The organism is Ferruginibacter lapsinanis (assembly GCF_020783315.1).
Taxonomy (GTDB): domain Bacteria; phylum Bacteroidota; class Bacteroidia; order Chitinophagales; family Chitinophagaceae; genus Ferruginibacter; species Ferruginibacter lapsinanis.
Genome location: NZ_CP086063.1, coordinates 749,728 through 980,413, shown reverse-complemented (window position 1 = coordinate 980,413; position 230,686 = coordinate 749,728). Strand labels below are relative to the sequence as shown.

Annotated in this window: 191 protein-coding genes and 8 tRNA genes (2 of these 199 running past the window's edge); 117 read left to right on the top strand and 82 right to left on the bottom strand. The window is 36.6% G+C overall.

The annotated features are described in order from the left end of the window. Positions 1-5,012, top strand: the 3' portion of a protein-coding gene (locus LK994_RS04220; protein WP_229761639.1) for a LamG-like jellyroll fold domain-containing protein. Its footprint begins 2,320 nt before the window's first position; the window shows 5,012 of its 7,332 coding nt (coding positions 2,321-7,332); the start codon falls outside the window, past its left edge; it ends in the stop codon at positions 5,010-5,012. Positions 5,013-5,379: 367 nt separating this feature from the next. Then, the gene (locus LK994_RS04215; RefSeq protein WP_229761638.1) at positions 5,380-5,850 is read left to right on the top strand and encodes an Lrp/AsnC ligand binding domain-containing protein; all 471 of its coding nucleotides are present in this window, start codon (positions 5,380-5,382) and stop codon (positions 5,848-5,850) included. 105 nt (positions 5,851-5,955) lie between these two features. Here the strand turns inward: LK994_RS04215 and LK994_RS04210 are convergent, their stop codons facing one another. Genes LK994_RS04210 through LK994_RS04200 form a run of 3 tightly spaced genes read right to left on the bottom strand, consistent with a single transcriptional unit; the run spans position 5,956 to position 8,689 of the window. Beyond that, positions 5,956-7,071: an ABC transporter permease gene (locus LK994_RS04210; RefSeq protein ID WP_229761637.1), complete on the bottom strand. Its 1,116-nt coding sequence runs from the start codon at positions 7,069-7,071 to the stop codon at positions 5,956-5,958. Between the two features lie 25 nt (positions 7,072-7,096). Next, positions 7,097-8,263, bottom strand: a complete 1,167-nt coding sequence (locus tag LK994_RS04205) for a glycosyltransferase family 2 protein (RefSeq protein WP_229761636.1) — start codon at positions 8,261-8,263, stop codon at positions 7,097-7,099. A 30-nt stretch (positions 8,264-8,293) separates the two neighbouring features. After that, positions 8,294-8,689: a VOC family protein gene (locus LK994_RS04200; RefSeq protein WP_229761635.1), complete on the bottom strand. Its 396-nt coding sequence runs from the start codon at positions 8,687-8,689 to the stop codon at positions 8,294-8,296. Between the two features lie 177 nt (positions 8,690-8,866). On the opposite strand from LK994_RS04200, the gene LK994_RS04195 reads away from it, so the two are divergent. Both LK994_RS04195 and LK994_RS04190 read left to right on the top strand, forming a co-directional pair. Further along, positions 8,867-9,307 carry a MarR family winged helix-turn-helix transcriptional regulator gene (locus LK994_RS04195; protein WP_229761634.1) on the top strand — a complete coding sequence of 147 codons (441 nt, stop codon included), beginning with the start codon at positions 8,867-8,869 and terminating at the stop codon, positions 9,305-9,307. Between the two features lie 66 nt (positions 9,308-9,373). After that, positions 9,374-11,206, top strand: a complete 1,833-nt coding sequence (locus LK994_RS04190; protein ID WP_229761633.1) for an acyl-CoA dehydrogenase family protein — start codon at positions 9,374-9,376, stop codon at positions 11,204-11,206. Positions 11,207-11,285: 79 nt separating this feature from the next. Here the strand turns inward: LK994_RS04190 and LK994_RS04185 are convergent, their stop codons facing one another. Further along, positions 11,286-11,927, bottom strand: a complete 642-nt coding sequence (locus LK994_RS04185; RefSeq protein WP_229761632.1) for a hypothetical protein — start codon at positions 11,925-11,927, stop codon at positions 11,286-11,288. Between the two features lie 112 nt (positions 11,928-12,039). Between LK994_RS04185 and LK994_RS04180 the strand changes: the two genes are divergently transcribed. Then, positions 12,040-13,770: an N-acetylmuramoyl-L-alanine amidase gene (locus tag LK994_RS04180; RefSeq protein ID WP_229761631.1), complete on the top strand. Its 1,731-nt coding sequence runs from the start codon at positions 12,040-12,042 to the stop codon at positions 13,768-13,770. Between the two features lie 204 nt (positions 13,771-13,974). Further along, positions 13,975-15,027: a 2-oxoacid:ferredoxin oxidoreductase subunit beta gene (locus LK994_RS04175; protein WP_229761630.1), complete on the top strand. Its 1,053-nt coding sequence runs from the start codon at positions 13,975-13,977 to the stop codon at positions 15,025-15,027. A gap of 279 nt (positions 15,028-15,306) precedes the next feature. Here LK994_RS04175 and LK994_RS04170 read toward each other — a convergent pair whose 3' ends face one another. Further along, on the bottom strand, positions 15,307-16,296 hold the full coding sequence (locus LK994_RS04170; RefSeq protein WP_229761629.1) for an aspartate-semialdehyde dehydrogenase: 990 nt from the start codon (positions 16,294-16,296) through the stop codon (positions 15,307-15,309). Positions 16,297-16,663: 367 nt separating this feature from the next. On the opposite strand from LK994_RS04170, the gene LK994_RS04165 reads away from it, so the two are divergent. From LK994_RS04165 to LK994_RS04145, 5 genes are all read left to right on the top strand, one after another. Then, the gene (locus tag LK994_RS04165) at positions 16,664-20,092 is read left to right on the top strand and encodes a lamin tail domain-containing protein (protein WP_229761628.1); all 3,429 of its coding nucleotides are present in this window, start codon (positions 16,664-16,666) and stop codon (positions 20,090-20,092) included. 69 nt (positions 20,093-20,161) lie between these two features. Next, entirely contained in the window at positions 20,162-20,803 is a 642-nt protein-coding gene (locus tag LK994_RS04160; protein WP_229761627.1) for an MgtC/SapB family protein, read from the top strand. Positions 20,804-20,923: 120 nt separating this feature from the next. Continuing rightward, positions 20,924-22,078, top strand: a complete 1,155-nt coding sequence (locus LK994_RS04155) for a hypothetical protein (RefSeq protein WP_229761626.1) — start codon at positions 20,924-20,926, stop codon at positions 22,076-22,078. A 39-nt stretch (positions 22,079-22,117) separates the two neighbouring features. Beyond that, complete coding sequence (locus LK994_RS04150; protein WP_229761625.1) at positions 22,118-23,035, top strand: hypothetical protein; 918 nt, start codon at positions 22,118-22,120, stop codon at positions 23,033-23,035. 62 nt (positions 23,036-23,097) lie between these two features. Continuing rightward, a complete protein-coding gene (locus tag LK994_RS04145; protein WP_229761624.1) occupies positions 23,098-23,532 on the top strand; it encodes a hypothetical protein in 435 nt (144 codons plus the stop codon). Positions 23,533-23,650: 118 nt separating this feature from the next. On the opposite strand, the gene LK994_RS04140 is transcribed toward LK994_RS04145, so the two are convergent. The 11 genes from LK994_RS04140 to rpoN all read right to left on the bottom strand — a co-directional run bounded on the left by LK994_RS04140 (position 23,651) and on the right by rpoN (position 33,510). Beyond that, the gene (locus LK994_RS04140; protein ID WP_229761623.1) at positions 23,651-24,352 is read right to left on the bottom strand and encodes a hypothetical protein; all 702 of its coding nucleotides are present in this window, start codon (positions 24,350-24,352) and stop codon (positions 23,651-23,653) included. Beyond that, positions 24,342-25,136 (bottom strand): urease accessory protein UreD, encoded by a 795-nt coding sequence (locus LK994_RS04135; protein ID WP_229761622.1) that lies wholly within the window; start codon positions 25,134-25,136, stop codon positions 24,342-24,344. The genes LK994_RS04140 and LK994_RS04135 overlap by 11 nt, the downstream gene beginning before the upstream one ends. A 29-nt stretch (positions 25,137-25,165) precedes the next feature. Continuing rightward, entirely contained in the window at positions 25,166-25,801 is a 636-nt protein-coding gene (gene ureG / locus LK994_RS04130; protein ID WP_229761621.1) for an urease accessory protein UreG, read from the bottom strand. A 152-nt stretch (positions 25,802-25,953) separates the two neighbouring features. Continuing rightward, positions 25,954-26,640 (bottom strand): urease accessory protein UreF, encoded by a 687-nt coding sequence (locus LK994_RS04125; RefSeq protein ID WP_229761620.1) that lies wholly within the window; start codon positions 26,638-26,640, stop codon positions 25,954-25,956. Beyond that, entirely contained in the window at positions 26,633-27,136 is a 504-nt protein-coding gene (gene ureE, locus LK994_RS04120; RefSeq protein WP_229761619.1) for an urease accessory protein UreE, read from the bottom strand. Before ureE ends, LK994_RS04125 begins: the two co-directional genes overlap by 8 nt. A gap of 52 nt (positions 27,137-27,188) precedes the next feature. Beyond that, on the bottom strand, positions 27,189-28,910 hold the full coding sequence (gene ureC / locus LK994_RS04115) for an urease subunit alpha (protein WP_229761618.1): 1,722 nt from the start codon (positions 28,908-28,910) through the stop codon (positions 27,189-27,191). A 55-nt stretch (positions 28,911-28,965) separates the two neighbouring features. Further along, entirely contained in the window at positions 28,966-30,420 is a 1,455-nt protein-coding gene (locus LK994_RS04110; RefSeq protein ID WP_229761617.1) for a M28 family metallopeptidase, read from the bottom strand. A gap of 15 nt (positions 30,421-30,435) precedes the next feature. Continuing rightward, on the bottom strand, positions 30,436-30,807 hold the full coding sequence (ureB, locus tag LK994_RS04105; protein WP_229761616.1) for an urease subunit beta: 372 nt from the start codon (positions 30,805-30,807) through the stop codon (positions 30,436-30,438). A gap of 135 nt (positions 30,808-30,942) precedes the next feature. Beyond that, positions 30,943-31,245: an urease subunit gamma gene (gene ureA / locus LK994_RS04100; RefSeq protein WP_229761615.1), complete on the bottom strand. Its 303-nt coding sequence runs from the start codon at positions 31,243-31,245 to the stop codon at positions 30,943-30,945. A 100-nt stretch (positions 31,246-31,345) separates the two neighbouring features. Continuing rightward, positions 31,346-32,026 (bottom strand): DNA translocase FtsK 4TM domain-containing protein, encoded by a 681-nt coding sequence (locus LK994_RS04095; protein WP_229761614.1) that lies wholly within the window; start codon positions 32,024-32,026, stop codon positions 31,346-31,348. Beyond that, positions 32,023-33,510 carry an RNA polymerase factor sigma-54 gene (gene rpoN, locus LK994_RS04090; protein ID WP_229761613.1) on the bottom strand — a complete coding sequence of 496 codons (1,488 nt, stop codon included), beginning with the start codon at positions 33,508-33,510 and terminating at the stop codon, positions 32,023-32,025. Before rpoN ends, LK994_RS04095 begins: the two co-directional genes overlap by 4 nt. Positions 33,511-33,633: 123 nt before the next feature. Between rpoN and LK994_RS04085 the strand changes: the two genes are divergently transcribed. Then, positions 33,634-33,927 (top strand): hypothetical protein, encoded by a 294-nt coding sequence (locus LK994_RS04085; protein WP_229761612.1) that lies wholly within the window; start codon positions 33,634-33,636, stop codon positions 33,925-33,927. 132 nt (positions 33,928-34,059) lie between these two features. After that, positions 34,060-35,241, top strand: coding sequence for a class I SAM-dependent rRNA methyltransferase (locus LK994_RS04080; RefSeq protein ID WP_229761611.1), 1,182 nt, complete (start codon positions 34,060-34,062; stop codon positions 35,239-35,241). Positions 35,242-35,379: 138 nt separating this feature from the next. Here the strand turns inward: LK994_RS04080 and LK994_RS04075 are convergent, their stop codons facing one another. The 7 genes from LK994_RS04075 to LK994_RS04045 all read right to left on the bottom strand — a co-directional run bounded on the left by LK994_RS04075 (position 35,380) and on the right by LK994_RS04045 (position 41,301). Further along, positions 35,380-35,682 carry a DUF1330 domain-containing protein gene (locus LK994_RS04075; protein WP_229761610.1) on the bottom strand — a complete coding sequence of 101 codons (303 nt, stop codon included), beginning with the start codon at positions 35,680-35,682 and terminating at the stop codon, positions 35,380-35,382. Between the two features lie 7 nt (positions 35,683-35,689). Continuing rightward, entirely contained in the window at positions 35,690-36,898 is a 1,209-nt protein-coding gene (locus LK994_RS04070; RefSeq protein WP_229761609.1) for a DegT/DnrJ/EryC1/StrS family aminotransferase, read from the bottom strand. 116 nt (positions 36,899-37,014) lie between these two features. After that, a complete protein-coding gene (locus tag LK994_RS04065; protein WP_229761608.1) occupies positions 37,015-37,779 on the bottom strand; it encodes a hypothetical protein in 765 nt (254 codons plus the stop codon). Between the two features lie 52 nt (positions 37,780-37,831). Next, positions 37,832-38,287, bottom strand: coding sequence for a MarR family winged helix-turn-helix transcriptional regulator (locus LK994_RS04060; RefSeq protein ID WP_229761607.1), 456 nt, complete (start codon positions 38,285-38,287; stop codon positions 37,832-37,834). A 24-nt stretch (positions 38,288-38,311) separates the two neighbouring features. Then, complete coding sequence (locus LK994_RS04055; protein ID WP_229761606.1) at positions 38,312-39,337, bottom strand: AI-2E family transporter; 1,026 nt, start codon at positions 39,335-39,337, stop codon at positions 38,312-38,314. Positions 39,338-39,346: 9 nt separating this feature from the next. Beyond that, complete coding sequence (locus LK994_RS04050) at positions 39,347-40,378, bottom strand: radical SAM/SPASM domain-containing protein (RefSeq protein ID WP_229761605.1); 1,032 nt, start codon at positions 40,376-40,378, stop codon at positions 39,347-39,349. 50 nt (positions 40,379-40,428) lie between these two features. Further along, complete coding sequence (locus LK994_RS04045; RefSeq protein WP_229761604.1) at positions 40,429-41,301, bottom strand: lytic transglycosylase domain-containing protein; 873 nt, start codon at positions 41,299-41,301, stop codon at positions 40,429-40,431. 190 nt (positions 41,302-41,491) lie between these two features. On the opposite strand from LK994_RS04045, the gene LK994_RS04040 reads away from it, so the two are divergent. From LK994_RS04040 to LK994_RS04030, 3 genes are all read left to right on the top strand, one after another. After that, positions 41,492-42,268: a glycoside hydrolase family 25 protein gene (locus LK994_RS04040; RefSeq protein ID WP_229761603.1), complete on the top strand. Its 777-nt coding sequence runs from the start codon at positions 41,492-41,494 to the stop codon at positions 42,266-42,268. A gap of 9 nt (positions 42,269-42,277) precedes the next feature. Beyond that, positions 42,278-42,517: a hypothetical protein gene (locus LK994_RS04035; protein WP_229761602.1), complete on the top strand. Its 240-nt coding sequence runs from the start codon at positions 42,278-42,280 to the stop codon at positions 42,515-42,517. A gap of 93 nt (positions 42,518-42,610) precedes the next feature. Beyond that, on the top strand, positions 42,611-43,000 hold the full coding sequence (locus tag LK994_RS04030; RefSeq protein ID WP_229761601.1) for a hypothetical protein: 390 nt from the start codon (positions 42,611-42,613) through the stop codon (positions 42,998-43,000). On the opposite strand, the gene LK994_RS04025 is transcribed toward LK994_RS04030, so the two are convergent. Next, positions 42,997-43,425: a YybH family protein gene (locus LK994_RS04025; RefSeq protein WP_229761600.1), complete on the bottom strand. Its 429-nt coding sequence runs from the start codon at positions 43,423-43,425 to the stop codon at positions 42,997-42,999. The two genes, LK994_RS04030 and LK994_RS04025, sit on opposite strands and share 4 nt — an antisense overlap. 57 nt (positions 43,426-43,482) lie before the next feature. Further along, complete coding sequence (locus tag LK994_RS04020) at positions 43,483-43,872, bottom strand: MerC domain-containing protein (protein ID WP_229761599.1); 390 nt, start codon at positions 43,870-43,872, stop codon at positions 43,483-43,485. Between the two features lie 97 nt (positions 43,873-43,969). Here LK994_RS04020 and LK994_RS04015 point away from each other — a divergent pair, with 97 nt between their 5' ends. The 3 genes from LK994_RS04015 (at position 43,970) to LK994_RS04005 (ending at position 45,708) form a co-directional block, all read left to right on the top strand. Further along, positions 43,970-44,623: an SCO family protein gene (locus LK994_RS04015; RefSeq protein ID WP_229761598.1), complete on the top strand. Its 654-nt coding sequence runs from the start codon at positions 43,970-43,972 to the stop codon at positions 44,621-44,623. A 78-nt stretch (positions 44,624-44,701) separates the two neighbouring features. After that, a complete protein-coding gene (locus tag LK994_RS04010; protein ID WP_229761597.1) occupies positions 44,702-45,109 on the top strand; it encodes a Fur family transcriptional regulator in 408 nt (135 codons plus the stop codon). A gap of 5 nt (positions 45,110-45,114) precedes the next feature. Further along, positions 45,115-45,708, top strand: a complete 594-nt coding sequence (locus LK994_RS04005; protein WP_229761596.1) for a hypothetical protein — start codon at positions 45,115-45,117, stop codon at positions 45,706-45,708. Here the strand turns inward: LK994_RS04005 and LK994_RS04000 are convergent, their stop codons facing one another. The 3 genes from LK994_RS04000 to LK994_RS03990 form a co-directional block, all read right to left on the bottom strand. Then, complete coding sequence (locus LK994_RS04000) at positions 45,709-47,934, bottom strand: B12-binding domain-containing radical SAM protein (protein WP_229761595.1); 2,226 nt, start codon at positions 47,932-47,934, stop codon at positions 45,709-45,711. Positions 47,935-47,969: 35 nt separating this feature from the next. Then, entirely contained in the window at positions 47,970-49,688 is a 1,719-nt protein-coding gene (locus tag LK994_RS03995; protein ID WP_229761594.1) for a M3 family oligoendopeptidase, read from the bottom strand. A gap of 104 nt (positions 49,689-49,792) precedes the next feature. Further along, complete coding sequence (locus LK994_RS03990) at positions 49,793-50,308, bottom strand: DUF5606 family protein (protein ID WP_229761593.1); 516 nt, start codon at positions 50,306-50,308, stop codon at positions 49,793-49,795. Between the two features lie 97 nt (positions 50,309-50,405). On the opposite strand from LK994_RS03990, the gene LK994_RS03985 reads away from it, so the two are divergent. Then, positions 50,406-51,281 carry a cupin-like domain-containing protein gene (locus tag LK994_RS03985; protein WP_229761592.1) on the top strand — a complete coding sequence of 292 codons (876 nt, stop codon included), beginning with the start codon at positions 50,406-50,408 and terminating at the stop codon, positions 51,279-51,281. Positions 51,282-51,284: 3 nt separating this feature from the next. Here LK994_RS03985 and LK994_RS03980 read toward each other — a convergent pair whose 3' ends face one another. The 3 genes from LK994_RS03980 to ligA form a co-directional block, all read right to left on the bottom strand. Beyond that, on the bottom strand, positions 51,285-51,947 hold the full coding sequence (locus tag LK994_RS03980; protein ID WP_229761591.1) for a DUF2461 domain-containing protein: 663 nt from the start codon (positions 51,945-51,947) through the stop codon (positions 51,285-51,287). Positions 51,948-52,023: 76 nt separating this feature from the next. Beyond that, positions 52,024-52,587: an NUMOD4 domain-containing protein gene (locus tag LK994_RS03975; RefSeq protein WP_229761590.1), complete on the bottom strand. Its 564-nt coding sequence runs from the start codon at positions 52,585-52,587 to the stop codon at positions 52,024-52,026. Positions 52,588-52,678: 91 nt separating this feature from the next. After that, a complete protein-coding gene (gene ligA, locus LK994_RS03970; protein ID WP_229761589.1) occupies positions 52,679-54,769 on the bottom strand; it encodes an NAD-dependent DNA ligase LigA in 2,091 nt (696 codons plus the stop codon). 143 nt (positions 54,770-54,912) lie between these two features. Here ligA and LK994_RS03965 point away from each other — a divergent pair, with 143 nt between their 5' ends. The 10 genes from LK994_RS03965 (at position 54,913) to tsf (ending at position 72,180) form a co-directional block, all read left to right on the top strand. Beyond that, complete coding sequence (locus LK994_RS03965) at positions 54,913-61,182, top strand: alpha-amylase family glycosyl hydrolase (protein ID WP_229761588.1); 6,270 nt, start codon at positions 54,913-54,915, stop codon at positions 61,180-61,182. 18 nt (positions 61,183-61,200) lie between these two features. Continuing rightward, entirely contained in the window at positions 61,201-61,947 is a 747-nt protein-coding gene (locus LK994_RS03960; protein ID WP_229761587.1) for an NUDIX hydrolase, read from the top strand. Between the two features lie 372 nt (positions 61,948-62,319). Continuing rightward, entirely contained in the window at positions 62,320-65,286 is a 2,967-nt protein-coding gene (locus LK994_RS03955; protein WP_229761586.1) for a SusC/RagA family TonB-linked outer membrane protein, read from the top strand. A 25-nt stretch (positions 65,287-65,311) separates the two neighbouring features. Continuing rightward, positions 65,312-67,015, top strand: coding sequence for a RagB/SusD family nutrient uptake outer membrane protein (locus tag LK994_RS03950; RefSeq protein WP_229761585.1), 1,704 nt, complete (start codon positions 65,312-65,314; stop codon positions 67,013-67,015). Between the two features lie 27 nt (positions 67,016-67,042). After that, positions 67,043-67,897: a SusE domain-containing protein gene (locus LK994_RS03945; protein ID WP_229761584.1), complete on the top strand. Its 855-nt coding sequence runs from the start codon at positions 67,043-67,045 to the stop codon at positions 67,895-67,897. 49 nt (positions 67,898-67,946) lie between these two features. Next, complete coding sequence (locus LK994_RS03940; protein WP_229761583.1) at positions 67,947-69,104, top strand: SusE domain-containing protein; 1,158 nt, start codon at positions 67,947-67,949, stop codon at positions 69,102-69,104. A 288-nt stretch (positions 69,105-69,392) separates the two neighbouring features. Beyond that, a complete protein-coding gene (rplM, locus tag LK994_RS03935) occupies positions 69,393-69,836 on the top strand; it encodes a 50S ribosomal protein L13 (RefSeq protein WP_229761582.1) in 444 nt (147 codons plus the stop codon). A gap of 44 nt (positions 69,837-69,880) precedes the next feature. Continuing rightward, positions 69,881-70,270 (top strand): 30S ribosomal protein S9, encoded by a 390-nt coding sequence (gene rpsI, locus LK994_RS03930; RefSeq protein ID WP_229761581.1) that lies wholly within the window; start codon positions 69,881-69,883, stop codon positions 70,268-70,270. A gap of 115 nt (positions 70,271-70,385) precedes the next feature. Further along, positions 70,386-71,270: a 30S ribosomal protein S2 gene (gene rpsB, locus LK994_RS03925; protein WP_229761580.1), complete on the top strand. Its 885-nt coding sequence runs from the start codon at positions 70,386-70,388 to the stop codon at positions 71,268-71,270. An 85-nt stretch (positions 71,271-71,355) separates the two neighbouring features. Then, positions 71,356-72,180, top strand: coding sequence for a translation elongation factor Ts (gene tsf, locus LK994_RS03920; RefSeq protein WP_229761579.1), 825 nt, complete (start codon positions 71,356-71,358; stop codon positions 72,178-72,180). A gap of 233 nt (positions 72,181-72,413) precedes the next feature. On the opposite strand, the gene LK994_RS03915 is transcribed toward tsf, so the two are convergent. The 3 genes from LK994_RS03915 to LK994_RS03905 are packed head-to-tail and all read right to left on the bottom strand — an operon-like array spanning position 72,414 to position 74,061. After that, positions 72,414-72,845 (bottom strand): hypothetical protein, encoded by a 432-nt coding sequence (locus tag LK994_RS03915; protein WP_229761578.1) that lies wholly within the window; start codon positions 72,843-72,845, stop codon positions 72,414-72,416. A 9-nt stretch (positions 72,846-72,854) separates the two neighbouring features. Then, positions 72,855-73,454, bottom strand: a complete 600-nt coding sequence (locus tag LK994_RS03910) for a hypothetical protein (protein ID WP_229761577.1) — start codon at positions 73,452-73,454, stop codon at positions 72,855-72,857. Between the two features lie 52 nt (positions 73,455-73,506). Further along, positions 73,507-74,061 carry a hypothetical protein gene (locus LK994_RS03905; RefSeq protein ID WP_229761576.1) on the bottom strand — a complete coding sequence of 185 codons (555 nt, stop codon included), beginning with the start codon at positions 74,059-74,061 and terminating at the stop codon, positions 73,507-73,509. A gap of 281 nt (positions 74,062-74,342) precedes the next feature. Here LK994_RS03905 and pyrH point away from each other — a divergent pair, with 281 nt between their 5' ends. The 5 genes from pyrH to LK994_RS03880 all read left to right on the top strand — a co-directional run bounded on the left by pyrH (position 74,343) and on the right by LK994_RS03880 (position 83,815). Continuing rightward, positions 74,343-75,056: a UMP kinase gene (gene pyrH / locus LK994_RS03900; RefSeq protein WP_229761575.1), complete on the top strand. Its 714-nt coding sequence runs from the start codon at positions 74,343-74,345 to the stop codon at positions 75,054-75,056. A gap of 46 nt (positions 75,057-75,102) precedes the next feature. Then, positions 75,103-77,073: a hypothetical protein gene (locus LK994_RS03895; RefSeq protein ID WP_229761574.1), complete on the top strand. Its 1,971-nt coding sequence runs from the start codon at positions 75,103-75,105 to the stop codon at positions 77,071-77,073. 527 nt (positions 77,074-77,600) lie between these two features. After that, positions 77,601-79,244, top strand: coding sequence for an NAD(P)-binding protein (locus LK994_RS03890; RefSeq protein ID WP_229761573.1), 1,644 nt, complete (start codon positions 77,601-77,603; stop codon positions 79,242-79,244). Continuing rightward, entirely contained in the window at positions 79,237-82,812 is a 3,576-nt protein-coding gene (nifJ, locus tag LK994_RS03885) for a pyruvate:ferredoxin (flavodoxin) oxidoreductase (protein WP_229761572.1), read from the top strand. The genes LK994_RS03890 and nifJ overlap by 8 nt, the downstream gene beginning before the upstream one ends. Positions 82,813-82,825: 13 nt before the next feature. Next, on the top strand, positions 82,826-83,815 hold the full coding sequence (locus LK994_RS03880; RefSeq protein WP_229761571.1) for a dihydroorotate dehydrogenase-like protein: 990 nt from the start codon (positions 82,826-82,828) through the stop codon (positions 83,813-83,815). A 52-nt stretch (positions 83,816-83,867) separates the two neighbouring features. Here LK994_RS03880 and LK994_RS03875 read toward each other — a convergent pair whose 3' ends face one another. Further along, a complete protein-coding gene (locus LK994_RS03875; RefSeq protein WP_229761570.1) occupies positions 83,868-84,302 on the bottom strand; it encodes a hypothetical protein in 435 nt (144 codons plus the stop codon). Between the two features lie 229 nt (positions 84,303-84,531). Further along, positions 84,532-84,606 (bottom strand) — tRNA-Arg (locus LK994_RS03870). A 194-nt stretch (positions 84,607-84,800) separates the two neighbouring features. Between LK994_RS03870 and LK994_RS03865 the strand changes: the two genes are divergently transcribed. Beyond that, positions 84,801-85,472 carry a tetratricopeptide repeat protein gene (locus LK994_RS03865; RefSeq protein ID WP_229761569.1) on the top strand — a complete coding sequence of 224 codons (672 nt, stop codon included), beginning with the start codon at positions 84,801-84,803 and terminating at the stop codon, positions 85,470-85,472. Between the two features lie 57 nt (positions 85,473-85,529). Here the strand turns inward: LK994_RS03865 and LK994_RS03860 are convergent, their stop codons facing one another. Continuing rightward, on the bottom strand, positions 85,530-86,003 hold the full coding sequence (locus LK994_RS03860; protein ID WP_229761568.1) for an SRPBCC family protein: 474 nt from the start codon (positions 86,001-86,003) through the stop codon (positions 85,530-85,532). A gap of 76 nt (positions 86,004-86,079) precedes the next feature. Here LK994_RS03860 and LK994_RS03855 point away from each other — a divergent pair, with 76 nt between their 5' ends. The 14 genes from LK994_RS03855 to LK994_RS03790 all read left to right on the top strand — a co-directional run bounded on the left by LK994_RS03855 (position 86,080) and on the right by LK994_RS03790 (position 99,740). Further along, on the top strand, positions 86,080-89,232 hold the full coding sequence (locus tag LK994_RS03855; RefSeq protein WP_229761567.1) for an ATP-dependent helicase: 3,153 nt from the start codon (positions 86,080-86,082) through the stop codon (positions 89,230-89,232). A 19-nt stretch (positions 89,233-89,251) separates the two neighbouring features. Beyond that, the gene (locus LK994_RS03850; protein ID WP_229761566.1) at positions 89,252-90,640 is read left to right on the top strand and encodes an Ig-like domain-containing protein; all 1,389 of its coding nucleotides are present in this window, start codon (positions 89,252-89,254) and stop codon (positions 90,638-90,640) included. Between the two features lie 122 nt (positions 90,641-90,762). Continuing rightward, positions 90,763-91,386 (top strand): recombination mediator RecR, encoded by a 624-nt coding sequence (recR, locus tag LK994_RS03845; RefSeq protein ID WP_262907871.1) that lies wholly within the window; start codon positions 90,763-90,765, stop codon positions 91,384-91,386. A gap of 13 nt (positions 91,387-91,399) precedes the next feature. Then, positions 91,400-91,831, top strand: coding sequence for an OB-fold putative lipoprotein (locus tag LK994_RS03840; RefSeq protein ID WP_229761564.1), 432 nt, complete (start codon positions 91,400-91,402; stop codon positions 91,829-91,831). A gap of 288 nt (positions 91,832-92,119) precedes the next feature. After that, positions 92,120-93,133, top strand: a complete 1,014-nt coding sequence (locus LK994_RS03835; RefSeq protein ID WP_229761563.1) for a homocysteine S-methyltransferase family protein — start codon at positions 92,120-92,122, stop codon at positions 93,131-93,133. Between the two features lie 51 nt (positions 93,134-93,184). Continuing rightward, entirely contained in the window at positions 93,185-93,457 is a 273-nt protein-coding gene (locus LK994_RS03830) for an ORF6N domain-containing protein (RefSeq protein ID WP_229761562.1), read from the top strand. A 12-nt stretch (positions 93,458-93,469) separates the two neighbouring features. Then, a complete protein-coding gene (locus LK994_RS03825) occupies positions 93,470-93,727 on the top strand; it encodes a hypothetical protein (RefSeq protein WP_229761561.1) in 258 nt (85 codons plus the stop codon). Next, positions 93,724-96,444, top strand: a complete 2,721-nt coding sequence (gene metH / locus LK994_RS03820; protein ID WP_229761560.1) for a methionine synthase — start codon at positions 93,724-93,726, stop codon at positions 96,442-96,444. Before LK994_RS03825 ends, metH begins: the two co-directional genes overlap by 4 nt. A gap of 85 nt (positions 96,445-96,529) precedes the next feature. Continuing rightward, positions 96,530-96,964, top strand: coding sequence for an FKBP-type peptidyl-prolyl cis-trans isomerase (locus LK994_RS03815; protein ID WP_229761559.1), 435 nt, complete (start codon positions 96,530-96,532; stop codon positions 96,962-96,964). An 18-nt stretch (positions 96,965-96,982) separates the two neighbouring features. Continuing rightward, positions 96,983-97,804, top strand: coding sequence for a hypothetical protein (locus tag LK994_RS03810; RefSeq protein ID WP_229761558.1), 822 nt, complete (start codon positions 96,983-96,985; stop codon positions 97,802-97,804). A gap of 104 nt (positions 97,805-97,908) precedes the next feature. Further along, positions 97,909-98,676: an exodeoxyribonuclease III gene (locus LK994_RS03805; protein WP_229761557.1), complete on the top strand. Its 768-nt coding sequence runs from the start codon at positions 97,909-97,911 to the stop codon at positions 98,674-98,676. Beyond that, complete coding sequence (locus LK994_RS03800) at positions 98,673-98,978, top strand: DUF4286 family protein (protein WP_229761556.1); 306 nt, start codon at positions 98,673-98,675, stop codon at positions 98,976-98,978. The genes LK994_RS03805 and LK994_RS03800 overlap by 4 nt, the downstream gene beginning before the upstream one ends. A 291-nt stretch (positions 98,979-99,269) precedes the next feature. Then, a complete protein-coding gene (locus LK994_RS03795; protein ID WP_229761555.1) occupies positions 99,270-99,539 on the top strand; it encodes an HU family DNA-binding protein in 270 nt (89 codons plus the stop codon). A 90-nt stretch (positions 99,540-99,629) separates the two neighbouring features. After that, positions 99,630-99,740, top strand: coding sequence for a 30S ribosomal protein THX (locus LK994_RS03790; RefSeq protein ID WP_229761554.1), 111 nt, complete (start codon positions 99,630-99,632; stop codon positions 99,738-99,740). A gap of 88 nt (positions 99,741-99,828) precedes the next feature. On the opposite strand, the gene pdxH is transcribed toward LK994_RS03790, so the two are convergent. The 3 genes from pdxH to LK994_RS03775 form a co-directional block, all read right to left on the bottom strand. Next, entirely contained in the window at positions 99,829-100,470 is a 642-nt protein-coding gene (pdxH, locus tag LK994_RS03785) for a pyridoxamine 5'-phosphate oxidase (protein WP_229761553.1), read from the bottom strand. Between the two features lie 93 nt (positions 100,471-100,563). After that, complete coding sequence (locus LK994_RS03780) at positions 100,564-101,157, bottom strand: Yip1 family protein (RefSeq protein WP_229761552.1); 594 nt, start codon at positions 101,155-101,157, stop codon at positions 100,564-100,566. 81 nt (positions 101,158-101,238) lie between these two features. Further along, positions 101,239-101,733, bottom strand: coding sequence for a hypothetical protein (locus tag LK994_RS03775; RefSeq protein WP_229761551.1), 495 nt, complete (start codon positions 101,731-101,733; stop codon positions 101,239-101,241). A gap of 210 nt (positions 101,734-101,943) precedes the next feature. Here LK994_RS03775 and LK994_RS03770 point away from each other — a divergent pair, with 210 nt between their 5' ends. From LK994_RS03770 to LK994_RS03760, 3 genes are read left to right on the top strand one after another with little or no spacing between them, the layout of a single operon-like run. Next, positions 101,944-102,486 (top strand): RNA polymerase sigma factor, encoded by a 543-nt coding sequence (locus LK994_RS03770; RefSeq protein ID WP_229761550.1) that lies wholly within the window; start codon positions 101,944-101,946, stop codon positions 102,484-102,486. Beyond that, positions 102,483-103,832 (top strand): PorT family protein, encoded by a 1,350-nt coding sequence (locus tag LK994_RS03765; protein ID WP_229761549.1) that lies wholly within the window; start codon positions 102,483-102,485, stop codon positions 103,830-103,832. The genes LK994_RS03770 and LK994_RS03765 overlap by 4 nt, the downstream gene beginning before the upstream one ends. A gap of 55 nt (positions 103,833-103,887) precedes the next feature. Beyond that, positions 103,888-104,883 (top strand): hypothetical protein, encoded by a 996-nt coding sequence (locus tag LK994_RS03760; RefSeq protein ID WP_229761548.1) that lies wholly within the window; start codon positions 103,888-103,890, stop codon positions 104,881-104,883. A gap of 66 nt (positions 104,884-104,949) precedes the next feature. Here the strand turns inward: LK994_RS03760 and LK994_RS03755 are convergent, their stop codons facing one another. The 6 genes from LK994_RS03755 to LK994_RS03730 are packed head-to-tail and all read right to left on the bottom strand — an operon-like array spanning position 104,950 to position 110,638. Beyond that, the gene (locus tag LK994_RS03755) at positions 104,950-105,666 is read right to left on the bottom strand and encodes a glycosyltransferase (RefSeq protein ID WP_229761547.1); all 717 of its coding nucleotides are present in this window, start codon (positions 105,664-105,666) and stop codon (positions 104,950-104,952) included. Then, the gene (locus tag LK994_RS03750) at positions 105,667-106,620 is read right to left on the bottom strand and encodes a D-2-hydroxyacid dehydrogenase (RefSeq protein ID WP_229761546.1); all 954 of its coding nucleotides are present in this window, start codon (positions 106,618-106,620) and stop codon (positions 105,667-105,669) included. Positions 106,621-106,628: 8 nt separating this feature from the next. Beyond that, positions 106,629-107,408, bottom strand: coding sequence for an aldolase/citrate lyase family protein (locus tag LK994_RS03745; RefSeq protein ID WP_229761545.1), 780 nt, complete (start codon positions 107,406-107,408; stop codon positions 106,629-106,631). Between the two features lie 9 nt (positions 107,409-107,417). After that, positions 107,418-108,182 (bottom strand): class I SAM-dependent methyltransferase, encoded by a 765-nt coding sequence (locus LK994_RS03740; protein WP_229761544.1) that lies wholly within the window; start codon positions 108,180-108,182, stop codon positions 107,418-107,420. A 1-nt stretch (position 108,183) separates the two neighbouring features. Beyond that, entirely contained in the window at positions 108,184-108,924 is a 741-nt protein-coding gene (locus tag LK994_RS03735; protein WP_229761543.1) for a class I SAM-dependent methyltransferase, read from the bottom strand. A 28-nt stretch (positions 108,925-108,952) separates the two neighbouring features. Further along, positions 108,953-110,638, bottom strand: coding sequence for a DUF6044 family protein (locus tag LK994_RS03730; RefSeq protein WP_229761542.1), 1,686 nt, complete (start codon positions 110,636-110,638; stop codon positions 108,953-108,955). A gap of 276 nt (positions 110,639-110,914) precedes the next feature. On the opposite strand from LK994_RS03730, the gene LK994_RS03725 reads away from it, so the two are divergent. From LK994_RS03725 to galK, 3 genes are read left to right on the top strand one after another with little or no spacing between them, the layout of a single operon-like run. Next, positions 110,915-113,542 (top strand): MGH1-like glycoside hydrolase domain-containing protein, encoded by a 2,628-nt coding sequence (locus LK994_RS03725; RefSeq protein ID WP_229761541.1) that lies wholly within the window; start codon positions 110,915-110,917, stop codon positions 113,540-113,542. Between the two features lie 18 nt (positions 113,543-113,560). After that, on the top strand, positions 113,561-114,520 hold the full coding sequence (locus LK994_RS03720; protein ID WP_229761540.1) for an aldose 1-epimerase: 960 nt from the start codon (positions 113,561-113,563) through the stop codon (positions 114,518-114,520). A gap of 4 nt (positions 114,521-114,524) precedes the next feature. Next, complete coding sequence (galK, locus tag LK994_RS03715) at positions 114,525-115,688, top strand: galactokinase (RefSeq protein WP_229761539.1); 1,164 nt, start codon at positions 114,525-114,527, stop codon at positions 115,686-115,688. Here the strand turns inward: galK and LK994_RS03710 are convergent. Beyond that, positions 115,685-117,595 carry an ABC-F family ATP-binding cassette domain-containing protein gene (locus LK994_RS03710; protein WP_229761538.1) on the bottom strand — a complete coding sequence of 637 codons (1,911 nt, stop codon included), beginning with the start codon at positions 117,593-117,595 and terminating at the stop codon, positions 115,685-115,687. The two genes, galK and LK994_RS03710, sit on opposite strands and share 4 nt — an antisense overlap. Before the next feature lie 227 nt (positions 117,596-117,822). Between LK994_RS03710 and LK994_RS03705 the strand changes: the two genes are divergently transcribed. From LK994_RS03705 to LK994_RS03690, 4 genes are read left to right on the top strand one after another with little or no spacing between them, the layout of a single operon-like run. Then, the gene (locus LK994_RS03705; protein WP_229761537.1) at positions 117,823-120,186 is read left to right on the top strand and encodes an SLBB domain-containing protein; all 2,364 of its coding nucleotides are present in this window, start codon (positions 117,823-117,825) and stop codon (positions 120,184-120,186) included. Positions 120,187-120,192: 6 nt separating this feature from the next. Continuing rightward, positions 120,193-121,290, top strand: a complete 1,098-nt coding sequence (locus LK994_RS03700; protein ID WP_229761536.1) for a Wzz/FepE/Etk N-terminal domain-containing protein — start codon at positions 120,193-120,195, stop codon at positions 121,288-121,290. Next, the gene (locus LK994_RS03695; protein ID WP_229761535.1) at positions 121,290-122,546 is read left to right on the top strand and encodes a lipopolysaccharide biosynthesis protein; all 1,257 of its coding nucleotides are present in this window, start codon (positions 121,290-121,292) and stop codon (positions 122,544-122,546) included. The genes LK994_RS03700 and LK994_RS03695 overlap by 1 nt, the downstream gene beginning before the upstream one ends. Before the next feature lie 37 nt (positions 122,547-122,583). Then, positions 122,584-123,879 (top strand): O-antigen polymerase, encoded by a 1,296-nt coding sequence (locus LK994_RS03690; protein WP_229761534.1) that lies wholly within the window; start codon positions 122,584-122,586, stop codon positions 123,877-123,879. On the opposite strand, the gene LK994_RS03685 is transcribed toward LK994_RS03690, so the two are convergent. Then, on the bottom strand, positions 123,876-125,399 hold the full coding sequence (locus LK994_RS03685; RefSeq protein ID WP_229761533.1) for a glycoside hydrolase family 55 protein: 1,524 nt from the start codon (positions 125,397-125,399) through the stop codon (positions 123,876-123,878). The genes LK994_RS03690 and LK994_RS03685 overlap by 4 nt on opposite strands. Before the next feature lie 122 nt (positions 125,400-125,521). Beyond that, a complete protein-coding gene (locus LK994_RS03680) occupies positions 125,522-126,553 on the bottom strand; it encodes a class I SAM-dependent methyltransferase (protein WP_229761532.1) in 1,032 nt (343 codons plus the stop codon). Positions 126,554-126,827: 274 nt separating this feature from the next. Between LK994_RS03680 and LK994_RS03675 the strand changes: the two genes are divergently transcribed. Together LK994_RS03675 and LK994_RS03670 are read left to right on the top strand one after the other, a co-directional pair. Next, positions 126,828-127,742 carry a glycosyltransferase family 2 protein gene (locus LK994_RS03675; protein ID WP_229761531.1) on the top strand — a complete coding sequence of 305 codons (915 nt, stop codon included), beginning with the start codon at positions 126,828-126,830 and terminating at the stop codon, positions 127,740-127,742. A gap of 55 nt (positions 127,743-127,797) precedes the next feature. Further along, positions 127,798-128,511, top strand: a complete 714-nt coding sequence (locus LK994_RS03670) for a class I SAM-dependent methyltransferase (protein WP_229761530.1) — start codon at positions 127,798-127,800, stop codon at positions 128,509-128,511. Between the two features lie 15 nt (positions 128,512-128,526). Here the strand turns inward: LK994_RS03670 and LK994_RS03665 are convergent, their stop codons facing one another. Beyond that, a complete protein-coding gene (locus LK994_RS03665) occupies positions 128,527-129,570 on the bottom strand; it encodes a glycosyltransferase family protein (RefSeq protein ID WP_229761529.1) in 1,044 nt (347 codons plus the stop codon). Between the two features lie 677 nt (positions 129,571-130,247). On the opposite strand from LK994_RS03665, the gene rfbB reads away from it, so the two are divergent. The 16 genes from rfbB to LK994_RS03585 all read left to right on the top strand — a co-directional run bounded on the left by rfbB (position 130,248) and on the right by LK994_RS03585 (position 146,134). After that, complete coding sequence (rfbB, locus tag LK994_RS03660; RefSeq protein WP_229761528.1) at positions 130,248-131,303, top strand: dTDP-glucose 4,6-dehydratase; 1,056 nt, start codon at positions 130,248-130,250, stop codon at positions 131,301-131,303. A 2-nt stretch (positions 131,304-131,305) separates the two neighbouring features. Next, positions 131,306-132,169 (top strand): glucose-1-phosphate thymidylyltransferase RfbA, encoded by an 864-nt coding sequence (gene rfbA / locus LK994_RS03655; RefSeq protein WP_229761527.1) that lies wholly within the window; start codon positions 131,306-131,308, stop codon positions 132,167-132,169. A 47-nt stretch (positions 132,170-132,216) separates the two neighbouring features. Next, on the top strand, positions 132,217-133,611 hold the full coding sequence (locus tag LK994_RS03650) for a lipopolysaccharide biosynthesis protein (RefSeq protein WP_229761526.1): 1,395 nt from the start codon (positions 132,217-132,219) through the stop codon (positions 133,609-133,611). 13 nt (positions 133,612-133,624) lie between these two features. Further along, positions 133,625-134,434 (top strand): class I SAM-dependent methyltransferase, encoded by an 810-nt coding sequence (locus tag LK994_RS03645; protein WP_229761525.1) that lies wholly within the window; start codon positions 133,625-133,627, stop codon positions 134,432-134,434. 4 nt (positions 134,435-134,438) lie between these two features. After that, positions 134,439-135,392 carry a GDP-mannose 4,6-dehydratase gene (locus LK994_RS03640; RefSeq protein WP_229761524.1) on the top strand — a complete coding sequence of 318 codons (954 nt, stop codon included), beginning with the start codon at positions 134,439-134,441 and terminating at the stop codon, positions 135,390-135,392. 3 nt (positions 135,393-135,395) lie between these two features. Continuing rightward, positions 135,396-136,508 (top strand): glycosyltransferase family 4 protein, encoded by a 1,113-nt coding sequence (locus tag LK994_RS03635; protein ID WP_229761523.1) that lies wholly within the window; start codon positions 135,396-135,398, stop codon positions 136,506-136,508. A 69-nt stretch (positions 136,509-136,577) separates the two neighbouring features. Next, entirely contained in the window at positions 136,578-137,504 is a 927-nt protein-coding gene (locus tag LK994_RS03630; RefSeq protein ID WP_229761522.1) for a glycosyltransferase family 2 protein, read from the top strand. Between the two features lie 36 nt (positions 137,505-137,540). Beyond that, complete coding sequence (locus LK994_RS03625; protein ID WP_229761521.1) at positions 137,541-138,302, top strand: glycosyltransferase family 2 protein; 762 nt, start codon at positions 137,541-137,543, stop codon at positions 138,300-138,302. A gap of 21 nt (positions 138,303-138,323) precedes the next feature. After that, positions 138,324-139,244 (top strand): polysaccharide deacetylase family protein, encoded by a 921-nt coding sequence (locus LK994_RS03620; protein WP_229761520.1) that lies wholly within the window; start codon positions 138,324-138,326, stop codon positions 139,242-139,244. Further along, a complete protein-coding gene (locus LK994_RS03615; RefSeq protein ID WP_229761519.1) occupies positions 139,241-140,044 on the top strand; it encodes a formyltransferase family protein in 804 nt (267 codons plus the stop codon). The genes LK994_RS03620 and LK994_RS03615 overlap by 4 nt, the downstream gene beginning before the upstream one ends. Positions 140,045-140,081: 37 nt before the next feature. Next, positions 140,082-141,155: a glycosyltransferase gene (locus tag LK994_RS03610; RefSeq protein WP_229761518.1), complete on the top strand. Its 1,074-nt coding sequence runs from the start codon at positions 140,082-140,084 to the stop codon at positions 141,153-141,155. Positions 141,156-141,160: 5 nt separating this feature from the next. Beyond that, positions 141,161-142,396, top strand: a complete 1,236-nt coding sequence (locus LK994_RS03605; RefSeq protein ID WP_229761517.1) for a glycosyltransferase — start codon at positions 141,161-141,163, stop codon at positions 142,394-142,396. Positions 142,397-142,518: 122 nt separating this feature from the next. After that, positions 142,519-143,751, top strand: coding sequence for a gluconeogenesis factor YvcK family protein (locus tag LK994_RS03600; protein ID WP_229761516.1), 1,233 nt, complete (start codon positions 142,519-142,521; stop codon positions 143,749-143,751). 94 nt (positions 143,752-143,845) lie between these two features. Further along, positions 143,846-144,487 (top strand): HAD family hydrolase, encoded by a 642-nt coding sequence (locus LK994_RS03595; RefSeq protein ID WP_229761515.1) that lies wholly within the window; start codon positions 143,846-143,848, stop codon positions 144,485-144,487. A gap of 4 nt (positions 144,488-144,491) precedes the next feature. Then, positions 144,492-145,388 (top strand): glycosyltransferase, encoded by an 897-nt coding sequence (locus LK994_RS03590; protein ID WP_229761514.1) that lies wholly within the window; start codon positions 144,492-144,494, stop codon positions 145,386-145,388. Continuing rightward, positions 145,385-146,134 (top strand): NTP transferase domain-containing protein, encoded by a 750-nt coding sequence (locus LK994_RS03585; protein WP_229761513.1) that lies wholly within the window; start codon positions 145,385-145,387, stop codon positions 146,132-146,134. Before LK994_RS03590 ends, LK994_RS03585 begins: the two co-directional genes overlap by 4 nt. A gap of 5 nt (positions 146,135-146,139) precedes the next feature. On the opposite strand, the gene LK994_RS03580 is transcribed toward LK994_RS03585, so the two are convergent. Then, positions 146,140-147,489, bottom strand: coding sequence for a hypothetical protein (locus LK994_RS03580; protein ID WP_229761512.1), 1,350 nt, complete (start codon positions 147,487-147,489; stop codon positions 146,140-146,142). Positions 147,490-147,526: 37 nt separating this feature from the next. Here LK994_RS03580 and asnB point away from each other — a divergent pair, with 37 nt between their 5' ends. The 13 genes from asnB (at position 147,527) to LK994_RS03515 (ending at position 160,378) form a co-directional block, all read left to right on the top strand. Beyond that, entirely contained in the window at positions 147,527-149,419 is a 1,893-nt protein-coding gene (gene asnB / locus LK994_RS03575; protein ID WP_229761511.1) for an asparagine synthase (glutamine-hydrolyzing), read from the top strand. A 108-nt stretch (positions 149,420-149,527) separates the two neighbouring features. Then, the gene (locus LK994_RS03570) at positions 149,528-150,487 is read left to right on the top strand and encodes a GDP-mannose 4,6-dehydratase (protein WP_229761510.1); all 960 of its coding nucleotides are present in this window, start codon (positions 149,528-149,530) and stop codon (positions 150,485-150,487) included. Continuing rightward, positions 150,484-151,611, top strand: a complete 1,128-nt coding sequence (locus LK994_RS03565; protein WP_229761509.1) for a glycosyltransferase family 4 protein — start codon at positions 150,484-150,486, stop codon at positions 151,609-151,611. The genes LK994_RS03570 and LK994_RS03565 overlap by 4 nt, the downstream gene beginning before the upstream one ends. Positions 151,612-151,717: 106 nt before the next feature. After that, on the top strand, positions 151,718-152,596 hold the full coding sequence (locus LK994_RS03560; protein WP_229761508.1) for a MerR family transcriptional regulator: 879 nt from the start codon (positions 151,718-151,720) through the stop codon (positions 152,594-152,596). Positions 152,597-152,677: 81 nt separating this feature from the next. Beyond that, on the top strand, positions 152,678-153,181 hold the full coding sequence (locus LK994_RS03555) for an RNA polymerase sigma factor (protein WP_229761507.1): 504 nt from the start codon (positions 152,678-152,680) through the stop codon (positions 153,179-153,181). Between the two features lie 50 nt (positions 153,182-153,231). Beyond that, a complete protein-coding gene (locus LK994_RS03550) occupies positions 153,232-154,716 on the top strand; it encodes a phytoene desaturase family protein (RefSeq protein WP_229761506.1) in 1,485 nt (494 codons plus the stop codon). 4 nt (positions 154,717-154,720) lie between these two features. Further along, entirely contained in the window at positions 154,721-155,557 is an 837-nt protein-coding gene (locus tag LK994_RS03545; protein WP_229761505.1) for a phytoene/squalene synthase family protein, read from the top strand. Between the two features lie 11 nt (positions 155,558-155,568). After that, positions 155,569-156,093 (top strand): isopentenyl-diphosphate Delta-isomerase, encoded by a 525-nt coding sequence (gene idi / locus LK994_RS03540; protein ID WP_229761504.1) that lies wholly within the window; start codon positions 155,569-155,571, stop codon positions 156,091-156,093. A 12-nt stretch (positions 156,094-156,105) separates the two neighbouring features. After that, complete coding sequence (gene crtD, locus LK994_RS03535) at positions 156,106-157,596, top strand: 1-hydroxycarotenoid 3,4-desaturase CrtD (RefSeq protein ID WP_229761503.1); 1,491 nt, start codon at positions 156,106-156,108, stop codon at positions 157,594-157,596. After that, complete coding sequence (locus LK994_RS03530) at positions 157,586-158,275, top strand: carotenoid biosynthesis protein (protein ID WP_229761502.1); 690 nt, start codon at positions 157,586-157,588, stop codon at positions 158,273-158,275. Before crtD ends, LK994_RS03530 begins: the two co-directional genes overlap by 11 nt. A gap of 9 nt (positions 158,276-158,284) precedes the next feature. Then, complete coding sequence (locus LK994_RS03525) at positions 158,285-158,767, top strand: sterol desaturase family protein (RefSeq protein ID WP_229761501.1); 483 nt, start codon at positions 158,285-158,287, stop codon at positions 158,765-158,767. Further along, complete coding sequence (locus tag LK994_RS03520) at positions 158,767-159,474, top strand: lycopene cyclase domain-containing protein (RefSeq protein WP_229761500.1); 708 nt, start codon at positions 158,767-158,769, stop codon at positions 159,472-159,474. The genes LK994_RS03525 and LK994_RS03520 overlap by 1 nt, the downstream gene beginning before the upstream one ends. Continuing rightward, positions 159,452-160,378 carry a DUF72 domain-containing protein gene (locus LK994_RS03515; protein WP_229761499.1) on the top strand — a complete coding sequence of 309 codons (927 nt, stop codon included), beginning with the start codon at positions 159,452-159,454 and terminating at the stop codon, positions 160,376-160,378. Before LK994_RS03520 ends, LK994_RS03515 begins: the two co-directional genes overlap by 23 nt. Before the next feature lie 81 nt (positions 160,379-160,459). Here LK994_RS03515 and LK994_RS03510 read toward each other — a convergent pair whose 3' ends face one another. Together LK994_RS03510 and LK994_RS03505 are read right to left on the bottom strand one after the other, a co-directional pair. Continuing rightward, positions 160,460-161,740: a Y-family DNA polymerase gene (locus LK994_RS03510; protein WP_229761498.1), complete on the bottom strand. Its 1,281-nt coding sequence runs from the start codon at positions 161,738-161,740 to the stop codon at positions 160,460-160,462. Beyond that, complete coding sequence (locus LK994_RS03505; protein WP_229761497.1) at positions 161,737-162,168, bottom strand: LexA family protein; 432 nt, start codon at positions 162,166-162,168, stop codon at positions 161,737-161,739. The genes LK994_RS03510 and LK994_RS03505 overlap by 4 nt, the downstream gene beginning before the upstream one ends. A gap of 87 nt (positions 162,169-162,255) precedes the next feature. Here LK994_RS03505 and LK994_RS03500 point away from each other — a divergent pair, with 87 nt between their 5' ends. From LK994_RS03500 to LK994_RS03415, 18 genes are all read left to right on the top strand, one after another. Beyond that, positions 162,256-162,879, top strand: a complete 624-nt coding sequence (locus LK994_RS03500) for a 2'-5' RNA ligase family protein (RefSeq protein WP_229761496.1) — start codon at positions 162,256-162,258, stop codon at positions 162,877-162,879. Positions 162,880-163,260: 381 nt separating this feature from the next. Then, positions 163,261-164,373, top strand: coding sequence for a PA0069 family radical SAM protein (locus tag LK994_RS03495; RefSeq protein WP_229761495.1), 1,113 nt, complete (start codon positions 163,261-163,263; stop codon positions 164,371-164,373). Positions 164,374-164,393: 20 nt separating this feature from the next. Further along, positions 164,394-164,750, top strand: coding sequence for a hypothetical protein (locus LK994_RS03490; RefSeq protein WP_229761494.1), 357 nt, complete (start codon positions 164,394-164,396; stop codon positions 164,748-164,750). 65 nt (positions 164,751-164,815) lie between these two features. Further along, positions 164,816-168,037, top strand: coding sequence for a TonB-dependent receptor plug domain-containing protein (locus tag LK994_RS03485; RefSeq protein ID WP_229761493.1), 3,222 nt, complete (start codon positions 164,816-164,818; stop codon positions 168,035-168,037). A 718-nt stretch (positions 168,038-168,755) separates the two neighbouring features. Then, positions 168,756-168,828, top strand: a tRNA-Pro gene (locus LK994_RS03480). Between the two features lie 110 nt (positions 168,829-168,938). Further along, a tRNA-Met gene (locus LK994_RS03475) sits at positions 168,939-169,010 on the top strand. A 4-nt stretch (positions 169,011-169,014) separates the two neighbouring features. Beyond that, positions 169,015-169,087, top strand: a tRNA-Ile gene (locus LK994_RS03470). A 5-nt stretch (positions 169,088-169,092) separates the two neighbouring features. Continuing rightward, positions 169,093-169,166: transfer RNA gene (locus LK994_RS03465), tRNA-Lys, on the top strand. 5 nt (positions 169,167-169,171) lie between these two features. Beyond that, a tRNA-Asn gene (locus LK994_RS03460) sits at positions 169,172-169,243 on the top strand. Positions 169,244-169,255: 12 nt separating this feature from the next. After that, a tRNA-Phe gene (locus tag LK994_RS03455) sits at positions 169,256-169,329 on the top strand. 97 nt (positions 169,330-169,426) lie between these two features. Next, positions 169,427-170,503, top strand: coding sequence for an AAA family ATPase (locus LK994_RS03450; RefSeq protein WP_229761492.1), 1,077 nt, complete (start codon positions 169,427-169,429; stop codon positions 170,501-170,503). A 194-nt stretch (positions 170,504-170,697) separates the two neighbouring features. Further along, positions 170,698-170,760 (top strand) — tRNA-OTHER (locus LK994_RS03445). Positions 170,761-171,097: 337 nt separating this feature from the next. Continuing rightward, positions 171,098-172,201, top strand: coding sequence for a slipin family protein (locus LK994_RS03440; RefSeq protein WP_229761491.1), 1,104 nt, complete (start codon positions 171,098-171,100; stop codon positions 172,199-172,201). A 117-nt stretch (positions 172,202-172,318) separates the two neighbouring features. Next, positions 172,319-172,462, top strand: a complete 144-nt coding sequence (locus LK994_RS03435) for a hypothetical protein (protein WP_229761490.1) — start codon at positions 172,319-172,321, stop codon at positions 172,460-172,462. A 367-nt stretch (positions 172,463-172,829) separates the two neighbouring features. Then, entirely contained in the window at positions 172,830-174,278 is a 1,449-nt protein-coding gene (locus tag LK994_RS03430; protein ID WP_229761489.1) for an RtcB family protein, read from the top strand. 557 nt (positions 174,279-174,835) lie between these two features. Beyond that, the gene (locus LK994_RS03425) at positions 174,836-176,284 is read left to right on the top strand and encodes a RapZ C-terminal domain-containing protein (protein ID WP_229761488.1); all 1,449 of its coding nucleotides are present in this window, start codon (positions 174,836-174,838) and stop codon (positions 176,282-176,284) included. Positions 176,285-176,331: 47 nt separating this feature from the next. Then, on the top strand, positions 176,332-176,682 hold the full coding sequence (locus tag LK994_RS03420) for a four helix bundle protein (protein ID WP_229761487.1): 351 nt from the start codon (positions 176,332-176,334) through the stop codon (positions 176,680-176,682). Positions 176,683-176,700: 18 nt separating this feature from the next. Next, positions 176,701-177,426 carry a nucleotidyltransferase family protein gene (locus tag LK994_RS03415; RefSeq protein ID WP_229761486.1) on the top strand — a complete coding sequence of 242 codons (726 nt, stop codon included), beginning with the start codon at positions 176,701-176,703 and terminating at the stop codon, positions 177,424-177,426. Here the strand turns inward: LK994_RS03415 and LK994_RS03410 are convergent. The 6 genes from LK994_RS03410 to pheS form a co-directional block, all read right to left on the bottom strand. Next, positions 177,423-179,321 (bottom strand): T9SS type A sorting domain-containing protein, encoded by a 1,899-nt coding sequence (locus LK994_RS03410; RefSeq protein WP_229761485.1) that lies wholly within the window; start codon positions 179,319-179,321, stop codon positions 177,423-177,425. The genes LK994_RS03415 and LK994_RS03410 overlap by 4 nt on opposite strands. 127 nt (positions 179,322-179,448) lie before the next feature. Then, a complete protein-coding gene (locus LK994_RS03405) occupies positions 179,449-180,786 on the bottom strand; it encodes an efflux RND transporter periplasmic adaptor subunit (protein ID WP_229761484.1) in 1,338 nt (445 codons plus the stop codon). A 54-nt stretch (positions 180,787-180,840) separates the two neighbouring features. Next, complete coding sequence (locus LK994_RS03400) at positions 180,841-182,271, bottom strand: TolC family protein (protein ID WP_229761483.1); 1,431 nt, start codon at positions 182,269-182,271, stop codon at positions 180,841-180,843. A gap of 155 nt (positions 182,272-182,426) precedes the next feature. Further along, complete coding sequence (locus LK994_RS03395; RefSeq protein WP_229761482.1) at positions 182,427-182,708, bottom strand: hypothetical protein; 282 nt, start codon at positions 182,706-182,708, stop codon at positions 182,427-182,429. A 62-nt stretch (positions 182,709-182,770) separates the two neighbouring features. Then, positions 182,771-191,935 (bottom strand): beta strand repeat-containing protein, encoded by a 9,165-nt coding sequence (locus LK994_RS03390; RefSeq protein WP_229761481.1) that lies wholly within the window; start codon positions 191,933-191,935, stop codon positions 182,771-182,773. Between the two features lie 414 nt (positions 191,936-192,349). Continuing rightward, positions 192,350-193,381, bottom strand: coding sequence for a phenylalanine--tRNA ligase subunit alpha (gene pheS, locus LK994_RS03385; RefSeq protein WP_229761480.1), 1,032 nt, complete (start codon positions 193,379-193,381; stop codon positions 192,350-192,352). A 63-nt stretch (positions 193,382-193,444) separates the two neighbouring features. Between pheS and LK994_RS03380 the strand changes: the two genes are divergently transcribed. From LK994_RS03380 to LK994_RS03370, 3 genes are all read left to right on the top strand, one after another. Next, on the top strand, positions 193,445-194,593 hold the full coding sequence (locus LK994_RS03380; RefSeq protein ID WP_229761479.1) for a formimidoylglutamase: 1,149 nt from the start codon (positions 193,445-193,447) through the stop codon (positions 194,591-194,593). A gap of 26 nt (positions 194,594-194,619) precedes the next feature. Further along, the gene (locus tag LK994_RS03375) at positions 194,620-196,011 is read left to right on the top strand and encodes a D-alanyl-D-alanine carboxypeptidase (protein ID WP_229761478.1); all 1,392 of its coding nucleotides are present in this window, start codon (positions 194,620-194,622) and stop codon (positions 196,009-196,011) included. A gap of 94 nt (positions 196,012-196,105) precedes the next feature. After that, positions 196,106-199,099, top strand: coding sequence for a PKD domain-containing protein (locus tag LK994_RS03370; RefSeq protein WP_229761477.1), 2,994 nt, complete (start codon positions 196,106-196,108; stop codon positions 199,097-199,099). Between the two features lie 62 nt (positions 199,100-199,161). Here the strand turns inward: LK994_RS03370 and mutL are convergent, their stop codons facing one another. Next, positions 199,162-200,997: a DNA mismatch repair endonuclease MutL gene (mutL, locus tag LK994_RS03365; protein ID WP_229761476.1), complete on the bottom strand. Its 1,836-nt coding sequence runs from the start codon at positions 200,995-200,997 to the stop codon at positions 199,162-199,164. An 89-nt stretch (positions 200,998-201,086) separates the two neighbouring features. Here mutL and LK994_RS03360 point away from each other — a divergent pair, with 89 nt between their 5' ends. Further along, entirely contained in the window at positions 201,087-203,978 is a 2,892-nt protein-coding gene (locus LK994_RS03360) for a glycoside hydrolase family 3 N-terminal domain-containing protein (protein WP_229761475.1), read from the top strand. Positions 203,979-204,008: 30 nt separating this feature from the next. Here the strand turns inward: LK994_RS03360 and LK994_RS03355 are convergent, their stop codons facing one another. Together LK994_RS03355 and LK994_RS03350 are read right to left on the bottom strand one after the other, a co-directional pair. Next, positions 204,009-204,251, bottom strand: a complete 243-nt coding sequence (locus tag LK994_RS03355; RefSeq protein ID WP_229761474.1) for a DUF6814 family protein — start codon at positions 204,249-204,251, stop codon at positions 204,009-204,011. Between the two features lie 9 nt (positions 204,252-204,260). Beyond that, positions 204,261-205,796 carry an MFS transporter gene (locus tag LK994_RS03350; RefSeq protein WP_229761473.1) on the bottom strand — a complete coding sequence of 512 codons (1,536 nt, stop codon included), beginning with the start codon at positions 205,794-205,796 and terminating at the stop codon, positions 204,261-204,263. Positions 205,797-205,870: 74 nt separating this feature from the next. On the opposite strand from LK994_RS03350, the gene acs reads away from it, so the two are divergent. Together acs and LK994_RS03340 are read left to right on the top strand one after the other, a co-directional pair. Beyond that, positions 205,871-207,808, top strand: a complete 1,938-nt coding sequence (gene acs, locus LK994_RS03345; protein WP_229761472.1) for an acetate--CoA ligase — start codon at positions 205,871-205,873, stop codon at positions 207,806-207,808. A gap of 72 nt (positions 207,809-207,880) precedes the next feature. Continuing rightward, positions 207,881-209,095 carry an S-adenosylmethionine:tRNA ribosyltransferase-isomerase gene (locus LK994_RS03340; protein WP_229761471.1) on the top strand — a complete coding sequence of 405 codons (1,215 nt, stop codon included), beginning with the start codon at positions 207,881-207,883 and terminating at the stop codon, positions 209,093-209,095. A gap of 32 nt (positions 209,096-209,127) precedes the next feature. Here the strand turns inward: LK994_RS03340 and LK994_RS03335 are convergent, their stop codons facing one another. From LK994_RS03335 to LK994_RS03245, 19 genes are all read right to left on the bottom strand, one after another. After that, positions 209,128-209,730 (bottom strand): L,D-transpeptidase family protein, encoded by a 603-nt coding sequence (locus tag LK994_RS03335; protein ID WP_229761470.1) that lies wholly within the window; start codon positions 209,728-209,730, stop codon positions 209,128-209,130. 106 nt (positions 209,731-209,836) lie between these two features. Then, complete coding sequence (gene porG / locus LK994_RS03330; protein WP_229761469.1) at positions 209,837-210,685, bottom strand: type IX secretion system protein PorG; 849 nt, start codon at positions 210,683-210,685, stop codon at positions 209,837-209,839. 128 nt (positions 210,686-210,813) lie between these two features. Continuing rightward, positions 210,814-211,692, bottom strand: a complete 879-nt coding sequence (locus LK994_RS03325) for an NAD kinase (RefSeq protein WP_229761468.1) — start codon at positions 211,690-211,692, stop codon at positions 210,814-210,816. 59 nt (positions 211,693-211,751) lie between these two features. Continuing rightward, complete coding sequence (locus tag LK994_RS03320; protein ID WP_229761467.1) at positions 211,752-213,188, bottom strand: POTRA domain-containing protein; 1,437 nt, start codon at positions 213,186-213,188, stop codon at positions 211,752-211,754. 77 nt (positions 213,189-213,265) lie between these two features. After that, the gene (locus tag LK994_RS03315; protein WP_229761466.1) at positions 213,266-213,928 is read right to left on the bottom strand and encodes a CBS domain-containing protein; all 663 of its coding nucleotides are present in this window, start codon (positions 213,926-213,928) and stop codon (positions 213,266-213,268) included. Positions 213,929-214,025: 97 nt separating this feature from the next. After that, positions 214,026-214,781, bottom strand: coding sequence for an alpha/beta fold hydrolase (locus LK994_RS03310; protein ID WP_229761465.1), 756 nt, complete (start codon positions 214,779-214,781; stop codon positions 214,026-214,028). 96 nt (positions 214,782-214,877) lie between these two features. Then, positions 214,878-215,408 (bottom strand): CvpA family protein, encoded by a 531-nt coding sequence (locus LK994_RS03305; RefSeq protein WP_229761464.1) that lies wholly within the window; start codon positions 215,406-215,408, stop codon positions 214,878-214,880. Positions 215,409-215,421: 13 nt separating this feature from the next. Further along, on the bottom strand, positions 215,422-215,874 hold the full coding sequence (locus tag LK994_RS03300) for a GatB/YqeY domain-containing protein (RefSeq protein WP_229761463.1): 453 nt from the start codon (positions 215,872-215,874) through the stop codon (positions 215,422-215,424). Between the two features lie 120 nt (positions 215,875-215,994). Further along, positions 215,995-216,339 carry a gliding motility protein GldC gene (gldC, locus tag LK994_RS03295; RefSeq protein ID WP_229761462.1) on the bottom strand — a complete coding sequence of 115 codons (345 nt, stop codon included), beginning with the start codon at positions 216,337-216,339 and terminating at the stop codon, positions 215,995-215,997. A gap of 68 nt (positions 216,340-216,407) precedes the next feature. Beyond that, positions 216,408-217,466, bottom strand: a complete 1,059-nt coding sequence (locus LK994_RS03290) for a glycosyltransferase (RefSeq protein WP_229761461.1) — start codon at positions 217,464-217,466, stop codon at positions 216,408-216,410. 18 nt (positions 217,467-217,484) lie between these two features. After that, on the bottom strand, positions 217,485-218,762 hold the full coding sequence (locus LK994_RS03285) for a hemolysin family protein (RefSeq protein WP_229761460.1): 1,278 nt from the start codon (positions 218,760-218,762) through the stop codon (positions 217,485-217,487). Between the two features lie 19 nt (positions 218,763-218,781). Continuing rightward, positions 218,782-219,354 (bottom strand): guanylate kinase, encoded by a 573-nt coding sequence (gene gmk / locus LK994_RS03280; RefSeq protein ID WP_229761459.1) that lies wholly within the window; start codon positions 219,352-219,354, stop codon positions 218,782-218,784. A 59-nt stretch (positions 219,355-219,413) separates the two neighbouring features. Continuing rightward, the gene (locus tag LK994_RS03275; protein ID WP_229761458.1) at positions 219,414-224,399 is read right to left on the bottom strand and encodes a PKD domain-containing protein; all 4,986 of its coding nucleotides are present in this window, start codon (positions 224,397-224,399) and stop codon (positions 219,414-219,416) included. A 111-nt stretch (positions 224,400-224,510) separates the two neighbouring features. Then, on the bottom strand, positions 224,511-225,110 hold the full coding sequence (locus LK994_RS03270) for a GNAT family N-acetyltransferase (RefSeq protein WP_229761457.1): 600 nt from the start codon (positions 225,108-225,110) through the stop codon (positions 224,511-224,513). Positions 225,111-225,195: 85 nt separating this feature from the next. Further along, positions 225,196-226,500 (bottom strand): UDP-N-acetylglucosamine 1-carboxyvinyltransferase, encoded by a 1,305-nt coding sequence (gene murA / locus LK994_RS03265; protein ID WP_229761456.1) that lies wholly within the window; start codon positions 226,498-226,500, stop codon positions 225,196-225,198. Between the two features lie 115 nt (positions 226,501-226,615). Beyond that, positions 226,616-227,371 (bottom strand): DUF4290 domain-containing protein, encoded by a 756-nt coding sequence (locus tag LK994_RS03260; protein WP_229761455.1) that lies wholly within the window; start codon positions 227,369-227,371, stop codon positions 226,616-226,618. Between the two features lie 42 nt (positions 227,372-227,413). Beyond that, complete coding sequence (locus tag LK994_RS03255; RefSeq protein WP_229761454.1) at positions 227,414-227,812, bottom strand: VanZ family protein; 399 nt, start codon at positions 227,810-227,812, stop codon at positions 227,414-227,416. Between the two features lie 7 nt (positions 227,813-227,819). Beyond that, on the bottom strand, positions 227,820-228,197 hold the full coding sequence (gene gcvH, locus LK994_RS03250; RefSeq protein ID WP_229761453.1) for a glycine cleavage system protein GcvH: 378 nt from the start codon (positions 228,195-228,197) through the stop codon (positions 227,820-227,822). Between the two features lie 85 nt (positions 228,198-228,282). Beyond that, positions 228,283-229,026: a peptidylprolyl isomerase gene (locus LK994_RS03245; RefSeq protein WP_317206741.1), complete on the bottom strand. Its 744-nt coding sequence runs from the start codon at positions 229,024-229,026 to the stop codon at positions 228,283-228,285. 111 nt (positions 229,027-229,137) lie between these two features. On the opposite strand from LK994_RS03245, the gene LK994_RS03240 reads away from it, so the two are divergent. Then, complete coding sequence (locus LK994_RS03240) at positions 229,138-229,803, top strand: spondin domain-containing protein (protein ID WP_229761452.1); 666 nt, start codon at positions 229,138-229,140, stop codon at positions 229,801-229,803. On the opposite strand, the gene LK994_RS03235 is transcribed toward LK994_RS03240, so the two are convergent. Continuing rightward, positions 229,800-230,150 carry a hypothetical protein gene (locus LK994_RS03235; protein ID WP_229761451.1) on the bottom strand — a complete coding sequence of 117 codons (351 nt, stop codon included), beginning with the start codon at positions 230,148-230,150 and terminating at the stop codon, positions 229,800-229,802. The two genes, LK994_RS03240 and LK994_RS03235, sit on opposite strands and share 4 nt — an antisense overlap. 58 nt (positions 230,151-230,208) lie before the next feature. Here LK994_RS03235 and serS point away from each other — a divergent pair, with 58 nt between their 5' ends. Beyond that, positions 230,209-230,686, top strand: partial view of a serine--tRNA ligase gene (serS, locus tag LK994_RS03230; protein WP_229761450.1) — the 5' end (the start) only. 794 nt of this gene lie beyond the right edge of the window; only the first 478 of its 1,272 coding nucleotides appear in the window; the start codon lies at positions 230,209-230,211; its stop codon lies beyond the right edge, outside the window.

Sequence of the window (230,686 nt, the reverse complement as noted above, 5' to 3'; positions counted from 1 at the left end):
ACGCCGTATATATTGATTTAAACAGAGATGGAGATTTTGATGATGCAGGCGAAAGGGTATATACTTCTGCAGCTCCGCAAAGAGATGCTCATTCCGAAATTGCTAATTTAAAGATTCCCGTTACGGCAAAAGCCGGTGTAACCAAAATGCGTATCTATGCCGTAGAGGCTGCTACCTTAGGTAGATACTACTATTTTTACAATGATGTCGGTCAGCTATATAGTGTGTATAGAACATCAGAGCAAGCGTTATCATTTTATCCCAATTTTAATGCTATAATATCTAATGCTTTTAACTCGGAGAAAACATTTCACGACAATCATTTGGACTATGGTGAATTTGAAGATTATAATATTGATATCGTCAATATGGCCACTCAATCGTACACGGTTACCGGCAGCAATTCACTTGGTAGCGATACAACTAATTTATTTATTGCGATTAATATACCCAGTGCCTCCACCACCAATACAACCATCTGTTCAACTGAGCTTCCTTATCACTGGAACGGACTAACGTTTACGAAGACCGATACGTTAACAGCACATTTGTACAATCAGTATGGTGCAGATAGTGCCGCTACTTTAAATCTTTTTGTTAAGCAGGCTACCACATCGGTAGTAGACACTGCTTACTGTGGCCCTTTTACCTACCGTGGAGTGGTGTACAACAACACAGGCAATTACCCTGTTCATGCAATCAATGCTGCAGGTTGTGACAGCTTGATCACTTTTAAATTTCGTCAAAAAGCTACTGCTTCTACAACCATTGTTGAAGTGATACCGAGTGCGCTTCCATATCACTGGAACAATTTGAATTTTTCACCCGGTGGTACCTATTCAGTTACATTAACTAATGCAGAAGGCTGTGATAGTATCGCTACCTTGGTACTGAAAGTGCAATTCCATGTTAATTATCCGCCTACGAATACTTTAGCAATTAATCAGGCTATACAACCTATCATTCCGCAGTTTGAAGGTAACTATACACCGGGGCCGGACAATCCTAATAACGGCTGTTCTATAACGCCAAACTTACCATCGGGATTGTTATTAGATTTCAATACAGGGGTTATAACGGGAACGCCTACACAGTTAAGTCCTTATACAACGTATACGGTTACCAGGCAGCAGCAGGGTGCAATACCTTCAACGTTTATGCTATCTGTAGGTCAACCAACCTCATCCACTACTACTATAGATAATTGCGGACCTTTTACCTGGAATGGAGTGGAGTATACCACACCCGGAAATAAATCGGCTACTTTAAAAAATCAATATGGTTTTGACAGTACCGCAAACCTGATACTGTCCATCAGAAATCTATCTGTTACAACTTTACCTTTACTGTTAAACCAGTCTGAGATACCTTACGCATGGAATGGAATTACGATAACAAGTGAGGGCGCTAAAACTGTTCACTTTGTAAATGCTGTTGGCTGCGACAGTGCTGTAACAGCGAATGTAATTATCAGCCCTAAAGTATCATATCCATCGCCGAATATTTTGACGCCCAATGTACCAATAGTACCAATTGCTCCGCAACAAACAGGCGGGGCAGTTATCCATTATACCATTCAACCTGCATTGGTCAATGGGTTGTTGTTTGACGCAACAACAGGTATCATCAGTGGTACGCCTGCAGATACGCTGCTGCAACCTGTTACTTATACCATTCGTGCTTTTAACAATGCAGGAGCAGATAGTATCAACATTATCATTGCTGTTTGTAATACAATGGCTACATCATTTACACAAATTGCATGTGATCAATATGTATGGAATGATAGCACGTACACCACCAGCACAACGCATACCCGTACCCTAAAAAACAGAGGAGGTTGTGATAGTGTTGTAACTATGCATCTTACCGTTAAATACAGTACTACAGGCCCTACCACTACCGATACCGCTTGCGGATCTTATGTTTGGTATGGAGTTACGTATGATTCAACAGGTATATACAGTAAAGTGTACACAAATGCGGTTGGTTGCGACAGTACTATTTATCTGAACCTGACCATTAAGAAACTGTCTTATCAAAACCAATATGTAAACCTCAATCAATCAGACCTGCCTTATAAATGGAGAGGATTAACCTTTAACCAGCCCGGTACTCAATCAATCATTCTGACAAATAGTGTCGGATGCGATAGTGTGCTTTCAATGACCGTGAGCATATCCGATCTGTTGCCCGATATCAGTTATGCAACAAAAGATACTATCCTGTATTGGGAGCAAACCATTACACCGCCTATTGCTATGACCAATACAGGCACTGCTGTGCCTGCAATGAAATTGGGAGAGAGAGAGGCGGTGATCAGCTTTACAAATGGTCCCGGTGATCATATCAAAACCATTAAAGGCATTGATGGCGCTTACTATGCCAGGGTATTCGGCAATAATCAAATTTTTAAATTAACCGGCTCAGGGGTATGGACAATTTTTGCCGATGCCGGCGCTGCAGTAACTGCGATGGCGATGGATAAGTTGGGAAATCTGTACGTGGGGACAAACTCAATACCTGGTTATGTGAAAAAAATAACGCCTGATGGGGCTGTAAACAATTTACCCGGTTTGTCTTATTTCTTTAGTATAGATGGTTTGGCAGTTGATCCGGATAACAATTTAATTATTCATAGTCAGCGTACTCAAAATCTGTTTACACTTACGAGGTTCAACCTTTCTACCAATCAGTCTGTGGAACAGCAATTGGATAACACTCCATATTTCGATTTTGGGCCCGAAGACATGAAGGCCGATTCAAAAGGAAACATATATATGTATCGCAATGTGGGCAATGATCTTGTAAAGATCAAACCGAATGGGCACCTATCAGGTATTGGTAAAAGTGGGATATCTTTTGGTACAAATTTTATCCCCGGAAATGGGGTAGATGCAACGATACCTACTATAACCAGTATAGCAATAGATACTACTAACGATAATGTGTATGTGATGGCCAATGGTAATCTACTTAGAGTAGATACAGCCGAAAACGTAACTGCACTTACCGGCGCCCTCGGCGGCGGCCGTACTTTTGACCAATACAAAGACCAGATCTTCAGAGTCGATAATGGAAAAGTATCGATCGTTAACAGTTCTGCCGGAATACTCTACACCGTTAATGTGTATGGTGTTGGTTCTATTCCGTTCATGGATAATTATGGGGTATTCAGTGTCGGTCAGGGAACAGTAAACTTCAAGGATTTTGATAAACGAATACGTTTGGATAGCAGCGGTGCCGTTGTTGGTACACCCAGAGCGAATTACTCTTCCATAGGTACTATTTATGCAAACAATACCTCCACTGCTTATTCAATTATAGCAGCTAATCAATACGGTGTAAGCACTGCCCCTATGACAATAACCACTAAAGCCATTACGTATAAAATGGAGAGTTATATAACCACAACCTTACCTTTTATATGGAAAGGCAGAACCTTTACTGCACCAACAGATACCGCTACATATCTTGCTGTTAATAAAACACTGAATGATGATACCTTGTACATTTTGCATTTAGTGTATGAAGGAACTCCTGAACCCGGCATCACCAGAAGCGATTGTGCGAACGGGCAATTAACGTTGTCTGCAAATAGTGCCGGTAATAATGCCATCAGGTTCGATGGTACTAATTTCGGTCGTATTAAAAATGTAAAAAAAGGAGCCGGTGGCCTCGGGTATTATAATGTGTTATCCATTCCTAATAGTAGCAGATTTAATTTTGTTACCTCCTTTGAAGTATGGATAAAACCAACTTCGGTAACGGGAACACAATACATATTTACGAGGGATACTGTCAAGACCCACGGTTTCTTTGGATTGTCTATTCAAAATGGCAAGTTGGTGTATGAGTTCACGAAAGGGTACACATTACCACTTACAGATTATAAGCTTAGTTCTGCTATTGATATAGTTCCGAATGTGTGGACACATGTGGCTGCGGCTTATTACGATTCTGCCATGCATGTTTACATTAACGGCCAATTGCAGGGAACGCTACCAACCAACGAAAACACTATCAATGTTTTTTACAGCGATTCTTTGGGTGTAGGCATCTTCCCTGATTTTTGTTTGGGCGGATTAGGTAGTCAGTTTGGATTTAAGGGAGAGATGGATGAGTTCCGTGCCTGGGGTGCAAAAAGAGATGCGGCAGCAATACTGAAAACGAAGGACTCAATTGTTGATCCCTGGAGTACAGGATTGGGCTTATATTACCGTTTTGACGAAGACTTAAGTGATAGTGCCAGAGATATTTCTAAATCAAACAGGCCTGCCAATTTCATACAACCCGGCATTAGCGTGTATCCTTCAACTGCACCTATCAATTATGCAGCTTATCAATGGATACCAGGTGGAGCTACGTCAAAGTCTATTGTGATCAATTGTGCAGACAATACATTGTATACTTTAACCGTAACAGACTATAATGGAAGGCAAGGATCCGTTTCGTCTAATAAGGCTGTACCGGTGAGGTTATACGAATTGGCCGCAGTTAAAAAAACAATGGGTATTGCTGTATCATGGAAAGCAGGCTATGAAAACAATATGTTGACATATGTTGTTGAAAGAAGTACCGACGGAATAAACTTTACTAAAATAGGCGTAGTAGTTGCTAAAAATATATCAGGATCGGTCTATTCATTTTTAGATACACATCCTGCTAACGGTACAAATTTTTACAGGCTGAAATTAATTGATGCTGCATCTGCTACCTATAGTACCATTGTAAGGGTAGATCTTACTGGAAATATAATTGCAGTAAATATTTATCCAAACCCTGTTACACAAAAGCAAATTACTTTACAATTAAGCAATGTTGAAAAAGGTAATTATACATTGATTTTCTATAACAGTCTAGGACAGATGGTTTACACAAAAGCAATCAGTCATACAGGAGGATCGTTGAATCAGAATATCAGTTTACCTGTTACACTCAGAGCCGGAGTGTATAGCGTACAGTTTCAAAATAAAAAATTGGTATACAATCAACAGATAATTATTGAATAATTTTTTTTGAATAGATTTCAGATCTTCATAGAAATAAAAAAAGCCTTCGTTGAAAACGAAGGCTTTTGCTGTAGGGGGAGGGATCGAACCTCCACGAAGCAGTTAGTTGTAGCACAAAGTTCAGTGGTCGACCCTGGTCGGGATTGCTCCCGGCTCTATGCTATATTTATCCTGTGATCTTCACCCCCGAGACAAGAGGGCATGTCTGCCAAAAATTTCATCACCCCACAATCTTAAAGAACTTGATAGTGCAAATCTACAATAAACGCCATTATTTTAAAAATATTTTATCATTTATTTTGAAATTATAGAAATTATTCAAATATTTGTTAATTACGATGAATAATATCAAATATAAAATAATAATATGGCGGCAAAATTGAATCTTGACAAATTAGACCTGCAGATCATTCAGGCAATGATGGAAACTGCTGAGATCTCTTATGCAGATCTGGGTAAACAGCTATTTGTTAGTGGGGGTACCATACATGTCCGTATCAAAAAGCTACAGGAATTTGGAATAGTTAAAGGTACAAAACTGAATGTAGATATAAAACAACTGGGGTATGATATCACCGCCTTTGTAGGTATCTATCTGGAAAAAAGTAGTTTGTATGATAATGTTGCAGAGGAGCTAAAGCGTATACCCGAAATTGTTAGATTGAATTACACCACCGGAAATTACAGTATGTTCATAGAAATCGTTTGTAAAGATATTTCTCAATTAAGGTATGTATTGCATGATGAGTTGCAAAAGATAAAAGGTATTGAAAGAACCGAAACGTTGATCTCTTTAGAAGAAGGGTTTAACAGAAATGTACAGGTGGCTACCCCCTAACCCCCTTCGCCCCCTAAAGGGGCTTTCTTTCGTTAAATTAATAATTTTGTTTAACATTTTTAAAGACAAAACTTTCAAAATATTTTACTCTTCGCAGTTCCCCCTTTAGGGGGCGGAGGGGGTGGTCTTTACATCCACAGCATCTCTCAAACCATTACCCAATAAATTGATAGCTAAAACCAGCACTATAATTGCTAATCCCGGAATGATTGCCAGCATCGGATTATGTGTGATGATAAAATTATAATTCTCTTTAATCATCAATCCCCAGCTTGGCTGTGGTGGTTGTACGCCTATTCCTAAAAAACTCAATCCGGCCTCTACAATAATTGCTGTGGCAAAATTACTGGCTCCGATAACCAATATCGGTCCGAGAATATTTGGAAGTAAATGTTTTACAATTATTCTGAGATCAGTAAAACCCAATGCTCTTGCAGCTTGCACATACTCCAATTCTTTAATGGCCATTACCTGCCCACGAACCAGCCTGGCAACATTTACCCACATGGTCAATCCTACTGCAATAAATATTTGCCAGAATCCTTTTCCCAAAGCCATAGTTATAGCAAATACCAATAACAATGTTGGGATGCTCCATACAACATTAATGAGCCACATAATTACTTCGTCTATCCAATTGCGGTAGTATCCGGCAATAGTTCCTAAAATAATACCGATCGTCAGAGAAATAATTACAGCAATCATTCCCACAGCCAGACTCACTCTTGTTCCGATAATCAATCTGCTTAAAATGTCTCTGCCAAATTTATCTGTACCCAGCCAATATTTTTTTGTGATGAGGTTTTGTTGAATAGCAGATGGGTTATTGTTGGTTAGTTGGAAGATAGAATATGACTGACTTATTGAGAGACCTTCATCAATAAATTTGTTGACCACCAATAAGTCATTTTTAATAGTATAATTGGTGATAGGAACCAGCTGGTATTCATTTGGCTTACCGCTTATTAGTGTTGTAAACCAACTTTGGGTGTTGTTTTTTTTATCAGGTATCTTTAAAAATAATTGTGTGTAGCCCGGCTTCTTCGCTTGTATCTCTACTGTTTGCAAGTCTGCGTTGGGTGAGGCATCGGGTGCAATCAAATAACCAAATAGTGATATAAATATTGCAAGCGATAGAATGACCAAACCAAATATCGCTCCCTTATTCTTTTTAAGGCGATGCCATGTTTGCTGCGAAAAAGAAAAACTTTGCGGATGCATGCATGTAATTTACAGATTCATTGGTTTATTTCACTTGTCTTTCTTTCCATTGATAAGAACCAAATTTTCCCAACCATCCGGCGATAACAGTGTATACTATATGAAACGGTTGAGCAACAGGGAACCACCAAAGTAAATTGGTTCGATTGAAAAAAGTTGCAACAGGAAAAAGAAAAAACAATTCCACCAAAGTTTTTAAAGCTAATAATAAAAGCCAGACCCGAATAATTGATAATTGATAATTAATAATTGATAATGTTGACGAGTTAAAGAGAGCAATAACAGGTAATATTAAAAGCATTACATTCAAGAAATATACCAGCATCAGTACAGGTAAAATGCTTTTGTCGTTGTACTTATCTGCTTTGCTTGCCCAGCGTATTCGCTGATTAAAAAATTCTTTAACAGATGATACAGGCTTGGTTTGTACTATAACATCATGTGATTTTAAAAACTTTACTTTGTCCGGGTGGCGTTCAGCAATTTTATGCATCAATAACATATCGTCGCCGCTGGCAATCGTATCAATATTTTTAAAACCATCTACTTCGCCAAAAGCCTGCCTGGTATAAGCAAGGTTGGCACCATTGCACATGCTGTGGAATTTTTTATTCACCGATGCACCGGTAATGCCTTGCAAAGTCATAAAATCAAGTGACTGAAACATTTCGATGAATGTATTACTGCTGGTGATCAAGACAGGCATTGCAATAAATGCAGCTTGTTCTTTTTCATAAAACACCGCAATGGTTTGCAACCAGTTTGGAGGTACAATACAATCGGCGTCTGTTGTAACGATCAGGTCCCCGGAGCTTTGTTGTATAGCAATTTCTATTGCTTTCTTTTTGTAAGAGTTTATTTTTTCTGTTACAAAATTGTTTAGTGATATCAGTCTTACATCCGAAAATGATCGTACTATATCAGCTGTTTTATCGGTAGAAAAATCATCTACAACAATGATGTCAAATAAATTTTTTGGATAAGATTGTTTTGCAATGGAGTTTAGACATGCATTGATATTTTCTTCCTCATTTCTTGCAGGAATAATAACCGTGATCTTAGTGGTAGGTATGATGTCTGAAGTCAGTGATCTATGCTCATGTATCCCCAGCCAGCTTTGCCTGTAATAAATGATCAAAGCAGCATAGCCGATGAGTAAAAATAAAGTGATGTATACTAAAACAGTCAACATAATAAGATTAAAGATAATTACATCCGACCGTTATGCTTTTTTACGTTCGATAAAATCCCAGAGGTTGCCGTACAGGTCTTTAAAGACTGCCACTGTTCCCCACTCTTCTGTAACAGGTTGTCTTACAAATTCAACCCCTTTTTCCTGCATCTGGTTATAGTCTCTCCAAAAATCATCGGTATGCAAAAACAGAAAAACCCTGCCACCCGTTTGATTACCCACCCGGCTTTTTTGTTCGTCATTGGCGGCTTTTGCCAATAATACATTACAACCATTGCTCCCTGGAGGGGAGACAACTACCCATCTTTTGGTTTCGCTGAGAACAGTATCCTCCAATAATGTAAAACCTAGTTTTTGTGTGTAAAACAGAATAGATTCGTCATAATCTGCTACCACCAGAGCAATTTGCGCTATATGTTGAGTCATAGTTGCCCAAAGGTATGTCGTATCCCGATATGAATCGGAACGACGCAACTATCCCCAACGACTTGGGGATGAAAAATTGTTGCCGGCAACAAAATAAAGTATGAGGCGATCGACCATAAAATAAATTTTGCAGGTACAAACTTATTTGTAACTTTATAAGGTTGTCTAAACAACTATATGCCAAACAACCAATTTAAGAAAGGAGAATTATACAGTTTTATTACGGGTAAAGCCAGTACTGCTATCGCAAGACGATTGCAAAAGAATTTTAAACTGGCAAATGTGGACATCACCATTGAACAATGGAGTGTATTGTATCATTTATGGAAAGAGGACGGAATGAGTCAGCAACATTTATGTGAGGCTACCTTCAGAGATAAGCCGAGTATTACAAGATTAGTAGATAACCTGGAAAAATTAAAATTGGTAAAACGAGTGGCATCAAAAGATGATAGAAGGATCAACCTGATTTACCTTACCAAGGAAGCGCAAGACCTGCAGGAGCAAACAATGGAAATTGCCAACCAAACCCTGAACGAAGCATTGGAAAATGTTACCAATGGACAAATAGAAATTGCCAAAGAAGTATTACAGATGGTGTACGACAATTTGAAATAACCCCCCTCCGCCCCCTAAAAGGGGAACAAGGAGGCGCATCTCTTTATAATTTTAAAACGATTGCATATGAAACTGACATTCACCAATCAATTTCTCTTTACCCCCCTTCAGGGGATGGGGGTAACCAATACATCGCTGAAAGGCGGCGAATGGTTAATTAAAGAAAGCAATGCATTTGAAACTTTTACCCCAGAAGATTTTAATGAGGAGCAGGTAATGGTAAAAGAAATGTGTCTGCAATTTTTACAAACAGAGGTCACTCCAATAGTTGACAGGATCGATAAATTAGAGCCGGGGCTCATGCCCTCTTTAATTGAAAAAGCTGGAGAACAAGGCTTGCTGGGAGCTTCTATTCCCGAGGAGTTTGGCGGATTAGGTAAAGATTTTATTACTGCAACTTTAGTGAATGAAGGCCTTGGAGGAGGATTTTCTTTCAGCGTGGCGGTAGCAGCACACACAGGGATTGGAACCTTGCCTATTTTATATTTTGGTACGGAGGAGCAAAAGAAAAAGTACATTCCAAAATTAGCCAGTGGCGAATGGAAAGGATCATACGGACTAACGGAACCGAATAGTGGCAGTGATGCATTGAGTGCAAAAACCTCTGCTGTTTTATCTGCCGATGGCAAACATTATATTTTAAACGGACAAAAATGCTGGATCACTAATGGCGGTTTTGCAGATATATACACCGTGTTTGCAAAAATTGATGGCGATAAATTCAGTTGCTTCATTGTTGAACGTGGCATGGAAGGATTTACACAAGGGCCCGAAGAACATAAAATGGGAATTAAAGGTTCTTCAACCGTACAATTATATTTTCAGGATTGTAAAGTGCCGGTAGAAAATCTGTTAGGCGAAGTTGGCAAAGGACATATCATTGCATTCAATATTTTGAATATCGGCAGATTAAAATTATGTGCAGCAACCGCCGGGGCCAGCAAAATGGCATTGACCGATACGATCGAATATGCTAAAACGAGAGAACAGTTTAAAACGGCGATCGCAAATTTTGGTGCTATAAAATATAAACTGGCAGAAAGTGCAGTAAGGATTTTTGCCTGCGAAAGCGCTTTATACAGAACCGGCAAATGGATAGATGATAAAGAGATCGCTTTGCAGGAAAGTGGCAAACCATTTAACGAAGCATTGCTTGGCGCTGCAGAAGAATATGCTATTGAGTGTGCCATATTAAAAGTGCATGGCAGTGAGTTATTGAATTATGTAGTAGATGAAGGCGTGCAGGTGCATGGTGGTAATGGTTTCAGTGATGAGTATATGATCACGAGAGCGTATCGAGATAGCCGTATCAACAGGATATTTGAAGGAACCAATGAGATCAATCGGTTGTTGATTGTAGATATGATGCTGAAGAGAGCGATGAAAGGGAAATTAGACCTGATGGGTCCTGCTATGGCAGTGTCTAAAGAGTTGCTGAGTATTCCTGAGTTTGGTAATGAAGACGAAACGCCGTTTGCTAACGAAAAGAAAACAATATTGAATTTGAAGAAATCAATACTGATGGTAGCTGGTGCTGCTGTGCAGAAACTGATGATGAAATTAAGCGATGAGCAGGAAATATTGATGAATGTGGCAGATATGGCTATTGAAACTTTTGTGGCAGAAAGTACTTTATTAAGAGTGATCAAATTGTCTGATAAAAATGGCGAAGCTGCTGTACAAAATCAAATTGACCTGATGCGTATATATTTAAATGATGCAGTGGATAAAGTGAACAAAGCGGGCAAAGAAGCCATCAATGCATTTGCAGAAGGCGATGAACAAAGGATGATGTTATTAGGATTAAAACGATTCACTAAAACAGCACCATTTAATAGCAAAGATGCCCGTAGAAGAATTGCAGATAAATTAATTGCAGAAAATAAATACTGCTGGTAAGATTTTTTCTTGTTGATTTGTTGATAGAAAAGCCTCCGTTTTTTTGCGGAGGCTTTTACTATTCATAAATTGATGAAGATTATTTTGCGTTATACGGGAACTTCTTTGAGGCATTTCTCATTAATGAATTTACCAGATTGTCTGTGTTACTGCCAACAGAACCACTGGCAGTATAGTCATACTTCCAAACCAGGTCCCCTTTTATTCCTTCATTGATAGAGATAGATGTTTGCACATTATTGGTATTTCCCCAGGCTCCTACCAAAAGTCCTAAAGCAACAGCAGCGCCTTCACTCATTGGTTTTTTCATGGTTGCTCTAGATGAAATAACCGCATCAACACCTAAAAGTCTTGCCAATTCATCTTTGGTCTTTGTATTAATGGTGGCATAGGTCAGGTTCGCCTGGGCTAACAACGCATTTGTTCTGCTAATATCCTGAAATGTTACAGTGTATTTGAATTTGCCGCTTCTTTTCAAGAACCATGCATACATTTTATCCTGAATATCTTTTCCGGTTTGTTCCTGCATTTGATTCAGTTGTTCAGGGCTAGTTTTTTTCATTTCGTTTGGACGCAGTTGCATACTTACTTCAGTGGGTAATATGGCAACTGTTTTATGTTTAGCGGTTACTTCGCTAAAATCAGCAACTTTGTAAATGGTGGGTCCGCAGCTGATTAAAGTAACGGCAAGTGCGAAAAAGAAGATTAATTTTGATTTCATGACTGGTGTTAATTTAGGTTTGATCAATTGTATTGCAAATATGAAATAAATCATTCATATTTTTTATAACCTTGGTCATATTCTTTACACTGTTATCACTAATACTATAATTATGCGCCTGATTATTTCTATTTTAATTATTTTGTTTTGTGGAAAACTGTTTGGTCAGGCTCCTGTAGTAAATTTAATTCAACCGTTTAAGACAAATAATCCTGTTAACGCTTCCAGGCAGTTTCTTATTGGTAATACCTGTAAAAACTGTGGCCTTACCATAAATGGGAAACCGGCGAAAGTCTATCCCACCGGAGCTTTTGCGTATGAATTAAACCTGAAGCCGGGGGATACAAGTTTTACAATTACAGCTTCGATTGCAGATCGGTCAGCATCTAAAAAGATCAACTATACCTATACGTTACCCAAACCGGCGCAGCCGGTAAAAGAATTAGGTATCGAGAGCATTGAAACATTTCCGGAGGATGATCTTGTTTTAGTTGCAGGAGATAAAATAAGATTTAAAGTAAAGGGATTGCCAAACTGCATTGTCAAGGCATTCAATAATACTGTCTTGTATGAGTTACCCAAAAGTCAAACCAAAGGGATGCCGGGTATTTATCAGGGAGAATATATTGTAAAAGAATCGGATAATTTTTCTGAATTGAAAATTCCTGTGACCATTGAAGACTCTTCAGGCACAAAAATCACTCGAGAGACTAAAAATACTTTTTCTGTTCTTTCGCCATTGGCTTCAAATGTTGCAATCACCAAAGGACGGCTGGCTCATTTAGAATATGGTTTGGGAGATGACAGGCTAGGTGGAGCAAAAGTGGGTTATCTCGATAGCAATATCTTATTAAAGATCACTGGTAAGGTGGGCACACATTACAGGGTGCAGTTATCAAAATCACGTACAGCCTATATTCCGGATGAGCATGTTGCGCTAATGCCTAAAGGAACTTTTGTTCCGGAATCATTAACGGATAAGTGGAATGTTTATGGAGATAGTGTATATGATTATGTAAGAGTTGGTTTGTTTGCAAAGCTTCCGTATCAGTCTTTTCAATTGATCGATCCATCAAAAATTGTAGTGGATGTTTTTGGTGCAACCAATAATACCAACTGGATAACACAACTGCAAACAGCCAGAGAGATCAAAAATATTTATTACGAACAGATAGAAGATGACATTTTCCGTATCACTATTGAATTAAGGCATGCTCAACATTGGGGGCACCAGATCTACTACAGTGGAAATAACCTGATGATCAAAATAAAACAGCAGCCTGAAAATCTATCACTTAAAAATTTAACCATAGCTGTAGATGCCGGACACGGAGGAACTAATAACGGCGCAGTGGGAGCAACGGGCTCTTATGAAAAAGAAATAACATTGGATGTTAGTTTGAAACTTAAGAAGGCGTTAGAAAAAGAAGGTGCAAAAGTTATTATGACAAGAACTAAAGAACAATTCTTTGATAATAAAGAAAGAATACTTTTTTACAGGGATAGTTTACCGGATCTGTTATTAAGTATTCATTTGAACTCTTCAGAAGATCCTATTCGTACCGGAGGCACCAGTACTTATTACAGATACATTGGGTTCAGAAATTTAAGTCTGGATATTTATAAAAGAATGTTGGAGCTGGGATTAAAAGAATATGGCAATACAGGCTCTTTTAATTTTATGTTGAATAGTCCGATCGAATATCCCAATGCATTAATAGAAACCTTGTTTTTGAGTAATCTGGATGAGGAAACGAAAATACTGGATGATGCATTTCAACAAAAAATGGTTGATAAGATCGTGTTAGGGGTTAAAGACTTTTTAAATGATGCCGCAAAATGATAGAACACTGATCTAACTGATTGAACTTATGATCACTTATTTTTATCAGCTTAAATCAGTCAAATAAGTTCAATCAGTGTTCCATCACCCAAAATCGGCAACGTTTGCATAAGTTTTAACACTAAATCAACCTATCAATCTTACTCAAAAACACCAAAATATTGCATACTTGGCGTAACTTTGCGTTCTCTAATAATAAGCCATATGAGTGCAACAGAAACATTAGTACCGGAATCGCCGGTAAAAGCAGCCTTAACAGCAAAAGATTTTGCAACAGACCAAGAGGTTCGTTGGTGTCCGGGTTGCGGAGACTATTCAATTTTAGCGCAAGTACAAAAGGTGATGCCTACTTTAGGAATTCCTAAAGAAAAATTCGCTATCATTTCAGGTATTGGGTGCAGCAGTCGTTTTCCTTATTATATGAATACTTATGGTATGCATAGCATCCATGGTAGAGCAACAGCAGTAGCAAGTGGTTTAAAAGCTGCTCGCCCTGACTTAAGCGTTTGGATCGTTAGTGGCGATGGCGATAGCATGAGTATCGGTGGTAACCATACCATTCATTTATTGCGTAGAAATTTTGATGTAAACCTGTTGATCTTCAATAACCAGATCTATGGTCTTACAAAAGGACAATACTCTCCAACTTCAGAAGAGAATAAAGTAACAAAAAGTACTCCGTTCGGAAGTATCGATCATCCATTCAACCCAGCTGCTTTGGCAATGGGAGCTGATGGAACTTTTGTTGCAAGAAGTATGGACAGAGATCCTAAGCATTTACAAGCAATGTTGCTAAGAGCACATGCCCATAAAGGAACTTCTTTCTTAGAGATCTATCAGAACTGTAACATCTTCAATGATGGTGCGTTTGAAATATTTACAGAAAAAGGAACAAAACAAGAAGAAGTTTTATTCTTAGAGCAAGGTAAACCGTTGATCTTTGGTGCTGCTCAAAACAAAGGAATTAAATTAGATGGCTTCCGTCCTATAGTTGTAGAGATCGGTAAAGATGCAAGTATTGATGATCTTTGGATTCACGACGAAAGAGATTTTTACAAAGCACAGATACTTACCCGTATGTTCGACAATCCGGCAAATGTTGGCCACTTGCCACGTCCGTTTGGTGTGTTCTACGAAACAGACAGACCTTGCTACGAAGATGTGATGGCTCTTCAAATTGAAGATGTGATCGCCAAAAGAGGTAGTGGAGATTTGGATAAATTGTTGAGAGGAAATGAAACCTGGGAGATTAATTAATCGCCCCCTCCGCCCCCTAAAGGGGGAACTAAGAACTCGTTAATTTAAATCTTCGAATATAAGCTCCGTTAAATGCGGAGCTTTTTTATTTGGTTGCCGGCATTTGTTTTTCATGGCATCATCGTTGCGTCGCACTCTTGTACTGAATACCAATATTGAACTTTTATTACGTTTATAAAAAATGGGATACAAATTTTGTATCCCATTTTATTTCTCGAAATAATTAACTCTATACTCCTCCATCATCAGTTCCCCATAAAGGGGGCAGAGGGGGTGTTTTTATAGTAATCCTTTGCCAGAAAGATACTCCGCAATCTGCACCGCATTGGTAGCAGCACCTTTACGTAAGTTATCACTCACTACCCAACAGTTAAGGGTATTCGCTTGTGATTCATCACGACGGATACGACCTACAAAAGTTTCGTCTTTTTCATGAGCTGTTAAAGGCATTGGATAAATAGCATTTGCAATATCATCCTGTAATACCAATCCTGGAGCTTTGCTCAACAATGCTTTTACTTCTTCCACATCAAAATCATTTTCAAATTCAATGTTCAGACTTTCGCTGTGTCCGCCAATTACAGGGATACGAACAGTAGTAGCAGTTACTTTAATGCTGTCATCACCAATGATCTTGTTGGTTTCTTTGATCATTTTCATTTCCTCTTTAGTGTAGCCATTTTCAACAAACACATCAATTTGAGGAATAACGTTCAGGTCGATAGGGTATTTGTAAGCCATTTCACCTTCAACACCTTTTCTTTCGTTGAACAATTGGTCAACCGCTTTAACACCAGTACCGGTAACACTTTGGTAAGTAGATACCACTACTCTTTTGATTTTATATTTATCATGTAATGGTTTCAACACCAATACCATTTGAATAGTAGAGCAGTTTGGATTGGCGATGATCTTATCATCGGCTGTCAACACATCAGCATTTACTTCAGGCACTACTAATTTTTTAGTAGGGTCCATACGCCATGCGCTTGAGTTGTCAATTACTGTAATACCAGCTGCAGCAAATTCAGGAGCAATGGCAAGCGACGTACCACCGCCAGCAGAAAATATCGCAACATTTGGTTTGGCTGCAATAGCATCCTTATAACCAACTACTTTGTATTTCTTGCCTTTGAATTCAACTTCTTTACCAATAGACTTTTCTGAAGCTACCGGTATTAATTCCGTAACCGGAAAATTTCTTTCGGCTAATACTTGCAACATTTTGCTGCCAACCAGGCCAGTGGCCCCTACTACAGCTACTTTCATTTTTTTGTTTTTTTTATTGTTATTAAATATGTGTTCTCTTCATTTTTTTTTACTCTTAACACCCCTTTAGGGGATGGGGTAAAAAAAACCTTCCGTTTTACTGGAAGGCTGTGAATATTGTAAGAACAAACAAAACACTATTAACCCTCCTGCTGAGCAGAACGTTTCTTCGTAGTTGTTGTGTGTTTATGATTCAATTTCATGGCGCAAAAGTAGCAACAAATATATTATCAGCCAAAAAAACAAGGATAATTATTGGTTGTTAAAAGATAACAGAATAAGAGAAAGTCATTATCTTTAAAGACTAAGTTTTCTAATTATGTATATAAAGACGTTTTCCCTTGCTGCAATATTGTTATTAACCAATATGTTAGGATTTTCTCAGGTAGCCGAAAGTTTTACAGATGGTGATTATACAGCTAATCCGGTTTGGACACCAAGTGCGTCAACCGATTTTATTGTAAACGGTTCGGGTCAATTGCAAAGTAACAATACTGTTGCCAACAGTACCTTTTATATTAGTACACCCAGCACATTGGCAACCAGTACTCAATGGGAGTTCTTTGTAAACCTTAAATTTTCCACGTCAGGCGCAAATTATGTTGATGCTTTTTTAATTGCGTCGGCTGCAGATCTTTCAGCATCCACTACCAATGGTTTCTTTGTACGAATAGGGAACACGAGCGACGATATCAGTTTATACAGAAAAGACGGAGCCACATCTACGATACTTATTGATGGGGTTAATTCTTCAGTTGGTTCATCATCTAACAACCTGATAAAAATAAAGGTTATACGAGATGCTGCAAATCAATTTGTTTTGTACAGAGATATGACAGGCACAGGTACATCATATGTAAGTGAAGGAAGTATTACTGATAATGCTTATACCACTTCAACGGCATTTGGGTTTTTAATAAAACAAAGTACGGTGGCCAGTTTTGCTCAAAAACATTTTTTTGATGATATAACTGTGCAAGCATATGTCCCAGATATTATACCACCAACGGTTCAGTCGGCAACAGTAATATCTGTTAATGCTATAGATGTATTATTTAATGAACCCTTAGATGCTACCACAGCTGGTACAACAGCTAACTACTCAGTTAACAATAGTATCGGAGCTCCATCTACTGCAGTACTAGATGGCAGTAATACCTCCCTGGTTCATTTAACCTTTGCTGCTAATTTTGCGGACGCAGTTGCAAATCAACTTACTGTAAATGGAGTAAAAGATATTGCAGGTAATGCGATCAGTGGAGGAACGGCCAACTTTACCTATTTTGCTCCTTATGTAGCTAAACAATACGATGTGGTGATTGATGAGATCATGGCAGATGAGACACCGGCTGTTGGGTTGCCTGCGAGAGAATGGGTTGAATTAAAAAACACAACTACTTCAGCGATTAATTTAAAGGATTGGAAAATTAAAGATGCCACTGGTCAAAGCGGATTGTTTCCAAACTATGTGCTGGCTCCGGGAGCTTATGTAATTCTTTGTGCAAGCACTTCCGTTGCTGATCTGTCAGTTTATGGCAGCACATTGGCTGTAACTTCTTTCCCATCTTTAAATAATACCGGAGAGCCATTAACATTGGTAAATGAAACAGGAGCAGTTATACATTCAGTAAATTATAATTTGGGCTGGTACCATGATGTTACCAAACAGGATGGAGGTTGGACAATAGAAATGATCAATACCAAAAGTCCATGTTCAGGTATCTCTAATTGGAAAGCAAGCACAGACGTGAAAGGTGGAACGCCAGGTGTTATCAATTCTGTTGATGGCGGAACGGCTGATGTAACGGGGCCAGTATTGCAGAGTGTGATTGTTGTAGATAATTTAAATATTAAATTGGTATTTAATGAAAGCTTAGATAGTTTAAAGGGAGCAACAATAGCTAATTATTCTATTAACAATGGGCTTGGTACTCCGGCTGAGGCTGTAACAGTTTCTCCGGGCTTTGATACTGTCAACATAAAATTAGCGTCTGCTGCAGTTTCTGCAACAACCTATACTATTACAGTCAGTAACGTAACAGACTGTTTAGGTAATGTAATTAGTGGTGGAACAGGTACGTTTACTTATTTTGCGATCGTTCCTGCAAATCCATATGATGTTGTGATCGATGAGATAATGGCGGACGAGACACCCGCAGTGGGATTGCCGGAAAGAGAATGGATAGAATTGAAAAATACATCAAATTCCAACTCGTTTAATTTACAGGGATGGAGATTAAAAGATGCAACAGGACAAAGTGGGGCTTTCCCTTCTTATATTCTTCCTCCCAATAGTTATGTGATCCTTTGTTCAAGTACGTCTGCTCCGGATCTTTCTGCATTTGGTCCAACGCTTTCTCCTACAAGTTTTCCATCTTTAAATAATACAGGAGAACCACTGACATTGGTAAATGCTTCCGGATCCGTGATACATGCGGTAAGTTATAATTTGGATTGGTATCATGATGCATCTAAACAAGACGGAGGCTGGACACTGGAAATGATCAATACCAAAAGTCCTTGTTCCGGTATATCCAATTGGAAGGCCAGCACGGATGTAAAAGGGGGAACACCGGGAGCGATAAATTCTGTTAATGGAGGAACGACTGATCTGACCGGTCCTAAACTAGTAAGTGCTTTTGTTACAGACCCTACCCATATTGTTTTACATTTTGATGAAACATTGGATAGCCTGAAAGCCGCAACGATTACAAACTATTCACTAACAGGAGGGATATCTATTATAGATGGCGTAACTGTAGGGCCTTTGTTTGATGCTGTTAACCTTACATTATCAACCCCATTAACAACCGGTGTTGAATATACGATAACCGCAGCTACTGCTATCACCGATTGCTTGGGGAACCAAATAAGTACAGATAATACAGCTAAACTTTTTGTAGCATCTCCGGCTGTTCGTTTTGACCTTGTAGTAAATGAAATATTATTTAATCCACTTCCTTCTATTAATGCAGAACCTCCGGGAGTTGATTATGTAGAGATATATAACCGCAGTAATAAAGTGATCGATCTTAGCAAAATATACATTACCAATCGTAGTAGCACAACAGGGAAAATAGGAACGTTGGTTCCCTTAAGTGTATCCGGTCGTTTATTACAACCCGGTGCCTTTGTGGTAGCAACCGAAGATCCTGCTATTGTACAAAGAGACTTTGTTGTAAAAGACCCGGCCGCTTTTGTAACTGTCAATATGCCTTCTTATAGTGATGACAAAGGATTTGTAATTATTTGCGATGCTGATACAAATATCATTGATGAAATAAGATATACAGAGAAATGGCATTTTAAATTGATCAGTAACAGAGAAAATGTTGCATTGGAAAGAATCAATTACGATGATACATCATTAGTGCAAAGTGAGCAGGAAAGAAACTGGCACTCAGCCGCAACATCAGTGGGCTTTGGTAATGGTACACCAACGTACAAAAATTCTCAATATAGAATAGATCTTCAACCACAGGGGGATGTAACCGTTGATCCGGCAATTTTCTCTCCGGATAATGATGGCATTGATGATATCGCTACACTAAAATATAATTTCCCTGAGCCGGGTTATGTAGCAAATATTACCATTTTTGATGCATCGGGCAGACCGGTACGCTACCTTCAAAAAAATGCATTATGTGGATCAACCGGCATTTTCAGGTGGGATGGATTGGGAGAGAAAAATCAACAGTTAGCAATTGGTATCTATGTAATTTATACGGAAATATTTAACCTGAAAGGAAACAAAAAAACATTTAAAACTCCAATTGTTTTGGCAAGAAGGAATTAAGTTTTTAAAAAACCTCTAAACATTCCAGGAGCAAACATTAAAAATGTAACCTCCAAAACGATTTTTAAAATGGATATTACAATTTATTTTGAAGAGGCAGCCCAGGTTTCATTTGCATTTATCATTGGTGCGGTTATCGGGCTCGAAAGAGAGTTTAGAAGTAAACCGGCGGGGCTTAGGACAATGATCCTCATCTGCGTGGGATCTTGCTTGTACACAATTTTATCTAAAGAAACCGGTAATGGGAGTCCGGATAGGATTGCCAGTAATATTGTTACAGGTATTGGTTTTATTGGCGCCGGTGTGATCTTTAAAGAAGGAATCTCTGTAAACGGACTTACTACCGCAGCATTGATATGGATCACCGCAGCTTTGGGAATGGCGATAGGCTATCATAACTATCCGCTTACAATAGTAGTTTCGGGGATGGTATTGATTGCTTTGTTTGTACTGGAACCGGTACAACGCTTTATCAATAGTTTACATCGGGTAAAAGACTATCGGATCCATACCATTGAAGTAGCTCCGAATTTTAAAAGTGCATTGGAGGCTTTTTTTGCAGAGCATGATATGAAATTCAGGTGTATCAAAGTAATGAAAGTGGATAGCGATGCCATTTATCTATATCGTATCAGCTCCCCCGACAGAAATTATGATGCGATCAATCAGTTTTTATTAAAGAATACTGATGTAAGAAGTTTTGATACGTAGAGATTGTTTAGTTTATCTATTTTTGGTTGAGTGTAGTTTAACACATTTTTTTCACAGTAGCCTTTGTAATGCAGCACAGACAAGGATATTTAGTATTTTTATAGCTAAATGACCTTACCAATGATGCGTATTTTACTAAAACGTTTTTGCCTTTCCTTGATTACGATCGTTTTTGCTGCAGGTACTACTTACGCTCAAACAAGTTTAAAACTAAAATTCAAAAGGTCTGCCGTGTACGCAGGAATAGAAGTGGGCTCAAAAGGGGTGAAGATGAGTTTTATAGAAATTGCCAACAAAGCACAAAATACAGGAACATTTAATTTATTAAAAGACACATCTGTCAATACGGACTTTATTTCTTTTTCACCTTCATCATTTACCGCAACATTGAAAGAACTAACCAGTTTGTATACTGTTGCAAACAAACAAAATGAAATTGCATCCGATAAGATTTTTACTGTTATCAGCAGTGGTGTAAAAATGCAGGCAGAAAAAGACAATAAAACCAGTTGGATAAATGCGCTGATAGATTCATTCAGAATAAGAATAGCAGAGCCCAAACGTCGTGTTGAAGTAATTGATGTAATAGACGAAGCCAGGTTATCGCATTTAGGGATTGTGCCTGAGTCTAAAAGATTCACTACATTTTTAGTTGATATCGGAAGTGGAAATACTAAGGGTGGCTACTTTCCTGATGAGAATACAAAAAACCTCAAACTATTTCAACTTACCTGGGGTACTAAAAGTATTGCCAATGCAGTAGAAAAGAGATGTGAAGGGGATCTGAGCATAGCCAACTTCAACAAGCAATTATACAGGGTATTGGCCGGTAGCCCAAACACTGAAATCACTTACGCAGTGAATGTTAGCGGCGCTTATAGCATGAGTGATAATATTGCTTTCAGCGGTGGTATTGCCTGGTCTGTTGCAACATTGCTTTTCCCGGAAATGATTGACAATCCTGTTGTACCTGTTACTTATAATGAAGTGCAAAAATTCAGCGAAAAATTGGCAAAGAATGCTGCAGAATTTTCTGATGAATTTATTGTAAAGAACATCACTGATGTAACGCTGGATAAAGCGGCAATCGGAACAGAAGTGAAAAAAGTAAATAAAGTGTTTGATCAAAAGGCATTGCTGGCAGGAACAGGTTTATTATTAAAGATCATGCGTCAGTTTGAGGGCATCTACGAAAAGAAACAATTTTATCTGGTAAAGAACGGACAGGTAGGTTGGATATCTGCCTATGTTGATGAAAGCATAATCGGCAAATAAAGATCATTCACCCACAAAAAAATATTTTCAACAATATACATGAAGGATACTAAATTTTATCCGCTGTTGGCTATTTCAATCGTGTTGCTGCTGGCTTCATTTATTTTGTTGTGTATTTTAGGGTATAATTTTTATACCAAATCGCAAGAACAAAAAAGCATAACTGCGATTGCAGCAAAGCATACAAATCTTTTAGTTAATACAACCAGGGATTCATTACAAAAAGTTTATGCCGAAACTGTTAATCAGTTTCAACATAATTCGTCATTAACAAAAGAGGATTCATTAAAATTAAACCTTAATACCAAGCTTACAGATTTTAACACACTTAGAAATGAGATCGCTTCTTTGTTGAAAGATAATAGTTCTCTGGCTGACCTGTCTTTGGCCAAACAAAAGATCGGCGAGTTGCAATTAAAAGTAGATGAACTACGGAACAGAAATATTGACATAGAAAATGAGAATAAACGATTGAATGCAATGCTTGCTGAATATACCGGGAATGCAAATGCAATTGTTCAAAACACAAAACAAACAGATAATTCTGCAAAGGCAATAACAGAAAAAAATAATAGCGAATCTTCTTTTACCGCTTCAGACCTGCGGTTGACAGCCAGTAACAACAATGAAGTAGAAGTGACAGAAGCAGAGCAAACAGAAAAACTGGTAGGTACTTTTGTTGTAAAGAATACAACTACATTGAATAATGCAGAATTAGTGGTAGTGGTTATTCAGCCAGATGGAAAAGTGCTTAAAAATGCCTGGGAGTCCGGCAGTTTTGATACCAACGAAGGGAAGAAAATTTATTCCCGTAAAATAAGATTTGATTACACAAAAGGAGAAGCTAAACAATTAAAATTTTCTTTAGCAGCAGACAGCGGACAAAAAGGAAATTACACCATGTTGTTATATAACAAAGGAAAAGTGATCGGCAGAGCAATAAAAACCATCTCTTAAGCAATCTGCGCTGATAAATATACCTGAATCAGCATTGTTATTCGTACATTCATCATCTTATTATGAAGCATAAGATAAATCCCGATGTAGATATTGTAATGGATATAATAAAAGCTACGCTTGCCATTAACCCAACATCCAAATTTTTAAATAGTGTACATTTTCATTACCAGGAAAGAGGTGGATTAAGCAGAAAGCAATTAGAGGGATTGTATGAGAAGGCAAAAAATTTGCCTGATATTCCCCCGGGTAAATTGGCAACACTGCAGGCGATCATACTAAAAAAACCGGTGAAGGAAAGGGCTCCTGCATCAAAAACTGTAGCTGCAATTGTTACTAAGGATACTGTTACAGAAAAATTAATGACAGATATTTTGGAAAAATATCCACAACATAAAAGAGTGATGTTTTTAAAAATGAAGTTTGATAACAATGAACCTGTGTCAGCTTTAGAAAAAAGCGAGATGGAGAAATTTCATAAGTTATTAATTAAATAAATCTTTTTACAGTGATCACAAAGAATGCACGGAGTTACACAGAGAGGACTTGAAAATTTAAAAAGCTTCATGATACGAATAATCTCTCTATGTGCCTTTGCGATTCTCTGTGAAATTATTACCATCCCATAAACACCATCCCTACTCCGCAAATAAATATCGTTAGTCCTCCGATTGCATGTACATATCGTTCGATCTTTTCTGTTTTTGTGAATGCCAATCCGTAATAGCCCAATACAACCATTACAATCATTGTAGCCAATGTAAAAAAAGTATATACAGCGATCAGCACGATCATCCCATACCAGCTGTTTTTTGCTGCAGGAAAATATAATAACGGTATCATCGGCTCACATGGTCCCAGTAAAAAGATAATGAACATTACCCATGGAGTTACTTTGTGTCTTTCTTTTGTTTGTACCGCCTGACCATGTTTATGTTCATATACATAGATGCTTCCGTCTTCGTACGTATCGAAATGTTTGTGTGCGTTATTTCTGTAAGCTCTGTACAATCCCCATATTCCATAGATCAATCCAAATAACAATAACACCCATCCGGCAATGCCTCCACGGATATTTTCCAGCCAGCTGATCTTTGACAGAGACCATCCTATAGTAGCACCGCCTAAACCCAGCAAAACAGAACTCCATACATGACCACATCCGCAGATGATTGTCCACCATAAAGTTTTACCAAAACTCCATCCTCTAGATTTTGACAAGGCAATAAAAGGTAAATAGTGATCGGGGCCCGTAGCAGTGTGCAGGCAAGCAATTGTAATTGCAGCAGTGATCAATATTTCTAATTCAACTTGCAAGTAATTCTTTTCTTTCTTGTATTAGTGAAGCAATATTTTTTAAATAGGTGTAGAGTTGTTCTGCCTTGTACCCCAGGATTCTTACCAATAAGCCATTGCAATGTGTGATTGAAACGCCAAATGTTATTTCATTTTTTGAAAGAAGAAAATCATACACTTCATCGCACAATGATTGCATATCTGTACCATCGTGTAAAAAAATAAAACTGGCCTGATGTGTATACCCTTCCAGTTGGCCCATTGCCTGTACATCTACTAATATTGGTTGCATCAATAGATTTTCTTTTATCACCAATGTATCATTGATAAACACTTCGGTGATGTTATGGTATTTGGAGAATTGAAAAACTTCACCATTCAATTTTCTGCCACAGGTTAGTATTTCTCCAAAAAGAAAAAAATAATTATCCTTCAGGTAAAATTTATTTTTAGCGGTAAAGATCGAGTTCTCATGCGGTACTGCCGGGTGAGGCAGGTAAACAAACGATGCATTATTTTGTAAGGTCACTTCCATAGATTGAGTAGCTCCCTTTTTCATATTGAACAATCGTTGATAAGATTGAGTATGTAATTGCAGCGAACACTCTTCTTCAATACCGATTTTCATAGTGTACTCATCTTCGTCCAAAATTCCGGGAGAAGAACTCATCACCATTAAATGTAATTGTTCAGATTGCTTGTCTTCGGTTATGTTCATTACTTTAAAGGGCGGTGTAAAATAACACTTACCCAATTTTGTACTACCATCACGTAAAAAGACCGCTATGTTTAGATCTGCTTTCAAATATTTATTACATGAATTTTATTCACTAATTATCTTACCAAGTCCGGTTCACTTCCTTCTTCCAGCAAAGCATATTTTTTTATCCAGCCAATTACATTATCCAGACCTTGTAAACTCATCAGGTTGGTAAAAACAAAAGGATTGCCATTACGCATTTTTCTTGCATCTCTTTCCATTACATTCAGATCAGCATTTACATACGGAGCCAGATCAATTTTATTGATCACCAGCAGATCACTTCTTGTAATACCGGGTCCGCCTTTACGAGGGATCTTATCACCTTCGGCAACATCAATTACAAAAATAGTTACATCTGCCAGGTCTGGACTAAATGTGGCAGAAAGATTATCTCCCCCACTTTCAATAAAAATAATTTCTATGTCAGCAAAACGATTGGCCATTTCTTCCACAGCTTCTAAATTCATGCTGGCATCTTCTCGTATAGCTGTATGCGGACAACCGCCTGTTTCTACCCCAATGATTCTTTCTTTTGGCAATAAACTATTTTTGGTTAAAAATTCTGCATCTTCTTTCGTGTAAATATCATTTGTTATCACACCGATGCTGTAATTGTTGTGCATGGCTCTGCTTAGTCTTTCTATCAATGCTGTTTTTCCTGAGCCGACCGGACCGGCAACACCGATCTTTATATATTTTCTTTCCATATATTTTTTGTTCCTTGGCATAAATGCCAAGGCTATTTATATTTTGTTTCGAACATTGGTAATTCTATTCAACTTCACAGGCGTCGCACACTTGTACATTAGTAACTGTATTCCTCCTCTTCAATTTCATAACAACTCATAATTCATAATGCTTAACTCATATACAATCTCGAATACAATCTTTCGTGCTGCATACATTTAATATCAAATCCGGCACAACATAAACCGATCAATTCTTCATCAGGCTGTAAACTTTTTTCTGCTAATTCATTGATCAACGTATGCAATGAAAATAATATCTCTTGACCACTTTGCTGACTTAACGGAACCAACTTAACACTATTTGTAACAAAGCCAACAGCAGCATTATAATAAAAACCTGTCAATGCTTCTTTTTTTGAAATTTTCATCGCATGTGCGTATAAACCAAACGCAACGCAATAATGTCCCAAAATATTTTGTGACCTGATATTGGCTGCATAAGTTTCCGTAAGCTCATTCTTGCCTAGCGGCTGAAATATTTTTATTAAACGTAATCCAAGTTTATTACTTGCCTGTCGCATTTCCTGCGGCAATTTCACAGCAGTGCATAATTCATCCAGCTCAATTATTTTTTTGATATCATTATTTTCCGCGGCATCAAATGCCAATGAAAGAAAAGCCGCATCAGTATACTGCAGATTTTGCGATAACATCTGGGAAGTAAATGTTTTTGCAGTTGCTGTATCTTTTACAATGCCCTGTTGTACATACGTCTCCAATCCGGCCGAATGAGAATAGCCACCAATCGGCAAAGTAGGGTCAGTTAAATGTAATAAACTCAGCAAAGCATTATTCATTGGTAGTAGTGAGTTTCATTATTTTAGAAAATAGTGTTTCTCTGTCTGCACCATGCGGAGCAACCGTTGTTTTTAATGGTTGTAATAATTTTCTTTTTTCTTGTTTTACCAGATAGCCTTGGGCAGTAAGTAATTTGTATAAAGGCATTTCAAAAGGAACCAACACTTCATCATTTTCAAAAAATAATGGAAGATGTTTATTGCCGATCTCATAACAAACAGAAGCCATTTCAAACATATTCTTAGGAGCTACTACCATGCAATCACAAGCTAATACTTCGATAACGATGATCGTTTTTTCGTCTTCAAATAAAATATCTCCTTGAGTCAATAAAGGGTTATCCTGTAAAAATTTTAATGATACCTCTACACCGGATTGTGTTCGTTTGCGTAGGATTCGCTTGTTTGTCTCGAACCATTCAAGCATTAACCAATCAATAGTTTTACTTGTATTGGTGTGATCAGTAATATTTCCTATCTTTTTTTGTACTAGCATTTAAATAAAATCAGTGTAAATCCATTTAATCAGTGTCATCCCTATTCTATTCCTAAAATAAAAAATACCGTTGTGTCAATGGCAACACTGCCATTGGTTCACATGTAATTACTTCACCATCAACTTTTACTTCATAGTTTTCCGGATTCACATCTATCTGTGGTGTAGCATCATTATGGATGAGATCTTTTTTAGAAATATTTCTGCAATTCTTTACAGGCAATAACATTTTTTGTAAGCCATAGCTTTGAATAACATTTTTTTCTATTGACAACTTTGAAACAAATGTGGCACAGGTTTTAAATAGAGCTTTGCCCGCTGCGCCAAACATATGGCGATAGATAACAGGTTGTGGTGTTGGGATAGAAGCATTAGGGTCTCCCATTCTTGCAGCGATGATCATTCCTCCTTTTATCATCATTTCAGGTTTCACACCAAACATCGATGGTTTCCACAAAACGATGTCTGCCAGTTTGCCCGGCTCTATTGAACCTACATATTCACTGATGCCATGTGATATAGCCGGATTGATCGTATATTTTGAAATGAATCTTTTTACTCTGAAATTGTCATTATTTTTTCCTTCATCTTCGGGTAGGCTTCCTCGTTGCACTTTCATTTTGTGTGCTGTCTGCCAGGTACGGGTAATCACTTCACTTACACGCCCCATTGCCTGACTATCACTACTCATCATGCTGAATACACCCAGATCATGCAGTATATCTTCTGCCGCAATTGTTTCAGGACGTATGCGACTATCTGCAAAAGATATATCTTCCGGAACATTTTTATCTAAATGGTGGCATACCATCAACATATCCAGATGTTCATCTATTGTATTAACAGTATATGGTCTGGTAGGGTTGGTGGAGGATGGTAATACATTAGGGTACATCGCAGCTTTGATGATGTCCGGTGCATGCCCACCACCGGCACCTTCAGTATGGAAGGTGTGTATCACTCTTCCATTGATGGCATTGATGGTATCCTCTAAAAATCCACCTTCGTTTAACGTGTCGGTATGGATAGCAATTTGTATATCGTGTTTATCGGCAATCTTTAATGAAGCGTCAATTACCGCAGCGGTGCTTCCCCAGTCTTCATGAATTTTTAAACCTAATGCGCCGGCTTCAATTTGTTCTTCCAGAGGTTCCAATGCGGCACAGTTTCCTTTTCCAAAAAACCCAAGATTCATTGGGTAAGCTTCAGCGGCCTCCAGCATTTTTTGAATATTCCAGGCACCCGGTGTAACAGTGGTTGCGTTTGTTCCATCTGCCGGACCTGTACCACCACCGATCATAGTAGTGATACCACTGAATAAAGCATGGTCTATCTGCTGCGGACAAATAAAATGTATATGTGTATCGATACCCCCGGCTGTTGCTATTAAACCAGCTCCACCGTGTACTTCCGTGCTTGCACCAATAACCATATTAGGAGTAATACCATCCATGGTATCGGGGTTGCCGGCTTTGCCGATGCCAACGATCTTCCCATCTTTAATACCAATATCAGCTTTCACAATTCCCCAGTGATCAATGATCATAACACTTGTAATGACCAGATCAAGCACACCTTCTTTTCGTGTAGCCGTTGCCGATTGTGCCATACCATCACGTATAGTTTTACCGCCACCGAATTTTGCTTCGTCTCCATAAACGGTGTGATCTTTTTCAATCTCTATAAATAACTCTGTATCTCCCAGACGTACTTTATCTCCTGTAGTTGGGCCGTACATATTGGCGTACTTAATTCTATTGATAGATAAACTCATGTATACTTCGCAATTAAATATTAATAATTCATTATAGTAAAACTGTAGTAGTAATTTAATCTAATTTCGGTCGTGTATTAGCGTTAGCTACTTTCCATCCTGTTCTATACATCCATTCTGTCATCTTTGTTAATTTTTTATAATCGATATGTGATGCTTCATCCAATGGTGTATGGTATTCGTTATGTAATAAAGTAGTATAAAATATTGCCGGCATATTCTCCATTGAATAAGGATAATGATCGCTTCTGAAATAGAATCCTTCAGGGTGGTCTGGCTTATCCCATTCTTTATCCAGTTTAAAATTCGGCCCTTCTTTGTTAGCAGATAAAGCCATATTCACCAGATCTTTTGAATTAAGATGAGGAATTGTTGATCCCAATAATGCAGCGCTGTCGGGGTTATTTCTACCGATCATATCAGCATTCAAAACTGCAACGATAGATTTTTTAGGCACAGTAGGATGAGTAGCATACCATTTTGATCCTAATAAGCCACGTTCTTCAGCACCATGCCAAACAAATAATGCCGAACGTTTACCCGGTTGTTTCTTAAAAGCTCTGCCAATGGCCAGTAGCGCTACACAGGCACTACCATTATCATCAGCACCATTGTAGATAGAGTCTGTTCCTACGGGAGTTCTGATGCCGTCATGATCTATATGAGCACTGAATAGTACATACTCTTTAGATAAACCCGGATTGGTGCCATCTACTTTTGCTACCACATTAATAGATGGATATAAATATGATTCTACATTGATTGAAGCTGTAAGGGTTTGCTCCCCTTTTTTTATAAACGCAAGTTCGGATTGATGCAACCAAATATAAGGAGGCTTATTTTCTGTTTTAGAATATGGACCACCTTCTATATCATACGACCCCATGGTTAAATATGGAATATTTTCTGCCCAGCTGTTTTCAGAAATATCATCTGCAATAAAAATAATAGCAGCCGCACCTTTATTAATAAAAGCGGGGGCATAGTTTCTGGATACATATCCTAAATATTTTCTATGCTCTAAAGGGATGCTCAAATAATTGTCATCTTTTGATACTTTAAATGCGACAGCTTTACCCTTTATATCAATATTTTCCAGATCATTAATATTTTCCAAAAATACGATTGGTGCAGAAACTGTTGCCGGAGCAATCTGGGAGATAAGCATATCTTTTAATAAAGAAAAACTACGTTCTCCTATTTTAACAGTTGTGTTATTGGTTACTCTGTTTCTGTATAAATTGAAATATTGAAAATAGGAACCATCATCTCCTGCCGGCTTTAATCCAGCGGCACGTGCTTTTTCTGCCAGCCAGGCAGCAGCTTTCAACTCATCCAGTGTGCTTGCTTCTCTGCCTTTGAAATGATCATCTGCAAATTCATACAGATCTTTTTTCAGGTCCGGTTCACGGATGGCGGAAAGGCCAGCTGTATTATTTGTCTGGGCAAAACATGCGGAGGTTGTAATAAACACTATTGCAACAACACCCGAAAACTTTATCTTTTTCATAAGCAAGCTATTTAATTATTGCACATCGTTTTTGAAATGATTAGCGGCAGATTTTTCCAATGCTTTAGTAAGATTGGCATCGGATATATTCCCATCCACTAAATTATTAAAGCCAAATATTTTTTTGTTGCCGCCAAATTCAGTCAACTCTACTTCTTTTTCTTCTCCCGGCTCAAAACGAACGGCTGTACCTGCTGCAATATTTAAACGCATCCCAAAAGCGGCAGATCTGTTGAAACTCATTTGTTTGTTCACTTCAAAAAAGTGAAAGTGAGACCCGATCTGTACAGGCCTGTCGCCGCTATTGACTACAACCAATTTTGTAGTTCTTCTTCCTTCGTTAGCGATAATATCGCCTTTAGCTAAAATATATTCTCCGGGAATCATAGTTCTTTGCCCCCATCTCCTAAAGGGGAGTTGGAGTTTGTTTAATAGTTATGTAATAATGTTTTTTCAAGAGTAGTGATTTATATCTAAGTAAAAGCCCCGCCTTTACACCCCTTTAGGGGAAGGGGGCATTTTTTATCTTATAGGGTCATGTACGGTCACCAGTTTGGTTCCGTCTGGAAAGGTTGCTTCAATTTGTACATCATGGATCATTTCGGCAACACCTTCCATTACATCTGCTCTGGTTAGTATAGTGGCACCATATTGCATGAGTTCTGCAACAGACTTGCCATCCCGGGCAGCTTCCTGTAAATGTGAGCTGATAAGTGCAATTGCTTCGGGATAATTTAGTTTTAACCCTCTTTGTTTTCTTTTTAAAGCCAATTCGCCTGCTAAAAAAAGTAATAGCTTTTCCGTTTCTCTCGGTGATAAATGCATTGAATATGTATTAAAAAATTAATAACGGGCAGGCAATCGAGAACAACAAATGTTAAGATAAGAAAAAAAAAGACAGCAATATAATAATGCAATAAAAAATCTACAAATTAATGGCTGCTGCAATAAATTGGCAAACGATCCCCATTAATAATCCAATGTAAATTTCTTTATTGGTATGATTGCTGATGAGTAAACGTGCAGTACAAACAATACCGGTAATTAATAAGGCAACCGTTAGGGGTACGGTCATTAACATAGTATTTTGCTGCATGATAACCAGAAATAACCCTATTACGCCACCCATGCCAATAGCATGCATGCTTATTTTAAAGTAGATATTAGCCATCAGTGCTGCTGAAGAGGAAAGAAAAACAGCAAAAGAAAATGAAGTTAGTATTAATGGTATTTGATGTTGATTTTTAAAGACCTGGTAGCTCCAGAAAAAGAATATACCACATGCGATATAAGGGATTATTCTGTCTTTTTGTGTTTTAAGTAAAATGGAATTGATGAACCCGAGCCCCTTTAAAAGCAGAACTGTAAGCAAAGGGAAGAAGATCATTATATAAGCCACTCTTATTAAAAGCCATGTTTTTTGTTGAGGAGCAAATCCTGCAAAGTACGACGGGTGTACAAATGTTAAAAAATATGTTACATAAAGAGGAATGAACAAAGGATGAAACACATAAGAGAAAAAATGTGCCAATGCCCTTACAATTACCGGAGAGTCAGTATTGGCTGGCCTGTCGTCACTTGCCCATTGTCTGTCGTTTGTTATCATAATTCTTTTCTTAATCTTGCCACCGGTACATTTAATTGTTCTCTGTATTTGGCAACGGTTCTTCTTGCAATGTTATAACCCTTTTCCTGCAGTAACTCCGTTAATCTTTCATCACTTAAAGGATGTTTTTTACTTTCTGCTTCAATAAGGTCGCTTAGTATCTTTTTTACCTCCCTGGTACTCACTTCTTCGCCACTGTCGGTCTGTAAACTTTCACTGAAGAAGAATTTTAGTCTGTAAGTACCAAATTCTGTTTGCACAAATTTACTGTTAGCTACACGGCTTACCGTGCTGATATCCAGGTTGGTTTTTTCCGCAATATCTTTTAAGATCATCGGGCGCATTTCAGTTTCGTCCCCTGTAACAAAAAATTCATACTGATAATCCATAATAGCACCCATTGTGCTTAATAACGTATGTTGCCTTTGCTTGATAGCGTCAATGAACCATTTAGCAGAATCGATCTTTTGCTTGATGAAAAGTACAGCTTCCTTTTGTCGCTTATCTTTTTTGGTGCCCTTGTCATAATCTTTCAGCATATCTCTGTAACCTTCGCTGATGCGCAGGTCTGGAGCGTTTCTGCTGTTTAAGGTAAGTTCTAACTTACCGGCATTATTCAAAATAAAGAAATCCGGAATGATATAACCTTCATTCTTATTGCCTTCACCAATATTACCTGCTGGCTTAGGGCTCAACTTAATTATCTGGTTGATAATGCCTCTTAACTGGTCGTCAGTAATATTTAACCCACGTTGAATTTTTTCGTAGTGCTTTTTTGTAAATTCCTCAAAGTATTTTTCCAATACTTTGATGGCCATTTCTACATGTTCGCCATCGTCTATCTTTCTTTCCAGTTGTAGTAATAAACACTCCTGTAAATTTCTGGCAGCCACACCGGCGGGGTCAAATTGCTGTATCTCTGCTACCAGTTCACCCACTTCTTCTTCAGTGGTTTGTATATTTTGTCTGAATGCCAGGTCATCCACTATAGCACTTATTTCTCTACGTAAATAACCATCATCATCCAGGTTTCCGATAATTTGTTCAGCTACTTTATGACGATGTTCATCCAGATTTAACATGCCCAATTGTTCCAGCATCAATTCATTAAAACCGGTCTCCACTTTATGTGGAATAGTTTTACCATCATCCATTTCAGGATAATTTTCATCCTTCATTCTGTAATCGGCAATATCATCGTCACCATCCTGTACATATTCGCTGATATCTATATTGTCGTATTCATCCGAGCTTCCATCCAGATCAAATTCGTCTTCTCCCTCTGTTTCAAACTCTTCGGTAGTATCATTTTCAAACTCTTCGGTTTCTTCTTCGCCTGTTTCCAGTGCCGGGTTCTCTTCCAGTTCTTCTTTGATCCTTTCTTCCAGCAAGGCAGTAGGTACCTGCAACAATTTCATCAACTGAATTTGTTGCGGAGATAATTTCTGTAATTGTTTTTGATATAATCCCTGACTTAAGGCCATTTTCCTATCCCCAAACGGGGGTTAATAGTATTTTATTAAGCAATATTGTTACGATAACAACGTAAATTTACATACAATGAATCTAGTAAAGTGAATAAAAAAGCTAAAATTTTATTTTTTTGCATGGTTTTTGTGGCAAGCGGTAGCTTTGCTCAAAATATGACATGGGATTCTGCTGGTGTGGCAGAAAAAAAATATTTACAAACCCCAACAGCAACGGGGGTTTCACATTTCTCACTTCAAAAAAATAATACATTGTCAGTTCCTGTATTGGCAGGTAATTTTTATGCCAATCAATTAGGGTTTTTCTGTAAGCAGGAGATAAAATTGGAAAAAATCACAAAAATTCCTTTCAAATTCAGGTTAGGTTCGGTAGAGAGTTGCGACAGGCTGGAGGGTAAATTCAAATACCATTAATTTTCACAAAGAGGATGTGCTAATTGATTGATCTGTTCAAATTCGAATACTTTCTCAGTGTATCTCCATGGTGCTTAGTGAAATATTTCTTCATATTCGTGGCAACTTATCTGCAACAACTACCTTTGCGCCATGAAGAGCATTATATTGAATAAGAATATTAGTCGCAGGGTAGAAAACGGGCATCCGTGGATATTCAGCAATGAAGTAAATACCGGCAAAGAAAAAGATACCGCCGCCAAGCCCGGAGAGATAGTGAATGTATTCACATTCGATAAGATCTTCATCGGCAAAGGATACTACAATCCTCAATCGCAGATATCTGTAAGGTTACTCACAAGAGATAAGAACGTAAATATCGACGATCAATTTTTCTATAATAAAATAAAAGAAGCCTGGGAGTACCGTCAAAAACTGGGCTATATCGAAAACTGCCGGCTTATTTTCGGTGAAGCGGATGATATTCCTCAATTGATCATCGACAAATTCAACGATTACTTTGTGATACAAACCCTGGCATTGGGAATCGATGTATGGAAGCCATCTATTGTAAAAGCATTGAACGAACTATTTGCTCCCAGAGGAATTTACGAACGCAATGATGTGCCGATCCGTGAGCTGGAAGGATTGGAGCAACACAAAGGATTTTTATCAGAACCATTTGATACCAATATCATCATCAATGAAAATGGCATCAAATTCAATGTAGATATTGCCAACGGGCAAAAGACCGGCTACTTTTTAGATCAGCAGGATAACCGTAGAGCCATTCAAAATATTGTAAAAGGTTCGGATGTATTGGGGGCATTTTGTTACACCGGGTCTTTCGAAATTAGTGCCGGATTTTATGGTGCTAAATCTGTGTTGGGATTAGACATCTCACAAAGTGCCATTGATATGTGTAATAAAAATGCAGCATTGAATGGATTGGAAGAGGTCTGCAAATTTGAATGTGTGAATGCATTTGATGTATTAAAAAACTGGACCAAAGAAGAAAAGCGTTGGGATGTGGTGATGCTGGATCCCCCATCTTTTACCAAAAGTCGCAGCACCATTGATAAAGCCAAAGCAGGCTACAAAGAAATTAATTTACGTGGAATGAAACTAGTTAAACCCGGAGGTTTTTTAGTTACATCCAGTTGTACCAACCTGGTGCAGCCCGAAATGTTTTTAGATATCATTGCCGCTGCTGCCAAAGATGCCAAGCGAAAAATACGTCAAGTTGTTTTCAATGCCCAATCTGCCGATCACCCAATTATACGAGGACAGGAGAATACGCATTATTTGAAATTTTTGATTGTGCAGGTGCTGTAATTTTTTGGGGACAAGCATTTTAGCTTTGGTCATCATCGTTTCCGCCGCGGCGGATCACTTGTACAGCATACCATTGTTGAGTTTTCATCGAAGCGGAGGTTGTTGGTCAGCGACCAACAACGGCGGAGTAAACACTGTCTAAATCTTCTCTCCCTTGATCATCAACACTGATCGTATCGACTCCTCTTTCAAATGAAGAAATTTCTTTCTTTCCTCATCCTGTTTAAAATTGTCAAAATCTTTTTCTGTAGCAAAGCTTACCACGTGAATTTCATAAGGAGATTCAATCGAGGCTTCAATCATTGCGGTTGCATCCGGACGCACCCGCAATAAAAGTTGCCCATTGTATTTTTCGATCAATGGAATAGCTACTTCTTCAAACTTATGAAAGACAGTTTCTTTTCCTTCTATAACGTAAATGAGTTGCGTTATGTAGATCATGCGGAAATTATTTTTGCTCACTCAATACCTTGCGGATAGCAGCAGCCATTTGTTCTCCTTTAGTTGTTACTTGTTCTTCGGTCCATGATAAACTGATAGCGGTAGATATACAACGACTCATAATGGCATCGCTTGGTGCAAAATCTTTATTAGCATGATGTATCACAGCAGCTTTATGCTCGGGGCTTAATGCATTAAGTGTAATGCTGTTTTTAAGATGATCCCATTTGCGGATATAATGCCAATTGTTATCAAACCAATAAAAATTACCGGCTAGTATGCTTTGTGCTTTTAATTCAGCAACAACAGCTTGTGTTAATGCAGCTGTTGGTAAGAACCAGCTTAAAAAGGTTTTGCTGTCACCTGCTTCATCTGGTATTCTTCTAAAACTAACTTCAGGAATAGCAGATAAAATATTTTTTAAAATAGTGTGATTTTTTTGTTGAATAGATAAGAAGGTATCCAGTTTTCTTATTTGCGCCAATCCCACAGCTGCATTCAATTCGCTGATACGGAAATTGTATCCTACAAATGGATGCAGGTCTGCACCACGGTCAACACCTAAATGGTCATGCCCATGGTCGGTATAACCATCACATTTCGTGTGTACATCAGCGTTATTGGTCATTACTACACCGCCTTCGGCACAGGTAATTGTTTTTACAAAATCAAAACTGAATGTACCGGCATCTCCGATAGTGCCCAGTTTTTTTCCTTTATAAGAACCGCCAATACTTTGGCAGGCATCTTCCAGTAATAATAAATTATGTTCTTTACATATTGCTTGTAATGCATCTAAGTCTGCCATACTGCCGCACATGTGTACAGGCATGATACATTTTGTTTTTGGCGTGATAGCCTTACGAACCGCCGCCGGGTCTAGCGTAAGCGTATCGTCCACATCAACCAACACAGGAATGGCACCCACACTGATCACGGCTTCAAAACTTGCGACAAAAGTAAAAGAAGGCAGAATAATTTCATCACCATAGCCAATACCCAACGCACTCATAGCTGTTGTTAAAGCTGCCGTACCGCTGCTTAATAAATGAGCATGTTTACTACCGAAGGTTTTGCAAACAGCTTCTTCCATTTCTTTAGCTTTCCAGATTCCTTTGCGTGGGCCATCAAAGCCATACCGCATTAAGATACCTGTTTCTAATACATCATTTACTTCTTTACGTTCTTCGTTACCAAAAAATTCAAAACCTGGCATATGAGATAATTAAAAATGAATAATTAAGAAAGGCAAAGGTAGATAAAATGCGCTTCTATGGAAGTAAAAAACCTCCGCTTTACAGGGAGGGTTTACTTTTTTATTATCAAGGTTACTTATAAATAGCCTCTCTTAATTAACCAAAGGGCTGTTGCTTTTATATTTTCGTATCCTTTATCATAAATACTGCCGGAAAGCTCCTGTAAAGTAACCAGGTTATTGTTTTTGAAAGTAAGCAAGGTGTTATTTCTTGTATTTGCGCTTTCTACATCTAGTTTAGCAGCCCTAGTGCCATTCATTAAATAAAAAGTTACTACAGATTTTGCTATCCCATCGTTGGTGGCTTCGTCGGCGATGATATAAGTGCCAATAACCTGACCGTCTTGTTCAATATTATCTTCATATACAGAAACAGCTTCTGTAAGATTTCTTTCAACAACATTGTAAGTTCCGTTGGCAGAAGTAACCACCACGTCACCATTTTGCTCAGGGTCCTCCGTTTTTTCAAGAAAAAATTCTCTGTTATAGTTATTGATCATACCATCTTCCAATAAATTGGCATCATACATTTTTTTTATAAAATCCTTTTGTCCTGTAAGGGCGGTAGGTGATTTTTTCATTTTCATTCTTCTGCCATCAGAAAGGAATGTTACTGTGATAAAATTATTGCCCGCTTTTTTAACATAGATCAATTCTTCTCCGGCTAATGAAGCGATCGTGAAATCCTGTTCATTACTTAAGGCAGCACTGATACCGGTTTTGCCGATGATCTTACAATAAGGAGAGTCATTTATAAATACATCCTGTTTTTTTATTCTTATATTTTGAGCCGTGATAGTTAGAGATAATAAAATGGAGATAACTGTAGTACAGAGTTTCATTGTTGTTTTTATAGAGTTTTTGTATCAGGGTTAAAATTATTTATTACAAAGATCAATTGTCTGATTTCCTCATTTTATCCAATAACTTACTTAATTGTTTGGCTTCCGCTTCGCTGAGAGAATTAACGATCTCATCCATTTTTTCTTCCTGCTTATCCAGCCTGGCTAATATCTTTCTTCCGTTCTCAGTAATGGTTACATCTACCAGGCGTTTATCTGTTTTACAAACTACCTTCTTTGCAAAACCTTTAATAACAAGCCTGTCAACAATACGGCTGGTGTCACTCATTTTATCGAGCATGCGTTCTCTTATCTGAAGAGTAGATAAGGGGTCTCTGCTACCTCTTAATATTCTCAGGATATTAAATTGTTGCATGGTAAGGTCCTCTTTTTCAAAAATAGGCTTGTGTTGGTTGGCCAGCCAATTGTAGGTAAAGAGAATATTAATGATCACCTTTTGGTATTCGTTTCTGAATTTGGACTGTTTAATATCTGTTTCGATACTCATATGGAAGGAGATTAGGCTTACTATTTATGGCGTGTCATTTTTCAACAACACAAACTCGTTAATATAGATTTTTATCAGGATAATAAAATAACTGATCAGCAAAGGGCCAAATATCACTCCCCAGAAGCCAAACAAACCAATACCAACCAGCACCCCAAAAATAGTTATTAAAGGATGTACGTTGATGAGTTTTTTTAAGATTGTTATTCTGGCAACATAATCAATATTAGTAATTAGTACGATGGCATAGACCAGGAGCCCTATACCCGATGAAATATTATTGACTGCAAAAAAATATACGGTGAGTGGCACCCATATAATACCAGTACCAACTATAGGGATCATGGAACATACTCCGGTTAAAAATCCCCAGAGTACTACATCTTTAACGCCGAAAATGCTATACCCAATGCCGGCTACAATACCTTGTATGATCGCAAGCACTGGAATCCCGATGGCATTGGCCTTTACCATATTCTTTGTCTCAATGCCCAATAGGTCAACATTTTGTTCTTTTAACGGAATGAATTTTTCTAAATATCTTTCTACTTCTTTGCCGTTCATTAATAGAAAGTATAATATAAAAAACATGATAGCAAAATTGCTCAGAATATTTGCCGAGCTATTGAGTATCTGCGGTAAAATAGTAGTTATTTTTTTTTGCAATGCTAACAGATTAGCATCTGTTAGTAATGGAATGCCGATCAGTGCTTCCAGTTTTTTGCCAACCAATTTTGCGTTCATGATAATTTCCGCAGGATTATTGATCAACATAGATATTTTATGCGTAAGTAATACTATTGAAAAATAGATAGGAACAGCAATTAAAATAAGCGATGCAAAAATGAATAGTAGCGCCGTAATTGTTTTTCCCCATCCTTTTTTTATGGTAAGATGAAAATATCTTTCTCTTAATAAAATATATAAAGTAATGGCCCCTAAAAATCCGGGTAAAAAAATGTAAAGTTGTTGTAATAGCAGCCCTGCCAATAAAATAATTATCAGTAATAATGTTATTTGCCTGAGGCGGTTATTAAAGATTGATGGCATAAAGCAAAATTAATCTTTCCATACAGAAACACCTTCACTGCAATTAGCACAGATATCAATGTTTTTGCGACTTTTCATTAACTCTGACCTGAATTGTTTATAATTATCATTGTGCCAGATCTCTTTAAAAGACTGGTTTTTTAAATTGCCCAACTGGTGCATGGCATCTTTATCAAAACAACAAGGTACTACCAGTCCATCCCAGGTGATCACATTGGCATGTTGCATTTTCCAACAGCGGTTGGTCAATTTATTTTTTGCTGTATAAGTGCCGTCAGCATTTTTATTGTAACGGCTGAATTTATCAATGGTAGGAATAAGGTTGTTTGGATCAGTTTCGTAGTCATATACCTGTGCAGTTTTGAAGCGCACTTCATCCACACCAACTTCTTTGGCCAATCTTTTTATATCTTCTATCTGATGTTCGTTGGGTTTTACCACCAGGAACTGGAAGAAGACAAATGGAGTTTTGCTGTTCAGTTCCTTTTTCCATTTTACAATATTTTTAGCCCCGGCAATTACCTTGCTTACATTACCGCCTACACGATATTGTTGATATACATCCTGTGTGGTTCCATCTATTGAAATGATCAATCTGTCCAATCCACTTTCAACGGTTTTTTTAGCAACCTCATCCGTTAAATAATGTGCATTGGTAGAAGTGGCGGTATAAATACCTTTTGCAGAAGCATATTTCACCATTTCCAGGAAATCAGGATTTAAAAAAGGTTCTCCTTGAAAATAAAAGATCAGGTATAATAATTCTTTGTAAATATCATCAATAGTGCTTCTGAAAAAATCCTGCTGCAGCATGCCCGTAGGGCGGGTAAATGCTCTTAATCCGCTTGGGCATTCTGGGCAACGTAAATTGCAGCTCGTGGTTGGTTCAAATGAAATTGAAACCGGATATCCCCATTGTACCGGTTTATTAAGAATGCGGCTTGCATAAAAACTGCCAAGCACTTTTATACCATTCCAAACTCTTCTTACGGTAAGTTTACTTAATAAATTAGTTGTATCTGTCCAGTTCACTTGCGGCATACCGCAAAGTTAATTGTTAATGGCTTTGAAGTTGTAAAACAGCACTTTTCTTATTTCTGACTCATTTCAGACATGATATTTTGCTCAAAATTGTCGATCAGTATTTTTTCGGGAGCAAATGTCAACGCATTTTTTGAAAATTTCTCGTAGTTATGGAAAAGCACATTCAACGTGATAAAGTTCATTACGTATGCCTTGGTTTCTTCGGGAAGAAATTGTTTGATATCCCAAAAAGTAGGATTGGTTTTACCACTTTGTCTGATGGCTTTCCAAACATTGCCTACGCCGCAATTATAACTTGCAGCAACCAATAACCAGTTATTACCTAGATTTTTTACTCTGTCTCTTAAATAACGGGCCGCAGCTGCTGTAGAAGTGTTGAAGTTTTTTCTTTCATCTTTTAATTTGGCTCTTGCTTTTAATACACTGTCTGCAGCTTTCGGATTTTCCTTCATCATTTTCTTTCTTTCTTCCTTGCTCACTTGTGTAACATATTTTAAACCGTATTCATTTGCAACACAATCCATGATCTGCCAGTAACCAACTGCCCCTGCACATGATAATGCATCAGGGTTATAAGCAGATTCAAGCGCTAACAGCACCTTAAATTCTTGTGGTACATTGTATTTTTTTAAAATTGCCGCAGCCTTAGGTAATAGTTTTTTACCCTTATTATACATTCTTATAATATACTCACGACGATTTTTGCTGAAGGTTTGAATATAACTCAGACTTTCTTCTTCATTCCCTTTTAGGATTTCCGGAAACGAAACATTAGCAGGTTTTGTAATGTATACAGGTTCTATTTTTGTGGTCAGGTCTGCCAGCAATTGCTTTTTGGTAGTATCGCCAAGGTTATTGGCCTGCGCTTTTTGGACGCACAGGACTGCTGTAAAAACAAATAGTTTAACAAGTAATTTCATAGCATTGGATGTTAGGTTTCTCTTATTCAAATTGACCAGTAAACTCATTTAAGTACAATCGTTTAAAAATCAACGTTTTAAATTAACGTTGCTTTATGACAAAATATTGCCCTTTTGTGCAAATAATATGCCAAAACAAGCCATATTTATATAAAAATTGAGAAATTCGGTAATAATTTAAAGGGTAGGAATGAGTACAGAAAATAGGTCTATCGATAATAAAAATAGGATTTTAATAAGATGGCCGATCATCATTTTATTGGCATTGATGATACTGGCGTGGATGGCTTTTTATCTTTTCGGAGAAAAAAGAATTGTTAGATATACCTCATTTGGGATCGATCTGCCCGTAAACTATTCAATGCACGGGATTGATATCAGCCATTATCAATCTGATATTGATTGGGAGGAAGTTAAACAAATGCAGATCGATAATATCAAAATTGGTTTTTGCTTTATAAAAGCAACTGAAGGGATAGAAAGAACAGACGATCGTTTTGAGACCAACTGGGGAAAAGCAAAAGCAAACAACATACCAAGAGGAGCATATCATTTTTTTGATTCTGAAAATGATGGCGTTGAACAAGCAAGAAACTTTATAGAAAATGTGCAACTTGCAAAAGGTGATCTGCCTCCGGTTTTGGATGTAGAGCAATTGAATGGAGTGAGCATAGCCGACCTGCAGCGAAGAGTGAGTGATTGGTTGAAAATGGTCGAAATTCATTATAAAGTAAAACCGATCATTTATACCGGAGCAGATTTTTATAAGCGATGTCTGGCAGACAAGTTTAGTGACTATCCATTGTGGGTGGCACATTATTTAGTAAAAGATAAACCAAGAATTGAAAGAAGTTGGTTATTTTGGCAACACAATGATGCAGGACATGTTAACGGAATAGATGCTTATGTAGATTTTAATGTATTCAATGGAGATTCTGCCGCATTTAAACAATTGCTTTTAAAATAAATTACAGCAATGTCGGAAATGGAACCAGATGTAAGAGCATTTTTATTAAGAATAGTGCAAACTATTTCTATGGCGATGTTGTGGTTGCTGGTGAACATGACGATTGGTATTTATTTTGACCTGGCTTTTTTTGAAGGATCGCCAACTATCTGGAATTACATTTTTTATGTTTGGTTTTTAGTAACCTTTGCTTTACTACTCATGTATTTCAGAAATAAATGGAAGCAAACCTTGAACAAAAAGCAGTGATATTTTTTCAACAATAATAGAGAGATAAATACCCATCGGTACGGATTTCTATTTATATATAATAAACTTATCTTGCAAGTACAAACAAACCTTATGTCCCCTAAGCTATTTTGTAAACTTTCTGTTATCTCCGGTACGTTAATTATCTGGATAATTAAATGGGGGTTGAGGCCATATTTTAATTTTCCGCAACCTTTAAAATATATATTAGGAGTTGCACCTAATTTGCTCGGTGCATTTTTATTGCCCTTGGGATGTTTTTGGCTGTTGTCAAAATATTTTAACCTGCTGAATAACTACGTGCTGAAAATGTTTTGTTTTACTTCTTTTGCTTTGCTTGTTATTAATGAATATCTGCAATTGATCCCTATTTTTGGGAGAACATTTGATCTAGGAGATATAGCCGCATCAGCACTGGGTTTAACTGTATCGTATTTTTTCTGCAGTAAATATTTATTTACCAAAATGGCTACTTATCCTTAGCTGCTATGATCGGCAACAATTACCCATTTATTTTTTACTTTTTTAAACAGTAAGGTAAAAGCTCCGCCGATATTACCAATACTCCTGGTCAGGTGCCATTTACCTACCACAAAAAAATACATAACAGATAATCGTTTTACTTCCAAGATATCAAAATTTAACTTACCCATTGCTGCCGTATCAGGATAACTTTTTTTATAATTCTCCAATGTTTTTTCCCAGCCATAAGTAACACCACTATTGCCAATAAACATAAGAGAATCATTTTGCCAATACCCACCCATAAAGGAGTCGATATCTCCGTTGTTCCATGCTGCAGTTTGTTGTGTTAAAACATTTCTGACAATCATTTCATCTTTTGATTGTGCTGATAAAAGACTTGTTGAAAATATAAATACGAATAATGGCAATAATATTTTTCTCATTGTATACTATTTTACAACAAGATAATATTTTTTAAGCCCCTTTGGAATTTTTTGTTATTAGTGCTTATGATGCGGAGAGGCGCATTTACTCCTATGACAAAGCGTATAATTGTAATAATGTGCACTGATGATAAAGATGACAGCAACAATCAAAAACCATATCTCATGTTGATGAAAGATTTGTTTTAGTAATAAAAAAACAAATCCCACTGCAAAGATCAATACAGGAGATAATGAATGATGGTGTTTAATATAACCGTGAAATAAGGAGTATGATCCAACTACAAAAGCCAAAGCGATCATTCCCCATTCAAATATCTGATTATGAATAATGTTGATGCCAAATATGGGTAAGCTGGTGGCAATTATGGGCAAAATGGCACAATGTATGGCACAGGCCACAGAAGTAGCAATACCCATCGCATCCCAATTAATTTTTATAGCCATTTTTAGAAATGCAAAGTTAGTATATTTGCAATAATGTTGCAAGTTTTATAATTGCTCCTACTATACGCTTTGAGTGTAGCTTTGCAAAAAAATTACGATGAAGAAAAAGTGGTTGATATATATAGGTTTCTTTGTAGTGTTACTTACCGGGTATTTCATTTATGTATTTAAGGATAATGATTTTTCACAGTCTAATTTGCCAGTGATCAATAATAATATACCTGCTTTCTCATTTATTAATCAGGATGGGAAAAAAGTGACTGAAAGAGATTTTGAAGGGAAAGTATATGTAGCTGAATACTTTTTTACAACCTGTAAAGGCATTTGCCCACGAATGAATGCCAATATGCGTAAAGTATTTGATGTATATAAGAATGAGAAAGAGTTTGCAGTTTTGTCGCATACCTGTATGCCCGAAACAGATTCTATCCCATTACTTAAAGCATATGAGGCAAAAATGCTGAACGGTATTTCATCTCACATAGCTACCTGGGATTTTGTAACTGGAGATAAAACAGCATTGTATAATATGGCCCGCCATGGTTATTTGATAGATAATAATAAGCCGGATTCCGTACAAAATATTTCCGACCAGTTTATACATACACAGTTTTTTGCATTGGTAGATAAACAAACCAGGGTAAGAGGTATATATGATGGGTTGGAGGAAAAGGAGATTGAAAAATTACTAAAGGATATCAAAGGGCTGTTAAATGAAAAATATCTTACCAGAAGTTTAAAAGGGTTCTAAATAAATGATACTGATAGCAACGGTAAACAAAATAAGTGTCCAGTAGTTTTTGTAATTTTATATAAGCAAATGCAAGTAATGGTACTCGAAATATTAAAAAAAAATCAGCTGAGCGTTACGGACGGCCGTAAAAAAATACTGGAACTGTTTTTAAACAGCGAAGGAGCATTGGAGCATGCTGATATTGAAAAGAAGACCGGTGAAAATTTCGATAGGGTAACGGTATACCGTACACTACAAACTTTTGTTGAAAAAGGGATCATCCATCATATACCTACAACTGACAATTCTATCTTGTACGCTTTGTGTAAAGACAATTGCGAAGCAGGCCATCATCATGATAACCATGTACACTTTGTATGTGAGGTTTGCAATAAAACCATTTGTTTAGAGGATGTAACAGTGCCAGAAGTAAAATTACCTAAAGGGTTTACTCCTGAGCAAGCCGAGATGGTTGTAAAAGGTGTTTGTGCTGATTGCAAATAAATGAAATGCAGGAAACAGAAGCCCATCCCTGGAAATGGTTTGCTCCTCCAAACAGCAACGTGTTGGTTGTAGGAACTTTCCCTACAGCCAGGCGTAACTGGAAATACGAATTCTTTTATCCCAATACAGCTAATTTATTCTGGAGGATAATGGCCGCCATTCTTAAAACCGAATTGCAATTTTTTTCCGGGAAGGAGGCCGTAGAGGAGCGTAAGAATATCTTGACAAGATTATGTGCAGCCATTACAGATATGGGACATATAATTGTTCGGAACGATAACAGCTCATTAGATGAAAAATTAATTGCTGTTGAATTCATGGATATTTTCCGGATACTGGAGGAAAATCCATCCATCAATAAAATATTATTTACCAGCAGCAGTGGTATCGTTAGTGCGGCAGGATGGTTCAATAAATTTTTAGAAACAAAAAATATTTCTCATAAATTTCCTAAAGATAAAAGACCGGTAAAGAGCAGTATTGATTATAAAGGAAGATCGATCAAACTTGTTATTTTGTATTCGCCTTCGCCAAGAGCCAGTAACAGAATATCTTTTGATGAATTGGTAGAATTATACAGGAAAGAAATTTTGGAATGATCAGAGCTGCAACAAACCTGCTTTATATAAAGTACTTACAGGTTTATTATCCCAGAATAATTCGAAATCATTTAATCCTGCAGCTTCATAATTTTCCTTTACCTCTTGCAAAGTATATGTTTTACTATTGTCAACAGATAATTTTTCCAGCATAGCTGCCAGCCATATTCCTTCCTCTTTATCTACTTTAATTTCAAGCGTTTCTTTTTTTGTTTCAAAAGATAAAGAACATATTTCCCATTGATTTCCTTTTTTAGATTTAGTAAAGATGTCCATTACAGGTTTATTTCCTAACCAAATAACTTTTGTGTTTGCTTTCGTTGATATATATTCTTCTTCTGATAACAATTTAGCAATATGATCAGGAGCAATCGTTGTTTTAGGTGTTTTAAAATCGAACCACTCACGAAGCGGTGTATCAAAGCAAGCCCCATGCATATAATTGAGCAAAGATTTTTTTAAACCAAAACTAAAACTTTCATGATCTGCGCCGGTTGGATCAATATGCACAATATCGTTGTTGGCAAAACTGCCTATTTCATTCGTAACTTTTTGTACTTTATATTTTTCAGGATTCAATCCAACGGGACTATGTGCTGTCATGGTAAACAAATGCCAGAAAGCAGATTGTAATACACCTGCCTCAAATAATTGTCTCACCATTTCTAACGAATCGATAGTTTCCTGCGCTGTTTGTGTAGGGAAGCCATACATTAGATACGCATGTACCATAATGCCTGCTTCGGTAAAATGTTTATTTACCCTGGCAACCTGTGCAACGGTAATACCTTTATCTATCAATTTTAATAATCTGTCAGAGGCTACTTCCAGTCCACCGGAAACAGCAATACAACCTGCGGCTTTTAATAATAAACAAAGATCTCTGGTAAAACTTTTTTCAAAACGAACATTGGCCCACCAGCTTACCACTAATTTTCTCTTGATGATCTCAATTGATAAAGCCCTCATCAAAGCCGGAGGTGCTGCTTCATCTACAAAGTGAAAACCATTTTGTCCTGTCTGGGCAATGATCTCTTCCATTCGGTTGCAGAGTAATTCTGCTGTGATGGGTTCGTATAGTTTGATGTAATCTAAACTAATATCACAGAAAGTGCATTTGCCCCAGTAGCAACCATGCGCCATTGTTAGTTTGTTCCATCTTCCGTCGCTCCATAAGCTGTGCATAGGGTTAACTACCTCTATGGCGGAAATATATTGGTCCAACAAAAAGTCACTGTAATCAGGTGTTCCTACCTGGCCTTGTTTATAATCTGTGCAAGCAGTATTATTAATATATTTTACTTCTCCATCAACTAAAGTGAATGTTCGTTTTAGTTCATCGATATTTTTTTTCCCTTCTATATGATAGAATAAATTTTCTATCGGGGCTTCTCCATCATCCAGCGTAATAAAATCATAAAACTCAAAAACCCTTTTATCTGTTAAAGAACGGAATTCGGTATTAGCAAAACCACCACCCATACAGACTTTCACACCAGGATAGTTTTTTTTTATCCATTGTCCACATCTTAAAGAAGTATATAAATTTCCGGGAAATGGAACAGAGATACAAACCAATTTCGGTTGTACTGTTTCCATTTTAGTTTGTAAAATATCGATGAGTATGTTATCGAGATAAGTGTATTCTTTTTGTAGCTCTGCATACAACTCGTCAAAACTGTTGGCGCTACGCCCTAATTTTTCTGCATATCTGCTGAACCCAAAATGTTCATCAATACACTCCTTGATGAGGTCAGATAGGTCTTCTAAATAAAGTGTGGCTAAATGCTTTGCTTTATCCTGATTACCCATACTGCCAAATGCCCATACCAGATCATCTGTTTGTGCAAAGCGACTTGCTTCGGGTAAAAAATTTCTTTTGCTGATCAGGGATGATAGTTCGGGGTTTTTCCCTTGAAGAAAATATATTACTGCATCAATGGTATTGATATAGTCTTCTTTTAAAGTAATAATGCGTTTTGCATTAGTAGATAATTCTTTGTTGGAATCTTCGCCGTTGTTGGTCGCCTGACCAACAACTATCGAAGCAAAGAGTTTTTGTAATCCACTTTTGCAAAATAAAGCGATGGTGACTTCTATGCCGAGATCTGCCTGAAATGCTGAAATACCTTTTGTATTTAAAAAGCCTTTTAAATAGGCTGTAGCAGGGTACGGCGTATTTAATTGTGTAAAAGGCGGCGTTAATAAAAATACAGAAGCACTCAAATGGAAATGTTTAGAGAACAAAAATACGCTAATTACTAACTCACCTTTACCAATTCTCCTTCTACAAACTCCATCAGTACTTTAATTTTTTCCGGGCTGAAATCAAATTCGAGTCCGGCGGTTTTATATAATTCAGGTAAAGTTTTGGTGCCGCCTAAAGAAAGTGCATTGCAATAGTTATCCATTGCCTGTTCTTTATTTTGTTTGAATTGCATCCACATACCGATAGCACCTAATTGAGCAATGCCGTATTCTATATAATAGAAAGGCACTTCAAATAAATGTAGTTGACGTTGCCATGCATTGCTGCGGTATTCATCCAAACCGCTGTAGTCTATCACATCATCTTTAAATTCATTGATGATGGATATCCAGGTAGCAGTTCTCTCTTCAGGAGTATGAGAGGGGTTTTCGTATACCCAATGTTGAAACTTGTCGATCACAGCAATCCACGGGAAGATGGTGATCACTCTTTCTAACTGATGTTCCTTTGCTCTTTTCAGATCTTCGGCATTATTAAAGAATGTTTCCCAGTGTTCCATACTGAATAACTCCATCGACATGCTGGCTACTTCAGCAATTTCCATCGGGTACTCTTTAAAGCCATTCAATTCTAAATGGTGTGCCAAGAATGAATGTATTGCATGGCCACCTTCATGTACCATGGTGGTTACATCATGCATTTGTCCGGCAGCATTCATGAAAATGAACGGAGCGCCACTTTCTGCCAAAGGACAGTTGTATCCTCCGGGAGCCTTGCCTTTTCTGCTTTCCAGGTCAAGGTGTTTTAGTTCCTGCATCTTTTTCAAACATTCGCCAAAGAACGGACGAAGCTTGGAAAAACATTCGATTGATTTATTGATCAGCTCATCGCTTGTTGTAAAAGGATGCAAAGGTTCTGTGCCTTCAGGTTGTGCTTCAATATCCCATGGACGTAGAGTTTCTAATCCTAATTTTTCTTTTCTTTTTTTATAGATAAGATTTACTAATGGAAGCACATATTTTTTTACTGCTTCATGAAAATTAGTACAGTCTTGTTTGGTGTAATCAAATCTTCCTAATTCTTTAAAACGATATTCACCATAATTTGCAAAGCCTGCATTGATGGCTATCTGGTTGCGTTTTTGAATAAGGTTGTTATACAGCTCATTCAACGCTTCTTTATCCAATAACCTTCTTTCATTTATCTTCCTGTAAACCTCTTCTCTCAAAGCTCTGTCGTGGCTTTCCAAAAATTTGGTTGCCTGTTGCAGCGTGTATTCATTTCCGTTAACAGTAACGGTCATCTTACCAGAGATAACACCAAACTGCTGCTGCATTACGGCAAGTTCTGCCTGTAAAGGGATGTTTTCTTCCTTAAATAATTCAATATTCTTTTTTATGCTACGTAGATAAGTAAAATACTTTTCCTTGTTCAGCTCTTTAGAGTAAGTATGGTTGATCAGCTTTTTGTTTAGTGCATCCGCAAATGGCTCTATCTTTGGCTGAATCTCCATGCAGAAATACGTGAACGCTTCTTCCAGGGCTTTGTTCTCTGTGTCGCAGGTCATCTTGATCTGGCGCCAGCAGGCATCTTCATTGATAACGGCTTCCAATTCGCTTTGATCTTTTAACCATTGTTCAAGGTTGGCCATAGTATCAATATTACGGGCAAGCAGATCTTTGAAGAATGGTTCTAAATGTTGCCAATCAGTTACCGTAAAATTTTTAGGGACAAAATGACGAGGAGTTTTCTTTATATCTGCGGTGTACATAAGAATATTTTTTGGAATAGAACACAGATAACACTGATTGAACTTATCATCACTAATTACTTATCTGTATAAATCAGTTTAATAAGTTCAATCGGTGTTCTATATTATGCCATTTTACGTGGCGAATTGATCTTTTTTGGCGGTGCAGCTTTAGTCGTTGCAGCTTTGGTGCTGGCAGCAGGTTTTGCTTTTGCAGTAGTTACAACTTCAGGCGCTGCAACTTCTTCTTCAGAATGTTCAGATAATTTTATTTCAATATTATGAGCAACTAATTGCTGATACCATTTTACGATCTTTTTCATATCGCTGTTGTATACTCTTGCAAAATCCATATCGGGGTATACTTTTTCGAAATAAGCTTTTACTGCTTTTGCATCTCCTGCATCAGGTAATTTTTCTTTACTATTTTGGATAGCGGTAAATACTTCAACAAGATTTACATTGTCTTTTGTAGTAAAAATTTCGATGCTTTCCAAATGAGAAAAGCTATGAACACGTGTGCTCACAAACTTTGTAGTTTTATCTTCCAAAGAACGAACGATACCGCCATCGGCTTTCGATGATAATAATTCAAACAAACCGCTTAAGCCGGTTACTGATACTAATTTATTGTATTCCATATGTATTTTTTTCTGCCGCAAATATACTCTTATGGAATCATTTGGGGCTTGATAAATGAAAAAATAAATATGTAATTTTGCATCTTAACTATTTGTTATGCAATTACAAGCTGTAGATACGGTTGAAAATATCAGCCCAGAGGATTTTAAAAAAAATTATTACACTGCGATGAAGCCATTGGTTATTAAAGGAATGGCTAAACAATGGCCAGGCTATAACAAATGGAATTGGGATTATTTTATTGATATAGTTGGAGATAAAGAAGTGGGTGTATATAACAATATAAAAAGCGATGCCTATACGCCGATAAATACTGCTGATGATTACATGAAATTTGGAGATTATTTGAAGCAGGTAAAACAAGGGCCTTTGGGATTGAGAATTTTTCTTTTCAATATTTTTCAGCATGCTCCGCAATTGGTAAAAGATTTTACATGGCCGGATGCCTATGCAAAAGGTTTTGTAAAAGGATATCCTATGCTTTTTGTGGGTGGGGAAGGCTCGATTACACATATGCATTTTGATATTGATATGAGTCATATCTTCCATACTCAGTTTATGGGCAAAAAAAGAGTATTACTATTTCCGTTTGAGGAACAACATAAATTGTATCGTAAGCCATGGGAGGTATTAAGTGTGGCTGATTATACCAATTACTACGATAAGTTCGATTATGAAAACTTTCCGGCTACCAAACTGGCAAAGGGGTACGAAGTAATTCTGGAACATGGCGATACATTATTCATGCCGGCGGGTTATTGGCATCATATGGAGTATATCCAGAGTGGTTTTGCAATGAGTTTACGGGCTATGCAAAGCAGTTTGGGTGGTAAACTTAATGGTGTATGGAATTTATTCGGTATGCGTAGTATTGATACATTAATGAAAAAGACGGCGCCTAAATGGTGGTATAACCGTAAACGAAAAAAAGTATATGCACTTGCTGATGAGGCGCTGAAAAAGGGAGGATAACACTTATCCCATCGCTTTATTCATGAAATCTACCAATGGTTTTATCGCTTCAAAGGTTTTAATGATCGCTTTAAAGTTTTTTTGATCGGTCAATGCTGCATCTGATATAGGGCAACTTACTATAAATCCCTTCATTTTTATAAACTCAATGGCAGGGTTGCTTTCATCGTAACCTTTTGGCGGACGAACCAGGGTACCGGGGCTTTCTATTCCATTGGGGAAATATTTTTTAAAGGTTTTATTATTGATGATCGTCTTCCACTCTTCAAAACCATAGTCTATTTCCTGTCTTATATTGTTCAGGTCCTCGGGTTCGGGCATATAACAGCCGCCGGCAATAAAACTTTGTCCTGGCTCCAGATGGAAATAATATCCGGCATCGCTGACTTTTTTACCTCCTTTATTAATAGATGCCCCCATATTTGTTTTATATGGACTTTTATCTTTACTGAACCTAACGTCTCTGTTTATACGAAAAATACAATTCTTTGCGGTGAGTTCAGAAAGTGAAGAATCAAATGTTGACATATCTTTTATCAATGCATCAACAAACGCAATAAAATCTGCTTTGGCTGCATCATATGTTTTCCTGTTTGCATCAAACCAGGATTTGTCATTATTCTTCTTAAGATCTTTTAAAAATTTTATAGTGGATGGGTGTATCATTTTTTTCTTTAAAATTAATAAAAAAGGAATTGCTTTTCAGCAACTCCTTTACTTATAACTTAATACTAATAACTTATTATTTAACCTTACTCCAGTTTTCACCGCTTTTAATTCTATACAAAGTCATTTCACTCACCTTGTACTTTTCGGCAATTTGTTTGTAAGTCAATTTTCTTTTAGGATTTTTGATGGTTTCCTTAATTGCTTTAACCTGTGTGGCAGTGAGTTTTAGCCCTTTACTTTTACTTGCCTGTATTTTTTTGTAAGCAATTTTAGACGGGCTTTTTTGCTGATGTGAACTTACCTCTTCGAGGGTAGCCCATTTTAAATTTTTAAAACTGTTATCATCTTTTTTATGATTAAGATGAATAACATACTTCTGCTTCGGTGAAGTTTTTTTACAGAAAAGCTTAGCCACTTCTCTATGTACATAAATGGTACCATTACCATCAGCTACATGTAAGTTTAAAGTTCTGTATCCGGATGTAAGTGATCCTTTTAAAAGTTTTCCATCTTCAGATACATTATCTGTATAACTCGCTGTTCTTCCGAGCGAAGAGATTGCATATTTTTTTCGAAGATTTTTGTGGCCGCTGAACAGCAATTGTTTCCACGTTTCTCCGGCATTTTTTTTAATCATAACAAGATGATTTTAGTGAATTTTGTAAAGAAATTTCGTTTTTCTGATTTTTGATGACAAGGTTCGGATATAAATATAATTTTTTTTTTTGCTAATTCGAAAGCATTTTTAAAAAATCTTCTTCAGTAAGGATATTTATAGTGGGAATTTTTTTTGCTTTTTCTAACTTACTGCCTGCGTCTGCACCTACAATAAGGTAATTTAGTTTGCTACTAACGCCACCAAGGATATTGCCACCCTTATCCTCTACCATCGCTTCTGCTTCACTTCTTTTTAATTGAGTTAATGTACCGGTAAATAAAAAACTTTTGCCAGCAAAGGTAGTGGATGCCTCGTGTTCCTTCTTTTTGGTATTGGTTAATGAAATGCCCAGCTGTTCAAGCTTTTCTAGCATTTTTAAATTGTCTTCGTTTCGGAAGAATCGATAAATGCTGGCAGATACTTTTACGCCTACATCGTCTAATGCCTGCAGCTGCTCTTCGGTGTAATCAGCAAAATCTGTGAGTTTGGATACAGCGTTTGCCAGTGTTTTTGCTGTCGTCTCTCCAACATAACGGATACCAAGGGCAAATATCAGACGATGCAACGGCTGGCTTTTTGATGCCTCAACAGCTAGCTGTAAATTGTCTATAGATTTTTTACCAAAGCCTTCCAGTTTGGCTACAGCCTCAAAATCGAGCGTATAGATGCCCGGAATATCTTTCAGTAAACCAAGTTCATAAAACTTTCTTACGTTGGCTTCGCCAAAACTTTTTATGTCCATGGCATCTTTACTTACAAAATGAATGATCCTTTCTACCACCTGTGCCTCACAATTAATGTTAATGCACCTCCATACAGCCTCATCTTCCGGCTTGTATAGCTCGTCGTGGCATACCGGACATTTTTTAGGGAAGATAATAGCCTCTTCGGTTCCGGATCGCAATTCAGTTAATGGCTTTACTATATATGGGATCACATCGCCAGCTCTTTCCACCAAAACAGTATCGCCTATACGCAGATCCTTTTCTCTAACCACATCTTCATTAAAAAGAGAAATTGATGAAACGGTAACACCGCCTATTGGCACCGGCTCAATTTTGGCTACCGGTGTAATACTACCGGTACGGCCAACCTGAAATTCTACTTTCAATAATTTACTTGTGGCTTGCCGTGCTTTAAATTTGTATGCAATGGCCCAACGGGGATGATGTGTTGTCATTCCCATTTTATCTTGTAAGGCCAATTCATTTACTTTGATCACCATGCCATCAATTTCGTAAGGCAAACCATCTCTTTTGGCTTCAAACGCCTGTACATAGTTGATAACTCCATCAATTCCTTTTACCACGGTCATTTCCTTAATAGGACTTTTAAAGCCAAGCTGCCAAAGCATTTCGAGCATGCCATAATGTGTTGTTGGCTGCTTATTGCCAGTTGCCAGTTGCCTATTACCTGTTATATAACTTACATGATATAAGAAGGCCTCTAAATTACGTTTCCCCACTTCCTTCGGGTCCTTCATTCTTAAAGATCCTGCAGCGGCATTGCGGGGGTTGGCCAACGGAGGAAGATTTTGTTCAGTTAACTGATCGTTATATTTCTTAAAGTTATTTTTATTGATCAGCACCTCTCCCCTTATTTCGATCTGATCAATACCATACTCAGAAAATTTAGCAGAAAGCGGTACTGATTTTATTTGTTTGATATTATTGGTGATCTCTTCACCTTCTACACCGTCACCTCTGGTGGCTCCCCTGGAGAGCAGGTCATTTTCATAAATAAGAGAGATGCTTGCACCGTCAAATTTTGGTTCAATGCAATATTCAACTGTTTCTAGCCCGGTTAACTCTTTCGCTTTTCTGTCCCAATCCAACAGATCAGCAACATTATAACTGTTTTCCAAACTCAGCATAGGGACCAAATGCTGAATGGTGACAAACGCATTGTTTAAACTACTGCCGACCCTTTGAGTAGGGCTATCGGGTGTAATTAATGTGGGATCGTTCTTTTCAAATTTTTCAAGCTGTTTATATAAATTATCATATTCTGCATCACTGATAAGCGGATCATTCAATATATAATACCTGTATTCGTGAAATCTTAGTATCTCTTTTAAAATAGTAATAGCAGTATTATCCGGATTTTGAAGTGCTGCGGATGTTAAATGCTGTAATTCTTTGGTTTGTGTAGCTGTATACATAAATTTCTGTGTCTGCAAAGTTAGTCCGATAGATATTTTAAAATGCGGTTTTTGTTAAAAAGGCTCATGGTATCAAAAAATACACAATAATCTTTTGCCATATCAACCAATGTGTGTATTTTACACATTAAATTGCTTTTGCCATGAAGAAATATGTACTTCTGTGTGTTGCTTTATTTGTAGTAACTACGTCTTTTTCACAATTACTTACCTGGTCTCCACAGTTTCCGACGGAAACATCATCAATAACTATAACTGTTGATGCCACAAAAGGTAATCAGGGTTTATTAGGTGTAACAAGCGGAGTGTATATGCACATAGGCGTATTGACCAATCTGAGTACAGGAGCAACTCCCTGGAAATATGTACCAGCATCCTGTGTTTGGGGAACAACAACAGCTCCAGCAGCTACGGCGGCCGGAACCAATAAGTGGAGTTTTACAATTAATAACCCAAGAACCTTTTTTGGTGTTCCTGCAGGCGAAACAATTCAAAAGATAGCTGTTCTTTTCAGAGATGGTCCCGGAGCTAAAAAGCAGGCAAATACTGATGGAACAGATATGTATATTCCGCTTTACACAGGAGCTAATAATATTCGTATTACCACACCCATTTCACAACCAACTTACAACAGACTGTTAGAATCAACTCCACCAGCAATTGGAAGTTCAATGCCCGTAACAGCAGAGGCATCAGTAAGTGGAAATCTAACCTTATCATTAAACGGAAATGTTTTTGCAACTACAACCGGAACTACCATTAGTGGTAATGCTACAGTGGCAGCAGGAAATAACCAGATCATTGCGTCTTTGAATGGGGTGGCTTATGATACTATTAATTTTTTCAAATCCATTGCCACAGTGAATGCGCCCAAACCAGCCACGGCTGTAGAAGGGATCAATTATTATAATTGTACAGATTCACTCACCCTGGTTTTGTATGCGCCTAATAAAACAAGTTGTATGTTATTGGGTGATTTTGCAGGAAGCAACTGGGCTCCTCAGGCACAATATCAAATGTACAAGGATGGGAATTATTTTTGGATAACCCTGCATGGGCTTACTCCCGGTACTGAATATGCATATCAGTATCTTGTAGATAATACAATTTATGTGGCAGATCCGTATTGTGAAAAAATTCTTGATCCCTGGAATGATTCACATATTAATCCAAACTCTTACCCTAACTTAAGGCCATACCCTTCGCAGGCTGCAGGTAACACCAATGGGTATGTAAGTGTGTTACAAATTTGCGAACCTCAATATAACTGGAATGTTACTAATTTCTCCAAGCCGGATAGTAAACAATTGATTGTTTATGAATTATTGGTAAGAGATTTTGTAAAACTAAATCCGCCAGGTTCAGGCTATGATAGTATAGGAAATTTTCAAGCCGTCATCGATTCAATTAACTACTTAAAAAGTCTTGGGATAAATGCGGTAGAACTAATGCCTGTACAGGAATTTAGCGGTAATCAAAGCTGGGGGTATAATCCTACATTTTACTTTGCTCCCGATAAAGTATATGGTTCAAAAAATAAATTAAAAGAGCTGATAGATCTGTTACATCAAAATGGAATGGCCGTTATTTTAGATGTAGTATACAATCAGGAAGATGCATATAACACACCGCATGGCAAATTGTATTGGGATGCGGTAAACAACAGGCCGGCAACTAACAATCCCTGGCTAAACCCTACGGCTCCTCACATGTTTAGTGTGTTCAATGATTTTAATCACAGTTCTGCTGCAACTCAGTATTTTGTAAAAAGAAATTTAGAACATTGGTTGAAAGAATATAAAGTTGATGGTTTCAGATTTGATCTGGTTAAAGGCTTTACACAAAATTCCGGAACAGAAGGTACATACGACGCCAGCAGGGTTGGTTATATGCAAGGCTATAAAGATTATGTAAATAATAAAGGATACTCACCGTATTTCATATTAGAATTTTTAGGTGCATTAAGCGAAGAGCAGGATTATGTAAACAGAGGTATGTTGCCCTGGCGTAAAATGACCGATCCTTATAATGAAAACACAATGGGGCAAACAGGGAATAAAAACATTGGTAATGTAATGTGGAATTACAACAACCAGGTTTCTTCACCCGGATTAGTTGGGTATATGGAAAGTCATGATGAAGAGCGTTTAATGGCTAAGAACTTACTGTATGGAGCTTCTTCCGGTCCTTATAATGTAAAAACATTGGCAACTGCATTGGAAAGAATGGAAGCTGCAGGTGCGGTATTTTTCACTGTTCCGGGGCCAAAAATGATCTGGCAATTTGGTGAAATGGGATACGATTATTCTATCGGTTACGGAGGATCTAATGTATCTAATAAACCACCAAGATGGGATTATCTAACAAATGCAGACCGCAAACATTTGTATGATGCATGGGCTAAAATGATCAAGTTCAGAACGGATAATCCTTCCGTTTTTACGAGTACCCCTTCTGCATATGATTTTGGAGGCGGTTATTTAAAAACACTACAAATTGGTGATGCAACTACTAAAGTGGCAGTTGTCGCTAACTTTGGAATAACTACCCAATCTGTTACATTGAGTTTTCAAAAAACAGGAGGTTGGTATAATTTGATCAGCAATAATACCACTGGAACCGGCTCTACAACAGCAGGTCTTAATGGAATTACCGGCAGCACTTTTACTATTACAAATGCAAGCCAAACAATTAATTTAGCTCCTGGAGAATATCATATTTATGTATCAGTACCTCCTTGTACTTCAGCTAATCCTACAGTAGTAACACCAATATCCTATTGCCAAAATTCAATAGCACAATCACTAACAGCTACGGGTAGCGGACTATTATGGTACACAACGCCAACAAACGGCACTGGTGTAGCTACGCTTACACCATCTACAACCACTGCAGGAGGAACAACATATTATGTTACTCAAACAACCGGAGGATGTAGCGAAAGCCAAAGAGTTTCTTTGGTAGTAAATATTACAGCGGCTCCCGAGCAGCCCACGGCTTCGGTAACAACAGCGCCTACCTGTACAACACCAACAGGAACCATTACCGTAACAGCACCAACCGGGGCAAATATCCGTTATTCAATAAACGGAACAGATTATACAAATACGAATGGTGTGTTTACAGGTTTAACGCCTGGCACCAGCTATAATATTACCGCAAAAGATATCAACTCAACTTGTGTATCTGTAGTAAGGTCTGTAGCAGTTCCTGCAGTTCCGGGAGCACCGGCGACTCCACAGGTGAGTGTGACGCAAGCTACGTGTACAGTTGCCACAGGAACCGTGACAATTACCTCTGATAAAACAGGGTTGACATTTAGCAGTAACGGCGTAGATTACACGAATGCAAGTGGTGTATTCACAATTGCAGCAGGAACAGCATATAGTATTACAGCGAAAAATTCATCCGGCTGTGTTTCAACTCCTGTGACGGGAACATTGAATGCACAACCAATCACGCCAACAGCTCCACAAGTAAGTATAACAGAACCAACCTGTACAACAGCTACAGCAACGATAACAGTTACCTCTGATAAAACAGGACTTGTTTTCAGTAGTAACGGCGTAGATTATACGAATACCAGTGGAGTATTTGCAAATATAAATGCCGGTGCTGCATACAGCATCACAGCAAAAACGATCAACGGAGGTTGTGTTTCACCAGCCAGAACGGGAACGATCACAGCTCAACCGAATGTTCCGGGACAACCGACTGCATCCGTAACAACAGCGCCTACCTGTATAGCTCCAACGGGAACTATAACGGTAACAGCTCCAACAGGTAGCAATATCCGTTACTCAATCAACGGGACAGATTACACAAATACAAATGGCGTATTTACAGGTTTAACACCGGGCACCAGTTATAATATCACGGCGAAGGATATCAACTCAACTTGTGTATCTGTAATAAGATCAGTAACAGTTCCGGCAGTTCCGGGAGCACCGGCAACGCCACAGGTGAGTGTGACACAAGCAACCTGTACAGTTGCTACAGGAACGGTGACAGTTACCTCTGATAAAACAGGGTTAACGTTTAGTAGTAACGGGGTAGATTACACGAATACAAATGGGGTGTTTACGATTGCTGCCGGTGCTGCATATAGCATCACTGCAAAAAATTCAGCCGGCTGCGTTTCATCTCCAGCAACAGGAACATTGAATGCACAACCTGTAACTCCGGCGGCACCGCTGGTGGATGTCACTCAACCAACCTGTACAACAGCCACAGCAACTATAACCATCACATCTGACAAAACCGGATTGGTGTTTAGTAGCGACGGAACGAATTATACAAATACTTCAGGAGTTTTTAGTAATATTCTTGCAGGATCTTCTTATAGTATTACTGCTAAAACAATAAATGGTGGTTGTGTATCTCCTGCCAGAACAGGAACGGTTAATGTACAGCCAAATGTGCCTACCCAACCCACAGCTTCAGTAACAACAGCGCCAACTTGTATTGCACCAACAGGAACAATAACTGTAACAGCACCAACCGGGGCAAATATCCGTTATTCAATAAACGGAACAGATTATACAAATACGAATGGCGCGTTTACAGGTTTAACACCTGGCACCAGCTATAATATTACCGCAAAAGATATCAACTCAACTTGTGTATCAGTAGTAAGGTCTGTAGCAGTTCCTGCAGTTCCGGGAGCACCTGCGGCTCCACAGGTGAGTGTAACGCAAGCTACGTGTACAGTTGCCACAGGAACGGTGACAGTTACCTCTGATAAAACAGGATTAACATTTAGCAGTAACGGGGTAGATTACACGAATACAAGCGGAGTATTTACAATTGCAGCAGGAACAGCATATAGTATTACGGCTAAAAATTCATCCGGCTGTGTTTCAACTCCAGTGACGGGAACATTGAATGCACAACCAATCACGCCAACAGCTCCACAAGTAAGTATAACAGAACCAACCTGTACAACAGCTACAGCAACGATAACAGTTACCTCTGATAAAACAGGACTTGTTTTCAGTAGTAACGGCGTAGATTATACGAATACCAGTGGAGTATTTGCAAATATAAATGCCGGTGCTGCATACAGCATCACAGCAAAAACGATCAACGGAGGTTGTGTTTCACCAGCCAGAACGGGAACGATCACAGCTCAACCGAATGTTCCGGGACAACCGACTGCATCCGTAACAACAGCGCCTACCTGTATAGCTCCAACGGGAACTATAACGGTAACAGCTCCAACAGGTAGCAATATCCGTTACTCAATCAACGGGACAGATTACACAAATACAAATGGCGTATTTACAGGTTTAACACCGGGTACCAGTTATAATATCACGGCGAAGGATATCAACTCAACTTGTGTATCAGCCGTAAGATCAATAGTGGTGCCGGTTATTCCAGGAGCACCGGCAACGCCACAGGTGAGTGTGACTACAATAACCTGTACGATTACTACAGCAACGATAACAGTAACTTCTGATAAAACCGGTTTAACATTCAGTAGTAACGGGGTAGATTACACGAATACAAGTGGAATATTTACAAATATAAATGCCGGAGCTGCTTATAGTATTACAGCAAAAAATTCAGCCGGCTGTGTTTCATCTCCTGCGACAGGGAATGTTGCATCAATTCCGGGGCCGCCAAATCCTCCGGGAGTAATTTCTCCAATCAATTATTGTCAGAATGCAACAGCTTCTGCTTTAACAGCTACCGGTACAGGATTAAAATGGTATACATCTCCAACCGGGCAAAGTAGTACTTCAAGCATAATACCATCTACCAGCTTATCCGGTAGTACTATCTATTACGTTAGTCAAACTACTGATTGTGGAGAAAGCCAAAGAGCACAAATAATTGTGAATGTAAACGAAACACCTTCAGCTCCTACCGGACTGAATACGACCGGAATCACCAACGTTGCGGCCATTGTTTCCTGGTCCAACGTAGTGGGGGCAAGTTCTTACACAGTAGAATACAAATTAACAAGTGCTGTTAATTGGACTGCATTGGCAAATCCTGTAACAGGCCTGTCTATAACGATATCCGGATTAACAGCTACTACAAGTTACGATTGGAGAGTGAGGGCCAACTGTGATGCAAATAACGGGGGGGCTTATTCTTCAGCGCAATTCACCACAAATTCATTTAGCATAAATAATCTTAGAAACGGCTTAGGTATAATGGTCTATCAAAACCCTGTTACCCCGGCCAGTAAACTAGCTTATATAGTTCCGGCAGATGGCAATTGTTCAATTATATTGTATAATTCTTTCGGACAAAAAATAAAAGTAATTTTGAACCAAAATGTATTAAAAGGACAATATGAAATAAGCATGGCAGATCTGGTTCAACAATTATCACATGGAACTTATTTCCTAAAAATCAGACAAGGAAATTTGACAAATTTTACTAAATTCATTAAACCTTAACAACCCATATTACTTTACATGGAACATCAATTGTCACATAAAAAAGCCAGCGCAAAGAACACCAAGACATTACAGATCATTCAATCTGAATTTGAAAACAGTAACCGTATTGCCTTATCAGTTGACTGTGTGATTTTTGGATTTGACGAAAATAAATTAAAGGTATTATTGATCCGAAGTGATCTGACCAATTACAAAGGCAAGTGGTCTCTACTGGGAGATCTGGTAGGTCCAACGGAAGATCTTAGAAATGCGGCTTATCGGGTATTAAAAGAACGTACAGGATTAAACGATCTGTATCTGGAACAAGTGAAAACATTTGGTACAGTAGGAAGGCACCCGGTTGGAAGGGTTGTAACGGTAGCGTATTGCTCATTGATAAATGTTCAACATCATAAATTAAATATTTTAGATAACGAATTACATTGGCACGACATCAAGAATGTAACTGATCTGGCGTTTGACCATCAGGAAATTTTTGACACCTGCTTAAGCCAGTTACAGAAAAGAGTACAAGAGCATCCGCTCGGATTTAGTTTGCTTCCTAAAAAGTTCTCTTTGAGGGAGTTGCAAAATCTGTATGAGGCCATTTTAGACGTCAAAATGGATAGACGAAATTTCCGCAAAAAGTTTTTTGCCATGGACTTTTTAATCGATACCGGAGAAATGGAACAGGATGTTCCACATCGTCCGGGGAAACTCTATAAATTTAATTATGAGAAGTACGAAAAGAAAAAGAAAAAGTGGAGTGGTATTGATTTTTAAGTCAATTTTTTAAATAAAAAGTTGTAGAAATGCAGCAATTTATAGCAAGTTATTGTCATTAAATCGATTAACCTCTGACGTCTGTTTAATACCTTCCTAAGAAAATAAAATAAAAACTTTAACAAATATTTGATTTATCAAAAAAACGCTTAATATTGTGTAAAATTTACACTTCCTACTTAGTGTATTTTTTACACACATCATAATCAAACAACTTTACAAACGATAATGTTTGTTTATGAAATGACGATGAACACGCTTGTATATGAAAAAGGGATCCCGGTGCTTGTTACCACCCTCTCCATCTCAGCTTACGTTCTTAAGCATTTCATCAATCATTAAAAACGAAAAACTATGCAGATGAAAAAGAGCATGAAAAAAATCTCTAAGTTTTTATCGGGAACGTTTGCGTTTTTGTTGCTTTCTATGGCAGCGATGGCGCAAAATGTTGTTTCCGGTAAAGTAACCGACAGCAAAGATGGATCTCCGGCTGTTGGTGTAACTGTTACGGTTAAGGGCACTACTGTTGCTACTAAGACCGATGCTAACGGGGTTTATAGAATAAGCGCCCCTTCGCCAAACCCTGTTTTGGTGTTTACGTCTACTGAATTTGGCAGACAAGAATTACGAACAACAGGACCTTCAGGAGATATAGGACTGGTAAAATCTACGCAGAATCTGGGAGAAGTTGTAGTGGTAGGGTATGGTACTGCGAAAAAGAAAGATTTGACCGGTGCTGTAAATGTGGTTTCACAAAAAGATTTCCAAAAGGGTGCTATCACAACTCCCGAGCAAATGATTGCTGGTAAAGTTGCAGGTGTATCTATCATATCAAATAGTGGTAAACCTGGTTCAGGAAGTACGATCCGTGTGCGGGGAGGTTCTTCTTTGAATGCAAGTAATAACCCGTTAATAGTAATTGATGGAGTACCTCTTCCGGATCTGGGTGATGCAATTAATGGAGCAGCCAATCCGTTAAGTTTGATCAACTCAAATGATATTGAGTCATTCACTATTTTAAAAGATGCATCAGCAGCAGCTATATATGGTACAAGAGCTGCCAATGGTGTAATTCTTATTACTACTAAAAAAGGTAGAGGAGGGAAACTTAAAGTAGCATTCAGCTCTGTTAACTCAATAGCCAGTGTTATTAAAAATGTAGATGTATTAAGTGCGGATGAGATAAGAACAATAGTAAATGCAAATGGTACAGCAGCTCAAAAAGCTTCTTTAGGTACAGCAAATACAAACTGGCAGGATGTAATTTACAGAACTGCAATTTCCACCGATAATAATATTAGTCTTACAGGAGGAATTGAGGGTTTACCATACAGGGTATCGCTTGGTTACCAAAACCAACAAGGGGTGGTAAAAACTGATAATCTCGAAAAGATAAGTTTGGCTTTAGCGCTTAATCCTAGTTTTTTTAATAATCATCTTAAAATTGATGTTAATCTTAAAGCAATTGCGCAAAACACCCGTTTTGCAGCAGATGTAATTGGTTCGGCTATAGGATATGATCCTACTCAACCAATATACTCTGGTAACAACAGGTATGGCGGGTATAAAGAATATACAAACCCTGATGGATCATTGCAGTTGAATGCAGGAAGAAATCCTTTGGGTCTGTTGGAACAAAGATTCGATAACCAACATCCAAAAAGAAGTGTTGGTAATATTCAATTCGATTATAAATTCCATTTCTTACCTGAGTTGAGAGCTAATCTTAATCTTGGATATGATATTTCAAGAAACCACGGGTTAGTAAAGGTTTCAGATAGTGCAGCTCAGGATTATTTTTCCGGAGGAACTATGAGTGTTGGTCAGCAAGATAAAAACAACTCTTTACTTGAGTTTTATCTGAATTATGCTAAAGATTTGAAATCAATAAAAAGCAGGATAGATGTTACTGGTGGTTATTCTTACAATAATTATACTACTACCAATTACAACTTTATTGGTTTAAATGCAAAAGGACAGAAAAAATCGGCTAGCGATTATGTTCTATATGCTTACGATAAACCAGCTAACAGATTAATATCGTTCTTTGGTAGAGCTATTTATACTTTTAATGACAAATATATTCTTACCGGAACATTACGTCGTGATGGTTCTTCAAGATTTGCTCCTGATTACAGATGGGGAACATTCCCTTCTGTGGCATTAGCCTGGAGAATGAAGGATGATTTCTTTAAAAACAGCAGTACAGTATCAGATCTTAAACTTCGTCTTGGATATGGTGTTACAGGTCAACAAGATGGTATTGGTAACTATAACTATTTAGCATATTATTCAACAGCGGGTTTAAATGCATCAGCGCAATTTGGTAATGATTATGTACAAGGTGTTAGACCAGGTGGTGTAACAGGAGATTTGAAATGGGAAGAAACATCTACTTCAAACATCGCCTTAGACTTTGGATTCTTGAACAATCGCATTTCAGGTAGTGTTGATTTTTACTTGAAAAAAACCAAAGACTTGTTGAACAGTGTACCTCAGGCAGTAGGATCTAATTTTTCTGCTTACGCACTTAAAAATGTAGGTAGCATGGAAAATAAAGGGGTTGAGTTTAATTTGAATGTACAACCAATACGTACCAGAGATATGACTTGGGATGCAAACTTCAATATTACTTACAATAAAAATACCATCACTAACCTAACAGTGATACCTAACGATCCTAATTACCTTGGTTTCCCTTCTTATAATTTAGCAGGAACATCAGGCTTCGCCTATATTAATGCTGTAGGATCTCCAAAAAATACTTTCTATCTATACAAACAAGTATATGATCAGGCTACGGGTAAACCAATCGAGGGTTTATTTGAAGATCTGAACAGAGATGGAATCATCAATGATCAGGATAAGTATAAAGGCAAAACTGCAGATCCTAACATTTACATGGGCTTTAGTACAAACTTCTCCTACAAAAAATGGAATGCCGGGTTTGTAATGCGTTCAAGTTTGAACAACTATGTGAATAATAACATTTTCAGTAATATGGGAAGATTGAGTACTATAGTTGGAGGAACAGTTGTAACTAACGGGTCTAAAAATTATTTAGAAACAGGATTTACCGGAAGCGTATCACAATTACAGGGATCAAGTGATTTCTACCTTGAAAATGCTTCTTTCTTGAGAATGGACAACTTTAATGTAGGGTATAATGTAGGAAGTGTATTTAATAACAAAGCTACATTACGTACTTCTCTGACAGTTCAAAATGTATTCGTTATCACTAAATACAGAGGATTAGATCCTGAGATCAGTAGTGGTGTTGATAATAATTTTTATCCAAGACCAAGAGTGTTCTCTTTAGGTTTAAATCTTGACTTTTAATAACTCATTGTACAAATAAATTTATATGAAAAATAATATTTTAAAGTCGGTTGTTGCACTAAGCTTAGTTATTGCGATTTCCAGTGGTTGTACCAAATTGGATCTACGACCTACTAATGACAAACTTGCGGATGATATTTATAAAACCGCATTGGGATACAGATCAGCTTTTGCTAAAGTGTATTCTTCCATGCAAAACACCGGTAATACGGGAGGTAGCGGGAGCAGGGATATTTCTCAGGAAGTAATCAGTGATGAAGGTAACTCTGATTTTCTGCGTATGTTCTGGTATTTGCAATGTCTCTCTACAGACGAAGCCGGTTGGACATATTACAAAGACACCGATCCTTTGGGTATACATCAAATGAGTTGGTCTGCTTCAAATGCAACAGTAGCTGGGTTATTTTACCGTAGTTATTTCCAGATCACTTTATGTAATGATTTTATTCGTCAGTCGTCTGATGCAAAACTTGCTGAAAGAGGGATCACTGGAACTGATGCAGATAATATACGTATGTATAAACAAGAAGCCCGTTTTTTAAGGGCCTATCAATATTGGGTATTGATGGATCTGTTTGGAAGTGTTCCGTTTGCAACAGAAGCTAATGCAATAGGTGCCGGATTGCCATCACAGATCAGTCGTAAAGATCTTTTTGCTTACGTTGTATCAGAATTAAAAGATCTTTCAACGTTATTAAAAGCTCCTAGAACAAATGAATATGGCCGTGTTGACAGAGCTGCTGCCTGGGCTTTATTATCAAGAGCGTATTTGAATGCAGAAGTATATAAAGACACGGTGGATGTTCATCTGTATGACAGTTGTATTGTGTATAGCAAAAAAGTAATAGATGAAGGTGGATACAGTCTGCATAATAACTACAAAGAATTAATGTTGGCAGATAATAACAGACTTACCAATGAGTTCATTTATGCGATTCCTTATGATGGTACATATGGCCAAAACTATGGTGGAACAACATTTTTAGTGCATGGTCCGGCTGGGGTAGAAAAAGAGGTTTCCGGTACTAACGGAAGCTGGAATTGTATAAGGATCACACAACAATTTGTTAGTCTTTTTGATAGTAAAGATATCCGTGGTCAATTCTATGATGGTAAGGTTAAGGAACCAGATCCTTCAACCGGTAAAGTTGATAGCCAATTAATAAATATGACAGTATTGTTGGGAGAATCTAAATACGGTTATTCTTCTTTCAAATTCAGAAACACTACTACTGAAACATTGAATGACCCAACTCCGATTATTGGTACAGGGAAATGGATCAATGTTGGCGGAAAAGCTCCTCATGCAGACCCTGCTGGTAACTTCTCTGACGTAGATTTTCCTTTATTCAGATTAGCTGAAGTGTATCTGAATTTTGCGGAAGCAGTGGTACGTCGTGGATCTTCAGGTCCAGATAATACAGTAGCGCTGGATTATCTGAATCAATTAAGTAAAAGAGCCCGTCCTAGCGATCCTAACGGTAATACTATTTCTGAGTTAACACTACCATATATCTTGGCAGAAAGAGGAAGAGAAATGATGTGGGAATGTTGTAGAAGAACTGACCTGATCAGGTTTAAAAAATTCACTAGTGGTGATTATTTATGGGCATGGAAAGGCGGTGTTGTAAACGGTACAGGTGTAGATAGCAAATACAATCTTTACCCAATTCCGGCTACAGAATTGTCTTCTAATCCAAATATTAAACAAACTGTTCAAGGATATTAATCTCTTACTAAACAAAACATATCAATAATGAAAAATATTTCAAAACTGATTATCGCTCTGCTTTTAGTTTTAGTTGGAGTGTCATCATGTAAAAAAGAAGAAAACAAGATATACTATACGGGAGGCACTGCGCCTGTACTACAATTGGTAAATCTTTATTCAGGGAGTTCCGAGCATCTTATGCTGTTAAAGGCAGATGAGGACAAACCGGCTCTTAATATCAAATGGACCAATCCTGAGTATACATTTACTACGGGGGTAAGTTCACAGGATGTTAACTATGTACTGGAAATGGATTCAAGTGGAGCAGGCTTCACAAATCCCAATGCAAAAATATACGCTCAGGCAATTGACTTAAATGTGGTATACACTGTTAAAGAGTTGAATGCAATGATTGTTAATCTGAATCTCGATACTTCTGTAGAAAAAAAGTTGGATTTCAGGGTAACTTCTACTTTGAAAGAGCCTTCTGCAGCAGGATATTTTCCTTTTGTTTCAGAAATCAAAAGTATCTGGGTTAAAACATATTACATCCCACCTCCACCACCTCCAACTTTATGGATAACAGGAGAGGCTTGTCCTTCAAATTGGACAAATGCACCACCATCAAGTCAACAATTTACTTGGATAAGTGCAAAGAAATTTGAAATAACGATGGATTTACCTTCAAGTAAGTACTATAAATTCTTAACAAAGAATGGTGCTTGGCAACCTCAGTGGGGTATTCCTAAAGGAACTACAGCAGACCCAATGGGAGGTCCATTGGATGTAAATGATGGTACAACAAGTGATCCTGATGCAATTCCATCACCAGCTACCGCAGGAACATATAAAATAGAGGTTAATTTGGCTACAAGAACGTTCAAACTAACAAAATTGTAAAACAGCCTAACTAAAAATTATAAGATACTTTAATTATTAAATTTTTTTTATGAAACATACTTTCAAACTCTTTGCAATTTTAGTAGGCTTAGTTGCAACATTTGCATCTTGCGATAAGGCCGATGATCTGCAATCGTATGCTAAAGGACTAAAACCTGCTTTAGTTAGTTCGGTTACCACAGTAGCCGCAACATCTACGCAGGCAGAAGACACTGTGCTTACTTTTACATGGGAAGATCCTAAGTTGGGAACATCTTTAGCACATCAAAAATTTGTGATAGAAATGGATCCTTCTACACCAGCAACTTTTGCTAACCCAATTAAAAGCGAAGCTATATTCGGTAAATTTTCTAAAGCATACAAAGCAAAAGAACTTAATGCAATGTTATTAGCTTGGGGATTTGCGTTCAATACAGCACATGATATATCAATAAGACTGGTTTCTTCTTATGGTAATAACAATGATCTGTCTTATTCTACTCCAATTACTGTAAGAATGACTCCGTACAAGATTCCTCCAAAATATACAGTACCGTCAAAATTGTTTATCGTTGGAGGTTTTGCAGATCCATATTTCTGGAACAATTCATCCTCTAATGCACCAAGAAGTCAATTTGCACAAATTGATGAAACAACATTCGGAGGTGTTTTCCAATTCGCTTCATCACAGGGGTATTTGTTATTACCTGTAAATGATGGTGTTTGGGATAATAAATATGGTGGAACAGGAACAACGAATGGCAGTAATGATCCGGCAGGAGACACCTTTAAACCACAAGGAAGTGATCTGGTTTCACCTGCAACAGCGGGTTCATATAAAGTTACTTTTGATTTCCAATTCGGAACCTTTACAGTGGTACCTTCTTCTATACCTGAATTTGACGGGTTATATATTACCGGAAGCGCTACAGCAAGTAACTGGACAAATGACCCTCCATCTAATCAAAAATTCACCAGATTAAATGCTGTTGAATATGAATTGACCGTTGCTTTAACTCCGGGAAATCAATATAAGTTCTTAGTTAGACCAACAGCAACTTCTGCACCCGATTGGCATCCGCAATTAGGCAGTACAAGTTCTACCGGTGGTGCATTACAATATGCCACTCCAGGCGATTCTCCTACAATGGACTCACCTGCCGAAGCTGGTAATTATAAAATTCATGTGAACACTTATACAGGACTTTACACTATTACCAAAGTATAGTAATTATTATAGTTTTTATAAAAAGGCTGCTATTTTTAGCAGCCTTTTTGCATATTTGAGGGTATGATATTAAATAGTTGTCAAAAAATTTACTGAAAATCAATTTGTTATAAAGGTTCGGTAAAAAATAATCCCTTGTTTTGTAGGAAATTAATATTCATCATGCTACCTTCGCACTCCTAAAAAAAGAATCGACCTTTTTGTATTGATCTTTTACGGGAGAGCCTTTGGGATAGCAAAAGCTCTTATTTCTAAAATCGCTTCTTTATCGGAGCAAAAAATAAAACAATGAGTAAACTACATTTCACCACCAAACATGCAAACGAGGCTACCGTTACACACAATTGGTATGTAATAGATGGTACTAATCAAACCGTTGGACGTATGTGTTCAAAAATTGCAGCTGTATTGCGTGGCAAAAACAAAGCTTATTACACTCCTCACGTTGATTGCGGAGATAATGTAATTGTAATTAACTGCGAAAAGGTAAAACTTACCGGTAACAAAATGGACGAAAAAATTTATGATCATTTTACTGGATATCCTGGTGGTCGTAAAGAAGAGATCGCCAAAGATCTACAAAAACGCAGACCTGAAGTGCTTATCGAAAGAGCAGTAAAAGGTATGCTACCTAAAAACAGATTAGGTCGCAAAATGTATAAAAAATTATTTGTGTATGCAGGTGCTGAGCATCCGCACACTTCACAAAAACCTGCCGAATTAAAATTTTAAAACATTGCATTAATCTAAAAAATTAATGCGTTAAGCATAATAACATGGAAAAACAAAAAAATGCAGTTGGTCGCCGTAAAGAAGCCGTAACAAGGGTTTTTTTAAGTAAAGGTGATGGTAAAATAACTGTTAACGGAAAGGATTATAAAAATTACTTCCCGTTAGTATACCTGCAAAATCAACTTGAAGCTCCTTTGAAAACAGTAGAGGCTTCAGATAAATTTGATATAGTTGTAAATGCACAAGGTGGCGGTGTTAAAGGCCAGGCAGAAGCAGCTAAATTAGGTATTGCACGTGCTTTATTAGAAGTAAGTGCAGACTATCGTCCTGTATTAAAAGCAGCCGGGTTGCTTAAAAGAGATTCAAGATCAGTTGAACGTAAAAAACCAGGTCGCAAAAAAGCAAGAAGAAGCTTCCAGTTCAGCAAACGTTAATATTATTAGTTTCCAGTTCTTAGTTTTTAGTTCTCAGTCAATAAACTCGGCGAACTAAAAACTAAAAACCAGGAACTAAGAGAACAATTTTTAAAAACTACTTCAATAATATACAATGGAAAATAATACTTCCTTACAACAACAGCTTTTAGAAGCAGGCGTACACTTCGGACATTTAAAGAAAAAGTGGAATCCTAAAATGTTGCCATACATTTTTGCTGAGAAAAAAGGCATTCACATTATCGACTTGAATAAAACCGTAGAAGGTTTACAAGAAACTGCAGCTGCATTGAAATCAATTGCAAAAAGCGGAAAAAAAATAATGTTTGTTGCTACAAAAAAACAAGCAAAAGAAATCGTTTCTGATTGCGCTAAGCGTGTTAATATGCCTTACGTTACTGAACGTTGGTTAGGTGGTATGCTTACTAACTTTAATACTGTTCGTAAGAGTGTTAAAAAAATGCAGAGCATCGAAAAAATGTTGAATGACGGAAGTATTGATAATCTTACTAAAAAAGAAAGATTAACACTTACACGTGATAAAGACAAAATGGAGAAAGTATTGGGTGGTATCGCACAGATCAGTCGTGTACCGGCCGCAATATTTTTAGTTGATATTGGTCACGAACATATCGCTTTGGCTGAAGCAAAACGTTTGAACATTACCACTTTTGGTATGGTTGATACGAATTGTGATCCTAATAAAATTGATTTCGCTATTCCTGCAAATGATGATGCAACAAAATCAATCGCAATAATTGCTAACTATATTACAGCAGCAATTGCCGAAGGTTTATCTGAACGTCAGGCAGAAAAAGACGAGGATGACAGCAGCAGCGATGCAGAAGAATCTGCAGAAGCAAAAGCGGCTCGTTTTGAACAAAAAGTTGATGGTAGCGAAGACAGAAACAGACGTGGTGGCGGTAAAGGAGTAGCAGCTCAACCAAAAAGAAGAGTGCCTGGTCCTGCGGCAGGTGGTAGAAAACCAGCTGGAAAATAGTTGGAGGGTTATGGTTTGAAGTTGGACGTTTGATGTTATCGAACCTCTCCAATTTTTAATTTTTAATTTTTAATTTTTAATTTTCATGAGTGCAACAATAACAGCCGCAGATATTAATAAATTACGTCAAACTACCGGAGCCGGTATGTTAGACTGTCGTAAAGCTTTAACAGAAAGCAATGGTGATTTTGAAGCAGCCATCGACTGGTTGCGTAAACAAGGGCAAAAAGTTGCTGCAAAACGTAGCGACAGAGAAGCTAAAGAAGGTGTAGTATTAGCTAATACTACAGCAGATAACAAAGCAGGTATCGTATTATGCATCAGCTGCGAAACTGATTTCGTAAGCAAGAATGCAGAGTTTGTTGCTTTTGCACAAGGTATTGCTGATGCAGCGATCGCTAATAATGTAAAAACTGCAGAAGAATTGAATGAAGTATCAGTTAACGGCGCTAAAGTTGCTGATCTGATCAATGATAAATTAGCTGCAATTGGCGAAAAAATTGCTATCTCAAGATTCGAAAGAATTGATGCAGAATTTGTAGCTAGTTATATACATGGTGCTAACCGCATGGGTGTTTTAGTAGGATTTAATAAACCAGCTGCCGAAGCAGGAAAAGATGTTGCTATGCAAATTGCGGCAATGAATCCATTAGCAGTTGATGAATCATCTATTGCTCCTGAAACTATAGCAAGAGAAAAAGATATCGCTATCGAACAAATAAAAGCAGAAGGGAAACCAGCTGAGATGGCAGAAAAAATTGCTATCGGTAAAGTAAATAAATTCTTAAAAGAAAATACTTTGTTAGCTCAACCTTTTGTAAAAGATAATGCAAAATCAGTATCAGATTTTCTAAAATCTATCGATGCAGATTTAAAAGTTATCGAATTTAAAAGAGTTGCGTTAGGATAAATTATTCTTACGATAAAATTAAAAGGCCGCTCAAAATGAGCGGCCTTTTAATTTTTTTAATTAATGAAACCTAATGATTTAATTTTCGCAGAAAACTATAAGTACTACAGCCGGTATTTACATCATAAATCAATTTGTAATTGATATTTAAAAAAGAGAAATAGTAGTAATTTAAAAACATAATAATATACAAGCAGGTAAAATTATCTTTGTCACTTTAGTGTGTTTTTTTGCTACTTGATGTTGAACCTGTAAGTATTATATAAAATTGTAGCGGTATCTTTTTTTGTTGTGTCAGTCATTCCACTCATTAAATGATTTTTTCTTTTAAAAAATCTTATCTCTGTATATCCCTTTTGTTTGGCTTTATATATGTGTAATGTGTATGACATTCCTCCGGCCTCATCTGGATCACTGAATGCTTTACTCTCTGTAAATTCAAAGTTTTTTTCATCTATTTCACTCCAATAATCAAATTCTCTAAACCTATTATTTACACCTTGTCTTTCACTTTCTTCTAATGAGATAGTTTCGCCGATTTTAAGTTCGTTGATAATACTGTCTTTTGGTTGAACATGGTTTTTTAATTCTTTTTCCAATTTTTCGTAAGTTGTTAGTTTGCAAGCTGAAAATAAAATGAAACCACATATCAAAAAATATTTCATAAAATGGTATTATTTTATTTTTTCGATTTCTTCTATGTCTGCAGGGTAAACATTGTCTGCCATTTTCCATTTCCCCTTTTCTTTTACAAAAGGTACGATGCTCCACGCCCTGTCATTTTCTGTTGCACCTTCCCAAAGCTCTCCGCCGATTTTTAAAAATGCTTTATCGCCGGAGATCGTTACAATATATTTGTTTTGTGGAGATGTATACCATTTATAGGTGTACGAAATACTTTCCTGTCCTCCCGCCCATCTATCATAATCAAATCCCATAACAATTTCTTCTTCGGGATATTCTTTAAAATTTTTTTCTGCATTTTTGAAGTGCTCTCTTTCTGCTTTGATATAAGCTTCGCCAACATACGGCACATATTTTCGCAGATAAGCGAAATATCTTTCAGCTTCTTTCCATTGTATTTTATATGGAGGCCCGTTTTCTTTACCCTTTCCCTTGTATAATTCAAATGAATTGAATTTTTTTTCATTCTTCTGATAAAATTTAAGAAAGCTGAAAAAGAGCTGTTGTATGTTTTTTTGTTCGGCATTTAATTGTGCAGTACAAAAAAGAGAAGAGAGAATAAAAAAGCAGATCGTAAAAAAACGTTTCATTGTAAGGAAGGAGCAATATTTCAATTGCTCCTTTTATTAATGTTAAACAATTTTATCTTGCATATACTCCGTTGGGTGAAACCACACTTGCTGGTCCGCCGGTGATACCAACGGGAGGGATAATGATATTGATAACTTCTCCGTTAACTTTTAATACAGTTTTACCGCAACTCATTTCAACACCTTGCTGATAAAACGGCGGCATTGCCGAAGGCTCACGATTAATTAAATATGGAGCAGAAAGATCAGTCATCTCAACCTCAAAAGTGAAGCCACCCACTACACATTTTGAGTGTGCTGATTTTCCATCAGTTTTAATGTCAATTTGTGCATTCAGTACCGGAGCTTGTTCAAAAGGAGTTCCTGCAAAAATATTTGGTCCGAAATATGCACCAACAGCCGGGTTAGTACTAACAAAACCCATTACAGCAGGCATAGCATTAGGATCTGGTTGCCAAAGGATCATTCCGCTGGCGGCATTGCCTACAGGTGTATTTACCATGCGGCCCAGGTGTACAATTACATTTGGCATTTGCAGATCGGGGCTGGTTACAGCTACCAGGTCAACACCACCTTCCCAACTCATCCATTTAGAAACATTGCTCATACAATAAGTTTTTATGATAATTAATTTATCTAAAATACATCCAGGATTTCTTAAGTAAAATACCCGTGAGAGGGTATTTTATTTTGGATGTGAATAGGTTGCAAGTGCTAAAGATTATTCAACTTTTCGCTTTATAACTAAAAGAAATGCATTTTACAGAAATGTCATTTGCATTTATGTATGTAAACTGCTTTTTTGTAGTCAAAATTATTCAAGCCATCTAAAAGCTATATCTTCGCAATGAAATTTTTAATTCTTAATTTTTAATTCTTAATTATCCCATGCTTCCTAAATACAAACGAATCCTACTCAAATTATCAGGCGAATCTTTAATGGGTAATAAAAATTTTGGTCTTGACAGTGATGTGATAGCTCAATATGCAAAGGATATCAGATCTATAACAGACTTAGGAGTACAGGTGGCAATTGTGATCGGCGGCGGTAATATTTACAGAGGAATGAATGAGGCTGAAACCGGAATTGAAAGAGCTCAGGGAGATTATATGGGTATGCTGGCTACCGTAATTAATGGTATGGCTTTACAAAGCGGATTAGAAAAAGCCGGGGTTTACACTCGTTTACAAAGTGCTATAAAAATGGAACAAATTGCTGAGCCATATATCAGAAGAAGAGCTATGAGGCATTTGGAAAAAGGCAGAGTGGTTATTTTTGGAGCTGGTACAGGGAATCCTTATTTCACAACAGATACAGCTGGTTCATTAAGAGCCATTGAAATAAAAGCCGATGTTATTTTAAAAGGAACCAGAGTAGATGGTATTTACACTGCAGATCCTGAAAAAGATCCTGCTGCTACAAAATTCGGAAACATATCTTTTGCAGATTGCATCAGCAAAAATCTGAAAGTGATGGATATGACCGCATTTACACTTTGCATGGAAAATGAATTACCTATCATCGTATTCGATATGAATAAACCAGGGAATTTAATGCGTGTAGTAACAGGTGAAAGAGTAGGTACTTTAGTAAGAGGGTAATTCGGCAGTTTAAATCAATTAATTTTTTGAAAACACTATAGATAAAGTGACAAAGTTTACTTGTTTATTTTTTTCTTTTCTGTTGATAAGCGTTTGCGCTTTCTCTGCTGCACCAACTTTATCTGCTAATGCAATACAGCCGGTCTATCCAGGTACTACAAAACCTTATCTGAATATAATTTCGGGAAGTGGAAAAACATCTTATGTCAGTGGGGTGTTAAATGACCCTACAGATCCTGCCTCAGTTTTTGGTATTTATTTCACGATAACAGGCACATTTACTTCTGTATCTCTTACGAGCAGTAATGTCTTGGTAGTACCCAATGCAAATATTACATTTACAGAATCCGGTGGGATATATATATTAAAGATCAATCCTGCGATGGTTGGGCTTGATACTATTTCCATCGTTGCTACTAATGCAGGACAGAATTCATCCACATACAAAATTTCTTATGCTGTTTCAGCAGCATCATCTTTTCCAGATAAAACAATATGGCCAACGATGATGGCAGATGCTTCTGGTGCAGCCTCAATCGATAATGATTATATGTTTGTTTGTGATGACGAAACGAATGTGTTAAGGTTGTATAGCAGAAAATATTCAGGAATAGATCTATACAATATGGATATAACCTCTGCAGTGGGGGCTTCGGCAGAATGTGATCTGGAAGGGGCGTCCACCAGCGTAAAGTATAATACCGGTAAACGGATCTATTGGATAGGCTCATTAGGAAATAATAAAAGCGGTAAGCTGAAACCAGATAGAGATAGGGTAATAGCAACCGATGTTAGCGGAACAGGCGCAACCAGTACTTTAAGTGTGAGAACTTACTCTGCTAAATTCAGATCAGCATTAATTTCATGGGGAGACACCTGCTCGTGGAATTTTTCTGCGTCTTCAGCCGATGGCATCGAACCAAAAAGAATTGACGGATTTAATATAGAAGGGTTGACTGTAACGCATGGCGGTGACACCGGATATATTGGTTTCAGAGCTCCTTGCGTACCTATCAAAGGAACTATACCTAATTCATCAAACAGAAAATATGCTATTGTAGCTCCGGTCGCCAATTTTGAAACGTTGATGAATGGAACGGTAGTGCCTGTGACTACTACTCCTATAATAAAAGCGCCCATATTATTTGATCTGAATGGATTAGGCATAAGAAGCATCGAAAAAGTAGGAACCAATTTATATTTAATAGTTGCTGGCTTATATACGGGTGGCGGCACACCGGCTTTGTATTTGTGGGATGGGAAGATCCCTGCAAATCCAGGAATAAATCCTATAACCATAAATAGCACTTTTTCAAAACTTACAAAACTGGATTTACCCGGATATACGAATCTGGTTCAGGTATCTGTAGATGGAGTGGCAGAAGGGCATCCCGAAGCATTAGTGGCCGAACAGGTTGGCGAAATACTCTACATCCATGTAATTTGCGACAACGGGACAATTGATTATTACGGAAACAATACTGAGGCTAAATCTTTAGCGAATAATCAACACAAAAAATTTCGCTACGATAATTTTGTGTATGATATGACCAATTATGTAGCCAACTGTACCAATGCAAATATTCCGTTTATAACAAATACTACTTATGTTGCCGGTGATACATATCAATGGCAGGTAAATAGTGGTAGCGGATATACGGATGTTACTGATAATGCACTTTATTCCGGAGCCACAAACGACACATTACAATTAGCGAATGCACCAACCTCTATCTATGGGTATACCTACCGTTGCAAAATAACAAACGGAGCATCTGTCACCTATAGTAATGAATTTACATTGCAGTTTAAGGCTTATTGGAAAGGTACCGTAAGCAATGCCTGGGAAACACCTGCAAACTGGGGTTGCAATATTGTGCCGGATATTAATACAGACGTTTATATCAATCAAGGTACGCCGGTGCTAAGTTCCAACCGATCAATAAGGAGCCTGACTGTAAGGCCAACCGCCTCTGTAAAGGTCAATTCAGGCTATACATTAACAATTGTACACTAAAATCGAAAAAAACACACGTAGTTTTACGATAGCTTTTACTGGAAGTATTACGACTCCGGATGTAATTTCAGAAGCAAAAAGAAAGGGCAGTTTTGCTCTATTCTATCATAGTAATCAGATATATCTTTGTGTTAGAAGTTGATTGATACAGTTACAACAATATCAATCATACAATATCCAAAGATCCAGTTAAACCAAAAGTATTAAATCCAATTTTTACGAAAAAACCGTAACGAAATCCAATATCGATCAACTTCTATTTTTTCTTAAAATCCTAAAAACAAAAGCATTCGGCATCCTAACCAGATGCCTTTTTTTATTGCTGTAATCTTACTACAAAGATCCTGCCCGTATATTTCTATCTACTATAAATGTTGTAATGCAACTCATGCTTACGGAATATGATAGGAATCATTTGATTGATTGAATTCCGTCAGCCTCGATATTGAATTCAGTTTATAATTTGCTGAAGTTTAATTTCCTTATTCATAAGTAGGCTTGTTGCCTACTGTATCAAAATAATTATTATGTCTTTAACTGACATTACCAAGCCCGTCGACCTTTTAACGCATGCAGAAGGTACAGGTCCCAAACGTCTTCGTCAACCTGTATATGTTGACTTTATGCCTCCCTGCAATAGCGCTTGTCCTTCGGGTGAAAATATTCAGGGTTGGATGGCGCATGCCCAGGCCGGAGATTATTTCGAAGCTTTTCAAACACTGGTAGAAGATAATCCGTTTCCTGGAATCATGGGGAGGGTTTGTGTGAAACCATGCGAAACAGGTTGTAACAGAAATCATATCGATACAACAGTAAATATTCATGCTGTAGAAAGATATATCGGAGATGAGGCCATACAACAAGGATGGCCTATTCGCTATAAAGCTAAACCAACTGGTAAAAGGGTGTTGGTTGTTGGAGCAGGTCCAGGAGGTTTATCAGCCGCTTATCAATTAGCAAGAATGGGACATACGGTTGAAGTATTTGATGCCAATGATAATCCCGGAGGATTACTGTGGACAGGTGTTCCTGATTATCGGTTGCCTAAAGAAATTTTAGATGCAGAAGTGAATCGTATTGTAAAAATGGGGGTTACCATTCGTGTGAATTATAAAGTGCATGATGTATTGATGGAAAAGCAAGATGGCAACTTTGATGCTGTATATCTTTCTACCGGCGCACAGTTAATTCATCGGGAATCATTTCAAAATGATAACTCATTGTATGTAACGGATGCCTTTTCATTTTTTAAAGAAGTAAAATCTAACCCAACTATTTATGAAAGTAAAAAAGTAGTGGTATATGGAGGAGGTAAACTCTCTTTATACCTGTCTCGTATAATCAAAAGATTGGGTTCACAGGTGGCTGTATATTTTCATGGAGATAAAAAAATGATGCCGGCATATGATTACGAAACAGAAGATGCCTTGGCAGAAGGAGTAGATGTGCAATTGTTCAGACGCATCAGTAAAATAGAAAATAAAAAAGTAGTGCTGGAGCTAACAAAGGTGGAGAAGGGGAAAGTTGCAGGTACAAATGAATTTGAGATCACAGATGCTGATATAGTAATTATAGCAAATCAGCAGGAGTCTGATTCCGGCTACTTGCGTTCTGCCGGTAGCATTGTAACCAATACAGACGGAACTGTAGTTATTGATGCACAAAGGATGACTGGTTATGAAGGAATTTTTGCCGGAGGCGATATGCTACCAGGCGAAAACAGAAGCTCTACCATAGCAATAGGACACGGAAAAAAAGCGGCCAAATATATTAATGGCTATATAATGCAGGATCCCTATTTAAAACCCGAGAAGCATCCTACTGCCGGCTATAGAAAATTGCATATGTGGTATAAGACCGATGCGCCACAAAAAGAACAGGATAAACTTGCTCCTGATGTGGCAGTGCAAAGTTTTGAAGAAGTGATCGGCGGACTGTCAGAATCTGAAACAAGATTTGAAGCACAACGTTGTTTGAGTTGTGGTAATTGTTTTGAGTGTGATGGATGTTTTGGAGCTTGTCCCGAAGATGCAATTATTAAATTAGGTAAAGGCAACCGATACAAATTCAATTTAGATGCCTGCACCGGTTGTGCAGTATGTTATGAACAATGTCCTTGTCACGCTATAGAAATGATTAATGAACCAATTAATTCAACCAACAATGTCTGATAATAAAAATACTATCGCAACGATAGATGGAAATGAAGCTGCTGCCTATGTAGCATATCGTGTTAATGAAGTTTGTGCCATCTATCCCATCACTCCGTCGTCTACCATGGCAGAATTAGTAGATGAATGGTCTGCAAAAGGGATAAAAAATATCTGGGGAAATATACCCGATGTAATGGAAATGCAAAGTGAAGGAGGGGCTGCGGGCACAGTGCATGGTGCTTTGCAAACCGGCGCATTAACAACCACTTTTACGGCATCGCAGGGATTGATGCTGATGTTGCCAAATATGTATAAGATAGCCGGAGAATTAACGGCTACTGTATTTCATGTAGCGGCACGTTCATTAGCTACACAAGGTCTTTCAATTTTTGGAGATCATCAGGATGTAATGGCAGCAAGAACCACAGGCTTTGCATTGTTGAGTTCGGCAAGTGTGCAGGAAGCACATGATTTTGCATTGATAGCACAGGCGGCAACATTAAAATCCAGGATACCGATCGTGCATTTCTTTGATGGATTCCGTACTTCGCATGAAGTAAATAAATTGGAATTATTGACTGATGATCAGATAAGATCAATGGTACCCGATGATCTGGTAATTGCACATCGTAATAGAGGATTGAATCCAGAACATCCTTTTATAAGAGGTACTGCACAAAATCCGGATGTATATTTTCAGGGGAGAGAAACAGCAAATACTTTTTACAATAACATGTCAGGTATTGTAGAAGAAGCAATGATCGATTTTGAAAAGATGACCGGAAGAAAATATGAGCTCTTTCAATATACCGGTGCAGCAGATGCCGAACGTATTACAGTTGTAATGGGGTCCGGAGGAGAAACTGTTTCGGAAACCGTTGAAGCATTGAATGCCGCCGGTGAAAAAGTTGGTGTGATACAGGTTCGTTTATACAGACCATTTTCGCTGGAACATTTATTAAGAGTATTGCCAGAATCTGTGAAATCAATTGCAATACTCGATAGAACGAAAGAATCCGGTGCATCTGGAGAACCAATGTATCAGGACATATTATCCACTTTAGTAGACGCTCTGCAACAAGGAAAAATTAAAAAACTCCCTAAATTGATTGGTGGCAGATACGGACTATCTTCTAAGGAGTTTACCCCGGCGATGGTAAAAGCAGTGTATGATGAATTAAAGAAAGAACATCCTAAAAATAATTTTACAGTAGGGATCAATGATGATGTTACACATTTAAGTTTAACCTATGATCCTTCGTATAAATTAGATGAATCTGAATGGAGACAAGGTCTATTCTTTGGTTTGGGATCAGATGGAACTGTAGGCGCTAATAAAAATACTATTAAGATCATCGGAGAAAACACCAATTTGTATGCACAAGGTTATTTTGTATATGATTCAAAAAAATCCGGAGCAAGAACAGTATCACATTTAAGATTTGGTCCAAAACCTATTCGGGCACCTTATCTCATTACAAAAGCAGATTTCATTGCTTGTCATCAATTTAATTTTACAGAAAAAGTAGAGATGCTGGAATTTGCCGGCGAAGGCGCTACCTTTTTATTAAATAGTCCTTACAGTAAAGATGAAGTGTGGAGTAAACTGACAGGCCAGGTTCAAAAACTTATCATCGATAAGAAAATTAAATTTTATGTGATCGATGCTACAACCGTGGCAAGAGATACCGGAATGAAAGGCCGTATCAATACCATCATGCAAACCTGTTATTTTGCTTTGTCGGGTGTATTACCAAGAGAAGAAGCGATCAAACAGATTAAAAAAGCGATTGAAAAAACCTATTTCAAAAAAGGACAAAAAGTTATCGATCAGAATTTCTTAGCGGTAGATGCCACATTGGCTAATATGTATGAAGTGGATTATCCTGCACATGTTTCTGCAAAAGATCACAATCTGTTGACAGTATCTGATAAGGCTCCTGATTTTGTAAAACAAGTAACAGCCATGATGATGGCTGATCACGGAGATCAATTGGCCGTAAGCCAAATGCCTATTGATGGTACTTATCCAAGTGGTACAACACAGTGGGAAAAAAGAAATGTATCAGATATTGTAGCTCAGTGGGAGCCGGACCTTTGTATACAATGTGGTAACTGTGCGTATGTATGTCCTCATAGTGTGATAAGAGCTAAATTCTATCACAAAGACAATGTGAAAAAAGCGCCGGAAGGATTTAAATCTGCACCTATCAATGCCAGAGGTTTTCCGGAAACACTCTATTCATTACAGGTATATGTAGAAGATTGTACTGGCTGTAATTTGTGTGTGGAAGTTTGTCCTGCATCAGATCCGTCTAACCGTTCCCGTAAGGCGATCAATATGGGAGAAAAAGAACCGATACTAGAACAGGAAAAGACAAATATTGAATTCTTTGAAAATATAACCTGGAACGATCGATCTAAAATTGATTTCTCAACAGTACACGGAGCACAATTCCTTGAACCATTGTTTGAGTTTTCGGGAGCATGCGCCGGCTGTGGAGAAACTCCATATTTAAAATTATTATCCCAATTGTTTGGTGATAGATTACTGATCGCAAATGCTACGGGTTGTTCATCTATTTACGGAGGTAATCTGCCAACCACACCATGGTCGATGAATAAAGAAGGCAGAGGGCCGGCCTGGTCAAACTCATTGTTTGAAGATAATGCAGAGTTTGGATTGGGTATGCGTATTACTGCCGACAAGCAACTAGAAATTGCAAAACAATATTTATTGGAACTGAAAAGTGAGTTGGGAGAAAATGTTGTTAATGAAATATTGACTGCAAAACAAATTCATGAATCTGATCTGGCCGAACAGTTGCAAAGAGTTCAACTCTTGAAAAAGCAATTGGCTTCAATGACCTCATCGCCTGCAGCGCATTTGTTATCTGTAGCAGATCAATTGGTCCGCAGAAGTGTTTGGTTAGTAGGTGGTGATGGATGGGCTTACGATATCGGTTATGGAGGATTGGATCATGCATTGGCGAGTGGAAGAAATATCAATATACTGGTATTGGATACAGAAGTGTATTCAAATACAGGAGGACAAATGTCTAAATCAACACCAACAGCAGCAACAGCAAAATTTGCAGCCGGTGGTAAAACAGTAGGTAAAAAAGATCTGGCAATGCAGGCGATATCCTACGGTAACGTATATGTGGCGAGAGTAGCCTTTGGCGCTAATCCTCAACAAACATTATTGGCAATCAGAGAAGCAGAAGCGTATGATGGACCATCCTTGATATTGGCGTACAGTCATTGTATAGCACACGGATATGATCTGAAGAATGGATTGGATCAACAGCAAAAAGCTGTATCCAGTGGTCACTGGCCTTTATTGCGATACAATCCTATGTTAAGAAAGAAAAATCAAAATCCATTTGTACTAGATTCGCCGAGGCCAAAAATAGGATTGAAAGATTATGCATATAATGAACTTCGGTATAAAGTGTTGACAGTTACAAATCCGCAGGTAGCCGAAGAATTAATGTCGCATGCACAGGACCTGGTAAATCTTAAATGGAAGAATTATGAAGAACTGGCCACTAAAAAAGCAAGTGATTTTGTTCCGATAGCCTGATAAAATAAATGTTATGAAACTACAGACAAACTATATGGGGCTGGAGTTACGCTCCCCGATCGTGGTATCGGCCTGCACACTTTCTGAAAAAACAGAGAATATTGTGCAAATGGAAGATTTTGGTGCAGGTGCAGTTGTACTGTTTTCATTGTTCGAAGAGCAGATACGAAAAGAAGAAGCCTCTTACAGAGGCGTAATGTCGGAAACGAGTTATGCTTTTCCCGAAGCATTGGATTATTTTCCTGATCTGGATGAGTTTGATATTGGAACAGACGAATACCTTGAAAATATTCGTAAAGCAAAGGAAAGAGTTGATATTCCCGTTATTGCAAGTCTGAATGGAATTACCAATGAAGGATGGATTGATTATTCAAAGCAAATGGAACAAGCCGGTGCAGATGGAATAGAAGTGAATATTTTTTTCATTCCTGCGGATATTTCAATGCCATCTGCTGAAGTAGAGCAACGGTATCTCAGTATTATTGAGTCAATCAAACAAACGGTAAAGATTCCCATTGCTGTAAAACTAAATCCGTATTTCAGTGCCATGGGTAATATGTCTTTACAAATGAAGAATGCAGGAGCAGATGCCCTGGTTTTATTCAATCGGTTTTATCAACCGGATTTTGATATTAATGAACTCCTTATTAAAACCGATCTGCATTATAGTGAATCCAGTGAAATAAGGTTGCCATTACTTTGGATCGCATTATTGTATGGAAAAGTAAATTTGTCGTTGGCTGCCACAACTGGTGTGCAGGGATCTGTTGAAATAATTAAATATATTCTTGCCGGTGCCGATGTAGCAATGACCGCCTCTTCGTTGTATAAAAACGGGATACCTTATTTAAAAACAATGAATAGAGAACTGGAAGACTGGATGTACAAAATGAAGTTTGAGAGTATTGATTCGTTTAAGGGCATTATGAGCCAACAGCATATAGCAGACCCTACTGCATATGAAAGAGCTAACTATATAAAAATATTAGAAAGAGTAAAGTAGCATCTTACATTTATACAGCACATTTCTTTAAGTATACCATAACAGCTGTTTATTAAGGAATTTGATATCGAACAAGTGTTACCTGATAATCTGATCCTGAATAGTTACCTGATACAACCAGCGAAGAGCAATCCCATGAGGTTACGGTGGCATCAGTAATATTTACGATATTACCACCGGTGGCAACTGATATTTTATTGGTTGTTAGATTAAGATCCCATGTACCCCCGGAAGTACCTGTGCAAGAAGCACCCGTCTCTTCATAAATAGCAGTTTTGTCATTATATAATTGCAGGTTAGCGCTTTGTCTGCAGGGTGTCATATAAGTTGAGGTAACATCAGCTCCGCCAATCATTACCTTGGTTATTCTATAAAAACCGGTAATATCTTTTATAGAAATATAGCATTTGGTGGATTTGTCTTTTTTGCAAGAACTACTCATTAATGTAATAATGATAACAAGGGATGCCAGGAATATCCTTTTCATAAAGTTTTAATTATAGCGATAAGGTTTATTTGATGGATGAAGGTAATAAAGTTTGTATAGTAAAAAAAATGAACCTTTTTATTGAAGGCCTATAGTAATACTATCAGAGAAAACGTATTTATTTTTTATTTAATATATTTTATTAGGATCGAAGATTTACAGGATAAACCTCCTGTTTTTTAATAAAATCGTTTTAAATACTCAGTAAAGAAAGGATGGATTTGAAAACTGGTAGTCCCGACAAGAATCGAACTTGTATCTAAAGTTTAGGAAACTTCTATTCTATCCATTGAACTACGGGACCAGTTGAAATAAGAAATAAGGAATGAAAAACATTGAATAAGAAAGCGAAACATCCCAATTTCAGATTCAGGGTGCAAAAATAGCCATCCGGCACTAAGTTTCCAATTATAAGACGTTTCTGCCTCTTAAATTCGTAATTCGTAATTCATAAATCATAATTTCTAAGCCCTATCTTTGCACTCCAAATTTAAGTATATGAAGTGGTTGAATGTTTTTATTAAATACCGTTTATGGATAGGAATTGTACTGTTGGCATTGGCAATTTTTACCAATGTACAAGCAGGTTTCTGGCCATCATTTGTCTTATATCTTTTAGCTGTTATATTAATTGTTGGTCATTTTATTTTTGGCCCAATGCGTTTGATACAGTCTTACATGGAAGAAGGTGATCTGGAAGGGTCAAAAAAAGTATTGGCTTCGATATGGTTTCCGGGTTTATTAATAAAACCTATCCGTTCAGTTTATTATACTATTAAAGGTAACTTGGATATGGCTGCTCAAAATTTTGAAGGGGCAGAATCAAACCTTAAAAAAAGCCAGGAGCTGATGGGAAATAGCAGCTTGCTGGGTGCACAAATGAAGCAGGCTGAGGGTGCTAATAAATTACAATTAGGGATGTTAGCGATACAGAAAGGAAATATGAAAGAGGCGGAAACTTATATCCGTGGTGCTATCAGAAGTGGGTTGCCCGATAAAGAAAATGAAGCGGCTGCTTATTTACAATTGTCTTCTATCATGATCAATAAAAGAGAATTCAGAGCGGGAAAAGATTATTTCAGAAAGGCAAAAGGACTAAAACCAACTACGCCTCAAATTGCTGATCAGATCAAACAAATGGAAAAGTACATAAGCAGAATGCCGGGGTAAAATTGAACACCGATTGAACTTATTTTACTTATTATCACTTATTGAGAATCAGTGTCATTAGTGTTCCATCACACCAAATAATTCTTCCACTTTTTTATAGCGGAAGTCAAATATGTTTTTGAGTTGATGTTTTACAAGAATAGCATTGCCAATGTCTCCGATAAACCATAATGGCAACTTGTAATGTACAATATCCATCATCTCCACACCACCTTCAATTGCTTTAAAATGATGTTGATGATGCCATAAGCTATATGGGCCATAACGTTGTTCATCTATAAAAAATTTTTTATCATCTACCTGCGTAATTTCAGTCATCCAGTAAAGCGGAATACCGAGAACAGGCCTCACGGTATATTCGATGATCTGTCCGGCATACATTTTATCTCCATGATGTTTTGAGATGATCTCAAATCCAAGATTATCAGGAGTTATTTTTTTTAAATTATCAGGACTACTGAAAAAATCCCAAGCTGTATCTAAAGAAATGGGAATTTTTTGTATGGTTTTAATACTGTATACTTTGCTCATAATACGAACATAACAAAACATGAAAAGATTTGTTGTAAAATATATTGCTTTAGTTGCGAACGATTAACTTTGATAGATGCAGAATTACCGGGATATTTTATTGAATAAATTCACACAGGAATATGAAAGGCTTAATCCACAGCAACAAAAAGCTGTAGATACAATTGAAGGTCCGGTAATGGTAATTGCTGGTCCGGGTACTGGCAAAACCCAAATCCTGGCAGCACGTATCGGTAAAATATTATTGGAAACAGATGCCTTACCCGAAAATATTCTTTGTCTTACGTATACAGATGCAGGTACCATTGCTATGCGTAAACGTTTGGTGCAATTTATTGGTGCCGATGCATACAAAGTAAATATCTACACCTTTCATGCTTTTTGTAATGATGTGATACAGGATAATTTATCCTTGTTTGAAAAGAACAGTTTAGATGCGATATCAGAATTAGAAAGTATTGAATTATTCAAAACATTAATAGATAATTTTCCAAAAAATCATCCATTAAAACGATATAGGGGAGATGTTTATTTTGAAGTGAAGAATTTGAAGAATTTATTTTCTTCTATGAAAAGAGAAGGTTGGACACCTGAGTACATCAACCAAAAGATAGATGAATATATCAACGAACTGCCTGCAAGAGATGAATATATTGCCAAACGAGCAGTGAAGGAATTTAAAAAAGGAGATGTTCGTACAGATAAGATCGAAGAAGAGAAAGAAAAGATGGAAAAACTCAGAGCCGCTGTCAACGAGTTTGAAAATTATCAAACGCTCATGCGTAAACGAAATCGTTACGACTTTGATGATATGATCAATTGGGTGATACGGGTGTTTGAAGAAAATAAGATTGTATTAGCTAATTATCAGGAAAAATTTCAATACATACTAGTAGATGAATACCAGGATACAAGTGGTACGCAGAACAAGTTGGTTCAACTGCTGATCAACTACTGGGAAAAACCCAATGTGTTTGTGGTGGGAGATGATGATCAGAGTATCTATCGTTTTCAGGGAGCAAATGTAGAGAACATGCTGGAGTTTGCGAATGCCTATATCAAAGACCTGATAACAGTGGTACTTACGTCTAACTATAGAAGCACACAGCCTATCCTGGATGTTTCCAAAACGGTCATCAACAGGAACCAGGAAAGATTGATCAATAAGATCGATGGATTGACAAAGGATCTGCTGGCGGCGAACACTAAGATCAACGGATTAAAACATTTGCCGGTTATTGCAGAATATAATTCTGTAAAAGATGAAATGGCATCTACTACATTCAAGGTAGAAGCATTATTAGATCAACAGGTAGTTCCGGGAAAGATCGCTATCATCTATAAAGAGAATAAATATGGCGAGGAGTTGGCAAAATATTTCAGGCTAAAAAATTTGCCTGTTTACAGTAAGCGAAACATCAATATTTTAGAAAATCCGTTTATAAAAAAGATCATCAACCTGCTTCGGTATTTGAATGCTGAGCATGACATACCTTATGGTGGTGATGAAATGCTCTTTGAAATTTTACATTATGATTTTTATAATATTCCTCCAATTGAAATTGCAAAAATCACAGTAGAGACAAATCAAAAAAAATATAACGGAGAACTTACTTCCATCAGAAAATTGTTGAACGATAAGGCCAATAAGCCACCAACTGATCTATTTGATACCGGAATGAACGTGGGCTTAAAGAATATAAGTTCTATGCTGGAAAAACTGATAGGAGATGTGTCGAATGTTACATTACAACAGTTATTTGAAAATGTTGTTCAACATGCAGCAGTGTTGCCGTACATCATGAAAAGTAACAACAAGATAGAATTGATGCAATTGCTTACGGCGCTGTTTAATTTCATTAAAGAAGAAACCAGCAGGAATGCTGCTTTGGATTTAAAGGAGTTGATCAACATTATTGACCTGATGGAAAAAGAAGGGTTATCATTGCCATTGGTGCAGGTTGCCGGTAATGACAAAGGAGTAAACCTGCTTACAGCACACGGTTCTAAAGGATTAGAATTCGATCATGTTTTCTTTGTAGGTTGCAATGCAACAAGTTGGGAGAAAAAACGCAAGCCAGGTGGCGGGTATAAATTTCCGGACACCATGTTTTCATCACAGCCCAACTCTAGCGATGAAGAAGAATTGCGTCGGCTATTTTATGTAGCACTGACAAGGGCCGAAACAAATTTATACATCTCGTATGCAAAGTATAAAAATGATGGAAAAGAAATGGAGCCATCTATGTTTATCGCCGAAATTCTCGAACAACACCCTTTGCCAATAGAAAAAATAGCATTGTCTCCGGAACAATTAATGGATTTTGATCTGTTGCATTTTACGGCTCAGGCACCTGAGATAGAAAAGGCAGAGGAAGATTTTATCTCCGGCATTCTCGATAAATTCGTGATGAATGTTACTGCATTGAACAGTTATTTAAAATGCCCATTAGGATTTTATTATCAAAACCTTATCAGGATCCCTGCCGGTAAAAATGAAGCTACTGTATTTGGTAGTGCCATACACCATGCATTGGAGTGCCTTTTCAGAAAAATGCAGGATGGCAAAAAGGATACATTTCCTCCGGCAACAGAAGTTATTGCCGATTTTAACTGGTACATGAAAAGACATAGAGAAAATTTCACCAAAGAAGCATTTGAACGCAGAGTGGAATATGGGGACGAGGTGCTAAAAAATTATTACGATAAATATATTAATACATGGAATAAGGTGGTGGCAGTGGAACGTAATATTCGTGGTGTGGTGGTTAATGGAGTGCCAATTAAAGGAAAGCTAGATAAACTGGAATTTGATGGGAAAAATGTGAATGTGGTAGATTACAAGAGTGGAGATATTGATAAGGCTATTCCTAAATTAAAACCTCCGCACGACAAAGATCCCAATGGCGGCGATTATTGGAGGCAGGCGGTGTTTTACAAAATATTGGTAGATAATTATGGTCAAAAGGACTGGAAGGTGATAAGCACAGAATTTGATTTTGTAGAACCCGATAAAAAGAAGGAATACAGAAAAGAAAAGATCGTTATTAACCCCGAGGATATAGAAACCGTAAAACAACAACTTACAGCAGTGTGGGATAAAATTCAAAACAGAGATTTTTATACAGGATGTGGTAAGGAGGATTGCCATTGGTGTAATTTTGTAAAGGATAATAATATGGCAGTAGCTTTACACGAATTAAATGAAGAAGAACCCGAAGATGCATAATTTATATTTTTACAAGACTATGAAATCAGCTGTAAATACTTTTTATTTTTTACTTTTTATTTTTTCTGTTTTTTCTTTTGTAACGCTTGAATCGGGCTGTGCACAAATAGGGGCACCAACGGGTGGCCCAAAAGATTCTATTCCGCCAACACTTGTAAAAGCAATACCGGCACTTAATAGCACTAATGTAACTGATAATAAAATTGTATTGACTTTTGATGAATATGTAGATGTGAAAGATGTGTTGACCAATGTACTTGTATCACCATATCCCAGGATAAATCCGGTAATTGAGTTTAAATTAAAGACCGTAACTGTTAAGCTAAAAGACACATTACAACCTAATACAACTTATTCGATCGATTTTGGTAATGCTATCAGAGACAATAATGAAGGCAACCCCTATAAGAACTTCACCTATGTTTTTTCTACAGGAAGAACCATTGATACATTGCAATTAAGCGGTAAAGTCATCGTCGCTAATACAGGTAAAACAGACAGCACTTTTTTTGCTATGTTGTATAGGTCAATGGATGATTCTGCAGTTCAAAAAAGAAAACCCGATTATTTGGCAAAACTAAATGCAGAGGGTAAATTTTTATTTAAAAATCTTTCCGCAGGTGTATACAAACTGTATGCATTAAAAGATGGAGATGGCAGTAAAACCTATAATTCTACGGTAGAATCGTTTGCTTTTTTAAATGGAGCTGTTACAGTAAGCGGCATGGATAGTGCACAAACACTATATGCATTTGCTTTGGAGAAAGATACTAAACCAAATAATGCCGCTTCGGTTCCGGCAGAAAAGAAATTTAAATATATCACTTCATTAACCGGTAATATGCAAGAGCTTATTACTGATCTCGAATTAGATTTTTCACGACCGATCAAAAATCTCGATGCACAAAAAATTATTTTGACTGATACAAATTATAAACCATTAGTATATACAGTAGCGCCGGATAGCACTAACAAAAAGATTGTGATTAAAACAAAATGGAGTGCCGGCACCCGCTATATTCTGACACTTAATAAAGAGTCAGTTGCTGATTCAATGAATAATACCCTCGCTAAGTCTGATACCATCAAATTCAAAACAAAAGAAGAAGATGATTATGGAAGCTTGGTCCTTAGGTTTAAAAACCTTGTAACTGCCAATCATCCTGTTTTGCAATTTGTACAGGGTGACGAAATCAAAAAGTCACTTCCAATCACAACCGGGCAATGGAGCGATAAATTGTTTCCCCCAGGTGAGTATGAACTGCGTATTTTATACGACACCAATAATGATGGGTTATTTACACCTGGCAATTACACTCAAAAACTTCAGCCTGAAAAGGTGATTACACTTGATAAGAAATTGTCCATCAAGGCCAATTGGGATAACGAAAGAGAAATACAGCTTTAACGGAGAATTGATAAATGATAGTTGATAACGCTTTTAATTCAATTTCTTTTCTGGGTTAAAAAGTATTTTCAATGCGTAGGAATTATCATTAATCAATTCTCAACTATCAATTATATTTGCCCATGGTTTTTTCCTCCACACTTTTAGAAAATGCAGTTAATGAGTTTGCCAAGCTTCCGGGCATTGGAAAAAAAACAGCATTGCGTTTGGTGTTACATTTGATTAAGCAAGATGAGAATGATGTTGATGCTTTCAGTGAAGCCATTAGTCAAATGCGTAAAGAGATAAAATTCTGTCGCCGCTGTCATAATATTTCCGATACCGAATTATGTAATGTCTGCAATAATCCATCCCGTAAACAACAAATGTTGTGTGTGGTAGAAAATATAAGAGATGTGATCGCTATAGAAAGTACCCAACAATTCAACGGAACCTATCATGTATTAGGAGGTATTATTTCACCTTTAGATGGTGTGGGCCCGGAGCAATTAACAATAGATTCGTTGTTACAAAGAATCGAGAAAGAAGGTATCGAAGAAATAATCTTTGCATTGAATGCCAATATACAAGGCGATACAACTATTTATTACATAAGCAAAAAGCTAAAGAACATTCCTGTAAAAATAACTACTATTGCTCGTGGTATCGCTTTTGGCGGAGAACTGGAGTATGCAGATGAAATGACCCTGGCTAAAAGTATCAGCAACAGAATTGCTGTAGAAAATTACATTACATCGCAAAGCTGATCAATTTCAAATAATGAGTAATACTAATAAGATAATGCTATTAACCTTTTTGTTAGTAGTGGTTATAGTATTGATCAGATCAGTGATCTGGACCAAGGGGCTTAAAGATGAAGATGATGCCGGTATCATAAAAACTTCTCCGGATATTTTACTGGGCGAATTTGTAAAGGATGCCATACAGGCAAAACAATATTATATTTCAAAAACATTGCAAGTAAGTGGGGAAGTAGCTGATACATTCGCAGATCATCTATACCGGACGATCATATTACTTACAACAGGCACTCCGGGAGTTTTTATCAATTGTACACTTGATCAAAAAGAAGTCAACGTAAAAAGAGGGGCATCCATCACTGTAAAAGGAGTTTTTGATACATATGATACCGGAAATCCGGAGACGCAGGTGCCCGGAGCTATCAACCTCATAAACTGCTATCTGCTATGATGTAAAGCTCAAAAAGCATCGATAGCATATTTTTGCCAAACCATATACTTATAGTAACTTTGCAGCCGCATTCAGGGCGGATTTGTTTATTGTTCAGCCTGTATCAGAACTAATAAACGACAACACTTCTATCTTTTAGTAAGTCTCCATCGTTTATAAGTTTTTTTATTTTGAAACAAGCATTACCGCCTTGGTCATCATCGTTGTGTCACTCACTTGTACTATTTGTTCTTTTTTGAACTTTTATTATGTTTTGTGATTTCAACAAGTAAAATAAAAATTTAAGGAATGGCTAATATTAAAGACGAACTACAAAGGAGAATCCTGATCATAGATGGTGCAATGGGTACCATGATACAGCGTCATAAATTGACCGAAGCGGATTATCGCGGCGAAAAATTCAAAGACTGGCATACCGATGTTAAAGGAAATAATGACTTGTTGAGTATCACTCAACCTGAAATCATCATAGGCATACACAAAGAATATTTGGAAGCCGGTGCAGATATTATTGAAACGAATACATTTAGCAGTACCGTTATTGCTCAGGCAGATTACGATATGCAGGCTGTGGCGTACGAAATGAATGTAGCCTCTGCAAAATGCGCAAGAATAGCTGCCGATGAATACACTGCAAAAAATCCTTCCAAACCAAGATTTGTTGCTGGTGCTATCGGCCCATTGAATAAAACACTCAGCTTATCGCCGGATGTAAATAACCCGGGTTTCAGAGCAGTAACATTTGATGAAGTGGCCGAAGCGTACACCGAACAAATAAAAGGACTGGTTGAAGGTGGCGTAGATGTTTTATTGATCGAAACAATTTTTGATACACTCAATGCAAAGGCGGCTATTTATGCGGCAAAGAATTTCTTCAGAAAAAATAATTTACCTGAACTGCCGATCATGATCAGCGGCACCATCACTGATGCTAGCGGACGTACATTAAGCGGACAAACATTAGAAGCATTCTACATTTCTGTGTCACATGCCAATCCATTAAGTGTTGGCTTGAACTGTGCATTGGGTGCAAGTGAAATGCGTCCGCATATTGAAGAACTATCACAAATAGCAAGTTGTTACACATCAGCTTATCCAAATGCTGGGTTACCAAATGCATTTGGTGAATACGATGAACAACCGCATCAAACAGCACATATTATTGAAGAGTGGGCTGCAAATGGCTGGTTAAATATTGTAGGCGGTTGTTGCGGTACAACACCGGATCATATCAAACATATTGCAGACGAAGTAGCGAAATTTCAACCAAGGCAAAGGCCTGTGTTGGAAAAAGCTTTATAATATCTATAAACCTTAGCCTGATGATACCGTTTTAATTTTAAAACTATTATCATGACTAAAAAAGAAGTTCTTAAAGAGGCGGACACAATGATTGTAGATAAAATATACATGATTCGTGACCAAAAAGTAATGCTTGATAAAGATCTGGCAGAAATGTATGGTGTTGAAGTAAAAAGGTTAAACGAGGCAGTAAAAAGAAATAGTACTCGTTTCCCTGAAGATTTTATGTTTCAACTGACAATTGAAGAATGGCAAAACTTGAAGTCGCAATTTGCGACTTCAAGTTGGGGCGGCACGAGAAAAATGCCTTACGTTTTTACATAACAAGGGGTGGCAATGCTTTCAAGTGTTTTAAATTCTGAAACGGCCATCCAGGTAAACATCCAGATCATTCGGGTATTTACAAAAATGAAACAGGCGTTGTTGGATAATAAAGAGATCTTATTACGTATTGAAAAACTTGAAAGGAAATTGGTTCAGCATGATGAAGGGTTGGAAACAGTTTTCAAAGTATTAAAAAAATTATTACAACAGCCAGAACCAAAGAAAAAGACAGTATTGGATTTCCATATCCAAATAAAAAATAGAACATGAGTGAACAAACACATATAAAACCTTTTTTACGCCTGAGCGGATTAGAGCCATTGGTCGTTCGTCCCGAAACAAATTTTGTGAACGTTGGTGAACGTACCAATGTTACAGGAAGTAAAAAATTTGCACGCCTGATCAGAGATGGTCAGTATGAAGAAGCTTTGTCTGTTGCAAGACAACAAGTAGAAAGTGGCGCACAGGTCATCGATATCAATATGGATGACGCTATGTTGGAAGGTGTAGAAGCAATGACCACCTTTCTAAACTTAGTACAAGCCGAGCCTGATATTGCCAAAGTGCCGATCATGATCGACTCTTCTAAATTTCAGATCATAGAAGCCGGGTTGAAGTGCGTACAGGGAAAATGTATCGTGAATTCTATCTCCATGAAAGAAGGCGAAGAAAAATTCATTGAGCAGGCATTTATTTGTAAAAGTTATGGTGCATCAGTAATTGTAATGGCTTTTGATGAAGTAGGGCAGGCAGATACAAAAGATCGCAAAATTGAAATTTGTCACAGAGCATACAAGATACTAACTGAACAAGTGGGGTACGATCCTGAAGACATCATTTTTGACCCGAATATTTTTGCAGTAGCAACAGGTATCGAAGAGCATAATAATTATGCAGTAGATTTTATAGAAGCAACTAGGGAAATAAAAAGATTGATGCCGCTTACTAAAGTAAGTGGGGGCGTAAGTAATGTGTCTTTTTCTTTCAGAGGTAATGACCACGTTAGAGAAGCAATACATAGTGTGTTCTTATATCATGCTATCAAAGCCGGTATGGATATGGGTATTGTTAATGCAGGCCAGTTGGTAGTGTATGATGAAATTGAACCTACATTAAGAAATCTTTGCGAAGATGTATTGCTCAACAGAAACAATGATAATAACGAAGCAACAGAAAAATTAATTGCTTTCGCCGATACGGTAAAAGCGAAAGGAAAAGAAACTGTAAAAGACGAAAGTTGGCGTTTAGAACCTGTTGAAAAACGTTTATCACATTCATTGGTAAATGGTATTACAGATTATATCGATGCTGATACTGAAGAAGCAAGACAAAAATATCCGAAGCCATTGGATGTGATCGAAGGTCCTTTGATGGATGGGATGAATGTGGTAGGAGATCTGTTTGGTGCAGGAAAAATGTTCTTACCGCAGGTAGTAAAAAGTGCAAGGGTAATGAAAAAAGCCGTAGCTGTATTAACACCATACATCGAACAGGAAAAAGAAGATAGAAAACAAGCGCATTTGGCTGCAGGTACAACAAATGAAGAAGCTGCAGGAGCCGCAAAGATTTTGTTAGCGACCGTAAAAGGGGATGTGCATGATATCGGTAAAAATATTGTGGGTGTTGTGTTGGGGTGTAATGGGTATGATATCATTGACTTAGGCGTAATGGTGCCAACCGATAAAATTTTAGAAACGGCGATCAAAGAAAATGTTGATATTATTGGCTTAAGCGGATTGATCACACCTTCATTAGATGAAATGGTGCATGTGGCACATGAAATGAAACGTAGAGGGATGAAATTACCTTTGTTGATTGGAGGAGCTACAACAAGCCGTATGCATACCGCTGTTAAAATTGCTCCGCAATACGATGAAGGAGTAGTGCATGTATTAGACGCCAGTCGTAGTGTAACCGTGGCCGGTAGTTTGTTAAGTAAAGAACAAAAGCCTGATTTTTTAAATAGTATCAAAAACGAATACGAAAAATTGGCAGTTGATTTTGGTAATAAAAAATCGACCAAAGCATTTTTGACCTTTGCCGAAGCACAAAAAAATCCGGCAGCAATTAACTGGAACAAATTTAAGCCGGTTGCTCCAACATTTACCGGAACAAAAACATTTAACAACTATGACCTTGCCGAAATAGCTGAATATATTGATTGGCAACCTTTCTTCATTGCATGGGAAATGCATGGCAAGTTTCCTGCAATACTAACGGACAAAGTAATTGGTGAAGCTGCTACCAATTTGTACAATGACGCTCAAAAATTATTGACACAGATCATAGCTGAGAAATGGCTGAATGCAAGAGGAGCAATTGGTTTCTGGCCCGCTAATAAGGTTGCTCCTGATTCTGTAGATGTTTTGGCTGATAAAGAAGTGGTAAAACTGGAATTCCTTCGTCAGCAAATTAAAAAGGCAGACGGACAACCTAATTTGTCACTGGCAGATTTTATTGCCCCTGCAGAGATGAACTATCAAGATCATATCGGAGCTTTTGCAGTAACAATAGAAGGCATTGAACCGCATATCAAAAGATTTGAAGCGGCTCATGATGATTATAATAAAATTATTTTGCAAGCGTTGGCCGATAGGTTGGCAGAGGCATTTGCTGAAGTATTGCATAAAAAAACAAGGCAAGAGTATTGGGGTTATGCTACAGATGAGCATCTTACCAATGAACAATTGATCAGAGAAGAATATTTAGGCATTCGTCCGGCACCTGGCTATCCCGCTTGTCCGGATCATACGGAAAAATATAAACTGTTCGAACTATTAGGTGGTCAAGAAGCGACCGGTATAGAATTGACAGAATCATTAGCTATGTATCCTGCATCATCAGTAGCAGGTTGGTATTTCGCTAATCCTGAAAGTAAATATTTTGGAGTGGGTAAGATCAGTGAAGATCAATTGAATGATTACGCCGGCAGAAAAGGAATGAGTATTGAAGATGCAACAAGATGGTTAAGGCCAATTCTAGAATAATAATTAGTGTAATAAGTTTTAAGTACTAAGTAAATAAAAGGCACAAACTTAAAACTTATTACTTACAACTTATAACTCAAAAAAAATGTCAGTAGCAGATAAACTAAAAGCAATGAGAGACGAAAAAGCAACAGCTAATTTATTAGCGGGAGAAAAATTTTTAACAGAGAATGCAACGAAAGAAAATGTTGTTGTTTTGCCTAGCGGCTTACAATATTTGGTTTTAAAAATGGGCGAAGGTGAAAAACCGACTCTCAGAAATACTGTTACTTGCCATTATCATGGTACAGTGATCGACGGAAGTATCTTTGACAGTTCTGTGCAAAGAGGCACCCCAGCAAGTTTCCCTTTGAATGCTGTAATAAAAGGATGGGTAGAAGGCTTGCAGCTAATGCCTGTAGGCAGCAAATGGCGTTTCTTTATTCCTCCGCATTTAGGTTACGGGGAAAGACAAGTCAGTTCAGTGATTGGTCCAAACAGCACACTTATTTTTGATGTAGAATTAATTTCTTTCCGTTAGACAAATAATAATTTTTCAATGAACATACAAGCGGTCCTATTTAGATCTTTTTTATTTTTCACTTTTTTATTTTTTACTTTTTCTATTCAGGCCCAGAGCAAAAAAAAGGAGCGTAAAAAAGAATTCTATTTTTCCTGGGGATATAACAAGGAGTGGTATACAAAGAGCACAGTAAAAGTCAATCAACCATCATTGGGGAATCATTATAGTTTTGTAAATATAAAAGGACACGACCATCCGGGGTGGGACGAAGCTCTTTTCACAAAAGCTATTAGTATACCGCAATATAATTACAGACTAGGTCTTTTTATCAACAAGAAAAAAGGGCTGGCGGTCGAAATAAATTTTGATCATACTAAATTCATTTTTGCAGATCAGCAAGCAAGAGTAAAAGGTACATTAGGCAATAGAGTGGTTGATACTATTGTGAATTTCAATAAGCCTAATGGATTCAATTATTATTTGAATAATGGAGCAAATTTTTTACTTTTTAATATTGTAAAACGTTGGCATTGGGTACAAAATAAAAAGCAAACCATAAAAGTAGATGCCTTAGGAAAAGCTGGTATTGGGCCGGTAATACCTCATGTGGAGAATACTCTTTTTGGCGACGCTAATAAAGCAGGATTTCAGTTAGGCGGCTGGAATATAGGAGTGGAAGCTGCCGTAAGAGCCACTTTCTTCGATTATATATTTTTAGAATACTCTAACAAGTTGGATTATGCTCGCTATTCAGATCTAAAGGTATATGAAGGTACTGCTAAGCACGCTTTTGGCACTTATGAAATGGTAGCCAGTTTAGGCGTTACATTTCCTGTTGGCGGCAAAGTAAAAAAATAACTGCACAGAAATATTTTCTTCATAGAGGGTTACCTCTTTATTATTTTCTATAGTTATTGTTTCGCATTTTGTATGTTTGTTTTACAAGAAAAAAGAAAATAGTTATGCGTATCATTTCCTATAATGTTAATGGCATTCGTGCCGCTATTAAAAAAGGGTTTATTGATTGGTTGAAAACGAATCCTGCTGATATTATTTGTTTGCAGGAAACAAAAGCTACAAAAGATGATGTGGATGTAAAGCAATTCGAAGCATTGGGATTTCATCATCATTGGTATAGTGCAAAAAAAAAGGGGTATAGTGGCGTAGCTGTTTTCTCTAAGATAAAACCTGATAATGTAGAATTTGGTAACGGGCATGCAGAAAGCGACGATGAAGGACGTGTGATACAATTGGATTTTGGTGATATAAGATTGATCAACGCATACTTTCCTTCCGGTACCAGTGGGGATGAAAGACAATCGTTCAAATATGTATGGTTGGATGAATTTCATGCATACCTGAATAAATTAAAAAAGAAATATCCTAAGATAATTCTGGTAGGCGATTATAATATTGCACATAATGAAATAGACATACATGATCCTAAAGGCAATAAAAATTCCTCCGGTTTTTTACCTGAAGAAAGGGCATGGATGACGAAATTTTTAGCAAGTGGCTGGATCGATACTTTCAGAGAATTTCACACAGAACCTCATCGCTATAGCTGGTGGAGTCAGCGTTTTCCAACAGTAAGACTAAATAATAAAGGCTGGAGAATAGATTATATCACAGTGACGGAACCATTAAAAAAACAGCTAAAAGATGCAGATATTTTCCCTGATGTAAAGCACAGCGATCATTGTCCGGTATATGTAGAAATAAAACCATGATAGTATACAATGTTACTATAAAAGTGCACGAATCAATAAAAAATGAATGGCTAGTCTGGCTAAAGGAAGAGCACATTCCGGAAGTGATTCAAACAGGCTGTTTTACACATGCTACAATTTTGCGGTTGCTGGAAGTTGATGAAAGCGAGGGTCCAACTTATGCAGTCCAGTATCATGCGGAAAGTAAAGCTTTGTATAATAATTATATCGAAAATCATTCTACCCGACTAAGAGAAAAATCTTACCAAAAATGGGGCAATCAATTCATCGCATTCAGGTCGGTTATGCAGGTTGTTAACTAAATGTGCAAAACAAATAAATTTCATTTTGATTACTAAAAAAGGTTTGTATATTACTCCAAATCCGCATGGGTAAAGGATTTCATTAATATTTCGCTGAAATGCAGTGCAGTAAAGGGTTTGGGCCGGTTCTTCTAATTTTTTCATTTTTCATTTTTCATTTTTCATTCTACAAATCCCTTGTTCCTTGCGGTTTGCAGCGATTTTTTGTGAATTTATTTTGATAAAAAAATTTTGTTGCAATTAAAAACCTTCTATATTTGTTGCAGTTAAAAAAATTTTAAAAAAAATATCATGAACAAAGCAGAATTAATTGCAAAACTTGCTGATGATGCAGGTATTACAAAAACTCAGGCAAACGCTACTTTAGATTCTTTTGTAGAAGCTGTAACTAAAACTTTAAAAGGTGGCGGTAAAGTTACTTTAGTAGGTTTTGGTACTTTCTCAGTATCTAAAAGAGCTGCACGTAATGGTCGCAATCCTCAAACAGGAGCTGTTATCAAAATCAAAGCTAAAAAAGTTGCTAAGTTTAAAGCAGGTAAAGAATTATCAGCTAAATTGTAATGCTTACGCAAACTAATTAAAAAGCAAGATATAATTTATTATGTCTTGCTTTTTTCATCTTAATTTGTCAACTACTTAAATTATATAATCATGGGACGTGGAGATATCAAAACTAAAAAAGGAAAAATTACAAAAGGTTCTTTTGGTAAAAGCAGGCCAGCTAAAGTTGTAAAAAAAGCAGCTGCTAAGAAAAAAGATTAATTATAATTTACGAATTACGAGATAAGGGTTACGAATGTATTTTCACTGAGGTTATATTCGTAATTCAACATTCGTAATTCGTATTTTATTACGGAGCCAACCTTTCTATTTTCCAGCTTTCTTCATTCTGTAATGTGTACAAGATCCTGTCGTGTAGCCTGCTCGGGCGGCCTTGCCAAAATTCTACTAACTCAGGGATCACTTTATATCCACCCCAATGAGGAGGTCGGGGAATCGCTTTATCTTTAAATTGCGCTTGGAATTTCAATACGTTATCTTCAATCACTGATCTGTCATGAATGGGTGTGCTTTGAGGAGATGACCAGGCTCCTATCTTACTTCCTTCAGGCCTTGAATTAAAATACTCATCATTTTCTGCATCACTATTTTTTTCAACAGATCCTATAATTTTCACTTGTCTTTCCAATTCTTTCCAGAAAAAGATCAAGCATACTTTCTTATTGTGAAGTAACTCTTTTCCCTTATCACTGTTATAATTAGTGTAAAATGTAAATCCATTTTCATCAAAACCTTTAAGCAACACAATTCGTCCGTTAGGAGTACCATCGCTTTTTACTGTTGCTAAAGTCATTGCATTTACTTCATCGATCTTACTGTGTACGGCGTCATCCCACCAGGTTGCAAATTGTGAAATAGGATTTTGTGAAACATCTGCTTCATCGAGACTGCGTAACTTGTATTCTTTTCGGATGTCGGCTATATTGCTCATTAGAGTATTGGTTTAAGGTTACGCTAAATTACCAAATAAAAAAGCATCTCCCTTAAGGGAAGACGCTTTTTTATAATTTTTTATACTGATATGTTAAAGTGATAAACTGGCGGCAGGTAACCTTGTGCCCAGTAGGCTGCCTAATATCAATCCTAAGATGAGATAAACGACAATAAGGATGACAATAGTAACTACCATATAAATTACTTTTTTGTCCTCTGGCGTTTTTTTCATTGGACCGAGTCCCAGGTATATAAGGTAAATGCCATAAAGCCCAAACAGTCCTCCCAGCCAACCAATGGAGGGTAACACGCCTAATAATGCACCGATAAAGGAGGGAGTGTAACCATATGCTACCAATTGGGCCGATCTATTGATATTCTTTTCAGATCCGAACGAAGGGGCTAGCGCATCCACGATAAATGCAGTAACAATAACGCCAACTATAGATGAGATAAGTTGGATGACAGCCATTTTTACACCCCAGCCGATACCTTTCATTCTAAAAAATCCATAATCGATACCGATGAATGCCCAACCGATAAAAGTAGCGATAGCTCCTGCTACAGCAAGCGGGACAACGTACGTGCTGATCACGGATGAGAGAGATTGTTCTTCAGTTGCTATTTTCTCCCATTCTGTTTTTGGGGTGATGATAATATTTTTTACTCTTTCTATTAAATTCATGGTAGTAAATTTTAGAATAGTAAAATAGAAAAAGGAAATGAGGTTCGCAAGGTTTTATCTCGTTATTTTTGCCCCCTTTGCTCAGATAGACTCATCTTCGTTAAAATCTGTTCGCCCTTCTCTTTCCGCTAAAAGACTTTCCAGCTCAGCAATGCGACTGTTTTTCTGCTGTAATATAAGATTACGGTCGTTGAGATTTTGTATTTGATTTTGCAGATCGGTAAGTTGTGTTTGCAAGTGAGTATATTTTTGTTCCAGATCAGACAGGCTATGTCCGGAACTAACGGCGATGTCTACCTGTTTTTCCAGATCAGAATTTATATATTTAGCCTGGTCAATATTGTATTTTAAAGTATCTATATTACTTTCCAGTTGTTTAACTTCTATCAGATAATTATTCAATTGGCTGTTAGACAGGGTTAATTCATCTATTTTTTTTTCAAGGGAATCGATCTGTCTGTTTCGTTTGGATAATGTATTTTCACAATCCTGCAGTTGTTCCTTAAGGCTTTCATTCAGTGCGGTAGCACGACTTAATGCTTTTATTAACTCTTCTTTGTTATAAGCGGTTTCCATCTGAGGTTTGCAACTTGATGTAAGTGGTTGACTATAAATGTTTTTGTAAAAATCAACAGGCTATAAAGATAGTATTCAAATCAGGTTTTTATGTTAAAATCGCAAAATATTGCCTGATTTTTGTACCTTAATAGTAATAAACTGAGCCGGGCAGCGTATTATATCTGTAAAGTATCATAATATAAACGGCTCGGATAAACAGAAAGGAAATTGACCGAAGAGCAATTGATAAAAGCCTGTATTAAGGAAGATGCCGCTTGCCAAAAAGAGGTATTCAACCGTTTCAGCGGCCGAATGTTGGGCGTGTGTTACCGCTATGCCCGTAATGCAGAGGACGCAGAAGATATTTTGCAGGATGCTTTTATCAAAGTTTTTGATAAAATGCACCAGTTCAAGTTCGAGGGATCGTTTGAAGGATGGATTAGAAGGATTGTAGTAAACACAGCCCTGAAAAAATATACGCTTACCAGATATTCTAAAGAAATATCTGGATATGAAATAAAGGATAAAGATGAAAGTGCTCTCGAGCCGTCAGCTTATTCTCATTTAACACAAAAGGAATTGATGGAACTGGTAAATAATTTACCGGATGGATACCGGATGGTTTTTAACCTGTATGTTATCGAAGGATATCAACATGACGAGATTGCAGAAATGTTGGGCATACAACCGGGTACCAGTAGAAGTCAATTAGTAAAAGCAAGGATAATGTTACAAAAGCAGATTATACAACTTCAAAAAATTGCCGTATGATGAGTGAAGAGAGGAATTTTGATTTTTTTGTGAAATCAGAGTTGGCAGATCTTTCTCCGACAGTATCTCCTCGTATATGGGAAAATATTGTTGCGGAAAGAAGAAAAAGAAAACCTGTAGGTTTTTGGATAAGCTTTTTTACTACCAAAAATGTAATGTTAGTATTGGGTGGATTGGTGATTGTGTCTTCCGCAATATTATTTTTGAATAGGTCTGATTATTCTAAAAAAGCAGAACGAGCAACTAATACAAATGCAATAGCTTCAATAGCGCAAAGTACTACAGTCAATTCACAAAAAAATATTACGGGAGCTGATGCAACGAAAAGCTTGCTATCACCAGATCAACAATTGGTATCAGGGATAGAAAAAAATCAAAATAATAATATTTATCAAACAGGGGAAATAAAGAATAATCAACAACAAAATTCAGTTGCAATTTATCCGCTAACGAGTATACAAAAACCTGATGAAGAAACTGAATTGCTGGATGATGGTAATGCACATACTTATGGAGAAACATTAATGAGCAGATTATTATTTGGCACTATGAATACTGCAGCTGCTGAACAATCATCTGCAATGCTTCAAAATCGAAAATTTCCAAATGTAGCATTACCAGGATGCCCTACTGTAGAAGAAGCTGCTGCAGGAAATAAGAGATATATTGAAATGTACGCCGGCCCAGACTTTACTTTAAGAAACTTTAAAGACACATCAAAATCTGAGTATCTGCAAAAAAGGAAAGCAAGTACAAAAGTATCTTCCGCATATAGTGCTGGTATCAGATATACCAGAGTGTTTAACAACGGCATGAGTATAAAAGCCGGGGTAAATTATAGTCAGGTAAATGAAAAATTCAGTTTTGTACAAAGCAATCTTATACAAACAACTTATATTGTTGATCCTGTTTCCGGCGATACTACCGCCAGTTACACAGTGACAGGAACAAGAACAAAAACTACTTATAATAAATACCGCACATTGGATATTCCTTTATTAGTAGGATATGAATTGGGAAATGGAAGACTGCATGTAAATATCAATGCAGGAGCTATGATAAATATATATAGCTGGCAAAAAGGTGAGGTATTAGATACTACTTATCAGCCAGTGACAATTACCACAGGTAAATCAACAACTTCTCCCTATCAATTTAAAAACAATGTAGGTGTTGGTTTAACGGGTGGGATCGGAGTTTATTATAAAATAACAGATCAACTGCATGTACTGGCAGAGCCATACTTCAGATACAATTTACAACCAATGAGCAAGGCTGGCCTTACGCTCCAACAAAAATACAATACAGTCGGGTTACACGTAGGGGTAAGGCTGGATTTAAAATAACAGGCAACATTCCAACACTTTAAGGAATCTACAAAAAGGACATAGTAATTTAGCAATGAGAAAAATTTTATATTTATCGGTTTTATTATTCGGGGGATTGATTTTCAATGGCTGCACTAAAGATTCGGATATATTCACTCCCGATCCCGGGCAGATCACGGGTCCGGATGATACCTGGTATACTACTGTGACTGCGGCTATGCCGGTAAATCTTTTAAGAAATTCCCTCACATTTACTGCTGATAAAGATAGCTTCGATATTGTAAATACTAATTATACGGTTGCATTTGCATCGGGATTAGAATGTACTTTTCCAGGTAGCCCTTTCGTTGATAACAATGGGATTGTAACAACGGGAAAAGTTCAGCTGGAGTCATATTTGTTAAAGAAAAAAGGTGATCTGATAAGAATGTCTAAACCAACTGTATCTAACAACAGAATGCTTATATCAGGAGGGTCTGTATTTATTCAGGCTAAAAAAGATGGAGTTAAATTGAAATTAGGTACTGATAAAAAAATAAAACTGCACTATACAAATGATGCATATATTTCATCAGCCATGAAATTATTTAATCCGGATGATGTTAATCCGGATCCGCAGTTGTTTAACTGGCTGCAGTGTAGCGATACATTAAATGGGAATAACAAAGTCGTTCCTTTCAGTGGCGGATATGATATTTATACCAATCGCCTGCAATGGTTGAATTGCAATTATTTTTATAATATTGGTGCAAGCGATTCTGTAAAAATTTCTTTAACCTTGCCAACAAATTTCACCAATGCAAATACTGTATCGTATGTGATTTCAAATGATGAAGTATCTGTGTTAGGTATGTCGGCAGATGTAGCGTCCAAAAAATTTATTAGTAGCGCTTTGCCCGGTGGCAAATCTGTGAGAGTAATAAGTATCACAAAAGAAGGGAATTTTTATTATTTAGGTCACAACAGTTTTGTAACCAACAAGCCGTCTGATGGCAGGTATCAAAATGTAAATATTAACCCTACGAGACTATCTTTAGAAGCGATTAAGGATTTTTTAAATAATTTATAATTTTTTGTTCATGATTGCTTGCTGATAATAAACGCTTCGGGTAGAAATACCTGAGGCGTTTTTTATTTAATCCTTGTTTTGATGAATGATCAAATACTCGTCAATCGGGAGGTCTTTTTCTTTTAACACAAAGAAGTTCATAATTCCCTTTATACCAACTTTCCATCTTTTAATAAATGTGTAATTGCTTTTAGTAAGATTATTTGCCGCTCTAATATACGGTATACTGATACAACGTAACTGTTGCTTTGCTATTAAAGAAAGTAAATAGGGTTTAGATCCGGTATAAGCTAACAGTGGGGCGATAGCCGATTGTTTAATTGCAAAAAACATACAGGCATCAGCCGGTAGTCTTTTACGGCTTAACAGGTGCAGGATGAACTTAAAACTTTTTGCGGATATTAATTTTGTTTGCTCTTCGTATCTGCCGCTTCTGCCGCTAAAAACCACGTCCGTACTATCGTTTATTCTTTCAACCAGCAGGGGGATAAAATCAGGGCGGTCTTGTAAATCTGCATCCATTGCAACAGCAATATTTCCTGTAACAAATTTTAACCCCATGAGTACAGCTGTGCTTTGTCCCTTGTTATTTTTTAAATGAATGACTGTTGAATGGTCTTTTAAAGAGGAAAGAATTTGTAATGAATTATCTCTGCTGCAATCATTCACAAAAATTATTTCGTATTCCCAGTTGTTTTTTACACTTAGGCCTGCAAGTTGATCCTTAAGCATCAATATAGTTGCAGCATTATTAAAAATGGGGATCACAAAACTGATTTTCATTCAATATCCTTTGATTGTATCTACAATATTTAACAGAGGCTTTTTATTGATATACCTGCTAAAATTTTCTTCAAATAACTTTTCGAATTGAAAAGGAGGGTTGATTTCTCTGCTTCTTGCCATATGTGGCGAAACAAATAAATTTTTTATGTCCCAGGCCGGATGTGTAGCATCTAATGGCTCATCATTAAATACATCTAATGCTGCACCACGAATTTTTCCTGCAATTAATTGTGTATATAAAGTTTTTTCATCCAATGTACCGGCTCTGCCAATATTTATTATAATAGCATTAGGGGATAATTGTACTATTTCTTTTTCTCCAAAATAGTTAATGGTATCTTTTGTGTAAGGTAGGGCCAATACAACAATTTCTATTGCAGGAAGTAGTTCTTTCCAGTGTTTTTTTGTTGTGTTGGTTTCATCAAAAAAATATTGTGTATTGGTATTTACACCAAAAATTTTCATTCCAAACATTGTTAGCTTTTCTTCTATCGCTTTTCCTAAACTTCCATAGCCGATGATCATTGCCTGCTTGCCGGATAATAAAGGAAGTTGCATTGGTCTTTCCCAACGGTGCTCCTGTTGAGCATCTCTTATTAAATGAAGATTTCTTTGTAAGGTTAATATAAGCCCAATCGTATGTTCACATATTTCATTATTATATACACCTTTTGCATTGGTAACAATTTTTCCTTCAAGATTGCTGCCACATTTTTTTAAAATGAAATCGATGCCCACAGAATTTGTTTGCACCCATTTTAATTGTTGTTTATTAAAAGGAAGACTTTCGCAAAGATGATGATTACCCATAACTACCTCAGCGTTTTCTATCATTTTTTCGGCCACTACTTTTTCGGTAGTATGTAAAATGCTCCAGTCGGGAGCAATCTTTTGCAGATTATTCAGATGCGCTACGCTGGCTTTATATAATAATAATAATGTTTTACTCATTAAGGAGGTTACAATAAAAATGATTTTAACTGCTCATGTGTTTCTGCTATTGCTGTTTGATCAGATCGGTTTAGGTGTGCTCGTATCTCTCCAAGTAATTTTTCAGCACCATACTTATTCAGATCACCCAGGAATGCTCTTCTCAAAAAACTAAAATTTATATTTAAGTTGATGTATTGCTGGATTAATAGCTTTGAGGGGATAGGACTTCCTTCATCAGGATGTGTAATGCCACCAACGCCAACAGGAATATTAATAAACTGTTCTTTAATGTTTTTTACTGTGTTATCTATCAACGGTAAAAACATATTAGAAGATTGCCTGCTGATTTGGAGGTCATTTAAGCCGATATAAATTCTGGAAAGTGGCAATGTTGTGAAATGAGGGGTGTTTTTTACAGCCGTATCAGTTTCAATTAAAATCCCCAATTTGCATCTGTCTTTTATCATATCAATAACTTTGCAAACCTCTTCTTTATTTTCTACCATCGGTAAAAAGATCTCATCAGCACCACAGCTGATCGCTAGGTCAATTTCATCAGCAGAGTATTCCGGATCAAATTTGTTAATGCGGCAAATTATTTTTTCAGAAATATTATTGCGCATATTGATCAGATCATCTGTTGTATCGTAGTTTATTTGAGTAGGGTAGCCGTTTTGTCTTTTATCTTTCCCCTTGTTTTCCCAATCAATAATAATTGCATTTACTCCCGCAGCAAGGCATTCCTTTGCCGTGGACACATTGGTGGTAAATAAAAAAAGTTCAAAAGTATTGCTATTAAATTTCATTCGTACTGTTTAAGGTTTTTTTGCTACCAATAAGCAACTAGTGCCAAAAGGAATAATGCGTTCTGATCCTATCCAATCTGCTTCCCATTGTAGGGTCTTTAATGCCAGCTTATTCAGCCATGTTGTTTTAGATAAATGCTCATTGTTTCTACGTGTTGCACTTTTTCTTTTTCTTACTCCGAATTTATATGGCAGTACTCTGAATAAAAGAAAAGGCAAATAAAGCAAAGAGAAAAAGTATGTTTTGTGACTGACTACAAATCCTGCATTCATTAATTTCTTTGACAGGTCATTGATTCGGTATCTTCTGTAATGACCAATTTCTTTGTCAATATCTGTTGTAAGGTGCTCAAATGCAGGAACTGTAATAATGATAGTTCCTCCGGATATTATTTGTTCATACAGTTGTTTTAATACTGCAGCATCATCTTCTATATGTTCTAAAACGTCTGCTAATACAACTACCGGTAACGAAGTCTGCTTAAAATCCTGAATGGAAGATTGAATAGTTGCTTCAATGTTTCTTTCATTGGCTATTATAATGGCATCTGGCATTGCTTCTACCAATACGCAGGGATATTCCTCATTCATCAAAGCTTTTGTAACAGGGCCATTGCCGCCCCCCAGATCATATATTACAGGCTTACCTGTAACATATTTTTGTAAGGCTTTAATGATCATAGTTGTGCGATGACGATACCAGAATGAAGCGTCTTCCAGCTCCCTAGTAAGTCGGTGTGCTTCTGCCGGGTATGATACTTGTGCTGTACTCATGTTAAATTGCAACAGGCTTTGTCGCAGAAATTAATTGAAATGCCATCACAGGCGAAAGTATAGAAGCCTTGGAAAACGCATGGTCTATTTTTCTTCCAAGATTTGAATTGTACACTGCCGGAGGAAATGCACCAAAACGATGAATATCAACATTGGTGAACTCTGCAAAATTCAATGCTTTGGTAATATTTTTTTGTGTCATGTCTTTTAATCCTTTTTCTCCTTCGTAACTCATGCCTGGTGTAAACCATATCTGCATATGAAATAAGGGATTGTAAGGATTGGGCTCTAAAAAAATAATTTTACCACCCGGTTTTAATAATCTGTACATAGATTGAAAGCAGGTGTGTAAAATATGCAGATGATGTAAAACCATAAATCCAATAACATAATCAAATTGTTCATTTAGTTCTTCAGGCGCTTCAATGATATCAGCTAAATGAAGTTTTACAGGAAAACGATTGTCGTTGTATCTTAAAAATTGTTGCAATAAAAATGCATTTAGATCCAATCCCTCAACCTTATAGCCTTTTGCAAGCATATTAAGTGTGTATTTGCCCATACCACAGCCAACATCCAATATTCTGTCTGTTCTGGTTATTTTACCATAACTAAGGAGTTCATCTACATGCCGGTTTACATATGGAGTATTGGCCGGCACCATAGTCTTTTTTATTTTCTGACTAAAATATTCGAGTTGAATATTATTATAATATTGTATGGGAGATTTTATAATTGACACTTGTACAGATAAGGTTTAAACGAATTTACTATATTTTGTATAAATAAAGTTTGTAAAAATGATTTTCTAATCGATCGATCAATTCAACCTGATTGGTTTTAATTTCAATCGAAGAAATAATGTAGTTGCAACCTAAAGATCTTAATGCTGCAAAATTCCAATGAACCTCCTGCGGAACACTAATTGGATTTAGCTTGTCAATTGGAATTTGCATGTTGCCGTTTTTAATCAGATCAACAGTTTGCAAATAACAAAAATGTCCTCTGGTGTCAAATTCACTAAACTTGAATTGTTTATTGATCAAAGCAAGATCCTCTTGTATGACCTCTCTGAATTGATTTCTATACGTCAGCGGATAATTATTAATATATCCATCAACAGTATATAAGCCATTGTAAGAGGCAACAGCAGGTTGTATTCCAAATGATGCAACTTTATATTTATTTACAGGTAAAGCAATGCGTTGTTTAATCTGCTCAAACAGGTCAGGGGAATAATATCCTTGATATGGCCTGGCTTTTGTTTGCCACTGCAATCCAATGATTGGTTTCCAGAATAATGAAAGTCTTACAACAAAAGGCAGCATCAATAAAATAACCGCAATCCCAGCCCATTTAGTTTTAAATACAGATAACAGGTAAGCCACAATAATAGCATAAGCCATTGCCTGAAAAAAAAGTTCGAAGACAAATAATTTATTAAAATGATACATTCTGAAAAGCAATACTTTTTCCTGTAAATATTTTAAAGCAGCACTATCTAAAATAATAAATTGGCATTGAAAAAAAATCATTGCTACAGTGATAAAAAGGAATAACTTAAAACTTTCATGTTTCGACTTATACATTTTGTAAAGAATGAATCCGCAAAGAACAAAGATCTTTCTGTCGAAGATGAATGTCAGGTAAAAATCTAGATTGTGAGGTTCTTCGGTAGTTAAGATATTTCCCATACGTTGAGCAATACTGTTAACTGCAAATGCTTTTCTGTGGGAGATAAAGTAACTATCAAACAGCAAATTATTTAAAGTTGGATAATTATTTGCATAATACAATAACCCCATACTCATCAGTGCAAGAAAAAATTTAGCAACAGGCAGTTTCTTTGCAATGATAAAATAAACTGATAAAACGAACCAAAGTCCTAAGATGAAAATACCTACAGATTGAAAATTGGATAAGAACGGGTAGATCAATAAAAAGAGCCAATCTTTAGTCGATTGTTTATTGTTAATAAAATTGATGAATACCATTGCCAACAAGGGGAGCAACGCAAGGCTAAGGCCGTAGGCATATATATATTCTCTAAATCCAAAAACGATGGCGGCAACGATGGCAGCAATAATATTTCCTCTGGTCAGATATTTAACTGCAAATGCATACATCGCAAAACAAGCGATCGTATGAATCAATATTATATGAATAGTAGCAGCATAAAAGGCGGAGAAAAAAATGTTCAGAAAAAAGAATAATGAGTAGCTGTTTATCAAAGTGAATCTCGGTAGACCATTCATATATTCAGCAATAATTGCAGAAGGGTTAGCCCAGGCATACTGAGGTTGAGCTGCTATTTTATTCCATACATAATAACAATCCAGATTATCGACGATTGGGAAAATGGTATTTTTTCCGGTGATAAAAAATGGGAAAAAATAAAGTAAAGCACAGAAGCTCAAAAAAAGATATGCTTTAAAATTATTATTGAAAAAGGTCATTTAACAAAGATTGTTGTGCAATATAGAAACTATACGGCTAAGAGCTGTGACAAATTTCATCATCAATGGTTATAAAAAAATGTAAGAAGACGGTAGAAATGTGTTATTTTCAATATTGAAATGAAAGCCGGAGGTTTTAATATAGGCTTTTACAAATAATGTCAGATTAGTGTTTTTAGGAATCACCCAACTGCGTAGTTGATAATATCTTGCAGACAACTGATTTTGTCCGAACGTGTTATGACATTGACATCATATTCAACAAACGATTAATTAATGAGGCCAACAAATATATCTGCAGAGCAGGAGCGTTTGAATGAGAACGCGTTGAAACCAATTCCACTTGAAAAGTGGGGTCCATATCTTAGTGAAAGGCAATGGGGTACGGTACGTGAAGATTATAGCGAAGGAGGAGATGCCTGGAATTATTTTCCACATGACCATGCTAAAAGCAGAGCCTATCGTTGGGGAGAAGATGGTCTGGCAGGTATTTCAGACTATTTTCAAAATTTATGTTTTGCTGTTGCGTTATGGAATGGCAAAGATCCGATATTGAAAGAAAGATTATACGGACTTACAAACGGTGAGGGAAATCATGGAGAAGATGTAAAAGAATTATATTATTATCTGGATAATGTGCCAACACATTATTACATGAAATACTTGTATAAATATCCTCAGGCGGCGTTTCCATATGAAGAACTGAAAAGTAATAACCAGCACAGAAGTAAGCATGATGTCGAGTTCGAGCTGTTAGATACCGATGTTTTTAAAGAGAATAAATATTTTGATGTTTTTGTAGAGTATGCAAAAAACAACAGCGATGATATTTTTATTAAAATAGAGATCGTTAACAGAGGGAAGGTTGCTGCGCCAATAACAGTATTACCAACACTTTGGTTTTATAATCGCTGGCAATATAGCAGTAAGGCAAGACAAAAACCTAATATTGAATTTTTGAATAGTAACGCGGTAAAAACCACCCATGAAAAATTAGGTTCGCAGTATCTGTATTTTCAACAACCGGACGATCTGTTTTTTACAGAAAATGAAACAAATAAAGAAAAGCTTTTCGGTAAACCCAATGATACTCCGTTTGTAAAAGATGCTTTTCATGAGGCAATCATCAATGGTAAACGTGTAAAAGAGGTAAGAGAGAAAAAGCAGGGAACCAAATGTGCACCTGTTTTTAATCGTACGATAAAAGGTGGTCATTCCGAAACGATATACCTTAGATTGGCCAACCAATTATTTGATGCTCCTTTTGCGGAAGGCTTCGAAAATATTTTTGTGCAAAGAAAAAATGAAGCAGACGAATTTTATCATTCTATTTTACCAAAAGAAACTTCGGAAGATCTGTTCAATATTCAACGCCAGGCATTTGCAGGTTTATTGTGGAGTAAACAGTTTTATCATTACGATGTAGAACGCTGGATAAATACCAGTGATGGCATTACTCCATTATCAGATCAACGTCTTAATGGAAGAAATCATAACTGGAAGTATTTAAAAAATCAGGATATCATTATCATGCCCGATAAGTGGGAATATCCATGGTATGCTGCATGGGACTCGGCTTTTCATTGTATAGCTATGAGTATCATTGATCCTTGTTTTGCGAAGAATCAGTTGATCCTGTTAACAAGAGAATGGTATATGAATCCATCGGGACAGATACCTGCTTATGAATGGAATTTTAGTGATGTCAATCCTCCGGTACATGCATTTGCAGCTTTGCAGGTGTATCATCGTGAAAAAGAAATGAAGGGAGTAGGAGATGTACAGTTCTTAAAAAGGATCTTTCAAAAACTGATCATCAATTTTACCTGGTGGATAAACAGAAAAGATGAGAATGGGAATAATATTTTTGGTGGTGGATTTTTAGGCCTTGATAATATTGGTGTTTTTAACAGGAGCATTGATGAACATCATGATGATGTGTCCTTAGAGCAGGCCGATGGCACAAGCTGGATGGGTATGTATGCTTTGAACATGATGGATATTGCATTGGAAATTGCAATGACCGATAATTCTTTTGAAGATGCTGCAACTAAATTCTACGAGCACTTTGTAATCATTGCAGAAGCGCTAAATGAATTAGGATTATGGAATAAAGATGATAATTTCTTTTATGATGTATTGTCTTTAAGAGACCAACACCCGGTTCCGTTAAAAGTGCGATCAATTGTTGGGATAGCACCTCTATTTGCGGTTTCTATCATCGATAGAAAATCATTGGCGACACTGAGTGATTTCAGAAAAAGAACCAACTGGTTTGATAATTACAGAATAAACAATAATTTATTCTTACCAAATGAAGAAACAAGCGATGGGAATGATCAGTTGTTGTCGTTAGTATTAAAAGAAAGATTAGTGGAGATACTGGATAAGCTATTGGATGAAAAAGAATTTTTGTCTAAAGGAGGTATCAGGGCATTATCTAAATTCCATTTGGATAATCCGTATTCAATTTCTTTAAAAGATACCAACTACTCTATTCAATACGATCCCGGGGATTCTACTTCAGATCTGTTTGGAGGGAACAGCAACTGGCGTGGCCCTGTCTGGATGCCTATCAATTACCTGATCATCAAAGCCATAAAAAAATACGGCGAGTTTTATGGTGATACATTAAAAGTTGAATACCCGAAAGGGTCCGGCAATTTCATTAACCTGAAAGAAGTAGCAACCGAACTCACTCAACGTATTCTGCATATTTTTGAAAAAGATAAAAAAGGGAACAGGCCGGTAAATGGTAGTTACAATTGGTTTTATCATCATCCCGAAAACAAGGATCTTATTCTTTTTTATGAATATTTTCATGGAGATACGTCGAGTGGCTTAGGTGCCAGTCACCAAACAGGGTGGACAGCGGTTTTAGTGGATTTGATAAGAAGTATTTAGTACATTCACACAACGATTATGTCATTTACGGTTGATAATACAATTGAAGACGGGTTTGCTAAAATAGTTTTAAAAGATACCATTAGCGATACAGCCGTTGAAGTAATTCCTTCATGCGGAGCGATCCTTCATGCATTTACGATAGTGCATAATGGAGAGAGAATGAATGTGATAGATCATTATGATGACGCAAACGATTTTGCTCAAAATGTTTCTTCGAAAGGGTTTAAAAGTTGCAAACTTTCTCCGTTTGCCTGCAGAATAAAAAATGCCAGCTATGTTTTTGCTGATCAGGGATATAGTATCAAAAAATTTTTATTAGGAAAAAGTGCGTTACATGGTCTGTTATATGATGCCTCTTTTGAAATGATCAATAAACATATTTCTGATGATCATGCCGGAGTGTCTTTATTATACCAATACAAGGGGACAGACGAAGGTTATCCATTTCATTATGACTGTATCATCACTTATTTATTACAAGCCAATAGTTTATTAACAATATCGACAGATATTATTAATAAAGATGAAAATGCAATACCTATTCAGGATGGCTGGCATCCTTATTTTACTTTCAATGGAAAGATAGATGATCTCTTACTGGAATTCCAAAGCAAAGAAAAAATGCTTTTTGATAGTGATATGATTCCGACAGGAGAAAAGAAAGTATATGAAGAATTTGGATCATTAAAAAAAATCGGAGATACAAAATTTGATGATTGCTTTAGTGTGAATTTTGCAGAATGCCAGCCACTGTGTGTATTGCGTGACAAAGAAAAAAAAATACAAATAGAGATTCGTCCGGATAAAACATATCCTTATCTGCAGATATATACACCCGATCATCGCAAGAGTATTGCCATAGAAAACCTGAGCGCTATTCCGGATACGTTCAATAATGGAATAGGATTAAAGATATTACAACCAAAAGAAAAAGCTAATTTCACAACCTCGTATAAAATAACGCCTCTAACTTAATTGCATGAATTCGATTGCCAGCCGAATACAAAAAATATTTTCAGAAAGTTTTTCTGTTCAACCTCAATTGTTTTTTTCACCGGGCCGTATAAACCTTATCGGTGAACATGTTGATTATAACGATGGCTTTGTGATGCCTGCCGCTATTAATAAAGGAGTTTATTATGCTGTAGCACAAAATGGTACAGATGAATGTCATTTTTATGCTATTGATTTTGATGAGTGGTTTTCTATAAATATCCATGAAATTAAAAAGATCAATAGCTGGAAGAATTATGTACTAAGTGTGGTCAATGAATTTTTATTGTTGAAGAAAAGCATCAAGGGATTTAATTGTGTTTTTAGTGGAGATATTCCTCGTGGTAGTGGTATCAGTTCATCAGCTGCAGTTGAAGGCGGACTTGCTTTTGCATTGAATGAATTGTTTAATTGTGGGCTAAGCAGAGTGGAGTTGGCCCGTCTCTGTCAAAGGGCCGAGCATAATTTCCCTAATGTGAAATGTGGCATCATGGATCAGTTTGCCAATATGATGGGCAAAAAAGACAATGTATTATTGCTCGATTGTAAAAACCTCGAACATCAATATTTTCCTTTGCAGTTAGACGGCTATAAAATCGTATTACTAAATACAAAAGTGCATCATTCGTTAGCGAGCGGAGAATACAATGTACGCCGACAAAGATGCGAAGAAGGGTTGGCTATTTTACAATCAAAATTAAATATTCAATCTTTCAGAGATATTTACAGTGCTGAGAGGATAATTTCATGTAAAGATGAAATGAAAAAAGAGGTGTACGACTGCTGTCAATATGTAATAGAAGAAATTTTAAGAACCAAGAAGGCCGCAGAACTATTACAACAACATGACCTGATCGGGTTTGGAAAACTCATGTATGCTACACATGAAGGGTTAAGTAAGTTATATCAGGTCAGTTGTCCTGAGCTTGATTTTTTGGTAGAGCAAACACTCGATAATGTGGCTGTGATTGGCTCAAGAATGATGGGTGGCGGATTTGGAGGCTGTACCATCAATATTATTGCCGCTGATGCAATTGAAGGTTTTATAGAAAAAACCGGCAAAGCATATCTGCAAAAATTTAATCTTGAGTTAGAAGCATATATAACAGAAACAGGAGATGGGACAAGCGAAATATTATTTACCAATTAAATTCTCTCACTTAACTCCAACCACCTCATTTCTTTTTCATCTAGTTGTTGAACAATAATACCTACTCTTTCAGCGGCTTTTTGCAATTCGTCAAAACTTAAATTGCCTTCATTCATTTTTTGTTCCAGTTCAGCTTTTTCTTTTTGCAGTAAAGGCATTTCTTTTTCTATTGTTTCAAATTCAAATTTTTCTTTGAAAGATAATTTAGGCGCACTGGTTTTAGTTGGTTTTGCAACTGTTTCAACGGCTACTTCTTCAGCAGCTGCTTTTGGCGCTTGTTTGATCAATTGTCTTTCATCTGTAAGACTACCATTGGCCACGGCCGCTCTATATTGCGTATAGTTTCCGGGATAATCTCTTATTACTGCATCACCTTCAAAAGCAAATAAATGGTCAACCATTCTATCCATGAAATAACGATCATGGCTAACAATCAAAATACAGCCGGGATAATCCATTAAGAATTCTTCCAGTGTACGTAAAGTTTGCAGATCCAGGTCATTGGTCGGTTCATCCAACACCAAAAAATTGGGGTTTAGGAAGAGAACACTCATTAAATGCAATCTGCGTTTTTCTCCACCACTTAGTTTACTCAGTGGAGTAAATTGCTGCTCTGCAGAAAAACCGAATTTCTCCATGAACATGCTGGCACTGATCTTGGTGCCATCTGCCAACGGGAAATATTCTGCCATATCTTTTACATATTCGATGGCTCTTTTATCTTCTTTATATACCAATCCATCCTGACTGAAATTGCCAAACACTACGGTGTCTCCATGGTTGATCTTACCACTGTCCGGCTCTTCAAGTTGTAACGCAATTTTTAAAAATGTAGATTTACCCACCCCATTTTTACCCACAACACCAATTCTTTCGCCACGTTTAAAAGTATAATCAAAGCCGTTCATTATTTTCAGATCGCCATAGCTTTTATATACTTTCTTCAACTCTAAAATTTTACCACCAAGCCTGGTCATTTTCACCTGCAGACTAACTTCTTCCACATCTTTCTGTTGCTTAACCCTTTCTTCTACTTCAACAAAAGCATCTTGCCTGCTTTTGCTTTTTGTAGTTCGGGCCTTCGGTTGCTTACGCATCCATTCCAGTTCTTTTCTGAAAATATTTTTATCTTTTTGTAACTCACTTTGCTGAACCTCTAATCGTAAACTTTTTTGCTCTAAGAAATTATCATAGTCACCTTTATATACATACACTTTTTCTTCATCAATTTCTACTATCTCATTACATACCGCATCCAAGAAATACCGATCATGCGTTACCAACAACAGGGTAAGTTTTGATGCTGCCAGATAATCTTCCAGCCACTCGATCATACTAACATCCAAATGGTTGGTAGGTTCATCCAATATTAATAAACAACGCCCCTGATGCAGATCTGCTTCTATCAGCGCCTGCGCCAATGCCACTCTCTTTTTTTGTCCGCCACTGAGGTTGCCCACTTTTTCATTTAAGTGATGCAGGTTTAATTTTCCTAAAATTTGTTTGAGGTCACTTTCAAAGCTCCAGGCATTAAGGTCATCTAACCGTGCCATCAGGTCGCCAAGTTTATCCACGTCTTCCTGCCCCTCTTCTAAAAAAAGTTCATACTCTTTCACCAGTTTTACAACAGGATTATCCAAACGGAGCACATTATCCCAAATAGTTTTCTCATTATCAAAATCATTGTCCTGCTGAAGCATCACCACCTTAATGTCTTTATGTACCCAAATAGTACCGGTATCAGGGGTATCGAGCCCCGTGATAATTTTCAATAAAGTGCTTTTTCCGCTACCATTTCGGGCAACAAGCGCTATTTTATCGCCTTCTTCTATGTTTAAAGTGATATTTTTAAAAAGGGTTCTTACCCCGAAAGATTTACTGATATTTTCTATTGAAGCGTAATGCATGGCGGCAAAGGTAACGGAGGAATTTCGGAAACAGTTGATTACTAAACCCCAAATGTGAAATATCTGTAAAATGTTATTAACTTCGCTAACACTTTTCCCCTATGGTTTTCAGAAAGATACCGGGGGTAACAAACAAGAAATTTATGCAAATTACACGACTGATTTTTTTGGTTATTCTCGCTGTTTTTTTCAATATTACAAAGTGTGAAGCTCAAACAATGCTGGATATGAATGACTTGAGCAATGCAAAGATTGACAGCTATAGCGACGATGAGATAAAATCATTCTACGAAAAGGCAATGGAGTCTGGCATGACAGAGGCTCAGTTATATCGTTTGGCAGTTGAAAAAGGTCTTTCAAATGCAGAAATGATAAAACTGCGTAATAGATTACAAACGATCAATATTGTAAAAAAACCTGCAATCAATACCGATGATAATCAATCGGTTACCGATGGTAAAAAGGAAGAGATACAACATGCATATGATACGGCAAAGAAAAGCCTTCCTAAACAAAGTTTCGAAAATGATGCGGAGATCTTTGGTTCCGAATTATTTACATCAAATAGTCTTGTGTTTGAACCCAATTTACGTATTCCAACTCCTGCAGGATATATACTTGGTCCCGATGATGAAATTATTGTAAATGTGTATGGCTTTAGTGAAAAAAGTTATAACCTTAAGGTGAACGAAGAAGGATATATATATATTCAAAATGTGGGCCCTATTTATGTAAGTGGATTAAGTATGGATCAAGCGGGAGAGAAGATAAAAGCTAAAATGGCCTCAAGTATTTATAAGGCTATCGGTTCCGGTCAAACGAAAGTGCAAATTTCATTGGGCAAAATACGCAGTATAAGAGTAACGGTTATCGGCGAGGCAAAAAAGCCCGGAACATTTACTGTTTCTTCTCTTACCACATTGTATAATATCCTGTACTTATGCGGAGGTCCTACAAAAATGGGAACTTACAGAAAAATAGAATTGATAAGAGGAAATGAGGTTAAAAGAAGCGCAGATTTATATAGTTTCTTATTAAAAGGAAATCAAAAAGATAATATTCTTTTGCAGGAAGGTGATGTAATAAGAATACCTTATTATAAAACCAGGGTGTCAATTGAAGGAGAAGTAAAACGTAAAGGCAAGTTCGAAGTTTTGGATAAAGAGAATTTTAATGATCTGCTTGAGTTTTGCGGAGGGTTTACAGATAATGCATTCAAAGGTTCAATAAGTGTGGAAAGGATTGCAGAAAAGGAAAAGACCATGCTCGATCTTGATGCTAAAGATTTTGATACATTTAAACCAAAAGGAAGCGATAAGTATTTTATAGGTAAATTATTAGACAGATTTGAAAACAGAATTATTATATCCGGTTCAGTTTTCAGGCCTGGCCCTTATCAATTGACAGAAGGGTTAACGGTAAAAAATCTTATCGAAAGAGCAGGAGGAATTACCGAAGATGCCTATACTGTAAGGGCTACAATTTTCAGAAATAATATCGACAAAACCCCTACTACCTTATCTGTAAGCATTGACTCTGTTTTAAAGTATAATCAAACTGTGTACCTGCAGAAAGATGATTCAATTTCTGTACACTCCATTTTTGATTTTAGGGACAAATATATGATTACCGTAAAGGGAGAAGTGAAAAAACCGGGAGATTACAGATGGCGTGAAAATCTATCTGTAAAGGATCTGTTGCTTTCTATCGGTGGCCTAACAGATTTCGGCGACTCTTCAAAAATTGAAATTTCAAGAAGGTTAAAAAATGCAGATGTAAGTAAAGTTAACCATACACAAACTGATATATTCATCGTTAACCTTGCAAATAATAAAGATATTTTGCTTCAGCCATATGATATTATCAGTGTGAAAAATTTGCCGGGTTATGCTAACCAACGCAATGTATTAATATTAGGAGAAGTATTGAGCCCGGGACAATATAGCTTGAGTAAGAGTGCTGATAGAATTAGTGATGTATTTAAGAGAGTGGGTGGTTTTAAAGCATCTGCAGATACAACTTCAGTAAAGATTCGCAGATATGTTCAATCAGAATTATCAGCTGAAGAAAGAGAAGCTATTTTTAAAAGGGTATATAATTTAAGACAGGATAGCCTTAGTACTAATGACCGGTTAAAAAAAGATGTGTATAAGACTTCTTTCTTAATTAGTATTAATCTTTCTGAAGCGATGAGACATCCTGATGGTCCTGAAAATATAACGTTAGAAGATGGTGATATCATCACTATTGACAGAAATACCAGCCTGGTAAAAGTGTCGGGAGAGGTATACTTTCCTACTGTAGTTCCATACGATGGGAATGTGAATCTTCGATATTATATCAAAAGAGCCGGCAACTATACAGGGAATGCAAGGAAAGTGGGAACTATGGTGATATATCCGGATGGGAAGGTAAAAATTGTAAAAAGATTTTTATTTTTCAAGAGCTATCCTAAAGTTACGTCCAGATCTGAAATTTTTGTGCCTCAAAAATCGGTTAAAAACAAAGCCAGGATGACCACAGGTGAGTGGGCTTTATTGGTATCAGCTTTAGGAATAGTAGCTAATGTGATAATAACTTCAAGAAAATAAAAAGGTATGACTGAAATTACCGGAGATAAGATCGGGGCTTCATCTGATAAAGGATCTCAACAGATTATGTTGGTAGAACAAATAAAAAGTTGGGTGAATATTATTAAAAAGAAATGGTGGCTATTTGCATTGGTAGGTTTATTGGCGGGAATTGTAGGTTTTTTTTATGCAAAAAGTCAAAAACCTAAATATCAAAGTAGGCTTACATTTGCTTTAGATGATGGAGGTAGCGAAGGAGGCCTTGGTGGTGCGTTAAGTTTAGCCGCACAATTTGGATTGAATTTAGGAGGAGGAAAAGATGTATTTGCCGGTGAGAATATCCTTGAGATATTGAAAAGTCGTCGAATGATTGAAAGAGTATTGCTATCTGTAGATACATTCGAAAATAAACCAACAACCCTTATTGAATTTTTTATTGATCAATCTGATTTGAGAACCCGTACAAAAAATCCTGCGGTTGCTGCTATTCATTTTCCTGTGGGACAGACAAAGGAAACATTTACATATTTACAGGACAGTGTTTTGTATGCCACTTATATTGAGTTTACAAGTAATTTCATTGTAGCACAAAAGCCCGATAGAAAACTAAATATATTCGAAGTAAATGTTACCAACACGAATGAAAAATTTGCCAAAGATTTTACAGACAGGCTGGTAAATGAAACAAATAGTTTTTATATCGAACTCAGTAGTAAAAAATCACGTCAAACTTTAGAGATACTGGAGCAAAGAGTGGCTTCTATGAAAGGGAATTTAAATTCGAGCATCAGCAGTAAAGCTGCTACACAGGATGCTAATTTAAATCCGGCCTTTGCTCAGGCGCAAGTGCCAATACTTCAACAACAGGTAAATATGCAGGTATATGGAGGGGCATACGGAGAGATGTTTAAAAATCTGGAGCTTGCTAGGTTTCAATATTTAAAAGAAGTGCCGTTAATGCAAATCATCGATGCTGCAGATTATCCGATGAAAAAAATTAAAAAAAGCAAACTGGTTACGGCAGTATTGTTTTCTATAATATCAGTTTTAGTAACATTTTTTATTATCTGGGCGCTTCAGTTATTTAATAATGCAAACGGACAAAAAAATCCAATTAACAACTAATGGATTTATTTGAAAGATTTAAAAAAGACTATTTCAATTATCTGGTTAGTTTTATTTTACCGGCATTAGTTACAGGTATATCTATTCCCGTTTTTAAAAGAATATTAGGCTCCGATGGATATGGGAATTTTTCTATTTGGTTTAATCTTTCGTTGATCTGTGTGGCTATTTTAGGTGTGTGGATCACCAACAGCATTCTGCGTTTTTACGCAGGCAGCGAAAATAAAGTATTATTTATTCAGCAGGTCATTACCATCGCATTTATTACGCAGTTATTTTTTTGTATACCGATATCTTTATTAATTGGGGTTAAAAGTGGTGATTTTTTATTAGGGGCATTGATAGCGGTATCCATCTTAAGCACGGCAATTCAATTTACAATTGCAGCGGTTTCTCAATCGGCATTTTTATCACGGAAAATAATTTTTCTGGAGAGTATTCGGGTAGGAACTTACCTGTTGTTGTCATTGCTATTGTTGTTAACAACAAAAATGAATTACCTCTACGCTTTATTCATAGGTACAATAATTTCATACATCGTATCTGCAGGGTATTTGTATCTGCAGATCTCTAAACAAATACCCGGATTAAAAGATGTAGTGTATACAAGCAGCAATATAAAGCCACTTACAAACAAATTTTTGAAGTACGGAGCACCTCTTTCATTTTGGTTTGCCTTTTCATTTTTGCTGGGTTACATTGATAAGATCTTTATGGCTAAAAACATAGGTGCAACAGTGCAAGGAAATTATCAGGCTATATTTGATCTGTTGTCAAGAGGGATCACTATTTTGATCTATCCTGTTGTTACCTCTTTATATCCGATTCTGACTGTGGCATATGAGAAAGGAGAGATCAGGGCTATTAAAAATATTCTTAAAAAGATATTGTTGTATGAACTGGCCGGATTTGTTTTTGCTACAGTACTTTACTGGCTTTTTGGAGCAGATCTTTTATTACTGATATTAAAAACTCCGAATACTTTATCTTATAAAATGATGGGTTTTATTGTTATTGCAGGTACATTTATATGGCAAATGGCAATGGTTATTCAAAAGCATTTTGAGCTTAAGTTGAAGAGTTTTTTAATGTTGAAAATGGTTGTGGTGGCATTTGCGGTACAGTTTTTATTGTATATTATCTGGGGCAATAGCACAAACGAAATGTTATATCCATTGGGCTATTTGTTGTCGGCAATAGTATACCTGGTATTGGTTTCTTATTCAGAGTTTATTGTGCTTTTAAAAAAGCTATAACAAAGTAGTACCGAGAATAACAATTATAAATTTCTACATGGATCAACAAACTATTATATTAACGGATATTGTTTTTATTCTTCTGCACTTGTTTGTTTTTTTATTTAATTACACGATCACTTCCAGAAAGGTCTTTCAACCGGCGGTATTGTTTTCGTTTGTTTGGTTTTCAATCATTTTATTGCACTTTATATTAAGGCATACTATTCTGGATCAGTTGTATCCTGTAGGTGTTGAAACCTATATGATACTCTTTGTTGGAGTGGTTACGTTTAGTCTTGGATCTTTATTGGTAACGGGATACAATCAACTAAAGAATACAGAAGTATTGCCTTCGGATCAATCAGATTTGACATTAAGCCTGACATTAAGGATTATTTTTCTTGGCATAGTGGTAATAGGACTTCCTTTATATATACAGGCATCCATACGGGTTTTTCTGGCTTCTCAAATTGATGATTTCTTTCAGGGATTAAGAAACGAGTTGTCTTATGGCGATGAAGATATCGGTCCTACAAAATACCTGATCTCACTTTCGTTTGTTGTTTTTGCGATCAGTTATTATTCTTTTGTGAAAGAAAAAGGAAAATTGAACAGAGTATTATTTATTACCAGTTTTCTTGTTACAGTTGTGTATGCACTTTTAGCTACAGGGAGAACTTATTTTTTCATTATTCTTTCAATTTATTTGGGCATCAGTTATTTTCACAAAAAAAACTTTTCGCTTAAAAAATATGGGCTTTTGCTTATCGGCTTTTTGCTGGTGTTTATTTTATTTGGGATGTTATATGGTAAGGGAGGAGATCTAAAAGATTCCTTAAAAGATAACTTACAGGCTTCGTCAGAAACAACGGGAGTATATCTTGTTTCATCGATCACCGCACTGGATAATGAAATTGGCCGAAATGTTAAGGCCCGTTATCCGGGAGAATATACATTACGCTTTTTTATTAAAACAGGCCAACAACTGAACTTGGTGTCGGACAAAAAGGTGAGTAGCCTTGTATCAGATTTTGTTTTCGTTCCGTATCCAACCAATGTATTCACATTTTATAGTCCCTACATCCGTGATTTTGGAAAGATGTATGCCTGGCTTATGATAGGGTTGTTTGGGGCGTTACATACCTGGATCTATCACAGGTCTGCAAGAACAAAAAATCTGAGAAACACATTATACTATTCCTTTCTGCTGTTTCCGTTGTTGATGAGTTTTTTTCAGGACCAGTATATGAGTCTTTTTTCTTTCTGGTTACAGATCATGTTTTTTATTGAACTGTTTTTGTTCCTGGATGTTTATTTTAAGGTTAGAAAAGATAAAGTTATCCAGTCTTAATCTGTTTTTACAGATACAATAGTTTCCTTCTTGTCCGAAAATTCATTCTTATCAAAATGAATCTCATTCATCATTTTAGAGGGGAGTGCGATAAATGCTCCAAAAAACTTGCCTTGTTTTTTATTTTGTTGATTGCTTGAAATAGTGGTTATTTTTTTATTGAAAATATTTTGAGTAAAAATAATATTTTTTAACCCCGGAGCTCCAGTTACCTTACTGCTGTAACTATCTGTAATGATCACATATCCTCCCACAGCCTGTATATCGTTATTCCTTTTAAAATAGTTGAATTTGTTATTTCTGATCATAACAGATCTCATACCCCATTTGCTTCCTTCCATTACTATTCCCCCGTAATTCATCCCTGAAATTGTATTGCTTTTAATAGTGGAATTCTGTAGAGAATGTAAGATCATTCCTGAGGTTTTGTCAATTTTATCTTCGGTCAATAATGATGTGATGGTGTTATTAACGATGGTGATATTATTTAACATGGCATTGTTGGCCTGTCTGTCGCTATATTCCATTGCATTACCATTTGGGATCTCAATGCCACTTAGTTTTTGCTTCAGTAAGCGAGGATACGTAATGCTGATATAGTTGTTGGATATAGTAATATCAGTAATAGGATGTTGTATCCAGAATGCAATACCTCTTAAACATTGACGTATCTTATTATTCGCAACCACCACTCCTTTTAACACATGTGCCGTACTGCTTATATACAACCCCGGATTACAACCGATAATAGTATTTTGGCCTGCATAAGAATATGAGCCATGCAATTCTATTCCTCCTGTATAATTACTTAGTGCTATGTCCGGGTTTTGTTGTTCAAGGCGGTTATTGACAATTTTTGTGCTGTCCCATGTGCAATACAAAAATGAAAAGTCAGTCTGATACCTATTCGGAGTGGCGCCTCCAACATAATTACCGCCATTATAAAAAGAACAATTTTTTATTAGTAAGCCATGCCCCGTACCTCTTATTGCAATCATATTTGACCCGGAGCAATTTTTTATAGTGATATTGCTGATACTGATATCACTGCCGTTCTCAACAAACAAGGTCATGTTGTTTTTTATAATTCCAGAAGGCACCAGGTTATTTGCTCCGTTCATATCCACCAGTAACCCGGTAAATTGGACATGTTTAATATTTGTACCATAAAAAATATGTGCATTGGCCATAGTATCTCTGCTATCAAAAATATGGCTGGCTAATTTTATAACAGACTTACTTCCATCTCCTCTAAAACTAATGTTAGAGTGAAGTTTCAGACAATAATTAATAAGATAAACGGATGTTTTTGTATAAGAATCGATCAAATAAATACCGGCAGGGAAATACACAGTAGCATTAGGGTAATTGACAGCCGCATTAATAGCTGCCTGGATGGCCTTGGTGTCATCTGTTTTGCCATTCCCACGGGCTCCAAACTTTGTAACATTCAGCGTTTTTGAAAATGCAGAGAGACCAAAAAAGATAGTTAAGACAAAAAAGCAACATGCTTTCAACATTGTTCGCTTGCATATTTTTATATCAATATTTCGTAGCACAAATTAAAGCTACGATTACTTTTATAAAATAGCTGAAAGGATTTTTTGCATTTCTCGGTTAAATGAAAAGCTATTACTAGTACTTATTTTATATCTGGCTTCTGTAAAATAACACTAAGAATACTATTTCTTTCGGGGTTTTTCTTATCGGTTAAAAATAATATGAATAGAGGTTCGAGGATTAATTTTGCTAATTTTTTTACAGATGCTTTTATTCTTCCTGCCGAACTCATTACGGTCAGATTCAAAGGGGCAATTACTTTTCCGTCTTTATCAAGCGTATGTCCACGGTTCCTCATTCCCTTTTTATAAAAACTTTTGTAATATTTAAACCTGGTTACATCAATATGATTTTTATTAAAGTTTGTAAAGTCAAAGAAAGAAAAGTTAAGCCCTCGCTGTGCAGCAATTACCCTGAAAGAATCTTCTGAGAACCAGGTGAGGTGCACCGGTGGTGATTCTGTGTCCCAGTAATCTTCCCCCGGAGGAGTGGCTGATTTATTGGGAGTGGTAATAATTAGTTTGCCTCCAGGCTTCAATAAACTAACCAGCACATCACAAAAACTATTAGGTTCGGGCAAATGTTCTATTACTTCTGTAAGAATAACAATATCAAATTTCCCTGCATTATCCAATGCATATTTATAAACATCCTGACAGATGAAATGATTACCAAATCTGTCTGTTGCTTTTTTTACAGCATCAGCAGAAATATCTAACCCGGTAATGTCATATCCCTGTTGTTTAATGGCATAGGTAAGATACCCTAATCCGGAACCTACTTCCAGTATCTTCTTTGTTTTATCCTTGTCTGCGGCCAAAGTTTCCCGGATAGAAAAATACATAGCCTCTTTATTGGCCAGATAGTCCAGGGCATTTTTTGTATTCAGGATCTCTTTTGCATACAATGCGTATCTGTTATAACCCGGTACAACATCGCTTTGCGAATAGATATAATCGTAAATTTTATCATTTACCGAATGTGGAGAGGAAAAAGATGTATTACAGGAAGAACAGTAATATATATCAAAATCTTCGCCTTCCTGATACCCTTTATAATTTTCCAAGACTTTTGAGGCGTCTTGGTTACAAACAATACATTTAGTAGCTGCCATACTTGAATTTCTAATCTATGTGTGCGTTACATCCACCTTTTGGTGTCGTTAATGCTTCAAATCGTTACTTAGTAAGCTATAAAGATAAAAGATATTTTATCAATCGTTGATAAAGCAAGGAGTAAAAAATATTGAGCATTAGGGCACACAAAACCAAAACTTTAAAATAATGGTCATAAATTGCGATTCATTTTGCAGTGATACTGAATAATATGAAGCAGATAATTTTTTTCTTACTAAATCATTTGGAAGATAATAAATATTAATTTTTTAAATGGTAGACATAATAATTGTAAACTGGAATAGCGGCGATTATATAAAAGATTGCATCACTTCTGTTTTTATACCTGAAAATGAATCAATACTGGGAAAAGTAATCATCGTTGATAATAATTCTGCGGACGAGTCTTTACAACTGGTTTTACAGCGTCCTCAAATTGAGATAATCAAAAATGCTGAAAATGTTGGATTTGCTAAAGCCTGTAACCAGGGTTTTTTAGCAGGCAACGCAGAATATGTATTGTTCTTAAATCCGGATACGCAGCTTCAGCGCAATACTTTATCAGATTGTTTGGCGTATATGGAAGGGCATAAGGAAACGGATATTGTGGGTTGTCAATTGCTGGATGACGATGGAAAAATAAGTCCCAGCTGTGCAAGATTTCCTACACCTAAAACATTTTTTTATGATGCTTTGGGGTTATCTAAAATAGCACCCAGGCTTTTTACCCCTGCAATTTTAATGACAGATTGGGATCATAAAGAAAGCAGGTTTGTTGATCAACTCACAGGCGCCTTTATGTTTATGCGTCGTAAAGTTTTTGAAAGACTTGGTTATTTTGACGAACGTTTTTTTGTGTATTATGAAGAACTTGATTTTTCACTTCGTTTGCACAAAATGGGAGGAAGGTCTTTTTTTAATGCGGCCATAAAAGCGCACCATACAGGTGGTGGAACTACCAATAAAGTAAAAGCATACAGGTTGTTCCTAACTTTACGTAGCAGGCTTTTATATGCAAAAAAGAATTTTTCTGTGTCTGGGTGTGCTTTTGTTTCTTTTACTACTTTTATTATAGAGCCTTTTTCGAGGCTATTATTTTTAATTGGTAGTGCCAGATTTAAAGAGATTAAAGATCTTGCAAAAGCATATATACTGTTAATTAAGTCACGCAGGATATTTTCGAAATAAAGTACAAGAATACAATGATCCAGAAAGACTGTTACAATAAAATAAAGATATAATAATGATCGAGAGTCTTACAAGACCTTATAATGAGCGGCTTTTTAATACTGATACTTTCAGAGGCAGGATGCATATGGCAAGGTATATTTGGCTGCAGGAAGAAGTAAAAAATCTGGGACTGAATAATATATCTGTTCTGGAATTGGGCTGTTATGATGCAAAAGCCATTTATTTTTTGAATAACCCATCGAAATATAGCGGCTATGATGCAAATTGGGAATATGGGCTTGATATAGCACGAGAAACATGGAAAGAAAAACCAGAATACACTTTTCATGAGTGTAACATGGCAGCTGAATTTAATCCGGCAGGAGAAAAATTTGATATCACTGTTTGTCAGGAGACACTGGAACATCTTAGAAATCCAGACCTGCTTGAGTATATAAAAAGAATGGCAATGGCTACAAAGCAATATTCTTTTATCACTGTGCCAAATGAACAAGGGTTCTTTTTCTTCTTAAAATATATGTTCAAAAAGTTGACCCAGGGTAAAAGCGAGGAGTATAATTTTAAGGAATTGATGCTGACAACTTTCGGAATGCCACACAAGGTTACCAGAAGCCTTACAGATCATAAAGGATTTAGTTATAAAGAGCTGCGAGGGCAGTTGTCGGAATATTTCGACATCGTATATGAAAAAGGAGTTCCGTTCAAGTGGTTACCCAAATCACTTAGTTTTAGCATTTGTATATTGCTAAAACCTAAAAAAATATAAATAGCTTTCTGTACTTTATATTGAAGCGAATAATTCATCCCATTTTTTCAAAATGACTTCTTTGGAATGAAATTTATTAATGTAAGCTAAGCCTTTAGTGATCTCTTCTTTCTTTTCTGCAGCAGATTTTTGTAAAAACTCTTCTATCTTTTTTAAACAAGATACTGTGTCAGTAAAACATGAGTCCAGTCCGGCTTCCTGCATCACTCTTTTGTAAGCAGGGCTGTTGGAAGTCAATACAGGAATGCCTATCTGCCAGAACAACAATAATTTGTTTTCCGGTTTATTCCAGGTAAAATTATCCCGTTCGTTCAACGGTATTATAGCCAGATCCTTGTCAATAATTATTTTAGAAAATGTATCTTTTTGCCATTCGTAAAAAAAAGTTTTACAAGGGATCTTTTCAATGATCTTTTTAGAAGATTTGTTAAAAATTTTAAATGGATATTTAATATACAGGTCCGTTATTATATGCAATTCTATCTTATCGGCAAGTTTTTTAAAAACGTCATTCAATAAAAGAATGTTCTCTAATGTGTAAGCCTGGCCTTCCCATACCAGTTTTAATTTACCGGTCTGTTCATAATTGGTTTTAAAAGAATTGATGTCATCCAAAAAATAATCAAGAGAGATGTGCACATTACTGTTGTACTTTAAAATAAAATCTTTTTGTAAAGAAGTAGAGCAAACTACGGCATCGGCATACTTGAACATTTTATTAATTGCAGATTGGTAATTTAAATACCAACGACTTTCCCTTCTGTTCAAAAACTTAACGGTGCCTCTGATACAATTCAAAAAGGTAAATCCTCCCAGAAAAAAGGCATCTACGGCTTCAAAAATTATTTTTGTATTGGGGTTCTTTTTCTTGTAGTTCAACCATTTGGAAATATTGCATCCCAGGTTAAGATATACTATATCATAATATTTGTCAAAATCGGCAGTTTCAAAATTGATTTTTCTTTCATTAGCATAAAACACAAACCTACGTCTGTCTCCCGGAGCGTTATAATCTTGTTTATATGGGACATAACCTATTTTAACTTCTTTTAATTCCACTTAACTTGATGATTGAAATGATGATGATTGTTCAAAAGTAAGGATTAAATAAAAAATGAATGCATTTTCGCAAACCTCCCTTTCCTTTGAGCATTTTCTGATTTGATGTAAATGTACTATCTGTTGTTAGTATAAATAAAATGGGGTTGAGATAATTGATTTTCAGGATATCCATATAGCCTCACTTATTTTTTATTGGCTGTTGCATTATATATTGCTAATTGATGTACTATTGATTACTTTAAATTCATTTTTTGTTAGGTCATTCGATACTTTTAATACTTTAAAAAAGAGTTTTTGTTTTAATACAAGCATATAATCCGGCAAAATTGCGTTAAAAACATCATTAAAAACGCAAATATCTGTATTTTCAATGGAGCTAGAAAATAAGAATATTTTAGTCTTTTAATAAATTCTATTTCTCCTTACGCTTCAATACATATAATTTTTTGTATATATAAATAGATCGGACACAAAAAAGATGCTGATAAGTTTTTGAATAAAGTTGTTGCGGAGGCCCTTATGCGATTTAGTATAATAATTGGGTTGTCAATACAATATATTTAGATTTGCCAAAGGGTCAATATGTCCTCAATGCCCACAAACAACGTACTTTGTTTTCATTACCAAATGCTGATTAAGAGAATAATGCTTATTTTCGTCCATAAATTTAAAAAATGTCAAAGTCTGTATTAGTGACCGGGGGAGCCGGTTTTATAGGGTCACATCTGGTTCGCTTGTTTGTAACTAAATATCCTGAATATAAGATCGTTAATCTCGATAAACTTACTTATGCCGGCAATCTCGAAAATTTAAAAGATATAGAGGATCGACCTAATTATAAGTTTGTAAAGGGAGATATTACCGATTTAAATCTGTTGAGAAACCTCTTTGCAGAACATAAATTTTTCGGTGTACTGCACTGCGCTGCAGAGAGCCATGTGGATAGATCTATCACAGATCCGTTAGCATTTGTTACTACCAATGTAATAGGAACATCAACATTGCTTATTGCCGCAAAAGAAAGTTGGGCAGGGGCATATGATGATAAGATATTTTATCATATTTCTACAGATGAAGTTTATGGGTCATTAGGTGCTGAAGGCTTTTTTACCGAAGAAACAGCCTACGATCCACGTAGCCCTTACTCTGCCTCCAAAGCATCTTCTGACCATATGGTAAGAGCATTTTACCACACCTATCATTTACCGATAAAAATTTCTAATTGCTCTAATAATTACGGACCGTATCATTTTCCTGAAAAATTAATTCCTCTTTGCATTCACAATATTATTAATAATAAGCCTCTACCTATTTACGGTAAAGGAGAAAATGTAAGAGATTGGCTTTTTGTAGAAGACCATGTAAGAGCTATCGATGTGATTTTTCATAAAGGTAAAGTTGGCGAAACCTATAATATTGGGGGGCATAATGAATGGACGAATATTGACCTGGTAAAAGAATTGTGCAGACAGATGGATGAAAAATTGGGAAGAGAAAAAGGAGCGTCTGAAAAATTGATCACCTATGTAAAAGATAGAGCAGGACACGATCTGCGATATGCTATTGATGCTACTAAGTTGAAAAATGAATTAGGCTGGTTACCATCATTGCAATTTGAGGAAGGGATATCTAAAACCATAGATTGGTATCTTTCAAACGCCGAGTGGCTGAATGATGTAACGAGCGGAAATTACCAGAACTATTACCAACAACAATACGAAAAAAGATAATCATGAAAGGAATAATTCTGGCAGGCGGCTCGGGCACAAGACTATATCCGATCACAATGGGGATCAGTAAACAATTGATGCCTATTTATGATAAACCGATGATCTATTATCCGCTGAGTACATTAATGCTGGCAGGGATAAAAGAAATATTGATCATCACTACTCCTGAAGATCAGGATCAGTTTAAAAGGTTATTGAAAGATGGTAGTCAATGGGGATGTAAAATTGAATACGCCAAACAGGAGGTGCCGAATGGTTTGGCACAGGCATTTGTGATAGGAGAAAAATTTATAGGCAATGATAGTGTTGCACTGGTATTAGGAGATAATATTTTTTATGGTAGCGGCTTTAGTAAATTATTACAGCAAAGTGCTAAAACAGAAGGGGCGGTGATCTTTGCCTACCCTGTAAGTGATCCTGAAAGGTATGGTGTAGTTGAGTTTGATGATAATTTTAACGCACTAAGCATAGAAGAAAAACCAGTGAATCCAAAAAGTAATTATGCAGTTCCCGGCTTGTATTTTTATGATAATGCTGTAGTTGAAATTGCAAAGAATATAGCACCAAGTGCAAGAGGAGAATATGAAATTACTACTGTAAATGAGATCTACCTGAAAAATAAGAATTTGAAAGTTGCTGTTTTAGATCGGGGATTTGCGTGGTTAGATACAGGTACATTCGATTCTTTAAGCGACGCAACAGAATATGTGAGGGTAATTGAAAAAAGACAGGGGCTAAAAATAGGTTGCCCCGAAGAGATCGCTTACAAAATGAATTTTATTGATAGAGACGCTCTTGCAAAATTAGCAGGAGAATTAAAAAAGAGCGGTTATGGAGAATACCTTTCAGGGCTTTTAAAAAAATAAAATTTTCTTACACTTAACTAAATCTGTTAAGACATTAACCAATTTTAATGACTGGATTTAGCAATATATTAAAGAACGTTCAGACAAAAATTTCAAACAGTTTTTTTACCAATACTCACCAAAGAGATAAAAGTGTATTTAAAAATGTAGGGATAGGTTTTGCATCTAAAGGGGTCAGTATTTTTCTGAGTTTTTTACAGATACCCATCACACTAAGTATTTTAAGTAAAACAGAGTATGGTATCTGGCTTACATTGTTTTCTATAACCAGCTGGATGGCTTACTTTGACCTCGGCTTGGGTAATGGCTTAAGAAATAAACTGACAGAAGCCCTGGCAGAAAGGGATCTAAAAAAAGGGAAAGTTATTGTAAGTACAACTTATGTAACACTATCTGCTATTTTTCTTTTTTTTGTGGTACTGTTTACAGTAATTGCTTTGTTTATTCCATGGGCAAAAGTGCTCAATACCACGTCGGTACCAGATAATGAATTACTGATATTGGTATATTGTTGCTTCATTGGTTCTTTGTTGAATTTTGTAGCTAATCTCATCCAAACAGTTTTTGCAGCCAATCATTTAACCGGAAAAGGAAATATTCTCTCCCTCTTTAATCAGATAATCATCCTTGTTACTACACTTGTTATTAAATACATGCATTTGAATAATGCATTTTTATTGATAGGCATTATTCTTTCCGTTACACCATTACTGGTAAATGTTGTTGCATCAATATACTATTACACCAGCAGATTCAAAGAAATATCTCCCAATATCAAATTTTTCAAAAGATCTTATTTAAGAGAGGTAATGTCTGTCGGGCTTAAATTCTTTGTGATACAGGTAGCGGTATTAATAATTTTTTCAACAGATAATTTTTTGATCACGCAGTTATATGCACCTTCCGAGGTGGCTTCTTATAATTTTGTCTACAAATATTTTTCAGTAATAGCTCTCTTCTTCAGTATTATAGCCGCACCGTTATGGACAATGTATACAGATGCGTATAAAAAAAATGATATCAGCTGGATCGAGAATAATATAAAAAGAATGTTGCGTTTGTTCTTTTTTGCAGTAATTGGCGTCTTGTTAATGACAATCTGTTCAAATTTTCTATTGACATTATGGCTTGGAAAAGTATATTCGTCTTCGATGATATTTGTGTTTTTTATCGGCCTGTATACATTGCAAACAGTATGGAACAATATTTTTGTTTTGCCACTTAATGCAATAGGGAAACTGAATTTACAAATGGGCCTTGCTATATGGGCCGCCGTGATAAATATTCCGCTGGCTATTTTTCTGAGTAAGATAATGGGGGATGTGTTGTCTATCGTTATAGCTAATATTTTGTCTTTGCTCGTAGGTTCTGTCGTATCTTATATACAATTCTACAAAGAATTGAAAATGATGAAAATTCAAAAGGTGCATTCTGGTCTTTAAATAAAAATATAAAATGAGTAATAATTGCAAAATTTGTGATGGGGTAGTATCATCTGTTTTTCAAGCTACTGTCTTAGGCAAATATCCTGTTGCTTATTTTCAATGTCAGACCTGTGGATTTATTCAAACTGAAACACCTTTTTGGTTGAATGAATCTTATTCATCAGCTATATCTTTTTTAGATATTGGCCTGATATCAAGAAATCAAAAACTTTCCGAAAAGCTAAGCTACATTATCAATCTGTCTTTTGACCCTAATGGAAAATTTGTAGATTATGCCGGAGGATATGGAATGCTGGTGCGTATTATGAGAGATAAGGGATACGACTTTTATCGGCAGGACAAATATTGTGAAAACTTGTTTGCAAGAACATTTGATATAAGTGATCAGCCTCAAATGCCGAACAACTCATACGAATTGTTAACTGCATTTGAAGTATTTGAGCATCTTGTAGATCCGTTAGACGAGATCAGGAAAATGCTCTGCTATAGCAATGCTATATTGTTTTCTACAGAATTGCAACCACAAAAAGGTATTAAAGATTCGGGTGATTGGTGGTATATTGCACCGGAAACTGGTCAGCATATTGCTTTTTATACAGAGAAGTCTTTACATATAATAGCCGATAAATTACTGCTGAACTATTATAAAATAAATAATGGGCTTCATATATTTTGTAAGAACGAAATCAATATAAAATGGATTCGTAAGATCGATGCAAGTAATAAGTGGAGACTTTTATACAGAAAAATATTTTTAAAAAAACGTACAAGCCTTTTACCGACAGATTATAATAAAATAATTGGCAGAAAGGTGCTTTAGGAACATGAGCAAAATATTAATTACAGGCTTTTCTGGTTTTGTAAGTCAACACTTACTGAAATACTTATCTGAAACGAATAAGGAATATGAAATTATTGGTATATCCAGAACACAAGCTGCACCTGTTAATTTCACAAACCTGCATATAAAATCATATCAGGCAGATCTGAAAGATGCACAAATAACAAAACAGATCATTAATGAAACAAAGCCTGACTATCTGATACATTTGGCGTCAGACAGTAGTGTTGCATATAGCTGGCAAAATCCGGTAGATAGTTTTCAAAATAATACTAACATATTCTTAAATCTGGTAGAAAGTGTTCGTCAAACAGGTTTCAAATGCCGCATATTGTCAGTCGGTTCTTCCGAAGAATATGGTATAGTGAATATGGATGATGTTCCTTTATCAGAAGAAGCGCCATTAAATCCTATCAGCCCGTATGCTGTGGCTAGAGTATCACAGGAAATGCTTAGTAAGGTATATGCAAGCGGCTATGGGTTGGATATTATCAGAACAAGATCTTTTAATCATATAGGGCCCGGTCAAAAAGATAATTTTGTGGTGTCGTCTTTTGCAAAGCAAATTGTTGAAAATAAAAAAGGAAATAAAAAAGGTTTTGAAGTTGGTAATATAGATATCATACGAGACTTCTTAGATGTTAGAGATGTTGTTAAAGCGTATATGGATATTTTGGAAAAGGGAGAACGAGGGGATGTATATAATATTTGCAGTGGTGTGGGGTATAGCCTGAAACAGATATTGGAAAAAATGATGAAAATTGAAAAAGTTGATTTTGGTTATCAGGTAAATCCACGATTAGTAAGACCTTCAGATAACCCCATTATAATTGGCAATAATAAAAAAATACAAGATGTTTGTAATTGGAAGCCGTTGATCAACATTGACGAAAGCCTTATGGATATTATCAATTATTGGAAAGAAAAAATAGTATAACAGATGAAAGTTTTATTTGATCATCAAACGTTTAATTACCAAAAATATGGAGGCATTAGCAGGTATTTTGCTGAGGTAATTGATGGGTTGAGGCAGAATAAAAACTTAGAAGTGGAGTTGCCATTAGTATATTCTCATAATGCACATCTGGCAGAGAAAAAAATGAATCCAACAAAACCTTACCTGGAAAAAAATTTTAAGGGCAATCATAGAATACAGAATCTGATTTCAAAATATCATAGAATTAAAGTTCAAAAGAAATTAAAAAAAGGAGTTGATATTTTTCATCCTACTTACTATGATACATATTATTTAAATAGTTTGGGTAAAGCAAAACTTGTATTAACTATTTATGATATGATTCATGAAAGGAAATTGTTTTCAGAAAAAATAAATTCAAATACTGTCCTTTCGGATAACAAAAAAAAACTGGCACAGCAGGCATCCGGCATCATTGCTATTTCTGAAAGCACTAAAAAGGATATTATAGAATTATATGGAATAAGTGAAGAGAAGATACATGTCATATATCTTTCGAGTTCGCTTTTGCCGGTAAATGACTACAAGCCCTCCATCTCTATTCCACGAGAATATATTTTGTTTGTAGGTAACAGAGACCACTATAAAAATTTCACTTTTTTTTTACAAGCGATCTCTCCTTTGTTATTAGCAAATAAAAATCTGTATTTGATCTGTGCAGGCGGAGGTAAGTTTTCTGAAGTTGAAAAATTAATGATCAATGAACTTCAACTCAATGATCAGATATTACAGATAGGAATAGACGATAAAATACTTTCTTATCTATATCAAAATGCCAAATGTTTTGTATTTCCTTCTTTATATGAAGGCTTTGGGATACCCACTCTTGAGGCATTTGCATGCGGCTGCCCGGTGGTGCTGAGCAACAGCAGTTCTATGCCAGAAGTAGGTGGCGATGCTGCGCTATATATTGATCCCAATGATAGAGCAAGTATTTATAGTACGGTGAAACGTTTGATTGAAGACAAATCGTTGCAACAAAGCTTAAAAGAAAAGGGATTTCAACAGGCTAAGAAGTTTAGCTGGGGAAAGTGTATTGAAGAACATTTTAAGTTGTACACCAATTTGCTTCAATAGTAAATAATATTGGTTGCAAAGATGTAATCATCAATAATTAGTAATTGTATACATTACCAAAGTAAAAGTATGTCTTTTATAAACTCATTAATATTGGATACAGCTAACAACACAGAAAATACAACTATGCCCAAAATATCCGTTATAACACCTAGTTATAATCAAGGACATTATTTGGAAGCAACTATCCTTTCTGTGTTGGGGCAAAACTATCCTAATCTGGAGTATATTATAATGGATGGCGGTAGTACTGATAACTCTGTAGAAGTTATAAAAAAATATGAAAAACATTTACAGTACTGGGTCAGTAAAAAAGATAACGGACAAGCGGCTGCGATCAATGCAGGCTTTAATATGGCAAGCGGAGACATTTTAATGTGGCTCAACAGCGATGATATGTTAATGCCGGACGTATTGGTTACTATTGCCGAAACAGTGAAGAAGGAAGGAGATAAATTGTTTATTGGCAACTGTATACACTTTAATGAACTAAAAACAGGGATGCTAAAAACATGGGGAAGCAATATTCCTTTTAAGAACAATAAATTAAGAATAGATCTTATAGATTATATCATACAACCATCAAGCTTTTGGACAAGAAAGGTGTGGGAAACAACCGGGATGTTGGATGAAAACCTTCATTTTGTATTTGACTGGGAATGGTTTTTACGAGTGCAAAAAAGCGGATTTAAGATACATAGTATCTATAAATGTTTATCTCTTTATCGTTTTACAGAAGTGCATAAATCTTCCAATGGTGGAGAGAATAAATTGGATGAGCTGGCTTTAGTATATCAAAAATATGTACCTGAAAAATTTCCGTTATTTAAGAAACTTAGAAAAATGAAACGAGGGTTTTTCTCAAAATTTTTCGAGAAAATCTATTTCATAATAGGGCAAAAGAATCAGTATGGCATTTTCTTTAAAATATTTTTCCCGTTAAGATTCAAAGGTCATTCGTCAGAAGAAATTAATATGATCTTAGGGATGTTGTAAATTTGTATACAGTCACATAATAAGTAATAAATAAACATGCATCAACCGCTCATTAGTATAATATCCATCAATTATAATAACAAGCCTGGATTGGCCAATACTATTGAGAGTGTTTTGAAACAGTCATTTAAAGACTACGAATATTTAATTATCGACGGATTGTCGGATGATGGCAGTAAAGAGTTGATTCAACAAAATGAGCAGTACTTATCTTATTGGATATCCGAAAAAGATAATGGTGTATACGATGCAATGAATAAAGGCATATTGCAGGCAAAAGGAAGATATTTGTTTTTTTTAAATTCCGGAGATTGCCTGGCATCTTCAGATGTTTTGGAAAGAGTTAGTGTAGGGATGAATCAAGGCGATCATGATATCGTTTACGGAGATTTTATTTATGATAATAAAATTGTTACCTATAAGCCGGTGTTGAGTTTGTATTATGTGTTGACTCAAGGAATGTGTCATCAAACCCAATTTTTAAAAAAGGCACTGTTTGATAAAGCAGGATTGTATAATCCTATATATCGGGTTACAGCCGATCATTGTCAGTTGATATTGTTTCTGGTGAAATACAATGCATCATATATTCATGTAAATGTACCTGTATCTGTCATAGAGTTGGGAGGGATGAGTAGCGTGTCAATAGCGAACAATCAGAAAGAGAGAATGCAGTTCATGCAAACAGAGTTTCCTTTGTTGGTTCAGGATTATATCTCACTGAAAAAATATAAGAAATTGAATATAGTTGAAAGGGCTAAAAACCTTTTTATAAGAAAGTTTTCGTCAAAAGGATAATAAAAGAGAAGAGATTATTGTATGGTAAGAAATTTTTTATTTCATAGAGTTAACCCGGAAAGAGACAAACTGTGGGATCCCATGGATGTTGCTTTATTTGAGCGTTGCATACAATACATTTCAAAGAAATATACAGTTGTTTTAATTGAGGATATTGCTTTTTCGGATGAGCGGTTTACTAAAAACAAATATGCCACAATAATGTTTGATGATGGGTATAAGGATAATATTCAGTATGCCGCCCCCATTTTAAAAAAGTATAATTGTAAGGCATCATTTTATGTAGTTACCGATTGCATTGATAATAATATTCCTACATGGACGCATGTGTTGGATTACTCTTTCCAGCACACTAATGTCAGTGAGATTGATTTGTCATTTGATTTTTTACCTGATGAATTTAAAGTAAATAATATTCCTACAGCAGAAAAGCGGATAGCCTATGGGAGCAGATTGAAACCCTACTTAAAAAAAATTACTCACGAAAAAAGGGGGTTGGTTTTAGATCAGATAGCAAGATCATATAATGATATTAAAGTACCTGAACTAATGATGAACTGGGATGATATAAAAGAGCTATCAGCTGCAGGTCATTATATAGGTTCTCATACAGTAACACACTGTATGCTGGGTACAATGAGTGATGAAACTGAGATTAAACATGAGTTGTTAAATTCTGCCAATAGAATACAGGAAAAATTAGGATATTTTCCACTAACGATTTCTTATCCGATCGGCAGTTACAACGATACAACGAAAAGATTGAGTAAGGAACTGGGGTATAAAATTGGCTTGGCTGTAAATCAAAATATATATGATCCGGCCATTGAAGATTTGTTTGAGATTTCAAGAATTGAACTGTATAATGAACCTTGGTGGAAAACAAGATTAAGGATATCAAATGCGTTGGAAAATATTAAATCGTTAATAAAATATAAATGAAGATAGTTCTATGGATAGGTGATGGAGCTAATCATAAAGCTTTAGCCAATAAAATTAATGTGGCATTTCCAATAGACGGTATCATCGTTGAGACAAAAAAACGCAGCCATAAACTTACCTTAACCAAGCTATTTGACAAAATAACTGAAAAATTGTTTCTTCCTGCGATAGCGAGATCATGGTGGGGAATGCAACAATATTACAGCAATAAATTTCCTGTTTATCCGCCGGCAAAATTGTTACAGGTAGAAAATATTAATGATCAAACAGCCTATGACTTAACACAGGAAATAACACCGGATCTTATTATTGTTTCGGGCACAAGGTTAGTAAAAGAGAAAATGCTATCCTTTAAACCGACGATCGGCATACTTAATTTGCATACGGGCTTGTCTCCATATATCAAAGGAGGTCCCAATTGTACCAATTGGTGTATAGCCACTAAACAATTTCATTTAATAGGAAATACTGTTATGTGGATCGATCAGGGTATCGACACTGGAAATATAGTAACGACTGAGTGTACAAGATTTGACGGTAAAGAAAGTCTTTTGGAGATTCATATTAAAGTGATGGAACATGCACATGATTTGTATACAAGAGCAATTAAAAAAGTCGCTGAAGGTAAGCGTACAGAGGTAGATCAAAAGGGTATAACAGAAGGAATTACTTATTATTCAAAACAATGGGGATTAAAAGAAAAAATTAACCTCATCAGAAATTTAAATCAATTTCGTAAATCAAATATAAATGGGGAGATAGAAAAATTAAGACGGGCAGTCAAAACAATTGGGATATAAAACAATTTCGGGGATCGGTCTTTTATCAAATGATTAAATGAAAAAAATAGTACACATTATTGATAATTTTGGAGAAATTGCTGGAGCAGAACATGTCTTGCTTGGAGTGTTGAACAATCTGAAAGGCTACGATAATTACTTACTCTACTTTAGTAAGCCCGATCGCCTTTTAAGTAAGTTAGATCCGTCTGTTCATGTTACTTACTTTCCCGTTTCAGGAAAATTGAATTTATTAAAGGCATCTTTATTTTTACGCAGGTTTATAAAAGAAAATAAAATCGATATTGTTCATACTCATTTAACTCAATCGATAATCATTACTAAATTAGCACGGATCAAATCAATTCCGGTTTTTATAACATATCATTCTATTCTTTTTCAAAAATATAAATGGGGTCCAATACCAACACTTCCTTACCTGGCCCATTTATTAAGTTATAAGAAAAATCAAATATCAATAGGAGTAAGTAAGTCTGTGTTATTAGAACTTGAACGAAAATTCAACGTATATAAAAACACACATTGCGTTTATAATTTTATTGATAAATTATATTTTCAACAACAGCGCAATAAAAATAAATCGGAAGAAATCTTTAAAATAATTTGTGTTGGTAATATAAGGCCTGAAAAAAATTTTGATTTAATTTTTAAAGCTTTTGGTCAAAAGTTTAAACATGATCGTTCTGTTGAACTGGATATTTGGGGTGCCAATAGAACAACGGTCGATTATCAAAAGCAATTAGAATCCGATGGGGTATATAACCTTCATATTAAGGGCTCTACCACGAATATCATTGAATTAATGCCACACTACGATTTGTTTGTATCTTCAAGCAAATACGAGTCATTCGGACTATCTGTGCTTGAGGCAATGTCGTTAGGCGTGCCGGTTTTATTAAGCGATATACCAGCATTTAAAGAATTGTATGAAGGGTATGCCACTTTTTTTAAGTCAGATTCAGTGGAGGATTTTACTGATAAGTTGACCAATATTTTAGAATACCCGGAAAGTATCATAGAAAAGAAAGAGAGCGCATTTAATTATGCAAAAAAATTCACTGTTCAAAATACCATAGATAATTTACAAATACTATATCAACAGTATAGCTAACAATAATGAGTACATGTAAAAAAATTTTATTTATCTCTTACGATGGCATGACGGATTCACTTGGGCAAAGCCAGGTGCTACCATATGTTATCGGACTAACTGAATATGGTTATGAGTTTGTGATTTTGAGTTGTGAAAAACCGGATAAATATGAAAAGACGAAACAATTGATCCTTAATATTATTAAAGATCATCCAATAACTTGGCATCCGCTGCAATATCACAAAAACCCTCCCATAATTTCTACATTGTATGATTATTATAATTTAAGAACGACAGCGAAGAAATTACATGAGCAGCATAAGTTTGATATGGTGCATCATAGAAACGGGATATTAATGTTGGTAGCATTGTGGCTAAACAAAAATCTTGGACTGCCTTATTTAAATGATATAAGAGGTTTTTGGGCCGACGAAAGAGCAGATGGCGGTCTTTGGAATTTGAAAAACCCTTTGTACAACTTCATTTATAAATTTTTTAAGAAGCAGGAAACTAAATGTATTTTGAATGCCGGGTTTAATGTATGCCTTACCAATGCAGCTAAAAAAGAGATACATAGCTGGAATTTACCGGGGCAACCACTACCGGTTGAAGTAATACCTTGTAGTACCGACCTGAATTTGTTTAACCCTGATAATATTGATCAAACATTAAGAGAAAAGTTGGCGCATGAATTGGCGATCGGTAAAACAGATTACATAATCAGTTACTTGGGATCGATTGGCCTATGGTACATGACAGATGAGATGATGCTTTTTTGTAAACAATTGATAGATAAAATTCCTAATGCAAAATTTTTGTTTATATCACACAATAAAGATGAAGAAATAATTGCGCTGGCAGAAAAGTATCAGTTCCCGTTGAGCAGGCTGATAATAAAGCATGGACAACGAGATGAGATCCCGGCATTATTATCTTTTAGCGATATTTCAATTTTCTTTATTAAACCTTGCTTTTCAAAAAAATCATCCTCTCCTACAAAACACGGAGAAATCATGTCAATGGGCATTCCATTAATTACTAATAGTGGTGTAGGTGATGTGGATGAAATTGTTGTTAAATATGATTCAGGTTATATATTATCAGAGTTAACGAGTAACGAATTCGAAAGTGTTATACAAAAGATCATTTCGAAAAAATCTTTTGATAAACAAAAAATACGTTTAGGAGCAATAGACTATTATTCTTTAACTACTGCAGTAAAAAAGTATAATGAAGTATATAAAAAAATCTTAAAATAAAGTGATTGGCAACTACAACTGTTTTAGCTGTTAAGATGTAAAAATTATTGCTAATATTTAAGCTGTATATTGTTAACTTTACCCAATTTATTACAAATTCAGGTTTACTATAATAACAAAGTATGATCAGTGTTGTCTCTTTTAATGGCGGCAGGGGAGCAAGAAATTTATTGCCTTCTTTAGTAGAAATAGAGGGGGTTAGTTTAACTTCTATTGTAAATGCCTATGATGATGGTAAGTCGACAGGAGTGTTGCGTCAATTTTTTAAAATGTTAGGCCCATCAGATATTCGTAAAGTTCAGGAGAGCCTTTTGCCCAAAAGTTTGCCCGAATATGACAATGTAAAAAGGCTTTTCGATCATAGATACCCTGTGCCGGCAAATAGGGATAAAATACTTGAAGAGATTTATCAATTTGCGACCGGTAATACAAATGTTATTGCCGGAGTGTGTATAAATGATGAACTAATAAAAACAACCCTTAGATTTTATCTGTTAACTTTTTATAAAGGTGTTAATACCATCGAAAAGTGTGAAGCCAAAAAGTTATCATTGGATGATTGCAATATAATGAACCTGGTTTATGCAGGAGCTTTTTTAGCGGCAGGAGGTAATTTTGAACAGGCTACTATTAATATAGGTAAGTTATTTAAATTAAGTGGTAGTGTTTTGCCTACTAATATTGAAGATAAAAAATTAGTGGCCATCAGGGAAGATGGAACAATATTATATAGCGAAGCAGAAATAGTAGAGCTGCGATCCAATGTGAGGATCAAGAAAATTTATCTGCTTGATGAGTATCCTGATAAAGAAATATTATCGCATTTAAGTATAGCCGAAGTAGAAGAGTATTTTGAAGCGATGAACAGGCAGGTAAAAATTACTCCAAGAGTTAAACATAGTGTAGCCAACGCAGATATAATTATTTATTCATCTGGAACACAACATTCTTCTCTTTACCCAAGTTATATTACCGAAGGTCTTACTGATGCCATTATTGCAAACAAAAAAGCACTTAAGATTTTTATTACTAATATTGGAGAAGATTATGAAACTCCTCGTTACAATGCAAATGACTTTATAAAAGGAGCAATACGATACCTGAGGATGGGGAGTCAATTTACAGTAGATGTATCAGATTTGATCAATATAGCCTTTATAAATAATCGCTTCTCCGGAAAATTAGAAGAAAACTATGTTAAATATGATGAAGCAGAACTCAATTCATATGGCTTTAAAGTTATCATCGATGCGTTAGAAGATGTAGAAAATCCGGGTAAGCATAATGGTAAATTTCTTGCCGGGAAAATTATGGAGTTATACAATGAATATTTTATATCAATTAATTCTTGTTAGTGTAGCACAACTTTATTAATGAGAAGTTATAAAGTGCTGCCTTCATTACTGATATATTCTCTTCATTATAACAGGAAGCGCATAAATAGTTTGTATGCAATTAAAGAACAGATCCCTTATTTTTGATTTTGACGGCACTATCGCAGATACCCTAAAACTGCATGAAAAAGCTTTTATTTTAGCATTCCAGGAATTGGATGTTGAGTTTGATTACAACGATTATTTAGGTCAGACAACAGCCAATACAGTAAAAAGCATATTAAAAAAAAACGATTTACATCTCCCGGAAGATGAAGTAAAAGTCATCATAGCTAAAAAAAAAGATATAGCTAATTCGTTAATACACACTGAGATAACCTTTATAGACGGGGCAAATGATTTCATTGAAGCAGCATATAAACTGGGGATTCCTTTATATGTAGCAAGCTCTGGATCAAAAAAAAATGTTACAGCTGGGTTGAAAAAACTCGGAATAATCAACTACTTTAAAGGAATTATTACTGCGGATGATGTAACGCATTCAAAGCCGCATCCGGAAATCTTTGAAACCGTAGTAAAGAATTTTAATTTAAATAAAAGTAGGTCTATTGTTTTTGAAGACTCCGTATCTGGTATCGAAGCGGCCTGTGCGGCAAAAATACCTGTAGTATGTGTTAATAACAAAATAGATGTAGAGCGTTATGTAAGTGTAATATGTATCAACTTTGCAGCGTTATTAAAGCATCTGGTAAACTAGAATAATGAAAACTGTCTTATCCATAATTGTTACATATAATCGATTACCATTATTAAAGCGGTGTATTGATGCGTTAAAAGCTCAATCGTACGGTAATAATTCAATTTTAGTTATAAATAATTCATCAACAGACGGAACCGAAGAATATTTAAAAGCCAATACAATAAATTTTATAACCCAACCTAACGGAGGATCAAGTGCTGGTTGGTATACAGGAATTGAAGCATCGATCAAAGGTAATTATGATTTTGTTTGGTTAATGGATGATGATGGCTACCCCGACCCGGATGCATTAAAGCATTTAGTGAATAGCTTTGATCATGAAACTATTGGGGTTTCATCAGTAGTAGTAAAAGAAAATAATCACGAAGAATTAGTGTTTGGCTTGCCTAAACTAAACACTAAAGGGTATGTAAAATTATTTTCTTTAATAAGAAAATATCATACTATTTCGGAGGTAAGTAAATTTTCTGATAGGTATCCTTACATACATGCTTTTAATGGAACATTGCTTGATGTTAATAAAATAAAGGCAATAGGTAATGTTGATAAGAGATATTTCATGTATGGCGATGAATTGGATTATATGTACAGACTCGAAAAGCTTGGAAAATTGTACACAATAATAGCAGCAAAACATTATCATCCGGATGTATCTGCCAGGGCAATTGATAAGCATCGGGTATATTATTTTATTCGCAACAGCATTATTATAAATCATTTGTATCTGGACAAAGCCTATGTTCGGGATTTTTTTACTGTAGCAGTAGCCTTGTACAGGGTATACAAAAGATGCCCGTTTAAAGAGTTTGTCAGTTATTTGTTTTGGAAAAACACAGTTTTTCTTTATCAGGGAGTTATTGATGGCTATAAGAAAAATATGGTCAATAAATTTGTATGACAAAAAAAATACGATTAGTAATACCGGCAGCAGGCCGTAGCAGCCGTAGCGGTTTAAATTATCCTAAAACTTTGTACAGGCTTTTTGATGTGCCGATCTTGGTAAGAATAATCAGGTCCTTCGAAGAATTTATTAATGAGCCGCCTATAATAATAATCAATCCGGATAACCTGGATCAGTTTACAACAGTTTTAAAGGAATATAACATTCAAGCTCAAATCGCATTTCAGCATGAACCCCTTGGAATGGGAAATGCGTTGCTGTCAATTGATGATTTAATTAATGATCAAGATGATATCATACTCGTTTGGTCTGATATTCCGCTATTATCAAAAAATACAATTAAATCACTTGTCAATTGTCATCTTGTAACAAAAAATGATTTCTCCCTGGTTACAGCTTTATCGGAAAATTGTTACACGATAGTAAAACGTAACGAAGGTAAATTAGAAGCTGTTTTGGAAACAAGGGCATTAGGAATAGCAGCCAATACTAAAGGAGAAAGAGATATAGGATTATTTGTTTTTAATAAAGGAAGTGTATTTTCTATGCTGAAAGAAAATGAAACTTACTTTGTAGTAGGAGATAAAAAAGAACACAGTTTTTTATATATAATTGAAAAATTAGTTCAGGCTAAACTAAAGGTAGAAGGTTATCCCGTAGCACAAGCATCTGATCTGTTAAGTTTCAATAATCCATCAGAACTTGCAGAAATTGAACAATATATGACTCTGCAAAAAGTGTGATCTTTTTATTTTGATCCTGTATCCTTGGTAGATTTTTTATCGTCTTTTAATTTACTCAGCACCATAAATAACAACAGTCCCCAAAAAGGCATACAAGGTAATTTGTATCTTACAAGTGTTCCGAAATTACCGGTAGAAAGTGCTACCAGTCCCGAAAAAATAAGAACATAAATTGCGCTTGAAAAAAGAATGGGGTCAGACAACACGATTCCGAATGGTTTAAAGATCCTCCCCTTTATAAGAACATAAATAAACAGCACCAGGAAAAAGAATCCTTCTAAACCTGAAAGTAACATAGCAGGGTTTTTTGCCTCCCACAACCATGGACGAAATAATGTTGCAACGACAGCCTTCGGGAAAAAAGGGGCTAAGTCCATTAAACCATTTATATTCTCTGCCTTAATGCCAAGGTCATATAATGAGCCGGCAGAAGATTTCATGCTATCTCTGTTCTCTACAATTTTTTCCGCCAGATCATCACCTAAGTATCTTGAAAAATTTGTGCTGGCAAATTGAAGCACTAATAAAATGGCTACTATCATGGAGCCAATACTAACCGGAAACAAAATAACTTTGAAAATAGGATTCTTTATCTTTTTCAATCTGTTTAAAGCCAGGGCTAAAAAGAGAGGAGGTAAAAAAGCAAATGCTATGTATGCTTTAACGATCAGGAGTATACTCCCGAATAAAATGATGGCGATAAGATTTCTGAAGACTCGTTCCTTGAAAACAAAACAATAGTAGGATGCAGTGGTAAGTAAACAGATACTGGCTAAGCAAACACAATCTTTACCTAAGCCCGACCCCCAAAAGACCACTGTGGGTATGAACAAGAACGGGATAGATAAATATTTTTCTTTTCCGGGGTATATGCGACAAAAAGTTTTGAAACATTTCCAGATGCCAATATAGCTTAGTAAACTAAATACAAGCGAGGTGGGAAGATAGGTCCCAAAAGTAAAGATCTGTATGATTGCTGCAAGTCTTACTTGAAATGTATTACTCTCCGATAATACCATCACATAATCGAGCCAGCTATCATCATCTCTCACATCCATACTTTTATCTACAGAATAAAAAGTAAGTTTGATAAATCGCTCAAAATCTGTAAACAAATAGCCCTCTACCTGTTTAGCAGTATGATAGTAAGTAAATGTATCTCCTCCTTTATAAACATAAGCATGGTATACCCCATAGGCAATACAGCCAACTATTTTCAGTAGCAGGCCTTTTTTAAAATAGCCGGTAATTATTTTATCTGAACTGTTTTTTTTAACAAAAGAGGCAGCCCAAATCAGCACGATCACAGTAAGCAGAAAAGTTAGTACCCAATCATACCAAAATATCCATTGCATCTTTCAAAATTAGTAACTTGCATTCACAATAAAAATTATGTGTGGAATCTCGGGCATTTATGCTTTTAATGAAAACGGCAAAAAATATATAAGTCAACTCCCCCTTTCATCACAAGCCATTCAAAGGCGTGGGCCCGATGCGGCGGGTTTCTTTTATCATCAGCATGTAGGGCTTGCTCATCAGCGCCTGTCAATTATAGATACATCTGCTGCAGCCAATCAACCAATGTTTGATATTTCGACCCGGTATACAATAGTTTTTAATGGAGAAATATTCAACTACAAAGAATTAAAAACAGAGAGGTTGCCCGGTTATCAAACTCGAACAAGTTCTGACACTGAGATTTTATTACAATTGTATATACAATATGGCGTAGTGTCGTTGGAATGGTTAAAAGGTTTTTTTGCTTTAGCCATATATGATAAGCAAGAAGATGAATTGTTGATAGCAAGAGACAGGTTTGGTAAAAAGCCGTTGTTATTTTATCAGGATGCAGATAAATTTATTTTTGCTTCAGAAATGAAAGCAATCATGGCTTTTGATATTCCCAGAGATATAGATTACACATCCGTATATCAATATTTTCAATTGAATTATGTGCCATCTCCGGCAAGTATTTTTAAAGGGGTAAATAAAATACCGCAAGGACATTATCTTATTATAAAAAACGGAAAGACTGACCTAAAGCAGTATTACTCAATAGAAAATAAAGGAGATAGTACACTTAGCTATGCAGATGCACAGAAGGAATTTATTAAACTGATGGATCAATCGGTACAACGAAGATTGATAGCAGACGTGCCTTTGGGGGCTTTTTTAAGCGGCGGAATAGATAGTAGTGTTGTAGTGGCATTGGCATCAAAACACACTACACAATTAAATACTTTTTCAATTGGATATAAGGATGAGCCTTTTTTTGATGAGACCAGGTATGCCAATCTGGTGGCCAAAAAATGTAAGACCAACCATACTGTTTTTTCTTTAACCAATAATGATTTTTTACAACACTTATACGAGGTGTTGGATTATATAGATGAACCTTTTGCTGATAGCAGTTGTTTGCCTACTTATATTTTATGCAAACAAACCAGAAGTAAAGTTACTGTAGCATTAAGCGGAGATGGAGGAGATGAGGTTTTTGCAGGATATAATAAACATGCTGCAGAATATAAAATGCGTCGGCATTCATTGGTGAATAGTATTGTAAAAAACAATGACTGGTTGTGGAAGTTATTGCCAAAATCGAGGAATGGAAAACTTACAAACCTGATACGCCAATTGCACCGTTTTGCAGAAGGCAGTAAGTTGAATGAGAAAGACAGGTATTATCGATGGTGCAGTATAAGTACTCCTGATAATGCATTAAAAATGTTCTCTCCGGCTATACAACAAAAAATAGATCAGGATATATTCGCTATAAGAAAAGAACAGGTAACAACTTCTATTGTCAATGATAAAGATTTTAATCAGGTATTGGAGGCTGATATGAATGGGGTGCTGGTAAGCAATATGTTGTTTAAAGTTGATATGATGAGTATGGCCAATAGTCTGGAGGTGCGTAGCCCTTTTTTGGATGCCGATGTGGTTGACTTTGCTTTTTCGTTACCGGCAGAGTATAAAATTGATAATAACCTTAAAAAGAAAATTGTGCAGGATGCTTTCAGAAGTGAACTTCCCGAAGAATTGTACAATCGGCCTAAAAAGGGGTTTGAAATCCCCTTATTGAACTGGTTCAGGAATGAACTTCAATCACTCATTAAAGATGATCTCTTAAACGATAAATTTATTGAAGAGCAAGGTATTTTTGATGTTGAATGCATTCGTACAATTAAGCAACAGTTGTTTTCAGCCGATTCCGGAGATAGTCATGCCATAATATGGCAACTGATTGTTTTTCAATATTGGTGGAAAAAATGGATAAATATTTAGTCTGAAAGTAACCTTTATATAAGAATTAAGCGACTAAAAATGTGGATGAGGTTAATTTTACTTTAATTTATTTACTTTTGGGCAAATTATTAAGCGGCAAGAATCTTTATGGAAGAAAAAAGAGCTGAAATTCTCGTAACAGGAGGAGCTGGTTTTATCGGAAGTCATTTGGTGGAAAAGTTGATTGACAACAATTACTCTGTAACAGTTATTGATAATTTCGACCCTTTTTACGCTAAAGAAATAAAACTCAAGAATACATCGCAATTCATTGATAATCCTTACGTTACTTTTTTAGAAATTGATATTTTGGACGAAAATGAGTTAAATAACAAACTCACGGGTGTGTATGAAGTAATTGTTCATTTGGCAGCTAAGGCTGGCGTTAGACCCTCCATCGAAAACCCCATTGCTTACCAGGATGTAAATGTGAAAGGAACCCAAAATCTGTTGGAATTTGCCAAACGCAGAAATATCAAACAATTTGTATTTGCTTCTTCAAGCAGTGTTTACGGTATAAATAAAAACTTTCCCTGGAAAGAAAATGATGCGGTATTAAATCCTATAAGCCCATATGCCAGCACAAAGATCTCTGGCGAATTATTGGGGCATGTATATAGTCATCTTTTTGGTATCCGTTTTATTGCATTAAGATTTTTTACTGTTTTCGGCCCACGTCAAAGACCTGATCTGGCTATACATTTATTCAGCAAAAAAATATTAAACAACGAAAGGATCACTTTATTTGGCAACGGAAGTACCCGTCGGGATTACACATATGTGGTAGATACCGTACAAGGGATTTTTAACGCTATACACTACACCCGTACGCCGTTTGAAGTATTCAATTTAGGCAATCATCATACTGTTTCTTTATCTGAAATGATAAAGACATTAGAAGATGTTTTGGAGAAAAAGGCCCTTATTCAGCATTTACCCGAGCAAATGGGAGATGTGCCTATTACATTCGCTGATATATCCAAAGCAGAGCAGTTGCTCAATTATATGCCAAAAACCAATTTTAAAGAAGGAATCATTAACTTTAAAAATTGGTTAACCGCACAATGAAAAATATTGCCATAGTTTCCAATACCTCATGGTATGTATATAATTTTCGCAAAGGTTTTCTTAGCGAATTAATACGGCAAGGGTATAATGTATTCGTCATTGCTCCCAAAGATAAATTTGTGGTTGAGATAGAATTGCTTGGCTGTTCTTTCATAGAATTAAAACAAATCCAGAATAAGGGTAAAAATCCTTTTCAGGAAATGTTGCTTACACTGGAATTGAGAAAATATTTCAAAAGCAGAAAAATAGACGTAGCACTTTTTTATACTCCCAAAATAAATATATTCGGCAGTATTGCCACAAAGTTTTCTTCTACTAAAGGAGTAGCTACCATCAACGGGCTTGGCTTCGTATTTAATGAAGGACAGCCCAAATGGCTGCAAACGGTAGTGAAGAACTTATATCGTTTTGCCTTTAGCGGATTACCGGCAGTTTTCTTTCAAAATGAAGAAGACAAAGAGTTTTTTATTAAATCAAAAATTCTCTGTGGTAAAAAGCAATGCATCTGCGTTGTAAGAGGTTCTGGAGTAAATCTTGATGAATTTTATCAGAAGAAAAATAATCCGGGTTCGCCATCTGCGCTTACTTTTTTATTATCTGCCAGATTGATAAGAGAGAAAGGGATCAATGAATATCTTGAAGCCGCAAAAATTGTAAAGCAAAAATATGCCAACGCAAATTTTGCATTGTTGGGTGTGGTAGCTGATAATCCTTCCGCAATACCGGTCGAAGTAATTACTCAATTGTATAAAGAAGGAGTGATTGATTATTGGGGTTCTTCTGATAATATGAGCGAAACCTTTAACAAAGTGGATATAATGGTACTACCTTCCTATTACAGAGAAGGAATTCCTAAAGTGCTTATCGAAGCTTTATCAAAAGGGCTACCGGTAATTACTACTGATAATGTGGGCTGCAGAGAAACCGTGGAAGACGGGAAAAACGGGTATCTCATACCTGTCAAAAATATACATGCATTGAGCGAAGCAATGGAAAAAATGATTCTTCTTACGCCTGAACAAAGGAATGAGATGGGAGAATATAGTCGTAGAAAGGCGGTCAATGAGTTTGATGAGAAAAGCAATCATTTGAAGTATGTTGATCTGATAAAGGCATTACCATAGTCTTGCTGATACAAATCTTTCTCGGCCGTATAAAACTTGTTTCATATTTTTATTGAATATTTAAACAAAATGCCACTCCCGGGTGTATTAAACTGCAAACACTCATATGAACTCGTTTACTATAAAAGATCTCGAGAATTTATCAGGCGTTAAAGCTCATACTATACGTATTTGGGAACAGCGTTATAATTTTTTAAAGCCCGATCGTACAGAAACAAATATCCGCTACTATAGTAATGCAGAATTAAAGCAATTGCTGAATATTGCTTTGCTGAACAAATACGGCTTCAAGATATCTCATATCAATAAGATGAATATCAAAGAGGTAAATGAAAAAATTTTATCTCTTACCAATGCAGAAGCATTGCAGGAAAGAATAGTGAATGAGTTGATACAGCACATGATAGACATGGATATTGAGGGCTTAGGAAATGTATTAGACAAGTATATCATGTCTAAAGGAATTGAAAGAACGATTACTCAAATTGTATTTCCTTTTCTTGAAAAAATAGGGATACTTTGGGTTACGAATCACATAAACCCTGCACAGGAGCATCTTGTATCAAATTTGATCCGTCAAAAATTGATAGTGGGTATTGATGGTATTGTTACTTCAATTAATACCGATAAAAAGGTTTTGCTGTTTTTGCCTGAAGGAGAACATCATGAGTTAGGATTGTTGTTTATCAATTATTTATTAAGGAGAAGAGGGGTGGCTACTATTTATTTAGGTGCTAATATCCCTATGCAAGATGTTGATTATGTAGTGAAATTGAAAAAACCAACACATATTTACAGTCACCTGACGGCAATAAGCCATAGCTTTAATTTTGATAAATTCATATCTACGCTTACAAAATGGTTTGCTGGCACGCCGGTCATTATATCGGGGCAGCTTACAACTACTTACTCTAAAAAAATTCCTGCACCGATCGCATTCAAAAAATCACTTTCTTCTGTGATGGATTTTATAACATCTTTATAGTTTGCAATAAATATTATGTTAATGCTGATTAAAATGTAAATTATTCTGTTTAACTTTACAGTATCAAAAATTAAACAAAATATGTCTACAATAGAATTTGACCAACTGTTGTTAAGCAATACTGAGTTTCTGAAGCCATTTGCTATAACCCTTACAAGAGACAATGAAGTTGCTAAAGATCTGATGCAGGAAACGATGTACAGGGCCTGGGCAAACAAAGAGAAATATAATGTAGGCACTAATATCAAAGCTTGGTTGTATACCATAATGCGTAATATTTTCATCAATAATTATAGAAGAAAGGCAAAACAGAAGACCGTGTTGGACAACTCAGCTACCGGAGATTTTTTGATCAACTACAATCAATATATAACAGAAAATACAGCCGAAAGCATCCTGAAAATGAAAGATATTGAAGCTGTACTGCATAAGTTACCCGAAATTTTTAAAAATCCTTTCATGTTGTATTTTGAAGGATATAAGTATCACGAGATTGCAGATATGTTGCATGAACCCTTAGGCACAGTTAAAAGCAGAATTCATTTTGCCCGTAAATTATTAAAGGAACAGTTGACAAGATTTTGATTATTTTAGAAAAACAGTAAAAGATATTCGGTCGATAGGCAGAAACAAGAATGAAAAAGGTTGTAATTATAGGGAGTGGGTTTGCAGGGTTATCTGCGGCGAGTTTCATGGCTAAGGCTGGATGGGATGTTACAGTAGTAGAAAAAAACAGCATACCCGGTGGTAGGGCAAGACAATTACAAGAGAAAGGATTTGTTTTTGATATGGGCCCCAGTTGGTACTGGATGCCCGAAGTGTTTGAAAGATTTTTTAATTCTTTCGGAAAGAAGGTGGCAGATTATTATCAATTGCAACGCCTCGATCCGTCATATAGGATTTATTGGAAAAATGACAAAATGGATGTGCCGGCTGAGTACAAGTTATTGAAAGAATTGTTTGAAAGTATTGAGCCGGGAAGTAGTGCTATGTTAGATAAAGTGATGAAGGAAGCTGCATATAAATATGAGGTAGGGATAAATAAATTGGTTCATAAACCGGGGCAATCAATCGCAGAATTTTTAGATTGGGATTTGATAAAAGGTGTTTTTAAGTTAGATGTTTTTAATTCTATCAAAAGACATTTTGCCCGACATTTTAAAGATCCTCGTATTAAACAATTGCTCGAGTTTCCTGTTTTATTTTTAGGAGCCCTTCCTCAGGACACGCCGGCGTTATATAGTTTAATGAACTATGCAGATATTAAATTGGGCACGTGGTATCCTAAAGGTGGAATGTATAAAATAGTGGAGGGAATGTATAGTGTGGCAAAAGAACTTGGGGTAAAATTCATATTTGATTGTAATGTAAAAGAAATTAAAGTTGAAAATGGTTTGGCATCGAAGGTTTTAGCGCAGCTTTTTTCAGAAACAGAAATATCTTTTGATGCTGATGTGGTGATAGGCGCAGCAGATTATAATTTTATAGAAACCAAACTATTGCAGAAAAAGTATAGAACATATACAGATAAATATTGGGATACGAGAGTAATGGCCCCCAGCTGCCTGCTGTATTATGTGGGATTAAATAAAAAGTTGACAGATGTTTTACATCATACACTTTTTTTTGATGTAAGTTTTGATGTACACGGCAATGAGATCTACAAAAACCCTCAATGGCCATCCAATCCATTATTCTATGTTTGTGCAGCATCAGTTACAGATGAAACTGTTGCCCCGGATAATTGTGAGAATTTGTTTTTCTTAATACCTGTAGCGACAGGCTTGCAAGGGGATACAGAAATATTGAGAAATGAATATTTTGAAAAAATTGTAAAAAGGTTCGAAGAGAGGATAGGGCAAAATATAACTGATGCTATCATCTATAAAAGGTCATATTCCGTAAGTAATTTTATAGAGGATTATAACTCTTTCAAAGGAAATGCCTATGGCTTGGCAAATACGCTATTGCAAACAGCTATTTTAAAACCTGCTTGCAGAAGCAAAAAGGTTGCAAATCTTTTTTATACAGGGCAACTAACTGTTCCGGGTCCGGGAGTTCCGCCTAGTTTGATCAGTGGAGAAGTAGTAGCAAAACAAGTAATAAAAAATTTCAGTTAATCGTATGATACATTTATTTCACCAAGTAAGTCAGGATTGTAGCAAGACTACCACGGAAATGTATAGCACATCTTTCAGCAGTGCTATCCGATTACTACATAAAAATCTTCAGCAACCGGTTTTTAATATTTATGGTTTTGTTCGATTTGCTGATGAAATAGTTGACTCTTTTCATGGCTATGATAAAGCATCTTTATTATATGAATTTAAAAAGGAAACATATACTGCTATTGAAAGAGGGATAAGTCTTAACCCAATACTGAATAGCTTTCAAATTACGGTTAAGGAATATAAGATATCACATGACCTGATTGAAGCATTTTTTCTGAGCATGGAAATGGATCTGAATAAAACAACTTACGATCAAAAAGGCTATGCTGCTTATATTTACGGCAGTGCTGAAGTAGTGGGCCTGATGTGTTTATATGTTTTTTGCGAAGGGAATAAAGAAAGATATGAGAAATTAAAACCGGCAGCACAGGCGTTGGGTGCAGCTTTTCAAAAAGTAAATTTTTTAAGAGATGTAAAAGCAGATTACGAGCAATTAAGCAGAACTTATTTTCCGGGTATAGATTTTAAAAATTTTACTCCGACAATGAAAAAACAAATTGAGGAGGAAATAGCGCAGGATTTTGATAAAGCGTATAAAGGAATAGCAGAATTGCCTATCAAAGCCAGGTTTGGCGTATATGTGGCCTATAAATATTATCTTTCTTTGTTTAAAAAAATAAAAAAGACCAAGCCGGTAGAAATTCTTGAACAACGTATCAGGATACCGAATTACGGAAAAGCATTTATATTAGCTAAAGCAGGATTGCGGAGACAGCTGAATATTTTATAAAGTAAAAATACATGAATGTAATTTTAGTAGATAAGAATGATGTACAGATAGGTGTCATGGAAAAAATGGAGGCACATCAAAAGGCACTGTTGCATAGAGCTTTCAGTATTTTTATTTTCAATGATAAAGAAGAAATGTTGTTGCATAAACGCTCCGATAAAAAATACCATAGTCCGGGGTTATGGACAAATGCCTGTTGCAGTCATCCACAACCGAATGAGGAAACGCTGGAATCAGCACTCAATCGATTACAAATGGAAATGGGGTTTGTAACTGGCTTAACAGAGATATTCAGTTTCACATATAAAGCAGATTTTGATAATGGGTTGACCGAACATGAATTTGATCATGTTTTTGTTGGTCATTATAACGGAGATATTTTACCCAATACAGATGAAGTAAGTGATTATTGTTTTATGTCAATGGAAAAGATCAGTGCTTCAATTCAATCACATCCTCATAAATATACCGAATGGTTCAAAATTGCTTTTCCAAAAGTAGAAGATTACCTTGCACTTAACTCGGTCGGTAGCTAAAAGGTAAATTACATGAGCAGAAAGAGAGCAATTATCATCGGTAGCGGAATAGGTGGTATGGCTACAGCAATTCGCTTGGCTGTAATGGGCTTTGAAGTGATTGTGTACGAAAAAAATAATTGCCCGGGAGGGAAATTGACCGCATTTGAAAAAGATGGATTTAAGTTTGACGCAGGGCCATCGCTTTTTACTCAACCACAAAACATAGAAGAGCTTTTTGTATTGGCTGGTGAACCGATAGAAAAATATTTTACCTATAAGCCCGTAGATATTGCTTGTAAATATTTTTATGAAAATGGTAAGGTCATTAATGCATATACCAATGCAGATAAGTTTGCTAGAGAATTGCAGGAAAAAATTGATGAAGACCCGGATTCGGTTAAGAATTATCTGAAACAATCAGAGAAGTTATACGATAATGTCGGTACAATTTTCTTGAATCATTCCTTACATAAAATTTCTACCTGGCTGCATAGAAGAGTGTTGAAGGCTTTGAAGGCCGTAAAACTTACTTATCTATTCAACTCTTTAAATACATATAATACCAATCGGTTTTCAACGCCGGAAGCTACTCAACTTTTTAATCGGTTTGCTACATACAATGGGAGCAATCCTTATAAAGCCCCGGCAATGCTGAGTTTGATTCCTCACCTGGAACAAAATCAGGGAGCGTTCTATCCTCATGGCGGAATGATAAGTATTACAAATGCGTTGTTTTCTTTGGCACAAAAAAAGGGAGTACAATTTTATTTTGATACACCGGTAAAAAGAATTATTCATGATAATAAAAAAATAAAAGGAGTCGAAGCAAACGATCTTTTGATACCTGCAGATATTGTTGTTAGCAATGCAGATATTTACTTTACATATAAAAATTTATTGTCTGATATTGCAAGATCACAAAAAGTATTAAAGCAGGAAAGGAGCAGTAGCGCTGTGATCTTTTATTGGGGAATCAAAAAAGAATTTTCTCAATTATTATTACATAATATTTTTTTCAGCAAAAATTATAAAGATGAATTTCAAAAAATTTTTGTTTCAAAAGAATTGAGCGATGATCCGACTGTTTATATCAACGTAACAGCAAAAATGGAACAAGGGCAGGCACCGATAGGAAAAGAAAATTGGTTTGTAATGGTAAATGCTCCGGCTAATACAGGGCAGGATTGGGAACAGGTAAAATTTATTTTACGAAAAAGTATTATTGATAAACTGAATCGGTTGTTGGGTGAAGATATTGAAAAGTTGATCGAAACAGAACGAACATTAGACCCTGTTCAAATTGAGGAACAGACAGCTTCCTATATGGGCTCGTTATATGGAACAAGTTCTAATGCACCACTTGCTGCATTTTTCCGACATGCAAATTTGACCCATGAAATAAAAGACCTATACTTTTGTGGTGGTAGCGTACATCCGGGAGGGGGAATCCCTTTATGTTTAAAAAGTGCTAAAATTGTAAGTGAATTAATTCAATCTCAAATAAAGACCATTGATAAATAATTTTTCTAAATATCAGATAGCCACCACACTGGCGATTTTTTTTCATACAGTTGGGCTAATGGGAATATTGTTTTTCAATAAAGATTTTTTTATACAGGCTACACCATTTAATTTATTATTATCAGCAGTACTGTTATTTTATACGCAAGCAGAAAAGAGTAGACACTTCTTTGTTTTTGCAACGATAGTTTTTTTTGTAGGGTTTACAGTAGAAATGATAGGTGTTAATACCGGAAAACTGTTTGGTCAGTATAATTATGGAACTATGCTTGGATTTAAATGGAAAAATGTTCCTGTAATTATAGGTCTTAATTGGTTTATAATCATTTACTGTTGTGGTGTATGTTTGAATACTTTTTTGATGAAAATCATTAACCGTGTTGCGGCGGATAATAATGAAACGCCTAAGGCATTAAAAGCTATGTCGGTAATCGTAGATGGAGCAACACTTGCGGTCCTTTTTGACTGGTTGATGGAGCCCGTTGCAGTAAAATTAGGGTATTGGCAATGGAACAATGGCGAGATCCCGATCTACAATTATTTATGTTGGTTTATAATTAGCCTGTGTTTATTAGCAGTTTTTCATTTTAGCAAGTTCGATAAACAAAACAAATTCGCAGTAAATTTGTTATTAATACAACTGATGTTCTTCTTAATATTAAGAACATTTCTCAAATAGATCATTATAATGAACTGGTTCATTTTTGTCATAATAATATTAGGTACTTTCTTTATAATGGAAGGCATTACCTGGCTTACCCATCGTTTTGTAATGCACGGATTTCTTTGGTATTTACATGAAGATCATCATAAACCAACCGGCCATGCATTTGAAAAAAACGATGCCTTCTTTTTAATATTCGCTATTCCAAGCTGGTTGTGTATTATGTTGGGATTGCAGAATGAAGTTTATTGGGCAGCTGCAATTGGTTTTGGTATTGCATTGTATGGGCTGGCTTATTTTATTGTACATGAAGTGATCATTCATCAGCGGTTCAAATGGTTTGCCAGAAGTAACAATACCTACATCCGCACCATTCGTTGGGCACATAAAATGCACCACAAACATTTAGATAAACATGAAGGTGAAAGTTTTGGAATGTTATTCGTTGCAAAAAAATATTGGGATAAAGTAAAAAAGGATAAGCTTTCCATTAATATCAAATCCTGATGAATACGCATTATACTTACTTCATCATTTTAGGTGCCTCATTGGTTGGTCCATTAGGTTTAAGCTTCGATAAAAAGGTTGCATTCTATAAAAATTGGAAATATCTTTTTCCGGCAATGCTGTTACCGGCTTTGTTCTACATCGTATGGGATATTTTTTTTACATCAAAAGGTATCTGGAGTTTTAATGAAGAGTATATCTCCGGAATAAAGATCATAAATCTTCCTTTGGAAGAAGTGCTTTTCTTTTTTATTGTTCCGTATTGTTGTGTGTTCATCTATGAATGTATTCATGTTTATTTTCCACAGGTTAATAATAAAAGAGTAGGGGATATTGTTTTAAAGTTGTTGGCTGTCGTTTTACTCATTGTAGGAATCATTTTTTATGATAAATGGTACACATCCTGTACATTCATTTTAAATGCTGTTTTTATTACTGCTATTTATCTCACAAGAAAACATTTTAATATGTTTGACGCAACATTGTTTTTAGTAGCCTACTTAGTAATGTTGATTCCTTTTTTAATAGTAAACGGATTTTTAACATCCATTCCTGTTGTTATTTATAATAATGCTGAAAATGTAGGAATAAGAATTTCTACAATTCCCTTAGAAGATACTTTTTATGGGATGCTGCTAATTTTAATGAATATTGTAATTTATGAAAAACTAAAAAGTAACCATAATGGAATTTGGAAGAGTAGCTGAGGATGAATTAAATAATATAGACTTTTCTTTGCCAGCAGAACCTGTCTTTAATAAAAGTATTTTGAGCGGCGCTATTGCCAAAGATACCCGGGTATATGTTGGTTGTGCCAAATGGGGGCGAACAGAATGGGTCGGCAAGATTTATCCACCCAAAACAAAAGAAAAAGATTTTCTCGAACACTATGTACATCACTACAACAGTATTGAGTTAAATGCTACACACTATAAAATATATGGGGAAGAGGGAATAAAGAAATGGGCTGCTAAAGCTGCCGAAGAGGATTTTAAATTTTGTCCTAAAATGTATAAGGGTGTAACACATTTCGGGAGCCTGAAAGGTAAGAGTTTTATTACCGATGAATTTTTAAAAGGCGTGTTAGCTTTTGGCCAACAGTTAGGCCCAATTTTTATACAAGTCAGCGAAACTTTTTCACCCAAACGAAAAGAGGAATTATTCGATTTCATACAATCACTTCCAACTGATCTGCAATTCTTTTTGGAGGTCCGTCATCCTGATTGGTTTGCCCAACAAAATATTCTGGATGAATTGCTGAATGTCCTTAAGTCTATAAATATGGGGATTGTAATTACAGACACTGCTGGTAGAAGAGATTGTGCCCATATGAATTTAACAGTGCCTAAAGCTTTTATCAGGTATGTTGGTAACAGTTTGCATCCATCCGATTATACAAGATGTGATGCATGGATAAAACGTATGAAACATTGGTTGGATAATGGGTTACAAGAATTATATTTTTTCATGCACATGCATGATGAGGCTACATCGCCGGAGTTGACTGTGTATCTGGTAGAGAAAATGAATAAAGAATTAGGATTGAATTTGATCAAGCCAACATTTATACCCCCTCCGCCCCCTAAAGGGGGAACCTTGGAGCTCTTTTAGATTTTAAGTGTAAAAACTTACTGATGGGTATAAAAAATATTTTTGAAGAATTTATCTCTTCGCAGTAGGGTCCGAGGGGGCTTACTTCACCACAAATAACTCTTCCCATCTGGTTGTATACCTTGGGCTACGCATTTCCATTCTCATTTTCCAATCCCTTTTAGTACCTGATGCTGCAAATTTTATCATATCATTTCTCATAGCAAAGTTTACATTGTCTACCATGCTCATCAATGAGCGGTTATTATTTTTTTGCTCTTCAAATAAATTGCCCTGTATAGTTTCATCCGGAACTAATCCACTCAACATAACACCCGCTTTTTTATACCACGTACCTTTTTTAAATAATTGATCTACCAGTTTGACTGCAGGTTTTATCAGATCATTTGTGGCCGACGTAGCAATTGGCAAAGTAATATAGGAACTACTTGTTACCCCACGATTAAAGCTCACATTATGGTCTTCATTTTTTGCAACCACAAAAACACTGATTGTGCCGGCAGCGCTATTTTGTCTGCGTAATTTTTCTGCTGCCTTCGATGTGTAGGTAGCAACAGCTTCTTTAATATCTTCAATACTATTCACCGCACTACCAAACATTCTTGTTGTAGCAATCATCTTTTTTACGGTCAATTCTTTCTCCATATCTTTAGCTACTTCTCCTTTTAATTCTTTCAGTAGACGCACACCTACTACACCACCTAAATATTTTCGTGCCCACTCTTCTGTTTTTTTTGTGAGATCATAAGCGGTAAATACAGCATTCATTTCTGTTAGTTTCTGTGCAGACTGATGCCCGACACCCCATACTTCTCTTACAGGTGTAGCCATTAAGGCTTCGTTTATTTTCTCTTTTGAATCCAGCACCACCACACAGTTGGTGGCAATTTTATTTTTCTTTGCTAGATGATTGGCAACTTTAGATAATACTTTTGTTGGCGCCACTCCCACAGATACTTTAATGCCGGTCCATTGTTCAACTGTATCTTTTATGTCTACCCCAACTTTGTACAGATCGTGCCCTTCAAATTCATCTAGATTTAAAAACGCCTCATCCACAGAATATACTTCCACGTTTTCTTTGCCCAGTATCACCCGTAATGTTTCCATCACTCTCCAGCTCAGGTCACCATACAAATTATAGTTAGATGAGAATGTAGCCACGCCATATTTTTCAATTAATGGTTTCGCTTTAAAATAGGGTCCCGCCATTTCTACGCCTAATTTTTTTGCTTCATCACTTCGTGAAATAATACAGCCATCGTTATTGCTGAGCACAACAACAGGTTGATCATCTAAATGTGGTTTAAATAATCTTTCGCAACTGCAATAAAAACTGTTACAATCTATAATGGCTTTCATACATTTCTTATAATATAGATCACCACCCCCCAAATTTTAAAATCCATGAATTCACTCACCTCAATTGGCGAGAGGTTATGTGTTTCCGGCACTAACCTTAACTTATTGAAACTCTGTTCATAACGTCGTATCAGCATTTCGCCGTCAATTACAGCAATTACAATTTTGCCGTTCACCGGTTTAATGCTTCTGTCTACAATTACAATATCGCCATCGCCAATACCAGCATTGATCATGCTAGTTCCGCTTACCCTCATAAAAAAAGTAGCCGCCTTATTTTTGATCAATTGCTCATTCAGGTCGATACCCCGTTCCATATAATCGTCAGCCGCAGCCCCGAATCCGGTAGCATTAGCAGTAGGCACCTGGTGCTGCGTAAATTTTTTACTGCCACTATAACTGCTTGTAAAAAAGTTTTCCACTTCCATATAAATAAATTTTGATTAACTAAATTATTTAGTAAATTTATACTAAAATAATTAGCTAACAAATTTAGTAACCATAAATTTTATCACATGAAAAATGTCATCAACTCCATTCCGGGCTATAAGGTCTGCGAATACTTGCTGGTATTAAATCCGCATGAGGAGCTAAGAAATAAAATAACTGCTGTAAAAAAAGATTTTTACGATAGTTACCAGGCCGAAACCGCCAAATGGAGCAAGCCGCATCTTACATTGGTCAATTTTTTACAGTATCAACTAATGGAAGAACGGATCGTCAATCGCCTGCATATCATTGCAATGGGACGAACACCCATAAAGGTAGAGTTGAAAGATTACGGAAGTTTCCCTTCACATACTATTTACATCAATGTCACCAGCAAGCTGCCCATTCAAAATCTTGTAAAACAAATAAGGACAGAAACACAGCGACTCATGAAACTCAACGATGATAATAAACCGCATTTCATCATGGAGCCGCATTTAACCATTGCCCGCCGTTTACTGCCTTGGCAGTACGAAAAAGGCTGGCTCGAATACAGTCACAAACATTTTACAGGAAGATTCATCGCCGACGCTATGTTGCTACTTAAACGACCGGTTGGAGAATTGAAATATGAGATAGTACAACGTTTCGAATTTCAGAATTTACCCGTGAGTACAGTACAGGGAGAATTGTTTGCCCCTGTCCCCTAAAGGGGAACTTAGGATAATTCAGAATTACGAAATAGTAAACATATTAAAATCATTATAGAATGAATTTCTTTTTGTAACCAGCATTTGTATTTCATAGCAGCATCGTTGTGTCACTCACTTGTGCGGCATACCATTATTGAGCTTTTATCTAAGCGAACATTGTCTGCATCAGGATTTACAAGATTATGGAATGAACAGGATTTTCTGGTAATGTAAATGCTTACAATTATAAGAGTAGAATTACCAATGTTGAAGCTACAGTAGTACTAAAGATGCACATAATTGCATGGTAGGAAAGGGATGTAATCTTTCCTGCCTTGACTTTTTTTGTTACTTTTTTTGCGTCATGGCAAAAAAGTAAATAGAAACAAACAAATAATCATGGAAAATAATAATCTCAAACAGGACCATCACAAAGTAAAAGTTAACGATCAAAGCAAAGACATACAATATATCGCAGGCCGTGGCGCACAATTCAACACAAAAAATCGTTTCTTAAAAGACGAAAAAACAAAAGAGCATATAGAAGGCATCGACGATTGGGAAGAAACAAATATCCCTACACAGTACTTAGAGCAGCAATCAAAAACCATTGTTAACAAAGTAGAAAGCAAAGATGTAGGCATGAGCTATAGCATGAATCCGTATGCAGGATGTGAACACGGTTGTATATATTGCTATGCACGCAATGTTCATGAATACTGGGGTTACAGTGCAGGATTAGATTTTGAACAAAAAATAATTGTCAAAAAAAATGCACCGCAATTACTGCGTAAATTTTTGATGCACCCTAAGTGGGATGCTACCCCCATCATGCTCAGCGGTAACACTGATTGCTATCAACCTGCCGAACAAAAGTACAGGTTAACAAGAGGCTTACTCGAAGTATGCAATGAATTCAATCAGCCTGTTGGTATACTTACTAAGAACTCGTGGATACTAAAAGACAAAGATGTATTGCAGGAAATGGGCAAGAAAAATATTGTATCGGCAATGGTATCTATTACCTCATTTAACGAAGAGCTGCGTAGGGCAATGGAACCACGAACCACCACAGCCAAACAAAAACTAAAAGTCATTAACGAACTCAGCAGCGCAGGAGTACGAATGGGTATTATGATGGGGCCCATGATTCCCGGATTGAATGAGCATGAAATGCAACGTATCATGAAAGCCGCAGCAGACAATGGTGCCACATTCACTGCATATACTTTCATCCGTTTAAATGGCGCCATTAAATTTTTATTCCATGATTGGTTGTATAAAAATTTCCCAAACCATGCAGATAAAGTATGGCATTTAATTGAGCAAAGCCACGATGGTAAAGTGAATGACACACGCTGGGGTGTACGAATGAGAGGCGAAGGAAGTATTGCTGATATGGTAGCACAACAATATAAAAAGTATGGTAAGCTCTACAACATGAATGCAGAAGACTGGCATTTAGATAGAACAAAATTTCGTGTACCAGGCGGGCAAGGGAAATTATTTTAAAAAATTAAACCTCTACAATTATGACATCAATAACCGGAGATTATTTAGTAAACATTATTGAACGATGCATTAATACAACTATTTATCTGCGTCGCAATATTTCAATAGAAAGCGTATCGCATGAAACCATTGCTGTTACTGATGAGGAGATAGTTGACTTCATCATTTCTATTCCTTATTTTGATATAAAATTAAAAGACTTTATCGTTGGGAATGAATCCGATCAAACCATTATCAGTCAGACATGGGAAAATGAGTTCATTAAAAAATGTATTGCATGGGCCACAAATGAGGAATGGTTGAAAAATGATATTTCTTTTGTGAAAAGTATTTACAGAAAGGAGAGAGAGGGAAATTGTTTGTCGCTTCCATATTAAAAAATTATTTTCTTTTTGTTTATGTAATTCTTAAAATCTGCTCATCAAGTAGCTAAACTACTTATATGAAAAGATTATTGCTTGCTTTCATAGCTGCTTTTTTATGCATTTCTACACAGGCGCAACAAGGAAGATTGTTTGATCAATCTATGATCATTAAAGAATGTGCTGTAGATATTACCACAAAAGGAATGTTTGCTACAACATGGATAGAACTTGAATTTTACAATGACAGGAACAAAGAAGCCGAAGCATTGTACAATTTTCATTTGGCTCCTGGACAGGCCGTAACGGGCTTTCAGTTGATGCTAGGAGATGCTTACAGAGAAGGAAGTATTGAAGAAAGCTGGAAGGCCAGGCAAGCGTATTCTAATATTGTAGGAAAAAGAATGGATCCTGCATTGCTGCGGATGACCGGACAAAATTATTATACACTTAATATTTATCCTGTACCGGCAAAAGGCAGTCGTAAAGTAAAAATAAAAATAGAAGAACTTTTAAGATGTGCAGGAGATGGGTATAAATTCGACCTGGGATTATTGTCAAATGATAGCATTGGCCATTTATCCGTTAATGTAAATGTTACTAAACATGCGTATGCACCAATTAGCGAATATGGATTATTGAAGGATAAAAAATTTGTGAATTTGTCTGATAAGTATACGCTGACAACTTCTTTCAACGATTGTAAGGGCAAAGGTTCGATCGCATTCTTATTGCCAAAGCAATGTACAGAGATCAGTGCCTGTATGGAATCTGCAACAGGAGCCTTCTTTCTTAAAACTGAAAATAAGCTGGCTGAAAATTATACTATTGATATAAAAAAATTGAGAGTGTATTGGGATTGTTCAGCTTCTATGATTGAAAAGAATAAGAAAGAGTTTACCATATTCCTTAAAAAAGTAATAACGAGGTACAAACCAGATCAGTTAACAATTGTGCCGTTTAATCAACAATTGTATGGAGAAAAAATTTTTACTAAAGAGGAAATTGAGGGCAATGATTGGGAGCAGTTGATAGATCAGATACAATATAAAGGAGCTACGCAATTCGGTATTCTGAACTTTGATACAAAGGATGATCTGATATTGGTTTTTACAGATGGAAGACATACCTGGGGGAAGAAGAAACCATTGGTTATCAAAACTCCGGTAGCTTTTATCACCACCGGATATTATTATAATTACAGGTACTATAGTTATTACGAAGACGACTATTATGATCCTTATGCTTATTACAATCCAATCCTGAATTATAAAAACTATTATCTATACAACAGCAGTTACGATGACAGAGCAATTGAAGATCTGTCAAAAATAAATATTGGTCTGATAGCTGTAGAAGATGAATCGGGTAATCAGGCTGATATGAGATTGCCACAAGCTATTTCTCCTGCAATGCTGCTGGTAGGCACATTAAAAAACTATTCCCGGAAGATCATATTAAAATATGGTTTCGGAGATAGAGTATTGTATACGCAGCAATTTGATCTACAGACCAATTGTTATGGTGAAGATTTTGATAAAGCCAAAGCACTGATAAACTTCGAATATATTTTAGCCGGTAGATACTGGTGCAATACATTGGCTTTTGGTATTGATAATAAAATGGTGACCTGGCAAACATCTTATATTGTTTTAGAAAAGATAGATGACTATGTGAAATATAACATAACACCACCGGCTGATCTGTTGCAATCGTGTTTGGATAGAGGATATGTGCAAACGGATTATAGAAGGCGATATGAGCAAATGAAAAAAACAGATAATGCAGAAATGCTGAAACTGGTAGTTAAAGAATATAATCAAAGGATTGATTTGTGGGGAGCTCATACAGATAAAATCGATATTGAATCTGTTGGGAAAAGTTATGCTAAAATAGAGCAGGATAAAATTGTGGAAACTGAAAAAGCAAAATCGGCAACTCAACAAAATTTAAATACGGTAACAACACCAGTAAATAATGATACCAAAGCAATGGATGAAGTAGTGGTAATAGGGTATGGAACTACCAGCAAATCTGCTTTAACGGGATCTGTTTCTTCGATCACATATAATCAGTTAAAAGATGTTCCTTTTAGTTCTGTTGGCGAAGCTTTAACTGGAAGAGTATCAGGATTACAGGTTACCACAACGGAAGGGGCCCCCGGGGCGGAACTGGAAATAAAAATTCGTGGCGGTAGTTCTATCACACAAAGTAATGCACCGTTATATGTTATTGATGGAATACCCTCTGAATCTGGTCTGAGTGATATTTCTGTGATTGATATAGAACGAATTGATGTTTTAAAAGATGCTGCATCTACGGCCATTTATGGATCGAGAGGAGCCAACGGTGTAATTCTTGTGACCACAAAATCGGGCAACTTTTTTAACCGAAATTATAGCCGTTTCACAAAACTAAAAAACCAAAATGATGTTGGGTATATGGTTATAATAAAAAATAGTTCTGTCAAAAATAAATATCAGACTTACCTGGATCTTGAAAAAGCATACAAGAATAATGCAACTTTTTATCTGGATATGGCTCTACATTTTTATGAACATGGATTAACAGCCTACACAGATGAAATGATACAACATGCTGCGGAAACAGGTTATGGAGATGTAACTTCCCAAACATCCATAGCTTTTATTTACGAGCATATGAAGCAGTACGATAAGGCTATAGAGATCTATCAAAATTTGTCGGAAGACTATCCAAATAATTTACGTTTTGTAAGAGATGCGGCCTGGGCTTATTATCAGAGTGATAGGGAAGATACAGCTATACGGATATTGTATAACGGAATAATAAAATACGGGTATAATTGGGATACACAAACATTGAAATTAAAAGATATCATGTTGGCTGAAATGAATATGATGATTGCATTGCATAAAGGCCCAATTGATATCAGTTATATTCCCAAAGAAATTATAAAGTCAATTCCTGCAGATATTCGTATCATAGTGGAATCATCTACAAGCAATTTATCTGATTTAACGTTTGATACACCACGTGGTTATGATGTTAAAAATTCTAATACTATAAACAGAATTGGTGCAAGGCTGCACAGTGCTGCAACGGATTATATGCTGAGTGAATTTCAGGTGAAAGATGCACCAAAAGGAAAATATCGTATCAGTTTATCATCTAATTCTTATTATGGATCATGGTATTCATCTTATATAAGAATCATTAAGATAAATAATTTTGGCACCGCCGAGCAATCAATAGACACAGATATAATTTCTTTAGATAATCAAAGTGGTACAATTGAGATAGAAAGTTTTAAAATAAAATAAAAAAACAAATCTCTTGAAATGCTTTAGTATAAGGCATTTCAAGAGATGTGAAATTGTGTTGCAAAAAATATTTTATAAATTTATTTGGCAGTATCAAAAAAATAATTTCATCTTTGCATTGCAAAACAAAATTTAAAACAACAAAACATGTTACGCAAACAACTACATATTAAAACGGATTGTTTTAGTTCGCCTATGGTGAATGATAACAATGGCGGAGCATGTTATGCTGATGAATAAGTACAAAACGAATTCTCTATAACCTAAGCCCCGCCTGTAAAGCGGGGTTTTTTATTTACCATCATTTCCTAAAAGGGGGATGCAAAGGTGATAGCGATGTAAAAAAATAAATTGATTTAAATGCAACAACGCAATATCAAACAAAGTAAAAATCACAATCTATCTGCAAATAGATATGGCAGTTTTATGCCCGTAGGAGTGATTGTGTTTACTAATGATAAAAAAAATATTTCAACACGACTGTGCAAACAGCGAACGAGTGAGTAAAATAACTCGTTGAGCAAAAGCCCGGTCGTGAAAAACGATCGGGCTTTTTTTATGCCCGGATAAAAATAGATTGACATGACATTTTTAATATCAATATGGTTGATACAAGCAATAGCAAATGCTTTGTTCAACCGTATAAAACGCAGAATAAAATATTAGTTGCAGAAGGAGGAAAATGCGATCCCTGTTAGTTGCAGCAGGGACGCAACATATAGTAGCATTCCAATTGGTTGGATACTCCGCCTGGACCGGAGAGGCTGCAGGTTCGAATCCTGCCTACTATACAAAAAAGAAAATGCGGCTTGGTGTAACGGCAACACGTTCTTCTTCCTCCCTTTCTGAGAGGTAAACATAAGAGGAATGTTTTCAGTTCAAATCTGAAAGTCGCACATATTGCGGTTTAGTGTAATGGTAACACCTTGGTCTCATAAACCAATCAATACAAGTTCGATTCTTGTAGCCGCTACTGAGATGACTTAACTCAATTGGCAGAGTGCTATCCTGATACGATAGTGGTTAAAGGTTCAAGTCCTTTAGTCATCACAGACTGGTTCGTAGCTCAATTGGTAGATGCACCGGACTTTTAATCCGGGAGTTGTGAGTTCAAGTCTCACCGAGCCAACATAAGGATGAATAGCTCAACGGTAGAGCGTTGCCCTGTTAAGGCAAGTGTTGAAAGTTCGACTCTTTCTTCATCCTCTGGAACAAAAAGGTGCTTTGGCAGAATGGCATATATGCGCCGGAGTGAAATCCCGGAGATCGAGGTTCAATTCCTTGGAGCACCACAAAAAAACTAAAAATTAAAAATATGTTCACTCGTGTAATGAATTAGTTATTCAAAGTGTAAGAAAGAATAATTAATTAAAATTAAAAACAAATAAAATGGACAATTTATTTAACCAGAAAGTTATCAATGCAAACAATGTGTTTGATGATCGTTTTTTGGATACGAAAATATTATACCTGTATTGTTTCAACGAACTGCCGAGTTTAAGTTTTGTAAACAACATTGATGGGGAAAAAGCATTCGACGTATTTAAAGAAAAAAACAGAGAACTTATCTCTCATGTGCATCAGTACAGATGGTATAAAAGAGAAAAGAAAAGATATCAGTTCGATAAAACAGTGATCATTTTAAAAAATAATTGCTTACTGGAATTTGATGATGACTATTGCGAAATATTGCACGATGGCAAGCAAGATGCTTTTGTACAGGAGCTGACAGACCTGGTAAATCAATTTAAAGAAAAACAAAGACGTCAGCCATTGGAGATAAACCTTATTGTACGTAATGGCAGAGGGCTCGATCTGAAGGCAATGGAGATCAAAAGAACGAAACTGGATCTGGATCTTTTTTATGAGGATGATTTTAAAGAAACAGACGAAGTGATACGTAAAAGACTCAATGCTAAAAAAGATAAAGGGATTGTATTGCTACACGGATTACCCGGTACAGGCAAAACAACTTACCTGCGTCATTTGATAGGTAAAATAAAAAAGCGTGTGTTATTCTTATCACCAACGGTAGCTGATAACCTTATGAATCCTGAGTTTGTTGAGTTATTGATAGATAACCCGAATACAGTGTTGATAATTGAAGATGCTGAAAACATCATCATGGATAGAAAACTAAGTAACGGGTCATCCGTATCAAACCTGTTGAATATTTCGGATGGACTATTGGCAGATTTTTTAAATGTACAGTTGATCTGCACATTCAACAATTCGCTAACACTTGTAGATAGTGCATTGATGCGTAAAGGAAGATTGATTGCAAAATATGAATTCGGAAAATTAGGAATTGATAAGGCGCAAAAGTTGAGTGATCATTTTGGGTTTAGTAATGTCATTACAAAGCCGATGACCATAGCAGAAATTGCGAATCCAAATGAAAAGGAATATAAACCAGAAAGAGTGGAAGTAATGGGTTTTAGAAGAAATGAAGTCGCAATGAATTAAAATATTGTTGATGACAATCAACACAAAAGCTTGTTTTACGACAAGAAGGGCATTTGCCTGTTATCAGCAAACCGGATGTGTGTTTTTAATAACACCATAGTGCAGACGTAGTAACCATCTGTATGCTGTTGCGGCAATAGAGCGGTGTCCTCCACAACCTACGGGTCAAGGGTTCGAATCCCTTTCACCTTAAGCGGTGATAGTTCAGCGGTTAGAACAGTAGACAATCAGTGCAGGTTCGATTCCTGCTTCATCGACAGCGATGGATAGTTCAATGGAAGAACGCTACAATTGGTAATGTAGAAAAACACTATTCTAAAAAAATAGGGAAAGAAGTAAAGCAAAGCTTGTTTGCCTTTTGCATTGCAGTTTTTTTAAAGTTGTAATACAAAAATCTGAAAAGAACCAGCAAGCGGATGTAAACAGTGTGAATGTTTTTTCATTTCAACAATAATATTTTATTACACACGTGTAGTAAATGAGGTATTGCCGAAACGGATAAATGAACACCCTTGAAATCAGCTTCCGTAATTAACGGATGGCAAACAAGCCAAGCTTTATTTAAAAAAATTAAAAAATTTTAAAATAGAACAAATGAAAAAAATCATGATCAACGCCTACCAGGTAGCCTTGGTATTTAAAAATAGCGTGTACAAAAAAATGTTGACTGAAGGAAACTATTGGTTGTGGTTTGGAGAAACCGCAATGATATATGATGTAACTAAACCCTTCATTGCACCAATAGAATTAAACATTTTATTGCAAGATGCTGCATTGGCAAATGCTTTGCAGGTGATTGAAGTAAATGACAATGAAATTGCGTTGCGTTATGAAAACGGTTTGTTGAAGCAAGTGTTGACTGCCGGTCGTTATGCTTATTGGAAGAGCGAAGTCAATCAATTCGATTTCATTAAAGCAGATATCGGCAAGATCGAGATCACTGAAAACATCAGTCGTGCTGTGTTGCAGAACCCTTTGGTAGCACCATACGTACGTGTGTTCAATGTGGCAAACTTTGAAAAAGGCGTGGTGTATATTGATGGAAAGTATGTACAAATTTTGCCAGCAGGTATTTACTTCTGGTGGAAGAATAACATCTCTATCGTAATGAGTGTGATCGATATCCGTATGCAGCAAATAGAGATCAATGGTCAGGAGATATTGACCAAAGATAAAGCTGCATTGCGTATCAACGGTTATGCCCAATACAAAGTAGCAGATGTAGAAAAAGCTGTGTTGCAAAACAAAGATTACGAACGTCAGTTGTATATGGCTTTCCAGTTGGCATTGCGTGAGTATGTGGGAGGTTTGGCTTTTGATGAATTGTTGGAGAAAAAAGATTCCATCGTTCCATTCATTTTGGAAGCAGTAAAAACTGCTGCTGACGAATTGGGTGTTAGCGTAAATGGTTTCGGTATCCGTGATATCATTTTGCCAGGCGATGTAAAAGACATCATGAACAAAGTGTTGGTAGCAGAAAAGAACGCACAGGCCAACAGCATTATGCGTAGAGAAGAAACTGCCAGCACCCGTAGCTTGTTGAACACTGCAAAATTGATGGAAGACAATGCCATGTTGTGGAAATTGAAAGAGATGGAATACGTAGAAAAAATTGCCGACAAGATCAGCAACATCAGCGTAAATGGTAATGGCGTTTTGATCGATCAGTTGAAGCAGATCTTTGTGCCGCAGAAATAAAATATACATCCGGTACTATTTTCCGGTGCCGGATGTTTTTTGTTTATATAGGGAGAAAAATGAGAGAGCGACGGTGCTAAAAGTGAGATGTATGATTTGAGAAATGAGGTGTATGGTGTGAGAAATGAAACAGGTGGTAGAAAAAGTGAAATAGATTTTATAAGAAGTAAAAAATACTGTGTCAAAAGTGAAATAGACATTGAAAATAGTGAAATGGCTAGTGCAAAAAGAGAAAACGCCATTGTAAAAAATGAAAAGTAATATGCTCAAAGTGAAAACTATTTTGCTCAAAGTGAAAACACTTGTGCTATAAATAGCGACAACTTAGTTAATTTAAAGCTGTAATAACTTTTGTAACAAGCTCTAGTGCTGCTAATGAACATCGTTGTGTCACTCACTTGTACGGCATACCTTTATTGAGCTTTTAACCGAGCGAATGTTGTTGGTCAGGCGACCAACAACGACGAAGGATTGTCTGCATCAGGATTTACAGGATTAAAGGATTACAAGGATACCCGCATTCATGTTGAGTATATTTTCTAACTATTAATAAAAAAAAATAATCGAACAAGGTTTCGGGTTCGCTCTGTGTATACTTTGTGCACTTTGCGAAATAAAATATAATAAAATGAGCAAATTAAAATTAACCGGTAAACAGATCCGGGCTATCGGCTACGAAGAAGGGCCGGTGGTAAGTGTGGCCATGCATGCCATGTGCACACACTTTAAACATCATACAGAAGTAGAAGCATTGCAAATATTAAAAGATGTATTAGCTACTCCGGAAAATTATCTGGCGGATGAAGTGTTATCTAAAATTGCAGAAAAATTAATTGAACCTGTAATAGAAGAAACTACAGAAATTCCGTTGAATGAAAATAGTGTGGCATACAATGTATTCGGTGCCAAACATATTGAAGAAGGTGCTTTATTGCAAATGCAAACCGCAGCGAAATTGCCAGTGGCAGTGGCCGGTGCGTTAATGCCTGATGCCCACCAGGGCTATGGCTTACCGATTGGTGGTGTGTTGGCAACAGATAATGCCATCATTCCGTATGCAGTGGGTGTAGACATTGGTTGCAGAATGTGTTTGAGCTTTTTTGCGATTGAACCGGATGCTTTGAAAAAGAAAGAAGCCTATTTTCAAAGAGAGTTAGTAGCCAATACATTGTTTGGTGCAGGCAGAGAATTTGCTGAAAGAACTGAACATGAAGTACTGGACAGAAAAGAATTTTCAGAAATAAATTTCTTGCAATCATTACAACATAAAGCGTTGAAGCAGTTAGGCTCTTCCGGTAGTGGTAACCATTTTGTAGAGTTTGGGAAAGTGGAAATTACTGATGCTGACAATCCGATGGGATTGGCAGTTGGTAATTATGTTGGCTTGTTGAGCCATAGTGGTAGCAGAGGGTTGGGCGCAAATATTGCCAACTACTACACACAAATTGCGATGCAAAAAACTGTGTTGCCAAAAGAAGCTAAACATTTAGCATGGCTGGATCTGGATACTGAAGAAGGTATGGAATACTGGCTGGCTATGAATTTGGCGGGAGACTATGCAAGTGCTTGTCATCATACCATACATGCAAAAATTGCAAAAGCGATTGGAGAGAAACCAATTGCAAGAGTAGAGAACCATCACAACTTTGCATGGAAAGAAATGTATGAAGGCAAAGAAGTGATCGTACATCGGAAAGGTGCTACACCGGCAGGCAAGGATGTATTGGGAATTATTCCCGGCTCTATGACTGCACCGGGCTTTATTGTAAAAGGTAAAGGTGAACCAACTTCTTTGAATTCTGCATCTCATGGAGCAGGAAGAAAAATGAGCAGAAGCAAAGCACTGGCTAATATTACTCATGAAGCATTGAAGAATGAATTGAAAGCACATGGTGTAAAACTGATCGGTGGTGGTTTGGATGAAGCGCCTTTTGCTTATAAGGATATTAATGAAGTGATGGCCTGTCAAAATACTTTGGTGGATGTGTTGGGGAGATTTTATCCGGCTATTGTACAGATGGATGGAACGGATCCGAGGAAATTTAAGAAGAGGAGGGATGAGATTAGTGGAGAGTGAGTTCTTCTTATCTTACTTTTTTGCGGAAAAAAAGTAAGCAAAAAAACCGCCCCAAAACGATTACATCCCGTTTTGGGGTTGGTTCCCTGATTGGGCTATTGTACTACTGTAAACTGGACATTGGTAATTCTACATTATGTTTTATTTAGAACAGATGGAGAGAATAAACATTTATTTTTAATAAGCACTTTCTATGAATCTTTATGCCACCTGCAATTGTGCAGATGGATGGAACGGATCCGAAGAAGTTTAGAAAAAGGAGAGATGAGATAAGCGGGGAGTGATGTGTCATTTTTAAACATTCTATTCGCAGATACTCTTATGTTACTTTTTTTGTGAAAAAAAAAGTAACTCCCGAAATAATCGGGACAGGCACCAAAGCCGCCCCAAAACGATTACATCCCGTTTTGGGGTTGGTTCCCTGATTAAACTTTTGTACTACTGTAAACTGAACATTGGTAATTCTACATTATGTTATATTTCGAACCGATGCATTATTCTATTTGCTGTGAATCTCCGTTAAATTTTTTCGTTTTGACTATCTTTGCCCACATAATATGCAACAGATAACAGATAACATTAAAGCCTTATTCAGTCAGTACAGTGATGCGGCTATTACTATCATTGAAAAATTACCTCAGAGCGGTGGCGACAGGATCTATTTCAGGTTGATTACAGATAAAGGGAATTTTATTGCTACTTACAATACCAATATAAAAGAGAACAATACGTTTATTGCTTTTAGCAAACATTTTAAAAATGCCCATTGTCCTGTTCCGGAAATTTATGCCGTGAATGATGACGCTACTATATATATACAACAGGATTTTGGTGATGCATCTTTATTACATGAGTTAGAAACCATCGGGCATACTGATAAAGTATATGCGTTGTATCAAAAAAGCCTGAAGCAATTGGCTAATCTGCAGATCAACGGAGATAAAGGATTGGATTATGATCTGTGTATTACGAGTAAAGAATTTGGTAAGCAGGCTATCATTGCCGACCTGTTATATTTTAAATACTATTTTCTTGATACTTTAAAAATTCCTTACGATAAAGAAAAACTCATTGATGATTTTGATGCGTTGAGTACTTACTTAAGTCATGTTGATCATAAATATTTTATGTTCCGTGATTTTCAGAGCAGGAATGTGATGGTAAAAGATGAAGAAGTTTATTTCATCGATTACCAGGGAGGTATGAAAGGTGCTTTGCAATATGACGTGGCAAGTTTGTTATGGCAAGCCAAAGCAGAGTTAAGCGATGAATGGAAAAATAAGTTATTACAATATTATATTAGCTGCGTTGAAGAAATTGTACAAAAGCCGATAGATAAAAGTCGTTTTGAGGCGCAATACAATGGGTATGTGTTGATACGTTTATTGCAGGTGTTGGGAGCGTATGGCTTTAGAGGATTGTTTGAACGCAAGGCACATTTCTTAACAAGCATTCCATTGGCATTACATAATTTAAAATGGTTCTTATTCAATAAGCATGTGGGTATTGTGCTTCCTGAGTTTGAACGATTACTGCAAATAATCATCCAGGATGATATTGTAAAAAGATTTCAACCAACAAAGGCTACAGCGGCCACTCCACTGGTGGTGAAGATCAATAGTTTTTCTTACCTGAAAACAGGTTATCCCAAAGATGAAACAGAAAATGGCGGAGGATTTGTATTTGATATGAGAGGTATTTTAAATCCCGGGAGAATTGATGAATTTAAAACGCAAAGCGGTTTGGATAAGGGCGTGAAAGATTTTTTAGAACAACAAACAAAAATGCCAGACTTCTTAAACAGCATTTACAATATTGTAGATATTGCTGTGGAAGATTATATCACAAGAGGTTTCGAAAGTTTAATGGTCAATTTCGGTTGTACTGGCGGTCAACATAGAAGTGTGTATGCTGCTGAACAGGTAGCAAGACATTTAAAAAATAAATTCAATGTAAAAATTGAATTGAATCACATGAATAAAGAAAACTGGAGGAGAGAGTTATGATCATAGTTCATGGTTGATAGTTCATAGTAAACTCATTATCTTTAAAAATGGCATTTAGATTCGAAGAATTAAAAGTTTGGCAATTAGCACTGAGATTAAGCAATGAAATTGATTTGTTGGTAAAACCGTTTCCAAAAGAAGAGCTATATAGTTTGTCTTCTCAAATGAAAAGAGCAGCAGACTCTGTTGTTTTAAATATTGCAGAGGGTAGTACGGGGCAATCTAAGCCTGAATTTAAACGCTTTTTAGGAATAGGATTGAGATCAGCAATAGAAGTAGTCTCTTGTTTATTCATTGCTCAATCCAGGAAATATATTAGTGAGGAAAATTTCAAAAAATACTACGATGAGTATGAAGTATTGTGCAAAATGATTACGAAGTTGAGGGACTCTATGTAATTCTATGAACTATGAACTATGAACAATTTTAAAGCAATCATCTTCTCTGCAGGATTAGGTACACGTTTTAAGCCTTGGACAGATTCACATCCAAAGGCGCTTGCTATTGTAAATGGCAAATCTTTATTACAACGTAATATTGAATACTTACAACAATATGGTATTACAGATGTGGTTGTAAATGTTCATCATTTTCCTGATCAGATCATAGATGCGATCAATGCAAATGGAGGATGGGGGAGTAATATTGCTATCAGTGATGAGAGCAAGGAAGTATTGGAAACAGGCGGAGGCTTATTAAAAGCAAGACATTTGTTGGAAAACGATGAATTTTTTATTACGCTAAATGTAGATGTGCTGACAGATCTTGATCTGAATAAATTAATAGCTTTTCATATCGAAAACAATCCGTTGATCTCTTTCGGTATCACTGATAGATTGACCTCACGTAATTTTTTATTTGATAAGAGTAATCGTTTGTGTGGTTGGAGAAATAATATTACTAAAGAAGAAAAAATAGCTATCTCAAAACCCGATCTCCGGGAAAAGGCATATAGCTGCGTAGCGGTGTTTAATTCAGCCGTGTTTTCTCTTATCAAACAAACAGGAAAATTTTCGCTTACTGAAACGTATCTCGATCTGGCAAAGGATAATACCATTTTAGGTTTCAATCATACGGGTGATAAATGGGTAGATGTAGGGAAGCCTGAAAGCGTGGCGATTGCTGAAAAACTATTTCCTTAGTGTTTTACTATTATTCTCTGCGTTTGTGTATTTCCATTACTAAGCAGCTTGATCATATATACTCCTTCGAGTAAGTTGGTAGTATTTATTTTTATCATTCTATCAACTATTATTTGTCTTGATAATTTTCTTCCAACGGCATCGTATAATTCAACACTGGTTTTACCAGAAGAATTATTTGATGAAATGATTTGTATAAAATTGCTGGCAGGGTTTGGATAGATCTGAAAGTCAGTAACTGTGCCGTTATTTAACTTCATTATGGTGCTGTATATCGAAAGCCCATTTTTGTCTATTTCTTTTATACGGTAAAAAACATTACCTGAAAATGAATATGGATAAGTGAATTGATAATTACTTTGATTCGGTTCATCAATCACCACTTCACCGGCATATTGCCATGTAGTACCGTTCTTACTTATCTCGATTATAAATTTATTAGCATTAATTACCGGAGTGGCAACTTTCCATTCAAGAAATGCCATTCTATTTTTTTCAACCGCATAGTTGTACATGAATTTTACCGGAACAAGCCCAAAGCTGAATGGAGTTGGTACATTTTCTCCCAACTCATTGGCGATACCATTTTGGTTAGGATCGACCACGGCCGGTGTTCCGTTATTTGATGAATCAATAATATTGATAGGTCCGCTATCACTGCTGATATTAGCTGTTGCAATGGCTGAGTTATAATAGATCTGGTTAGCGGTTAAGTTGCTTGCCGTAAAAGTCACTTCAAGTTTAGTAAAATAATTCTCCAAAGGGGAGGTGCGGTTGGCTAATTGCTGATTTGGCGCTAACAAATCAGTTATTGTTATTCCGTTATAAGAACTGTTAAGAAGGAGGCCAGGTGTATTGAACCCGGGAATAAAATTTGCTGTTACATTACTTACATTACCAGCTCCGAATACTTTTCCCAGATCTTCTGTAATATTGATATTATTCAAAATAACATTGCCCAGATTTTGTAAATATATTTCATAGGTCAGCTCAAAAGAATTATTTGATAATTTTGTTGCTCCGACTAATCTTTTTGTAGTACCTACTACAGGTGAAATACTTGTATTATCGATTGGAGCTAATCCATTCTGAAAATTTTTTAGACCGCCTAATATATTACTCCCGATATCATAATCAAAATAATAGCAGGAGTCGGTTGAGTTGGTTCCGGTTATTTCCAGTTTGCCATTCAGGTAAGCTATACCAAAACAGTTTTTGGGCATTGTATGTAGAAATGTTCCGGTTGCATTTCCTGAGCCACCATTATAATTGGTGATCTCGTAAAATTTTGAAGAGTCTCTGCCCAGGGTAGTGAATAATCTTCCGTTTGGTAAAATGCACAGGTCTCCATTACCTATATCAGAGGGGAAATTTCCTGCAGAAAACTGAAGTGTTTTTGATGCAAGAATATTACCTGTCATGATATCATATTGATCCATGATACAGGTGCCTTCGGTTTTGTTGTAATTACGTAATGTCCAGAGATTACCACTATTGTCGAACTCAAAATTATTTACAGAATAAGTGGGTGTAAAGTTTGGGTCGACGGGTATCGTTGCCGGACAAATAATATTATTAGGCAGTCCAACGTCTAATACCCATATTCTTGAGTTAGGGCTGAATCGTACATCGTTTACATAAATCTTGTTGTCTTTTGGGTTGTATGCAATGAATGTATTGTTGTAGTCGGGTATTTGGTTTTTTAGATCACAATTGTTCAAAACAGATGAACTTCCAAATGGGTTGCTGACGATTGAAAATGCAGGAGAAAGCGGGTCTGCACAAGTATTACTTCCTAAATTAACTAAAAGTGATTGCTGTGCAAGAGTAACATTGTAAGATATACAACAGAAGAGAATGATCAGTAATAGTCTTATTGTATGTATTCTTTTCATCTGGAAGTAGCAGTGAGTGTAGAGAGTCTGCTTACAAGGTACTACATTTTATGTTTTTGCAGCCTGCCGAAAATGAAAAAAGCTGATCCTATTATTGGGATCAGCTTTTTTTAAAGCGTGTTACTATTTATTTCTTGGCTTCAAAGAGGTCTTTTTTCTCCACTACTTTTACTTTATCTTTTTCTTTGAGTTGCTTGCTGATAACATCGTACGGCCCTGTGATCACTTGCTCTCCTTCTTTTAACCCTTCTGTCACTTCAATATGATTGATGTCTTGTATGTCTGTTTTTACTTTTACTTTCTTTACAAGTCCTTCCTTATCAATAACAAATACCACTACATCTAAATCATCTGAGGCGGCGGCGGCAGCTTCTTTAGGTCTTTCATTTTTGCTACTGTCAGTTTTCTCTCTTGTGGTAACGGCGTTTATAGGCACGCTCAATACATTAGTATGTGTTTTTGTTCTGATATCTGCACTGGCACTCATTCCAGGTCTGAATGGGAATGATCCTTTTCCTAACAGATCGGTGTAGCTTTCGGGTAACAAACGAATGTAAACTTTATAATTAGTTACATCAGAGCTTGTATTGCTTGTAACAGAAGCTGTAGTAGCACCATTATTGCTGCTGGCTATTTGTGTTACAATACCTTTAAATTTTCTATCACTATATGCATCTACATCAACAATAGCACTATCACCCAAATGTACTTTTGGGATATCACTTTCACCCACATCAACTCTTATTTCAATTTTTTGCATATCGGCAATCCGCATCATTTCTGTTCCTACGTTAAAACTGTTGCCTGCAACTTTCTCTCCCTTTTTTACGTTTAATAAACTTACCACACCATCCATTGGTGCTACGATAACCGTTCTTCCGAGGTCTTTGTTGGCCTTTGCTAAATTGGCCTGTGCACTTTGTATGGAAGCATATCCGCCTTTAATATTTTGCAATGCTGCATTGTAATTAGCCTGTGCAGTTTTGAAACTGGCTTCCGCAACATTAAATTCATTACGACTGATCACTTTATCATCAAACAACACTTTTTGCATGTTGTATGTTTTTTGTGCCTGTTCTAACTGTGCTTTAAGTGCATCAACTGCTGCACGAGTGTTAGCCGCCTGTGCTTCAGTTTGTGCAACGCCGCTAGCTGCCTGATTGCGCTGAATGTCATAAATATCTGCATATATACGGGCAAGCACTTGTCCTTTTTTTACCGTATCGCCTTCCTGTACATTTAGCTCTGTAATTTCTCCGCTTATATCGGGGCTAACCTTTACTTCGATTTCGGGATAAATTTTTCCGCTGGCATTCACGATTTCCGTGATGTCTCGTTTTTGAGCTTTCTCGGTTGTTACTTTTATGCCTTCATTTTTTCCAAACACGCCGGTCATTTTTAGACCGATCATTAAAAGGACCAATCCGATTAAACTACCAATTATCCATTTAGCTTTTTTACTCATAAAACTTTAATTTATTTTTTGTAACCAGCATTTGATCTTTATTCAACTTCCAACCTACAACTTCAACCCCTGTCCTTTATAAAACTCCAATACTTTCATTTTAAAAACATAATCAAATTGGTTTTGTACCAATTCTAATTTTGCTCTTAAAAGATTATTCTGATTGGTAACTAACTCTAAAGTGGTCAACATACCAACGTCATATCTTTTTTGTGCGTATGAATAACTGCGTTCAGCCGTCTCAACACTTTTTTTAGAAGCGTTGAATTTTTCCATTGCCACGATAGCTGCATTATATGCCTGATAAATATCCTGTTTGATCTTTTGATTGTCTGCTTCTTTTTGCAGTTCAAGATTTTTTACAGTGAGTTTGCTGCGTTCCCAATTTGTACGCAGATTGCCTCCGTTAAAAATAGGTACACTTAAACTAAGTCCTATTGATTGACGGAAATTTTCATCCAGTTGCCTGAAAAATTTGGTCTTGCTATAATTATAAGACGAGTATGGTTGTGAGGGGTAAACGCTGTAATCAGTACCGCTTATACTTACTTTGCCAATAGGAGCATTGATAAGGGTGACTCCGGTTATTTCCTGTGCTCTGCTATTATATCCACTACCCAAACTTGCGAATGCAGCAATGGTTGGGTACATTTTACTTTTTGCCGAAGCTGAATTTTTTTGAGCAGCTTTCAATTTAAAATCATTTACTCTTTGCTGAGGAAGATTTGCTATCGCTAATGCATATACGTTTTCCGGTTGAAGGTCTGCAATCTTTTCTATCGGTATAAATTCTACCGGAGGAGCTACGATCTCGAAAGGTGTTGCGGCATCCAGCGACATATATGCTTTAAGATTAAGCATAGCTTGTTCTACATTCCCCTTTGCGCTAACAACTGTTGAACTATCTCTGGCTACCTGTGCTTTCAATTCTGCTGCATTTAATTCCGGCAGTGAGCCAGCATTAACTAATTTTCGGGTATTTTTTAATTGCTGCTGCGTTTGCTCTAACTGGACTTTTGCAATTTTTTCCTGCTCCATTGTAAGAAGGATTTGCAGGTATGAATTTGAAACGGCTAAAGCAATGTCATCTTTTAGTTTATCTGTGCTTGCCCTGGCAGCTTCGGCCTCCCATTTATTTGCAGCGATAGTATTTTGTTTACTATACCAGTTAAAAATATCAACACTGCTTTGCAGTTGCATATTGGCAGATAAATAACTTTGAGTGATCAGGCTAAATGAAGTTGGATCCTGATTGCGGCCACTGTTATAACTTGGCGAACCACTGAAATTTAATGTGGGGAATTGTCCTTGTTTGCTTTGATTATATTGTAAGGTTGATATCTTACTTTGAATATATGTTTGCTTAACGGTAATATTATTAGCCAGCGCATAATCAACACATTTTCGCAGATCCCATTTTTGTTGTGCAATGCTTGAATGGCACATTGCTATAATAAATAAAGAAAAGAATAGTTTACGTAGCATATAACAAAAATAATCTATCGGTAAATACTAAACTAATATCAATGGGATAAACGGTATTTAATAATCAGCCATTGGCAGATGATTTTAGTCAGGCAGGGGATAAAAAAAGCACCTCCTTTATAGAGAGGTGCTTTTAATTTAGTAAGATCGAAATATTAATTATTGTGTACCACCGTTTGTGGTATCATTTCTTTTTTTTTTGCATTCCTGCGTTTAATTGCCCATATACCTAAACCTAAACCTACTGCAAGCAAGCCAATACTCATCCACTGAGTCAATGGTACTGCAGGTGGACGGTAATCAGGATTACCTCCCGGGTTGTCATCGGGATTTTGAGCAAATAATACTACCGGCATCATGAATACTATCACCATCACCAACATCGGATACAACCGATTTGCGATACCTGATAATGATGTCTTTAACTGAATTTTCATTTTTTATAATTTTATTTCAAGAGTTCAAAAATAATTGTTTTGACTGTATTTTGGGTTGTTTTTTAGTTCACTACTATTCTTTCGATCAGCTTAGCACCGTTTGGTCTGGTGATCTCCAATTGATACAGTCCTTTACTTACAACTGACGGCAAAGATACAACTTGTGTGCTATTTCCGCCATTATGCGTAAAGTTTGTTGTCATCAGTTCCTGACCAACACTGCTGATCAGACGGATACCATAGCGACCTTTATCCTGGTTGTTCAACTGCAGGCTAACCTGGTTGTTCGTGATAACTGTTGAAGACAATTCGATCGATGATTTAACTGCTCCCATTACCACTCTTACCACTGTAGTGTATTTAACTACTCCTGACAGATCTACTGTCTTGATCCTGTAGTAGTTAGTTCCTGCAACAGGGTTGGCATCAGTAAGGCTGTAAGTAGCTGATCCGCCATTGTTGGCTGAAGCACTTACCATTCCTACCTGTGTAAAGTTAACGCCGTCGGTTGAGTGTTCTACTGCGTATTCTTTAACACCGCTTTCTACCGCTACTTTCCAATCTATCTGCATTGCAGTATTTTTTTGCTGTGCATTTAAGTTGGTAATAGTTACCGGTGTTGGTGTGCTGAACACGATACGGAACCTGTCGGTGAACGATGCTGCCACTGCAGGGTCTGCGTTGAACACTACGGAAGAGGTAGTACTTAAATCAAATGGTGTAGATGTATTGAGGTATTTATCTTCCAGTATTGCACTAGTAGCTCCATTATCCAAACCACTTGGCGTGAACTCTAATTTATACGCCTGTTTCTTAAGGTTTGTCATTCTGTAAGGGATCATATCACCACTTACAATTAATTTACGTTGTTCAGCACTCAATACATAAGAACCTCTTACCATACCGATACCATCACCAAAGCCTTGTACTTTAATATTGTCTTTGTTGTCTACATCATTTGAATAAGAATCATCGAAGCCTACGATATTACCATCTGCCAGGTAGTATGTGTTGCCTGATGCTGCATACAGGTTGGTTTCAAGATATGGTATCGCTGCTGTTGGTGATGCCGGTCTGAAGCCACTGCCACCTACATTGCTGCCTGCTGTTTTACAAGCTTCGGTCAACTGGATCGTTCCGTCTGAACCTGATGCATGTACCATGAAGCCTAAACCTGATTGTATCTTAGAACTTGGGGTGTTGCCATAGCTGCCTCCGCCCGGTACAGGTTTCCAAGGTATTGGGGTATTGGCACTGAAGGTTTGATAACCGCCCAAACCATATGAACCGTATAACTGTGGATCCCACAGGTAGAAGGCATTGTCTGCACCGCCACCTCTGTTGAGTAATGTAAAGTCTATTTCTGATGGTAAGATATTACCTACAAGACCATTGGTGCCTGCAGGAATAGTTACTGTCGGATAAGGGGCAGTGTACAACGGACCTTTCACTCTCAACACTGTTTGTGTCGGTGCCGTGATCACTCCTGCTGTATCAACGCCTCTGTCACCTCTTACATATAACATCCATGCATCCGCCGCTGTACCTCTTGATACCTTGGTGGTTAACAGGCTGCCTGTAAAGCCACTCCAGCTTGATCCTGTATATTGTAACAAGGAGTTACCAAATGTCTGTGCATCAAAACCGTTCGCTACTGCATTAGTAGTGCTGGCTGTGATACGGGTACCAAAGCCCGGGTTAGGATCGGCTGTGTAGGTAGTCGCTCCTTCCTGCCATGACTGACGGATCGTTTGGCCTGCAGTAGTTACCGGCACTGCCAGTAATCTCCAGCCTCTGTACGTATTCTGACGGATATAACGTTCAGCAGTCACATTTGCTGTTCCTGATAAAGTTCCCGTTATCTGACCGATAGAACCTGTTCCGGTTGCGTCTGATTTAATTAACACCGCATTGTCGTGGAAGTTAATGCTTCCTGAACCGCTGGCGGTTAATCTTACACCTGGCCCAATGATGAACGTGTCAACCGTATTGGTGAAGTCCAAGGAACCGGTAACATCTAAGTTAGAGGTTAATCTAACCTTACCTGAACCGTTTGCGATCGTTACTGCTCCGCTTGCAGGAGGAACAATACCACACTGCCAGTTGCCTGGTTTAGTATAGTCGTTATCGATAACTCCGGTGAAAGTATAGCCGGTGCAAGTATTCCATTTAGCATACAATACCACATTGGCTGCGCCTAAAGAGAAAGTAACACTACCGGTTGCGGCATAATCAGTACCGTTACCATCAGCTGCTGTATTCCAACCAGCAAATACATATCCGGTTCTTACCAGGTTACCTGTATTCGCTTTTACTGTTACTGTAGAATTATAATTATAAGGACTACTTGCATCAACAGGTGCTGTTCCACTGGTATTATTATTACCGTCGTAAGTTACAGTATAGGTGTTAATTGCGAAACTTGCACTGATCGCAGAATCGCCTCTTACATTGCTGATAGTGTAAGCAGATACCGCACCAACAGAATTACCGTTTACCAATACATCCGCTATATGATAGCCTGTATTAGGTGTTATCGTGTATGCCTGACTGGTACCATAGTTTTTAACAGTAGCGCCATCAGGAGATATACTTCCTCCTGTTCCGGCAGAAGAAGTGATGGTATAGGTGTTAATTGCGAAGCTTGCACTAATAGAAGAATCACCTCTTACATTGCTGATAGTATAAGAAGATACCGCACCAACAGAAACACCGTTTACCAACACATCAGCTATATGATAACCTGTGTTAGGCGTTATCGTGTATGCCTGACTGGTGCCATAGTTTTTAACGGTAGCACCGTCAGGAGATATACTTCCCCCTGTTCCGGCAGAAGAAGTGATGGTATAGGTATTAATTGCAAAGCTTGCACTAATAGAAGAATCGCCTCTTACATTGCTGATAGTATAAGCAGATACCGCACCAACAGAAACACCGTTTACCAATACGTCATTTACATGATAACCTGTATTAGGTGTTATCGTATATGCCTGACTGGTACCATAGTTTTTCACTGTAGCACCATTAGGAGATATACTTCCGTTAGCTCCTGCAGAAGAAGTGATTGTGTAAGTTATTATTTCTCCAACAGCAAAACTTCCGTCACTAGTTGAACTAACACCGGTTATTTGTGTTGATGTAGCGGTTTTGGTTCCTACTGTAGGGTAAGGAGTTGTCCATCCCGAATTGTATCTGCCAACGACAAAATTATTTGTATTAGTACTACCATCCACATCGCTAGCTGCGAAATTAAAAGTAGCTGAATAAGTACCACCTGAAGTAGTGGCGTTAGTTAATGTCCAGGTACGGTTTACACTTTTAGAAGCATTAATGATAGATGTAGCTATGTTGCTATGTTCGCCTGCTGTTGTACTGGCTGTAAGTGTACCTGCGCCGGTTACAGATGAATGTACGGTGGTTACAGGAGCCCAAGTTGTACCATCGCCAATGTCGAAGATTCTTGTAGTGCTGCCTGTGCCGATTGGGTATTGTTGTTTACCTTTTATATGTGATAAATTAGAGGCTGTTATAGTACTACCGCCACTACCCATGATGACAACTTTATTATTTGTCAACGCATCAAGAATACCTTTTGTTAATCTTAAAGTGTTATTGATTGTAATGTTATTCGCTATGATCACATTGCCTGAAGTAGCTTTATCTATTGTCATGTATGCGAATGTTTCACCGCTGGCATTTGTTATAGTCTGATCTCCTGTTGCACCGGTAAACTTCACAGACCTGCTGTTAGGAGCAAAGGTTCCCGTAGTATGAGTCCAGTTACGACCAACAAAAAGATCACCACCTACATCATCGCCTAGTGAAAGATTTCCGGCAATATTTATATCACGTCCTACGGTAACAGCTCCGCTTGAAATCCCTGCTCCATAATCCATATAGAATGCAGCTCCTGCATCTATTGTCAGATCTCTGGCTAATGATAAATTTGTTTGATTATCAATAATACTATTAGGATAATTCAATGTTGTACTATTTGAAACTTGTACATCATTCGGATAACCTGCGCCGGAATTGCTATTCCACTCTGCAACCCTGCTATATATACCTCCCGAATTATATTTCAATAAAGAGTTACTTCCATAAATTGGGGGATTGGTATTTACAAAGCAACTGGTTGTACTATTGATTGACAATGTTCCATCAAGAGTGGTAATAGCACCATTAGAATTACCGAAATCAAGATTACCATTTGTATTTAAATTGACAGTTACATTCTGACCAATATTCAATCTACCAGTTCCATTATTATTAGCAATTACTTTGTATTGATTGATCTCAATTTTACCACCAGTAAGAGAAGAAGTAATTGAACGATTACCATTCACATAGATGGCCCCGCCGGTATTGTTTAATGTAATTGAACGGCCATTTAAATCTAAACCACCGGTATTGTTTAATTGTAAAACACTACCAATCGTACTGTTAATAACAATGTCTGTAGCCGGCGAATTGTTGATCACAACGTTGCCACTGGTGGCTTTGTCAATAATAAGATAATCAAAGAACACGTTGCCATTAGCTGTTTTAGTTATGGTTTGATCTGTGGCAGCTTTGTTAAAGAATACAGCTTTTGAGTTATTTATTTGGTATCCCGTAAATGGTTGTGTTCCGTTTGTACCTGAAGTAGCGGCAACAGTCCAGTTTCCACTTGTTTTAACATCTCCATTAAGGTTTATACCACCGTTGATTAATACATTACCCAAAACATTCAATATATTACTTGTAGTATTTAATGTTGTAGAGGCATCAATTGTTAAATTGCCCGAACATTGAGCATACGTAGATAACATGTTCAATGTAGTTACTGTGCCAGGATTAGAAATTTGTACATCATTCGGATAACCTGCACCGCTAGTAGCTGTTGTCCATTCAAATCCTCTATTGTAAGAATTTCCTGAGTTGTATAAAAGTTTAGATGAGCTGCCATAAGTTGGCGGCACCGCGTTGGTTGCAGAACTTACGGAACCTCCTGCGTTAATTTTTAAGGTGCCATTTACAGTGAATGCACCAAATAATACTTCGAAACTACGAGCCAATGTAAGTGTTGCACCGGTGTTAGTTAAGGTTGCATTTAAGAAATTACAAAGAGAGCCTGCTCCGGATACGGTTAAGGTTCCTGTTGAATTGGTATATTCAAGATTTATGTCGTTACCGGCAGATCCTGAGTAAGCTCCAGTGATGGAACCAGACACAGATATTGTTGGCGCAGAACCGGTCATAGTAATTTTTTTACCAGAGCCTGATGCATTTTGTATGTTACCAGCGGTAACGGTTAAATCTCCAGCAATGGATATATCAACCCCGGGCTGAAGATTTCCGGAAGCTTTATTCACCACTAAATTATTGAATGATTCAGCAGTTGATTTTTTAATTGTTTGATTTCCTGTGCCATTAAAAGTTACAGTGCCACCTGTGCCGGTGAAAGTACCGCCATTATTTTGCCAGCTATTATTTGAGGCATCTACATCGTTACCAGAGATAGTTAGGCCATTTGCTGATATTGCAGTGGCACCATTTTCGATAATGAATCTACCGCCAACCTGGTAGCCACTTGCATTACTGATTGTTATTGCTCCTGAGCCTCCGATCTTAACATTGAAAGGACGATTTAGCCCCACAGCACCTGTTCCGGTAGACCATTCTGGGCCTACTACATATGAGGCTGTTTTATTGTAATATAAGGTAGAGGCAGCACCATAAATAATATAACCAGCGTTGTTAATTGTACCTGTTTCATCTAACTCTAAGGTTCCATTTACTGTATGTGTATGGCTATTATTATTTTGGAAATTTGATGCGGATATTTTTAATGTACCATCAATAGTTGTATTTGGCCCATCATTGTAAGTAACTGTACCTCCGATCAATGAAATATTATATGGTCTTCTTCCGCCAGGAGTAGGCCAAAAGATCAACCCGCCCGTTCCGTTATTTACGCTATATGATCTGTTTAGTACAAGTGTTGATCCTGTAGCCGCATAAGTCCATGTTCCGGTAGAAGTTCCATCAATATCACCACTTGCATTTACCTGGAATGTGCCATTGATTGTAACATTGCCACTGGTTTTAAGTGTGGCGCCAGTCACAGCGAGTGTACCTCCAGCGTCAACAGTGATAGTGCCTGTTTGCGTAAAGTTTGAAGTTACGGTAACAGTAGCCCCATTTACAATTTGCACATCACTACTTGTGGTTGGAGCATTACCACCAACCCAACTGGTACCCGAGGTCCATGTACCGCCTGTTGAGGTAGAAACGAACAAATTTGTAGGAGTGCCAGATAAAGAATTAGATGCTGTTCCATCTCCTACAACATTAACAGCCTTTATTGTTACAGAGTAGGAAGTTCCATTCGTTAACCCGGTTATTATGATCGGGCTGGAAGTGGATGCAGGGCTAACTGCTGTATAAGCGCCTCCATTAAGGGAGTATTTGTAATTTGTTATAGCCGAACCTCCATTAGATCCCGGAGCAGTGAATGCAACAGAAAGAGATGTATTTGAAGGAGTGATTCCGGTTATGGTTGGTGCACCCGGAGTTGTTGCAGGTGTACCGTTTACAGCAGTAGACGGAGCGCCATCGCCTACAGAATTATGTGCAAGTATTCTTACACTATACGTTTGCGCATTAGTTAATCCGGTAATTACAATGGGATTACTTGTTCCGGCTGAAACGAAAGTTCCTCCGTCTAATGAATATTTGTAATCAGTTATTGTAGCGCCGCCATTAAATACCGGAGCAGTAAAGTTTACAGATAAGGTTTGGTTACCTGGTGTAATGCTATTGATTGTTGGAGCGTCGGGAGCAACAGGTGCAGCCAATGGTGTGCCGTTTACTGCATTTGAAGGTGTTCCATCACCAGCTGAGTTGGTGGCAAGAATTCTTACGCTGTAAGTTTGATTGTTTGTCAAACCTGATATTACGATCGGATTCCCTGTTCCTGCTGAAATAAAAGCACCTCCGTCTAATGAATATTTGTAATTAGTTATTGTTGCACCTCCGTTAGAACTTGGAGCAGTATATGCAACTGATAATGTTTGATCTCCGGGGGTTATAGATGTTATTGATGGTGCCGAAGGTGTAGTAGCAGTAACTGTGTAAGTATATGGAGTTGTACCTGATGCAAACAATGCATTTATTGTATAAAGATCAGCATCTGCATTTGCCATAACTGTACTTCCACTGGTTCCGCTTGATCCGTCAAAATCACCTGAAGTAAATAAATAATAATTAACAGTAGTGCCTGCAGCATAACCCGGAATAGTTGCCGTTACATTTGTTCCGGAACGTGTCATTTTTACAACTGCGCCATGTGTATCATCGATTGTACCTGCATAGTATCTTACGTAAGCAGCTTGCCCTGTTACAAAGGCTCCTGAAAGTGTAGCGTTAATAGTTACACTTTGATTGTCTGTTATACCCGAAACCTGGGTATGGCTACTAACACTTGGAATTGCTGTAGTGCCCTGTGCTTGTAATCTGAATACAGCGATCTTTGTGACGCCGGCATCAGTTTTAAAAATATATCTGTCTGTACTGCTGGATACATTTATTTTCCATGCATTACCTGAACCGCTTGTTATGGCAGTTATTGGAGATGATGTATTAGTTGCCATAACAGTTTGATCAACACTTGGTTGTCGGTCTGTTGTATTTGCGGCGTCTCTAAATCTGAAAAAATTATCTTGAATATTGACATTTGAAACTACAATTTTATAGTTTGAAAAGGCGGGGCCCTCAAATGGATAACCAGGACCATAAGTAGCTGATCCTCCTGTTCCCGATTGGTTGGTATAATTACTATTATAGAATTTTGGTGTTGCAACCGGCGTTGCTGACAAAGAATTGGAGGCTGTCCCATCTCCTGCAGCATTTACAGCTTTTAATGTTACAGAATAGGATGTCCCATTAGTTAATCCTGTAATTGTGATCGGGCTTGTTGTAGCAGAAGGGCTAACTGCTACATACGCTCCTCCATTAAGAGAATATTTATAATTAGTTATGGCAGCTCCTCCATTTGAGGATGGATCGCTAAAGTTTACAACAATTTGTGTATTTCCCGGAGATATACTTGTAATGGTAGGAGCTGAGGCTGTTGTAGCAGGTGTAGCATTTGTTGATGCTGAAGCCGTTCCATCTCCGGCAGAGTTGTGTGCAAGAATTCTCACACCATAAGTTTGTCCGTTATTTAATCCTGAAATTACTATTGGATTGTTTGTGTTACCCGTTGATACAAATGTTCCTCCATCCAAAGAGTATTTGTAAAAATCTATTGCGGCACCTCCATTGGAACCAGCTGTATAGTTTACAGATAACGTTTGATTGCTTGGAGTAATTGAGTTAATTGTTGGGGCCGCAGGGGCTCCTACTGCAACAGTGTACTGATAAGGAGTTGTCCCAGACGCAAATAGTGCATTGATTGTATATAGATCTGCATCAGCATTTGTCATGACAGTACTTCCGCTTGTTCCGCTTGATCCGTCAAAATCTCCAGATGTAAACATGTAATAATTAATAGTAGCACCTCCTGTATTGACACTACTCGGAATAGTGGCTGTCACGGAAGTTCCTGAACGAGTCATTTTCACTATAGTACCATTTCCGCTTGAGATAGCACCGGATGCATATCTTAAATAAGCTGCCTGACCAGTAACAAAAGTGCCCGAAAGTGTTGCTGTAATTGTTACATTTTGATTAGCTGTAACACCTGTTACTACTGTATGGCTACTTACGCTGGGTATTGCTGTAGCTCCCTGTGCCTGTAATCTGAAAACAGCAAGTTTTGTAACACCTGCGTCAGTCTTAAAAATATATCGATCAGTGCTACTGGAAACACTTATTCTCCATGCATTGCTGGCCCCACTGTTTATAGAGGTGTAGGTTGTGGCAGTATTTGTCGGCAATATGTCTCCGTTTGCATTAGGTTGTCTATCTGTGCTATTTGCATTGTCTCTAAATCTAAAATACTGATCACCACTACCGGTATTTTGCAATACCAGTTTATAACTTGAGAAAGCGACTGCTTCAAAGGGATATGGCGAACTTCCGCCTGTTCCCGATTGGTTAACATAACTCCCGAAGTTGTAAAACTTTGGCTGAGCATAAGCTCCATTGATAAAAAGTAACATTATAAAAACAGTTAAAGCCGTTCTCATAATGGAGGCAACAATCTTACTTTGTTCGGGAAAAATAGGTAGTACTCTTTTCATATGCATACAAGTTTATCGTTTTAGATTCAGGTTTAAATTGTCTTAGATATACAAATATCAACTACACATAACCGTTAGTTAATTTGTTGATTTTCTGTATAATTAATTTGTATATTAAAAATTAGAATAATTCTAGCAATAGTCTGTCGTTAAACGCAGGATACAGGATGGCAATCTATTTGGATATATAGCAATCGTTTTTATGGGTAGACGGAAACAAATATAAAACGAAATTCCAATTTAACGTGTATAAAATACACGTTTTTTTTATATTTTTTTTCTTTTTTATATTTAATTGATAATCATTCTTTTAGAGATTTAGTTCGTAACATTACTTAGTGTACTTTTTGGGACAAAAGGCAAAAAAATACCTCCCGATTTGGGAGGTAAACAAATTTTGTTTTTTAAAACAATCTAAATGGCAGAGGTAAATTGTTTCAGAAATCTTACGTCATTTTCACTAAATAATCGCAGGTCTTTGATCTGGTATTTAAGCATTGTAATTCTTTCTACACCCATGCCAAAAGCAAAGCCGGTATATTTTGTACTGTCGATACCACAATTCTCTAATAAATTAGGGTGCACCATGCCGCAGCCTAAAATTTCTACCCAACCAGTTTTTTTACACACGTTGCAACCACTGCCTCCGCAGATCAAACAACTGATATCCATTTCGGCGCTGGGTTCTGTAAAAGGAAAATAGCTAGGACGAAAACGAACCTTTACATCTTTTCCAAACATTTCCTGTACAAAAAAGTAAAGTGTTTGTTTCAGATCGGCGAATGAAACATTTTCAGCAATGTATAGTCCTTCTACCTGGTGAAAAAAACAATGGGCCCTGGCACTGATCGTTTCATTTCTGTATACTCTACCCGGACAAATAATTCTTATTGGTAAATTTCCTTTTTCCATTTCACGTACCTGCACACTGCTGGTGTGTGTACGCAAAAGCCAATCGGGGTTTTGTGAGATATAGAAGGTGTCCTGCATATCACGTGCAGGATGATTTTCGGGTAAATTTAATGCAGTAAAATTGTGCCAGTCATCTTCGATCTCAGGTCCTTCTGCCACGGCAAATCCCAATCTTTGAAAAATAGAAACGATTTGATTTCGAACCAAACTGATCGGATGTCTTGAACCCAGCGGTAGCGGATCGGCCGGAAGTGATAAGTCAATTGAACTATCCATTGCCAGTTGTTCATTGCCTGTTGTTGCTTTTAATTCATCATATTTGGCTTCTGCAAATAATTTAAATTCGTTCAGTAGCTGGCCAAATTCCCGTTTCTTATCAGCAGCTACATTTTTCATTTCACCCATCACTTCTTTCACCAAACCTTTGGTACCTAAATATTTTATTCTGAAACTCTCTACCTCATCTGATTTTTGAGCAACAAAATCTTTGATCTCTGTTTTATATTTCTCTATCTGTTGTAACAATGTTTCCATAACGCAAAAATACGGAAATGTTTATTGCGGATGAGTAACGGCTATCAATACAATTTGCTAAGTTTGCTGCAAATTAATCGACGGATGTACGACCTGCATGATTTCTTACTACCCATTCACATTAGCGCAATTAATGATGACAACGGATATAATGATGGACAACTGGCCAAACACATGGCTATTTATGAGGGTGAATTACCTGATTTGACTGAAATAGATATTGTATTGGTGGGTGTAGGAGAAGCCAGGGGCAGCGGTGGGTTTAATTCCGGTACAGATACCCCGGATGCCATCAGGAAGCAATTGTATCAACTACATTACTGGCATACAGATGTAAAAATTGCTGATCTGGGAAATGTTAAATCGGGGGCATCATTAAATGATAGTTATGCGGCTGTTAAAACAGTGATTGGAGAGTTGCTTCGACTGAATAAAACAATTGTGATTCTTGGCGGATCGCATGATATTACATTGGCGCAATATTTTGCCTATCAGCATTTACAAAAAACAGTAGAGGCAACCTGTATTGATGCCACTATCAATTTAAAGGGAGAGAGTCCGCTCAGGAGCGAAAATTTTTTACTGGAAATGCTTACCGGAGAGCCGAATTGGGTAAAGCATTATAATCATGTAGGATTTCAGAGTTACCTGGTTCATCCACGTATGCTGGAAACAATGGATAAGTTAAGATTTGATTGTTTTAGAGTGGGGATGGCAAAAGAGAATATGGAAGAAATAGAGCCGGTATTGCGTAATACCAATTTATTAAGTTTTGATATTAGTGCTATAAAATATAGTGATGCGCCTGCCAACGATTGCAGTCCGAATGGATTTACAGGTGAAGAAGCTTGTATGCTAGCACGTTATGCAGGAATGAGTAATGTATTGAGCACTTTTGGTATCTACGGATATAATACACAGGCCGATATTGCTGAACTGACGGCTAAACAGATCGCTCAGGTATTATGGTATTTTATTGATGGTAAAAGCCGTTGTAAACAAGAGGCGATGCTGGAAGACAGGGTACACTTTAATGAATTCAATACAGTGTTTGCTGAAGTAGATACCGTTTTTTTACAAAGCCGTAAATCAGGCAGATGGTGGATGCAGTTGCCGGATAAAAAATTCATTCCCTGCAGTTATAACGATTACCTCACTGCCAGTCATAATGAAATGCCCGAACGTTGGTTGAGAGCACAGGAGCGTAATTAAAAATTAATAATGAAAAATTAAAAATTATGAGAGCATTGTTTCCAAAAACATTTTTCATTTTTTGTTTTTCATTTTTTGTTTTTCTCTCTTCTTGTTCTGTTTCACAAAAAATATCAGCAACTACAGACAAAATTTTGTTTCAGGATTCCTTGATCAGTACCGGGCATATTGGTATAAGTATTTACGAACCTGCTACAAACAAGTATTGGTATAATTATAATGCCGAAAAGTATTTTATACCGGCATCTAATACAAAACTGTTTACGCTGTATGCAGGGATGAAATATTTGGGAGATAGTTTGGTAGGCTTGAGAATTACTGGAAATGATACAATTTGCAATGCAATTCCTTCTGGTGATCCAACTTTTCTTCACCCGGATTTTACAAAACAACCCGTACTTGATTTTTTAAAAGCGAATTATAAATCAGTCTGTTTTTTTCAGTATATAATTGATTCGATTTGGAGAGAAGAAAAATATGGCAAAGGCTGGGCTTGGGATGATTATAATGAAGATTATATGATAGAAAAAAACCCTATGCCTGTTTATGGAAATGCGGCTAGATTTTTTTTAGAAGATCAGGTAGTAAATGTTTTGCCGTCACTTTTTAAAAATGACCTTAACCTTAGCAAACCAATTGAGGGAATAAAATTTACATTAAAGCGGAAACCATTACAAAATACTTTTATCCCGACTGCTACAGAATCAAATTTTAAAAAGCAAACAATTCCTTTTATTACAAATTCATTGGCTGGTGGAATAATGCTTTTAAATGATACTCTTTGCAATTATTATTTTTCAAAAACGAAAGAAAGATGTGTAGGTGGTCATAAAAAAGTAAATTATTTTGGTGGAGCTTATAAATTTGAAAACTCTTCAGACATAAAAAAATATACGGTAATTCATTCCCAACCTTCCGACTCTCTCTTCAAACCAATGATGTACAACAGCGATAATTTTTTTGCTGAACAAACTTTGTTAATGGTAAGCAATGAAAAACTTGGGTATATGAGCGATGGTATGATCATTGATACTTTATTGAATAATGATCTGAAAGATATTCCTCAGAAACCAAGATGGGTGGATGGTAGCGGATTAAGTCGATATAATTTATTTACCCCCCAATCATTTGTCTATGTTTTAAATAAGATGAAAAATGAATTTGGGTTGGAGCGTTTAAAAAGAATATTACCAACAGGCGACGAGGGGTCCCTAAAGAATTACTTTACTGCTGACAGTGGCTATATATATGCCAAAACCGGTTCTATGTCTAATCAGTCTTGCCTGAGTGGTTTTTTGATCACAAAAAAGAATAAGTTATTGATATTCTCAGTATTAGCTAATAATTTTCAAGGGAAGGCTTCAATTGTTCGTCGCTCTGTAGAACATTTTTTACAGGATATAAGAAACAAAAATTAAAATATTTTTTCCGTAAGCAACATTCATAACAAATGCGGTATCTCCATTAAGGTGCCAATATCTTGTTTTGCCTATAAAACCAAAAACGATTGTTATGAAAAGAATATTACCACTTATCTTATTTTGTTTTAGTGTATTTGCTTTTTCTGCAGTAGCACAAACTACCGTTATCTGCAATGCAAATTTTACCTGGAATTCATCGGGAAATACGGCTAAGTTCATACCGGATGTAATTGGGGATACTCCCTATGTTCGGCATTACTGGTCTTTTGGCGATGGTCATTACAGTGATGCCATATCGCCGTATAATACTTATCCTGCCGCAGGCGGAACTTTTACGGTAACTCATTACCAGATCAAAAGAAATCCGAACGGGGTTGAACTTTGCAGAGACTCTGTAACTAAAGAGATCACCTTTCAGCAAGATTGTGTAGTACCGCAATTTACTTATGCTGTTGATGCATCTAATTATCTTACAATAAAATTTACGAATACTTCTTATTCAATTAATGCCAACGATTCAATTTCGTGGATGTTTGGTGATGGGACGCATTCGGGAGATATTAATGCGACTCATACCTATACTTCAGCAGGTGTTTATAAAGTTTGTTTGTTAATAAAAAAACGGAGTACAACATCTAATACCACATCATGTGTAAGGGAAGTATGTACTGAGATAACGATCGTTAAACCTTGCGATTTGAAGGTTGATTTCAATTGGCAGAAAGACCCTGCTATTTCCAATAAAGTTTATTTTGCTAATGCTACATTGCCGTTAAATACTTCGGATAGTCTTTATTGGAGTTTTGGTGATGGAACTTATTCTAAGGATTGGAACCCTGCTCATGTGTACAGTCAGTCAGGAACATATACTGTTTGTTTAAAAGTAAAAAGAAAAAAATTATTTTCAACCGACCCTGAATGCAGCCAGACATTCTGTAAAACAATAGAAATAGTAACTCCTGCATGCACGATAGTTCCCGATTTTACATGGGTTGCCAATGCAACATTGAACACAAGAATAAACTTTACGAATGCTACAGCGGGGTTGACCTCAACTGATTCTGTCAGATGGAGTTTTGGCGATGGTACATACTCTACTGAAGTAAATCCGGCACATACATTCAGTCAGGCGGGTAACTACACAGTTTGTTTGCGAATAATAAAACGTAACAGCAGTGCTCAACTAACAGGTTGCATTAAAGATACTTGTAAAACTATAACTGTTGTATCTCCTTGTGATTTTGTGCCATCTTTCACCTGGGTAACAGATAGTAGCAATACTTTAAAAATAAAATTTACAAACACAACACTTGCTGCCGGCACCGGAACCAATGTACTTACAACATGGATTTTTGGTGATACTTCCGCGGCTGTTACAGGATGGAATGTGACGCATGAATATAGTCAGCCGGGTAAATACTATGTGTGCCTTAGAGTTCAATTAAGTGCTACTTGTGTGAAATATAAATGCGATTCAATTACTTTAGCAAATCCTCCTGTACCATGTGATTTCGTGCCCGGATATACATGGAAAAAGGATTCTCTTAATAATAAAAAAATATATTTCACTAATACTACAGTGCCGCCAACAACAGCAAATATCAGTGCAACCTGGAGCTTTGGTGATGGCTCAGCGAATGTTACATCCTGGAGTGCAACGCATGAATATACTCAGCCCGGTAAATATTATGTATGTGTTAGAATTCAGTCAGGCAGTAACTGTGTAAAATATAAATGCGATTCGATCACAGTAACTGTTCCTCCGCCACCATGTGATTTTGTTCCCACATATACATGGAAAAAAGATTCGGTTAATAATAAAAAAATATACTTCACTAACACAACAATATTACCAACAATAACAAATATTAATGGTCTTGCAACCTGGAGTTTTGGTGATGGTTCTGCAAATGTTACATCCTGGAATGCAACACATGAATATGTGCAAACAGGTAAATATTATGTTTGTCTCAGAATTGAATATGGATCAGGATGTGTAAAATATAAATGCGATTCGATCACAATAACTGTTCCACCGCCACCATGTGATTTTGTTCCCACATATAGTTGGGTAAAAGATGCAACCAACAGCAAGAAAATAAATTTCACCAACACCACAGTATTACCAACAACAGGAGTTAGTGCGATCTGGAGTTTTGGCGATGGTTCTGCAAATGCTACATCCTGGAATGCAATACATGAATATGCACAAGCGGGTAAATATTATGTTTGTCTCAGAGTTGAATATGGAATAGGATGTGTAAAATATAAATGCGATTCAGTTACAGTAACGGTTCCGCCTCCTCCTATCAATTGCAGTCAGTTATCTTTGTTCACCTATCAACCATCTTCGGTTAATCAGCTGTATTATTTTATACCGGCTAATCAAAGTAATGATATTCAATATACCTGGACATTTGGCGACGGAATGGGAAGCCATGATGTTATCAGTAGTCATCAATTTGCTGAATATGGAACATATCAGGTTTGTTTGACAGCATACAAAAATACAAACTGTGCATCTACAACCTGTAAGGCAATAAAAATTACGCCACCGGTGAATTGTGATACCGTGAAACTTTCTTACAGTTATCGCAGAGATCAGTATATGTCTAATAAGATCTATTTCTATGCTGTAAGTAATGTACCTGTACAACAACAAACCTGGACGATCTTCAAACCAGGCAGCAGCAATAGTATAACAGTGAATCAAAATAATCCGATGTATAGTTTTACTGATACCGGTTATTATTATGTTTGCCTGAAAGCTGTAACCAATGGTGGATGTGTTAAAGAATATTGTAGTGCTATACAAATTGAAAGTATCTCAACCAGATGTGAGTTGCAGGCAATTCCAAATCCCGTAACCAACCAGGTAAATGTAACGGTTCAAATGGATGCCCCCGAATTGATACATGCATATATATACAACATTCAAAATGTTTTAGTACAGCAAAAAGATCAACAAGGGTTAGCTGGGAATAATGTGGTAAGTATCAACACAGAAACTTTAGTAGCGGGATATTATACAATTAAATTGATTTATGGAAATAAAGTGTGCTTCGCTAAATTCCAGAAATTATAAACTCGGTTTTTGGGTTTCTTAATGTAAGGTAGGTCCCTGTATTTAGGTATGCAGGGACTTTTTTATCTCCCAAACATTTTGTCCAGATCCGCTTTTTTAAACTCTGTGTAGGTTGGTTTACCCGTAGGGGTAATATTAGGAGAAGAACAGGCAAAAAGATCGTTGATCAATGTTGACATCTCTTTTTCTGTTAAAGATGTGCCTGCTTTTATAGCCTGTTGCCATGCCAGTGAACGCATCAGTTTTTCTCTCTTACTATATTTTAGATCTGTACTGAAATGTTTGTATTGTTCCAACATTTTTTCGATAGCATTTTTTTCGCTGCCCTGTTCAATATCGGCCGGTGTACCTTGTATTACAAATGTATTGCTGCCAAATGGTTCCAGTTGATATCCCAATGTTAGCATGTCGGGTAATAACTCATTTAAAACAGCGGCATCAGCAGGTGTTAATTCTACAGTTACAGGAAAGAGGCTTCGTTGTGTGGCAATAGGTTTGCCTTCAACAGCATTGAGAAATCTTTCATATAAAATTCTTTCATGCGCATTTTGCTGATGGATCAACAAATAGCCGCTATTGGTTTGTACTGCAATATAAGTATTGTGTAACTGAATTAATTTATCTGAAGTGTGTTGAGCCTGGTGCGTAAGCGGTAAAAAATTTGTTGCCGCTGTTTTATTATCCACTGCCTGTTGCTCATTGCCAGTTGCTGCAGCTGGTTCATAAAATTCTTTCCAATGTTTTAATTCACTTCTGTTCTCAATAAAATGCGCCTGATTCTTTTTAGTAAATGTGTTATATAAAGAGGAAGAAGCAACGGATGATTTTTTTTCTTCTGTAAAAGGTTTACTTATAGCATCCAGGTGTTGAATATTTGAATCCAGTTCAAAATCCAGCGTTGGTGTAATGCTGAATTGTGCCAATGAATGTTTTACAGCACTCTGAACAAAAGCATAAATTATTTTCTCATCCTCGAATTTTATTTCCTGTTTGGTTGGATGAACATTGATGTCCACTTGTGATGGATCCAGATCGATAAATAATGCATACATCGGAAAGCTGTCTTTCCCGATCATTTCGTCAAAAGCTCCCATCACCGCATGGTTCAGGTAAGCACTTTTAATAAAACGATTGTTCACGAAAAAATATTGATCTCCCCTGGTTTTCTTAGCTGTTTCTGGTTTGCCCACAAAACCATATACATTCATGTAATCGGTTTCTTCATTTACACTTACCATTTTGGCGTTGTAATTATTCCCCAGTATCTGTACAATTCGTTGTTTAAGGCTACCGCTCTCTAAATGAAAAACTTCTTGTCCGTTAGAGGTAAGTGAAAAGAAAATATCCGGGAAAGCCATAGCAACCCTGATAAACTCATCAACAATATGTCTTAGTTCTGACGGATTACTTTTTAAGAAATTTCTTCTGGCAGGTACGTTGAAAAATAAATTTTTCATAGCGATGCTACTACCTGTCTGCATTGCAACCGGCTCCTGTTTTTTTACAACACTATTATCTATTTCTATATAGGTGCCTATCGGTTCATCTGCTTTCTTTGTTTTTAACTCTACCTGCGAAACGGCCGCAATACTTGCCAAAGCTTCTCCTCTGAATCCCATTGTTTTAATGTGGAAGAGATCATCAATATTTTTTATCTTGGAAGTAGCATGACGTTCGAAGCTCATTCTGGCATCAGTTTCACTCATGCCTTTACCATTATCAATTACCTGTATAAGTGATTTTCCTGCATCTGTTACAATCAGCTGTATTTCAGTAGCACCTGCATCTACGGCATTTTCTAACAGTTCTTTAACAGCACTGGCTGGTCGCTGAATTACTTCACCAGCCGCTATCTGATTGGCAATGTTATCCGGTAATAATTGAATGATGTCGGGCAAATCCTTTAATTTAGAAGTTCAAAAATAACACATACTTTTTACTATATAATCTTTTATCGATAATGCGGAGGTGTATTGCAATTTTTTTTATGGTTCTTTCTACAAGATCTTTTTCACAAAACATAGCTGCTCAGCATTGGGCAGACAGCGTTTTTAATACACTTTCTGATGAAGAACGTATTGCTCAACTGATGGTACTGCGACTATCCACCTATGATTTTAAAGCAAAAACGGCTGTTTTTTTCGATAAAGAAGTTGCCGAGGCAGTACAAAAATACAATATCGGAGGCATTTGTCTGTTTCAGGGAAATCCGGTAAAACAAGCAGAGGTGATCAATTATCTGCAGAGTATTGCTAAAACACCCATCATGACCTGTATTGATGCGGAGTGGGGCGTAGGCATGCGTTTGTTTGACAGCGTACAGGCATTGCCTCACCAGATGATGCTGGGAGCTATGCAGGATGCCAATATTGTGTATCAATATGGAAAACTGGTGGGAGAGCAATGTAAGCGTTTAGGCATTAACGTTAATTATGCTCCGGTGGTGGATATTAATAATAATCCTAATAACCCTGTTATTAACGACAGGAGTTTTGGTGAGGATAAATATAAAGTATCACTTTTCGGCATTGAGTACATGAGAGGGATGCAGGATGTTGGAGTGATGGCTTGTGCCAAACATTTCCCCGGCCATGGAGATGTATCAGTAGATTCCCATCTTGATCTGCCCGTCATCAATAAATCTTTAGAACAATTGGACTCTTTAGAGTTATACCCGTTCAAGCAAATTTTTAAAGCAGGCGTTGGGAGTGTGATGATAGCACATTTGTTTATTCCGGCGATTGATAATACAGCTAACAGAGCCACTTCAATCAGTAAAAAAAATGTAACCGATTTATTAAGAAGAGATCTGGAATATAACGGATTGACTTTTACCGATGCATTGGAAATGCAGGGGGTAAAAAAATTCTTCCCTGATGGAGAGGCATCTGTGCAATCAATCATTGCCGGTAATGATATGCTTTGTTTACCCGGGGATGTAACGCTAAGCATTGATAAAATAAAAGATGCCATTAAAAAGAAAAAATTGAGCTGGGATGACATTTATATGCATTGCAAAAAAGTTTTGGTAGCAAAGTATATGTATGGTGGTGGAAAGTTTCAACCAATCAATACTGATAATATCACCCAAGATCTGAATGCAGGTATTCCTGAAATGAAAAAGCTGGTAGCAGAAAATGCGATAACATTATTGGCTAAATCGAATGAGGCTTTCTTTCCGTTAAATATCGATCAAAAACAAAATCCGGACGTGGCTTATGTTGGCATAGGTTTGAGTAGTGATAATGCTTTCGCCAAACGTATGCGTAATGATTATAATGCTGCTGTTTTCTATTTTAATTATAAGCAGGATGAATCGAGGGTTTTATCAACTATAGAGATCATAAAGAAAAAGTATAAAAAGGTCATCATCGGGATACATGCCTATAGCCGAACACCGGCAAATAATTTCGGTATCAGTACACCGGTGATCGATCTGGTAAATCAATTACAGGATCAGACGAATGCAGTTACGATAGTTTTTGGCAATCCTTATGCTATCAAAAATTTTTGTACTGCGAAAAACCTGATTGCCTGTTATGAAGATGATAGTATTGTGCAAAATGCAGCAGCTGATCTGTTGCAGGGGAAATTTGAAGCAAAAGGAAAATTATCTGTAAGTGTTTGCGATCAGTATAAGTTTGGCAGTGGAATAATGGAGAGTAAAAAAATATTACCTGAGGTTAATCCTGATGAAGTAATGCTGGATATTGTAAAACTGAATGAGATCGATTCTATTGGTAATGCCGCAGTTGCAAGTGGAGCAACACCAGGGTGCGTTATACTGGTGGCAAAAAATGGCAAGCTGGCTTATCAGAAAGCATTTGGTTATTATAGTAATGATAAAAAGGAGCCGCTTACAACTGATGCAGTGTATGATGTGGCATCTGTAACCAAGATGTGTGCTACTACGTTGGCGATAATGAAATTGTATGATGATGGCAAGATCGATTTAAAGAAAAAATTAGGTGATTATTTGCCTTGGGTAAAAGGCAGCAACAAGGAAGGATTGACTATTGAGAATATTTTATTGCACCAGGCAGGATTAGTGCCGTTCATTCCTTTTTACAAAGAAACAATAAATGCTAACGGAATACCATATACTAAATATTTTTCTACCAGTAAAAATGACTCATTCAATATTCCTGTGGCAAAAAATCTGTATTTAAGAAAGGACTGGAATGACACGATGTATAAAAGAATATTACAAAGTCCGCTTACGACCTCAGGTAAGTATGTGTATAGTGATAATGATTTTATTTTTCTAGGCAAGATAGTAGAAGCTGTAAGTGGTAAACCGCTTAATGAATACGTAAAAGAAAAATTTTATGCTCCCCTGAAGTTGACGACCACCGGATTCAATCCTGTTAATTTTTTGCCACTGAATAAAATCGTACCTACTGAGCAGGAAAAAGAATTCCGAATCCAGTTAATACGAGGGTATGTGCATGACCCCGGCGCTGCGATGTTTGGTGGTGTGGCGGGTCATTCGGGATTATTCAGTAGTGCGTATGACTTGGCGATCATTATGCAAATGTTATTAAATGGCGGAACGATCGGAGGTAAACAATATTTACGTAAAGCCACTATTGATCTGTTTACGGGCTATCATAGTGAAGTAAGCCGAAGAGGATATGGCTTTGATAAACCTGAAAAAGACAATGATACCAGAGAAGAGCCGTATCCATGTTTATCTGCATCGCCACTAACGTTTGGGCATACAGGTTTTACAGGTACCTGTGCATGGGCAGATCCGAAATATAATTTGGTCTATATCTTTTTAAGTAACAGGGTCAACCCTTCGGCGGATAATAAAAAACTATTGAATGAAAATGTACGACCGAAAATAATGGAGGTTATTTATAAGGCGATGCAATAAACGGCCGGACCTGCCATACATCATGATTATTTATATTTCCTCAGAACTCTCCGGTAACTTATCATACTCTCCTTTTAGTGAATAATAGCCAAATATCATTAGTCCTAAAGCTATCGGTGTAAATATAGCGATGATAATTATCCATGGGATGGGTTTATTAATATCCTTATTGCCGGCGCCAATATTATGAACGGCGCCCATTACTAAAAAATAAATGATCACAGGAGCCAACAGCATCCACAATACACCCATTATTCTTTTAAGCTGATTCATATAAATAATTTAATCGTTAACGTCCTCATCAATTTTATTGTTCAAATACAAAGCACCTACCACAAAACATAATGCAGCAACACCAATCGGATACCATAATCCTACTAATGGATCATTGACAAAGGTAGTAGAGAGCAAAGTCGCAAGAAATGGCACCAGTCCTCCAAATACACCGTTACCAATATGATATGGTAAACTCATAGAAGTATAACGGATCTTAGTTGGAAATAATTCTACAAGGAATGCAGCTATTGGTCCGTACACCATTGTAACAAAAATTACCATTATCCAAACGAGAAAGATAAATTTATAATAGGTAGTGCTGTTTATTTCTTTATTAATAAAAACTGCATTTTTATTTACATTAACGATATGCTGCAATTCATCCCTGTTCTTATATAATGTATCAGTAACTACTCTAGTAAATTTTGATTGATCAGGCGTTTGATATTGAGCCGATATTTGTAAAACAGAATCTTCGCCATGCATAGAAACTTTCATTTCTTCTTTAATAAAACTATATTCTGTTTTTGTCCATTTTTTTATATCGGTGTCTTTCAAGAATGTATCAAATATTGGTCTGTAAAAAAGTACTCCCAGCAACATCCCTGTCAGCATGATCCATTTTCTTCCGATCTTATCACTCAGCCATCCAAAAAATAAAAAGAAAGGAGTTGCCAATGCAATGGCCCAAAGCAGAATTGATCGACTTTGCATGAATTCCAGTTTACAGGTATTCTCTAAAAAAGATTGAGCATAAAATTGTCCGGTGTACCAGATAACACCTTGCCCCATTACTGCCCCAAACAAAGCCAACAACACCATTTTAAAATTCCCCTTGTGTCCGAAACTTTCTTTCAACGGATTAACAGATAATTTCCCTTCTTTTTTTATCGCAGCATACAATGGCGATTCACTCATCTTTAAACGAATATAGATAGATACGCCTACCAATAAGATCGATATCCAGAAAGGATAGCGCCATCCGCCCCATTCGGCAGTAAATGCAGCATCACTCATATTTGATTTCACTACCATGATCACTCCCAATGCAACAAAGAGCCCAAGTGTGGCGGTGGTTTGTATCCATGCTGTAAAATATCCACGTCGGTTAGCAGGAGCATGCTCTGCAACATAGGTTGCAGCGCCACCATATTCTCCACCCAATGCCAATCCTTGTATCAAACGTAATAATAAAACGAGTAAAGGAGCGGCAATGCCAATTGCCTTATAACTGGGAACAAGACCGATCAGGAATGTTGAGCCACCCATTAACACCAGCGTTAATAAGAAAGTAGATTTTCTTCCGATCAGATCACCTAGTCTTCCAAAAAACAATGCTCCAAAAGGACGAACTAAAAAGCCGGCTGCAAAAATGGCCAACGTACTCAGTAATGCAGCTGTTTCATTTCCTTCGGGAAAGAATTGAACGGAAATTGTTTTTGCCAACATGCCAAAGATGTAAAAGTCATACCACTCTATCAATGTACCTAAGGAAGAAGAAAAAATGACTTTACCAATACCTTTCGTGGATGTATCTGCCATAACTATTTTTTATAAAAGCAATCAGTTTAGCATAAATATATTAAATTGGCATCAAAGAAAAATAAGTTTTAGCTATGTCATACCCATATCAGATCAAGTCGCTGGAAGAATATCATGCAGCGTACAAAAAGAGCGTAGAAAATCCCGAGGCGTTTTGGGGTGAAATTGCAGCAAATTTTATCTGGCGAAAAAAATGGGATAAAGTATTGGACTGGAATTTTAAAGAACCAAAAATTGAATGGTTCAAAGGCGGCCAATTGAATATTACAGAGAACTGTATTGATCGATATCTTGAAACAATGGGAGATAAGCCTGCTATTATCTGGGAGCCTAACAATCCTGAAGAAAGAACAAGAGTAGTGACTTATAACAGATTGCACAAAAGAGTTTGTCAGTTTGCACAGGTACTAATTAATAATGGGGTAAAGAAAGGCGATCGTGTATGTATATATATGGGTATGGTGCCTGAGTTGGCGTATGCAGTGTTAGGTTGTGCAAGAATAGGAGCGGTGCATAGTGTGATCTTTGGTGGCTTTAGTGCACAGAGTATTGCAGATAGGCTGGATGATGCTCATGCAGAATTTATTGTTACCTGCGATGGTGCTTATCGTGGCGCAAAAGATATTCCTTTAAAAAGTGTGATCGATGATGCTTTGATCGGAAATAAAACGGTGAAGAGAGTGATCGTTTATACCAGAACAAGAACACCGGTATCAATGATAAAGGGAAGAGATGTGTGGTGGGAAGATGAAATGGAACATGCAGAAACACAAATTGAAAAAGATGGTGTGGTGTCTTTTCCTGCAGAAACAATGGATGCAGAGGATCCTCTTTTTATTTTATATACATCCGGTAGTACGGGCAAACCAAAAGGGGTGGTGCATACAATTGGTGGCTACATGGTATGGACCAATTATACTTTTGTAAATGTGTTTCAATATCAGAGAGAGCAGGTGCATTTTTGTACGGCAGACATCGGCTGGATAACCGGGCACAGTTATATTTTATACGGCCCATTAAGTGCAGGTGCTACTTCTATAATGTTTGAAGGAATTCCTACCTATCCGGACGCAGGAAGATTTTGGGATATCATCGATAAGTACAAGGTAAATATCTTATACACTGCACCTACAGCGATAAGAAGTTTGATGGGCTTTGGATTAGATCCGTTAAAAGGAAAAGATCTTTCTTCTTTAAAAATATTAGGCACTGTTGGTGAGCCTATCAATGAAGAAGCATGGCATTGGTATGATGAACATATTGGTAAAAAGAAATGTCCGATCGTTGATACCTGGTGGCAGACAGAAACTGGCGGAACATTGATCTCTAATATGGCGGGCATCACTCCTTCTAAACCAAGTTGGGCAACCTTGCCTATGCCTGGTGTGCAACCTTTGTTGGTAGATGAAAGTGGCAAAGAAGTGACAGAGAAAGATGAGCATGGTTTGTATAAAGGAAATCTTTGTATCAAAGCTCCATGGCCCGGAATTTTAAGAACAACCTACGGTGATCATGAACGTTGCCGCACTAATTATTTTGCTACTTATCCCGATCTATATTTTACAGGAGATGGTGCATTAAAAGATGATGATGGCAATTATCGAATTACCGGAAGGGTAGATGATGTGTTAAATATTAGTGGTCACCGTATTGGAACGGCAGAGGTAGAGAATGCGATCAATATGCATGCAGGTGTGGTGGAAAGCGCTGTGGTAGGCTATCCGCATGATGTAAAAGGGCAAGGCATTTATGCGTACGTTATTTATAATGGTCATCATGGAGATGATGAAATGAGAAGAAAAGATATTTTGCTTACAGTAACAAGAATGATTGGAGCGATTGCTAAACCTGATAAAATTCAATTTGTCTCGGGCTTGCCTAAAACAAGAAGTGGAAAGATCATGCGCCGCATTTTAAGAAAGATAGCCGAAGGAGAAACAGAAAACTTAGGAGATATTTCAACGCTGTTGGATCCGGGTGTGGTGGAAGAAATTAAAAATGGCAGGGTGTAGTAATTCTTTTCTTTGATTTTTAATATTTGTGATAAAAAACTGTTAGAACTTTATTTCTATTCCTTTCCTTCGATGCACCCTAAAAATATTGCAATAGAAAATTATACTTATTCGTTGCCGGCGGATAAGATCGCTTTACATCCTTTGGCAGACAGGGATGGCTCCAGGTTATTGGTATATAAAGATGGAGGTATTGAAGAAAGTATTTATAAAAATATTCATCAATATATTCCTGAAAAAAGTGTACTCGTATTTAATGATACAAAAGTGATCAATGCAAGGATCATTTTTACCAAACCCACCGGTGGAGCAATTGAAATATTTTTACTGGAACCATGGAGATCAGATTATGTTACGGCATTGTCAGCCACTACCACTACCCAGTGGAAATGTTTTGTAGGGGGAATTAGTAAATGGAAGGATGGAGTTTTACAATTACGGGTTGCGGATTACGAGTTACGAATTGAATTAAAGGAAAAACTTTCCGATGCTTATGTGGTAGAATTTAATTGGGATGGTGGAGCCGGTTTTGCTGAGGTAATTGAAACTGCGGGGAAGATACCCTTACCACCATACATTAAAAGAGTGGCAGATGTAGAGGATGCGGATAGGTATCAAACTGTTTATGCAAAAGATGATGGATCGGTAGCAGCACCAACCGCAGGATTGCATTTTACCGAAGAGGTATTCTCGTCTCTTTCCCAAAAAAATATTGTAACAGAATTTGTAACACTTCATGTTGGAGCAGGAACGTTCAAGCCCGTAAAAGCGGTAACTATGCAGGAGCATGAAATGCATGCAGAGTGGATCGATGTAGATATATCAGTGATAGAACATCTTATCGCTAATTTGGATAATTTGATCGTTGCAGTGGGTACTACTTCGTTGAGAACACTGGAAAGTTTGTATTGGTTGGGAGTGAAGGCACTGAAACATCCTGCTGCTGAATCACTCTCATTGACTCAGTGGGAGGTATATGACGAATTGGATGGAAGTGTTGTTGTTGCAGATGCATTATCTGCATTAATTATTTGGATGAAAACCCAAAAAAAGTCGTCTCTTTTTACACAAACACAGATATTGATTGCTCCGGGTTATATTTTTAAGATCGCAAAAGCGATTGTAACAAATTTCCATCAACCCAATTCCACTTTATTATTGCTGGTAGCTGCTGCTGTTGGCGAAGACTGGAAAAAGATCTATTCCTATGCGTTGGAAAATAATTTTCGTTTTTTAAGTTACGGAGACGGAAGTCTGCTATTTATTCAAAAAAATAGTACAAATTAAATTCACCAATTTTCCTTTCGGGGGGTGTTTAATTATTGTTGAATAGTAACGGGAGTTCCTACAGGAATATAACTGAAAAGGTCTTTCATTTCTGTATATTTTACAGACACACATCCATCAGTCCAGTTGTAAAAATTATCTACGGTCCATTCTTCCTGCGGACGTGTAGCGTGTATAGCAATACCATTACCTATTCTGGCATTTGGCGCAATTAAACCCTGTGCTTTTCTTTGATTGAATTTTTGAATGCTGGTAGGGTTAGGGTAATCCAATAATAATTCCGGTCCCCATTGTTTGTGAATTTTTTTCAGGATCACTTTAAATTGTCCATCAGGAGTTCTTTTATCACCTTCTTTCATTTTATCACCCAGGTCTTTTCCTCCAAATACCACCGGATAGGTAGCATACCAACCTTCGTCATCATATACTTTTAATTCGTAATCACTTTTGTCAACGATGATATAATATGGATTTTCAAGACTATCAGTGTCTGCGGCAGCAGTTTGTTTAACTACTTTGGTAACAGAACTTTTCTTAATGCTGCTACGTTTCTTTTTCTTTGTTGGAGGAACGAAAGCTAAGAGGGAAATACAGATTAAAAAAAATACTAACTTAACAAGGCCGGTGTTTTTCATTTTTTTATCAGATGATTTTTATACCACGAATAATTCAAACTTCGTGCCACCCAAAAATAAGCGATTTTTTTTTTCGATAATGCTATGTTAAAATCTTTTAGAAAAATTAATAGTTAGTAGGGCAGCGATATCCTTTGATATTAAATGAAATACCAATCTCTGCAATGATGTACTGGTCTTTCTGCTTGCTCCATCCTCTTTGACGGCCTTCAACACCAATAGGAATGGCTGTTACTTCAGGACTCCTGTCCTGTAAAAGATTAGCGGTGGGGTCGCTTGTAAATTTATCAGCACCCACATAAGTGGTACTTACATCATCTAAATAATCAGTTAAGGTAAGTCGTTGTCCAATTTGGAAGGACAGGTTCATATTACTACTTACATTGTATTTTAACCCTACACCAAATGGCATGCATACAGCTGTTGTTTTGTATGGTTTGCGTTTTTTTCCGGAAAGATCAGTATACCCTATGTTTTGTCCCTCTGTGCCTAAGTCGCGTAAGTAAATTTTCGATCCATTCAACTCTGTATAGGGGTTAAAACTGAATACCCCCAACCCAAGAGTGATATAAGGGGTAAAAGTATAATTGGGATCTCCGGGGATATATTTAAAAAAATTAAAATCTCCGTGCAAGGCAACTTCCCATAAATTAGTTTGAAAGCTTAGGTTTCTTGCCTGTTGAAAAGATATCTTAGAATCAGCGTCACTAAAACCTAATTGAGTATAATGTGCACTCAGGCGTAAGCCCAAATAAGTAGTGAATTGTTTGCGATAAAATATACCAATTGCCGGCTTGAATTTTTTAATGGCAGCCCGGGGGTTAAGGTCTCCGAAATACTGTGATGCTCCTACCGTGAAACCAATATCGCCTTTCTGAACAATGCTTTCATTTTGTGCTTGTGCAGAAAAAAACAGGAGGCTCGCCACAAGAACCATAAAAAACCTTTCTTTCATGTTTGCAAAGTAAAACATTGTTTGATAAAAACGACACAAAGCGTTTTTTGTTATGCTAAAAAAATTGTAAATATGTTTTTAAATGATATCTGGAAGGAGAGATACTGTAAAATTTAGCCAGATCAATTTTAATTTCTTTTATCAAGACCCCAGGAAAGCTTATTTCGCAGCGTTTGTAAAAAATTATTTTCATTTAAACGAATAAGACTTATTTCAAATGTTTCTTTTTTTACGGCGATCTGTATTTCTTTTGGTACCACCATACGCCTGCTATCGAGTGTACATATAAAAGAGTCTGTTCTTCCCTCTACTTCAAACGAAATAATATTATTGTCTGGCACAACAATAGGGCGGATATTTAAATTGTGTGGTGCTACCGGAGTAATTACAAAACTACCACTATCCGGAAAAACAATGGGGCCATTACAACTAAGTGAGTAACCGGTGGATCCTGTTGGGGTAGCTACAATCAATCCATCTGCCCAGTAGGTATTTAAAAATTCTCCATTCAGATAAGTATGGATCTTTATCATAGATGAAGAATCCTTTTTTTGGAGTGTAAATTCATTTAATGCATAAGGAACATCATCAAAAACCGGGATATTGGCATCCAGATGGATCAATGTTCGTTTATCCAGTACATAGGTTCTTTTTACTAATGCCTCGATAGCTGTATGCAATTCTTCTTTACCAATATTTGCTAAAAAACCCAATCGGCCATAATTGATACCCAGTACCGGAATGCCTTTGTCTTTTACTAAAGTAACAGTATCCAATAGTGTGCCATCACCTCCTAAACTTATGATACAGTCGATTGTTTCGTCCAGATCATCCGAAGAGCTGAATGTAGAATACTTGCCTTTCATTTTTACGGAAGAGTAAAACTGGTTAAAGAAATCCTGAGAAAAAACAGCTTCTACCTTGTAGGCATGTAACTCCTCCAAAAAAGATTCAATATCATGATGTTGATTATTTTCGATACCCCTGCTATAAATGGCGATTCTCATAATAATTTTTTAATGGTTAATATTGAATCAGATCAATATTCAATATCTCCTTCCTTGCGTTAAAAACTGCTACGCATACGTAAAAATAAACCGTTTTGTCCTAATTGGTTAAAACTATATTCTAAACGGAGGGTCGCATCATATGTAGTTAATATGTCTATACCGGCTCCTACAGTATATAAAAATCGGTTACTCAGGTAAGTGTCGTATTGGTTTTGCGTATATACATAGCCAAAATCGGCATATGTTTTAGCAAAGATGGTAACAGGAAGGCTGCTGATCGTTTTAGCCTTAAATGGTAAACGAATGCGGAAGTATAATAATTTCTTTTTTAAAGTAGATTTTGCCAATGCGTAAGCCACCCCGTCTATTACATAGTTTTCGAGTCCACGCAAATATGCTTCACCGTAACCAAAAGACCGTTGATTGATATATGCCTGATCAAACGGCATATTGATTTTTCCCATTGTTTCGAGGCTGGAATACCAGTTTTTCTTCATGTTCGAATATTTCGACCAACGGCCGTCGATCTGAAAAGAATTGATATCTCCTTTCAATTTCAATCCTCGTTTTGACACAGTCCCTGAATATACTTTTCCTACAAGCGGATAAGAGATATTGTCTACATCTGTAAACTGATAGGTGTAAGAGAGGTCAATAATATTTTGGCGGGATGATGTACTGTTAAAATAAGAAGGATTATAAACAGATGTGATAACAGAATCGTTAACAGATAGGCCTGAAAATGAGAGGCTAAAAGTGTGTCTTTCTGTTATTCCTCTGCGTAAGGTATATGCTGTATTTACAAAGAAACGCTGATTAGAAAAATCTTCCGATTTTAAAAACAGCAATTTATTGTCGTAAGAAGTTTTATAAACAATTTCTCTGTTTTGAGTAAACCCTATTCCCACAGAAAATCCTTCGGTAAGTGCCGAGTTACTATAGGGTTGAGAATATGAAAACGAAATATTTCTCGTATATCCATTGAGTGCTGTGATCCTTAGCTGATCTCGTCTGCCTGTAAGATTGTAGTGGGCAAATTTTAAACCGTAGTTTACCCTGGAGAGATCTCCATTATGGTTATTTAGCCAGTCATTTAAATTTCTATCTACCCATTGGAATTGAGGGACAGGGAAAATGTACCACCTCTCTTTTACCTCAACAGATACTACCAGCAGGTTATTTGGCAGCGTATCTGCGGTAACTTTAACTTCATTGAACAAAGTGGTGTTATAAATAAATTGCCTGGATTTTTCGAGGGTTATTGGTAATGCTGCACTATCAATATAATCTCCTTCTCTCATCAGCATTTCTCTTTTGATAATATAACCTTTGGTTTTTTTATTACCGATGATCTTTATTTCTTTTACCTGAAATCTTCTGGCAGCAGTATCCTGATCGTTTGATATTGCAACGGATTGGGATTTTGCTTTTTGTGAAAGAATGGAAAAAGCTCCAGCAAGAAAACAGAAAAATATTTTTTTTATTACATTCATTATACCAACCCTTGATTTGTAGAACCTTGTAAAAATAGCTGATATTAGTGAATTTAAAGGAGATAACAGGAAGCACATTAAAGATCCAGGTAAGTCATTAAATGCTGGTAGTTGCTTTCTATATTAGTGGTATGCGTTTCATTTCCGTAAGAAAAAGTAACTGTATACTCATATCGTTCAAAAGTTGCAATGATAGTTGCAATTTCTTTTTTGTTTAAATGGAGGGTTACTGTCAATAAACCATTTTCAGGGTGAACGGTTGTATTCAAGTGTAATATAGTAGCGTCATTGCTTTCTACAATACGGCTTATTTCAGAAATAATGAATTCTGAACGTTCCATTTCCAATACTATGATACCGCCTATCTCATTGGCTCCCGAAAAATTGCCTAAGGTTTTTAACAGATCGGAAACAGTGATCACTCCTGTTAATTCCATTTCAGTATTAATGATCGGGACAACATTGGTATCGATCTTGATACAAAAATTCACCGCATTAAGGAAATGTTCTTTTTCAAATATAGAGGCTGTGATAAAACTGTCTTGTAATACTTCTATAGTACCTTTTTTATCTTCTGCGTCCGACAGGTCTTCTTCGCTTATAAGCCCCAGGTATTTTTCTTCTGAAACTACTGGTAAATGTGATATTCTGAAGTCCTGAATAAGCTGCAAAGCCTTTCCTATGCTGTCTTGCAGCGTAAGTTGCGGTATATTGTGATTAATTAATTCGGCTGTGAGCATTTTTTACAGTTTTACTGCGTCTATAAGATAAACGCTTCTTTTGATCAAATAGTTTGTAGTTAGATGCAAAAAATCAAAGAAGTGCTGCTGCCAATAGTTATTGTTTTGCTAAAAACTCCCCTAAAATCCGATTAAACTCTTTAGGCACTTCCATCATCGGAGCATGACCACATTTATCTATAAAATGTAACTCACTGTTTGGAATAAGTTTATGGAATTCCTCGCCTACAAATGGTGGAGTAATATTATCATTGGCTCCCCAAATAAGACAAGTAGGTTGTTTTATCTGACTGATTTCTTCTCCTAAATTATTGCGGATGGCACTTTTTGCCAAAGCAATAATTTTTATCGCTTTTAAGCGATTGTTGGTGATCTCAAAAATTTCATCCAGCAATTCTTCAGTTACCATTGCAGGATCATAAAAAGTAAGTTCGGCTTTTTTTCGCATGTATTCTTTGTCGCCACGTTTGGGATAAGAATCTCCCATCCCATTCTCAAATAAGCCGGAGCTACCTGTTAAGATAACAGATTTAATTCGATCAGGGTTCTTTAAAACATGTACCAATGCAACATGGCCTCCTAAAGAATTTCCTAAAAGATGAATATTGTTATAGCTGCGGTGCTCTATGAAATTCTTTACGAATTTTTGTAAGCCACCAACAGATGTATGTAATAAGTCAAGTTCTAATAAAGGGAGCATAGGCACTACAACTTTATGTGTTTGGCTAAAATGCTCGATCAGGTCCTTAAAATTACTTAATGCTCCAAACAGACCATGCAACAGCATCAGCGGTTCGCCATTGCCTTCTTCAATAAACTTGTATTTCCCGTCTTGTTTAATTTCGTAACTCATCAGCAGTAACTAAAAATTGCATTGTGATATTTGTGCACTAAAATAATGAATCGTGTTAAAATTACATTAAATTAAAATAATGCCTCAAACTTAATATTAAATTTTATCGGGTACCCCAGAAAAAAAATTCTCTAAAGCTGTAAACATACCCTTAAATATTGGAATTACCTTGCCAAACTGATCAATTACTTTTGGCGCCCATGGCTGAACATACGGATAAGTTTGTGATGCTTGTGTGACGGAAGAATCCAGTAAATGAATTTTTTCTGCATAGAATAATAATATGCTGAAAATAATTGTATATAACAACGCATACAAAATGATGCCGCCAATTCTGTTTACCCATCCCAACATTGCAAACTGAAAAGTTTTTTCAATCACCTTTGCGCCAAGTCTTACCAATAAAATCACCCCCAAAAAAACCACTGCAAAAGAGATCACCGGCAGCCATTTCCCTGCAATGGATGTGTGATTTTGCAGGTAAGTGGCAACAACTGACGATAATTTTACAGCAGCGACGATGCCAATGATAAAAGCTACTATAGAAAAAAGAGCAATAATTAAACCCTTTTGATAGCCTTTTACAATAGCAATGATAATTAATATGGCGAAAAAAATATCGATCAAAAGACCAAACTATTTACTTGCTTAATAATTCTTTTACAATATTGCTGATAGTTTTACCATCGGCCAATCCAGCTAATTGTTTACTGGCAACACCCATTACTTTACCCATATCAGCGGGTGAAGCAGCACCTGTTTCTGCAATGATTGTAGTAACGGCTTCTTTTATTTCTGCTTCGGATAATTGTTTAGGTAAGAATTTTTCAATAACAGCCATTTCTTCTCTTTCCTTAACTGCCAGGTCTTCTCTGCCTTGCTTCTCAAAGATCTCCAAAGAATCTTTGCGTTGTTTCATCATCTTTTGTAAAAATTTTTGCTCTGTCGCTTCGTCAATTTCTCCGGCAGCACCAGGTTCTGTTTTTGCTTTAATGATCTCTGCTTTAATGGCACGAAGTCCCCTTAATGCGGCTTCATTCTTGCTTTTCATGGCATCTTTCATTTCAGCCATTATTTTTTGCTCTAAACCCATAGTGGAAGTTTTATAAATTGTTAATGATTAAAGTAATTACGAATAACGAATGTAGAATGACGAATGAATGTGGTTGCAGGTTTAAAATATTCGTAATTCTACATTCGTCACTCGTAATTTTTACTGGTTTTCTTTCAACTGAATTGCTCTGAATTTATCAAAAAACTCTTTGGCAAATTTTTTCATATCGTCAGTTAGTTCCTGTTGTTGTGTAGCTCTTTTAAAAGTGTCGGCCATTGTCATCATCATTTGATAATAAAAGTCAGCCATTTCATCCATCATCATATCTTTTGTCCAAAGGTCTATACGCAAAGCTGTCTTATCAGCGCCATCCCACATGGCCAAACACATAGCTTTTGCTTTTTGAGGAACATCAGCAGTGCTGCTGGTTGCATTCCAACTGATCAGTTCCGGAACTTTATTGCTGTCCAGGTGCACATCTATAGTAATGGTAGATTTATCCATAATAATTATAATTAGTGTGCAAAGATAAAGCGTTTGTATTAACCCTTAAGAGCAGAGAAGGAAGATTCTTAAAATACCAGATCGTTAAGGGACCTGAGTACATCAGTATAGCTATATTGTTTAGAAAGGGCCGCCCCCTTGTCTATCAACTCATTTCTGCGCTTTTCATCTTTGTATAACAAGATCATGCTTTTTGCAATCGCATCATGGTCATTAGGGTTGCTATATAGTACAACATCACCACAGATCTCTTTGATCGGTTCATTGCTAACCGTAATTATCGGGATATTGCTCTGCATTACTTGTAAGAGGGCAGTATAGCTGGTGTTTTCATCAGGGTTAATATAGGCATAAGCTGCTCCGGTAATTTTGTGCAGATCGGCGGCGGGAATATCTGTGAGCAAAATCACATCGTTTTTATGTTTGTAGTTTTTGTAATTCGATTTAAATGATGCGGAAAAGGCTTCGGCTGTAATTATCAATTGCATATTACTTTTTTGCCATTTTTTAAAAACGGAAAAAGCTTTCAGCAGGAGAATTAATTTTTCTTCATTACATTTTTCGACATTGTATAAAAAATATTCTTTATCGTCCGCATATTTATTTAAAACAATTTGTTTCTCTTCCCAGGAGATAGGGATGATTTTTTTTTCAGGAGTATGGCAGATCACTTTTATTTTTTCTGTGTCATCGATATACTGGCTAAGCTTTGTTTTTGAAAATACAGCATTCGTTATTATGCCTTTTAAATGACTGAGCGTAGCGCTGATTTTTCTTTTTGATTGATCAAAAAACAATCCGTTTTCAATTACCATCCACTGCGGAAGCTTGGTATTAACAGTTGTTAATGATTTGGTAGTAAAGAGGATATCTGCTTTATGTTTCTTAAGTAAATTGTTCAACTGGTAGTTATGCCATAGGTTTTCTGTAACACTACTTTTCGATATTTTTCTTTTTATAAAAGATAAATTTTCTGAAGAATACTCACCCACAGAAAATGAATCATCAATAAAAAAAATAAATTGATGTTGGGGGGTATTTTTTGCCAATTGTAAAAAAGCAGATTCAATAAAATTTTTCGATTGCTTCTCTTTTGAAAACGACCTGGTATTAACCGCAATGATCATGCTTATTGGATGAAAAGTTTATTTTAAAACTTTCAATTTTACTGTTTCAATTCTGGTGTCGCTTACACTTAAAATATCAAACTGGTAATTACCGATTGTAAAAGTTTCTTTTTGTTTAGGAATTTCATCCCTGTTTTGAATGATAAAGCCGCTGAGTGTTTCAGTGGCTTCACTGTCAGGAAATTCCAATTTATATTTCTCTGTAATAAGGTCCAGTTCTACACGTCCGCTGAAAATAAATTCATTAACTGATAATTGTTTTTCTACAAATTCTTCTGTGTCGTACTCGTCTTTGATATCTCCGAAGATCTCTTCCAATAGATCCTCCATGGTCACAATACCTGCAGTTCCACCAAACTCATCTATTACCCAGGCAATGCTTTTTCTCTCTTTACTGAATTTGTTCATCAGGTCAGTAACATTCATACTTTCGGGGATAGTTGGTATTTGCAGTAAAATATCTTTTACGTTCGCAGGATTTTTAAAAATATCTAACTGGTGTACATATCCTACGATAGAGTCGATATTATTTTCATACACTACCAGTTTACTCAGGTGTGTGTCTATAAATTTATTCTTTAATGTTTCTATCGGGGTATTGATCTCTACACCTTCTATTTCTTTACGTGGGATGAGGCATTCACGTATTTTTATTTCGCTCAATGATAGTGCATTTTCAAAAAGCTCTTTGTTTATTTCAGCAATATCTTCTTCGTCATGATTTTTACTTTGATGAACAAAGTACTCAAGATCGATCTTTGTAAAAGCATCTTTTTTTTCGTTGATCTTTACATTGAAAATATATCTTAAGATCCACTCAGCCATATCCACAAATACATTGGCTATCCATGAAAGCAACGCATAAAAAAAGCTAACCACGTAAGTAATGATGCCGCTTTTTAAAATGCTTTCGTTCTTAGCTCTGAAGAAAGCTTTGAAAATAAATTCAAAGAATAAAAGGCATAATGTAGATAATACTGTTTCTACAACAAGGCGAATGTAAGGGTTTTGAGTATTGAATCTTTTCCAGAAACTCAAATCCCAAAGTGGCCCCATAAAATTGCTCCACAACAATCCATAAATAACAAGAATAATGTTGAAACCGATTAGAGTGGTGCCAATAAAACGAGCAGGATTTTCTGCAAATTCACCCCATACCTTACCGCTATATGTACCTTGTTTTTTTCTAAGTTCAATTGATAATTTGTTGGCAGAAACAAAAGCGATCTCAATACCGGAGAAAAATCCGATAAGAATCAAAGAAAGAAATATTGCAAAAAGTGCTATCCAGTCCATACTATACGAATATACTGAATTATAAATTAATGAATTCTTTTACAATTCCCTCGGCTTCGGCACAAGCCCTTTGCAATTGGTCGTTTACTATTCGTTTGTCGAAATTATTTTTAAAAGATATTTCGTAGGTTGCTTTATTTACTCTTGCGGCTATAGCCTCTTTGGTTTCGGTACCCCGGCTTTCTAACCTGATCTTTAATTCATCTACCGAAGGTGGGTCAATGAAAATAGTTAATGCAGATTCAGGAAATTGTTGTTTTACATGAATGGCACCTTTTACATCAATATCTAAAACAGGTATTTTACCCTCGCCCCATATTTTTTCTAATTCGCTTCTTAATGTTCCGTAGTATTTTCCCTGATACACCATCTCCCACTCTATAAACTCATTATTTTGAATTTTTTCGTTGAATTTTTTTTCACTCATGAAATGATAATCTACACCATCTTTCTCCATTCCTCTGGCTTCCCTGGTAGCAGCAGATACTGAAAATGCCAATTGCGGAAAGGTTTTCATTAAATATCTGGTGATAGAAGTTTTTCCTGCACCCGATGGTGCGGTAATGATGATGATCTTATTTTTTAAAGCCATTTGCAAAGAAAAGGAAAAATCTAATATGCGCTAGTCAATATATAGGAAATAAATATTGTTTACCTGATCAATAATACACTGCCTTTGTAATTGAAAATGTCACCGGCTGCACATTCAATTTGGATAGAGTATATGTAATTTCCGGTAGGAAGCGTTTCGCCATTGAAAGTCCCATCCCAGGTACTATTTAAATCGCCGGCATTTATTTCAGATTTGTTGAAAATAATTCTACCCCATCTATCATAAATAATAAAATGTTTGATGGATTTAATTCCTTCGCCGTGGATACCAAATCTATCATTCAGATTATCCTGATTAGGGCTGAATGCAGTAGGGATATATATCAGTCCGCTTTTGCAAATCAATTGGATCTTTACTTCGTCAGTTGCTTTACATCCGTCTGAATTTGTTGCGGTAAGAACATAATTCACAGATGAAGTTGGTTTACTGATTGGCGAAAGACAATCGCTGCAACTCAGAAAATCTACAGGCTCCCATTTCCATGATACAGCATTACTGCTTACTGTTGCATGTAAAGTTGTTTCTGCCCCACTTATTAGTTGTTGGTCTGGCCCTGCATTTACAGATGGCCGTTTGCTGATGTTGACATTGATAATTGCAGTATCAGTAAAGCAATTATATGTATCGTAGCCAACAACAGTTAATGTGGTATTTGCTTTCGTTGTAAGGAGAGGGGTAGCACTTTGTATATTATCCAGACCGTCGGCTGGCGACCATTTATAGGCATCTGCTCCGCTAACATGCAATTGAACCGGATCACCTTCGCAGGAAAATAAAGTTGGAGCAGATACGATCTCAAAAGGATTGATAACTTTTACCATTACAGAATCTGTAGAACTACATCCTGCTTCATTTTTAACGGTTACATAATAGTGCTGGTCTGACATTGGGTTGATTGTAATTACCGGCGTTGATGCATTCAAAATATTCCCTATTGCGGTCCATTGATAGTCATTTCCACCTGATGCAGTAAGTTGAATTGATCTGTCTTTACAAACAAATGGACTAGCTGGTGTGATTGTTATAACAGGATGCCCGATCACCTGTAAAATATGTCTGGCTGTATCTGGGCAATTTCCATTATCAACGATTAGTTCAACCGCTTTTTGCCCTGCAGTATTAAATAATTGGGCGGATGGATTTTGAGTTTCAGCAGTTGTGCCATTATCAAATTTCCATTTCCAGGTTAAATCACCTGAAGACGGTGTTGCTGTTCCGGTAAAAGTTGCAGTCTCTCCTTCACATATCTTATCAGTTCCACTGATACTTACTTTGATGCCAGATTTTACAGTTACGGATTTAGTCAATTGTTTTTCACATCCATAGGGAGAAGTAACGGTTAGGGATACACTGTGATTGCCTGTTTCTGAAAATGTATGACTGGCTGTTTCTGTATATAGGGTGTCAGAAATATTGTTTTCTTTTATGATCCAGCGATATTGTAATGTTGTTTGCAGCAGAGATTTAGATAAACTGGCAACTTCCGGAATAAAGGTAACCAATGCTGCATCGCATATAGCAGGAACAGAAGAAGAAAAATTGATATGCAGCGAATCGACTACAATTTTATCGGGCAATTCAGAAGTAGAAGAGCATCCTCCAACATCTTTTAAAATCAGTGCCGGAATATAAATGCCCGGAGTTTGATAAGTGTGTGTGGCAAATACATCGGTGGTGGGGATCAACGTTCCATCGCCAAAATCCCATGTGTAGGTGTTAGCATATTTTACTTCTGCATCAACTTTTACATCAAGTGTGGTACATCCTGATAATTTATCGGCTTTCAGCAGGGCATAAGGTCCCCTTACTTCTATAACGTCTTCGGTGCTGTCCACGTTATTAAAAACATCATAACTATAGTGAACGACCCTGTAAATACCAGGTTCTGTATAAGTATGCGAAACCGTTTTTTGATCAGCAGCAATACCACCATCACCAAAGCTCCAGCTTACTCTTACCGAATTGGTAGATAGACTGGTGAATGTTGCTAATACCGGAGGGCAGCTATTATTGTTGATATATGACAGCCTGTAGTTGAATATGCTATTTACTTTTCTAACGGTGATCGTTTTTTTTATGGTGTCTGTACATCCTGTTTGTGAATTCGTTGTTACTAATGTTACAACATGTGAACCAGCATCAGTAAAGGTGAAGGTAGGCGTTGTTCTTGTTGAGGTTGTTCCGTCACTGAATATCCATTTCAAAGAAGAATAATAATCAAAGGAAGCAGAATTGTTATAAAAAGTTACCAGGGTATTGGGCGGAACGGTATAAGAATAATAGGCTACAGATGAATAGACGGTAAAGTCTGCTTTAGGGCCACCTATGATAATATTGTGAGAATATGTATTTGTTTCTGTAATACATCCATCAATATCAGTAACTTTTAATGATACGTAATATGACCCCGGGGCATTATATAAGTGCCTTACAGAGCCGCCGGTCGTTGAAGATGTTGTTGTACCATCACCAAAATTCCATTCCCATTTCACAATGGAGCTATTGCCTGATGGAGTAGAAAGGTCTGTGAAATTGACCGGATCTTTAAAACATCCGGAATGATTTTCTTTTTTAAAATCGGCTATTGGTCCGTGTATCTTAACAGGGATAAAATTGGTGGTATCACGACAGCCAAAATAGCCTGATGTTGTGATTATTCTCAGGTCATTTTTCCCTGGGTTAAAATTTCTGATCGTACCGGAGGTTTCTGTTTGCCAGTTAGAAGTATTAAGATTATAAAATGCATTTGCATTTGTAAGATCTCCATACTGCATTGAAGAAATCGAATATGAATTATAGTATGAATTCAAGTATGTGTAAGGGTTAATATCATAACCGCTCAATTTTATATTTATTACATCACTTCCGCATGCTTCAGTTTTGGTTGCTGTTACAATGGGGTTTTGCTTAAGCAAAACATAGGCATATACAGAGTCTTTCACAGCACAAGCACCATTTGTTGCTGTTAACACAACTTTATATGTACCCGATTTTGTGTAAAGATGTTTTACAGTTTGTTTATATGTAGTATATTCTTCAACAGGAGAGCCGTCACCAAAGTTCCAGCTCCATTTCCCAACTTTTTTAGATTCGTCAGTAAAAGTTACTTCTCCTCTTGTGTCTGCGCAGGTGTTTGTAACAGCTCCAATTTTAGGAAAGGCCGGAAGAACAGTCAGGTAATTTGTTTTAATAATAGTGTCCTGGCATCCTTCACTACTGGAAATCAATCTTACTGTATAGGTAGTATCGTTTGTAAATTTTTTAGTCACGGCACTACCATATGCATCGTTAGTATAATCATTGTTGAATGACCAATGATAACTCCATGAATAAGCTGCAGGTGAAACAGCAAGTATTACAGGAGTGTTGCCGCAAATAGTGGTTCCGGAAGTAGAAGAAAAATCAAATGTGGGAACGTCAACAACCCTGATCTGAGGATAGCTTGATGTTCCTTTACAACCATTGATTGTGGAGTATTCCAGCGTTACGGTATAAGAGCCGGCAACAGAAAAAGTATGTGTAGGATTTCTTTGTGTGCTAATAGCTGAGCCATCACCAAAATTCCATTTAAAATCTTTCATAATAGAATCGGGATTGGCGGAAAAGGTTAAGGTTATATCTCCGCATCCGCTCAATGTATTGCTGGTGCCATTTTCTTTTTTAGCACTAATAGTTACATTCGGTTTTCCATAGTATACATATTTTGTCATGTTACTGCTACAACCTTCGCTATTGGTTACTTTAAGATAGATACTGCTTGAAATACCTGATGTAAAAATGTAAGAAGCATTTTGTGTGGTTGAAAAAGTTGGGGCTGACCAGTAATCTGCTCTCCATTCCCATTTGGTGACATTGCTGCTGGTATCTTTAAAATCTGCCACCACAGGGGTGCCGCAGGAGCTTTGTAAGGTGGCTATAAATCCATTGGATTGTGGCGTTTTTACTATTGTAAAATTCTTTGTAACAGTAGCGCTGCAACTTCCATAATGATTTATTAGTTTTAATGTGTGCTCACCCGTTTGATAAAAAGTTCTTAAAAAATCTCCCGAATAACTTGTCGACGCATATGTATTATTATCTAACCACCATTCGGCTTTATCGAAAGGTTTGGAGCCTTTATTTATAAAACTGATATCAGTATTTTGGCATAATAAAGAAGGGATATCAAAATCTGCAGTAAAGTTTGCCACACTTACAGTAATGGGGTCGGCAGTTGCAGAACAACCATTGCTGCTTTTTGTAGTTAATTTCACAATAAAACTACCCTTACCTGCAAAAGAATGAACAGGTGATTGCTCTGTAGAAGTTTTTCCGTCTCCAAAGTCCCAGGAATATGATAACACACCACTTCCTGTACTATTGTTTGTAAATGTGATATTGTCTCCAACATTACAAACAGTTAAAGCCGATGCAGTAAATGCTGCTTTTACACCACCTGATGCATCAATTAGGTTTGTTTTAGTTAATGTACTATAACAGCCATAGTTGTTAGTTACAGTTAATGTGATGGGGGGCGTTTGTGCTTCTGTGTAAATATGTGAAGTTTTTTGTAAGCCAGCTCCTTGTTCTGTTTTCCCATCTCCATAATCCCAAACATATTCTGCGATAGTACCATCGCCAGCAGTTGCATTGGCTGTAAACGATACATTTAACGGAATACATCCGCTGGAAGGCGACACACTAAAATCAATGGTTGGTTTTTTATATACAAAAATATCCATCGATTTAACTGATGTGTTTGCTCCGTCCTTAGCAGTTAAGGTTACAGTATATTTTTGTTCGGTACGATAAATAGCTCCTGGTTCAAATAATGCAGAAGAATTCCCATTACCCAAATTCCATGTCCATGTTGTTGTAGAAGAAGTTCCAGTTGTTGTGTTGGTAAATTTAACGCTTAACGGAGAGCATCCACTTGCATTGTCAACTGTAAAATTTGCCTTCAATTGAGCAAACGAGTTTAATGAGCTAATGGCAAAACCAAGTAGAAAGTAAATAAAAAGAAATTTGGAACGGATTTTAGTCATTATCAAAAAATAGGATAATTATAATTAGCTTATTTTTTTAGATAAGCAAAGAAACCAAAAATAGCGAAACTGGTAAGGATAGAAAAATATTGATTCAAATGAAAATATGTCCTAATATATTTTTCGCTGAAGCTCTTCCTTTACTCTATTAAACCATTCTTCTTTTAATACACTGAATACGATACTATCACGTCTGCCCCCCTCATTATTAGGTAAATGTTTGCGCAATATGCCTTCGGCTGTACAGCCGATTCCTTTCATGGCGTTGATAGATCTTTCATTTCGTATATCCGCTCTTAACTCAACTCTCTCTAAATCCCATTGTTCAAATGCAAATTGAAAGATCAAAAATTTACAATGTCTGTTCAGACCGGTACGACGAAATTTTTTTCCATACCATGTAAAGCCCAACTGTGTAGTTTTAAAGCCCTGTTGTATGTCATAAAACCTTGTACTGCCTGCATATTCATTTGCTCTTTTATCGAAGATGATAAATGGATATTCTTTTTGTTGCTGTCTGTTTTCTATGGCAGTAGCAATATATTTTTTCATAGAAGCTTCGTCGGTTGGCCCTTGTAAAGAATAAAACCATGTGTCGGGTTCGGAGAACACAAACGGCAGCAAATGGTTGGTATCAGTTAATTCCAGTGGACGCAGTAATACACTGTCATTTTCGAGGATGATATGTTGAGTAAAAATATTTTCGATCATGACTAAAGCTAAATAGTAAATCAAATGATGAACGGAGCGTCGCCAATGTCGCTCTATCAGGGAACAAATGTTTGTTTCAAAAAAATTAAATTCTTTTTATATCTGCTCCTAAAGCTTGCAAGCGGGCATCAATGTTTTGATAGCCTCTGTCTATTTGCTCAATATTTTGAATGACGCTTTTTCCTTGTGCACTTAATGCAGCAATCAGCAATGCAACACCGGCACGTATATCGGGGCTGCTCATGGTAATGCCTCTTAATTGCTTTTCTCTTTCCAGTCCGATTACAACTGCACGGTGTGGATCACAAAGGATAACCTGTGCACCCATGTCGATCAGTTTATCTACAAAGAATAAACGACTCTCAAACATTTTCTGATGGATCAACACACTGCCTTTTGCCTGTATGGCCGTTACTAAAACGATACTCAACAGATCAGGCGTAAAGCCGGGCCATGGATGATCATACATGGTTAATACACCGCCATCCATATATTTTTCTATCTCATATAATTCCTGTGCAGGGATATGAATATCATCTCCCACAAAATTCATTTTAATACCCAGTTGTTGAAATCTTTCGGGGATGATGCCTAAGTGTTCGATACCAGCATTCTTAATGGTGATCTCACTTTGAGTCATGGCTGCTAAACCAATAAAGCTACCAACCTCGATCATATCGGGTAACATTTTGTGTTCTGTACCTCCTAAATAATCTACTCCTTCTATGGTGAGCATATTACTGCCGATGCCGCTGATCTTTGCACCCATACGGTTAAGCATTTTACACAATTGTTGCAGGTAGGGTTCACAGGCGGCATTGTAAATAACTGTTGTGTCCTTTGCCATTACAGCTGCCATTAAGATATTAGCTGTACCTGTAACACTTGGTTCATCCAGCTGCATGGTACAGCCTTTCATTTCCTTTGCATTGAGTTGAAAAAAACCTTCTTCACTTTCGTAATGAAAGGTCACACCTAGTTTTTCAAAGCCTATGATATGGGTATCAAGTCTTCTTCTGCCTATTTTATCACCACCCGGTTTAGGAATGTATGCTTCTTTAAAACGAGCCAACATAGGTCCGGCAAGCATTACAGAGCCTCGTAGTCTACCACTTTTTTTGTGATATTCTTTGCTGTGTAAAAAACCTACATCCACATTATCTGCCTGAAAAATACAAGTGTCTCTGCTTACACGGTCGATCTTTACACTCATTTCTCCTAATAATTCTATCAGCAGATTTACATCTATAATGTCGGGGATATTTGTAATGGTAACCTTTTCAGGTGTAAGCAATACTGCCGAAATGATCTGTAATGCTTCATTCTTTGCACCTTGGGGAGTAATTTCTCCCGATAATTTTTTACCACCTCTTACTTCAAATGAACTCATCGTACCAATTAAAAATTAAGAATTAAAAATTAAGAATTAAAAGTAGGGAAACAATAATAAAAAACCCTGAAATTTTCAGGGTTTAATTAGCTAATTATCAAATCTCCAAATTAGTTTAGTATCTTTTTTTGAAATTACGGTTGTTATTATTTCTGTTGTCGCCGCTGCGTCCGCCACCGCCACCATCTCTTCTTCCACCACTGCCACCATCTCTTCTTCCGCCACCGCCGCCGTTGTTATTGCGTTGTCCGAAATTACGACGATTGTTGTCTCTTCTGCCTCCACTTCCGTAATCGTCAGCAGGTCTGTTGTCAGTTCTGTGTTTTACAAACGGACGGTTGTTGAATTCTAATTCTCCATCGGTAATACTTTGTAATTCCGATTGAATATTATCATCATGCACCAGTTCTTTATGCCAGTTGCTGTAAGTTAGTTTCATGTAATAAGCAATTGAGTTTGCAAAGCCCTGGCGTTTTTCAGGATTTTCTTCTTTCAATGCTTTATCAATAACTACTTCAATATTTTTACCTAGATGGTTGAACTTAGGGTATTTTTTAGGGTATGCTAATCTTTCCGGTTTTGCTTTTAATGTTTCTCTTGTTGGTATCGGGTAAGGACTTTCAACATCTAATTTAAAATCGCTTATTAAGAAAAGATGATCCCATAATTTATGACGAAAATCCTCCACATTTTTTAAGTGCGGATTTAAAAAGCCCATCAATTCAATTAGTGCATACGCATTCTTCTGGCGTTTTTCTTTGTCTTCTAATGACAATAAATACTCCACCATCTTTTGAATATGTCTGCCATATTCTCTCATTGTTAAATGATTTCTGGTTGTATTGTACTCCATATTCTCTGTGTCTATCATATATACAAATGTAATAAAAACCGCCACAAGTGGCAAGTTTGGTTAAAAATCGGCCTTTTTTAAGGTGTTTTTTCTTAAAAAGACGAATGTGATGATTACTCCAACCGTATCTGCAGCCCAATCCAACAGATCAAAACTTCGGTTGGGGATATAATATTTTTGAATGAATTCGATGGTTAGGCCCCAAATAGAAGCCGCCAGTGCGATGCGTAAGAAATATTGTAATTTTTCGCTGGTAGCTAAAGCAGCTCTTTGGAAAGGATACATAAAGAGATAAGCCAGTAAGCCAAATGTGCCAGCATGTATCCATTTATCAATGTATAATTTCTGAAACCAATCGTCAACTTCAGGAAGATCTTTTCCGGGAGTACACATCAATACCAAAACAACAATAAACCAGATGATACCCGGTAAAAATTTTGATATAGGAATTTTTTTCATCGTGAAATTATCCAACCAAAGCAGCATATGCTTCGCTGCTTAGTAAAGCATCAACATCAGCTATGTTATCTACGGTCATCTTTATCATCCATCCTTCGCCGTACGGGTCGGTATTTACCAATTCAGGATTAGCTTCCAACGCTGCGTTCAATTCTGTAATAGTTCCGGTAACAGGTAAAAACAGATCGCTTACTGTTTTTACAGCTTCAACGGTTCCAAATATTTCTTCGGCAGATAATTTTTTACCTACAGTAGCAATATCAATAAAAACGATATCACCTAACTCACTTTGTGCAAAATCAGTGATACCTATTGTTGCCGTATTTCCTTCAATAGAGATCCATTCGTGATCTTTTGTATAATGTAGATTTGCAGGGATGTTCATTATCTGTAAATTGAATAGTGTTGATTGTAAAATTATCTAGGATGCAAAAGTAAAGTTTTTAGTGTATAAAGCCTAACCCTATATACTATTGCAATATCTCCATTTTCATTCGCACATCACCTAATGGCCTGTCATTGCCATCTTTGGCTACTGCAGCAATTTTGTCAATTACTTTTAATCCGCTCTCTACTTCACCAAAAACAGTATAGTTCATATCTAAAAATGGGACACCGCCTGTTTTAACATAAATATTTTTTTGAGCTGCAGTATATTTTACTCCTGTTTGCATTTCCATTTGTGTTAATTCTGCCAAACTGTATTTTCTTCCTTGTACAATATAAAACTGACAGGCGCTGCTGGCTCTTTCCGGATTACCATCTCTGGCAGCGGCCAATGCCCCTTTTTTATGTATCAGGTCTTTTCTGAATTCAGCGGGGATTCTTTGCATATCTCCGCCACCCATGCCCAACTGCATTCCAGCCGGAGCAGTTTTACTCAATGGATCACCACCCTGTATCATGAATTCCTGTATAACCCTGTGAAATAACAAGCTGTCATAAAAACCTTCTTTCACTAATTTTACAAAATTATCTCTGTGCAGTGGAGTACTGTCATATAAACGAACGATTATAACACCAGAGTCGGTAGTGATCTTTATACGAATACCCGGTTCTTTTTTCTTAACAACCACAGTTTTTTTACTCATCGTTTTTTTTATCGCCAAAGACTTTTTAACAGGCTTTTTAATCGTTTGGCTGAAGCCGGTAGTGATTGTAGCACAAAATAATGCAAATAAAAAAGCAGCAATTACGTAAAACCTTTTAGACATTTTATTCGTATTTAAATTACTTAAATAAATAAATTTTTCGAAGAGCAAATGTAGTGAGAATGACTGTTGCTTTCAACATTTTGATTTTTTATTAACACCTATTTTTAAAATATGAGATTTTTTGGGGTTTTGTTTGTTTTAATAGTACAGATATCTTGCAAGAAGGAGCAGATCGTTGTGTCTAATTATAGTGAGGCGTCCTACAAAGTAACGGTAACCCTTAAATGGCAATTGCCGGAATTTTCAGTTCCTGCCAATGCACATGTTACATTGATAGCGGGTATGGTGCATTCTGCTGATACAAGTATGTGGAAACCGGGTACAAAAGCTACACCGGGTTTGGAAGCAGTTGCAGAGATTGGGGCGGTCAATACTATTTTTACAGAGTTTGATGATATTGTAAGTAAACAAAAAGCCCTTTATAAATTTGTAATGTTTGAGCCTCCCGGAGCTACCGGATCAATACAAACTGCATTGATTGCTAACAGCGAATATTCCTATGTGAGTCTTGCTTCTATGGTGGCACCATCTCCTGATTGGTTCATGGGTATACATGATGTTGATCTACACAGAAATAATTCCTGGGTAGTTGACACCACAATAAATATGTTTGTATATGATGCCGGAACAGAAGATGGAGACATATTTGGATATACTAACCCTGCTACTATGCCGCAACAAAACATACAATTGCTTTCACCATCAATGGCAACAGTGTTAGCTAATGGTAATATAACATTAGCGCCATTAGCAACAATAAAGTTTACAAAAAATTAAATGATTTCCTGATTGGCGAAGTATAACAAAACATGATCCTTTAAAAAATTCTCTTGCTCAATTACGTTGAACTCAGGTAAAGGTTTTAGTTGTTTGAAATGTGGCCAGCCGTCTTCATCCCTTCCTTCATTGATATAATATCCGCTTTGTGCCAGCAAGGTGCAGATAGCAATATGCATCAGGTCCTGCTTTTGTTCTTTGGTAAATGTTTGTTTGCCTGCACCCAATTCCTGCACGCCAATTAAAAACAACACACCATCCATGTCGGGCTTTATGCCAAAATTCTCTTTTAGCTTGATTCTCAGCTTAAGCCAGCGTATCTGTAAGTCCTCTTGTAGGTGTTGCATAACACAAATTTACACAATAAGCAATTGAAGTTTATATTTGCCAAAATATTCAATAAAAATGTTACAGATCAGTTATATACGCCAGAACATAAATATAGTAAAAGAAAAGTTGGGAGTAAAAAATTTTGGCGACTTGTCATTAGTGGATAAAGTAGTGAGTTTAGATGAGCAGGTACGTAAGCTAAAAGCAGAGAGCGAAAGCCTGCAGGCAAGTGTAAATGCTGCCAGTAAAGAGATCGGTATGTTGATGGGTAAGGGAGATAAAGCATCTGCAGAGCAAAAAAAGCAGGAAGTAGCGACTCAAAAAACGACCATTCAAAATTTAAATGAGCAACTAAGTGCAGTTGAAAAAGAATTGCATGACGAGTTGGTGAAACTACCTAATCTGCCGCATATATCTGTTCCGAAAGGGAAAACTCCCGAAGAAAACGAAGTGGTAAGAGAAGGCGGGACTAAACCTGATTTACCTGCAACAGCAGTTCCTCATTGGGATCTGATAAAAACATATGACCTGGTTGATTTTGAAACCGGTGCAA

Excerpts from the sequence above, each read along its gene's own strand:
- LK994_RS04215 (WP_229761638.1), top strand. The coding sequence starts at position 5,380 with ATGGCGGCAAAATTGAATCTTGACAAATTAGACCTGCAGATCATTCAG.
- LK994_RS04210 (WP_229761637.1), bottom strand. The coding sequence starts at position 7,071 with ATGCATCCGCAAAGTTTTTCTTTTTCGCAGCAAACATGGCATCGCCTT.
- LK994_RS04205 (WP_229761636.1), bottom strand. The coding sequence starts at position 8,263 with ATGTTGACTGTTTTAGTATACATCACTTTATTTTTACTCATCGGCTAT.
- LK994_RS04200 (WP_229761635.1), bottom strand. The coding sequence starts at position 8,689 with ATGACTCAACATATAGCGCAAATTGCTCTGGTGGTAGCAGATTATGAC.
- LK994_RS04195 (WP_229761634.1), top strand. The coding sequence starts at position 8,867 with ATGCCAAACAACCAATTTAAGAAAGGAGAATTATACAGTTTTATTACG.
- LK994_RS04190 (WP_229761633.1), top strand. The coding sequence starts at position 9,374 with ATGAAACTGACATTCACCAATCAATTTCTCTTTACCCCCCTTCAGGGG.
- LK994_RS04185 (WP_229761632.1), bottom strand. The coding sequence starts at position 11,927 with ATGAAATCAAAATTAATCTTCTTTTTCGCACTTGCCGTTACTTTAATC.
- LK994_RS04180 (WP_229761631.1), top strand. The coding sequence starts at position 12,040 with ATGCGCCTGATTATTTCTATTTTAATTATTTTGTTTTGTGGAAAACTG.
- LK994_RS04175 (WP_229761630.1), top strand. The coding sequence starts at position 13,975 with ATGAGTGCAACAGAAACATTAGTACCGGAATCGCCGGTAAAAGCAGCC.
- LK994_RS04170 (WP_229761629.1), bottom strand. The coding sequence starts at position 16,296 with ATGAAAGTAGCTGTAGTAGGGGCCACTGGCCTGGTTGGCAGCAAAATG.
- LK994_RS04165 (WP_229761628.1), top strand. The coding sequence starts at position 16,664 with ATGTTAGGATTTTCTCAGGTAGCCGAAAGTTTTACAGATGGTGATTAT.
- LK994_RS04160 (WP_229761627.1), top strand. The coding sequence starts at position 20,162 with ATGGATATTACAATTTATTTTGAAGAGGCAGCCCAGGTTTCATTTGCA.
- LK994_RS04155 (WP_229761626.1), top strand. The coding sequence starts at position 20,924 with ATGATGCGTATTTTACTAAAACGTTTTTGCCTTTCCTTGATTACGATC.
- LK994_RS04150 (WP_229761625.1), top strand. The coding sequence starts at position 22,118 with ATGAAGGATACTAAATTTTATCCGCTGTTGGCTATTTCAATCGTGTTG.
- LK994_RS04145 (WP_229761624.1), top strand. The coding sequence starts at position 23,098 with ATGAAGCATAAGATAAATCCCGATGTAGATATTGTAATGGATATAATA.
- ureG (WP_229761621.1), bottom strand. The coding sequence starts at position 25,801 with ATGGAAAGAAAATATATAAAGATCGGTGTTGCCGGTCCGGTCGGCTCA.
- LK994_RS04125 (WP_229761620.1), bottom strand. The coding sequence starts at position 26,640 with ATGAATAATGCTTTGCTGAGTTTATTACATTTAACTGACCCTACTTTG.
- ureE (WP_229761619.1), bottom strand. The coding sequence starts at position 27,136 with ATGCTAGTACAAAAAAAGATAGGAAATATTACTGATCACACCAATACA.
- ureC (WP_229761618.1), bottom strand. The coding sequence starts at position 28,910 with ATGAGTTTATCTATCAATAGAATTAAGTACGCCAATATGTACGGCCCA.
- LK994_RS04110 (WP_229761617.1), bottom strand. The coding sequence starts at position 30,420 with ATGAAAAAGATAAAGTTTTCGGGTGTTGTTGCAATAGTGTTTATTACA.
- ureB (WP_229761616.1), bottom strand. The coding sequence starts at position 30,807 with ATGATTCCCGGAGAATATATTTTAGCTAAAGGCGATATTATCGCTAAC.
- ureA (WP_229761615.1), bottom strand. The coding sequence starts at position 31,245 with ATGCATTTATCACCGAGAGAAACGGAAAAGCTATTACTTTTTTTAGCA.
- LK994_RS04095 (WP_229761614.1), bottom strand. The coding sequence starts at position 32,026 with ATGATAACAAACGACAGACAATGGGCAAGTGACGACAGGCCAGCCAAT.
- rpoN (WP_229761613.1), bottom strand. The coding sequence starts at position 33,510 with ATGGCCTTAAGTCAGGGATTATATCAAAAACAATTACAGAAATTATCT.
- LK994_RS04085 (WP_229761612.1), top strand. The coding sequence starts at position 33,634 with ATGGTTTTTGTGGCAAGCGGTAGCTTTGCTCAAAATATGACATGGGAT.
- LK994_RS04080 (WP_229761611.1), top strand. The coding sequence starts at position 34,060 with ATGAAGAGCATTATATTGAATAAGAATATTAGTCGCAGGGTAGAAAAC.
- LK994_RS04075 (WP_229761610.1), bottom strand. The coding sequence starts at position 35,682 with ATGATCTACATAACGCAACTCATTTACGTTATAGAAGGAAAAGAAACT.
- LK994_RS04070 (WP_229761609.1), bottom strand. The coding sequence starts at position 36,898 with ATGCCAGGTTTTGAATTTTTTGGTAACGAAGAACGTAAAGAAGTAAAT.
- LK994_RS04065 (WP_229761608.1), bottom strand. The coding sequence starts at position 37,779 with ATGAAACTCTGTACTACAGTTATCTCCATTTTATTATCTCTAACTATC.
- LK994_RS04060 (WP_229761607.1), bottom strand. The coding sequence starts at position 38,287 with ATGAGTATCGAAACAGATATTAAACAGTCCAAATTCAGAAACGAATAC.
- LK994_RS04055 (WP_229761606.1), bottom strand. The coding sequence starts at position 39,337 with ATGCCATCAATCTTTAATAACCGCCTCAGGCAAATAACATTATTACTG.
- LK994_RS04050 (WP_229761605.1), bottom strand. The coding sequence starts at position 40,378 with ATGCCGCAAGTGAACTGGACAGATACAACTAATTTATTAAGTAAACTT.
- LK994_RS04045 (WP_229761604.1), bottom strand. The coding sequence starts at position 41,301 with ATGAAATTACTTGTTAAACTATTTGTTTTTACAGCAGTCCTGTGCGTC.
- LK994_RS04040 (WP_229761603.1), top strand. The coding sequence starts at position 41,492 with ATGAGTACAGAAAATAGGTCTATCGATAATAAAAATAGGATTTTAATA.
- LK994_RS04035 (WP_229761602.1), top strand. The coding sequence starts at position 42,278 with ATGTCGGAAATGGAACCAGATGTAAGAGCATTTTTATTAAGAATAGTG.
- LK994_RS04030 (WP_229761601.1), top strand. The coding sequence starts at position 42,611 with ATGTCCCCTAAGCTATTTTGTAAACTTTCTGTTATCTCCGGTACGTTA.
- LK994_RS04025 (WP_229761600.1), bottom strand. The coding sequence starts at position 43,425 with ATGAGAAAAATATTATTGCCATTATTCGTATTTATATTTTCAACAAGT.
- LK994_RS04020 (WP_229761599.1), bottom strand. The coding sequence starts at position 43,872 with ATGGCTATAAAAATTAATTGGGATGCGATGGGTATTGCTACTTCTGTG.
- LK994_RS04015 (WP_229761598.1), top strand. The coding sequence starts at position 43,970 with ATGAAGAAAAAGTGGTTGATATATATAGGTTTCTTTGTAGTGTTACTT.
- LK994_RS04010 (WP_229761597.1), top strand. The coding sequence starts at position 44,702 with ATGGTACTCGAAATATTAAAAAAAAATCAGCTGAGCGTTACGGACGGC.
- LK994_RS04005 (WP_229761596.1), top strand. The coding sequence starts at position 45,115 with ATGCAGGAAACAGAAGCCCATCCCTGGAAATGGTTTGCTCCTCCAAAC.
- LK994_RS03995 (WP_229761594.1), bottom strand. The coding sequence starts at position 49,688 with ATGTACACCGCAGATATAAAGAAAACTCCTCGTCATTTTGTCCCTAAA.
- LK994_RS03990 (WP_229761593.1), bottom strand. The coding sequence starts at position 50,308 with ATGGAATACAATAAATTAGTATCAGTAACCGGCTTAAGCGGTTTGTTT.
- LK994_RS03985 (WP_229761592.1), top strand. The coding sequence starts at position 50,406 with ATGCAATTACAAGCTGTAGATACGGTTGAAAATATCAGCCCAGAGGAT.
- LK994_RS03980 (WP_229761591.1), bottom strand. The coding sequence starts at position 51,947 with ATGATACACCCATCCACTATAAAATTTTTAAAAGATCTTAAGAAGAAT.
- LK994_RS03975 (WP_229761590.1), bottom strand. The coding sequence starts at position 52,587 with ATGATTAAAAAAAATGCCGGAGAAACGTGGAAACAATTGCTGTTCAGC.
- ligA (WP_229761589.1), bottom strand. The coding sequence starts at position 54,769 with ATGTATACAGCTACACAAACCAAAGAATTACAGCATTTAACATCCGCA.
- LK994_RS03965 (WP_229761588.1), top strand. The coding sequence starts at position 54,913 with ATGAAGAAATATGTACTTCTGTGTGTTGCTTTATTTGTAGTAACTACG.
- LK994_RS03960 (WP_229761587.1), top strand. The coding sequence starts at position 61,201 with ATGGAACATCAATTGTCACATAAAAAAGCCAGCGCAAAGAACACCAAG.
- LK994_RS03955 (WP_229761586.1), top strand. The coding sequence starts at position 62,320 with ATGAAAAAAATCTCTAAGTTTTTATCGGGAACGTTTGCGTTTTTGTTG.
- LK994_RS03950 (WP_229761585.1), top strand. The coding sequence starts at position 65,312 with ATGAAAAATAATATTTTAAAGTCGGTTGTTGCACTAAGCTTAGTTATT.
- LK994_RS03945 (WP_229761584.1), top strand. The coding sequence starts at position 67,043 with ATGAAAAATATTTCAAAACTGATTATCGCTCTGCTTTTAGTTTTAGTT.
- LK994_RS03940 (WP_229761583.1), top strand. The coding sequence starts at position 67,947 with ATGAAACATACTTTCAAACTCTTTGCAATTTTAGTAGGCTTAGTTGCA.
- rplM (WP_229761582.1), top strand. The coding sequence starts at position 69,393 with ATGAGTAAACTACATTTCACCACCAAACATGCAAACGAGGCTACCGTT.
- rpsI (WP_229761581.1), top strand. The coding sequence starts at position 69,881 with ATGGAAAAACAAAAAAATGCAGTTGGTCGCCGTAAAGAAGCCGTAACA.
- rpsB (WP_229761580.1), top strand. The coding sequence starts at position 70,386 with ATGGAAAATAATACTTCCTTACAACAACAGCTTTTAGAAGCAGGCGTA.
- tsf (WP_229761579.1), top strand. The coding sequence starts at position 71,356 with ATGAGTGCAACAATAACAGCCGCAGATATTAATAAATTACGTCAAACT.
- LK994_RS03915 (WP_229761578.1), bottom strand. The coding sequence starts at position 72,845 with ATGAAATATTTTTTGATATGTGGTTTCATTTTATTTTCAGCTTGCAAA.
- LK994_RS03910 (WP_229761577.1), bottom strand. The coding sequence starts at position 73,454 with ATGAAACGTTTTTTTACGATCTGCTTTTTTATTCTCTCTTCTCTTTTT.
- LK994_RS03905 (WP_229761576.1), bottom strand. The coding sequence starts at position 74,061 with ATGAGCAATGTTTCTAAATGGATGAGTTGGGAAGGTGGTGTTGACCTG.
- pyrH (WP_229761575.1), top strand. The coding sequence starts at position 74,343 with ATGCTTCCTAAATACAAACGAATCCTACTCAAATTATCAGGCGAATCT.
- LK994_RS03890 (WP_229761573.1), top strand. The coding sequence starts at position 77,601 with ATGTCTTTAACTGACATTACCAAGCCCGTCGACCTTTTAACGCATGCA.
- nifJ (WP_229761572.1), top strand. The coding sequence starts at position 79,237 with ATGTCTGATAATAAAAATACTATCGCAACGATAGATGGAAATGAAGCT.
- LK994_RS03880 (WP_229761571.1), top strand. The coding sequence starts at position 82,826 with ATGAAACTACAGACAAACTATATGGGGCTGGAGTTACGCTCCCCGATC.
- LK994_RS03875 (WP_229761570.1), bottom strand. The coding sequence starts at position 84,302 with ATGAAAAGGATATTCCTGGCATCCCTTGTTATCATTATTACATTAATG.
- LK994_RS03865 (WP_229761569.1), top strand. The coding sequence starts at position 84,801 with ATGAAGTGGTTGAATGTTTTTATTAAATACCGTTTATGGATAGGAATT.
- LK994_RS03860 (WP_229761568.1), bottom strand. The coding sequence starts at position 86,003 with ATGAGCAAAGTATACAGTATTAAAACCATACAAAAAATTCCCATTTCT.
- LK994_RS03855 (WP_229761567.1), top strand. The coding sequence starts at position 86,080 with ATGCAGAATTACCGGGATATTTTATTGAATAAATTCACACAGGAATAT.
- LK994_RS03850 (WP_229761566.1), top strand. The coding sequence starts at position 89,252 with ATGAAATCAGCTGTAAATACTTTTTATTTTTTACTTTTTATTTTTTCT.
- recR (WP_262907871.1), top strand. The coding sequence starts at position 90,763 with ATGGTTTTTTCCTCCACACTTTTAGAAAATGCAGTTAATGAGTTTGCC.
- LK994_RS03840 (WP_229761564.1), top strand. The coding sequence starts at position 91,400 with ATGAGTAATACTAATAAGATAATGCTATTAACCTTTTTGTTAGTAGTG.
- LK994_RS03835 (WP_229761563.1), top strand. The coding sequence starts at position 92,120 with ATGGCTAATATTAAAGACGAACTACAAAGGAGAATCCTGATCATAGAT.
- LK994_RS03830 (WP_229761562.1), top strand. The coding sequence starts at position 93,185 with ATGACTAAAAAAGAAGTTCTTAAAGAGGCGGACACAATGATTGTAGAT.
- LK994_RS03825 (WP_229761561.1), top strand. The coding sequence starts at position 93,470 with ATGCTTTCAAGTGTTTTAAATTCTGAAACGGCCATCCAGGTAAACATC.
- metH (WP_229761560.1), top strand. The coding sequence starts at position 93,724 with ATGAGTGAACAAACACATATAAAACCTTTTTTACGCCTGAGCGGATTA.
- LK994_RS03815 (WP_229761559.1), top strand. The coding sequence starts at position 96,530 with ATGTCAGTAGCAGATAAACTAAAAGCAATGAGAGACGAAAAAGCAACA.
- LK994_RS03810 (WP_229761558.1), top strand. The coding sequence starts at position 96,983 with ATGAACATACAAGCGGTCCTATTTAGATCTTTTTTATTTTTCACTTTT.
- LK994_RS03805 (WP_229761557.1), top strand. The coding sequence starts at position 97,909 with ATGCGTATCATTTCCTATAATGTTAATGGCATTCGTGCCGCTATTAAA.
- LK994_RS03800 (WP_229761556.1), top strand. The coding sequence starts at position 98,673 with ATGATAGTATACAATGTTACTATAAAAGTGCACGAATCAATAAAAAAT.
- LK994_RS03795 (WP_229761555.1), top strand. The coding sequence starts at position 99,270 with ATGAACAAAGCAGAATTAATTGCAAAACTTGCTGATGATGCAGGTATT.
- LK994_RS03790 (WP_229761554.1), top strand. The coding sequence starts at position 99,630 with ATGGGACGTGGAGATATCAAAACTAAAAAAGGAAAAATTACAAAAGGT.
- pdxH (WP_229761553.1), bottom strand. The coding sequence starts at position 100,470 with ATGAGCAATATAGCCGACATCCGAAAAGAATACAAGTTACGCAGTCTC.
- LK994_RS03780 (WP_229761552.1), bottom strand. The coding sequence starts at position 101,157 with ATGAATTTAATAGAAAGAGTAAAAAATATTATCATCACCCCAAAAACA.
- LK994_RS03775 (WP_229761551.1), bottom strand. The coding sequence starts at position 101,733 with ATGGAAACCGCTTATAACAAAGAAGAGTTAATAAAAGCATTAAGTCGT.
- LK994_RS03765 (WP_229761549.1), top strand. The coding sequence starts at position 102,483 with ATGATGAGTGAAGAGAGGAATTTTGATTTTTTTGTGAAATCAGAGTTG.
- LK994_RS03760 (WP_229761548.1), top strand. The coding sequence starts at position 103,888 with ATGAGAAAAATTTTATATTTATCGGTTTTATTATTCGGGGGATTGATT.
- LK994_RS03755 (WP_229761547.1), bottom strand. The coding sequence starts at position 105,666 with ATGAAAATCAGTTTTGTGATCCCCATTTTTAATAATGCTGCAACTATA.
- LK994_RS03750 (WP_229761546.1), bottom strand. The coding sequence starts at position 106,620 with ATGAGTAAAACATTATTATTATTATATAAAGCCAGCGTAGCGCATCTG.
- LK994_RS03745 (WP_229761545.1), bottom strand. The coding sequence starts at position 107,408 with ATGAAATTTAATAGCAATACTTTTGAACTTTTTTTATTTACCACCAAT.
- LK994_RS03740 (WP_229761544.1), bottom strand. The coding sequence starts at position 108,182 with ATGAGTACAGCACAAGTATCATACCCGGCAGAAGCACACCGACTTACT.
- LK994_RS03730 (WP_229761542.1), bottom strand. The coding sequence starts at position 110,638 with ATGACCTTTTTCAATAATAATTTTAAAGCATATCTTTTTTTGAGCTTC.
- LK994_RS03725 (WP_229761541.1), top strand. The coding sequence starts at position 110,915 with ATGAGGCCAACAAATATATCTGCAGAGCAGGAGCGTTTGAATGAGAAC.
- LK994_RS03720 (WP_229761540.1), top strand. The coding sequence starts at position 113,561 with ATGTCATTTACGGTTGATAATACAATTGAAGACGGGTTTGCTAAAATA.
- galK (WP_229761539.1), top strand. The coding sequence starts at position 114,525 with ATGAATTCGATTGCCAGCCGAATACAAAAAATATTTTCAGAAAGTTTT.
- LK994_RS03710 (WP_229761538.1), bottom strand. The coding sequence starts at position 117,595 with ATGCATTACGCTTCAATAGAAAATATCAGTAAATCTTTCGGGGTAAGA.
- LK994_RS03705 (WP_229761537.1), top strand. The coding sequence starts at position 117,823 with ATGAATGACTTGAGCAATGCAAAGATTGACAGCTATAGCGACGATGAG.
- LK994_RS03700 (WP_229761536.1), top strand. The coding sequence starts at position 120,193 with ATGACTGAAATTACCGGAGATAAGATCGGGGCTTCATCTGATAAAGGA.
- LK994_RS03695 (WP_229761535.1), top strand. The coding sequence starts at position 121,290 with ATGGATTTATTTGAAAGATTTAAAAAAGACTATTTCAATTATCTGGTT.
- LK994_RS03690 (WP_229761534.1), top strand. The coding sequence starts at position 122,584 with ATGGATCAACAAACTATTATATTAACGGATATTGTTTTTATTCTTCTG.
- LK994_RS03685 (WP_229761533.1), bottom strand. The coding sequence starts at position 125,399 with ATGTTGAAAGCATGTTGCTTTTTTGTCTTAACTATCTTTTTTGGTCTC.
- LK994_RS03680 (WP_229761532.1), bottom strand. The coding sequence starts at position 126,553 with ATGGCAGCTACTAAATGTATTGTTTGTAACCAAGACGCCTCAAAAGTC.
- LK994_RS03675 (WP_229761531.1), top strand. The coding sequence starts at position 126,828 with ATGGTAGACATAATAATTGTAAACTGGAATAGCGGCGATTATATAAAA.
- LK994_RS03670 (WP_229761530.1), top strand. The coding sequence starts at position 127,798 with ATGATCGAGAGTCTTACAAGACCTTATAATGAGCGGCTTTTTAATACT.
- rfbB (WP_229761528.1), top strand. The coding sequence starts at position 130,248 with ATGTCAAAGTCTGTATTAGTGACCGGGGGAGCCGGTTTTATAGGGTCA.
- rfbA (WP_229761527.1), top strand. The coding sequence starts at position 131,306 with ATGAAAGGAATAATTCTGGCAGGCGGCTCGGGCACAAGACTATATCCG.
- LK994_RS03650 (WP_229761526.1), top strand. The coding sequence starts at position 132,217 with ATGACTGGATTTAGCAATATATTAAAGAACGTTCAGACAAAAATTTCA.
- LK994_RS03645 (WP_229761525.1), top strand. The coding sequence starts at position 133,625 with ATGAGTAATAATTGCAAAATTTGTGATGGGGTAGTATCATCTGTTTTT.
- LK994_RS03640 (WP_229761524.1), top strand. The coding sequence starts at position 134,439 with ATGAGCAAAATATTAATTACAGGCTTTTCTGGTTTTGTAAGTCAACAC.
- LK994_RS03635 (WP_229761523.1), top strand. The coding sequence starts at position 135,396 with ATGAAAGTTTTATTTGATCATCAAACGTTTAATTACCAAAAATATGGA.
- LK994_RS03630 (WP_229761522.1), top strand. The coding sequence starts at position 136,578 with ATGTCTTTTATAAACTCATTAATATTGGATACAGCTAACAACACAGAA.
- LK994_RS03625 (WP_229761521.1), top strand. The coding sequence starts at position 137,541 with ATGCATCAACCGCTCATTAGTATAATATCCATCAATTATAATAACAAG.
- LK994_RS03620 (WP_229761520.1), top strand. The coding sequence starts at position 138,324 with ATGGTAAGAAATTTTTTATTTCATAGAGTTAACCCGGAAAGAGACAAA.
- LK994_RS03615 (WP_229761519.1), top strand. The coding sequence starts at position 139,241 with ATGAAGATAGTTCTATGGATAGGTGATGGAGCTAATCATAAAGCTTTA.
- LK994_RS03610 (WP_229761518.1), top strand. The coding sequence starts at position 140,082 with ATGAAAAAAATAGTACACATTATTGATAATTTTGGAGAAATTGCTGGA.
- LK994_RS03605 (WP_229761517.1), top strand. The coding sequence starts at position 141,161 with ATGAGTACATGTAAAAAAATTTTATTTATCTCTTACGATGGCATGACG.
- LK994_RS03600 (WP_229761516.1), top strand. The coding sequence starts at position 142,519 with ATGATCAGTGTTGTCTCTTTTAATGGCGGCAGGGGAGCAAGAAATTTA.
- LK994_RS03595 (WP_229761515.1), top strand. The coding sequence starts at position 143,846 with ATGCAATTAAAGAACAGATCCCTTATTTTTGATTTTGACGGCACTATC.
- LK994_RS03590 (WP_229761514.1), top strand. The coding sequence starts at position 144,492 with ATGAAAACTGTCTTATCCATAATTGTTACATATAATCGATTACCATTA.
- LK994_RS03585 (WP_229761513.1), top strand. The coding sequence starts at position 145,385 with ATGACAAAAAAAATACGATTAGTAATACCGGCAGCAGGCCGTAGCAGC.
- LK994_RS03580 (WP_229761512.1), bottom strand. The coding sequence starts at position 147,489 with ATGCAATGGATATTTTGGTATGATTGGGTACTAACTTTTCTGCTTACT.
- asnB (WP_229761511.1), top strand. The coding sequence starts at position 147,527 with ATGTGTGGAATCTCGGGCATTTATGCTTTTAATGAAAACGGCAAAAAA.
- LK994_RS03570 (WP_229761510.1), top strand. The coding sequence starts at position 149,528 with ATGGAAGAAAAAAGAGCTGAAATTCTCGTAACAGGAGGAGCTGGTTTT.
- LK994_RS03565 (WP_229761509.1), top strand. The coding sequence starts at position 150,484 with ATGAAAAATATTGCCATAGTTTCCAATACCTCATGGTATGTATATAAT.
- LK994_RS03560 (WP_229761508.1), top strand. The coding sequence starts at position 151,718 with ATGAACTCGTTTACTATAAAAGATCTCGAGAATTTATCAGGCGTTAAA.
- LK994_RS03555 (WP_229761507.1), top strand. The coding sequence starts at position 152,678 with ATGTCTACAATAGAATTTGACCAACTGTTGTTAAGCAATACTGAGTTT.
- LK994_RS03550 (WP_229761506.1), top strand. The coding sequence starts at position 153,232 with ATGAAAAAGGTTGTAATTATAGGGAGTGGGTTTGCAGGGTTATCTGCG.
- LK994_RS03545 (WP_229761505.1), top strand. The coding sequence starts at position 154,721 with ATGATACATTTATTTCACCAAGTAAGTCAGGATTGTAGCAAGACTACC.
- idi (WP_229761504.1), top strand. The coding sequence starts at position 155,569 with ATGAATGTAATTTTAGTAGATAAGAATGATGTACAGATAGGTGTCATG.
- crtD (WP_229761503.1), top strand. The coding sequence starts at position 156,106 with ATGAGCAGAAAGAGAGCAATTATCATCGGTAGCGGAATAGGTGGTATG.
- LK994_RS03525 (WP_229761501.1), top strand. The coding sequence starts at position 158,285 with ATGAACTGGTTCATTTTTGTCATAATAATATTAGGTACTTTCTTTATA.
- LK994_RS03520 (WP_229761500.1), top strand. The coding sequence starts at position 158,767 with ATGAATACGCATTATACTTACTTCATCATTTTAGGTGCCTCATTGGTT.
- LK994_RS03515 (WP_229761499.1), top strand. The coding sequence starts at position 159,452 with ATGGAATTTGGAAGAGTAGCTGAGGATGAATTAAATAATATAGACTTT.
- LK994_RS03510 (WP_229761498.1), bottom strand. The coding sequence starts at position 161,740 with ATGAAAGCCATTATAGATTGTAACAGTTTTTATTGCAGTTGCGAAAGA.
- LK994_RS03505 (WP_229761497.1), bottom strand. The coding sequence starts at position 162,168 with ATGGAAGTGGAAAACTTTTTTACAAGCAGTTATAGTGGCAGTAAAAAA.
- LK994_RS03500 (WP_229761496.1), top strand. The coding sequence starts at position 162,256 with ATGAAAAATGTCATCAACTCCATTCCGGGCTATAAGGTCTGCGAATAC.
- LK994_RS03495 (WP_229761495.1), top strand. The coding sequence starts at position 163,261 with ATGGAAAATAATAATCTCAAACAGGACCATCACAAAGTAAAAGTTAAC.
- LK994_RS03490 (WP_229761494.1), top strand. The coding sequence starts at position 164,394 with ATGACATCAATAACCGGAGATTATTTAGTAAACATTATTGAACGATGC.
- LK994_RS03485 (WP_229761493.1), top strand. The coding sequence starts at position 164,816 with ATGAAAAGATTATTGCTTGCTTTCATAGCTGCTTTTTTATGCATTTCT.
- LK994_RS03450 (WP_229761492.1), top strand. The coding sequence starts at position 169,427 with ATGGACAATTTATTTAACCAGAAAGTTATCAATGCAAACAATGTGTTT.
- LK994_RS03440 (WP_229761491.1), top strand. The coding sequence starts at position 171,098 with ATGAAAAAAATCATGATCAACGCCTACCAGGTAGCCTTGGTATTTAAA.
- LK994_RS03430 (WP_229761489.1), top strand. The coding sequence starts at position 172,830 with ATGAGCAAATTAAAATTAACCGGTAAACAGATCCGGGCTATCGGCTAC.
- LK994_RS03425 (WP_229761488.1), top strand. The coding sequence starts at position 174,836 with ATGCAACAGATAACAGATAACATTAAAGCCTTATTCAGTCAGTACAGT.
- LK994_RS03420 (WP_229761487.1), top strand. The coding sequence starts at position 176,332 with ATGGCATTTAGATTCGAAGAATTAAAAGTTTGGCAATTAGCACTGAGA.
- LK994_RS03415 (WP_229761486.1), top strand. The coding sequence starts at position 176,701 with ATGAACAATTTTAAAGCAATCATCTTCTCTGCAGGATTAGGTACACGT.
- LK994_RS03410 (WP_229761485.1), bottom strand. The coding sequence starts at position 179,321 with ATGAAAAGAATACATACAATAAGACTATTACTGATCATTCTCTTCTGT.
- LK994_RS03405 (WP_229761484.1), bottom strand. The coding sequence starts at position 180,786 with ATGAGTAAAAAAGCTAAATGGATAATTGGTAGTTTAATCGGATTGGTC.
- LK994_RS03400 (WP_229761483.1), bottom strand. The coding sequence starts at position 182,271 with ATGCTACGTAAACTATTCTTTTCTTTATTTATTATAGCAATGTGCCAT.
- LK994_RS03395 (WP_229761482.1), bottom strand. The coding sequence starts at position 182,708 with ATGAAAATTCAGTTAAAGACATCATTATCAGGTATCGCAAATCGGTTG.
- LK994_RS03390 (WP_229761481.1), bottom strand. The coding sequence starts at position 191,935 with ATGAAAAGAGTACTACCTATTTTTCCCGAACAAAGTAAGATTGTTGCC.
- pheS (WP_229761480.1), bottom strand. The coding sequence starts at position 193,381 with ATGGAAACATTGTTACAACAGATAGAGAAATATAAAACAGAGATCAAA.
- LK994_RS03375 (WP_229761478.1), top strand. The coding sequence starts at position 194,620 with ATGAGAGCATTGTTTCCAAAAACATTTTTCATTTTTTGTTTTTCATTT.
- LK994_RS03370 (WP_229761477.1), top strand. The coding sequence starts at position 196,106 with ATGAAAAGAATATTACCACTTATCTTATTTTGTTTTAGTGTATTTGCT.
- LK994_RS03360 (WP_229761475.1), top strand. The coding sequence starts at position 201,087 with ATGGTTCTTTCTACAAGATCTTTTTCACAAAACATAGCTGCTCAGCAT.
- LK994_RS03355 (WP_229761474.1), bottom strand. The coding sequence starts at position 204,251 with ATGAATCAGCTTAAAAGAATAATGGGTGTATTGTGGATGCTGTTGGCT.
- LK994_RS03350 (WP_229761473.1), bottom strand. The coding sequence starts at position 205,796 with ATGGCAGATACATCCACGAAAGGTATTGGTAAAGTCATTTTTTCTTCT.
- acs (WP_229761472.1), top strand. The coding sequence starts at position 205,871 with ATGTCATACCCATATCAGATCAAGTCGCTGGAAGAATATCATGCAGCG.
- LK994_RS03340 (WP_229761471.1), top strand. The coding sequence starts at position 207,881 with ATGCACCCTAAAAATATTGCAATAGAAAATTATACTTATTCGTTGCCG.
- LK994_RS03335 (WP_229761470.1), bottom strand. The coding sequence starts at position 209,730 with ATGAAAAACACCGGCCTTGTTAAGTTAGTATTTTTTTTAATCTGTATT.
- porG (WP_229761469.1), bottom strand. The coding sequence starts at position 210,685 with ATGAAAGAAAGGTTTTTTATGGTTCTTGTGGCGAGCCTCCTGTTTTTT.
- LK994_RS03325 (WP_229761468.1), bottom strand. The coding sequence starts at position 211,692 with ATGAGAATCGCCATTTATAGCAGGGGTATCGAAAATAATCAACATCAT.
- LK994_RS03320 (WP_229761467.1), bottom strand. The coding sequence starts at position 213,188 with ATGAATGTAATAAAAAAAATATTTTTCTGTTTTCTTGCTGGAGCTTTT.
- LK994_RS03315 (WP_229761466.1), bottom strand. The coding sequence starts at position 213,928 with ATGCTCACAGCCGAATTAATTAATCACAATATACCGCAACTTACGCTG.
- LK994_RS03310 (WP_229761465.1), bottom strand. The coding sequence starts at position 214,781 with ATGAGTTACGAAATTAAACAAGACGGGAAATACAAGTTTATTGAAGAA.
- LK994_RS03300 (WP_229761463.1), bottom strand. The coding sequence starts at position 215,874 with ATGGGTTTAGAGCAAAAAATAATGGCTGAAATGAAAGATGCCATGAAA.
- gldC (WP_229761462.1), bottom strand. The coding sequence starts at position 216,339 with ATGGATAAATCTACCATTACTATAGATGTGCACCTGGACAGCAATAAA.
- LK994_RS03290 (WP_229761461.1), bottom strand. The coding sequence starts at position 217,466 with ATGATCATTGCGGTTAATACCAGGTCGTTTTCAAAAGAGAAGCAATCG.
- LK994_RS03285 (WP_229761460.1), bottom strand. The coding sequence starts at position 218,762 with ATGGACTGGATAGCACTTTTTGCAATATTTCTTTCTTTGATTCTTATC.
- gmk (WP_229761459.1), bottom strand. The coding sequence starts at position 219,354 with ATGGCTTTAAAAAATAAGATCATCATCATTACCGCACCATCGGGTGCA.
- LK994_RS03275 (WP_229761458.1), bottom strand. The coding sequence starts at position 224,399 with ATGACTAAAATCCGTTCCAAATTTCTTTTTATTTACTTTCTACTTGGT.
- LK994_RS03270 (WP_229761457.1), bottom strand. The coding sequence starts at position 225,110 with ATGATCGAAAATATTTTTACTCAACATATCATCCTCGAAAATGACAGT.
- murA (WP_229761456.1), bottom strand. The coding sequence starts at position 226,500 with ATGAGTTCATTTGAAGTAAGAGGTGGTAAAAAATTATCGGGAGAAATT.
- LK994_RS03260 (WP_229761455.1), bottom strand. The coding sequence starts at position 227,371 with ATGATAGACACAGAGAATATGGAGTACAATACAACCAGAAATCATTTA.
- LK994_RS03255 (WP_229761454.1), bottom strand. The coding sequence starts at position 227,812 with ATGAAAAAAATTCCTATATCAAAATTTTTACCGGGTATCATCTGGTTT.
- gcvH (WP_229761453.1), bottom strand. The coding sequence starts at position 228,197 with ATGAACATCCCTGCAAATCTACATTATACAAAAGATCACGAATGGATC.
- LK994_RS03245 (WP_317206741.1), bottom strand. The coding sequence starts at position 229,026 with ATGTCTAAAAGGTTTTACGTAATTGCTGCTTTTTTATTTGCATTATTT.
- LK994_RS03240 (WP_229761452.1), top strand. The coding sequence starts at position 229,138 with ATGAGATTTTTTGGGGTTTTGTTTGTTTTAATAGTACAGATATCTTGC.
- LK994_RS03235 (WP_229761451.1), bottom strand. The coding sequence starts at position 230,150 with ATGCAACACCTACAAGAGGACTTACAGATACGCTGGCTTAAGCTGAGA.